Origin of the sequence: Streptomyces sp. NPDC052301 (assembly GCF_044593395.1) — a bacterium.
Lineage (GTDB): Bacteria > Actinomycetota > Actinomycetes > Streptomycetales > Streptomycetaceae > Streptomyces.
The window spans coordinates 408950-638472 of record NZ_JBIUBE010000001.1; the positions used below are offsets into that span (position 1 = coordinate 408950).

The following is a 229523-nucleotide window of genomic DNA, read 5'->3' on the forward strand; positions in this document are numbered from 1 at the left end:
AGGGGAGCGAGCAGGTCGGAAGTCAAAGCTTGCCTCGCACGTCGACGAAGGGTGGATCTGCAGTCAATCTCTGTCAGCCGATTACGGTCAAGTACGATCAGGCTACGCTCAGTTAACAGCAGATTAAGTCCCGCCCCTGTCGAAAGGGGCGGTACCCAGGTGAAAGGTGAGGTCACCTCAGGACGGGTTGCGCCGCCTCGGGTGACGTACCCCACTCTGACGGGCGCGAGCCGACCGTGAACGCGAGCGAGCGCAGGGAGCGCAGCGCACCCGTCGTCAGATAGGTCCGCCCGTGCGGTGTGCCGTCGGTGCGGACGGTCTGGACGTAGCGGTCGGCGGCGGAGGTGCCGGGCGCGGTGACCGTCAGACCGCCGCTCGGCCAGTAGCGGCGGTCCAGGGTGAGGTCGACGCGGTCGAAGACCGGAGTGGACAGGCCCCAGGTGTCGTAGCCGGGCTGGATCGGGAAGAGGCCGATGGACGACAGCACGTTCCAGGCGGACATCGTGCCGAGGTCGTCGTTGCCGGTCATGCCGGTGGGGCCGTCGGTGAACAGGGTCAGCGCCGCGTGCACCACGTCCGTGGTCTTCCAGGGCTGCCCGGTGGCGAGGTAGGTGTACGGCGCGATGAGGTCGGGCTCGTTCATCGGGTTGTACACGGCCGCGTTGTAGTAGGCGTACGGGTCGCCGTGCACCCACACCTCACGGGCGGTCCTCGCGGGGTCGGCGAGCAGCTTGTCGTAGGCGAAGAAGGTGTCCAACCGGTCGTTGGCCGCGCGCTTGCCGCCGATCAGCGCGACCATGCCGGGCAGGTCCTGCGGGACCAGCCACTGGTACTGCCACGGGGAGCCCTCGTGGAAGCCGGTGCCGCGCGCCGGGTCGGCCGGCCCGGTGAAGGCGCCTGAGGCGTCGCGGGCGCGGAAGAAGCCGGTCGACGGGTCGAAGATGTTCCGGTAGTTGCGCGACCGGGCGGCGTAGCGGGCGGCGTCGTGCGTGTGCCCGAGGCCGCGGGCCATCTGGGCGAGCATGGCGTCGGCGAGCGCGTACTCCAGGGTCACGGAGGCGCCGTGGTGATAGTCGGAGTCGCCCATCTTGGCCAGCGGGCGGTCCTTGTCGAAGGGGGCGAAGCCGTTCGCCAGGTACTCGGCGTCGGCCTCCCGGCCGATGCCCGGGTACTCGGCGGGCGGCACGGCGTCGGCGTTCTTTCGCAGCGCCCGGTAGGCCCGCCCCTCGAACCCCTTGAGCAGGCCCATGTGGTAGGCGGTGGTCAGGAAGGGGGTGACCGGGTCTCCGCTCATGACGTTCGTCTCGACCGGGCCGTAGCCCCACTTGGGCAGCCAGCCGCCGTCCTCGTCGATCGCGACCACCGACCGGGCCATGTCCCGTGCCTCGCGCGGCGCCAGCAGGGCGAGGAGCTGGACCTGGGTGCGGTAGGTGTCCCACAGCGACCAGTTCTGGTAGTACGTGAAGCCCCTGGCGCGGTGGGTACGGCGGTCCCAGCCGAAGTAGCGGCCGTCGGCGTCGTCGCCGATGTTGGGCGCGAGGAACGACCGGTACAGCGAGGAGTAGAAGGTCCGGCGGAGCGTGGGCGTACCGCCCTGGACGCGCACGCCGGCGAGCCGGGCCTCCCAGGCCGCGCGGGCCCGCTCGCGCACGGCGTCGAACGAGCGGCCGCCCTCGGCACGCAGGTTCGTCGCGGCGCCGCCCGAGTCGACGTAACTCAGCGCGGTGGTCGCCTCGACGGTGCGGTCCCGGGTGGTGTCGAAGCGGACGTAGGCACCGCCGTGACCGGTGCGGGCGCCCGGCGTGAGGGTCGAGCCGTCCCAGGTTCCGTAGGCGGTGAAGGGCCGGCTGAACCGGGTGATGGTGTAGACGGTGTAGGGCGCCGTGTCCCGGCAGAATCCGTGCCCGGTGATCTCGGTGCGCACGGTGTGGTCGTCGAGGATCTCCACCGTGCTGGAGACCCCCTTGTGCAGCGACTGGGCCGCGTTCAGCAGGACGTTGGCCTTGTCGGTGGCGGGGAAGGTGTAGCGCTGCACGCCGGTGCGTTCGCTCGCGGTCAGCTCGGCGCGGATGCCGGAGGAGAGGCCCACCCGGTAGTAGCCGGGGCTCGCCTCCTCGTCGTCGTGCGAGAAGCCCGCCGCGTACTGGGCGTCGTCCGTCTGTGCGACCTCGCCCGTGGTGGGCAGCACCGGCAGGTCGCCGCCGATGCGGCAGCCGACGCCCGAGAGGTGGACGAGCGAGAAGCCGCGGATACGGTTCTGCGTGTAGTCGTAACCGGTCATGTGCCCGGTGTCCGGGGAAAGCTGCACCATGCCGAAGGGCACGGCCGCGCCGGGGAAGGTGTTGCCCTCGTCCTGGCTCCCGATGAAGGGGTTGACCAGGTCGGTGAGGTGGCCGTCGGTCCGCTCGGCGGCCCGTGCTGCGGGGTGGGCGAACAGCGCGGACGCTGCCATCACCCCGGCCAGGCACAGCCGTGTGCGCCGGGTCCCTCTCATGTCGGATGACCTCCGAAGGTTCGACATCGTTGCCTGCATCGTGAAGGGCGCACGACGCAAATCCGGGCATCCCACAGGGATTACGCGAAACGCGTCGCGCCAAGGCAACGGAAGCCGCACGGCAAAGGTCACCGGGGCGTGCGCCGGGAAACCCTCGTGGCTGAGAGCGCGCGGCCGTGTGCGCGCCCGGCCGACGCCCGGCTCCGGCAAGGCCGGTGACGGGGACCCGGGGTCCGGGACGTGGACGTCAGGGCCGGGGACGCGGGCCCCGATCGGTCGGCTCCGGCCGGTCGGAGACACCGCGGGGGCGTGACGGGGCGCCCTCGACGTCCGCCAGGTCGTCGGCGGTCGCGTCCAGCTCCTGCCGGTCGTGCTCGCCCAGGAAGGGGACCAGCGCTCCGCAGTCCCGGCAGGCCCGCGCGAAGCCGGCCTCGAACGTAGGCTGGGGCTTGAGGAGGCCCGGCCGGCGGAACTTCAGCCGCAGCCGCTCGAACGAGCGCTCCCCCGAGGTGAGCTGTCCGACCGGGCTCAGCCGGCCGGAGCCGCATATCCAGCACCGCATGCCGGGCACCCTATCCCTAGGGCACGCGTCGGCCCTTGCCCAGGGCGATGACCCCGCCCTTGGAGACGGTGTACAGCTCGGCGTCCCGTTCCGGGTTGACGCCGATCGTCGCGCCGGGCGGGACCTCCACGTTCTTGTCGAGCACCGCGCCGCGGACCACCGCGCCCCGGCCCACGCGCACGTTGTCGTGCAGCACCGAACCCTGGACGACCGCGCCGGGGTCGACCCGGACCCCCGGCGAGAGGACCGACCGGCTGACCTGACCGCGGATCAGGCAGCCCGCGCTGACGATGGACTCGCTCGCGATGCCGCCCGCGTTGAACCGCGCCGGGGAGAGCTGGTAGGAGTGCGTGTAGATGGGCCACTGGCGGTTGTACAGGTTGAACGCGGGGCGCTCGGCGATGAGGTCCATGTGGGCCTCGTAGTAGGCGTCCAGGGTGCCCACGTCCCGCCAGTAGCCCTGGTCGCGGGTGGTCTCGCCGGGCACATGGTTGTCGCTGAAGTCGTACAGCTGGGCCTCGCCGCGCGCGGTGAGCTGCGGCAGGATCGAGCCGCCCATGTCGTGCACCGACTGGCTGTCCTCGGCGTCCCGGTGCAGCGCCTCGACGAGGGCCTTGGTGGTGAAGACGTAGTTGCCCATCGAGGCGAACACGCACTCGGGGTCGTCCGCCAGTCCGGGCGGGTCCGCGGGCTTCTCCAGGAAGCGCTGGACGCTGCGGCCGTCCGAGCCCGGGGTGATGACGCCGAAGGAGGAGGACTCCGCGCGGGGCACCCTGATGCCGGCCACCGTCACCCCGGCACCGCCCTCGATGTGCTGCCGGAGCATCTGCCGCGGGTCCATGCGGTAGACGTGGTCGGCGCCGAACACGGCCACGTACTCGGGCTGTTCGTCGTGGATCAGGTTCAGCGACTGCAGGATCGCGTCGGCGCTGCCCAGGTACCAGCGCGGCCCGAGCCGCTGCTGGGCCGGGACCGGGGTGACGTAGTTGCCGAGCAGGCTGGACATCCGCCAGGTGGTGGTGATGTGCCGGTCCAGCGAGTGCGACTTGTACTGGGTCAGCACACAGATGCGCAGGACGTCGGCGTTGACCAGGTTGGACAGGACGAAGTCGACGAGGCGGTACGTGCCGCCGAAGGTGACCGCGGGTTTGGCGCGGTCCGCGGTGAGCGGCATCAGGCGCTTGCCCTCGCCGCCCGCCAGTACGATCCCGAGTACGGAAGGCCCTCCACGACGCATGGCCGCTCCCCTCACCCTGGTTGAACCATGGCTGCCCCTGCCCGGTACGGCTTAAGCCTGCTTGCGGATCTCCTCGTAGAGGGCGGCCGTCCGCCGGGCCACGGCGTCCCAGCCGAACTCCGAGACGGCGCGCTCCCGTCCGGCCTCGCCCATCCGCCGGGCCGCCTCCGGGTCACCGAGGACGCTGTCCAGGGCCCGGGCGAGCCCCGCCTCGAAGCCGTCGCCCGGGTCCACGAGGACGCCGGTGCGTCCGTCGTCCACGACCTCCGGGATCCCACCGACCCGTGAGGCCACGACGGGCGTGCCGCAGGCCATCGCCTCCAGGTTGACGATGCCGAGCGGCTCGTACACCGACGGGCACACGAACACGGCTGCCCGCGTGAGGAGTTGGATCACCTCGGGGCGCGGCAGCATCTGCGGGATCCAGAACACGCCCGCGCGGACCCGGCTCAGCTCCGCGAACAGCTCCCGGAACTCCTGGTCGATCTCCGGCGTGTCGGGCGCGCCCGCGCACAGCACGACCTGAACCGCCGGGTCGATGTCCCGGACCGCGCGCAGCAGGTGGGGGACGCCCTTCTGCCGGGTGATCCGGCCGACGAAGAGCACGTACGGGCGGCCGGGGTCGATGCCCTGCCGGAGGAGGGCGTCGGTGCCGTGGGCGGGGCGGTACAGGTGGGTGTCGATGCCGTTGTGCACGACGTGGACGCTGGCCGCGTCGAGCGCCGGGTAGCAGCGGAGGATGTCCTCGCGCATGGCCCCGGACACGGCGATCACGGCGTCGGCGGCCTCGATCGCGGTACGCTCGGCCCAGCCCGACAGGGCGTACCCGCCGCCGAGTTGCTCGGCCTTCCAGGGCCGCAGCGGCTCCAGGGAGTGGGCGGTCACCACGTGCGGGACGCCGTACAGCAGCTTGGCGACGTGGCCGGCGAGCCCCGCGTACCAGGTGTGGGAGTGGACGAGTTCGCGGCCCTCGAGGGCGGCGGCGATGGACAGGTCCACGGAGAAGGTGCGCAGCGCGTCGTTGGAGCCGTCGAGCACGGGCCACGGGCGGTGGCGTACGACGCCGACGCCGCGGCCCTCGCCCCAGCAGTGCACCTCCAGGTCGACCAGGGAGCTCAACTCGCGGGCGAGGAACTCCACATGGACACCGGCGCCGCCGTACACGTCCGGGGGGTACTCCCGGGTCAGCAGTCCCACTCGCACCCGACAACCCCCTGGTCTCGGCGGCAGATCCCCTTCATGGTCACCCAGATACGGCCCCTGGGGAAGAGCGCGGCGGCCGGGTGAAGCAGCAGTCGCCGCAGACCCCGCCGCCGGGCACCCGGTAGTACAGACAGCAGCTGCGGCGGCGGAAGGCGGTGCCGGCGCGGGCGCCGGTGGCGCGCAGGAGGGGGTGGGCGAAGAGGCCGTCCGTCAGGGCGCGGGTGCGGGCGGCCGCGTCGGTACGGCCGTGGGCGCGGGCCCAGCGGTCCAGTTCGCGGGCCGCTCCCGCGAGTGCGGAGCCCGCGTTGCCCCACAACAGCCCGGCGGCGAGGCCGTAACGGGCTCTCAGCGCTTGCGCCAGGGGTTCCAGGTGGGCGTGGAGTACGGCGTCGGCGAGGCCGGCCGCGTCGCCGGGGCGCGGGCACACCTCGGTGAGCCACAGGTCGTCGGGGGCGGACGCGTGGGCGTCCCAGCGCAGCAGGCGCGGGTCCAGGTCGGGCAGCCGGCCGTACAGGACGGCGCAGCCGAGGGCCACCGACCACAGCCGGGCGGCCAGCCCCTGCTGGGCGACGGAGGCCGCGACCCGCGGCTCGGTGGTGCGCAGCCGCCCGGCGACCGTGCGGACACGCGCCGTCAGAGGGTCCGGCCGGCCCCGGGCGGGCACCGGTGCGTAGGTCTGTGCGAGCGTCGGGGGCCGCCCGGCATCCGGTGCGCCGGCGGCGCGTGCCGCGGGCGGGGCCGCCCGCAGGACGAAGAAGCCGCCGAGCGCGCGCAGCAGGCGGAGATCGGGGTCGAGGTCGGAGTCGGGGTCCACGACCAGCAGTGGTATCAGGCCCGTTCGGGGGCCGGTCGCCCGGGTGTTCCTCGCGCGTCACCCGTCCAGGGGATGATCGCTCGGCCGGTGTACTCCATCGGCAGTAGGACCCATGGCGTGCTCAGGGACGACGACGGGAAGAGCACGGACGGGCAGAGTGTTGACCATGGAAGCCGACCGTACGTCGCGCCGGGCTCAGGGCCCCCGCCTCACGCGAAGGAGACGCGGATGAGCGCCCTCGCGTTGTCCGTGCTGCTGTCGTTCGTGTCCGCCCTCGCCTACGCGGGCGGCGCGATCGTGCAGGAGCAGGTCGCGGCGACGTCCTCCCCGGACCGGTCCTACCTGCCGCTGCGGCGGCCGGGCTGGTGGGGAGCGCTGGCGCTCAACGGTCTCGGCGGGGGGCTGCACGTGGTGGCGCTGGCCTACGGGCCGCTCAGTCTCGTCCAGCCGCTCGGTGCGCTGACCATCGTCTTCGCGCTGCCCATGGCGGCGCTGTTCGTCGGCCGCAGGGCCGGGGCGACCGCCTGGCGCGGGGCCCTCATGGCCACCCTGGGCCTCGCCGTCCTGCTGTCCCTGGTCGGCTCCTCCGCCACGCACTCCCTCGACGCCGTCCACCGGGTGCTGGTCGCGCTGGTCACCGGCGGGGCGGTCGCCGCACTGCTGGGCGTGTGCCGTGCCGTGCCCCGGCACCCGGCGGTGCGCAGCGTGCTGCTCGCCGGCGCTGCCGGCATCGCGTTCGGCATGTCGTCGGTGTTCACCAAGACCGTCGCCGTCGACTGGACGCACGGCATCGACCTGGACGACCTGCCCTCGCTCGCGGTGATCGGCCTGTTCGCCGTCGCCGGTGTCCTGCTGTCCCAGGCCTCCTACCGGGGCGGTGGCCTCGCCGCCCCGCTGGCCACCCTGACCGTGGCCAACCCGGTGCTGGCGGCCGCGGTCGGCATCCTGATGTTCGGCGAGACGTTCCGTTACGGCAGCACGGGCACCGTGCTCGCCCTCGGCTGCGGAGTGATCGCGGCGGGCGGCCTGATCATGCTGACGACGGAGCGGATCGGGGACTCGGCGGCGCCGGTGTCCGCGCCGCCGGAGACCGGGCCGCCCGCCGCCGAGCCCGCGCCCGCTGCCGTCCCTGTGCCGGCTGCCGCCCCTGCGCTCGCCACGGAGCGCGGGCCCGCCGCGCTGCCTGTTCCCCCCGCCGAGCCTGCGCCGGCCACCGTCCCGCCTTCCGCCGCCGGGCCCTTCGCCGGGCTGCCGCAACAGCGCCTGGCGACGGCGGCCGAGGCCGGGCAGGCCGTCGACCGGGCCCTTGCGGGGGCGGAGCCGTCGGGCACCGGGGAGGGCACCGCCGCCGGCGGCCCGGCGGCCGGTGTGGCGTTCTCGGTGTCGTCCACCCCGGTGCCCGTGGGTGTCCCGCTGCGCGCGCCGGACCCGGGCCCGTACGCGCGTCACATCCTGACGCCGCCGGCCCGGAGGTAGGCGAGCGGATCGACGTCGCTGCCGAACCCGGGCCCCGTCCGCACCTCGAAGTGCAGATGCGGGCCCGTCACGTTGCCGGTGGCTCCGGAGCGGCCGATGCGCTGCCCCGTGCCGACGCTCTGGCCGACCCGGACGGAGATCGCCGACAGATGGCCGTACTGGGTGTACCGGCCGTCGGCGTGCCGGATCACCACCTGGTAGCCGTACGAGCCGCCCCATCCGGCGGCCACCACGTGCCCGGCCGCCGCCGCCTTCACGGAGGTGCCGGTCGGGACGAGGAAGTCGACACCGGTGTGGTAGCCCTTGGACCAGTGCGAGCCGGCCACGTGGTAGCCGGTGCCGATGGGCGCGTCCACGGGTGCGACGAGCGAGTGGCCGGCCGGGGTGGTCCGGTGCGTGGGGGTCTGCCGCTGCGAAGGTGTCTTCCTCTTGGGGGACTTGGTCGTGGTGTGGTGGTCGGGCGTGGGCGTGGTGGTGCGCAGGCTGAGCCGCTCGCCGGGCAGGATCAGGTCGGGATCGGCGCCGATCGTGGAGCGGTTGCCCGCGTAGAGCGCGCGCCAGCCGCCCCGGACGTCGTGGTCGCCGGCGATGCCGGAGAGGGTGTCGCCGTGCACGACCGTGTACATCTCGGCCTTGCCGGCGCGGGACTGCGGTGTCGTCTGCGGCTGCACGTCCCGCACGCTGCTCTTGTGCCGCTCCTTCGTGGGCCGGGTCGCCGCGCTCTCGGTGTGCGGGCCGGGGTCGCCGCCGCCCCGGGTGAGCCCGGCCCGCACCGAGCAGACCGGCCAGGCGCCCGGCCCCTGCCCGTCGAGGACCTTCTCGGCGACGGCGATCTGTTCGGATCTGGTCGCGAGGTCGGCGCGCGGCGCGTAGCGGGTGCCGCCGTAGGCCTCCCAGGTGGACAGGGTGAACTGCAGACCGCCGTAGTAGCCGTTGCCCGTGTTGATGCTCCAGTTGCCGCTGGACTCGCAGGCGGCGACCTTGTTCCAGGTGGATGCGTCGGCGCCGGCGGCGCCGCCGGCGGCGACCAGCGGGATCGCGAGGCCGGCGCCGCCCGCCGTGACGGTGAGTGAGGCGCGGTTGATCCGGTTCGGCTGGTACCGGCGATGCCGGCCGCGTACGGCCATGTCCGATGTCCCCTCGGCATGTGTCAGGAGGGGCCAAAACTAAGTGCCGCGAACAGGCCATGACAAGACGGAAATTCGGCCTCCTACGGCCGCCAAGTGGCCGGGATCGGGCTTTCTTTGGTCCATGTCCGCGCGGACTGAGGACGAAGGCGCGGTTGCCGCGTACCTATGCCTGGCGGGTCGGATGTGCGCTCGCCGGAACGGCACGTCAGGATGGGCGAGGATCCGTACTGACGGAGCCGTAGTCACGAGGCAACCAGGGAGCAGGCGGTATGAGCACTTCAGCGCAGATCGGTGTCACGGGCCTGGCGGTCATGGGCCGCAATCTCGCCCGGAACTTCGCGCGCAACGGCTACACCGTCGCCGTGCACAACCGTACGGCGTCGCGCATGAAGGCGCTGGTGGAGGAGTTCGGGAACGAGGGCGACTTCGTCGGGTCCGAGACCGCCGAGGAGTTCGTCGCGGCCCTGGAGCGGCCGCGCCGCCTGGTGATCATGGTCAAGGCGGGCGAGCCGACGGACGCCGTGATCCAGGAGTTCGCCCCGCTCCTCGAGCCCGGCGACATGATCATCGACGGCGGCAACGCGCACTTCGCGGACACCCGGCGCCGGGAGCGGGAGCTGCGCGAGCGGGGCATCCACTTCGTCGGCACCGGCATCTCCGGCGGCGAGGAGGGCGCGCTGCACGGGCCGAGCATCATGCCGGGCGGTTCGAAGGAGTCCTACGCGTCCCTCGGCCCGATGCTGGAGAAGATCTCCGCGAAGGCCGCGGACGGCGCCCCCTGCGTGACGCACTGCGGTCCCGACGGTGCCGGGCACTTCGTGAAGATGGTCCACAACGGCATCGAGTACGCCGACATGCAGCTGATCGGCGAGGCGTACCAGCTGCTGCGCGACGTGGCCGGCTACTCCCCCGCGCAGATCGCGGACATCTTCCGCACCTGGAACAGGGGCCGGCTGGACTCCTACCTGATCGAGATCACCGCCGAGGTCCTCTCCCATGTGGACGCGGCGACCGGCAAGCCGTTCGTGGACGTGGTGGTGGACCAGGCCGAGCAGAAGGGCACCGGCCGCTGGACCGTCCAGATCGCGCTCGACCTCGGCGTCCCGGTGTCCGGCATCGCGGAGGCGGTCTTCGCCCGCTCCCTGTCCGGCCACGCGGCCCTGCGCGAGGCGTCCCGGGGGCTGGCCGGGCCGAAGCCGGCTCCGCTCGGCGAGTCGGAGGCGGCGGCCTTCGCGGACCGGGTGGAGCAGGCGCTGTACGCGTCCAAGATCGTCTCCTACACCCAGGGCTTCCACGAGATCGCCGCGGGCAGCGACGAGTACGGCTGGGACATCGACCTCGGCGCCGTGTCCTCGATCTGGCGGGGCGGCTGCATCATCCGGGCGGCCTTCCTCGACCGCATCCGCGCCGCGTACGACGCCCGGCCCGACCTGCCGAGCCTGCTGTCGGACGAGACGTTCGCGCGCGAGATCGCCGAGGCTCAGGACGACTGGCGTGAGGTGCTGATCGCGGCGACGCGGCAGGGCGTGCCGACGCCTGGCTTCGCGGCGGCGCTGGCGTACTACGACGCGTTGCGTGCCGAACGCCTGCCGGCGGCCCTGACGCAGGGGCAGCGGGACTTCTTCGGGGCCCACACGTACCGGCGGACGGACCGGGACGGTTCGTTCCACACGCTGTGGGGCGGGGACCGGGCGGAGGTCTCCGCCTAGTCCGCTCCCGAGAGGGGCTGGTTCGCTCCCGTGCGGGGCGACGCAGGGCGAACCGGGCGCCGCGCGCCCGGTTTCTCATGTCAGCGGCGGGCCGGGCTCGGGGTTCGGCACCGGCTCCGGGCCCGGCGGGATCGGGGACGGTGACGGCTCCGGCGGGCCCGGGGCCGGTGGCGCCGGGGGCGGCGTCGGGTCGGGACCGGGCACGGGCGGCGTCGGCTGGGGGCCGGGTTCCGGCGGCGGGACCGGGCTCGGGTACGGGTCCGGCGGGGTGGGCGCCGGCGGCTCCGGTGCGGGGCCCGGCGGTACGGGGTCGGGGTGCGGGTTCGTCATCGGTGTCCTCCGGGCGGTCGCGGGACATCACCTCTGGACTACTCCCCCGCCTACCCGACGGCCGCTCGGCCACTCACCCGAACGCGTCGCACGCGTCCCCGTGCGGGTCCGCCGCTCAGAACCGGCCGGGGTGCGCGCGCAGCCAGTCCTCGGCGGCCTCCAGGAGTCCGGGGCCGGCCGCCGGGGCCACGTCCGGATGACGCCCGGCCCACTGCGAGACGTACGGGCACAGCGGGGCCACCGGAACGCCCTCGCGCCCGGCGATGGCGTACAACTCGCGCGCGAGCGACCCGGCGATGCCCTTCCCCTCGTGCGCGGGCTCGACGATCGTGTGCACCGGGACCAGGGCGCGCGCGGGCGCCTCCAGCACGAAGTACTCGATCCGGCCGACGACCTCGCCCTCGCCGCGGGCCTCGAGGCGGCCCGCCGCCCGGTCGTCGCGGATCTCGGTCTCGCTCATGGCACGCACGCTCCTGGTCCTGGTACCTGTCGTCCGACCCGCCGGCCCGCCGGTCAGGCCACGGGGACGGCCTGCGGGCTGCGCTGCTGCTCGGTGCCGGGCACCGGCGCGGACGGGTCGGCGCCGAGGGACACGATCCGGTTGTCGCCGTCCACGTGCACGACCCGCGGCTTCAGCTCACGTGCCTCGGCATCGGTGACCTGAGCGTAGCTGATGATGATCACCAGGTCTCCGGGGTGCACGAGATGGGCGGCGGCCCCGTTGATCCCGACGACCCCGGACCCGCGCTCGCCCTCGATGACGTACGTCTCCAGCCGGGCGCCGTTGGTGATGTCGACGATGTGCACGAGCTCGCCCGGCAGCAGGTCGGCGGCGTCGAGGAGATCGGCGTCGATGGTCACCGATCCCACGTAGTGCAGGTCGGCCTGGGTGACGGTGGCGCGGTGGATCTTGGACTTGAACAGAGTACGCAGCACTTTGGACTCCTGGAAGACGGCTCCCTGCCAGCTTTGTGCAGGTCAAGGGCGGTCCTCACTCTACACGGGCACGCGTCGGAGTCGATGATTATGAGGAACATCGCTTCGCGCTGACGAGAAGGCTCCCCACATGCGCTTCCGTATGAACCAGGTTGTTATACCGCCGCCGACCAACCACCTGTTCGAACACCGGTCTCGGAATGCGCGAGGACTGATACTGACCACGATCTTCAATCGGAGCCGGTGTCGGAATCGGCGACGGGTTCGGTGAGGGGTGCAGGAGCGTGATGAGCAGGACGCGCTCGGCCGGCGTGAACGCCTCGTAGGCGCGGGCCTGGCGCATTCCGGAGCCGGGCCCCGGAGCTGTTCAGACGAACGCACGGTGACCGCCGGTCTCACGACCCTGAGTGGCGCCCTCCAGGGGGCGAGTGGCAGCCACGCCGGAGCTGGCAGAGGATGAGAGCACTGCTCCCGCGCCGCGCCGCCAAGGAGGCCCGGACATGCGCTGGTGGTCCTCGCTGGTCACGATCAGCCGGGACGGGCTGCGCATTCAACGGGCATTCGCCGCCCCGTCGGCGATCGCACGGGCCGTACTGTCCGTGCTGCTCGCCACGGTCCTCGGCCTGGTGCTGGACGACCCGGTGGCCGGGGCCATGGCCAGCGTCGGTGCGTTCATCTGCGGCATCGGTACGCTGCTGAGCCCGCTGCGACACCCTGTGGTGAACGCGCTCGGGATGGCCGCGGCCTTCAGCGCCATGGCGGTGCTGGGGGCCCTGGTGCACGGCACCACCTGGCTGTTCCTGCTGCTGCTCGCGGTCGCAGCGTTCGCCACCGGGCTGTGGCGGACGCTGGGCATCGCGCCCGGCATCCGGGGTTGCCTCGCCGTCATCGGGCTGATGATCACGGCTGATCTCGCTCCCGACGTACATGGCGGCCTGGTGATCGCCGGCTGGATCGCGGTCGGAACCGGACTCGTCGTGGTGGTGCAACTGCTCCCCCCGTACGGTCCGCGGTTCGCCGCCCAGCGCCGCGCCCTTGCAGCTCTGTACCAGTCGCTCGCCGAGGCTTCGGTCGCGGCCGGCTCCGCCGGCCTGGGCGGGTCCGCTCCGTTCACGGCGGCCCGGCAGGCCCTGGACCTGCTGCCGCAGTTGAGCCGACCGGCGGCGGCGGCCATGTTCGGACTGCTGGGAGAGGCCGAGCGCATCCGCCGCGCGCTGCACACGGTGCGGCTGACGGTAGCGGCGGCCGGGAACCAGGAGGCACCGGCCGCTGCGGCGCAGGTGCTGGGCGACATCTCCCGTACGGTGGCCTCCGGCCGCGAGCACCGCACCCCCGAGGAAGCTTGGACCTTCCTGGAGTCCTGGGCGGCCGTCTCGCCCGTGCGCGGCCCGCGCGATCTGGCCGCACGGCTACGGACGGCCGAGCAGCTGGCCCGACGCTCGACCGACGACCGCCTGGGCGATGTACTGGAACCCCACACCGAGGTGCCGGGCCTGTACGCGGGCACGCCCTCCGTAGCACGCACCGCCCGGCGGATCCGGGCGCAGCTGCACCCCCAATCACCGATCTTCCGCCATGCGGTGCGGCTCGCAGTGGGCGTGGTGCTCGCCGAGGTCATCGGCCGGTCGATCGGCGGGTGGGGCGGGCTGGGCATCTCCACGCACGGCTTCTGGGTGGCCCTGACCACCATGCTGGTGCTCTTCCCCGAGTACGGTCATACCCTCGCCCGCGGCTGGGGACGTGCGGCCGGGGCCGTGCTGGGCGGCCTGTTCGCCTGGGTTCTGTCCCTGCCCAACTGGACGCCCGTCGGCCTCGCGGTCGTGGCGGTACTGCTGGCCGCTGCGTCGTTCGTGACCCTGCGGACTGGGCAGTTGATGCTCAATCTATGGCTGACCACCTGGATCGTCTTCCTGATCCACCACGTCGGCGGGCTGCCCGGGCCCACAGCGTGGGCGCGCGCCGCCGACACGGTGGTCGGCGCCGCGATCGCCGTGCTCATCTTCCTGGTCTGGCCGACCTGGTCCACCCAGCGGGTGCCGGGCCTGCTCGCGGAGTGGCTGCGGGTGCAGGACCGGCTGCTGCCAGAGCTGCTGACCGGCTACGCCGACGTCGGGGCGACCGACCCGGCAGCCGTCGACGCGCTGCGGGCGCTGTCACGGCAGGTCAGGGAGCACCTGGAGGCCGCGGTGGAGCAGTCGCACGCCGAGCCGGCAGAGCACCGCGGCCCCTGGTCGAGTGTGCAGCTGGAGCAGATCAGGACTCAGGTGTCCACGGTTGCCGGATGCGCCACCTTGCTGGGCGAACACCTGCCGCGTACTCCTCAGGACACCGTGCCGGAGCTGACCGAACTGGTCGATCCGCTGCACGAACACCTCACGGCCCTGGCCCGCGCCGCCGCCGGAGCCGAGACAGTGGCCCCGGGGGCATTGCGGTCGGTCTTCGACTCCTTCACCGCCCGCTCCGGCTTGCTGGCCGAGACACCCGACGGCTTCGGCAGCGCCACGACCAGCCCCGCCGTCGTCCTGAGCACCGCAACCGTCGACGCCGTGGAGGCCCTGACCGCCACCATCGCCTCCCGCCACCGCCGCGGTCGCCACGCGGCAGCCTGAAACTCCGCAAAGTCGCTGTCCGCCCTGACCGTGGGATCACTGCCGGGGGTGGCGGGCGAAGCAGGGATCCGGAACGCGCGTTCACCAGGCTGCCAGTGTCGTCAGCGGTCGGGCGAGGGCGTCGATGGGGCAGTCACCTGGCAACGGCAACCGTAGATCGGCAATCTCGATCAGCAGGATCCAACCACCGCGCAGCGATGCCGCAACAGGCTGGTCGGCCGTGGCCGAAGCCTTCTCAGTGGCGTGTTGACGGGCTTGCCCATGGCCATCGCGCACCCTGTAGCCGTGCCGGCATCACGACCGCCTTGCCATCACCGGTGGACGCGGCCTGCTACCGCAGGTGGCGGACCGATGGGGAAAGGGTGGTGCGCTCACCTGCGGATGACGTGGTCCGACGGATACGGGGTGGTCGGCGTGACAGGTGGACCTCCGGCCGCTGCCGCCATCGGTTGCGCGTAGAGAAAGGGAACCGGAACCGCAGAGGTGGGAGGGAAGCCCGGCCTGGCGGCGTCGAGATGGGCATCCAGGCTGAGCGCGGCGGTGACAAGGGCGAGGTGGGTCAATGCTTGTGGGAAGTTGCCGAGTTGCTCGCCGGTCAGCCCGATCTCCTCGGAGTACAGGCCGAGATGGTTGGCGTAGGTGAGCATCTTCTCGAAGACGAGTCGCCCTTCACGCAGGTGGCCGGCGCGAGCGAGGGCTTCGACGTACCAGAAAGTGCACGCCGAGAAGGTGCCCTCGAAACCGAGCAGTCCGTCGGGAGAGGCAGAGGGGTCGTACCGGTATACGAGGCCGTCGGACACGAGATCGTTCCTGATCGCGTCCAAGGTCGAGAGCCACCGCGGATCCTGCGGGGGGATGAACCCTACCGCAGGCATCCGCAAAAGCGCGGAGTCCAGGACGTCGCTGCCCAGGTACTGCGTGAACGCTGCACGCTCCGGGCTCCACCCTCGCCGCAGGATCTGCCAGTAAGTGGCGTCGCGTTCCTTCGTCCAGCGCTGCACCTCGGCGGGGCGGCCGCTCCGGGTGGCCATGCGTATGGCCCGATCCAGCGCGGTCCAGCTCATGAGTCGTCCATAGGTGAAGTCCTTGTCACCGCCCCGCGTTTCCCAAATACCGGCTTCGGGACGGTCCCAGTTCTCGCACACCCAGTCCACCGTGTTGATCAGCGTCTGCCAGATGCGGCAGGTTGTCGGCAGCCCCTGCTGGTCGGCGAAATGGAGGCACTCCAGTGCCGATCCGTAGATGTCGAGCTGCAACTGGTCAGCGGCACCGTTGCCCACCCGCACCGGAGCGGAGTGCCGGTAGCCCTCCCAGTGGCCCAGGGTCTGCTCTGCCAGGTCGGAGGAGCCGTCGACGCGGTACATGACCTTCAGAGGGTGTTCGCCAGGACCGTTGTATTCCTGAACGCGGTCGCCCAGCCACTCGGTGAACGCCACGGCCTCCTCGGTGAATCCCAGCCCGAGCAGCGCATGAAGGGACAAGGAGGCATCACGTACCCACGCGTAGCGGTAGTCCCAGTTGCGCTCGCCTCCGACCTGTTCCGGCAGACTGGTGGTCGGAGCCGCGACCATGGCCCCGGACGGGGCGTACGTCATGAGTTTGAGCGTCATGGCGGAGCGGTTGACCGTCTCCCGCCACCGTCCGGTGTAGCGCGAACGCGCCAGCCAGTTGTGCCAGAAGGCGATGGTGTCCTCCAGTAGCTGCTCGCAATCCTGCGGCGAAACGATGCGTGGCGGACCGTCAGCGAACGTCTCCAGCACCAGGCCGCGGGTCATACCAGCTCGTAGCCTTACAGTCATGCACACGCCATCTGACCGAATCCTGCGGTCGCTCACGCACTCAACGTCAGGTGTGTCCACCACATGGACGGTCACATCCGTATCTCGGCTGGCAAAATGCCAGCCGCCCATATGCGCGGTGACCTCATATGGTTGCTGCGCGTAGTCGAACCGAGGGGCGATCTCGATGTCGAACGAGATCTCGCCGCGTGTGCACCGCAGCATGCGGACCAGCCGGTGATTGCTTGTCGGATTACGCGGAGAAGCAGGCGGCATGAAATCCACGACCGATCCGACGCCTTGCTCGGTCATGAATCTGGTGAGCAGCACACAGGTGTCCGGGTAGTAGAGCTGCTTGGTCGCATACGTCGGCGCCTGGGGAGCAATCGTCCAGTGACCGCCGTTCGCACCGTCGAGCAGTGCTCCGAAGATACTCGGCGAGTCGAATCGCGGGCTGCAGAACCAGTCGATCGTCCCCTCGGTGGAGACCAGCGCGGCCGTCTGCAGGTCACCGATGAGTCCGTGGTCGTCGATCAGCGGATATTCGTTCATGGGGCCTCTTCCCATCCCGCCTGGCGTGAGCGGTGACGTCGCTGCTACCGCCGTGCCCCTCGCGGACACACCTTGCGCCCCCACCTCCAGACTGCCCGGCGTGCCGCGGGTTCGCATTACTCCTCCGGTAGCTTCAACCTGGCCGCCTCGACGGCTGACCGAAGCCGGAGTCTGGGTGGGCACCTCGGCTGGGGCCTCGATGGGGATCAAGACGAACCCGGGCTTCGGCAACTGCGGCAGGGGCTGACTCACGGGAGATCCTCTCCCGATGGACTGCCCGACAACAGCCCTGGACTATCGAGAAACGGTGTGACCACTGCGGTAACACCGCCGTTCCCATTTTGATAATTCCATCTCCCGTCGCTCCTCATTTAGCATTCCGTCTCGGGCGCAACGACGCACGGCGCGAAAGGAAGAGGGGATGGCGGAATCCTTCGTCATCCGCGCCGCTCGACAGGGTGCGGGTGATCAACCTGTGGACCGTGGTGATGGGTCCGTACGCGGCCCAGACACTCGGTGACCTCGGCGCCGACGTGATCAAGATCGAGTCGTCCTCCGACACCGTACGGGTGGGCCGGCACCGCGTCCCGCCGGGTACGACCACGCTGAACCGGAACGCCAACTGCACCCAGTGACGCGGACGTCGCCGCACGCAACCCGGCCTTGCCGGCATCGACTACGCCAGACTGGACAGAGGGGTGCGCCAGGCACAGCATCCCGATGACTCCCGTGCTGGAGCTGGAGCCACGCCCGCGGCAGCCCGCTGCCCGATCTCGCCCTTCCCTCACACCACGCATCCTTCCAGGAGCGCACATGCCTACCCTTGACCGCCAGGACAACGTCTTCGTGCTCGACCTCGGAGACGGTGAGAACCGCTTCCACCCCGACTGGATCGCGTCCGTCGACGCCGCCCTGAACGAGGTGGAGAAGGCAGAAGGACCGCGAGCGCTGGTGACCGCCGCGACGGGCAAGTTCTACTCCAACGGCCTGGATCTGGAGTGGCTGTCCGGCCACGCCGACCAGCACCAGGACTACATCGTCTCCGTCCATGAGCTCTTCGCCCGCGTGCTCTCGCTACCGGTGATCACCGTGGCGGCCCTGCAGGGGCACACCTTCGCCGCGGGCGCGATGTTCTCCCTCGCGCACGACTTCCGCGTCATGCGCGCCGACCGTGGCTACTGGTGCCTGCCCGAAGCCGACATCAACATCCCCTTCACGCCCGGCATGTCCGCCCTGATCCAGTCCCGGCTGGCGCCGCAGACCGCGCACGAGGCCATGGTCACCGCCCGCCGCTACGGCGGGTCGGACGCCGCGGCCGTCGGCATCGTCGACCGGGCGGTCGCTGAGGACGCCGTGCGCTCCACGGCCGTGGAGATCGCCCAGGCACAGCTGAGCAAGGCCGGCGGCACCCTCGGCACCATCAAGGCTCGGCTGTACGGCTCGGCTCTGGCGTCCCTCCGCGACACGGTCAACCCACGCGGCTGACGCCGCAGGCAACCGACGGAGGGCGCCGGGCCCCTCTGCTGCGGGTGCCCGGCCCACCGGCCGGACCAGTTTGATCCTGGGAATGGGCCGGGCCCGTGGCCCGGTGGTGGACGTCTGCGAGCATCACGACCACCACGCGCCCCGCACCACAGCCTCGGAACATCGTCCGTATCTCGCCCACCCCCCGGCCTCCGCCCAGCCCGGGCATACGTCCGACGCGGTTGATCACTGGTCCGTCACGCCGAGCAAACCAAGCGCGCGGGCCAGGACCGGCCCCAGGGCTCGGGCGCTGCCGTCCTCGATCTTGAGGGCCAGGGCTCGGGCACGGTCGTGGGGCAGAGCGACCGCTTGGACCGCTTCCGCGCCCACCTCCGACAGGACGCCCGGTACCTCCCGCATGGGCCAGGTGTCGTGGCGGCGGGTGCCGGCGACGTCCTTGGGGGTGGGCTCGCACGGCGTCGGCAACCTGCCGCTCGGGCGTGCCGGGCACGGCGAGTGCGAAAGAACGGTGGGCTGGTTCTGCGTGCTGATCTGTCGGTCAAGTCAGGGCTTGCCGATCGAGGAGGTCGGGGGTCCAGCAGTGTGCGGTCGAACTCTCAGGGCGTCCGCACCGCTTTGCGTCCACTGGACGCTCAACAGGATGCCTGATCCCCGGTGAGGCCGGCGCAGCATCTCCGCAGTACACCGCTGACGGGGACCGTCGCCACTCCCGACGGCGCGGACCAGCCAGGTAGCAGGTCGCCGGCCGTCTCGATCGCCGTCATCCACATCGGCTGTGCTCCGGTGCAGAACGCGCCGGCGAGCGCGTAGAGCTCGACGTCGAAGAACTTCAGCACCGAAGTGACGAGCATGAGCCCGTAGACCGCGTTGATCCGCGAATACAGCGTACGGGACACGCCGTGCGCACTCGGGTGCCTGCCGAACACACGCGGGATCGGGTCGCCGTTCTTCGGCCAGTACTCGGCGTGTGCGTACCAGACCGGAGCGAACGTCAGGGCAACCCGAATCTGGTAGTCGTTCAGATAGATCATGACGCTCAGCAACCCTCGCGCCTCACGGGCTCAGTCCGCGAGGTCGGCCTTGCCGAACAGGACCGCGTAACTGGAGGGGAGCTGGCTGATGATCTGATTCAGCTCTCCGCCGGTGACAGCGTCGGCGACGGTGGTCAGGACCGCGCTGGCGTCCCACTGCGCCGTACGCGGCCGGGCATGGGTGCGCTCGGCGACCCGGCGGTAGAACTCTTCGATTCCGAAGCTTCGCGCCTGCTGCGGCGCGGCATGGTCCAGGACTTGTCCCAGCGGGCCGGGCAGCTGGGATGCGAGGTCCTTGACCTCGCCCGGGCTGATCCGTTGGGCCAGCACTTCCAGCACGGCGTTGGTGACGTCCGCGGCTTCGTCCTGGTCGTTGTATTCGCCTCGCTCGCGCACACGGGCGAGGAACCCGTCGTATTTCATGGCTGACTTCCTTCTGCCTTGGTCACCGCTGGTCACGGGGATCACCCGGTCCGCCGTCGGGCCGGCCGGGTCCGTCCGCCGACACGTAGCTGCCGTTCGCAAGGCCCTGGGCCCGGGACTCCCGCACCGACTCACGCAGGGCACGGCGGAAGCGCCCGGGGGTGGAGCGCGTGGGTTGACGGTTCGATCTCGTCGTCGAGGCGTTGTCCGGCCGTGGCGGACGTACGACCTGCCGTGCCCGCGGCGCCGGCCATCCTCGGCGAGTACAGGGTGCTGCCCGGTCCGGTGCCCGGGCGGTGACGGCGGGCTCCGGCGTGCTCCTGCTCCCGGCGGCGGGCGGTGAGGTCGGCGATTTTCAGGACCTCGCTCGCCGTCAGACCGGCCGGGTTCGCTCCCGCGTACGCCACGAATAAGGTCAGCGAGACCAGCAGGAAGAACCATCGACGGTGGGGAGCCACGTAGCGCGTCTCCGCCGCGGTGAGGGGCGTCGAGTCTCGCGGGCCCGGCCGCAGCCCCGGATGGGGCCCGGAACCGCGGCGCTCGCGTCTCAGCCGCTGCTCTCGGTACTTTCACCTGTCTCGGTGATCTCGACGTGTCGCGGCTTTGCGACGTCGGCCTTGGGGACGGTGATGCTGAGCACTCCGTCCTGCATCTCAGCCTTGATCTTGTGGGTGTCCAGTTCTCCGGGCAGCCGCAAACGGTACTCGAAGGCTCCGACGCGGCGGGTGCTGCGGCGCAGGACACCCTTGCGCTCCCGCTCCTTGATCTCTCCGGTGACCACGAGTTCGGGACCGTTGGCCTCTACGTCGATGTCCTTGCTCTTCACACCGGGGAGTTCGATCTCTATGTGGAAGGCGTCCTCGGACTCCGACACGTCCGCGAGAGGCGTCCACGCAACCGCGGGTGCCGCGCCCACCGTCGACTCCAGCAGGCCGCTCATCTGGTTGAGCAGTTCGTCGAACTCGACCAGGGGATTGAGAGGGGTGGGTGCCCAGACGGGCCTTTCCTGCAGGCCGCCACCGCGGTGGCGCCGGACGGGCATGGCCATCGCCATCGTCTCCTTCTTCCTTCTCGTGATCTCATCGTCCGCCATTCGTCATGCGAGCCATGCGGACTCCTTGTGACGTATGCGTGGTGAGACGTCCGAGTGGCCCGCGGCAGCTGAGGTGCCCGTGGTGCCGGGTACGGCCGAGTGCCCCAGGTGCCGGTGCACGAAGTGGATGGCCATCGCGCCCTCACCGGCCGCGGAGGCCACCCGCTTCACCGAGCCGCTGCGGACGTCCCCTACCGCGAAGACCCCGGGCAGGCCGGTCTCCAGGGTCATGCACGAGCGCCCGCGGCCGTGCCACACCTCGGGGTAGGCACAGGCTTCCTGGGCCTCCGGCCCGGTGAGGACGAAGCCGCGGGAGTCGAGGGCGATGATGCCGGCGAGCCACTCGGTGTGAGGTTCGGCGCCGGTGAAGACGAACAGGCTCCGTACGGCGAGCCGGCGGTGCCTGCCCGTGCGGTTGTCGACCACGTCGAGCTCCTCCAGCACTTCCTGGCCGATGACCTCGGTGACCTCGGTGTGCAGCATGACCTCCACCCGCGGATGGCGCTCGACCTGGTCGACCAGGTAGCGGGACATGTTGGCCTCGAGGCCGGCTCCTCGGACCAGCAGGTGCACCTTCGGCGCGTACCCGGCGAGGAACAGCACCGCCTGGCCCGCCGAGTTGCCTCCGCCGACGACGGCCACCGGGTCGGTGCGGCACTGCTGGGCCTCGTAGACGGTCGCCGAGTAGTGCACGCTCGTTCCCTCCAGGCGTTCGATGCCGGGCACCTGGAGTCGGCGGTAGCGGGCACCCATGGCCAGGACGACGGCGCGGGCGGCGATCTCGCTGCCGTCGGCGAACGCCACGACGTAGTGGTCGTCGTCCTTGGGATGGAGACCGGTCGCCTCCAGCGGAAGGCTGATCCTGGCGCCGAACTTGTCGGCCTGGAGCACGGCGCGTTCGGTGAGTTCGGCGCCGGAGATGCCGGATGGGAAGCCGAGCAGATTCTCGATGCGGGACGACGTGCCGGCCTGGCCGCCGGTGGCCATCGCCTCCACGACCGTGGTGCTCAGGCCCTCGGAGGCGGCGTACACCGCGGCAGCGAGGCCGGCGGGTCCGGAGCCTACGATGAGGACGTCGCCGTGACGGTTTCCGGCGGGTAGTGACGGCAGGCCGATGAGCCGGGCCAGTTCCGCGTTGCTGGGGTTGCGCAACAGGGTGGTGTCCCGCCAGATGACGAGCGGTGTCTCCTCCGGGCCGACGCCGAAGCGGCGCAGCAACTCCTCGGCCTCCTCGTCGGTCTCCAGGTCGATCCACCGGTGCGGCAGCCGGTTGCGGACGGCGAACTCGCGCAGCCGTCTGGTGTCGGGCGAGTAGCGCGAGCCGATGATGCGGAAGCCGGCGCCCTGTCCGACGAGCAGCGCGCGACGGCCCAGACAGGCGCGCAGCACGATGTCCCCGATGGTGGAGTCCCGGGACACCAGGTGGCGCAACCGGTCCAAGGAGACGACGAGGACCTCGCCCGGCTCCCTGGCGACAGCGGTGTAGAAGGCCACTTGTCCGTACAGCAGGCCGAGTTCACCGAGGAAGCGACCGGGGCCGTGCACGCGCAGCACGTGCTCCTCGGGAGTGCCGTAGTCCTCGACGACGGCGACGGTACCGCTGAGGACGACGAAGAACGTCTCGCAGCGCTCCCCCTCCCGGATCAGCACGTCGTTCGGAGCCACGGTCCGGCGTTGCCCGTGCTCCGCCAGACGTGCCATCTGGTCCTCCGTGAGGCGCGGATACGCGCCGTAGATGTCCGGGGTCTCCCAGAAGGCGGCCTCGTCCGCTTTCTCCGGCACCGGTTCTCCGCCCGGCAGCGACTGGTCGCCGGACATCAGACGAACGCCTCGTGAACGTAGCACCAGCGCCATTCCTCGCCGGGCTGGAACGACTGCACGATCGGATGGGCGACGGCGGCTGCGTGCCTGCGCGCGTGCTTGTTCGGCGAGGAGTCGCAGCAGCCGACGTGCCCGCAGGTCAGGCAGAGCCTCAGGTGGACCCACGGGGAGCCGAGCACCAGACACTCCTGACACCCTTCTGGGGTCAGCGGCTGGACCGGCCGGACAAGCGCGAGGTGGGGATCTGCATGCAGGGTCATCCGAATCACCCTTTCCGGGCGGTGATCGACTGTTCCACCCACCGGCGAAGAGCGGGGGCGGGCGCCGCCCCCGCCTGCCGGGCGATCGTCTCGCCCTGGTCGAGGATCAGCAGTGTCGGTACGGCCTGGACCTCGAAACGCTGCGACAGTCGCGGGTTCTTGTCGACGTCGACCTTGACGAGTTTGATGCGGCCGGCGAGATCGGTGGCGACCTTCTCCAGTGCGGGGCTGACCATGCGGCAGGGGCCGCACCAGGTGGCCCACAGGTCGACCACGACGGGGACATCGGCCCGCTCGGCGACCTCGGTGAAGTCGTCGTCACCCGCGTCCACCATCCACGGAAGGGGCTGCTTGCAGTGGCCGCACTTGGGCCGGCCCTCCGCGGCCACGGGCACCCGGTTGGTGCGCCCGCAGTGGGGACAACTGACGGTCGTCGCCTGCATCGTGCTCATGCCGCCCGCGCTCCCTTCACGTCCTCGGGCTGGTCGTAGGTGACCACCAGTTCCCCCGCCTCGGCGTCGACGCGGACCGTCGCGCCGTCCTGGACGTCACCGCGCAGCAGTGCGCGCCCGACCATCGTCTCGACCTCGTGGGAGATGTAGCGGCGCAGCGGCCGGGCCCCGTACACCGGGTCGTAGCCCTGGTGGGCGATCAACTCCCGGGCGGATTCGGTGAGTTCGACGGTGATGCGGCGTTCGGCGAGGCGGCGGCGCAGTTCGTCGAACTGCAGCTCCACGATCCGCTCGATCTGCCGCTCACCGAGCGGCTTGAACAGCACGATGTCGTCGACGCGGTTGAGGAACTCCGGGCGGAAGTGCCCGCGCAGCTCGCCCATCACCAGGGCGCGGGCATCCGGCTTGATCTCGCCCTCGGCGGTGGCGCCGTCGAGGAGGTGCTCGGAGCCGATGTTGGACGTCATGATGATCACGGTGTTGCGGAAGTCGACGGTGCGGCCCTGGGAGTCGGTGATGCGGCCGTCGTCGAGGACCTGCAGCAGGGTGTTGAAGACATCGGTGTGCGCCTTCTCGATCTCGTCGAACAGCACGACCGAGTACGGCTTGCGGCGTACGGCCTCGGTGAGCTGGCCGCCTTCCTCGTAGCCCACGTATCCGGGTGGTGCGCCCATGAGCCGGCTGACGGTGTGCCGCTCCTGGTACTCACTCATGTCGAGGCGGACCATGTTCTCCTCGGAGTCGAACAGGGCCGCCGCGAGGGTCTTGGCCAGCTCGGTCTTCCCGACGCCGGTGGGGCCGAGGAAGATGAACGAGCCGATGGGGCGGCGCGGGTCGCGGATGCCGGAACGGGCGCGGATGATGGCGTCGGCGACGAGTTTGACGGCCTCGTCCTGGCCGATGACGCGCTCGCGCAGGATCTCGTCGAGGCGCAGCAGTTTCTCGCGTTCGCCCTCCTGGAGGCGGGCGACGGGGATGCCGGTCCAGGCGGCGACGATCTCGGCGATCTCCTCCTCGGTGACGACCTCGCGCAGCAGCCGGTTCTGCCCTTGTTTGGCGGCCAGTTGCTCCTCCTCGGCCTGCAGCCGGCGCTCCAGGTCCTGGAGGCGGCCGTAGCGGAGTTCGGCGGCGCGGTTGAGGTCGTAGGCGCGTTCGGCCTCCTCCGCCTCGTGGCGGACCTGCTCCAGTTCCTGGCGTAGTTCCTGCACGCGGCGGATGGCCTGCCGTTCGGCCTCCCACTGTGCGTGTTTGGCGTCGGCCTCACCGCGCAGGTCGGCCAGTTCCTTGCGCAGTTCCTCCAGACGGGCTTTGCTGGCGGCGTCGGTCTCCTTGGACAGGGCCGCCTCCTCGATCTCCAGGCGGGTGACGCGGCGGGTGATCTCGTCGAGTTCGGCGGGCATGGAGTCGATCTCGGTACGCAGCCGGGCGCACGCCTCGTCGACGAGGTCGATGGCCTTGTCGGGCAGGAACCGGTCGGTGATGTAGCGGTGGCTGAGGGTGGCCGCGGAGACCAGTGCGGTGTCCTGGATCTTCACGCCGTGGAAGACTTCCAGGCGTTCGCGCAGTCCGCGCAGGATGGAGATGGTGTCCTCCACGCTCGGCTCGTCGACCAGCACCTGCTGGAAGCGGCGTTCGAGGGCGGCGTCCTTCTCGATGTGCTTGCGGTACTCGTCGAGGGTGGTGGCGCCGATCATGTGGAGTTCGCCGCGGGCGAGCATCGGCTTGAGCATGTTGCCCGCGTCCATGGCCCCTTCGGCGGCACCCGCGCCTACGACGGTGTGGAGTTCGTCGACGAAGAGCAGGATGCGCCCCTGGGCGGCCTTCACCTCGGACAGCACGGCCTTGAGGCGTTCCTCGAACTCGCCGCGGTACTTGGCGCCGGCGACCAGGGAGCCCATGTCGAGGGCGAACACCGTCTTGTCGCGCAGGCCCTCGGGGACGTCGCCGCGAACGATGCGCTGGGCCAGGCCCTCGACGATGGCGGTCTTGCCGACGCCGGGATCGCCGATGAGGACGGGGTTGTTCTTGGTCTTGCGGCTGAGGATCTGGGTGACGCGGCGGATCTCCGCATCACGGCCGATGACCGGGTCCAGCCGCCCGGACCGAGCCTCGAGGACCAGGTCGCGGCCGTACTTCTCCAGAGCCTCGTAGGCCACTTCGGGGTTGGCGGAGGTGACGCGCTGGTTGCCGCGGACCTGGGTGAGCGCGCTCAGGAACGAATCCCGGGTCACGCCGTGCTCCTTGAGCAGCCGTCCGGCGGCGGTGGCCGAGCCCTCCTCGGCCAGGGCGAGCAGGAGGTGCTCCACGGACACGTACTCGTCCTTGAGGCGTTTGGCCTCCCGCTCGGCGGCATCGAGCAGGCGGGACAGGCGCTGGGTGACGAAGACCTGGCCGGGTGCCGCGCCGGGACCGGTGACCTTCGGGCGGCGCGAGAGTTCCTCGCGCACGGCCGCGCGCAGCTCCTTCGGCTCGGTGCCGGCCTGTTGCAGCAACCGTGGGATCAGACCGTCCTCCTGATCGAGAAGCGCGAGCAGCAGGTGTTCCCCGTCGACCTCGGTCTGCCCCATGCCGACGGCCGCGCTCTGGGCCCCCTGGAGGGCTTCCTGGGACTTCTGGGTGAGACGGTTCATGTCCATGGGGGTGTTTCACTCCTCGTGCCGCGGCCGCGCAGGGCGGCTTCGAGCAGGCTGATGCGGTCGAGCAGGTCGAGCACCAGGCCGATGGATGCGTAGTTGAGGCAGAGTCCGGTGCGCAGCCGCTGGATACGGGCGAGAACCGCCGGGGCCGTGGGGTCGAACACCAGTCGCCCCGCGGAGTCGCGTTCGGCGTCGACCAGACCGAGGGCGACGAACCGGCGGATCAGATCGGGGTGGAGGCCCGAGCGAAGGGCCACGGCGGCCAGGGAGAGCCTGGGGACGGGGACGAGCGCGTACCGGACAGCCGTCGAGGCGGTGATGTCGGCGCCCGTTCGTACCGGACGGGCGCCCACGCCGGCCCGGCCGATGCCTCCCGCTCCCGCGGGTCGGTCGTTCATCGCGTCCTCCTGGGGTCGAACGAGGAAGTGGCGGCGAGCTCCTCGAACAGTTCGCGCTCCCGGTCGCCGAGGGCGGGAGGCACCATGATGCGAAGTTCGGCGTACAGGTCGCCGTCCGCGCCCCGCGGGTTCGGCATGCCCTCGCCGCGCAGCCGCAGCCGCCGGCCGCTGGACGAGCCCGCAGGCACCGTGACCTTCGCCGTGCCGCCGCCGGGCGTGGGCACCGGCACGGTCGCGCCCAGGGCCGCCTCCCACGGGGCGACCGGAACCTGGACGTGCACGTCACGGCCGTCCAGCCGGAACCGGGGGTGGGGCTGGACACGCACCCGCAGGTACAGGTCGCCCGCGGCGGCGTCACCACTGCCCCGGCCACCCTCACCCGCCAGCCGGATGCGCTGCCCGTCGGTGACGCCCGGCGGCACGTCGACCTCGTACCGCCGCGGCTGCCCGGTGGGACCGGCGAGTGTGACGGTGCGACGGCCGCCTCGGTACGCCTCCTCGACGGTGAGCGGCAGTTCGGCCTCCTGGTCCGCTCCGGGGACGCCGCCTCGGGCGGCGCCGGCTCCGAACATGGAGCCGAACAGGTCCTCGATGTCGATGCCCTCCGCGCCGAAGTCGTCACCGAAGCCGGTGGCGTACCGGACGCGAGGACCGCCCCCGCCCGCGGTCCTCCGACCGCGGAAGCCGCCGCCCGCTCCGGCCGCGACCCGTTCGTCGAAGTCCTCGGGGATCTTGCGGAAGTCCTCGCCGAAGCGGTCGTAACGGGCCCGGGTCTTGGGATCGGACAGGACGCTGTGTGCCTCGTTGAGGTCCTTGAAACGCTCCTCCGCCTCGGGGTCCTTGTTGACGTCTGGGTGGTACCTGCGGGCGAGTTTGCGATATGCCTGCTGGATCTCGTCCTGGCTGGCGGTCCGCGGCACGCCCAGCACCTCGTAGAAGTCCCGTGCCATGACCGGTCACTCCCGCTTCGCGACCGTCACGGCGGCGGGCCTGAGCTGCCGTTCGCCGTCCCCGTAGCCGGGGCGCAGCACCTCGACGACGGTGCCCGGTGGGGCGTCGGGGTCCTGGACGACGCCGACCACCTCGTGCCGGGCCGGGTCGAAGGCGACGCCGGGCTCTGCATGCCGCGGGTAGCCGAGCAGTTCGAGGACGTTCACCGCCTGGTCGCGCACGGCCCGGATGCCCTCCACGATCGCGCCCGGATCGGCGCCGGCGTGGGTCAGGGCGAGTTCGAGGTTGTCGAGGACGGGTAGGAAGGCGGCCGCCGTGCGGGACCGCTCGACCGCCCGTTCGCGCTCCAGTTCCCTGGCGTGACGCTTGCGAAGGTTGTCGAGGTCGGCGAGTGCGCGCCGCCAGCGGTCCTCCAGTTCCTGGATCGCGGTCGTGTGTTCGTCCTCGGCAGGTGCGGGGCCGGCGGCATCGGGTCCCGGTTCGCCGTTCGCCGCTTCGGGCCGGGGCGGGCCTGGTTGGGGCAAATCCCCGCGAGGAGGAGGTCCGGCGCCTTCCGGGACCCGTACGCCCGGATCCGACGCGGCCCGGTCGGGTTCCTGGGGGTGGGTGGGCATGGCGCGCCTCAGCTCTTGTCGAACTCGGCGTCGATGACATCATCGTCACCGCCACCGCCACTCGTGGGACCGCCGGTGGCGGCGTCCTGGCCGGTACCGCCGCCCGTGGTGGCGGCGCCCTGATGGGCCGCCAGCCCGGCGAGTACCTGCTGGAGTTCGGAGGTCAGAGGCCGCACGCGCTCCGCGCCCGCCTCTTCCTTGACCGCCGCCCGGGCGTCGGACACGAGCATTTCGGCGCGTGCCTTCTCGTGCGCGGGCGCTGCGTCACCCAGTTCGGCGAGGCGCTTCTCGACCTGGTACGCGACGGCATCGAGTTCGTTGCGGGCGTCGACGGCCTCGCGGAGTGCCTGGTCCTCGCCCCGGTTGCGCTCGGCCTCCTGGACCATGCGTTCGACCTCACTGCGGTCCAGGTTGGAGCTCTCGCTGATGGTGATGCCCTGTTCCTTACCGGTGTCCCGGTCGCGGGCCTTGACGTTGAGGATGCCGTTGGCGTCGATGTCGAAGGTGACCTCGATCTGTGGTTCGCCCCGCGGTGCCGGCCGGATGTCGGTGAGCTGGAACCGGCCCAGCACCCGGTTGTCGGCGGCCCGCTCACGCTCGCCCTGGAGGACCACCACATCGACGGCCGGCTGGTTGTCCTCGGCGGTGGAGAAGGTCTCGCTGCGGCGCACGGGGATGGTGGTGTTGCGCTCGATGATCTTCGTCATCACTCCGCCGCGCGTCTCCACGCCCAGCGACAAGGGTGTGACGTCGAGCAGCAGGACGTCCTTGACCTCGCCCTTGAGCACCCCGGCCTGGATCGCGGCGCCCAGGGCCACGACCTCGTCGGGGTTGACGCTCATGTTGGGTTCCTTGCCGCCGGTCAGCCGGCGGACCAGAGCCTGGACGGCGGGGATGCGGGTGGAACCGCCGACGAGGATGACCTCGTCGATGTCGCTCTCGCCGACCTTGGCGTCGGCCATGGCCTGCTGGACCGGTCCCAGGCAACGCTCCACCAGGTCGCCGGTGATCTGCTCGAACGTGGAGCGCATGATCGAGTCGGTGAGGTGCTTGGGGCCCGAGGCGTCAGCGGTGATGAACGGCAGGCTGACCTGCGTCTGCGTCACCGAACTGAGCTCGGTCTTGGCCTTCTCCGCCGCCTCGAACAGTCGTTGCAGCGCCTGCGGGTCCTTGCGCAGGTCGATGCCGTTCTCCTTCTGGAAGTCGTCCGCCAGGTAGTCCACCAGACGCCGGTCGAAGTCGTCGCCGCCCAGGTGGCTGTCACCGGCGGTGGAGCGCACCTCCACCACGCCGTCGCCGACGTCGAGGATGCTCACGTCGAAGGTGCCGCCGCCCAGGTCGAAGACGAGGACGGTCTCGTGCTCCTTCTTGTCCATGCCGTACGCGAGGGCGGCCGCCGTCGGCTCGTTGATGATCCGCAGCACCTCCAGTCCGGCGATCCGTCCGGCGTCCTTGGTGGCGGTGCGCTGAGCATCGTTGAAGTAGGCGGGCACCGTGATGACCGCCTCCGTGACCCGCTCCCCCAGCTGCTTGGACGCGTCGTCTGCGAGTTTGCGCAGCACCTGTGCGCTGATCTCCTCAGGCGCGTACAGCTTGTCGCGCACCTTGAAGCGGGCCGCCCCGCCGTCGCCCTCGACGACGTCGTACGCCACCGCCCTGGCCTCGTCGGAGATCTCGTCGAAGTGCCGGCCGATGAACCGCTTGGCCGAGTAGATGGTGCCCTTGGGGTTGAGGATCGCCTGGCGCCGGGCCAGCTGGCCCACCAGACGTTCCCCGGTGTCGGTGAAGGCCACCACGGACGGTGTCGTGCGGTTGCCCTCGCTGTTGGGCACGACGGACGGCTCGCCGCCCTCCCACACGGCGATCACCGAGTTGGTGGTGCCCAGGTCGATGCCCACTGCCTTGGCCATGAGGAACTCCTCCCGGTGCAGCGCCTGCGTCGACTCTCCGGATCACGTCCGCTCAGGTAGAGGTGGGACTCCGCCGGTTTCCCACCGGTGCGCACGGAGGGTCTCGAGCACTCCCCAGGGTGACGAACCGGGTGGCTCCACGCCTGCGCCTGGCGAGTCAGGAATGCACAGGTCCGGTCGCCCCACGAGGACGAGACAAAGAACCCACGCGTCTCGGGTAGCCGGCCCGGGAGCGGGTACGCGAAAGCCGCTCACCTCCGAAGGACGGAGTGATCCCATGGTCGGCAGTCGGGCATACAGCCTGTACCACCGCTACTCCGACCGAAAGGGCAGCCTTCCGGGGGGCAGTGCCGGGCGGCACCCCACGGCCACGCGCAGGGGGCCCCGCCTGCCCGCTCGCACCCCGGCCGACCATGCCCTCCCCGAACTGTTCGCGCTCTCCCGCTCCCTTTTCGACGCCCCGGACGAAGACGAGATCCTCCGCGTGGCCATGGACCGCATAGCCGCCGCGGGGCCATACCGCGCCGAGGCCGGATACCTCAAGATGGGCGACGACCTGGTCCCCAGCCCGAGGAACAGGCAGCCGCATGCCTTGGCCGTGGGCCGGAGGGTGCAGGAGCTGGCCGGGCAGGACGGCAACGTGACCGTAGCCGGCAGGCCCTGGGGCCGGGCCCTGGGGCTACGCGGACCTGGGGGACTCCACGGCTACCTCGTGGTCACGTCCTCCCGCTCCCGGCCCACCGTGGCCGAGCGATCCCTGCTCGCCCTGCTCGTCCGGCACACCACTGCTGCACTGTCGGTCGCCTTCGCACACCGCCGCCAACGCGAGGACGCGCTGGAGCTGCGCCGGCTCAGGGAGGAACGCACGGCCCTCCAGCGGCAGCTGATCTCTGTGGTGGCTGAGCTGGGCTACGAGCGAGCCGTTCACGCTCTCATGGCCGACGTCGCTGCCTCGGGTGGCGGCGACGAAGCTGTCACCCGCGCACTGCACGGGCTCACTGGACTTCCCGCGCTGGTCGAGGACCGCTTCGGTCGGCTGAGGTCCTGGACCGGCCCCAGCCGCCCCATCCCCTATCCCGAACCGGACCCCGTGCGCCAGGACGAAATGCTGCACGCCGTCGCCAGAGAAACCGGACCGGTGCGGATAAGGGACCGGCTGATCACCCTGATCCGCCCGCACGGCGAGATCCTGGGCGTGCTGGCCCTGGTCGACGCCCGGGACGAGGCCGACGAGCACACCGTGCTCGCGCTGGAACACGCCGCCACGTCGCTCGCACTGGAAATGACGCACCTGCGCAATCTGGCCGAAACGGAGCTGAGGCTGCACCGCGAGCTGGCCGACGACCTCCTGGCAGGGACGGACGAACCGAGCGCCTACGCCCGGTCCGAGGCGGTCGGACACGACCTGCACCGCAGCCACTACATCGTCGTGGTGCAGTGGTCGAACCGGACCCCCGACGATTCCTTCGCACAGACCGTGGGTCGGGCGGCCTCTGCCGTGGGCATGCGCTCGCTGCTGACCCGCCGCTCCGACCACGTCGTCCTCATCGCCGACGAGAGGCCGCACGCCCGCGCGCTGTACGAGGCGCTCGCCCGGGAGACCGGAACACGGTCCGGGACGATCGGGGTGAGCGCCCCTTCCGACTCCCTGATCGACATCCCCCACCACTACCAGGAGGCGCAGCGCGCCATGGACGTGCGCCGCCACTCCCGCGAGCGCTACGGCACGACGTTCTTCGACGAACTCGGCCTCTACCGCATCCTGGGACCCGGCAACGATTACCGGGAACTGGAGGCGTTCGTCGACGAGTGGCTCGGGCAGCTCATCGACTACGACTCCCGGCACCACACGGCCATGGTGGAGACCCTGTCCCGGTACTTCGACTGCGGCGGCAACTACGACGAGACCGCCGACTCCCTCGCCATCCACCGCAGCACGCTGCGCTATCGGCTCCAGCGCATCCGCGACATCAGCGGCCACGACCTCGCGAACGTCGAGGACCGGCTGAACCTCCAGGTGGCGACCCGAGTGTGGAAGATCGTGCTGGGCGGACCGGGCTGACGCCTCTTGGGAACTGTTGCGCCGAGCGGTGTCAGTAGCAGTTGGGGCGGGCTGCCCTGCTACAGCGCTGCAGTGGGTGGGTGGCCCTTCCTCGGCTGGATCCAGCGAGGTCGCGTCGCGTCAGAAGACGGGGGCCTTGGTTCATCACCGCCATCGCCATGATCGGCGGGGCCTTCCGCACCGGCCTCGGAGGGGCCGAGAAGGTGTCCGACGCCGCCTGTGGCCCACGGCAGCGGGAGCGTCAGCGGATGCTGCGGCAGGTGTCGCGGCCGGAGCGAGGCGAACGCAGGGGGCCGGACACCACCGACGGGTGACGTCCGGGCCGCGGCCCGGGCGTCACAGGGCGATGACGTGGAGGTCGACCAGGTCGAGCAGCGCCCGCAGAGCCGCGCTGGGCCGCCGGGTCGACGACGTGCCGAGATGCATGCTCCAGCGGAGCATGGCGTCGTGGACGTCCAGGACGTGCAGGCCGGGGGTGCGGGCAACGGCGAACGCGGGCAGGAAGGCGATGCCCAGACGGTGCCGGACCAGCGCCGCCCCCATGTCGATGTCGGGCACTTCCAGTGCCACCCGCCGTACGACGCCCGCCGCCGCGAACGCCCGGTCGACCACCTCCCGGTTGCCGTAGCCCGGCGGGAAGTCCACGAAGGGCTCCCCCGCGAGGTCCGCGAGTGCCACCTTTCCCCGCTGGGCGAGCGGATGGGCGGCGCTCACCACCAGGACGAGCGGCACGGTGGCCAGCTCCCGTGCGTCGATCCCGGCGGGCTTGCGTTCGGGCAGCGACAGGAAGGCCACGTCCAGGTCGCCGTTGAGCAGCGCGTGCGCCAGTCCCGCCGATCCGGTCGTCGCCAGCCGCAGCCGGACGTCGATCGCCGGGTGCCGCGCGTGCAGCTGCCCGAGAAGCGCGGGCAGGTCCACCACCTCGACCGAGGCCATGGCGCCCACGTTCACCGTGCCGCGCAGCGTGTCCTGTGCGGCACGCACGGCGTCCTGGGCCGTCTGGGCGGCGTGCAGGGTGGCCCGAGCCTCCGGCAGCAGCGCCGCGCCCGCCCCGGTGAGCCGGACCTGCTGCGACGTGCGCTCGAACAGCGCGCAGCCGAGCTCGCGCTCCAAGGAGCGGATCGCGGCGGACACCCCCGACTGCACCACGTGCAGCCGACGTGCGGCACGCGTGAAACTCAGCTCCTCGGCGACCGCGATGAAGTGCTCCAGCTGACGTAGCTCCACACGAGAAGTATCACTCGCATTGCTCGAGCTCAGCAAAAACATTCGTTGGCATTGATCCTGGCTGGTGAGGAGGATGGAAAGCGCCATCCACTTCCGCCCGAGGAGGGGTACCCCTGCCTGCCGTTCCGACGCCGCTGAGCCGTCCCACAGCCGACGCTCCCGACGACCCGACCCACCGGATCCCAGCACCCGCTCCCGCCGGCCTGCCGCCCCGCGCCCCCGCCCGGCGCCGTGCCTCGCACACGACCGGCTTCTGGTTCGTGGCGGTGGCCTTCACCGTGCTGATGGCCTTCGGCACGGCGCCGACCCCGCTGTGGCCGCTGTACGAGGCCCGGGACCACTTCGGCGCGACCACGGTCACGGTGGCGTACGCCTCGATGGTCGTGGGCGCAGCGGCCGCCTTCCTCGGACTGGGCCACCTGTCGGACCGGCTCGGCCGACGACGCATCATCGTCCCGGCGCTGCTGGTCGGCATCGTCGCGTCGGTCGTACTGATCGTGTGGCGGGACCTGCCGGGGCTGATCACGGGCAGGATCCTGAACGGTGTCGGACTGGGGCTGATGGCCTCGACCGCGACGACGTACCTGCACGACCTCCACCACGAGGCCCGTCCGGAACGGACGGGTTCGGTGCTGCCCGGCATCGTGGCCACCGCCGCCAACCTCGGCGGCCTGGCCTCAGGGCCCCTGGTCGCCGGAGCCGTCGCCGAATGGCTTCCCACGCCTCTGATCACCACCCAGGCGATCTTCACGCTCGCCATGGCAGGGGGCCTGGCGCTGGTCTTGTCCACCCCGGAGACCGTGGACCTGGAGCTGCCCGCGACCCGACCGCCCAGCAGGTTCGTCCTGCGCCCCGGCGGCCGGGGGTCGTTCGGCGCGGCCGGCGCGCTGGGCGCCTTCGCCTTCGCGATCCTCGGCCTGATCTCCTCCCTCGGGGCGAGCGTGCTCCACGGCACCCTGCACATCGACTCGCACCTCGTGGTCGGCCTGGCGGCCTTCCTCATGTTCGGTTCCGCGGCGGCCGCCCAGCTGGTGCTGGGCCGCCTCCCACTGCCCCGGCTCCTGACCGTGGGGGCAGTGGCCTTCCCGGTCGGCCTGGTCCTGTGCGCCGTCGCCCTCTACCATCCGGCGCTCTGGCTCTACCTGGTCGCCGTGTCCCTGTCGGGAGCCGGCTCCGGGCTGCTGTTCAAGGGAGGCGTCGAACGTGCCGTTTCAGTGGCCGAGCCCGCCTCACGCGCGGGCGTCCTCGCCGTGTTCTTCGTCGTCGCGTACCTGGGAATGGGCCTGCCCTCCGTCCTGTTCAGCATCGCCCTGCGGCACTTCGCCGTGCAGACCGCGATGATCGGCTTCGCGGCGGTCCTCTCCTGCGGCGCCGTCGTCTCGGTCGCCGTCGCGTTGCGCGACCGCGCACCCGGTCCCGGCGAGCTCTCGGCGCAGTCCGCTCGCCCCTACTGACCTCCCTGCGGCGTATGCGACACCGGTTGTCTGGGAGGCGCGGACCCGGGCACCCGGTGCGGGCGCGCGTGACGTGGATCCGCGGCAGACGGGAGGCCCGAGATGTCTGCGGAATCGGCCAGAACGATCGCGCTCCCCTCCGGTGAGGAGATCGCGGCGCTCGGGCAGGGCACCTGGTACCTGGGCGAGGACCCGGCCGGGCGTGAACAGGAGATCGCCGCGCTGCGGCTGGGCGTGGACCTGGGCATGACCGTCGTCGACACGGCGGAGTTGTACGGCGACGGCGCATCCGAGGAACTCGTCGGGGAGGCCCTCCGGGGACGCCGGGAAGAGGTCTTCCTCGTCAGCAAGGTGCTGCCCGGCCACGCAACCCGGAAAGGCACCGTCGCCGCCTGCGAGGGCAGCCTGCGGCGGCTCCGTACGGAACGGCTGGACCTCTACCTGCTGCACTGGCGGGGACGGTGGCCACTCGAGGAGACCCTTGCGGGATTCACCGACCTGATGGAGGCGGAGAAGATCCGTTACTGGGGCGTGAGCAATCTGGACGTCGCCGGCATGGTCGAGCTGACCACCCTCCCCGGCGGGGACGCCGTGGCCGTCGACCAGGTGTTGTACAACTTCTCCCGGCGTGGCATCGAGTGGGATCTGCTCCCCTGGTGCCGCGAGGCCGGGGTGACGGTCATGGCCTACTCCCCGATCGAGCAGGGGCGGCTGCTGAAGGTCGAGGCTTTGGGTGCCGTGGCCCGGGCCCTCGGAGCCACGCCGGCCCAGGTGGCACTCGCCTGGGTGCTGGAACAGGGGGTGGCCGCGATCCCGCGTTCCGGATCACCCGACCACGTTCGGGAGAACCGCGGCGCGGTGGACCTCCACCTTCCTGCCGAGGCGCTCGACGCTCTCGACGAGGCGTTCCCGCCGCCCAGCGGGCCCACGCCCCTGGAGATGCTCTGAAGGAGTGACAGGGTGGCGCTCTGTGCGGGGCGGTGTCACAACGCCGTGCAGCCTCAGGCGGACGGCCGGCCGAGGGATGCCTACACGCTTCATGCTGCTCTGCCAGGGGAAGAGAGGGCGTTCTGATGTCAAAAACCCGCAGACCAGTCACTGGGAGGGCGTGACCGCGGTGTTCGACCGGCTGCTGTAGCGGTCGCGCCCCGGCGCGTGTCGCCGGACTCGTCTCAGGCCGGGAGGGCCGAGCCGCCCGGGATCGCTCCGCCGAACTCATCTGAACAAGGAAGCAAACCAATACACGGACACCAGCACGTCGACGCCCGCGGCGACGGCTGGACGAAGGTCGTCCTCACTCGGACGGCAGCCCTCACTGACCGCGCGCAGACATGCGCTCGGGGGCGCCTTCGGCCGGGCCTTGCAGTCCGGTCCGGAAAAAGGGATGGGACAGGCCCTGCCGGGTGTCCCAATGCGCTGTCGCCGAACTCCTCGTGGAACGGGCCCAGACGGGACACCTCGCGAGCCATGTCCGCCACAAGCCGGAACGCAGCACGGCGCCGCGCGCGACCCTGCGCCCCGAACGCGGCTGACCGATGGTCAGCCCCTCGCCGGTGTCAGGAGCGTGCGAGCCGGGCCGCGAGATAGGGCGCGGTGGCGCTGCGGCGGGCCCTCGCCACCTTGGCCGGCGGGCCCGCCGCGACCACCCGCCCGCCCGCGTCGCCGCCGCCCGGCCCGAGGTCGATGACCCAGTCGGCGGTGGCGATCGTGTCCAGGTCGTGCTCGACGAGGACGACCGTGTTCCCGGCGTCGACGAGCCGGTGCAGCTGACGCAGCAACAGCGCGATGTCCGAGGGGTGCAGCCCCGCCGTCGGCTCGTCGAGCAGGTAGAGCGCGTGCCCGCGGCGGGCTCGCTGCAGTTCGGTGGCCAGTTTGATGCGTTGCGCCTCACCGCCGCTGAGTTCCGTCGCGGGCTGCCCCAGCCGCAGGTACCCCAGTCCCACCTCGCGCAACGTCTCCAGACTGCGGGAGGCGGCCGGGACGGCGGACAGGAACTCGGCGGCGGCGTCGACGGACAGCGCCAGTACTTCCGCGATGTTCTTGCCGCGGTAGGTGACTTCCAGCGTTTCGGCGTTGTACCGGGCGCCTTCGCAGGTCGGGCACGGCGCGTAGGTGCCGGGCAGGAACAGCAGTTCCACCGCGACGAATCCTTCGCCCTGGCAGGTCTCGCACCGCCCTTCCGGCACGTTGAAGGAGAACCGCCCGGCCGAGTAGCCGCGCGCCCTGGCTTCGTCCGTCGCCGCGTACAGCTTGCGCACCGCGTCGAACATCCCGGTGTACGTGGCCAGGTTGGACCGGGGGGTCCGGCCGATGGGCCGTTGGTCGACCCGGACCAGCCGGTCGAACGACTCGACCCCCGACGCGTCCTGGACGTCGACCTCCAGCTGCGCCTCGTCGGGGTCCTCGGGTACGAGTCCGAGGTGGCCGCGGACGACCTCGCCGAGCACCTGCGTCACCAGCGTCGACTTTCCGGAACCGGACACGCCCGTCACCGCCGTCAGTACGCAGAGCGGTACGTCGACGGACACGTCGTGCAGATTGTGGCGGGAGACGCCGCGCAGGTGCAGCCAGCCGTGCGGTGTGCGCGGGCGGTGATCGAGCGGCTGGGCGCGCCCGAACAGGTACTGGCTCGTGGCCGACTCCCCGACCCGCTCAAGACCGGCGACCGGGCCGCTGTACAGCACGCGTCCGCCGCCCTCGCCCGCACCGGGGCCGATGTCGACCACCCAGTCCGCCCGCCGTACGACGTCCATGTCGTGCTCCACGACGAACAGCGAGTTGCCCGCCGCCTTGAGGCGGTCCAGCACGTCCAGCAGCGGTTCCGCGTCAGCCGGATGCAGGCCCGCGGAGGGTTCGTCGAGGACGTAGACGACGCCGAACAGCCCCGAGCGCAGCTGGGTGGCGATCCGCAGGCGCTGCGCCTCGCCGGGCGACAGGGTCGTCGAGCGGCGCCCGAGGCTGAGATATCCGAGGCCCAGGTCGAGCAGTACGTCGACCCGCGCAACCAGATCGCGGCAGATCCGGACCGCGACCTCGGTCGTCTCCCCGGATCGTGCGGTCGACGTGGTGGCGTCGGCCTCGGACCGCCCCGCGACGGGCCGCAGCAGCGCCACGCCCTCGGTGAGCGGCATCGCGTTGATCTCGGCGATGGAACGTCCGGCGAAGGTCACGGCGAGCGCCTCGGGCCGCAGTCCGCTGCCCTGACAGGCGGGGCAGGGCACACTCCTGACGAACCGGAGCGCCCGTTCGCGCATCTTCTCGCTCTTGGAGTCGGCGAGGACGTGCATGACGTGCTTGCGGGCGCTCCAGAACTTGCCCTGGTAGCCGTAGTCGACGCGGTCCTCCTCCGGCTCGATGTACACGGAGGGCTGCTCGTCCGTGTACAGCAGCCAGTCCCGGTCCTTCTTCCTGAGCCTGCGCCACGGCCGGTCGATGTCGATCCCCAGGCCGCTCACGACACTGCGCAGGTTGGCGCCCTGCCAGGCGCCCGGCCAGGCGGCGATCGCCCCCTCGCGGATGCTCAGCGAGGGGTCCGGGACGAGCAGGTCCTCGGCGACGTCGTGCACGACGCCCAGTCCGTGGCACTCCGGGCAGGCGCCGGCCGCGGTGTTGGGTGAGAACGACTCGGCTTCCAGTCGTGCGGCCCGGGGCGGATAGGTGCCCGCGCGGGAGTACAGCATGCGCAGCAGATTGGACAGCGTGGTGATGGTGCCGACCGTCGAGCGCGAGCTGGGCGACCCGCGTCGCTGCTGCAGGGCCACGGCCGGTGGCAGTCCGGTGATTTCCTGCACGTGCGGTGCGCCGACCTGTTGCAACAGCCTTCGGGCATACGGTGCTACGGACTCGAAGTAGCGCCGCTGGGCCTCCGCGTAGAGCGTGCCGAACGCGAGCGAGGACTTGCCCGAACCGGAGACGCCGGTGAAGGCGACCATCGCGTCCCGCGGAACGTCGACATCGATGTTCCGCAGGTTGTTCTCACCGGCGCCCCGGACATGCACGAAGGGGTCGGTCGCGTCCTTGTTCACCGTTCCTGATTACCTGATCGCGCCGCGAACCCGGTGTGAGACGCTCCCAGGGAACAATCGAGAGTGCTTCACCGTTGATCCGTATGTGGGCGTGAAGGGAACTGTGTCCCCGGGCCTCACCCTTTGCCCATGAGGACGATCGTTCGGCTGAAGCCTTATGGAGCCCCCGCCGCGAGGCGACCGCCCTTCGCGCCCACTCTCGATCGGCCCCGGATGGTGGGGGCAGGTCCTGCACGGGAGAGCACGAGGAGATCTGACCGTACCGCCTGCACCTGCCGGCGGGGGCCAGCGTGTCACGCGGCGTCGGCGTGACCTCGGGGGCATCCTGTGGGCACGGGCGATCGCGCGGGCAGCCGACGAGAAGGAGTCATGCGGGTGTCGTCTCAGCGCGTTACGGTCGTGGCCCTCCTGGCGGATCCGGACGCGCCGACGGAGATCGCGCAGCGCATGGCCCGGATACTTCCTGCTCGGCTCGCCGACAGGTCAGGCCAGGGACGACGGTTCGACGTCGAGGTGGTCAGTGAGCCCTTCACCGCGGGGACCGAGGACCCGCCCACCTTGATGCGCCGGATCATGGACCGCGGAAGTGAGGGGAACTGGGACATCGTCGTGGCTCTCACCGACCTTCCGCTGCACTCACATGGGCGCAAGCTCGTGGTGGATCTGAGTCACGAACACGGCTTGGCGCTGCTGTCTCTTCCCCCGCTGGGGGGATTCCGGCTGCAGACAAGGGCCCGGCAGGCCGTGGAAGAAGCCGTGCTCAGCTTGGCGGGCCCGCAGGCCACTGGGGCTGAGGGGCCTCCGGGAAGTCAGCCGCTGCGGGGGCCCTTCATCAGTCGTCTCGCGCCTATCCATCCGGGCCAGATCGGTGAGGAGGAGATCGCCGATCTGCGGTACGTGGTCAGTGGGCCGCGCGGTTACCTGAGGGTGCTCCTCGGTATGGTCCGCGCCAACCGGCCGTGGCGTTTGGTGCCGGGCTTGTCGAAAGCCCTGGCGGCCGCGCTCGCCACGGGAGCAGTCGCCACAGTGAACTCCACCATCTGGAGCCTGGCCTCCTCCCTGAGCACCCCGCGCCTCGTGATCGCCATGGTCGGGTCCGTCGCGCTCATGATCGGCTGGTTGATCGTGGACGCGAACCTGTGGCATCGAACGGACGAGGTTTCGCCGGAGGCGAGGAGGAGGGCGGCTCTCTACAACGCCTCGACGGTCGTGACCGTGGGTATCGGGGTGCTCGTCTGTTACGTGGGTTTGATGGTCATCAACCTGGTGTGGGCTCTGTTCATCCTCAACGACCGAGTGTTCGCCTCCATGGCACGAACCCCGCTGCATGCGACGGAGTACTGGACGTTGTCATGGTTCGTCGCTTCGGTCGCCACGGTGGGCGGCGCGCTGGGATCGGGCTTGGAGAGCGACGAGGCGATCCGGGCAGCCGCCTACTCCAAGCGCGAACAGGAGCGTCGCAGCGCGCTGCAGGACGACCACGGTGACTAGCCGGTGACCTCAGTCGGAGATGTGCCGTCGGTCGGTGGTCGTCGGGGATCCGGAGATCCGCTGATCGATCGGTGCGTGGTTGTTTCGCCTCAGGGGCCGACGGGGACCCGGACGAACGCCGCCGGAGCGCCGAAGCTCCGCCTGGCGGGGTCGGCGGCACATGACCGTTCCACCTGATCCAGGTGAACGGCCCGCAGAGGCGTGCCGGAGCCCCGGACCCCGTCGCAGAACTTCCGAGAGTCGGGCTCTTTGCGCCCTTTCCCTCTCCACCGTGCCGGGGCATCAAGGGAAGTCACCATGAAAGCAGCGGTATACGAAGGACCGCGAACGGTCACAGTGAAGGACGTACCGGACGCGAAGATCGAACACCCCTGTGACATCATCGTCAAGATCACCACCACCAACATCTGCGGTTCGGACCTGCACATGTACGAGGGCCGTACCTCGTTCGAGTCCGGCCGCACCTTGGGACACGAGAACCTGGGGCAGGTGGTGGAGGTCGGCTCGGCCGTCCGCAAGGTCCAGGTGGGCGAGTACGTGGTCCTGCCCTTCAACATCGCCTGCGGCTTCTGCAAGCAGTGCGAGCAGGGTCTGACCAACTACTGTCTGACCATGCAGCCGGAACCGGCCCTCGCCGGAGCCGCCTACGGATTCGCCGACATGGGCCCCTACCAGGGCGGCCAGGCGGAGCTGCTGCGCGTGCCCTACGGCGACTTCAACGCGCTGCGTCTGGGCGAGGACGCGGCCGAGCGGCAGACCGACTACGTGATGCTCGCCGACATCTTCCCCACCGGGTATCACGCCACCGAGATGGCCCACGTCAAGCCGGGTGACCAGACCATCGTCTTCGGGGCCGGTCCCGTCGGGCTGATGGCGACCTACTCCGCCCTCCTCAAGGGCGCCGGCCGCGTCTGGACGGCCGACCACCAGCCCGACCGGCTGCGCAAGGCGGAGGAGATCGGGGCCATCCCGATCAACACCGCCGAGCAGAACCCGGCGGAGGTCGTCAAGGAGGCCACCCTCGGTCTGGGCGCCGACAACGGCTGCGAGTGCGTCGGCTACCAGGCGCACGACCCCGAAGGACACGAGGACGCCAGCCTCACGCTCAACGGACTGATCGACTCGGTCAGGTTCACGGGCGACATCGGCGTGGTGGGCGTGTTCCTGCCCCAGGATCCCGGCGGCGCGGAAGCCCAGGGCGAGCTGGAGGCCCAGGGCAAGGTCCCGATCGACTTCGGCATGATGTGGTTCAAGGGCCAGCGCATGGGCACCGGGCAGGCGCCGGTGAAGAGGTACAACCGGGCGCTGCGGGATCTGATCGCCGGCGGGAAGGCGAAGCCGAGTTTCGTCGTCTCCCACGAGCTCAGCCTGGACGAGGCCCCCACCGCCTACGAGCACTTCGACGCCCGTGACGAGGGCTGGACCAAGGTGGTCCTGCATCCCGACGGACACGGCAACGGCCACAAGCGGTAAGAGCCCCAGGGCCGCCGTGCCCCCAGTTCCCCTGGACCGGTCCGGGGGACGGGTGGCGATCTGCCCGTCCGCCGGACGGGGCTGGGGCAATCCCCGCGCTCCGGCCGGACCGGAACCAACAGCGATTGCCCGCGCTCCGGCCCGGAGGACGGACGGCGAACGCTCAGCAGCGTCCGCAGTGGCAGCACCCCGTCCAGCGGCTGCGGCCGCCAGCCAGTTCGCAGGCCGTGCGGGAGGTTTCCTTGTCCGACGGCTGCCGCATCTCGACCAGGCCGACACGACCCGGCAGGGCGTTCCGGCCAGGCGGACACCCGTGACGTGGCTGCGGGCCTTCGCGGAGGTCGTGCGATCCGGGCTCACGATCGAGGAGACGCGGCTGGAGCCCCTGCTCGCGCTGCGCACGGCCGCTGGGGTGGCGATCGTCGTCGGGCCGACGCTGTGGATGGTCTCCCCTGCGTATGCCGCGTCCGCCGCCCTCGGCGCCTACTCCGCGGGTGGGGCCACCTTCCAGCGCAGCTGGCGTCCGCGCAAGGTGGTCGCGCTCGGCGCGGGCGCGGGTCTGGCGCTCAGCACCTTCGTGGGCTACCTGGCGGCAGGGCGACTCGTGACGTTCCTTCCGCTGCTGGCCGTATGGGCCTTCGCCGCGGGAATGGCGTGGGCCGTCGGATCGACCGCCGGGATCGTCGCAGCGACGACCGTGGGCAGCATGCTCGTGACCATCACCCTGCCCACGAGCGTCGGGCGAGCCCTGGAGCACGCCGGGGTCATCGCACTCGGAGGCGTGACACAGGCCGTGCTGATCTTGCTGTTCCCGATCCGCCGTTGGGGAGCGCATCGTGACGCGCTCGCCGACGCCCTGGCCGCCGTGGCGGACTACTCCCGCCGGCTGCGGCACGACCCGACCGCCCCGTTCGACCCGGAGCCGTTGATGACGGCCCGGGACGCGGCCGCCGTGACGCCGTCACAAGCCCGCACCCGTCCCCCCGTCCTCCACGGCCCCCGCGGCCTGGCCGAGCGCATTCGGCCGGTCGTCGCCGCGCTCGCCGACCCCGACGTCGGCGCCCCGGCGGAAGGACCCGGGCGGGACCGCGCGCGGGAGTTGCTCGACGCGGCCGCCGACGTCCTGGACGCGGCCGCCCGTTCGATCCGCCGCGGCACTCCCGCCGAGGTGCGGCCCGAGAGCACAGACGTCCTGCGCGTCGACGAGGAGCACGAGGTGCTGGAGGGCCCCGCGCGGCAAGCCGCCGAGCGGCTCGTGGAACTGCTCGGTGAGGCGTTGGAGATCGCCGGGAGCGGCTGCGTGAGCGGGAGGACGCCCACGCCGCCCGGTCTCGCCGGCGCCCAGTTCCTGGTGCGCCCGACGATGCTCCGGCTGGTCCCGGTCGTCGTCCGGGCGGTGCGCCGTGAACTCCGCCGCGACTCGCCCGTGTTCCGGCACGCCGTCCGCCTGGCGGCGGTGGCCACGCTCGGCTATCTGATCGCCGCCCGGCTACCCCTGGGCCACGGCTACTGGGCGCCCATCGCCTCGGTGATGGTGATGCGGCCGGACTTCCACCGGACGTACGCGCGTGCGGTGGCCCGTCTCGCCGGGACGCTGGCGGGAGTCGCGCTCGCCACCGGGATGGTGCGGGCCCTGGGCCCGGACGCCCACGTGTCCGGCGCGCTGGCGGTGGTCTCGGCGGGCCTGTCGTACACGCTGAACCGTACCGGCTACGCGTACTCCCAGTGCTTCACCGCCGCGTACGTCGTCTTCCTGCTCGGCATGGGCGGCCAGGCATGGGAGCAGACAGTCCCGGAGCGGGTGGTGCTCACCCTGCTCGGCGGGGCCCTGGCGATGCTGGCGTACGTGGTGTTCCCCGCATGGGAGACACCCCGACTGCCGGGCCGGCTCGCGGACTGGCTCGCCGCCAACGGCCGCTACGCGGCCGCGGTGCTCCGCAACTACGCCGAACCGACCCGGGAGCATCACGCCGACATGCGCCGGGCACTGCTGGAGAGCAGGGAGGCACGTGCCGCCTGGCAGGAGGCATACGACCGGGCAAGGCAGGAACCGGTCCGCCCAAGGGGTCTGACGTCGCGCGAGGCGCAGGAGGCACAGGAGGCGCTCAAGGGGTTCGGCCGGGCAGCGATGCTCATGGAGAGCCACGTCCCGGGGGCCGACAGCCGTTTCGTCCCCGAGGCGGAGCGATTCGCCGAGGCCCTGGAGACGGACACCTCGAAGGCAGCAGTGGCCGTGCGCGAGCACAGGAATCCGGACTGGGGACGCGTGGAGGAGGCGCTCCACGCGTGGGAGGACGCCGCCGCCGGCAACGGGAGCCCGGTCGTGCGGCGCGAGGCGGAACTGCAAAAACGGGCCTTGGAGGACCTCGCGACAGCCGTGAGCCGCACCCCCCTGGAACGGGACGTCGGCTCTGCTCGCGAGGAGCAGCGGGTGCGGGCGACCCTGGCTGCGGAAGGTGACGGATCAGGGCCCGCGCACCGAGGTGGGTGACGGCGCCGGCGACGGAGAGCGCCGCGCCTCCTGGAGCGGGAAATAGTCTCCCGGCCGCGTCGAGCGCCGCCACACGTACGCCGCTGTCGCCATCACGAGGATCAGACCCGCCAGGATCAGCAGTTCGATCCCCTCGACGTTCCACCGGAAGGACTTCTCCGCCTCGGCCGTCACGAGGAGCACCTTGCGGATGCCGGCAATCAGGCCGACGACGAGGAAAGGCTCCGCATCGAGGGTCTGGTTCCTGATGGTGAGGCGGACGGTGTGGAGCAGCTCGGCCACGGTGAACAGCACAAGGCTGTCGTCCAGGGCGGAGAGAACGACCGTCTCCTCGCCGTACGGCCCCTGGATGACGTCGTGGACGCCCCCACGCTCAGGAGCCCGCGAGCAGTACGAGGCGCGCCGCGACGACGAGGTGGCTGACGTCCTCGAATGCGGGGGCAGCGCGTACCTGCCGCGCCGAGCAGCAAGGTCATGGATCGCCGGCAAGCGCGCTTCAGACGGCGAGCGACTGAAGCAGAGACCCATCTGCTTGCCCGCTACCCGGCTTGCAGCGCATACGGCGCCTCGATCAAACGGCGCGCAAGGCCCGCGCTACTACGACTGGGCCTGGATCCACATCGGCACCGGCAGCCACCGGCACCTGCTCGTCCGATGCAACCGGTCCGCTGGCGAACTCGCCTTCTTCTACCTGTGCTGGTCACCCACCGAAGTCCCCCTGTCCGAACTCGTCCGCGTCGCCGGCATTCGCTGGAGCGTCGAGGTATGCTTCCAGGCCGCCAAGAGCCAGGTCGGACTCGACCACTACCAAGTCAGGCACTGGACCTCATGGCACCGGCACATCACGCTCGCATGCTCGCCCTGGCCTTCCTGACCGCGCTCGCCGCCGACGCGGCCCCCGAACGACCCAGCGATGCGCACGACTCGCTGCCGTCTTCCACCCACCGGCCGTGACAGCGACCAGGCTGCTGCGCCGGTCCACCTGGCGCAGACGCCACCAAGCCACAACCAAACGCAGCCACTACCTACGATGGACTGCCAGCGAACCCACTGGATGGATCACGAAACCGCACTGGAGTACTAGAAGCCCCCGATCTCGCGCTTGAGGATCTTGCCGGTGGGGCCCTTCGGCAGGGCGTCGACGAGCCGGATCTCGCGCGGGTACTTGTACGGCGCCACGCGGTGGCGCACGAACTGGCGCAGTTCCTCGGCGTCGGTCCGGGCGTCGGGACGCAGGGCGACCACGGCGGCGACCTCCTCGCCGAGGAGGTCGTGGCGGATGCCGATCACGGCGGCCTCGGCGACGCCGGGGTGCTCGTAGAGCACCTCCTCGATCTCCCGGGGATAGACGTTGTAGCCGCCGCGGATGATGAGGTCCTTCTTGCGGTCGACGATGTAGTAGTAGCCGTCGTCGTCCACCCGGGCCAGGTCGCCGGTGTGCAGCCAGCCGTCCACGATGGTCTCGGCAGTGGCGTCGGGGCGTCCCCAGTAGCCGGCCATCACGTTGTGGCCGCGTACGCAGAGCTCCCCGACGCCGTCCTGCGGGTCGAGGATGCGCATCTCCACGCCCTCGACGGGGGTGCCGACCGAGCCGGGTTTGCGGGGCCGGTCCAGGTGGTTGAAGGAGACCACCGGCGAGGTTTCGGACATGCCGTAGCCCTCGAGGACCGAGCAGCCGAAGGCGGCTTCGAAGCCGTGCAGCAGCTCGACCGGCAGGGAGGCTCCGCTGGAGATGCACAGGCGCAGCGAGTCGGTCTCGGTGCGGGAGTCGCGCCGGTGCTCGGCGAGCAGGGCCGCGTACATGGTCGGTACGCCTTCGAAGACGGTGACCTTCCGGTCCGCGATGGCGCGCAGCGCCTGGCCCGGATCGAAGCGTGACAGCAGGGTGAGACGGGCACCTGCGATCACGGCGGCGTTCATGGCGCAGGCCTGTCCGAAGGCGTGGAACAGTGGCAGGCAGCCCATCATGACGTCGTCAGGGGTGAGGCGAAGCACGCGCGCGGTGATCTCGCAGTTACGCGCGAGTCCGGCGTGGGTGAGCGTGGCGCCCTTGGGGACACCCGTGGTGCCGGAGGTGTAGAGGATGACGGCGACGTCGTCGCCCCCGCGGGCGGTGGCCGGCTCCGGGTCGGGGTGCCCGGCGAGGAGGTCGACCAGACCTCCGGGGGCGATGGAGACGATCGAGGTCGCGGCGCCGTCCGCACCGCGTCGTGCTTCTTCGGCCGCGTCCTGGTGGGCGAGCAGCAGGGTCATGGTGCAGTCGCGCACGTAGTGGGCGATCTCGCGCTGTCTCAGCAGCGGGTTCATCGGCACTACGACGGCGCCGGCGCGCAGGATGCCGTAGTACAGGACGGGGAATTCGGGGAGATTGGGCAGCATCAGGCCGACCCGATCGCCGGGTCGGACGCCGCGGGCGGCAAGGAGCGCGGCGGTGCGGCCGGCGAGGGCGTGCAGTTCGGCGTAGGTGAGCCGCTGGGCCCCGAGTTCGACGGCGGTCCGGTCGCCGCAGGTGTCGGCGGCGCGGGTGAGGAAGTCGTTGAGGTTCATCCGGGGTTCCTGATCAGCCGCGCAGGGCGGAGGCGAAAACGGCGGAAAGCAGCGCGGGGTTCGGCGCGGTGGTGAAGCGGGTGACGCGTGCGAGGGTGGTGCGGCCGGTGCGGTTGGTGACGAAGTACGGCGGCTTGGGGGACAGCGAGGGACATCCGGTGAACAGGCCGCGCGGGGCTGGGGCGAAGGGGGCGCGCAGCACGGTCTTCTCGATGTCCTCGAGCATGAAGGCGTTGTTGACGAATCCGATGCCGCTGCCGATCGCCTGCCGGGTGTGGCCGGGATGGGCGCCCCACGGGGTGTAGCCGAGCAGGAAGTTGACGCCGGACCAGCTGTTGACGCCGATGGTGCCGTAGCGCAGTTCGGCCAGGGCCCCTTCCACCGCGTCCGGATGGGTCCTCTCGGTCCGGGGGTGGACGATCAGGGTCGCGCCGAGCGTGCCGGGCAGAGTGGCGTTGGCGAAGTCGACGGCGTGCTGCAGGAAGTGCGCGGGGGTCTCGCCGGGCAGGCGGACGACGCCCAGGGCGCTGGCGAAGACCTCGCCGGTGAGCAGCATGTCGTCGCGGTCAGTGATGTCCGGAACCAGGATCCGCGAGTCTTCGGCGTGACATTCGGCCTGCGGGTGCTCCGCGAGCACGGCCTGGAGCCGCTGATGGGCCCCGGGGTAGTAGTCCCTGCGGGCCGGCAGGGCGCGCAGCACCCGCCGGATCTCCTCCAGCAGCAGGTCGGTACCGGGCCAGGAGCGGGGCAGCACCAGCACCTGGCTGGCGATGCAGTTGTGGCCGGAGTTGTTCATCTTGCTGGTGACGATGTGCTCGGCCTGGAAGCGGAAGTCCGCCCTGCTCCACGGCCCCGGCACCACGATGCAGGGGCTGACCCCGCCCAGCTCGCTCGTGAACGGCTTGTCGATCAGCGGGGTGTCCTCGCGGCGGCGCCGCTCGGCGTGTTCGTCGGTGCCCCAGACGATGGCGTCGTGGGTGCGGTCGCTGCCGGTCACATGGATGGAGTCCACGCCGTCGTGGGCGGTGAGGTAGGCGCCTTCGGCGGTTCCGCCGTCCACGAACCGCACCCAGCCGCGCTGGATGTACTCGGCGAAGATCCGCTCGAAGTGCGGGCGCAGATAGGCGTTGACCGGGTTCATCTTGGCGACGACGACCTGGCCCTCGGCATAGAGCTTGTGCAGGATGTCGGTCGCGGTGAGCGCGGCGACGTTGCCGGCTCCCAGGACCAGCGCCACACCAGGACGCCGCGCACCGCCCCGATACGGTCCGGCCGCTCGGCTCCGTGCCTGCTCTGCCGTGATCCCGGCTTGCATGCGGACCCGGGCCGAGTAGCCACCCAGCAGCAGACGGTCCCAGCCGGTGACGGGGAAGACGTCCACCCAGGTACGGCCGCCCCGCTGGTGCACCGCACCTTCGGGCAGCGGTTCGCGGCCCGCGGCCAGGCGTCGCATCACGTGCAGCCGCGCGCCGACGTTCTGGGCCAGCGACCACGGGCCGCCGGCCCAGTCCTCTGCGGCCCACGGGGCGTCGGGGCCGTACCCCTTGGCGTGTGCGCCCGCCGCGGCGAGGTCGGCCGCGCCGTCGCGGATTCTGGGCATGAGCCGTTCCAGCAGATCGATGCGCTCGGTGAGCGGCGCGGTCGCCCAGGACGAGGCGTGGTCACGCAGCTCCTTCAGGGTGCGGTCGAGGACGGGCGTGTCGAGGGCGGGGCTGTTCACGTCACTCCTTGGCGGGGCGGACGAGCGGAGACAGAACGAGGGTTGTCACGCAGCGCGGAGCCGAGCGTCACGGCCGCGGACCAGCAGCGATCAGGGTGGCTCGGTGGCCGTGCCACCCGATGTGGGCGGCACGGCCACCAGGGGAGGCACTACGGTCAGCCGGTGGATCGCACGGAGTGCCGATGGTGGCGGCGTGCTCAGGACAGCGGGACGCCGGCGATCGCGATGCGCTCCATCACCCGACGCTGGGGGTAGTAGTCGTTGATGGCGTAGTGCTGGACGGCGATGTTGTCCCAGATCGCGATCGAGTCCGGCTGCCAGCGGAACCGCACCTGCAGCTCGGGGACGCGCGCCTGCAGGCCGAGCTCGTGGAGCAGTTCCCGGCTCTCGTCCTCGGGAAGTCCGACGATGCGGGTGGTGAACGGCTCGTTGACGTACAGGGTCTTGCGCCCGGTACGCGGGTGCCGCACGACGACCGGGTGCTCCACCGGAGGCAGGAAAACGCGCAGTGCCTCGATCTGCTGCGGCGTCATGAACGAACCCCAGCTGGGCTCCCAGTCGTGTACGGCGGTGAGGCCGTCGATGCGCTCCTTCATCTCGGCCGTGAGGTTGTCGTAGGCGGCACCCATGTCGGCCCACATGGTGTCACCGCCGGCCGACGGGACCTCGACCGAGCGGAGCACCGAACCCAGGGCGGGCGCGGCCATGAACGAGTGGTCGCTGTGCCAGATGTTCTCCTGGCCGATGGCCGTCGCGTCCTTCGCCAGCCGTGAGACGCCGACGGTGTCGCCCTTGGGGAAGAACGGGTTCGGCTCCGGCTCCCCCCACACCGCGGCCAGGGAAAGGTGGGCGTCGACGCCGACGTCGTGCTGGTCACGGAAGAAGATCACCTTCCATTCGAGCAGTGCCTGCCGCAGTTCTTCGGCGAGCTCCTCGTCGATCGGCCGGGACAGGTCCACACCGTCGATCTCCGCCCCGATGTGCGGAGTCATCGGCGCGATCTTCAGCAGCCGGTACTCGGCCGGCGCCGTACCGGGCGCGGTCCGCTCCAGCACGCGCCGGCCGAAGTGGATCAGCGGCTTGTCCAGCAGGGGGTTCTTGTCGGCTCCGGTGGTCTCCATGCGGTCCTCCACGGTCGCATCCCAAAAATCGTTACGGGCAGTATCGATATCGAGAGAGGCGACCGCAAGGGTTTCTCCATGACCATTTCGCAGCCTCGCCCGCGGGGCGCGAGCCCGACGAGCAGCCCTGCGAACAGTGGAGCCGTCGGGCGGACGAATCGCCCTTCCCGTGGACCGCTCACACACCGCGATCCACGGACGGCGATGCCCCGACGTCACCAAAGGACGTGCCTTCACCGTGCCGCGCGGGTCGCGACCGCTCGCCCCGCCGAGCACTCCGCCCCGGCGGGGGTGGTCGCCGCCAGGGACCGTCCGAGGTTCGCCCCCACCCCCGCCGCCCGACGAGCAGGCCTCGACAAGGGCGCCCTGCCGCCCTCCCCGCATTCGCGGCGCACAGGTCTTGCCGTCAGCCCGGGCCGTATCGATACTTCACGTAACGATTTCCTCGCCGCTGCGATCGGCGCCTGTCGGCGCGCCTCGATCTGTCGGCGCTTCTTTCCCGTGCCGCACGCCGACCACGTCTGTCCGAGAGCAGCTACCTTCGCGGAGACCCCGTGCCCCACACCGATCTCGCCCCCGTCACACTCACCGACCCCGTCACGACGAGCCGCAGCCACCGACGGCATGCCTGGACCGTCACCGGGCTACTGGTCGTCTTCATGATGGTCAACTTCGCCGACAAGTCCGTCCTCGGACTGGCGGCCGACCCGATACGCCATGACCTGGGCCTGTCCGCGACCGGATTCGGGCTGGCCAACAGCACGTTCTTCCTGTTCTTCTCGGTCTGTTGCGCCGCGGGCGGGCTGCTGGCGGACCGGGTGAGGCCACGGTGGCTGCTGCTGGGCATGGCGCTGCTGTGGTCGATAGCCCAGATGCCGATGGCTCTCGGCGGGGGGCTGTCCGCGCTGGTCGCCTCGCGGATCGTGCTGGGTGCCGCAGAGGGGCCTGCCTTCCCCGTTGCCCAGCACAGCGCCCTGGCGTGGTTCCCGGACCGGCGACGCAATCTTCCCGGCGCCCTGCTCAACGTGGGCGTCGCCCTTGGTGTGGTGCTTGCCGCACCGGGGCTGACCTGGGTGATCCAGCACCACGGCTGGCGTTCCGCCTTCGCCGCGGTCGCCGTCGCCGGCGTGGTGTGGGCGGCGGCCTGGGCCGTTTTCGGCAGGGACCGGACCACGGAAACCGGCGGTCAGGGCGCCGGTACCGACCCCGACGGCAGCGCCGAAGAGCGCTCTCCCGACCTCTCGTACCGCCGGATCCTGGGCACCAGGACCTGGATCGGCGCCACGATCGGCTACTTCAGCACCTACTGGGTGATCGCCCTCTCACTGGTGTGGGTGCCCTCATACCTGCACGACGGCCTGGGCTACCCCGCCACCACGGCCGCCGGCCTGGTCGCCGGTATCTGGGCGGTCAGCGGCATCGCGATGCTGGGACAGGCCGGAGTGACCGGATGGCTGCTGCGCCGCGGCGTGACAAGCCGGTGGGCCCGTGCCCGCGTCGGAGGCATCACCCTTCTGGTCTCGGCGCTCGGGTGTGCCATCCTTTCGCAGGCCGCTCGCGGGCCGCTCACCGTGCTGCTCCTGCTCGTCGGTTTCGGCCTGTGCGGGACCATGTCGACCGTCGCGGTCACCTCGGTCGCCGAAGTCGTTCCGGCCGGCCGGCGCGGTGGCGCTCTCGGCCTGATGAACGCCGTGGTCACCACAGGCGGCCTGATCGCCCCCGCCCTGACGGGATACCTGGTCGACACCCAGGGCAGATCCGGCTACCAGCACGCCGTACTCCTCACGGCTGTACTGCTCCTGCTGGGTGGCACGGCCGCCGTGACCCTGATCGACCCGGCCCGCGACGCTCGTCGCCTGGCCCCCTGACCCTCGCCGCCGACCCTGCGCTGGACCGTTCCGCCCCGACGACGGGCGGAACGTCACGCATGCGACCCGAGCCCGACGGGCCCACGGTTCTCAGGTTCCCGGGTGACCGACCGCCCGGACGACCAGATCCACCAGGTCCTCCACAAAGCGCGTGCTGGGCAGTTCACGTTCCGCCAGCAGGCGGTACACCAACGGTGCCGCCACCAGCGTGGCGGCCGAGCGGATGTCGATGTCGGGCCGCACCTCGCCGCGGGCGATGCCACGTTGGAGGATGCGGCGCGTCTCGGCCATCAACCGGTCCGTATAGTCCACGTACTCTCCGCGGGGCTCGCCCGCCTCGGTGGCCGACGCCATGAGTTCGGCCAGCAGCCGCGCCGTACCCGGTCGCCGGTACGCCTCCAAGCGCGCCGTCAGCACCTCGCGCAGTTCCGCACGAACGTCTCCCAGGTCCGGCACCGACAGCGGGCCGATGCGCGACTCGGCCGCCGCAATGATCAAAGCCTGCTTGGAAGGCCAGCGCCGATAGATGGCGGGCTTGCTCACGCCGGCACGCGCAGCCACGGCATCCATGGTCACCGCTTTGACGCCCTGCTCGGTCACCAACTCGATCACCGCGTCAAGGGTGTCGCCCGTGACCCGCTCCTGCCGCGGCCGCCCGGGTCCCCGTTCGGCCTTCTGAGTCTCTGCCCCGCCCATGCTTCGAGAATACGGGGCGTCGAAAGCACCCCCGTCGCGTGCCGTCCGACCCGTCGTGCCGAGCACTCGTGAGGTTCTGACCGCCTCGGACGCCGACCGCTCTCCGAACGAGATCCATGGGTGGATGCCCAGGCGACGTCTGTGCGTGTGCGCGAGCGCACGGTCCGGAACAAGGTGTCATGAGCCGAATCGTCCACGAAGCCGCGCGGCGCTGACCAGGTAGAACAGCACTACGCGGCAGCGCCGAGCACCCACGTCAAGGGCTCGACCCCACTGAAACGGCGAGGCTGGTCGTAGTCCTCGTGTCGCCCGGCAGCGCCGCGATGTCGTCCAGGACCTGACCACGACTTGTCGTTGTGATCGGTGCGCAGCAGCGTGACCGGCAGCTGGGATCCGGCCTTGCCAGGTGGGAGAGCATCCCGGCCATGGGGGTGATGCCGGTGCCGGTGCCGGCGAACACCATCGGGCTGCCGGTGCAGTCGTCCAGCGCCAGGGCGCCGAACGGGACGGACGGGGTCAGCACGTCGCCCACCTGGACCGTGTCGTGCAACAACGTTGCTGTACTGGGGCGGCCGGCGGTGCCATGCGGCAGCGACATCGACGACGAAGGTCACCACGTCGTCGGTCTCCCGGATCTTCCGCTCGACCTCCCACTGCCGCCGGCATGTCTGCGTTTGACCCCCTGCGCTGTACAGCCCGCGTTCGATGTGGCCATCCCGCACAGAGCACCATCAGGACGATCAGGCAGGCCCGACAACCGGACCGCGCTCCGCTCAGCCGCGACAACTAGGTGAGGGCGCGTCCGGCCGGTCACTGGATGCGGATCTCGGCCGGCTGCAGGCAGTGCGCGGTGATCTCGCCGGGGGCGGGGCCGCGGGCACCGGGCTCGGTGGCTTGCAGCCGGGTCGGCCTGCCTCGTTCGCCGTGCCGACAGTTGAAAGACCGTCCCGTGGTCGAGTGAAAGACCGTCCCGTGCACAAGATGCAGGCAGGGGGGCTGCTTCACGGTGGAAAGACGCTCGTGGTCCGGCCTCCTATTGGCCAAGCCTCTCCTGTTCCAGGTGCTCACCGCCGGGCTGTGCACCCGCCCTCGGTCCGTGCGGCTGCCCACAGTGCGATCTGCGTGCGAGAGCGCAGGCCCAGCTTGTCGCGGATCTTGTCCAGGTGCGTGGCGACCGTGTGGACCGAAAGGCCGAGCTTGTCCGCGATCTGCCGGTTGGTCAGCCCTTCGGTGACGAGTTCGGCCACCGTGGACTCCCTTGCGGTGAGCCGGAGCCGCTCGTCGGTGGCGCGGACATCGCGCCTCGATCGGTCCTCGCCGCTCCCTGCGCCGAGCGCGTACGCGACCAGCCGCTCTCCGCGCAGCCCACGGGCCCCGGCGACGGCAGCCTCCCGCGCCGCAGCCGACAGCCGTGTCCGGGCACGCGCCGCCGCCTGTTCCATCCTGTGCCGCCAGGGAGCCTCGGGCTCGGTGTCCAGGCGGCGCCGCGCCTGCACGCTCGCCTCGTACAGCCTCAGCGCACGCTGCATGTCGCCGCTCTCCGCAGCCACGAGGGCGAGGCCCTCCACGGGGTACAGGGCATGGAAGCTGGCTCCAGGAGCGATCCGCAGCACCTCGGAGAACAAGGTCTCCGCACTGCGCAGACGCCCCAAGGCCAGCCGTACGGCTCCCGCGGTGTGCAGCGCGGCCGCGATCCGGGGCCACGGCGCTTGTTGCCTCAGCACGGGCAGACACCGTGTCATCAGTTCGTCGGCCTCCACCTCGCCGCCGGACTGAAGCAGCGCCCAGGCCAGGTGATGGGTGCACCAAGCAATGTCCTGCGGGCTGCCGGGGGACGCAACGGCCTCCAGGCACTCCCTCAGATCCGCGACGGCCTCGGCGAACTCACCGCGGCACAGGCGCGCCGCCGCCCGTGCGTCCAGGGCGTTGGCCAGTCCGGCGGCATCGCCGCGCATCCGTTCGCTCTGCACCGCCTGCTCCCCCAGGCACAGCGCCTCGTCCAGATCGGCCTGCTGGCAGGCCACGCGTGCGGCGAGCGCCGGCACCTGCCCACCCAGCGCCCGCCCCCCGGCTCCCCGCAGCAGTCCGCTGAGCAGCGCACGGGCGGCCGACGGCTGCTCCTGCTGGTAGTGCACTCGTGCCAGCTCCAGCGTCAGCCGCGCCAGTACGGCATCGCCGTGGCCGGTGCTGCAGGCCAGTACCGACACGAGATTGTCCCGTTCCGCCGCGAGCGGGCTGCCGGCCTGGTCGGCGAACACCTCCCTGCGGCCTGCGCCGGCCAGCTCGGTCAGCCACGCGAGCGCCCGGCGCAGGGTGGCGTACAGCTCGCCGGATGCACGCAGACGGTCCAGGGCGCAGGCACGGATGGCACTCAACTGCCTGAAACGTGTGGGCGCCGTCTCTCCCGGCAGACGTACGACGAGCGACTTCGCCTCCAGGGCGCACAGGATGCGGAACACCTGCCGCCGGTCAATGCCGTCACCGGCGCAGACTGATTGCGCAGCGGTCGCGTCGAACCCGCCGACCAGGACCGAGAGGCGCCGGAAGACCGCCTGCTCGGCCGGATCCAGCAGCCGATGGCTCCAGTCGACGGCCGCGGCGAACCCGCTGTGGCGTGCGGGTCCGGTTCTGCTACCCCCGGTCAGAAGGTCCAACTGGCAGAACTGGTCGTCCAGCCCTGCCAGGATGTCGCTCAGCGCGAGCGCACCGACGCGGCGGGCCGCGAGTTCGACTGCGAGCGCCAGGCCGTCCAGGCGCCGGCAGATCTCGGCCACCAGATGGCCGTTGCCGCGATGGAGCGCGAAACCTGGGGAGTTGCTCGCGGCCCGGTCGACGAAGAGCCGTACGGCATCGGACTGCATGAGGGCCGTCGCATCGTGTCCGGCGTCGGCCGGCGGCAGGGAGAGCTCGCCGAGCCGGAACACGGTCTCTCCGGGCACCCTCAGGGCCTCCCGGCTGGTGGCCAGGATCCGCAGACGGGGGCAGCGGCCCAGCAGGGTCGCCGCCAGCCGGGCGCACGGCTCGGCCAGATGCTCGCAGTTGTCCAGAATCAGCACCCGGGAGGCGTCGCCGATCGCCCGGACCAGCACGTCGACGCCGGTCCGACCCGCTCGTTCGCCCACCCCCAGCGCGGCGGCCACGGACTGCGTCGCCAGCCCGCCGTCCTGGAGTGAGGCGAGTTCCACGAGGTCGACTCGTGCGAAGCGCCGCGGTAATCCCTTGGCGAACTCCAGCGCCAGCCGGGTCTTGCCCACACCACCCGCACCGGTCAGCGTGAGGAGGCGCGAGCTCCTCAGGAGGGTCCGCAGGGCCGACAGCTCGCTGTGCCGGCCGACGAAGGAGTCGAGCGCCGACGGCAGGACGTTCCCACCGGCCGTCGAGACCGCAGGCGTGACGCCCGAGGCCGCCCGTCGCCGCAGCGCCCGCTGCCGACAGGCGCTGGAGCAGTACCGAGCCGGCCGGCCCCCGTGCGGCCTCACGGTCAACGTCGCACCGCACACTTCACACGTTCGACTCCGGCTCATGCCCGACTCCTGGCCGCACCGCCCCGGAGCGAAACCATCGCCTTCAGCCATGTGTCTCTGCGACGTCTGAGCCGGTCGGCTCCGGCAGGAGCACTGCGGCCGGAGTCGCGCGTGCGATGGCCGACACGGTGGCAGGGCCGGCCACTGCAGGCGTCCGGGTGCGTCAGGGCGTGCCGGCGGGGTCGATGCCGAGCACGACGGTTCCGGTCACTCCCTTTCCGAGGTCGCTGCCAGCCTGGGTGAGGGTCAGCAGGGTCGAGGACCCGCCGTTGCGGTAGATGCCGTCCCGCGCGTTGAGCGTGCGGGTGACCGTGTTGTTCCGGTACGGGGCCAGGGCAGCGATCCTGGTGTTGTACGCCTCCGGGAAGTAGAGCTGGCCCGTATGGGACACGTGGCCACCGTGGTACGTCCCGTGGGACACGGTGCCTCCCGCATGCGTCTTCACGTGGATGTGGAGGGCCCGGCCGGTGTACCAGCCGGGGTAGACGGTGGTGAACTCCGCGACACCGGCGGAGTCGGTCAGCTGCACGCCGCGCAGGAAGGTGGTGTCCGGGGTGGAACCGCCGGCGACATAGCCGGAGTAGACCCCGAGGGCGTCGCAGTGCCAGATGTCGACCGCCGTCTGGGGCAGCGGGGCGCAGGTCGCTGCGTCGACCACCGTCACGCGGAGGGTCAGCGGAACACCCGCCTTGCCCTCCGTGATGTCCTTGCGGACCGTCTCCAGGTCCAGGTAGTACGGCCCCTCGGTCTGCTCGGGCGTGAGGACGCAGGCTGCAGCCGGCCGGGCCGCGGCCTGGTGCTCGGTGTCGGCGGTCGCCTGCGTGGCGGCGAGACCCAGCGCGGCCACGCCGAGGGTGGCACCGCCCAAGGCGGCTATGACGGACCTGCGGGTGGCACCCGCGGGAACGTCCGACGGACGGAGGTCGCGCTGCGGTTCCGCGGTGTTGTGGTGGGGGATGTCAGTCATGGCGTGAGCATGGCGCCTGTGACGGCTCAGGGGATCGTACGGACGACCCACGAGGCAACCGCGTAACGAAACCCTCCATGGGGGCCGCGGGCCGCCGCGCCCGTGACGATCCGGATCAGCAGGACGCGGGCCCTGAGTCGTGTGGGGCCATGTGCGGACGGCGACGCTCCAACAGGCGCGGCGGGTACGGTCGTTCGCTCCTCTCGGCGACGACCGCCTCGTCGTCGAGAACGTGCCGACTCGGATGCGGCGCCATTCGGACAGCGAGGCCGCCTGGTTCAGGTTGTCGGCGTCGGCCTGGTCCGTCCGCGCGGTGAGCAGCGTTCATCGGGGTTGGCATCACGTCATACGTCACGGGCCGAGGCACGTCGCAGATCCCGTGGTGCACCAAGGACTGGGATCAGAATGAGGTGCTCGCCGCTCGGGAATGACGGGATGTCAGTTGGCGTTGTCACCCGCCAGACAGGGGGTGGGTGCGGCCGAGATGCGTGGTGGGAGCAAGCCATGGCTGGTCGAGGACGGTCTGTGGGAGCGGATCGAGCCGCTGCTGCCGGTGGTCGAGCGGCGCTTGCGGTATCCGGGGCGTCGGCGGATCGATGGACGCCGGGTGCTGTGCGGGATCTTGTTTGTGCTGTACACCGGCATCCCGTGGCGGCATCTGCCGCAAGAGCTCGACTTCGTCTCGGGGATGACCTGTTGGCGGCGGCTGCGGGACTGGAACGAGGCCGGGGTCTGGCAGCGTCTGCACGAGCTGCTGCTCGCCGAACTGCGGGCGGCCGGGATGCTGGACTTCTCCCGGGCCGCCGTCGACTCTTCGCATGTGCGTGAGATGAAGGGCGGGCCGGCCACCGGACGCTCCCCGGTGGACCGTGGCAAGATCGGCAGCAAGCACCACGTGATTGTCGAGGCACGCGGCATCCCTCTGGCGGTGACGCCGACCGGGGGAAACCGCAATGACGTCATCGAGCTGATCCCGCTGATCCAGGCCGTTCCGCCGATTCGCGGCAGGAGCGGCCAACCGCTGCGCCGCCCGAAGCGCGTCTACGCTGACCGCGGCTACGACCACGACGTTTACCGTGACCGGGTCCGCAGGTTCGGGATCATGCCGGTCATCGCCTGACGCGGCACCGAACACGGTTCCGGTCTCGGGGTCTACCGCTGGGTCATTCCTGGGGCTGGGCGTCGTTGTCGCCGCCGAAGTCGGGTACGTCTGCGGACAGCAGGTGTTCGGCGCCGTGTTCGAGGGTCTTGGCTGTCTCGGTGGAGCGAGGGAGCATGGTCTTCTCATAGGTGCGGATGGCGTCGTCGACAGTGGCGGCGTTCGCGAGGGCGACGGCGAGTTCGCTGGCGTCGAGCATGGCGAGGTTGACGCCGACGCCGAGCGGGGGCATGAGGTGGGCGGCGTCGCCGAGCAGGGTCACCGTCGCGTTGTGTTCCCAGGTGTGCGGGACCGGAAGGGCGAGGATCGGGCGGTCGATGTAGGGGCCGTCGTTTTCGGTGATCATCCGGCGCATGCGGGGCGACCAGTGGGCGTACTCGTCGCGTAGCACGGCGCGGATGCCGTCGGTGTCCTCGGCGGTCAGCCCGTTGGCGCTGATCCAGTCGACCGGGACGCGTTGGATGATGTAGACGCGGATGTGGTTTCCGCTGTTGCGCTGGGCGAACAGGCCGCGTTCGCCGTCGGCTGCGTGGGCGCTGCCTGAACCGACCAGCTCGGCAATCTCGGGGTGTCGGTTCTCGACCTCGGAGAACCGTGCTTCCAGGAAGCTGACCCCGGTGTACTCGGGGGTGGCGGGGGACACGGCCGGGCGTACCCGGGAGAAGGCGCCGTCGGCACCGATGACCAGATCGGTCTCGATGCTCGTGCCGTCGGCGAAGTGCAATCGCCGCGGCCCATCGGCGGATCCGCTGATCATGTCGAGGGCGCGGCCCCAGCGTACGGTTCCCGGCTGCACGGAGTCGAGCAGCAGGTTGCGCAGTTGACCGCGGTCGATTTCCGGTTTGAAGAGCTCGTCGGGCGCCGGGACTTGATGGGATGTGATCGTGCCGGTCGGGTCCATCTGGCGCATTTCCTGCCCTTCGGGACGGGCGAGGGCGAAGAACTCGTCGAGCAGGCCGGCCTCGCGCAGGGCGACCTGGCCGTTGTCGGCGTGCAGGTCGAGGGTGCCGCCCTGGTTGCGGGCGTCGGGGCCCGGGTCGCGTTCGTAGACGGTGACCGAGAGGCCACGCTGCTGGAGGATGCGAGCGCAGGTCAGTCCGCCGGGTCCGGCACCGATGATGCTGATGCTGGCGTTGGCGGGCTCTGGGGAGTTCATGGTTGTTCCATTCGGTCGGCGAAGAGGAGTCATCGGGCGAACAGAGCGGGGCGGGGCACTCCGGCGTCGGCCTCAGTCATGGACGTGCTTCGAGCGTCCCCTTGAGGGACAGGACGGCGACGGGCGGTGCGGTGCAGACGATGACCATGCCGGCACGGACGTGCCGCTCAGGTGCCCACAACCTCATAAAATCAGAACAAGAAAAAAAGTGCAACGGTTCTACTTAGCGATTGGTTTGACTATCGGATACGCTCTAGTCATGACCGTGCCCCCCGTCAGCCGCCGCGACCGCAAGAAGGCGGCCACCCGGCAGGCAATCGCCGACGCCGCACTGCAGCTCTTTCTGGAGCGTGGCTACGATCAAGTAGGCATCCGTGACATCGCCGACGCCGCCGACGTATCGACCGCTACGGTCTTCAAGCACTTCAGCGGCAAGGAGGCGCTGGTATTCGACCAGGACCAGGACCGGGAGTCAGAACTGATCGCCGCGGTGCGGGAGCGACCCTCCGGTCAGAGCATCCTCGACGCCCTCCGACAGCACGTCCTCGACACCTGGCCCCCGATCGAGGTGCATCCTCAGGCGGCCGAGTTCACCCACCTGGTGGACTCCACGCCGGTGCTGCGCGCGTACGCCGAACGCATGTGGACCCGGTACACCGACAGCCTCAGCGCAGCCATCGCCGACGAGTTCGGCGTGGACCACGACGACCTCGCATGTGTGGCTCTTGCTCGATTCGTACTCGACATCCCGGCCCTCGCTCGCGGTCGGCAGGACCGCCGAGCCGCCGTCGAGGCAATCTTCGACATCCTCACACACGGCTGGGAACCGCCCAGCAAGCCGTCTGCGCCGTAGCCCCCATGGGTTTCCGGCCGCAGCCACCCCTTGGCCCCGGCAATGAGAACTGACACACCCTCATCCCCGGGCAGGGAGCACCTCATTCTGATCCCAGCCCTAAATGGGCTGGGTGCAGTCATCAGCCTCCTGGTCCCACCAGCAGAGGGAGAACCTCCTGGTGTCGTACTCGCCGAAGAAGCCGGGCTCCCTTCGGCGCCGCGGTCCGTGGCCGACTGCACGTGGGCGGCCAGAACGTGGTCGGGCGCGCACTCGGCACGCCCTCACGCCGTCGGTCAGGTGCCCCGGGGAGGCGGCGTGGTCGCGGCCCGTGCCCGCCGTGTTCACTCGCGGCGCAGGACCTTCGACCCGTGCCAGCGGCAGATCGTGAGAGCGAAGTGGAGGTCGAAGGCGTTGGCGTCGAGGTCGAGGTGGTAGTGGTCGACGGCGCGCTGGACGCGGTAGTGGACGGTGTTGCGGTGCACCATCAGCTGGTCCGCTGTGGCGGCGTAGCTGCGATTGGTGGCGAGGAAGACGCGCAGCGTCTCACGGAGGAGCTCGCGGCGGCGGTCGTCCACGGCGAGCTCACCGAGGGTGTCGAAGACGAAGTCGGCCAGTTCGCGGGGCTCCTCGACCAGGAGAGCGACGGGCGCGACGCGGGTGAACGCCACCACTTCGGGGGTCCCGGCCCCCGCGGAGAGGGCGAGGGCCTTGGCGCGGGCAGCGGCTCGGGTGCTGCGGCGGAAGCCGTCGAGGCCGGGGCGGACGATGCCGAGGGCGACCCGCACCGGTAGCGCCGCGTCGGCCAGTTGGGTGGCGACGGTGTCGGGGTCCACCGGGCAGTCGGGCCTGACGGCCAGCCAGATCCGGGCGTCGGCCTCGTCGGTGTGGACCAGCAGGGGACGGCCATGGGCACGCAGGACGGTGGACAGCAGCGACGCCAACCGGTCGAAGACGGCGGTGGGGTCGGCGGTCGCCGTGGCGCCGTGGAGCCAGCCCTCGACTGCCATGTGGTTGCCGGACAACCGGTAGTCGAGGGCGGCCTCGGCCTGCCGCAGATCGACGCGGGGGTTGTCGAGGAGCTGGCCGACCCAGTACTGGCGCAGCATGCCACGGGTGCCCACCCAGCGTTCACGCTCCTCCTCGTAGACACGGCCGATCTGGTCGCAGACCCGGTCCACATAGGCGGAGCTGAGGCTGACCAGGGTGATCACGGTGCCGGCCGGGTCCGGCAGCCCCAGGCGGACGGCTTCGCCGAGGACCAGGTCCAGGCTCTGCGCATGGCCGAGCCGGTAGGCGCGCAGCAGGGCGGAGAGCGGAACGTCGCGCTGGGCGAGCCTGCGGGCGTAGGAGACGGCCGAGGCCGGCGCGTCCACGGTCTGCGGATCGATGCGGTTGATGATGACGTGCAGGGCGGTGACGATGTTCTCGGTGATGCTGGCTTCCAGGAGCCTGTGCAGCGGTTCGTCGTGTTCCAGTCGGGCGATCTCCGCCTCGGTGGTGGCGACCAGCCTGGCGATGACGTCGTCCCGGTTGGCCTGTATCACCTGGGCGACGAGAACGACCGGGTCCGGTGCCCCCTCCGGCCGCTGCGCGGGACCGCTCACCGGTCCAGGTACCGCAGTGCGGAGCGGGCGGCGTTCGCGCCGCACATGCCGTGCACCCCCGCACCGGGTGGGGTGGCCGCCGAGCACAGGTACACGCCGGGGATGCCGGTGCTGTAGGGGTCGAGGGACATCCGGGGGCGCAGCGCGACCTGCCGTGCGGTGTTGGCACCGGCGACGATGTCGCCGCCGACGAAGTTCGCGTTGTACCGGGCCAGTTCGGTGGCCGAGCGCGCCGAGAGTCCCACGATCCGCTCCCGGACCCCGGGCGCGAACCGCTCGATCTGGCGCAGCACCGCCTCGGTGGCGTCACCGGGGTGGCCGTGCGGAACGTGGGCGTACGCCCAGACGGGGTGGATGTCGCCGCGGGAGCGGCCGGGGTCGGCGAGGTACTGCTGGCCGACCAGGACGAACGGGCGCTCGGGCATCCGCCCCGCGGCGGTCTGCGCCTCCGTACGGACGACCTCCTCCAGGGTGCCGCCCAGGTGCACGGTGCCCGCGCGGCGGCATGCGTCATGGGTCCACGGGATGCCGTCCTGGACGGCGAGGTCGACCTTGAACGCCGCCGGTCCGTGCCGCCAGCCGCGGTAGGCCCGGCGGACCCGGCCGGGCAGCCAGTCGCCGCAGATGCGTGCCGCGGCTCCGGGCGTGGTGTCGAGCATGACGATCCGGGCGGGGGCCAGTTCGGCCAGGGAGTCCACCCGCACCCCCGTCTCGACGGTTCCGCCGAGCCGGCCGAGCAGTGCGGCCAGCGCATCGGTGATGGTCCTGGAGCCGCCGCGGGCGACCGGCCAGCCGAAGCGGTGGGCGGCGCCGACGAGCATCAGTCCGACCGCGGAACCGGCCGGCCCGGTCAACGAGTACATCAGATGGGCCGCCGCACCCGCGAAGAGCGCCCTGGCCTCCTCGGTGCGCCAGCGCCGGGCCACCGCTGTGGCGGGCTGGAGTGCCCTGAGCCCGAACCTGGCCAGCGCCACCGGGTGGGCGGGCAGATGAGGCACCGGGCGCAGCACATCCTCGGTGAGCGCGTCGAAGTCGTCGGCCAGGGGGGCGAACAGCCGCTGCCAGGCGGCCCCGTCCACGCCGAGCCCGCGCACGGTCCGTTCCATGGAGCGAAGCAGCACCCCGGCCCGCCCGCCGTCCAGCGGGTGAGCCAGATCGACCTCGGGCCACGCCCAGTCGACGCCGTACCGCTCCAGGCCGAGGGTGCGCAGGAACGGCGAGCCGACGCCCAGCGGGTGGACCGCGGAGCAGTGGTCGTGCAGGAGTCCGGGGAGGGTCAGTTCGCTGCTCCGGGTGCCACCGCCGATCTCGTCGGCGGCCTCCAGGACGGTCACCTTCAGCCCCCGCTGGGCGAGGGCGACGGCGGCGGCCAGCCCGTTCGGGCCGGCCCCCACCACGATCGCGTCACTCATGTGCGGCCGCCACCTCGGTCGCCGGTCGCGGGTGTGCGACGGGCTCGACGGGAATCGCGGGTGTCTCGTCGTCGAGCCAGGGCTGCCGGGTCACCATCTCCCCCACGTTCACATGTCCCTCCTCGATCAGGCCGCTCGCCGCGTCCACGATGCGGTAGTGCTGGCGCTGCCGGTGGGTCGGCTGGGACTCCAGCACGACGACGCGCAGGTCGCCCGGCGCGAAACCGCACCGCTGCTGTACGGCGGCCACCAGCTGCTCGTTGTGCAGATGGCCGTCGCCGAAGTTCCAGCCGAGGACAGCCCCCGCCACGGTCTCGCCGTCCCGCACATCGTAGGACTCCACGTCGTCCACGGCCCGCGGCAGCAGCCCGGCCAGCGCGCGGCCGTGGCTGTGCATCGCCCGCCAGGCCAGCCCCTGGTGCAGTACCAGCTCGGCGGCCTCGGCTCCGTACAGGCGGGTGAGCTGCTCCACGGGCAGACCGGAGGCCTTCACGACGTGCTCGCCCAGCCGGTGCTCGGTGCCCTTGCGGAAGCACCACAGGCTGGTGGCCCAGTTGCCGGCGTAGTAGCGCATCGAGGGCAGGAACGACACCAGGTCGGGACGGACGTGCCCGAGCAGAGGGACCACGGCCAGGCTCAGCACCAGCACCGCGGCCAGCGGCGGCGAGTGCAGCGTGAAGGCGCCGACCGTCGCGTCGTGGCCGAAGAGGACGAGCGCCGAGTAGATGAAGAAGACGTTCCACTCCAGCGGTACGCCCATCGGGAAGGTGGACATGATGTGCAGATGGAAGACGACCATCACGGCCAGAGCGACCGTGGTGACGGGCCCGCCGTGCGAGAGCGCCAGGACCAGCGGCACCACGTACTCGATGACCGTGCCGCCGTGCGCGGCCGCGGCGGCGAGAGCGGACGGCCTGAGATCGTCGGGGAAGTGCCGGTACAGCCGGCGTTTGAACCAGGCCGGCCGCAGCGGGCTGTTGCTGATCATCACCGCGACCACGAACGGGAAGTGGCGGTTGAGCTTGGAGGAGGCGGCGCCCCACCACAGGGCGAGCATGACCAGTTTCAGCGCGGCGGTCATGTCGCTCACCGGGAAGAGGAAGACCACGAGCGTCAGACCGTAGTGCTCCGCGCGGGCGGCCAGGAAGACGGTCTTGTCGCGCAGCCCGAGCAGCGCGAGCAGCGCGGCGAGGACGGCGACGCGCCACGGAGCCGGCACGCCGGACGCGCCCGGGCCGCCTGACTCGCCCGGTGAGCACAGCAGCCACACCGCCGCCCCGAGCAGCGCCGTGTACAGGGCCACATCGGCCACCGTGCGCCGGGTTCCCGCGGTGAACGGGATCCGGCCGGGCCAGGGGGGCAGCCGTACCGTGCCGGGGCGCAGCCAGTGCAGAAACGCGCCCACCGGCGGCAGGAAGTGTGAGCTGAGCGGGCCGGAGCCGCAGCCGAGGCCCAGCACCTCCCACAGCAGTGTCCAGACGACGAGTTTCTGGTAGACGAGCGGCTCCGCCCACCAGGTACCGAAGTCCGCGATGCCTCCCACGCCGGGGGTCGCGGAGACGACCGCGATGCCGCCGAGCGCGTACGCGGTGATCTTGAGCAGGTACAGCAGGTGCACGATGCCGGGGGTGCCGAAGCCGTGCATGGTCCAGTGCTCGGCCAGCGGCCTGATGCGTTGCTGGTAGGGCCGGCTGCGCCACTGCTGCAGGTCGACGTCCGCCGTGTTCGGTGCGAGGAATCCCATGACTGTTCTCCCGCCCCTTCTCAGCCGGTCACGGTGACGGCGGTGGTCCTGGCCCGCAGCGCGGGTTTGTCCGTCTTGCCGACGGGATTCCTGGGCAGCCGGTCGACGAAGACGATGTCGGTGGGCACCTTGAACCCGGCCAGCCGGGCCCGGCAGTGGTCGAGCAGGCCGCCCGCGTCGGTCGCCGCGCCCGGACGCAGCGCCACGAACGCCACCGGTACTTCGCCGAGCCGCGGGTCGGCGGCGCCCACCACGGCGGCTTCGAGGACATCGGGGTGGTCGCCGAGGACGGTCTCGACCTCCTTGGGGTAGATGTTCTCGCCACCTCGGATGATCATGTCCTTGATGCGGTCGACCAGCACCAGGTAGCCGTCCTCGTCGAAGCGGCCGACATCGCCGGTGTGCAGCCAGCCGTCGACCACCGCGCGGGCGGTCTCCTCCGGGCGGCCCAGGTAGCCGCGCATCACGTTGGGTCCGCGGACGACGACTTCACCGGTCTCCCCCGCCGGGACGATCCGGCCCCGCGGGTCCATCACGGCGACCTGCTGGCCGGGCATCGGCCGTCCGACCGTGCCGGGCCTGCGCGGGCCGTCCAGTGGGTTGGTGGTGGAGGCGCAGGTGCCCTCGGAGAGGCCGTAGCCCTCCAGGACCGGGATGCCGTAGCGGCGCTCGAACCGCTCGATGAGTGCGGGCGGCATCGGGGCCGCCCCGCAGGCGGCGAACCGCACCGACGAGGTGTCCGGCGTTACGTGGTCCGGCAGTTCGGCGAGCATCGAGTAGATCGCCGGGACCGCGGAGAAGCAGGTCGGGCGCGCGGTTTCGACGAGGTCGAAGAAGGTCTCGGCCCGGAACCGTCCGGCCACCGTGACCCGTCCGCCGGCCAGCAGCGGGGACAGCACGCCGACCACGATCCCGTTGACGTGGAAGAGCGGCAGGATCAGCAGGCTGTGGTCGGCCGCGGAGAGCCGGGCGGACTCGATCATCATGCCCGCCATGGCGGCGAGGTTGGCGTGGTCGAGCATGACGCCCTTGGGGCGCCCGGTGCTGCCGCTGGTGTAGATCAGCAGGGCGAGCGCGTCCGCATCCGTCTGCGGTGCGGCCGTGTCCTCGGCCGCGGCGCCCAGTTCGGCCACCGTGAGCGTCCCGGCGAGTGTCGACGGCTCCGCGGTGACGACCACCGCGGCACCCGCGTCGCCGAGCTGGTACCGCACCTCGTCGTCGGTGAGTGCCGGGTTGACCGGGGTCACCGCCGCGCCGAGTCGCCAGGCGGCGAAGAGCGCGACGACGAAGTCCACCGTGTTGGGCAGCAGCAGTGCCACCACGTCCCCGCGCCCGATCCCCCGCGCCCGCAGGGCCGCCGCGGCTCGGCGGACCCGGCGGGCGAACGCCGCGTTGTCCAGGACCGACGTCTCGTCGGCTGTGCAGGGGCCGTCGGCGTCCCGTCGGGCCCGCAGGTCTGGCAGTTCCGCGATGTGCATGTCGGCTCCTCGTGGTACGTCGACGGACGTCGGGCGGACGGAGCGCCCGTCCCGACGCGGGACGGATGTCCGGTACATGAGGAGAGACGGTACGAATGGGCGGGGCTCGCGGCCCATGGGCGCGGACGACGACGCTCGCCGCCGGACTTGTGCGCGGCGCACGAAGCCGGGCCGGCACGCCCGCACCGGTCCGCGCCGGCCCCGAGGCACGCTTCACTCGGGGCCGGCGCGGGGTCGTGGGGAGCCCGGGTCAGACGAAGGCGCTCTCGCCGGTGACCGCCTTGCCGACGATGAGGGTGTTCATCTCGCGGGTGCCTTCGAACGAGTAGATCGCCTCGGCGTCGGCGAAGAACCGGGCGATGTCGTGGTCGAGCACGATGCCGTTGCCACCGAAGATCTCCCGGCACCATGCGACCACCTCGCGCATCCGCGAGGTGACGTACGCCTTGGCCAGCGAGGAGTGCTCGTCGCGGAAGACGCCGGCGTCCTGCAGCCGGGCGAGCCGGACCAGCATGCCCCAGCAGGCGGTGATGTTGCCGAGACTCTTGACCAGCAGGTCCTGCACCATCTGGAACCGTGCGATCGGCCGGCCGAACTGCTCGCGTTCCTTGGCGTAGTCGAGCGCCAGCTCATAGGCGCCGATCATCACGCCGAGGGCCTGCCAGGCGACTCCGCTGCGGGTGGCGCGGAGGATCTCCGCCACGTCACGGAAGGAGTCGATCCGCTGCAGCCGGTTGGCCTCGGGCACCTTGACGTCGGTCAGGGTGATCTCGGCGTTCTCCACGATCCTGAACGCGATCTTGTTCTCGATCTTCACCGGGGAGAAGCCCGGGGTGCCCTTCTCCACCACGAAGCCCTTGACCTTGTCGTCCGCCTCGTCGCGGGCCCAGACCACCACCAGGTCGGCGAACGTGGCGTTGCCGATCCACCGTTTGGCACCGTTGAGCACCCAGTTCTCGCCGTCCCGGCGGGCCGTCGTGCGCATGCCCCCCGCCACGTCGGAGCCGCCGAGCGGCTCGGTCATCGCGAAGGCGCCGATGGTCTCCAGCGCGGCCATCGAGGGCAGCCAGCGGTCCCGCTGTTCCTGGTCGCCACCCCGGTAGATGCTGTACATCGCCAGGCCGCTGTGCACGCCGAAGAAGGTGGCGCTGGAGGCGTCGGTGCGGGTGTACTCCATGGAGAGCATGCCGACCAGCAGGTTGCTTCCAGCCGGCAGGGGGTCGCCGTACCCTTCGTAGGGGACGCCGGCGAGTCCCAGCTCGCGGAACCTGCCGATGAGCTCCCGGGGGAACTCCCCCTTCGCCCAGTACTCGTTGACCAGAGGCTTGACCTCGGTGCGCATGAACGACCGGGCCCGCAGCAGCAGTTCGCGCTCGTGCGGCGGCAGCAGCGACTCGAAGTCGTAGAAGTCCGCGGCCAGCCGCTCGTCGGCGGATGCCTTCTCGGATTCCTTCTCGGGCAGCAGTGCGGTCATGACCGGGTCTCCTTCTCCAGGCTGGTGGCGCTGTCCCGGGCGGACAGCACGGCGAGCTGCTTGGCGTCGCGTTCCTGGCTCAGGTCGGCGTAGGAACGGGAGCCGTAGGCGTCCTCGACGGCCGCGACGAGCCGTTCGGTCTGTTCGGGGCCCTGCTCCGGGCGGCCCTGCTCCGGGCGGCCGAGGGAGTCCCACATCTGCTGCATCGACACACCGATGTGCTCGGCCATGTGCCGGTAGCCGCCGGGGCCGCCACCGAGGTGTGCGCCGAGGAACGGTCCGACCGTCGCCCAGCGCAGGCCGAGCGAGTTCACCATCACGGTGTCCAGCTCCGCCGGGCTGACGACGCCCTGCTCGACGAGGTAGATCGCCTCCCGGCTGAGGGCGTTCTGCAGGCGGTTGCCGACGAAGCCGGGGATCTCCTTGCGTTCCACGACCGGGACCCGGCCGACGGATCGGTAGAAGTCCACGGCCCGCGCCACGCTCTCCTGCGAGGTGCGCTCCCCGGGTACCACCTCCACCAGAGGCACCAGGTGCGGCGGGTTGAAGGGGTGGCCGATCAGGATCCGGCCGGCCTCCTCGATGGTGTCGGTGAACGCCGTGGCGGGGATCGCCGAGGAGGAGCTGAGCAGCAGCGCGTGTGCGGGGGCCGCGCTGACCAGGGTGGTGAACAACTCCCGCTTGAAGTCGGCGTTCTCCGGTCCGTTCTCCTGGACGATGTCGGCGTCGCGCACCGCGTCGGCGAGATCGTCGGCGATGTGCACCCGCTCGGCGAGGCCGTGCGTGTCCAGGCCCTGCGCGGCCAGCTGCCCGGCGGCCCGGTCGAGCGCCTCGGCGACCGCCTCGGTCAGATCCGGCCGCGGGTCGGTGACGCGTACCCGCAGGCCGTGACCGGCGAAGAGCGCGGCCCAGGACAGGCCGATCGTGCCGGCGCCGACCACCGCGGCGGTGGTGAATGGCTTGGTCATCTCATGTCTTCCTTCTGCGTGCGTGGCCGTGTTCACCGCACGGGACGGGCGGGATGGGCCAGGTAGTCGTGCACGGGCTTGACCGGCGCCAGGGTCAGGTCGGTCAGGATGTGGCTGGCCGAGACGATCTCGCGTACCGGCAGATCGGCCAGGGGCGCCAGCACGTGCTCGAAGAGCTGCAGCCGGGCGGGACCGGTCCAGGCGCCCTTCACCGTGATGTCGGTGATCTCGGTGCGCACCAACTGCGCCACCTGCGGCGCCCCGTCGAACCCGGGGACCAGCTTCAGCATGTAGGTCGGCACCCCGACCTGGGCCACGGCCTCCTCGACCGACAGCTCGTGGTGTTTGTAGCCCATCGTGGCGGTCGCCACCCGCAGGGTGCCCACGTCGAGGACACCGACCAGCGCTCCGTGGTCGGCGTAGAGGGCGGGCGATCCGGCGGTCTTGGGGTAGGCACTGGCCTCGCGGCCGGACGTGATGGCCGGAAGGTTGTCCAGGTACATCGCGTGCAGGTACTCGCCCCGCTCGCCTTCGTAGCGGACCGGGATCGCCTGGCCGGACTCGGTGTACGGTCCGTATCCGCTGACGTCGCCCATGCGCATGACCTCGAAGCGCACCAACGGCTCGTCGATCTCCAGCGGTTCGGGCACGACGGCGCGCAGTGCCTCGTGGTCGGTGCGGTAGACGACGTTGAGGTACTCGCGGTCGGTGAAGCGCGGCACGACCGGCGGATAGGCCGGGTTGGTGAGCGGCGTCGCGATGTGCCGGGGTATGTCGTACTGGTGCATCGTGTTTCTCCCTCGGGGCCTACCGGCCCTGCCAGACCGGGGAGCGGCGCTCGGTGAAGGCGGTCATGCCCTCGCGTACGTCGGCGGAGGCGGCGAGCCGGGCCATCTGCCGCGCCTGCACGGCGAACGCCTCCTCCTCCGGTGCGCCGTCGGCCGCGCGGACGAGTTCCTTGACGGCGGCCAGTGCCAGCGGGGCGTTCTGCGCGATCCGCTCGGCCAACTGCAGCGCGGCGGCGACGGCTTCCCCGGCCGGCACGACACGATTGGCGATGCCCAGCCGTCCGGCCCGTTCACCGGTGACCGGTTCGCCGGTCAGCAGCAGTTCCATGGCCAGGTGGTACGGGATGCGCTTGGGCAGCCGGATCAGTCCGCCGCCCGCCGCGATCAGCCCACGGCTGACCTCGGGGAGGCCGAACCGGGCATCGCCCGCGGCGACGATCAGATCACAGGCCAGGGCGAGTTCGAAGCCGCCTCCCATGGCCCAGCCCTCGACGGCGGCGATCAGCGGCTTGGTCGTGCGGGCCTGTGTCAGACCGCCGAAGCCGCGCCCCGGGATCTCTGGCGATTCACCGGCCAGCGCGGCCTTGAGGTCCATTCCGGCGCTGAACGTGCCGCCGGCGCCGGTGAGCACGGCGGCCCGCAGGCCGGGATCCGCCTCCAACTGGTCGAGGGCCGTGGACAGTCCGGCGGCGACGGCCGCGTCGACCGCGTTGCGCGCCTGGGGCCGGTCGATGGTGATGAGCAATGAGGAACCGATGGTCTCGGTCCGCACCTCGGTGGTGCTGTGCATGGTGTGCGTCCTTGTGTGACGGCCGGTCAGCGGCCGGCTGCGAGTTCCTTGAAGACCTCTTCGGTGTGCTGGCCGGGCAGCGGGGCGAGACGGCGGACCGAACCCGGAGTGGCGGAGAACCGCACCGGGATGCCGACCGAGCGGATGGCGCCCTCGCTGGGGTGTTCCACCACGTCGAGCAGCCGGCCGCCGCGCACGTAGGGGTCGTCGGCGGCCCGGTCGAGTTCGAGCACGGGGGCCATCGGGATGCTGTGCTCGGCGCAGACCCGCTCCCACTCCGCGGTGGTCAGGCTCGGTGAGCACTCCTCCACCAGCTCCATCAGGGCGTCGACGTCGTCATCGGCGATGGACTCGCCGCCCACACGCCGGTCCGCGGCGAGATCGGCACGGTCGGCGGCGAGGAAGAAGTCCCGGAAGTTCTGCGGGTTGTACGGGATGACGCAGGCGAGGCCGTCCTTGGTGGGCACCGCGCGGTGGCCCCTCTTCATCGACAGTGGGAACCCGGTCGGACCCTCCGACGGTTCGAAGACATGGCCCGCCAGGTGCTCGACGAGGTTGAACGCGATGAGCGTGTCGGTCATCGGGATCTCGACGTACTGGCCGGCGCCGGTGCGGTCACGGTGGACCAGCGCGGCGAGCACCGAGTAGACGATGGTCAGCGCGCACACCTTGTCGCCGATGATCGTCGGCAGGTACGCCGGCGTGCCCAGCGCCCGGTTGGTCACGTCCACCAGACCGGAGGCGGCCTGCACGGTCTCGTCGTAGGCCGCGTTGCCGGCCCGGTCGGAGTCGCTGCGGAACCCCTGGGCGTGGGCGTAGACCAGGCCGGGGTTGCGGGCCGTGACGTCGGCGTGGCCGAGACCGAGGCGGGCGAGCGCGCCCGGGCGCATGTTGGTGACCAGCACATCGGCGCTGTCGATCAGTTCGAGTGCCCGCGCGCGGTCGGCGTCGTCCTTGAGGTTCAACGTCACGCTGCGCTTGTTGCGGTTGACGTTGAGGTTGAGCGGAGTCATGCCGGGCGTGGTGCGGTACGGACCCACCCGAACCGTGTCGGACGGGGACTCGATCTTGATGACGTCGGCACCGAGGTCGCCCAGGATCTGCGTCGCGTAGGGCCCCATCACCACCGTGGACAGATCGATCACCCGCACGCCGTCCAGCGGACCTGTGGCGTCGGCGGCCGTGATGTCCATCATTACTCCTGTTCACGCAGTAATTTCATGGCGAATGTTTCCACCGACGACGTTATGCATGAACGGACAGGAAGGGAATGATCAACTGGCGAACAAGGGCATGACCGCAGCGGTCACACCGATTCCACAATCCACGGAAAGTGGCGTACGGAAATCAGTCAGACGGCGATGACTTCATGGAAGATCCGGCGGGCCAGGACAGCGACCTCACTCAGGTCCCCGCCGGTGTTCGCCCTATCGGCACGGAACAACAGGCCAGTGATCAGGGTGGGTTGGAAGTCCTCGACCGGCAGCACGGCCACGTTGTCCAAGCGGTACAGGTGCATGGGGCTCTCCGGCGAGAGCATGGTCATCGAAAACGCGATACCGGAGGAGATCAGTTCCGAACTTCCGGAATAGTCCGCCATTTTTATACGGATTCTCTTCTTCACGCCGACCGAATTGAGGCGGGCATCGATTTCCTCGAAATAGGCCGGTGTGGCGTCGTTCGGCGTGGCCACATACGACAGGTCGGCCAGCTCCTCCAGCGTGACGGACGCCCGCCCCGCGAACCGGTCGGCCGGCACCGCTGCACCCAGCACCTCGCGCATCACCTCGATGATCTCGAAAGCCGGGTCGGAGACCGGCAGCCGGGCCAGCGCCATGGCCAGCCTGCCGTCGCGGACCGCGTCCGCCAGGTCCGCCGACGTGCCGGGCCACCGCTTGAGTTCGCACACCTCACGGCACTCGCCCTCGAGCAGCCGGACTCGCTCCCGCAGCAGCGGGTGCACTCCGGCCGGCATCCCTATGAACAGTCTGTCCAGCCGCGGACGTACCGCCTCGCTCAGCCGCCACGGGATCGAGTTGACGCGCTCCAGGACGTCGCGCGCCATCGGCAGCAGTGCGGCACCTGCCGGGGTCAGATCGACGCGGTGGGTGGTGCGCTCGAACAGGTCATGGCCGAGTTCGCGTTCGAGGTCCTTGATCCGCTGACTGAGCGGAGAAGCCGCCATGTGCAGTCTGCGCGCCGCCTGCGAGAAGTTGAGTTCCTCGGCCACGGCGACGAAGTAGCGCAGATGCAGCATGTCCACACCGGTCACCCTACCCACGGCAGAAGTCACCGACCGCAGGAGCGCCGAGGCGGCGGTCGCCGCGCTCAGGTGCCGACTGCCGAGTTCCGGGCCATCCACGGGCCGCAACGCCGCCGGCCGCTTCCGCCCGCCTCATCCGTGGAGCATGCCGTGGCGCGCGGGTACCACCAGCAGACGAAGAACTGCTGTCCGCAGACGTCGCGTCAAGCGGCTTCCCACAGACCGGCGTCCAGAATGCGGGCGGCCTTGATGCTGCCGTGCTCCTGCTCGTAGCGCTCCATCGCTTCCCGCACCGGGCCGGGCAGAGGGGACTTGGTCGGGGCCGCGGCGCGGAGGCCGGGAAGTGGCACTTCCGCTCTGTCGTCGCGGTCGAGGGGGATCCTCGCGCACCGCGCGGCGCACCTCCGCCACCAGATCGCCGGAGCGCACCACGAGCCGGCCGCCGCGTTTCGCGCAGAGAGGTGTTGAGGTCGGCCAGGCAGGCGGCGGGAAAGGACACGTGGTGGGGCGCGGCGAATCCGGCCGCATCCACGGTGCGGTCACGGACGAAGGAGCGGAACGACCGCGCCGGCGGTCTCCACCGCCGCACGGAACGGCGGACGGTCGTGCAGGCGCAGGTCGGAGGCGAAAAGAATCACCAGGACACGCATAGTTGTCAGGTTCGATCCGGCGGGCGGCGTCGGCCGGTGTGGACGGCACCGTCTTCCGGGCGCGTGAGGGGTCCGGGGGCGGGGCGGCCGTTCGTTGCCGGTTCAGCGCCGTCGGAGGCAGCCCGCTGGACGCGGGCGGCCGCACGGACGATGTTGCGGGCCATCCCGCCGAAGACGACCGCGTGGAAGGGCGAGACGCTCCACCAGTACACCTGGCCGAGCAGCCCCCGCGGATGGAACACCGCCCGCTGCCGGTACCGCACAGGCCCGCCGTCGTCTCCGTCGACGCGCATCTCCAGCCAGGCCAGACCCGGCAGCCGCATCTCGGCGCGCAGCCGCAGCAGCCGCCCGCGCTCGATCTCCTCCACCCTCCAGAAGTCCAGCGAGTCGCCCACCCGGAGCCGCCCGGCGTCCCGCCGACCGCGGCGCAGGCCCACACCACCCACCAGACGGTCGAGCCAGCCGCGCGCCGCCCAGGCCAGCGGGAAGGAGTACCAACCGTTCTCGCCGCCGATCCCCTCGATCACCTGCCACAGGGCGTCGGGCGCCACGTCCGCCTCACGTTCCCGGACGTCGGTGTACAAGCTGCCGCCGGCCCAGTCCGGGTCGGTCGGCAGCGGGTCGCTGGGCGCGCCGGGCACGGAGGCGGACGACCAGCGAGTGCTCACCTGCGCGTCACGTACCCGCTGCAACGCCAGGGCGACGGCCCGGTCGAAGCCGAGCGGGTGTCCCGGCGGGCTGGGGACGTACCGCTCGATGTCCCGCTCTGTGCAGACCACTTCGTGGCGCAGGGACTCTGTCAGCGGGCGGGCGATCGACGCCGGCACCGGAGTCACCAGGCCGACCCAGTGACTGGACAGGCCGGGCGTGAGCACAGGAACAGGAACGATGCGCCGTCGGGGCAGGCCGGCGACGGCGGCGTACCGCTGCATCATCTCCAGGTAGGTGAGCACCTCCGGGCCGCCGATGTCGAAGGCGCGGCTGACGCCGGCCGGCAGGCCGGCGCAGCCCACCAGGACGCGCAGCACGTCCCGCACCGCGATCGGCTGGATGCGGGTGCGCACCCAGCGCGGGGTCACCATCACCGGCAGCCGCTCGGTCAGGTACCGCAGCATCTCGAAGCTGGCCGAGCCGGAACCGATGATGACGGCGGCGCGCAGAACGGCGGTCGGCACACCCGAGGCCAGCAGGACGCGGCCGACCTCGGCGCGGGAGCGCAGGTGCGGGGAGAGCCGCGACGCGTCGACGCCGGCGGGCGTGAGACCACCCAGGTAGACAAGGCGGCGGACGCCTGCCCGGTGTGCCTGCTCGCCGAAGACGTGCGCGGCGTCGCGGTCGGTCCGCTCGAAATCGCGACCGCTGCCGAGCGCGTGCACCAGGTAGTAGGCGACGTCCACACCTTCCATGGCGCGCGCCACGGACTCGGCATCGGTCACGTCGCCCCGGACGATCTCCACCCGGTCCGCCCACGGATGGTCGCGCAGCTTGCGCGGCGTGCGGACCATACAGCGCACCCGGTGACCGGCGTCCAGCAGCTCCGGCACCAGTCGGCCGCCTATGTATCCGCTCGCGCCGGTCACCAGACAGGTCGGCGCTTCGCGGGCCGTCGCTTCGTCCTCGGTCGTCATCATGGCTGCCTCATGTGCAATGGTTCCCATTCCTGCGCTCGCTCGAGCACACGGTGCGCCGGACCGGACTTCTCCACTGCCTCTACAGTGCCGTCGGTCGGGCCGGATGCACTCCGTGCGCGCGGCAACCGGGTGACGTGCGCGTCGGAGAGGAGGATGCCTCTGCGGGGCTCCGCACGGACGCCCGGCGGTCGCGTCGTTCTGCAGTCCGACGAGGGTCTCTCGCCCTGGCGCGTCGTTCGCGTGGGCACGGGAAGCCCTGTGTACGCACGCCGGGGCCGGCCGAGACCGCATACGAGCACCGGGCGGCAGGCCGGGCCGAACAGCCGCTCAGCGCCGGCGGGCTGTGCGCCGGAGATCCTCCAGGGCGTCCAGGATGACGGTGCGTCGGTGCCGTGCCAGCCAGCGGCCCACCACGCCGGCGGTTTCGTGCAGGGCCGCGAGCCGGCTGCGGGTGAATCCGGCGATCGGCCGGGCGTGATGCGACGAGATCACTCCCAGCAGGACATCGCGCTCGTCGAGCAGCGGGACGCTGTGACAAGCGCGGCTGCCGGCGTGCAGGATCACGTGCCGGGAGTCCTTGTCGAAGACGGTGGCACTGGCGACGTCGCGAATTCGGCAGGCCGCCCCACATGATCCGGGCTCTTGCGTTGTCTCCTTTCCGGCGCGCGCACTCCTAGGCGTCACAGTCGCAAGATCATCGCGTACGGCGAGCATTCGACGTGGCCTCAGGGCGAGATGCCGTCGTCCGGCCGTGGCAGTCGCAGGGCGAGCAGGGCGATGTCGTCGTGGGCCCCTGCCACGAGTCCGTTCATCAGCTCGTCGCTCAGCTCGTCGAGGTCCTGGTCGACCAGGGCGGCAGCGTGCTGCCGGAGCCGGGTCATACCGTGATCCATGGATTCGCCGCGCCGTTCGATCAAACCGTCCGTGTACAACAGCAGGGTGCTGCCCTCGGGCAGGGGCAGGCAGGCACTGGGCCGTTCGGCGTGCGGGTCGACGCCCAACAGCAGGCCGTGTGCTTCGTGCAGGTAGGCGGTGTCGCCGTCTGCGGTGACGAGGAGGGGCGGTGGATGTCCGGCACTCGCCCATTCCAGCTGGTACGGCCCTCCCTCCTGGCCCTTGAGCAGCGCGTACACGCAGGTGGCGGTCCGGTGCCTGTAGAGGGCGTCGACCGCGAAGTCCAAGCGGCGCAGGATGATGCCGGGGGGCTCCCGGCGGTCGCAGGCGATGCCACGCAGCATGTTCCGCATCTGGCTCATGGTCACGGCGGCATGCAGGTCGTGGCCGGTGACGTCGCCGATGATCAAAGTGGTGTCACCGCTTTCCGGCAGGACGAAGCTGTCATACCAGTCACCGCCGATCTGCGCCGTGGTACCCGCCGGCGAGTAGCGGGCGGTGATGCGCAGACCCGGTACGACGGGCAGGTCCGGCAGCAGGGAGCGCTGGAGGCGCTCGGCGACGGCCTGGGTCTCGGCGTAGAGCCTGGCGTTGTCGAGAGCCAGCGCGATGCGGTGGGTCAGGTCCTCGACCAGCGCCAGCTCTGCTTCGCCCCAGGGCGGGTGCCCCTCGCCCCTGACCAGGGTCAGCGCACCCAGCACTCTCCGGCGTGCCCGCAAGGGTGCCACGATCACGGAGTCTCCCCCGAGTCGGGCGAACGGCTGCATGGACGCGGCATGCAACGGATCCGACGCCTCCTGCCCGGTCGGCAGGCGCCCGGCCGACAACAGCAGCGGGCCGGCGCCCCGAAGCACCCGGGCCAGCGGGCCTGTCGCCGTCTCCGGCACCGGCGGCAACGGTCCCGTCAGGCCGGTCAGGGCGGCGTTGGGGTCACGGTGCGAGACACAGACCCGCTCGACGGCGCCGTCCTCGTCCATCAGGTCGGCCGCGGCCCAGTCGGCCAGACCCGGCACCAGCACCCGGCACACCCGCCTGAGCCCCTCGACCGCGTCCAGCGTGCTCGACAGCGCCGCTGCGCTCCGGGTGGCGAACGCCAGCTGGTCGAGCGCGGCTCGCAGCGCCGCGTCCGCGTCATCCTCGTTCATGCCGACCACCTACCCGCCTGGTGGCCCTGCGGCCGCTGCCGCCCTGGGAAACCACTCCCCGGGCAGTGCACTGCGTCCGTGTACGGCACGGGGCCCAGGCATGTCCTTACGGTCTCACCGGTGCCGCGTCTCCTCCTTACGGCTCTGGTCGGCCGGTCGGACCGAGATCTATGCGGTCATGGACCGGGCCATCGCGGAGCAGTTGGGGCCCGACCGTTCAACGCGGCCCACCCCGCGCCGCGGCTGATCCGCAACCACCAGGTCGTGCGGCAACCGACAGGCCCACCCTGCCGGTCGGCTTCGGCGGTGAAGAGCCGGTGTGCGGGGGAGCCCCCGATGGGGCTCTGCGGGCATCAAGGGCGCTGCGGAAGGCCGTGGTGGGAGGTCACCCGGGTAGCCGTGAAGCACGGTGCTGTTACCGGTGAGGGCGACGATGCGAACCAGCGCCGGTGGCGGGACGTTGAGGCCGGTCACATCGCAGAAGGCGACCGTGATCAGATCGACGTCGACGGTCCGGATGCCGTCGCGCACAGTTGTCACATCGTGACGGTCTCCATGCCTCACATTCCTTCTGCCGGGGTGGGCCCGTGGTCGATGACCGCTCGGGCAGAGGCATGTGAGGCCGGACGGCGGGCGTCGTGCCCGCCCTCAGAGTCCCAGACCGCCTCCCGGATCAAGTCCGAGCCGGCCGCTGCCTCTGCCGCCGCCCGGGAACGTTCGGCCTCATCAACCAGGCCGGTCGCCGTGAGGCTCCGCGACGGGTCGGTGGCCGTAGCCATGAGCCGGGCCGCGGTGGCCGGCTCTGTCTCCGGTGGGATCACCAGCAGGTCCCAGCGGCCGACGGTGTAGGAGAGCAGCAACAATGTGTGCGGGTCTTGCTCGGCTTCGAACCAGCCGACGTGCACCACGTGCCCTTGGACGGGCACCTTCCGCGGGATGACGGGCCAGAACGTGGGATTCACCGTTGCTCGGGTGATCCGCCCCCACAGCGGATCGAGGACCTCGATGAGCGCCGGAAGCTCCGCCGTCAGGTCGCGGGAGCGGGGCCACCAGGCACCGTCGATCAGGGCCGGAGCGGTTCCGGAAGGTGCCAGGGCGAGCCGGAGGGGCGACGAAGAAGGAGTCCGGTCTTCGACCGCGGGCGTCAACAGAATGGTCGCGGTCATGACGCGGACCCAACCCCGGGCCGGTCGTGGCCGACCCGGTTGTCGTGAATCGCCGAGAACGACGTCAGCGTGGAAGCTGGTGTGCGGAATGCTCTCGGTGATTACCAGGCTACTCCTCGTCGGGGCCCGGCGGACCTATGCGGAGCGATGGGTTGAACGAGAGCACGGGGGAGCGACGGTTCGCGGGGCCTGCGCCCGCGCCGCCGCTCATGCCGCGTCGTGCCAGGCGGCGATACCGGTCACCGTGACCGCGACGGTGACCGGCTCCGCGACACCGTGGGTGGCGAGGTGGGTGATGAGGGCGGCGGTCACCCGGTCGTGGACGTCTCGGGCGAGGTCCAGCGCCCGCCGGCCCTCTGCCAGGACGCAGCGCACCTCGATGTGCCATCCCGAACCGTCCGGCGCCCGGTCGGCGCGAACGCCGGCCTCGGGCGGTGTGGTGTCCGCCCGAGTGGGCGCGGCGGCTGCCGCGAGGCGCCGGGCGAGGCGGGGTTGCAGGCCGGCTACGCCAGGGACCGCGAGGGCCGCCTTGGCCGCGACGCCGAGGAGCGCGGTGGTGCCGGTGGCGGTCATCACGTGCCACCGTCCGTCGGGAGGCGGGGGCCGAGGGTCGGCTCCCGCCCCAGTACGTCGACCACGGTGATGTCGACGGCTGTCACCGTGAGCCCCAGGTCCTGTCCGGCCGAGCGGAGGACCGATCGGCGTACCTGATGGACCCGGTCGGGCAGCGGGCGGTCGAGGGCGGCGGCCAAGGTCATGGTCACCCGCACGTCGGTGCCGGAGCCCGCGGGTACGAGCCGGCAGGTCGCGGCCCTGGCGCCGGGGACCGTGTCCGCGGCCTGCCTCAGTACCTTCGCCGCGGCGCTCTCGGCGATCCGTAGGTCCAGGTGCGGGTCGGCCAGGGGCAGCAGCCGCCCGAACCGCACCTCTGCCCTGACGATGTCCATGACGCGGTCGGCGAGTGCGTGCAGGCCGGGCGTGTCCTCCGCGCGCAGTGCCCGGGTGGCCGCGTCCACCGCGGCCAGTCCCTCGACGGCCTCACGGCAGTGAGGACAGGACACCGTGTGCGGATCCGGGGGCGGCGCCGCGTCGTGCGCCTGTTCCCAGACCCGGCTGAGCAGTTGGCCGCAGGGCAGGACCTCGTCACCTGCGAACGGGGGGGCGTCGGTGGCACCCGGCCCGGGACCGGTCCCGTCGACCCCGAGAGGCTCGGAAGGCCGAGCGTGCGGGTCGTCTAGCGCCATGGGCCCATCGCCTCCTGCAAGGACCGCCGTGCCCTGAACAGTCTGCCGCGCACCGTCTGTTCGCTGGTCCGCGTCACGTGAGAGATCTCCTTGTAGGACATACCCTGCACCTCCCGCAGGATCCAGCAGAGTCGCTGCCCGGCGTCGAGATCGCCGAGTGCGCGGGACAGGGCGGCGGTGGCCGCGTCCTGCTCGGCGGACCGGGCGGGCTGGCTCCAGACGTCTCCCGCCGCGGGCTCGGCGACGGCCTCCAGCGGGAGGGGCGGCTGCCGGCGATGGCGCAGGGTCAGGCAACGGTTGACGGTGATCCGGTACATCCAGGTACGGAACTCCGCGCTGTGACGGTATTCCGGCAGTCGCCGCCAAGCGCTGACGAAGGCGTCCTGAACAGCGTCCTCGGCATCGTGGGGGTTGCCCAGCATGTAGTGGGCCAGGGCAAGGAGGGGGCGGCCGTGCCGCTGGACGAGAACGGCGAAGGAGTCCTCGTCCCCCTCGGCCGCCCGTACGGCCAGCAGGCCGTCCGGCAGGTCGCGTCCCATCAGGTCACGGCCCGGCGATGGGGAAACTGCGCTTTCGATCACGACACCCCCGCACACGGCTCGGACAGTCCGGGTACCCGACGCGTCGCATGTGATGCACATCACATCCCACGCGCGTGAGGAACGCGGTGCCCGATATGTCCAATCTTTCGACGGGCACCGCACCGGTGTCCGAGGGACCGATCGAGGCGACCGCCATGACGGACAACATCACCAGCGTCGGCGGGGGCAGCCGGCCCGAGGCGGGCGTGAGCGCGCTCAAGGGCCGCACCGGGGCCGGGGCTCCGGCCGAAACACGGGGGAAGACGACCATCGCGGACGGTGTGGTGGCCAAGATCGCGGGCATGGCGGCCCGCGAGGTACCGGGCATCTACGGCCTGGGAGCGGGGATGGCGCGCGCCTTCGGCGCCATGCGTGAACGCGTTCCCGGAGGCGGAGGCGGGGCCGTCACGCGGGGAGTGAAGGTCGAGGTCGGCGAACGTCAGGCCGCCGTGGACCTGGACGTCGTCGTCGAGTACGGCGTCTCCATCGTCGACGTCGCGGGCGACGTGCGTACCAGTGTGATCAGCGCCGTGGAGCGGATGACGGGCCTGGAAGTCGTCGAGGTGAACATCGCCGTCGACGACGTCCACCTGCCCGACGAGGAGGAAGAAGCCGCACCGGACGAGGGCCGCGTGAGGTGACCGCCGCCGCGCCCCTGGCGCGCGCGGATGATCGCGCGCACGGCGGCGCCCCTGCTCGAGACGGGTGAGTGCGAGATGAACGCAGCAATGACGGGCCTCGTGGCCGGTATGGCCCTCGGCTTCGCCGGTTACTTCGGCGGCTTCTGGGCCTTTCTGCTGGTGCTGGTCCTGGGTGCGGCGGGGCTGATCGTCGGCCTCGTCGTACAGGGCGACCTCGACCTCCGGACACGGAGGCAGCGGTGAGGACCCGGCCCGCTCCCCCGGGGGCGGGGTCGAGCCCGCCGGCGCCGACCGCCGGGCTGCCGCCCCCGGCCGAGCGGGGCGCCACCGTCATCCCGGACAGGGTGGTCGCCCGTATCGCCGCCCAGGCCGCACGAACGGCTCAGTCACGGCACGCCGCCGTACCGCCCGACCGTGGCGGACCGACGGCAACCCGCGCCTCCGTCGCCGTCCGTACCGGTTCGGTGCGCCTGCATCTGACGATGGACCTGCCCTACCCCACCGACATCCCCCGTGTCTGCGAGCGGATCCAGCAGGACGTCGCCGAACGGGTCGCCCAGCTGACCGGCATGCGGGTGGGAGAGGTCCTCCTCACCGTCCGGGGGCTGGTGACCGCCGCCGACGCGAGCCGGGGGCGGGTCCGGTGAGCGGCCACGCGGCCCGGGTCGCACAGCACGCCGGGGAGGAAGGGCGATCGCGATGACACCCGATCCCGGTCCTCCCGACCGCAGCGGCGCGCCGTCCGCGCACCGTGGCACCGTGCCGCTCACGAAGGAGCCCGACCCGCCCGAACGCGACGGGTCCACCTCGGACCTCCCGCCCGGTGAACGCGGCAGAGGACACCGAACCCACCGCGGGTGGTCCGCGCGTCGCATCACGGCGGCACTGGTCGCCGCCGTGATCCTGGTGGCCGCGGTCGCGGCGCTGGTCGACGTCATCGCCGTTCGGGCAGGACGTCCGGCGGCGGCCTGGCGACGGCATCTGGCCGACGAACTGGCCACCCGCCCGGTGGAGGACGTGTGGATGCTGACGGGAGCCGCCGTGGCCGCCGCCGTCGGGGTCTGGCTGATCGTCCTTGCCCTCACCCCCGGTCAACGCCGCTGGCTCCCCCTGCGCTCCCCCGCCGACTGCCCCCGTGTGAGGGCCTTCCTGGCCCGCGACGGCGCCTCCGGTCTGCTGCGCGACGCCGCGATGCGGGTCCCCGGAGTCGGCTCGGCGCGCGTCCTCGTACGCCGCCGCCGCATCCGAGCCCGCGCGGACGTCCGCTTCCGCGACCCCCAGCGGGTGAAGGACGACCTCACCGCCGTCCTCGGCGAGGAACGCGACCAGCTGGCCCTCGCTCGCCCTCCCCGCATCGTCGTACGGGTACGGCGACGCACCGACTGACCGACAACCGCACCACCGGGAGCCCGCACCATGACGCCGCGATCCGCACTCAACCGCAGTCTGCTGGCCCTCACCGGACTGGTTCTGCTCGGCGGCGGACTGCTGGTCCTCTTCGCCGGGCTCGACCTCTACCGGCGGCACGATCTGGTCCCGCCCGCCGGCTGGCCCCTGACCACGCCGACCGACGTCCTGCTCGGCTCCGCCGACCGGGCCCGCTGGAGCAGCCAGGGCTGGTGGTGGTGGCCCGCGGTCATCGCCGCCCTCGCCCTCACCGCCCTGATCGCCCTGGGGTGGCTGCTCGCCCAGCTGAGCCGACGCCGCCCCGGCTCCCTGCCCGTCGGCGGCACACCCCCGCAGGAAGGCGTCGAACTGCGCGACCGTGCACTCAGCGACGCGATCGCGAACGAGGCCGGCGCCCTGCCGGGGATCGAACACGCGGCCGTACACATCACCGGCCGACCAGCCCACCACCGCACCCACGTCAGGCTCACCCTCACCCCCGAGGGCGCGCCCGGCGCCACTCTCGGCGCCCTCTGCGAAGGCCCGCTCAGCACCGCACGCTGGTCCACCGGCCTCCCTGACCCGCCCACCGAGGTCCGCGTACAGGTCACCCGCCACAGACCACACCGCGTGGAGTGAGAGGAAGACCGGCTGTTCCCGCCCCAACGCTCTTGCGGATCATCGCGGTTCGCAGGAGAACAGCACTGCTCACCGAAGGAGAGATCATGATCGTCCTGGGCATCATTCTGCTCGTCGTCGGATTCCTCACCGGCATTTCCATCCTGTGGACCATCGGGATCATCCTGGCGGTCGTCGGAGCCATCCTGTGGGTCCTCGGCGCGATGGGCCACGCCGTCGCCGGTCGACGCCACTACTGGTGATCGAGGTCGGGCACTGAAGGGCAGTGACCCGGGCAACGGGCAGGCCGGCCGCCGGCGCGGCCCCCACAGGCGTCCGCAGCGGCGGAGAGGTCGATCCGGCTGCGGTCTCCGCCGTGCCGGGCACGGGCGGGGCGCGCCCGGTGGCCGTTGTGCCGGTCCTTGCCGAACGAGCACACTGCCGACTCGGCCGGGACGGTGGATCAGCTCCCGACCTGGGCGGAAGTTTCCACGCCTCGTCGGCCTATCAGGCACCATGACGGCCCACCCCCCTGGCGCTTCAACTACGCGATCTCCGAAGCCTGGTGATCGGTGTCGACCAGAACACCACCGTCGTCTTCCCGGACCCCTCATGAGAACGATCGGCGAGCTCGGCTCCTTCCTCGCCCGGGAAACCGCGGCCGCCGCACCCGCCGCCGCAGCACCACCGGCCGCCACCGGCCGCCACCGGCCGCACCGGACAAGTCCCTCAGCGCGGCCGGCAACGCGCCCGGCACCGCGGCATGACCCGGCCACCCGTACCACCACCGCGTGCCGCGGTGGTGGTACGGACGAGCGATCCGGGCCACCGGGGCGGACTCGTGGACGACGCCCGTCGCGCGCGTCCTCCGGGCATCAGCCGATGATGGGAGTACGGCCGAACACGCGGAGCTGATCATGACGGGTTGGCGCGTCAGGGACTACACCCAGGACGATCTCGAAGCGCTGATCCGTGTCGACATGGAGAGCGGCACCACCGAGGAGCCGCCGTTCTTCCCGCTCTCGGACGTCGTGACGGCCCTCCAGACCCGTCACCCGGCTGTGGTGGCCACGGCCGACGACGTGCTGATCGGCGCAGCGGTGAGCAGGGTGGAGGGCGAACGGGCATGGATCCTGCGCATCTGCATGGCGCCCGGCCGGCGGCAGCGCGGGCTGGGCAGTGCGCTGATCACCGCCCTTGAGCAACGGCTCTTCGCCGTCGGCGTCCGTGCGGTGCACGCCGCCCTGCCCGAGGGCGAGACCGGTGCCACCGCCCTGCGCAACTGCGACTTCGGTGCCCGCCCCGGCCTGGTCTTCTTCGAGAAGCGCGGACCGGTGACCCCGCAGTCGGTCGGCACACTGTCCTCGCTCGGAGGGGAGCTGCCGCCGGGGGGACTGTGGCAGAAAGTCGCGGGCATGCAACGGGAGAAGCAGCTCATCGAGCGGCGCCTGGTCCTGCCGCTGGCCCATCCCGAACTGGCCGCGCAGCACGGAGTGGAACTGCCACGGGCGGTGATGCTGTTCGGCCCGCCCGGGACCGGCAAGAGCACGTTCGCGCACGCGATCGCCAGCCGCCTGGGATGGCCTTTCCTCGAACTGTTCCCCGCCCGTCTGGCCGCCGAGTACGGCCTGGCGACCGGGCTGAACCGGCGCTTCGACGAGATCGCCCGGCTCGACCACGTCCTCGTCTTCATCGACGAGGTCGAGGAGATCGCCGGCGAACGCGGTGGCGCGGACGCGACCGCTGTGGGCGTCGTCAACGAACTGCTCAAGGCGATCGTCCGCTTCCGTAGCCAGGACGGGCGGCTGCTCGTCTGTGCCACGAACAACGTGACCACGCTCGACTCCGCGTTCCTGCGGCACGGCCGCTTCGACTACGTGCTGCCGATCGGCCCTCCCGACCACAGCGCCAGGACCGCGCTGTGGGAGAGCTACCTGGCCCGAGCGGGCGCGCGGGCCGACGGCGCGGTACTCGCGTCCGCCAGCGAGGGGTTCACCCCCGCCGACATCGCCCACGCGGCGCGAACCGTCTCCCAGGCCCAGTTCGAGCGCTCCTTCGACACCGGAACCCGGACCACCCCCACCACCGACGACTATCTGGAAACGATCCGCGACACCAAGCCCACGGTCAGCGCCGCCATGGCCCAGGAATTCGCCCAGCAGACGGAGAAGTTCGCCCGCATCTAGCGTCCAGGCCGATGGGGAGTCGATCTGCGGCGGATGGGTCAGGCCGGCGCAGGTGGCGTGTCGCTGCCCGTTTCGATGAGGATCTGCCTGGCCTCGGTGACGTTGTCGGCCCGTACGGCCCTGGCCATCGCGGCGCGTGCCGCGTCGGGCGACGTGTCCGGAGGGACCAGCATCAGGGAGAAATGGTCCCGGTCGCCCCGGGTGATGAGGACGGTGTCGTCACCGACCGGGAAGGAGTCGATGTGGACGACACGGCCCTCGACCATCACCCGGGTCGGCAGTTCGTCCCAGGCGCTGCCGTCCAGGCCGACCCGGGTGACAGGTCCGAGATGCTCGGTCAACGCGGAGATCAACGAGGGGAGCTCGGCACCTATGTCCCGGGACCGCGGCCACCATGCGCCGTCCAGGATTCCCTCGCGTGCGCGGGTCGTCTCCAACCTCAGCAGGGCCGTCCCCGGCCTCACCGACCGGTGAACGGCGTCCGGCAGGAGTCGGGGGAGGTGGTCGGAGGTGTCTGAGTCGGCCATGATGTCCGCCCGTCCGCAAAGATCAGTGCGACCGCAGAGCATGCGACCGCGATACGACCCTGCTACCTCACCGTACGCCTGAACGACGCTCGCGCGAGCGCCTCGCCGCACGGCGCGGTCACGGAAACAGGCAACGGCTCCGGCGTATACCCGCCGGAGCCGCCCTTCCGGGTCGTTGCACGTGAGCGTGCGCCGACCCACTTCCCACGTTACGCCAAAGGAATCGATCCGGCATGAACGAGCCTCGTGAAGGTTCGCTTCGGTCCGAGAACCCGACGCGGCGGCTCAGCCACGCCCTTCCTCCTCCGTCTCCATCTGCCGGATCCCCTGGTGCGTCAGCGTGATCATCGCGGGCGTGTTGCCCCTCCCCCAGTCCACGACGATCCAACCTTCGCCCGCCAGGTACATACAGGCAGCGGCCATGTCCTGCTCAGGGACACCGAGGTCGGTGCGGAGCTTCGCCCCATCGACGCCCAGGAGGCGATTGCTCTCGGCGGCTTGGTACAGAGCCTGCATGATCCTCTCGCGGTACGTCTTCCGGTCTCGCAACAGCGCCATGACGCGCCTTCCTCTACTGCTCACGGTCGGGCCGAAGTCGATGTCATCCGCGGCCGCCGTCGCGGCGGGGCGCGCCGGAACGCTCCCGTCCACCGCCGGCCGACGGCGCCTCCGGGGCCGACGCCCGATCCCCGGCAGAACATCGCTGTAGTGAAAGGCAGCGATCCGTTCGTCGTGCTGACCATTGAGCCGGTGGATCAGAACGACTCCGACGGCGACCAGAAGGAGCAGTACGGCCACGGCGATGACAGTCATGGTTCTCTCACCTCGGCCGACCGCCGGGCGGCGGCCCTGTCGACGGGCCGGGGCAGAGACGACGGCCGACCTGCTCCGCCGTCGGTCTCCCACGCTTCTTCCCTGCTTCGGGCAGCGATCCCTTCTGCTGCTTCCTCCCGGGGCGGGACTTCGATGCCGTCGCCGGCCATCAGCTGCGCGGCGGCATCCGCACCCGTTTCCGGCGGAATCACCAGCACGTCCCGGCGGCCATCGGTGGAGAAAAAGGTCAGTCTGTGCGGATCCTGCTCCTCGGTGGACCAGCCCACCTGCACGGTACGCCCGGCGACGGACACCCAGTGCGGGATGACGGGCCAGTAGGCCGGGTGCACGGTGACACCTGTGATGCGGCCCCAATGTTCGCCCAGTGCGGCCGTCAGGGTTGGCAGCTCACGGGTGAGGGCACGGGAGCGAGGCCACCACATGCCGTCCAGCCCGCCCGGCGCGGGGGTCAGGGACAGCCGAGCAGGCTGCGGCGGCGCGCGTCTGCTCGATGTCGTACGGTCAATGGTCACGGCCATGGCGCGGACCTGTCCCCGGGCTCGTGGGTGCGGCCCGGCGCTGTCGATCACCGGAAACGGCACCCGCGGCGGAGCCGGTGCGCGAAGAACTCCCGGTGTCTTCACACTACTCCGCTCACCGGCCCGAAAAGCCGGGGATGACCAGGTAGTTTCCCGCCTTCGGAACCTGGTCGCCGGTGCCCGGTGCCGGTCAGAGCCAGTCCTTGCGCTTGAACGTCAGGGGCAGCAGTGCGGACAGGAGCACGATGACGGCGGCGCAGGCGATGAATCCCGACTCGCGCCCGAAACCCGGACAGGGGAGGTTCTGGCCGTAGTAGCCGGTGATCGCGGTGGGACGGCGATGAGCACACGCCCTCGACGGGGTCGAGCTCAGGAGCGCAGGACGGCGCGAACCAGTCGTTCCGGCCGCTCTACCTGACCGGACCTTCATCTTCTCCTCCCTGTTCGTCAGGCATGTCCAGGATGGCTTCTCGGGTGTAGTGAGGGCTCCCTTGGTGTGGGGCCGCCCCGGGGGCCATGAGTTCGGCGAGGAGTCTGCTCAGGTCATCCGTGGACAGCGCCAGGCCCAGGGTCTGCACGATGCGCAGAGCGCAGTCCCGGATGCACTGGGCGCTCTTCTCGGTCGCCGCCGTGCTCCTGATCTCGTCACACACTCGGCTGAACTGCTCCGCGCTGATCGTCGGCCTACTAACCGGTTGCGCCATGGTGCGCTCCTCCAGGATGAACGGGCCGTTCCACCCGCTCTTCCAGAAAGCGCTGAGCACACCCCAATGGCAACTGGAGAGAGCAAGCGCGCAGGCGATCGGCCACAGGCGCTCGCGCCGGCCAGCGCCTGGCCTTGCAGTTCGACCGCTTCGGATCCGGTGAAGTTCTGTGGGGCGGCGCAGGGCGCCCGGTGATCGCACCGAGGGCGCCCGGATCACGATGAGCGCCCGGGCGACGGGCAGGCCCCCACGGATGATCAGCCCCTCAACGGTCGGCGCCTCGGTCCAGGCGGTGAACCAGCGCCTCCAAGCGGACATGGCTTCACCGTACGACGCCCGCAACAGCTGCTGCCCGTCGATCCGGAGGGCATCGAATGCGACGAAGTGGGCCGACATCTCGGCGTGGAGCCGAATGGCAGGCCGCCCCCACCTGCAGTGTGGCGGTGGGGTGGGGCGGATCCGTCAGCACCTCGTCGAGTCGCGCGACCAGACGGCGGCGCCCCCAGGCACGCGCCGAGGCCGATCCATCTCCATGTAGGCACAGCTTGACCACCGGCCGTGATCACGCACGGATTGACGCCGGCCGTCAGGGTTCTCAAGCTGGAGAAGGGGCTGGTGGAAGGGGCCGTCGTCGTGAGCGGTAGGCAGAGTGGTCTTCCCCGGCTGCTGACCGCGGCGGAGAGGGCAGCGCCGGTGGACGCCGTCGCGGTGGTCGGTGAAGACCTGCGGCGCCGTTTCGGGGCCACGAAGGTGTCCTTCCTCATCATGGACCTGACGGGCAAGGCGGTGGCGCGGCTGGCCACTTCAGCCGGTGCGGGGGATGAGCAGGAAGCCGAGCGGATTCCCCTGTTCGGCAGCGTCTACGAGCAGGTGATCCGGACCCAACGGCTGTACCAGGAGGCGACCGGGAAGGAACAGCGGGTGATCGTGCCGGTCACCAACCGGGGGGACGCCATCGGACTGCTGGAACTGCTCCTGCCCGCCGACCCCGGCGACGACGTCCTTGACGAGGTCGGGGAAGCCGCCCACATCCTGGCCTACGTCGTCATCGCAAACGGACGCTTCACCGACCTCTACACGTGGGGCAAGCGCTCCAGGCCCCCCACGCTGGCAGCGGAGATCCAGTACCAGCTACTGCCCCCGTCACTGTCGTGCGAGGCTGCGCAGTTCACTTTGTGCGGGCACCTGGAACCCTCTGAAGACCTCAGCGGCGACACCTTCGACTACGCGCTGGACCGCGACACCCTGCACGTGTCGGTGACCGACCCCATGGGCCACGACATCGATTCCGCTCTGGCCGCCACGGTGCTGGTGAGCGCCCTGCGCGGCGCCCGTCGCGCAGGAGCCGGCCTGGCCGAGCAGGCCCACCGGGCGGACCAGGCCCTGACCGGTCACGGCCACGGCCACGCCACCGGGCAACTGCTGCGGATCAACCTCCACACCGGTCGCGCCCGGCTCGTCAATGCCGGCCACCCCTGGCCACTGCGCCTGCGCGAGGGGGCTGCGGAGGCGATCACCTGCGAGGTGGACCATCCCTTCGGGCTACCCGTGTCCGTGCCCCACCCCTACCGTGTCCAGGACATCGACCTCCGCCCCGGTGACCGGCTGCTCATGGTGACCGATGGCATGCTCGAGCGTCATGGGGAGCAGGTCGACCTGCTCACCCTGCTGGAGCGCACCCGGGATCTGCACCCGCGGGAAACGGCGCTGACACTGACGTCCGCGGTCCGGGATGCCGCCGGGGGCCGGCTCGCGGACGATGCCACCGTGATGTGCCTGGACTGGCACGGCCCCCAGCAGACCTTGCGGCACGTCAGCTCCGGCGCGGACACTCAGCAGGCTTCAGCCGGTCGCACGAAGCAGTAGCGGTGGCCAGGACGCTCTCCCGGCGAGCACACGCCCCCAGACGGGCGGGCCGGAAGGGGCAGGCAGCTGAGGCGGACCTTGTGGTCGTGCGCGGTCAGGTAGGCGTACCCATGACGCGGAATCGAGTCTGTCAACGCTTTGAGCCTGTTCCTGAGCATCGCGCGGCAAGTCCCCACGGTGAGATGCAGCCCCGGCAGGGTGGCCCCCATCACCGAATCGATGGAGGATGGAAACAGCTGCACGGCGAGCAGACAGGCCCGCTCCCTTGCCTCACGCCGCGGCACCGCTGCGGTGCCTTGCCGTTCGCGGATCACGCCTACCGGACGCACGAATCCAGGCGCTCTCATGAACAGCATCTACGCGTTGATCCGAATCGACGGCGGCATACAGTTCCGCGACGGCATCCCGGACCAGGGCACCGACTCCGGCGCTGCCTTCACCATCCAGCGGGCCGCATGGGGCGGACACGGCCTCCACGGCGACGCAGGCGATGCCCGAGGTCCCGCCGGCCCTTGTCCGCTGAACAGTATCGCCACGTTTGTCGTGTACGCGCTGGGAGGCCCCAACCGGTGCGTTTTCGGGGACCTGACTATCGGCGGCGACCGTTTTGAGGCCGGCTCCGGAAAAACCATGCCCTGCGGCCTCACAGAGGCACAACAGCACCTCATCCGCGACGTCCATGGCACGATCTGCGGGAACGCCGACGCGGCCGAGGGTGGGGACGCAGGTCCTTCGGCGGCCTCTGGCGAGAGGGATGATCGGCCTTCCTGAGCCTGACTGGCCTGTGTCTTTCATGGGTGTCGGCTCTCATCGGTTACGGGGGCGGGAGCGGGCGCGGGCGATGCTGGATTTCCGGAGTGCGCCCTGGTCTTCGGACTCCGCGGTCTTCGGACTCCGCGAGGCGGCGCAGCCACGGCGGCGTGGCGTCACCCGGTGTCCGGGCGCTACGCCGGCCGCCGCCACCTGCGGCGCCGTGCCGGGCGCTTCAGCACTGCCGCGCCCCGCCCCACGCCGGTCGACAGCCTGCATCATGACGGGCCGTCGACCGGGGTGGGCGGGCCGCGGAAGGAAGCGCATCACCCTGAGGTGACAGGGGCACTCACCTGGTCTCGGGCGCCCCGTTATGTGCCGGCACGGGAGCGGAGTCGGTCAGGTCGAGGGCCGGTACGGGCGTGAGGGGAGACGGTGGCGCCGTGGTCGCGGCCGCGTTCGCCTCGCGGGCGAGGAAGGAGCCGAGTTCGCCGATGGTGCTCATCAGCGGTGCCGGGAAGACGACGGTGGTGTTCTTGTCCACGCCGATCTCGACCAGGCTCTGCAGGTTGCGCAGTTGCAGGGCGAGCGGGTGGGCCATCATCGTGTCGGAGGCGTCGCCCAGGGCGGCAGCGGCCAGGGATTCTCCCTCGGCGTTGATGATCTTGGATCGCTTCTCCCGCTCGGCCTCGGCCTGCCGGGCCATCGCGCGCTTCATGGACTCGGGCAGCTGAATGTCCTTGAGCTCGACCAGGGTGACCTCGACACCCCATTCGGTGGTGGTGACGTCGAGGATCTGACGGATGTCCAGGTTGATGCGGTCGGTCTCGGACAGGGTCTCGTCCAGGGTGTGCTGGCCGACGACCTTGCGCAGGGTGGTCTGGGCGATCTGGTCGATCGCGGAGTTCACGTTCTCGATCGCGATGACCGACTTGACCGCGTCGACCACGCGGAAGTAGGCCACGGCCGAGACATCGACGCTGACGTTGTCCTGGGTGATGATGCCCTGGGACTGGATCGGCATGGTGACGATGCGCAGCGAAATACGGTGCAGAACGTCGACGAACGGAATGATGAACCGCAACCCGGGCGCGCGCGTACCGACCAGGCGGCCGAACCGGAACAGGACACCGTTCTCGTACTGCCGGACGATCCGGATCGCCATCGCCAGCCCGATCAGGACCACAACGGCCAACACCACCAGAACCACGATCAAGGCGGCCATGTTTCGCTCCCTCGGGAGGTGGACCGGGGCGATGAGGCACCGGGTCCGGGAAGGCGTCGCCGCAGCGGGACAGCGTGTGGCGCGAGACCGCTTCTCGGCCTCACTGCGAGTCTGCTCCCCCGCCCTGCGGGACGGCAGGGCCGGTCGGCCCTGCTGTCCCCGTGACCGGCCCTTGTACTTGTCCGCCTACCTCCATGCTTTGGGGATGGAGGGTGATCGTGCCGACCCCGGGGTGCTGAAGGGTCTTGGTGGTGCTGTTGCGGCCGGTGACGTCGTATCGATCCCACAGTCCGGCGAAGGCTCGGCTCTCCAGGAGCGGCTCGCCGCCGAGCCGGATGAGGCCGAGGGCGTGCGGGGTCGGTGCCGGCGAGGGCGACGGAGGCGGGCGTCGCGGCCGCGGATCTGGCCGTCCCGGTCTGGGAAGACGTCGCGGGCGGTGGGGTGGCGGCACCGGCAGCGGGCGAGATCGCCCGCGCGCCGACATGGTCCGCTTCGCCCGGGCGCCCTCACTCTGCAACGACACGCTTCACCGACGGCTGGGCGACGGCTGTTCAGGGACGGATGCCGACCGATGGCCGACCCGTCCGATGGCGACTCAGGTCGGAGGTCTGAGGCTGTCGACGTACCCGATCATCACGTCTTGTCTCACGTGTTCCCGCTCGAGTTCGTCCGTGTTCGGAATTCCGCGAACCACTCCGGCATGTAGCCGTTCGTGACGGCACCAGGACCGGCGACCTCGGCGACCCGGGCGCCTTGCAGGATCCGTTTGACCGGCACCTCGAGTTTCTTGCCGGTCAGTGTGCGGGGCAGGGCGGCCACGCGTGCGATCACGTCGGGCACGTGGCGCGGGGAAAGCTGCTGTCTTACGGCCACTGTGATCCGCTCCCGCAGGGCGTCGTCGCTTTCCCCGCAGTCATGGGTCACGACGAAGAGTGGCATGAAGTATCCGCCGTCGGCCTGCTCGACGCCGACGACGAGGCTGTCCGAGATGCCTGGCAGTTGTTCCACCACTGCGTGAGTCCGGCCTCATGGGTGCCCTCCGGTGGGCGTCGCCCCGAGCGGTGCGCTGCGGGAGTCGGACACCAGCATGCGGATCAGTTCTTCGGCCCGGGGCCATTCCCCGTATCCCGACGCCGGGTTGAGGTGGCCGACGGCGCCGAGTTGCACGAGCTGACTGCCCCAGTTCCGGGCCAGTTCGGCGACGCGTCCGGGTGCGCCCAGCGGGTCGTCGGCGCTGGCGGCGAGGATGCTGGCGAAGGGCAGCCGTGCGCGGGGCACGGGGGTCCAGCCGTGCTCCGCCAGTTCGGCAGGGGTGGGGTGGCCGTCCGGCAGCGGTGTTTCGAGGTCCGCCGGCGTGGCGAGCAACGCGCCGCGCACATCGGCGCGGTGGCGGGCGGCCCAGTGCACCGTGGTGATGACTCCGGCGCTGTGGGCGACCAGCAGGACCGGCCGGTCCAGAGGTGCCAGGGTCGCGGCGAGGTTGGCGACCTGGGCATCCAGGCTGATTCGTCTCCCGGCCAACGGTGGGACGGTGCGGACGACTCGTCCGGCCTCGGCGAGACGTCCGGCCAGCACGGTCTGCCAGTGGTCCGCGACGTGGTCGCGCAGTCCGGGGACGATGACCACGGTGGGTTCCACGGTGGGTTCCACGGTGGCGCTCATGAGGGGACCTCCGAGGGGTGCTTGGGCTCCCCCTTCGGGGTGGGGTCGGCCAGGCGGAGGAGGTCGCGTTCGTACCAGTGCCTGCCGACCAGGAAGGCCAGTGCCGCCGCGACCGCGACGAGGGGCACGACGCGCAGGGCGCCCAGCAGACCGAAGCGGTCCGCGAGCGCACCCGTGACCGCGGGGCCGGGGGCCAGCCCGAGCAGGCTGTTGGCCAGGGTGAGGGTGGCGAACGCGGTCGCCGCGATGGAGGCGGGGGTCAGGTTCGCCACCATGGCCGCCGCGGGTCCGGCGGAACCGGCCGACAGCAGGCAGCCGACGGCCAGTGCGAGCAATTGGGCAGGTCCGCTGGGCAGTTGGAAGGCGAGAGTCAGCAGGAGGAGCGCGCCGAGGCTGCAGCCGGCCGCGACGGCCCATTTACGGATGGGGTTGGTGGCGCTGATGCGGTCGGAGGCCACGCCTCCGAAGATCATCCCCAAGCCGATGACCATGGCGAAGGCGCCGGCCGCTCCGCCCGCCTCGCCCGGGGCCATGTGGTAGTAGCGGTTGAAGAAGCTGGGCAGCCAGGACAACAGCGCGCCGGCGATGAACAGTTGCAGTCCGCTGCCGACATAGGCGCTGATGACGGAGACGGACGAGAAGAGGCGGGGCAGGTGAGCGCGCAGCCGCCCGCGCGCTTCCGGGCCGTCGCCGCCGGCGGGCCGTCCGCGGGGCGCCAGTCTGCTCTCCTTGACCACGACCGCGTACACGGCGGCGAGTATCAGGCCGAAGATCCCCATCGCGGCGAACGCCCAGCGCCAGCCGGCCGCCTGTGCGACGGCGCCGCCGACGGTCACGCCCAGCACCGAGCCGAAGGCACCGCCCGCGATGAAGGCACCGGAGAGCGTGGCCCGCAGGGTGACCGGGAAGATGCTGAGGACCACGGCGATGCCCACACTGCCGTACGCCGCCTCGCCGATGCCGACGAAGAGCCGGCCGACGAACATCTCGCCGTAGCTCGCCGATACGGCGCACCCCAGGGTGGCCAGGCTCCACAGCGTGGCGGCCAGCAGCAGACTCCGGACCCTCCCCCACCGGTCGGCCATGAGGGACATGGGGAAGGTGAGCACGCCGACCGCCAGGGCCACGATGCCGCTGAGCGACCCCAGGGCGGCGTCGGACAGCAGCCATTCGGCCTTCAGCATCGGGAAGACGGCGTTGAGGACCTGGCGGGACATGTAGTCGGACAGCAGCAGGCCGATGCCGAGTGCGAAGACCGTCCAGGCATAGCCTTTGGACACGGGCCACTCCGACGCGGACGCTGTCGGGGCCGTGGACTGCGCAGTGGTGTGAAACTCCATCGTCATCACCTCGACTGCTTGAAGGGGAAGGTCAGAACGGTCTGTCGCCGACGATTCCGGCGCGCTCCATCTTGCGGACGGCGGGCCAGTAGTCCTGGACGGCGTAGTGCTGGGTGGAGCGGTTGTCCCAGATGGCCACGCTGTGGGGAGTCCAGCGCCAGCGCACCTGGTACTCGGGGATCCCGGCCTGGCTGATCAGATAGGTGAGCAGCTGGCTCGCGCCGGGCGCGTAGTCCTGGCCGAAACGCACGTTCTCGGGCGTGTGGTAGTTGACGAAGTGCGTCGCGAAGGCGTTGACGAAGAGGATCTTCTCGCCCGTCTCGGGGTGGGTTCGCACGACGGGGTGTTCGGCGTCCGGGAACCTTTCCTTCAGCGCGTGGCGCTGTTCCTCGGGCATGACGGCGCCGAAGGTGGCCTCGATGCTGTGCCGGGCGCGCAGCCCGTCGATCCGGGTCTTGATGTGCTCGGGGAGCCGGCGGTAAGCCTCGGCCATGTTCACCCAGATCGTGTCGCCGCCGACCGGAGGTGATTCGACGCAGCGCAGTACGGCGCCCATCGACGGGTTCACCCGCCAGGTTCCGTCCGTGTGCAGGGCGTTCTCGTAGTGCTCCGGCGGACTGTCCAGCTCCTTGTAGATGCGGACCAGGCCGGGGTGTTCCGGGTCGCTGCCGGCGACGGGGTGGTCCTCCAGCTCGCCGAAGCGCGAGGCGAACGCGACGTGGTCGGCGCGTGTGATGTCCTGGTCCCGCAGGAAGAGGACCTTGTGCCGCAGCAGCAGGTTTTTGATCTCCGCGAAGAGGTCGTCGTCACGGGCCGCGTCGGCGAGGTTCACGCCGGTGAGTTCGGCTCCGATGGAGCAGGTCAGCGGATCGGCCTTCACGGTGGTCCGACGCACGAGCGCCGGGGTCTGCCGCGAGGACGAGAGGGTGTCTGGCATGCGTGCTCACTCCTTGGGGTGGAACGAGGTGCGCCCTCTCACAGGACGAAGACGGAGGACCCGGTGGTCCGGCCGGCTTCCAGGTCGCGGTGCGCCTGCTCCGCGTCCTCGAGGGCGTAGCGCTGATTGATTTCGATCTTGATGCGCCCGGCGGCGACGTGCTCGAACAGCTCGCCGGCCAGCGCGGCGCGCTCGGCGCGGTCGGCGATGTAGTCGGCCAGGGCCGGGCGGGTGACGAACGCCGAGCCCTGCAGAGCGAGTTGCATCGCGTCGATCGGCGGGACGGGGCCTGAGGCGGTGCCGAAGCACACGAGGAGCCCGCGGCGGGCCAGTGAGGCCAGAGAACCCGCGAAGGTGTCCTTGCCCACGCTGTCGAACACGACCGGGACGCCCGCGCCGCCGGTCAGCTCGCGGACCCGGTCGGCCACGTTCTCGTGCCGGTAGCGGATGACGTGCTCGCATCCGTGTGCTCGGGCGATGCCGGCCTTCTCCTCGCTGGACACCGTTCCGATCACACGGATGCCGAGCAGTGCGGCCCACTGGCTCACGATCAGGCCCACTCCGCCCGCCGCGGCGTGCAGCAGCACGGTGTCGCCGGGCTTCAGCGGATGGATCCTGCGCAGCAGATAGGCCGCGGTCAGGCCACGCATGGTCATCGCAGCCGCCGTCTCGCAGCTGATCTCGGGGGGCAGCTTGATCAGGTGCGAGGCGGGCATGACCCGCTCCGTGCTGTAGGCACCGAGCGGACTTCCGGTGTACGTCACCCGGTCGCCCTCGGCGACGTCGGTGACGCCTTCGCCCACCGCCTCCACCACGCCGGCGGCCTCGACGCCGATGCCGTCGGGCAGGCGGACCGGGTAGAGCCCGCTGCGGAAGTAGGTGTCGGCGAAGTTGAGGCCGACGGCCTCGTGCCGGACACGCACCTCGCCGGGGCCGGGATCGCCGACGGTGACCTCCTCCCACTTCAGGACGTCGGGACCACCGGTTTCGTGGAAGCGGACGGCGTGTGCCACAGAGTGCTCCGAAGGATTCGCGGGGGGTGAAGCCCTGCGTGCGGGATCGGCCCTGCACGCCGGGAAGGGGTCAGGCGGTGGCGTCGCGCAGCATGAAGCCGCGCTGTCCCGGGCGGCGGTTGGGTACCATGCCGAGCCGGGCGAGGGTCTCGTCGGCGTCGGCGTAGTACTCGCCGAGCTTGTAGATCCGCTTGGCGTCGGCACCGGTGGCGATCTCACGGCCGAGCGCCTCGGAGATCCTCACCATCTGCTCGACCTGGGCCACGGAGGACATCCGCTCGCCCTTGGCGCGCCAGAGGTTGTCCTCGTTGCCGACGCGCACGTGCTGGCCCAGGGCGATGGCGACGGCGTTCATCGGGGCCACGGCGCGCATGGAGCTCTCGATGGTCAGGACGGCGCCGTCCGGCACACGGCGGATGAACTCGATCAGGTCGGCGGGGTGCCGGCCGGCGAAACCGCCGCCGATGGCCACGTAGTTGAGGATCAGCGGCCCGGTGTAGACGCCCGCGCGGATCAGTCGCTCGACGGTCTCCAGCTGGGCCAGGTGGGCGAGTTGGAAGTGCGGCTGGATGCCGCCGGCGTGCAGGCGCTTGAGGTGCTCCAGGTAGAAATCGGGGCCGGCCTCGACGACCATGTCGCGGTAGGCGCGGTAGTAGTCCGGCTTCGCGATCGACGTGCCCTGAAGGTCGTCGTCGTTCATGATCTCGACGATGTTCATCTGGCTGGTGTTGATCGCGATCGTCACCTGGTCCGGCGCCGGGGTGAGCTCGGCCAGCAGGTGGCGGGTGTCGTAGGCCAGCCACTTGGCGTCGCCGCCCTCCCCCTCCGGGGCGAAGGAGATCGAGCCGCCGATCTGCAGCACCATGTCCGGGACGGCCTCGCGCAGCCGTCCGAGCAGTTCGTTGAACATGGACATCCGCTTGGAGCCCTTGCCGTCGAGCTCGCGGACGTGGATGTGGAGTACCGTCGCGCCGGCGTCGTAGCAGTCCACGGCCGCCTGTACGTGCTCGTCCATGGTCAGGGGCAGGTCGTCCGCGTCCCCGGGAAGCCACTCGGGGCCGTACGGCGCGGCCTGGATCACCAGCTTCTCCTGGTTCTCCGGGAAGAGTGAGTCGTCGTGGAAATGCACGGGGCTTCTCCTTGGCGTAGGGGTGATCACGTCCCGGAGCAGGCGGCGGACGCGACGATTGGCCTGTGACGGCGGAAGTCGGGGCCGACGGCCACAACTGGCCCGGCGCGGGCCGCGGTCCGGAGGGAGTGCCCTCAGGGGAGCTGAAGGGCGCTCCCTCCGGAGGCCGACCGCCTGCGCGGTGGTGCCAAGGTAGGGCGGGCGGCGCGCGGCCGTTTTGCCTGTGGTGACAGGTGACTTGTCGATCGGGGACACACGGCTGGACGGACCGGTGCCACGGCCGGCGCGCGTTCTGCGGACTCAGCTTCCGCCGGGCACCGCCGGCCCGCCCCGGCTCCTGCGCCACTCACGCGGACCGGTGCCGAAGTGCTCGTGGAACCAGCGGGAGAACGCACTCAGCGACGAGAAACCCAGCAGCGTGGACACCTCGGTCAGGGAACGGTTGGGGTTGGCGACGAACTGCTCCGCGAGCGCCGTGCGGGTCGAATGGAGCAGTGAGGAGAACGTCTCTCCGGAGCGGGCCAGATGGCGGTGCACGGTGCGCCGGTCGACGCCGAGGCTGCGTGCGATCTGCTCGATGGAGCAGCGCCCGGTCGGCAGCAGCGCCTCGATGAGGTCGCGCACCCGGTCCACCTCGGATCCTTCTCTGGGGGCCGCGAGGGGCTCGAAGTACCGCCGGGTGTAGCTGCGCAGCTGAGCGTCGGCCATGGCGTTGGGCGCGTCCAGGTCCTCGGCGTAGAAGACGATGCCGTTGAAGTCGCGGTCGAACTCCACCGAGGGCCCGAACAGGCGACGGTGGCCCGCCGTGTCCCGCGGCGCCGGGTGGGCGAAGCAGACCGCCGAGGGGCGCCAGTGCGGGCCGAGGAAGCCGCTCAGCACGCGGTGGAACGCTCCCACGGCGAGTTCGGTGCCCTGCCGGGCCGGCTGCGGTTCGCCGAGCCGGAGATCCACCTTGAGCGTGGCCACCCCGTTGCCCTCCGAGAGCCGTGCGTGCAGGACCTCGTTGTAGGTGTGCTGGTGGCGGATCAGCAGGGCCAAGGCACTGCGGACATCGGGCTCTTCACGGACCAGCAGGCTGATGGGGCCGAGGTTGGAGAAGCGCCGCCGCTCGGTCAGCAGCAGACCGAAGTCCTCCCGCCCGCAGGCGGCGGCCGACAGTTCCAGGAGCCTGACCACCGCCGTGCCGGAGATCCACCGGTCCTGCACGGCCAGGTCCGCGGTGTCCAGCCCGACCCCCTTCATCAGGGCGCGGGGGTCGAGACCGAGGGACCTGCTCAGCTCGACGTAGCCGTTCAGCGCGGCGGTGCGGGCAAGGGGCCTCATGGGCACGCTCCAAGGGCGGTGGGTCCCCAGAAGTTAAGTTTCCCGTCCCCGCCCGTCAAGCAGGGCGGGCGAGTGGTTCGTAGCATCCCCGTTCAACGCGGTCCGTACGGCGGTGCGACCGCGGTGCCGCCCGGCGGTCGCACCGCCGGAAGAAACTGCCCGGCTCACCAGACCTCGCGGAGGCGACCATGGCCGAAGCCCCACGTACGCCGACGGCGCCGACCGCCCCCTTCACAGGCCCCGCCCTGTGGTACGGACCCGACCTGGCGGGCCGCGACGACTGGGTTCTGAGTCTGTCCGCCGGGAACCGTGACGAATGGCGCGGGGCGCTGCACATTGCCCGCGCTCGCGCCGCCACCCTGCTGCGGATGACCACCGCCGACCTCCCTCTGCCCACGTTCGCCGCCGAGCCGAAGCGCACCGCGAGGACCCTGTCCGAGGGGCGGGGCAGAGATGAGCTCCACGGGGGTCTGCACGAAGCGGTTGACCGGCACCAGGAAGACCGCGTCCACGGCGCCCAAGGAGCTGGCGGCGAGGGCACGCCGGTACGCCGTGCCCTGGATGGTGTGCGGTGCTGGACGATGTCGCGGGAACTCCAGGCACGCGGCGTCACCGACGCAGCCGGCTCCTTGCGTACCGGCCGGTCACGACAGCCGCTCCAGCACCGTCGCCATCCCCTGGCCGTCGAGTTGATCAGGGTGCCGGGGATCCGCGCCCCGGTCGTGCCGAACCGGGTGGCCGACCGCGATCGCACCGCCGCAGGCCGTTCTGACGTCGGTGGACGGGCAGCAGCACGTGTGGCACGCGGTCGGCCCCGCTGCCCCGCCCGCCGGAGCCATCGGATCGAGGTTGCGCGGCGAGGCGGATCCGCCCCCGGGTCAGCCGATCGCGTCAGCCGTGATGACCTGCTCCGTCCAGATGATCTTGCCGTTCTTCGTGTACCGAGTGCCCCACCGGCGGGCAATCTGGGCGACGATCAGCAGACCCCGTCCACCCTCGTCGGTGGTCCGCGCGTGACGCAGACGGGGCGAGGTGCTGCTGGCGTCGGAGACCTCGCAGATCAGGCCGCGGTCCCGGATGAGGCGCAGGCAGACCGGTCCGGCCGCATGGCGGATCGCGTTGGTCACCAGTTCACTGACGATGAGTTCCGTGGTGAACGTCAGATCCGGGATGCCCCACTCGGTCAGCTTCCGAGCCGCGAGGTCGCGGGCGTGCGCGACGGCAGCCGGGTCGGTGGGCAGGTCCCAGGAGGCGACGCGGTCCGGGGCCAGGACACGGGTGCGGGCGAGGAGCAGGGCCGCGTCGTCGGCGGGCGGGCCCGTCAACAGGCTCTCGATCACTCGTCGGCCGGTCTCCGCCAGGTTCGGCAGGGGCGCCGCGAGGGCATCGCCCAGCCGGGAGAGCCCGACGTCGATGTCCCGGTCGACGGACTCGATGAGGCCGTCGGTGTAGAGGGCGATGAGACTGCCGTCTTCCAGCTCCGTCTCGATGGACTCGAAGGGGAGGTAGCCGAGACCGAGTGGCGGTCCGGCGGGCAGGTCCAGGATGTCGGCGGCGCCGTCGGGAGCGACGATCATCGGGGGGAGGTGACCGGCCCGGGCCATGGTGCACCGCCTGCTGACCGGGTCGTAGACGGCGTACAGGCAGGTGGCGCCCAGGAACGCGGTGCCCGTCGCCTCGCCCTCGGCCGCCGATGGAGCATCGATGTCGTGCGCCCCCATGAGGCCGATGACCAGGTCGTCCAGGTGGGCCAGCAGTTCGTCCGGGGAGAGGTCGAGGTTGGCGAGCGTGCGTACCGCGACGCGCAGGCGCCCCATGGTCGCCGCCGCGTTGATGCCGTGACCGGCCACGTCCCCGACGACCAGGGCGACACGTGCTCCGGAGAGCGGGATCACGTCGAACCAGTCGCCGCCCACACCACTGGGGACGTCCGCCGGCAGGTACCACGAGGCCACGTCCAGAGCGGAGCCTCCCGTCAGGTCCTGCGGCAACAGGTAGCGCTGCATGGAACGGGCCGCGGTGCGCTCGCGGGTGAACCGGCGTGCGTTGTCGATGCACACCGCCGCGCGGGAGACGAGTTCCTCGGCGAGGCGGACGTCGTCGTCCTCGAAGGGGCCCAGCCGCCGGGACCGGGCGAACGTCGCCACCCCCAGGGTCACGCCGCGCGCCCGCACGGGGACCACCATCACCGAGCGGAAGTCGTGGTCCAGGAACGAGGCGCCCAGCGTCTCGTCCACGGTCACCCACGGACTGTTGGTGCGGTCCAGGACCCGTTCGACCAGTGTCCTGCTCTCGAGCAGACAGCGGGTCACGGGCGTCGCGGGCGCACGCCGGACTGTCTCCCCCACGGCCAGTGACGCCTCGGGGCAGCCCTCGCGGACCGACTGCTGGGCCGCACGCCGGATGGCGGGCGCCATGCCGACCGGCCCAGGTGCCGGCTCCTCGCCCCGCATGACCGAGTCCAGCAGATCGACGGCGACGAAGTCCGCGACGGCCGGCACCCCGGCGTCGGCCAGTTCCTGCGCGGTGCGGGTCACGTCCAGGGTGCTGCCGATACGAGCGGCGGCGTCGTTGAGCAGGGCCAGCCGCTCCTGAGCCCGCCAGCGCTCGGTCACGTCGATGGTCATGTACCAGACGCCGACGTGCCGGTCGTGGCGGTCCTTCATCGCGAAGAAGGAGGCGGAGATCGCGCGGCTCCGGTCGTGCACCGTGTAGCCGGCCCCGCGGTACTCGAAATCCATCACCGGCGCGCCGGTCCGGAGAACCTCGTGCATCTTCTCCTCGAAGGCGTCGGCCTCGGCTTGCGGCAACACCTCCGCCATCCGCCGCCCCAGCCGCCGCTTGAGCGAGATCTGGCGGTCCAGTGGCTCGTTCACCCAGACGTACCGCAGATCCGTGTCGAGGACGGCGATGCCGACCGGCGCGTGACTGAGGAAGGGGGTGAGCATCAGCTGGCTCACCCCGCCGCCCGGCATCCGCCAGAAGGCCCGTTTCGGAGGCCGGCCGACGAACCTGCCGAAGACCAGGGCCGCAAGCGTGGCGACCAGGACGCCCGGAATCATCTCGTAGATGCCCGACCAGAAGGGGCCGTGCAGCGGCTTGACCACCCGCCACAGGAGCACCGTGACTGCGCCGGACACGATCCCGGCCATGGCCCCTGCCCAGGTCATCCGGGGCCAGTAGAGCGAAAGCAGGACGACCGGGCCGAAGGCGGCGCCGAAGCCCGCCCAGGCGTAGCCCACGATGCCCAGCAGCCCGCCGCCCCTGAGCGCGATCAGGGAGGCCACCAGCGTCACGACGACGACGGCGGCGCGGCCCACCCACACCAGGGCCCGGTCCGAGGCGCGCCGGTTGAGGAAGGCGCGGTAGAAGTCCTCCGTGAGGGCGACGGACGACACGAGGAGCTGACTGTCCGCGGTCGAGATGATCGCGGCGAGCACCGCGATCAGCATGACGCCGGCGCCCCACGGACTGAACAGGGTCCGGCTCAGGGTGATGTACACCGTCTGCGGGTCGTGGAGCGGTGTGCCGAACTGCGCGATGCCCAGCAGGCCGACGAAGGTGGCACCGGCCAGCACCACGACCACCCACCCGGTCTCGGTACGGCGGGCCGCGGGGACGGCACCGGTGCTGCGGATGCCCATGAAGCGGGCCAGGATGTGCGGCTGCCCGAAATAGCCGAGGCCCCAGGAGAGCAACGAGACGATCGCGACGGCGCCGAGCGACCCGCCGCCTCCCGACCACCGCCCGTTCACGAAGTCGACCTTGGCACCCATGTCCAAAAGGCTGGGCGTCCTGCTGTCGAGGGAGTCGCGAAGCGCACCGAAGCCGCCGAGCGTCGCGATGCCGACGACGGGGAGCACGAGCAGGGCGAGGAACATCAGCACGGCCTGCATGACGTGCGTCAGGCTCACGGCCAGGAAGCCGCCCAGACACGAGTAGACGACGATCACCAGGGCGGTCAGGGCCACTCCGAGCTTGAACCCGGCCCCGAAGATGTGCCCGAACAGCAGCCCGCCGGCCACCAGCCCACTGGCGACGTAGACGGTGAAGAACACCAGGGTCACCGCTGCAGAGACCATCCGGAGCATCCGTGTGCGGTCCTCGAACCGTTCCTCCAGGTAGGCGGCCAGGCTCACGGCGTTCCCGGCGCGCTCGGTGTAGGTGCGCAGCCTCGGCGCGACGAACAACCAGTTGAGGTACGTACCGAGCACGAGACCGACCGCGATCCAGCCGGCCCCGATACCGGCCGCGTACACCGCTCCGGGGAACGCCAGGAACAGCCAGCCGGACATGTCGCTGGCCCCCGCGGACAGGGCTGCGACGAACGCGGGAAGCCTGCGGCCACCCAGGGCGAAGTCGGCGAAGGTGTGCGTACGGCGGTAGGCCCAGACACCGGTTCCGATCATGACGGCCACGTACACGAGGAACGTGGCCACGATCGGCGCACTCACGTCGGACATACTGCCTCGCCTGCGAGGTTCATGAGCACGGGCGCTCCGTCACTGCGAGGTCGACGAAGACCGCCGTCGCGGCAATCAGGCACGGGAGTCCTCTCCCTTCGGCATGGGCAGCCCGATCAAGAGCAGTGTCACATCGTCGTCATGCGTGGCCATGTCCGGCAGGAGGGTCGTCATCAGCAGGTCTGCGGCCTGGTCGAGGCCCTCCTGATCTGCACGTACTCCTTTCAGCGCCGAGTCGAGCGTGCGGGCGAGGATGCCGATCTGGGTCTCGATGTCCGTGCCGGGCCTTTCGACCAGTCCGTCGGTGTAGACGGCCAGCGTGGTGCCCGGTGGCACCGGGTGGGTCGCCTGCTGGAACGGCACCCCTGCACCACAAGGATCGTTGACGCCCAGCGGTACGCCGACCGGCGTCCGGAGCATTCGGGCTGGCCCGTCGGCAGGCAGGGCGATGACCGGGAGGTGTCCCGCCGAGCAGAGGGTGACCTCGTGGGTGCTCTGGTCCACCACCAGGTAGACGCAGGTGACGAGCTGGTCCGCCAGGTCGGCGACGAACGCGTCGAGCCCGGTCATGAGCCGGCTCGGGGATACGCCTGTACGGGCCAGTGCGTGCGAGGCTGCGCGCATCTGGCCCATGACGGCCGCCGCCTCCAGGCCGCGCCCCATCACGTCCCCCACGACGATGCCGGTGCGGTGCCCGTCCAGCGGAACGATGTCGAACCAGTCGCCGCCCACGCCCGGGTCCTGGACGGACGCCAGATACCGGTGGGCGGCGGGCAGGTGGGGCAGGGAGGACGGCTCACCCATGAGACTGTGCTGCAGGGTGTACGCGATACGCCGATGCTCCTCGTAGCGCTCGGCGCGTTCGGCCTCGACGTGTCTGCGTTCGGTGATGTCCCGCACGGTCAGGAACACCCGTGTCTCCTCTTCCGCCCGGAGACTGCTCACGCTCACTTCCACGGGGAACTCCGCGCCGTCGCTGCGCAGCCCGTACAGGCCGTGGTCCAGGACGATCGGCTTCGGATTCACCTGCCGCAGGTAGGCACGCAGCAGTGCACTGTGCCTACGACGCCGCGGGGCGGCCACCAGGTCGACGACCGGGGTGCCCACGAGGTCGGCCGGCGAACGTCCGAACAACTTCTGCACCTGCGCATTGGCCATGACGATGACGCCGTGGCCGTCCGCGATCAGCAGGGCGTCGGGAGCCGATTCCAGCAGCGCGAGGAAGCGCCGGTCGGCCCGTCGTACTTCGCGCTGGGCCGCGACTCGGTCGGTGATGTCGGTGATCACACCGCATACGGCGTAGGGGGTGCCGGCAGCGGTCTTGAGCGGGAACAGGCTGGTCAGGAAGTCCCGGGCTCCCCCGGGCAGGTCGATCAGCTCCTCCTGCTGGGTGGGAGCGCCCGCGGCGAGCATGGCGAGGTCGGCGGCGCGCGCCTGACGCGCGAGGGCGGGCGGCATGACATCCCGGTCGCGGCGGCCCAGTACCCGTTCGCGGGACAGGCCCAGACTCTCCTCGAAGGTCGTGTTGACCGCCAGGAAGCGACCGTCGAGATCCTTGATGAACATCACCGCGGGCGTGTGGTCCATGAACGCCTGCAGCAGTTCGTTCTGCCGCACCTGCCACTCGGCGCGCGCGTGTGCCAACTCGATACGGCGGCCCACGACCAACGTCGCGAAGATGACCGTGGCGAACACGGCCACGTGCCCGCACACCAGCAGCGCGGTACCCAGCCGTGTTCCGAACAGTGCCGCGTCCTCACCGGCCAGGACGAGCCCACCCAGCAGCGGCGGAACCACCAGGACGGTGGCGAACAACCGGCGCCCCAGCGCTCCCGTGGTGCCCGCGTTCATCAGCAGTCCTGCAGGACCGCGTTCCGGGGTGGCGAGGAAGGCGGCGACACCCAGCAGCACCAGAGCCGTCCCGGTGTACAGGGCCATCCCCTTGTACGCACCGAACCGCTCGAGTTCGGGCACGGCGTACGCGAACCCGTACAGCCGCAGCATTCCCAGGGTGAGGACGGCCAGGCCGGGGATCTGGCTCGTCCATGCGGGCAGACGGGACGTGCTCGCGCACAGGGCCGCGACGCCCCCGACCATCAGTGCCGCAGCTGTGTTCGGTGCCATCCGGCCGGGCACCTCCGACGCCGTCCGGGCGGTGTCGTCCCGGAAGAGCAGTTCATCGATGCCCAGACCCACCCCGGTCACGTACTCCGCGACGGTGAGGCCACCGATCACCACAGCCAGTGCCCCGGCCGCGCGCACCACGGCGGTCACCCACGGGGTGACACGACCGCGCGCCACGAGAAACAGGGAGGCACCCAGTGCCAGCAGAGCCACGGCCGTGTTCGCGGTCATGGCTGCATCGCCACCGGGGGCTCGTCTGAGGACCTCGATGCCGAAGACCCAGCCGGCCAGACCCGACGCCCCCAGCCCAGCGGCCAGCAGGGCGGCACCCTGAGCCACGACGCGGGCAGCATCCAGGGCGGACTGCTGGTACGGCAAGTCCGCGGCCTGCCCTGCTCCGAGTGCGCCAGGCAACTCGGCCGTCTGCTCTTTCGCCACCGAACACTCGCCCATGTGGACAAACAACGAAGTCCGCTCTCATACCCTAAGTAATTTGCACCTCCGGCGCCCTGATCCGAACGTCCCCGTCCGTGCCGTCTTCCCTGATCACCACCACGGTCCCGCGTCGAGCCGGCCCGCACCGCCCGGTCGGGGCGACGAGCCCGTGACAGCGGTGCAGCAGGCTCCGAGGATCCCCTCCGACGCCGGTGTCGCCGTCGATCAGCAGGGCTGTCCGCCGGCCTCTCTCCGCCGGCAGCCGGTCGAGGACCGAATCGGCACGGAGTGAGCCCGCCCCGCCCGGGGGCGGCGGTGACCGCCCGAGGCGTTGCGCCGCCGCTCGGGTAGGGAGGGTGCCCCACGCCACCGCAGCCGTCCCACCGGTCCGCGGACCGTTGGGCCACTCCCGGGCAGTCACCGGCCCGCTGCCCGGCGCCGGGACCCGCTGGGCGGGGCCGAAACCGACGGCCGACCGCCGGTTTCCCCCGGCATCACGTCACCGGTGTTCGGGGTTCTCGTAGTCGCGGCGACAGCCGGCGTCCCAGGCGGTGCGCTGGTTGCCGTAGGCCGGGATGCCGCCCAAGTCCTTCAGCGCCCGGGCCAGGTGCAGCAGGTTCCAGGTCATGAAGGTGGTGTTGCGGTTGGTGAAGTCGTTCTCCGGGCCGCCCGATCCGGGGTCGAGGTACGAGGGTCCGGGCCCCGCCTCGCCGATCCAGCCGGCGTCCGCCTGGGGAGGGATGGTGTAGCCGAGGTGCTGGAGGCTGTAGAGGACGTTCATGGCGCAGTGCTTCACGCCGTCCTCGTTGCCGGTGATCAGACAGCCGCCGACGCGGCCGTAATAGGCGTACTGGCCATGTTCGTTGAGCAGGCTGGAGCAGGCGTAGAGGCGCTCGATCACCTGCTTCGTCACGGAGCTGTTGTCACCCAGCCAGATCGGGCCGGCCAGCACCAGGATGTCGGCCGCCATGACCTGTCGGTACAGCTCGGGCCAGGCGTCCGTCTCCCAGCCGTGCTCCCTCATGTCCGGCCACACACCGGTCGCGATGTCGTGGTCCACTGCTCGTACGACGTCGACGCGCACGCCCTGCGCGTCCATGATGGCGGTGCTCCGGTCGATCAGCCCCTGCGTGTTGCTCGTCTCCGGTGAGCGCTTGAGGGTGCAGTTGATCACCAAGGCACGCAGGTCGTCGTACCGGGCCGGCGGTGCGTCGGTGGTGGGCGACGAAGCGGTCACACGGTCCTCCCGGAGTTCTGCCGCCGCTCTGTGCATGGCGGCTCGTTCTCACTTCGCCAGCGTGCGGTCCGACCGCGGCAGCCGCCATCACAACGCCTCCGAATGGCCACAGCGGTCCACGCCCCGGTCGGCGGCGGACGAGTGGCCCGGGCACGCAGGTGTACCTACGTTCGCCTCATGAGCAGCGAAGGCGCGACCGAGTCGCGGAACACGGCGGCAGCGGACGACGTCGCACACCTGCTGGTGCGCTGTCTGCGAGCCGAAGGCGTCGAGTACGTCTTCGGGATCCCCGGCGAGGAGAACATCCGCTTCGTCGACGCCCTGAGCGGCTCCGGGATCCGGTACGTCCTGGTGCGCCACGAGCAGGCCGCCTCGTTCATGGCGGAGATCTACGGACGGCTGACCGGCAGGGCCGGGGTGTGTTCGGCCACGCTGGGCCCCGGCGCGATCAACCTGCTGCTCGGCAGCGCCGATGCCACGACCAACAGCGCACCGATGGTGGCCCTTGCCGCCCAGGGCTCGCTGCGCCGCACCCACAAGGAGTCGCATCAGGTCATCGACCTGGTGTCGATGTTCGCACCCGTCACCCAGTGGGCGGCCCGCGTGGAGTGTCCTGACGCGGTGCCGGAGATGACACGCAAGGCATTCAAGATCGCGCAGAGCGAGCGCCCCGGCGCCGTGTTCCTGGCCGTGCCCGAGGACATCGAAGCGGAGCGGCCCGGCGGGCAGCCGGCGCCCCTGCAGATCGACACGGTGCACGCCGACGCGCCGTCACTCACGCAGATCGCGCGGGCGGTCGAGGTGCTCACCACGGCACGGCGTCCTGTCGTGCTGGCAGGCCACGGCGCCGCGAGAGCCCGGGCCACGGCCGCCCTCGTGCGGTTCGCCGAACGACTGAACATCCCGGTCGCGACCACCTTCCACGGCAAGGGCGTCTTCCCCGACGACCACCCGAACGCCCTCGGCGCGGTCGGCTTCATGCGCCACGACTACGGCAACTTCGGCTTCGACACCGCCGACGTGGTGATCTGCGTCGGCTACGAGATCCAGGAATTCGACCCCGCCAAGATCAACCCCGACGCCGACAAGCGCATCGTGCACGTGCACCGCTTCCCCTCCGAGGTGGACGCGCATTACCCGGTCGCAGTGGGCATCGAGGGCGACCTGTCACAGGCGTTGGACGCACTCGCTTCGGCACTGCCCGAAGGGTTCACCTACGACTCGGAAAGCAGCGTGAAGATCCGTACGCTGCTCGACGAGGAACTCGCGTACGGGCGTGACAGCGACGCGTTCCCACTGGTGCCCCAGCGTGTGGTGAGCGATGTCCGGACCGCCCTGGACCGCCACGACATCGTGCTCGCCGACACCGGCGCCGGGAAGATGTGGATGTCCCGCCTCTACCCCACCTACGAACCTGACACCTGCCTCGTCTCCAACGGCCTGTCCACCATGGGCTTCGCACTGCCGGGCGCCATCGCCGCCAAACTGGCCCGGCCCGACCGGCGCGTCCTGGCGATGATGGGCGACGGCTCCTTCCTGATGAACTCCCAGGAAATCGAGACCGCCGTCCGCGAACACATCCCCCTGATCGTCCTCGTCCTGGTGGACGAGGAATACGGGCTGATCACGTGGAAGATGGAGCTCGAACTCGGCCGCCACAGCCACACCCGCTTCACCAACCCGGACCTGGTCGCCTACGCCGAGAGCTTCGGCGCACGCGGTTACCGGGTCGAGTCCGCCGACCAACTGCTGCCCACCTTGCGCCGCGCCCTCGAGGACGAAGGAGTCTCCGTGATCGCCTGCCCCGTCGACTACTCCGAGAACCTGCGCCTGACCGACCGACTCGGCAGCCTCGGCGGTCCGTTCTGAAGGGAAGCCGACGCTGACAGCCAGGCGGCGGATCGCAGCAGGTCTCGGCCTCGATCCAGGTGATCCCCACCGCACCACTGCTCCCGGACGCGGCCTCGGGGGTGTGACACTGGAAGAGCAGGACGAGCCCCTTGACACGCGAAGGGAGTCCGACATGAGGCAGACCGGGTCGAGGCCGTCGGATCTTCTCCAGGTGTGGCAGGCCGCCGTTCGCGGAATCCGCCGGTTGCCGGGGGCCGAGCGGGTGAGTCAGGTCGCCGACGGTGCACTGGAACGGATCGGAGTCGTCTCTCCCCGCAGCCGCCGGATGGCCGTCTACGCCGGAGCCGGAGTCCTCGGCGCGGCCGGGGTGGTCGAATGGCCGGTCGCTCTCACCGGTGCGGCCGTCGCCTGGCTCACGCAGGCGCACCCCGTTCCAGGAGCGCAACAGGAGACGGCACGAGCCCGAGGGCACCAGGGCGGACGGGCCGACACCCGGCGCAGCGATGCACGGTCCACTCCGGCAACCGGTGGCTCCGGCCCCGGTCCGGCCTCCGACGCCGCGTCGCGGTACGACGCCGGCGGAAGGCTGGCGCCGGGGCACTCGCACCATGACCGCCCGGAGCGCCACGTGCACGAGCAGCCCGCGAAGGTCGGTGACCCTGCCACTGCCTCGGCGCTCAAGAAGGTCGCGGAAGCCTCAGCACACCACGGCACACCCACGTGAGGACACCGAGTACCGGCGGCACCGGCGGCCGCGCCGCGTGCCGGTATCGCACGGGTGCCCCGGGAGGAACCCGGGGCACCCGTCCCGCCGCGGCAGCCGCTTGCCGTGTACCGCGGCGACGCCTTCCGGCTGCAGTGGTCAAGGCAGCCGCCGACCTGGTGATCTCGGTGTGGCTGCCTTGCCGCCGGTGGCGCGGTAACCACACTGACCTGTCAGGGCCCGCCGCCGCGGCTGCTCGGCCGACGCGTCAGATCTTCGTAAGGAGTGACGCGGCCACCGAGTGAGGCCGGCGCAGCACGGCCAGGGGCTGCCGTCTGCGATTCGGATTGCGTGGGGAATCGGCACCCGAGCGGAAAGGCCGACCCTTCTGCCACGTCTGTCATGCGGGGTGCTCTGCGTGTTTCATAGAGGTGTGGCCTGCGGTGCGCGACCATACGGACGCGGCGCAGCGCAATTCCCGGCCGGTGGGCGCCATGGCGCGCTGATGGTGTGGGTCGACGTGCTCGGCACCAGCGAAGCTGGCGATGTCAGGAGCGGCAGCCGGCAGAAGGAACACCGATACAGGAAGAAGGACGGGCATGTCCGGCAGTGAAAGCGAGAATCCGGTAATCCCTTCACCGACGCCCACGCCGACTCGGCGGCCCAGGACGAACCGGGACTGGTGGCCGAATCAGCTGGACCTTCAGGTTCTCCATCAGCACTCGCCCCGGTCCAACCCGATGGACGAGGACTTCGACTACGCGGAAGAGTTCGCGACCCTCGACGTCGACGCGCTGAAGCGTGACGTCTTCGAGGTGATGACGACATCCCAGGACTGGTGGCCTGCCGACTACGGTCACTACGGGCCGCTCTTCATCCGGATGAGCTGGCATGCCGCGGGGACGTACCGCATCGAGGACGGCCGCGGCGGTGGCGGCAGCGGCGCACAGCGCTTCGCCCCCCTCAACAGCTGGCCGGACAACGCGAGCCTGGACAAGGCGCGCCGTCTGCTCTGGCCGGTCAAACAGAAGTACGGCCGGAAAATCTCATGGGCCGATCTTCTGGTGTTCGCCGGAAACTGCGCCATGGAATCCATGGGATTCAAGACGTTCGGGTTCGGTTTCGGGCGAGAGGACATCTGGGAACCCGAGGAGATCTTCTGGGGACCCGAGGACACGTGGCTCGGAGATGAGCGCTACAGCGGAGACAGGGATCTCGCCGGTCCCTTCGCCGCCGTGCAGATGGGACTGATCTACGTCAATCCGGAGGGGCCCAACGGAAACCCCGACCCGTTGGCCGCCGCCCGCGACGTCCGGGAGACGTTCGGGCGCATGGCGATGAACGACGAGGAGACGGTCGCACTCATCGTCGGCGGCCACACCTTCGGCAAGTGTCATGGCGCGGTCGAACCCAGTTACATCGGCCCGGAACCCGAGGCCGCCGCCATCGAGCAGCAGGGCCTCGGCTGGCGGAACACCTACGGCAGCGGCGTGGGCCCCCACGCGCTCACCAGCGGTCTGGAGGGCGCATGGACCACCGCGCCGACCACGTGGGACAACGGGTACCTGGACAATCTCTACGGGTACGAGTGGGAGCTGACGAGCAGCCCCGCCGGCGCCCACCAGTGGACTCCCACGGATCCCGCGGCCAGGAACACCGTGCCCGACGCCCATGATCCGTCGAAGCGGCACGCCCCCATGATGCTGACGACGGACCTCGCGCTGAAGGTGGACCCGGTCTACGGCCCGATCACGAAGCGGTTCCACGAGAACCCGGACGAGCTCGCGGTGGCGTTCGCCAAGGCGTGGTACAAACTGCTGCACCGCGACATGGGGCCCCTCTCGCGTTACCTCGGCCCGTGGATTCCCGAGCCGCAGCTGTGGCAGGACCCCGTTCCCGCCGTCGATCACGAACTGGTCGGGGACGAGGACATCGCCGCCCTCAAGGACCGGATCCTCGCCTCGGGCCTCTCCCTCTCCCAGCTGGTCACCACCGCCTGGGCGTCGGCGGCGAGCTTCCGCGGCACGGACAAGCGCGGCGGGGCGAACGGAGCACGGATCCGGCTCGCGCCGCAGAAGGACTGGGAGCTCAACGACCTCCCCGAGGTGACCGAGGTACTGCGTACGCTCGAGCGGATCCAGGAGGACTTCAACGTCTCCCGGAGCGGCGGAACGCGGGTCTCCCTCGCCGACCTGATCGTCCTCGGCGGGTGCGCGGCCGTCGAGCGGGCCGCGAGGAACGCCGGGTACGACGTCACGGTTCCGTTCGCGCCGGGGCGTACGGATGCCTCGCAGGAACAGACCGACGCGGCGTCGTTCGCCGTGCTGGAGCCGAAGGCGGATGCCTTCCGCAACTACCTTCCGGAGGGCGAGAAGCTGTCGCCGGAGACCCTGATGCTGGACCGCGCCAACCTGCTGACGCTGACCGCTCCCGAGATGACGGTGCTGATCGGCGGCATGCGGGCCCTGAACACCGGCTTCAAGGGGTCCCCCCACGGTGTCTTCACCGACCGGCCGGGAAGCTTGACCAACGACTTCTTCGTCAACCTGCTCGACATGGGCACGGAGTGGAAGGCGTCGGCCACGGACGAGAACGTGTTCGAAGGCCGGGATCGCGCCACCGGCGAGGTCAAGTGGACCGCCACCGCCGTCGACCTGGTCTTCGGTGCGAACTCCCAGTTGCGAGCCGTCTCGGAGGTCTACGGGGCCCGGGATGCGGGAGACAAGTTCATTCGTGACTTCGTGGCAGCGTGGAACAAGGTGATGAATCTCGACCGGTTCGACCTCGCCTGAGCCCGACGCCCCGGTCGGCCCTCGCCGGGCCGGCCGGGGCGTGGCCGAGCCGGCGTCGGCGAAGTGCAGTCGGCGAGCCTTTTGCAGGTGTCGGCCACCGTCCGGCGAGTGGTGTGGAAAACCCTCCGGAAATCTGCCTGCCAGGTTTATTGTGCGAGCCGTCTGAGATATTCTGTTCAATGCCATGATCTGGGAAATACTGGTCCTGGGTTTCGTACTCAGTCTCGACAATTTCCGAGTATCGATCGCGCTCGGCACGGTCCCATTCGGTTTGAAGCGTGCGGTGCAGGTCGCGCTGACCTTCGGATTGTGGGACGCGATTATGCCCCTGGTCGGGCTGTTGATCGGTCACCAGATCGGGGAGTCCATCGGGGACGTCGCCGATGTGGTGGGAGCGGCCGTGCTCGGCGGGTACGGTCTCTACCTCGTCATCTCGTCCCTCCGGAACCCCGAGCCGGAGGAGTTGGACCACCCGTGGGCGTTGTTCGGCATCCCGTTGACGCTGAGTCTGGACAACTTGTTCGCCGGGGCGAGCCTGGGGGTTCTCGGGCTCTCGCCGTGGTTCTCGGCCGCCGCCTTCGGCACCATGACGGCAGTGCTGTCGCTGGTCGGGCTGCAGCTCGGGCGGGCCGCGGCACGCCTCGTCCGGATCCGCTCGGACCTGCTGAGCGGAGTCACCCTGATCATCGCCGCTGCGGCGCTGCCGTTGTGGTTCGGCGACTGACCCGCTCCACCGGGCGGCCGTCCGGGCAGGTCATGACCGGGCGACAGGCGGCGGACCGGCTCGGTGCGGGCGGGGAACCAGCGGAGGTCCGTCGTCCCGCGAGCCGGCGTCGGCGGCCTCGACCGCCCGGGTGACCAGGTGGTGGTCGGGCGACAGGTGACACACCGGGTCGGTGCGGGCGGCGTCGCCGGTGAGCAGGAACGCCTGGCAGCGGCACCCGCCGAAGTCCACCTCCCGCCGGGGGCAGCTACGGCAGGGTTCCGGCATCCAGTCGGTCCCGCGGAACGCGGTCATCACCGGGGCTTCGGCCCAGATCCGCGCCAGCGGGTCCTCCCGCACGCTGGCCCGCGGCAACGGCAGGGACTGGGCGGCCGGGCAGGGCAGGACGTCGCCGTTGGGCGTCACGGTCAGCTGCCGGGAGGCCCAGCCACCCATGCAGGGCTTCGGGTAGCGGCTGTAGTAGTCGGGGATGACGTAGATGATGTCCACACGGTCCCGCAACCGCTCGCGGGCGGCCCGTACCACGGCCTCGGCCGCCTCGAGCTGGGCCCGGCTCGGCAGGAGTGCGGCTCGGTTCCGCCAGGCCCAGCCGTAGTACTGGGTGTTGGCCAGCTCCACCCGGTCGGCGCCCACCTCCTCCGCCAGGGCGAGCACAGCGGCGACGCGGTCGATGTTGTGCCGGTGCAGCACCACGTTCATGGTGAGCGGCCAGCCCAGCTCCTTGACCACGCCCATCGCCTCGATCTTGCGCCGGAAGGACGGGATCCCGGCGATCCGGTCGGACACGGCCGGTTCGTCGGCCTGGATGCTGATCTGCACGTGATCCAGGCCGGCGGCCCGCAGCTGCTCGGCCCTCGGTCGCGAGAACCCGAGGGCGCTGGTGATGAGGTTGGTGTAGAGGCCCAGGGCGTGGGCGTGCGCCACGAGCTCCACCAGGTCGCGCCGCAGCAGCGGTTCCCCGCCGGACAGGTGGCACTGCAGAACTCCCAGGTCCTCGGCCTCGGTCAGCACCCGCAGCCACTCGTCGGTGGTCAGCTCGTCCTGGTAGCCGGCCAGGTTCAGGGGGTTGGAGCAGTACGGGCAGGCCAGCGGGCAGCGGTAGGTGAGTTCGGCGAGCAGTCCGAACGGGCTATCCATCGGTGAGCTCCACCCAGCGCCGGGCGACGAGCCGGGCCAGGAACTGCCGGACCTCGTCGTCGGGGACGGTCTCATAGCGCGCGCCCAGTTCGGCCACGATCTCGGCCACGGTGTGCCGCCCGTCGCACAGCTCGAGGATGGCCGCGCCGCTGCCGTTCAGCACCACCACCGTCTCGGGGTGCAGCAGGACCTTGCGCTGCCTGGTCCGGCAGAAGGTCAGCCGGACATGGGCCGCCAACCGGGGCCGGTCCGAGCCGGACACCCCGACGCCGGGCCGGGTCGCGCTTCTGGTCTGGGTCGTACCGGTAGGGGTCGGGTCCATGGTGGTCACTCCGGATAGGCCTGGTCGACGGCGTCCATCAGGCTCCACAGGACGTCGCACTTGAACGACAGCGCGTCGACGGCGCGCGCCTGGGACTCGGCGGAGAGGCAGTGCGCGGTGACCACCTCGAGGGCGTGCTCGCAGTCACGCGGGGCCTGTTCCACGCGGGCGCGGAAGTAGGCAAGGCCCTCGGGGGCGATCCACGGGTACCACCGCTCGAACGCGGCGAGCCGCGCCGCCATCAGGTCGGGCGCGAACAGCTCGGTGAGCGAGGAGGCCACCGCCTCCACCCACGGGCGGGTCCGGGCGAAGTTCAGGTAGGCGTCGACGGCGAACCGCACCCCGGGTACCAGGTGCCGGTGATCCAGGACCTCCTCGCGGGTCAGCCCGGCGGCCTCGCCGAGGCGCAGCCACGCCTCGATGCCGCCCTCACCGGCGGCCGTGCCGTCGTGCTCGAGGATCCGTCGGATCCAGCGGCGGCGGACCTCGGGGTCGGGGCAGTTGGAGAGGATCGCGGCGTCCTTGCGGGGGATGTTCTCCTGGTAGTAGAAGCGGTTGGCCACCCAGCCCCGGATCTGCCGGCGGCTCAGCCGGCCGGCGTTCATCCGGACGTGGAACGGGTGCTGGTCGTGGTACAGCCGCGAGTGGGCCCGCAACGTCTCGACGAAGGCGTCGGTGCCGGTTGTCGTGGTCGTCGTCGTCACGGCTCTACACCTGGACCTCGAGGCCGTCCATGGCCACTTCCATGCCGCTCTCCTCCACGGTACGCCGCTCGGGCGCGTCCTCCAGGAGGACCGGGTTGGTGTTGTTCATGTGCACGAAGACGGTCCGCCGCACGCCCAGCGACGGGAGCTGCGCCAGGCTGCCGTCCGGGCCGTCGATGGGCAGGTGGCCCATCTCCCGTGCCGTCCTGCCGGCCAGGCCGAGCCGTACGAGCTCGTCGTCGTGCCAGCAGGTCCCGTCGATCAGCAGGCATGCGCAGCCCTCGATCTCCCCGCGCACTGCCGCCGTCAGCGCCTGCACCGCCGGCAGGTACACCAGCGTTCCCCCGCTGCGCTCGTCGGTCAGCCGGTAGCCCACGACGCGGCCGTGGTCCGCCCCGGCTCCGAACCGGTCGCGTTTGGTGGTGGGTACGTCGAACGCCCGGCAGGACAGGCCGTCCGCCAGGGCGAGACATGTACCGGGGATCACTGCCCGCCACTCGACCGGGCAGTAACGTTCGAGCGTGCGCAGAATCCCCGAGCCGTCGGACAGGGTCTTGCGCACCGCCGGTGTGGCGTACAGCCGCAGGGCACGGGCCTCGCGCAGCAGGAGCAGGCCCAGCGTGTGGTCCAGTTCGGCGTCGGTGAGCAGCACCGCCTCCAGCGGCGTCGTCCGGTCGTCGTGCGGGTGCAGGCCGGGGAAGGCCTCGAACTGGGCACGGAGGTCGGGCGAGGCGTTGATGAGGAACCACCGGCGGCGGTCGGCGCTGACCGCCACCGACGACTGGGTGCGCGCGAGGCCGGCCCGGGAGCGGACCGCGACGCACACCGGGCAGCCGCAGTTCCACTGCGGTGAGCCGCCCCCCGCCGCCGAGCCCAGCACGCGCAGCAACACGTCGGCACTCCGTTCGTCGTTCGATCCCGGTTCGCCGCCGGACCGGCCGTCCGTGGCCGTCCCGAGCCGTCGGGCGGCGCCGGACCTGGTCCGGCGCCGCCCGCATCCGCTAGTCCTCCAACCGAGCGAGGTACATGGTCACCTCGGCCGCGACTGCGATCTCGTCGAACTCGGGCGTCTCCCACACAGCGAGCTGAGACTCCATGGATTCACCTCCTCTCCGCCGGGATCACGGCAGGCTCCGGTCACGCGCTACGACGGTTCCGGGAGGGCGAAGACGATCAGGGCGCTCCCGTGCCCCGCGCCGAGCATGCCGGGGAGGAATCCCTCGGCCCATCCGCCCCAGCCGACCGGCACGGCCACGTACTGCCTGCCGTCGACCATGTAGGTGGTCGGACTGCTGTGGTGGCCGCTTCCGCACTGGAACTGCCACAACAGCTCCCCGGTGCGGGCGTCGAGCGCGTTGAACTCCCCGGAGGCCTCGCCGGCGAACACCAGGTCACCGCCGGTGGCCAGCGTCGAGGCGCACATCGGGAGTTCGTTGCGCCAGCGCCACTTCTCCTCGCCGCCCGCGTCGAACGCGCTGATGGACCCCGCCATGTCCTCGATGTCCACCTGAACGCCCGCGCCCCAGTAGGGGATGCTCTCCTTGAACTCCCGGCGCCGCCGGGTGGCCGTGGCACCGGTGTCCTGGACGGGGACGTAGAACAGCTCGGTCTTCGGGCTGTAGGCCGCATGGGTCCATTCCTTGGCGCCGGCCGGACCCGGGTAGAAGTGGACCGGTTCTCCTTCCTTGTCCGGGTACACCTTGGCCGTCACCTGGCCGTCCCTCGTGATGGCCCCCCAGGTGATGCGGTCCACGAAGGGGGTGATCTGGACCCGGGCGCCGTTCGTGCGGTCGAGGACGAAGAAGTAGCCGTTCTTGTCGAAGTGCCCGAGCAGTTTGCGCCCGTCCTGCTCGAACAGGATGCACTCGCCGATGCTGTCGTAGTCCCACAGGTCGTGCGGGGTGCACTGGTAGTGCCAGCGGATCTGACCGCTGTCCACGTCGACGGCGATGATGCTGTCGGTGAAGAGGTTGTCGCCCTCGCGGACCGCTCCGTCGAAGTCGGGCGCCGGGTTGCCGGTGCCGACGTACAGCAGGTTCGTCTCCGGGTCGAAGGTGCCGGTGATCCAGCAGTTCGCCCCGCCCCGTGCCCAGGCCTCGCCGTCGGCGGGCCAGGTCTCCGAGCCGGGCTCCCCGGGCTTCGGCACGGTGTAGCAGCGCCACTGGTGCTCGCCGGTCTCGAGGTCGAACGCGTCGAGGTGACCGCGTACGCCGAACTCGCCGCCGGAACTCCCGACGACGACCATGTTCTTCACGACCAGCGGGGCGACCGTGGCGCTCTCACCGGCCCGGACGTCTCCGTAGGTCTTGTCCCAGACCCGCTTGCCGGTGGTGGCGTCGAGCGCGATGACGCGCGCGTTCGCCGTGACGAAGAAGACCTTCCCCTGCGCCACGGCGACCCCGCGGTTCACGTTCCCGCAGCACAAGGACACGTCGAAGGGGACCGCATGCTTGTACCGCCAGATCTCCACACCCGTCTTCGCGTCGAGGGCCCAGACCCAGCCGTCCCAGCCGGAGAGGAACATGACCCCGTCGACGACGATCGGGGCGGCCTCGAACGAGTAGGTCGACGCGCCCGCGATCAGGCCGGTCGTGCCGGCCTGGAAGACCCATGCGGGGACCATGCGCTTGACGTTCTCCGTGTTGATCTGGTCCAGCGGGCTGTACCGCTGCCCGTTGTAGGCGCCGTAGTAGGTGAGCCAGTTCTGGGGTTCCTCGCGGGCATTGAGGATGCGCTCGTAGTCGACGCCGGCCACTACCGGCGGCGCGACGTCCCCGCCCGCGACCTTGCCGCTCAGGAGTCCCTGATCGACAGCCTCACCGGCGTCGACGTAGTCGGCGTAGTCGACGGTCATTTCCTCCACCTCCTGCTTCTTCCTACGGCCGCGGCTGTTCGGGACGGTCGAGGCGGGCCTCCGGCGGAGCGTCCCCGAGGACGACGATGGCCCCGGTCAGCCCCCGGCCCTCGTCGTTGCCCGTGGGCGAGGCGTACCAGTAGTAGCCCGGCCCGTCGAGGTTGAGGTGCGCGTGTCCGTGCGAATGGTTCACCAGCCAGATGAACTTCCTGTCGCCATTGCTCGGCAGAAGTGCGCAGTGCGTGTTCTTGTCGTCATTGACGAGCTCGAGCTCGATATCGCCCCCATGGGGCATGACCAGAATTGAAGGATCCCAGGTCAGCTCATCCGGGTGGATACGAATGGTGGCCTTCATGTGGCCGTCCGATTCCTCGGTGGCCTGCCCAATACTTCCGGTTCCCAGCACTTGACCCAGCGCTGCTTTGTTCTGTGCGGCCAGCCCGAGCCTGTCCAGCAGGTCGGCTCGCTCCTGCGCGATCGTCATAGGTGGTTCCACTCCTCGAAATCTATTTTAGGAGCGCACTACGCCCGATAAATCGCACCCCGAATACGGTGCTGAATTCGCAGTCGATAAACACGCTACGCCGGATGGATCACGCCGACAAGGCGCGCCCTGGTGCGGTCCGGATCATGCCGTTCGTCCGCGACGGGCTACCGTTCGTACCCGATGTGCCGCCGTTGGGAGGAGCCGGGCGGCGGCGTACCGAGGTCGTACCGATCGAGGTTCATGACCTTGGTCCATGCGGCGACGAAGTCCTGCACGAACTTCTCCCGTGCGCCCTCGCTCGCGTAGACCTCCGCGACGGCACGCAGTTCGGGGTTCCGGCGGAAGACGAGGTCGACGCGGCTACCGGTCCACTTGATCTCGCCGGTGGCACGGTCGCGCCCCTCGAAGGCTTCCGCGGTCGCGGATGTCGGCGTCCATTCCGTGCCCGTGTCGAGCAGGTTCACGAAGAAGTCCTCGGTCAGCGACCCGGCCGCCGAGGTGAAGACGCCCAGCGGCGACTGCTGGTGGTTGGCGCCCAGCACCCTCAGGCCCCCCACGAGGACGGTCATCTCGGGCGCGCTCAGGTCCAGCAGGTTCGCGCGGTCGACCAGCAGGTGCTCCGACGGCAGCCGGCTGCCCTTGCCGAGGTAGTTGCGGAACCCGTCCGCGGTCGGCTCGAGCGGGGCGAAGGACTCCACGTCGGTCCACTCCTGCGTGGCGTCCGTGCGTCCCGGGCTGAAGGGGACCTGGACGTCGTGCCCGGCGGTCCTGGCGGCCCGCTCGACGGCGGCGGCTCCCCCGAGCACGATGAGGTCGGCCAGCGAGATCTTCTTGTCCCCGGCCTGGGAGCTGTCGAAGGACTCCTGGATCCCCTCCAGGGTGTGCAGCACCTGTGCCAGTGTGTCGGGGTCGTTGACCTCCCAGCCCCGCTGTGGCTCGAGACGGATGCGCGCGCCGTTCGCCCCGCCGCGCTTGTCGCTGGCGCGGAACGTCGAGGCCGACGCCCACGCGGTCGAGACGAGCTGGGAGACGGTCAGTCCGGAGGCGAGGACCCGGCTCTTGAGCGCGGCGATGTCGGCCGCCCCGACGAGCTCGTGGTCCACGGCGGGGACCGGGTCCTGCCAGAGCAGCGTCTCCCGGGGTACCAGCGGTCCGAGATAGCGCTGGATCGGGCCCATGTCGAGGTGCGTCAGCTTGAACCAGGTCCGGGCGAACGCGTCCGCGAGCTGGTCCGGGTTCTCCAGGAAGCGTCGCGAGATCGACTCGTAGACCGGGTCCGACCGCAGCGCGAGGTCCGTCGTCAGAATCGTCGGGGCGTGTGTCGTCGACGGGTCGTGGGCGTCCGGTACGGTGCCGGCCCCGCCGCCGTCCTTCGGGATCCACTGCCACAGCCCCGCGGGGCTCAGCTCCAGCTCCCACTCGTAGCCGAACAGGGTCTCGAAGAAGCTGTTGTCCCATCTCGTCGGGGTGGGTGTCCACGTACCCTCCAGCCCGCTGGAGATGGCGTCCGCGCCCTTCCCGGTGCCGTAGCTGTTCCTCCAGCCCAGGCCCTGCTCCTCGAGAGGGGCGCCCTCGGGTTCGGGGCCGAGGTGGGCGACCGGGTCGGCCGCGCCGTGGGTCTTGCCGAACGTGTGACCGCCCGCGATCAGCGCGACGGTCTCCTCGTCGTTCATCCCCATGCGCCGGAACGTCTCGCGGATGTCGCGGGCCGCGGTGAGCGGGTCCGGGACGGTGTTCGGCCCCTCCGGGTTGACGTAGATGAGGCCCATCTGGTCGGCGGCCAGGGGCTTGTCCAGCTCGCGGACGCCGCGGTGGCGTTCGTCGCCGAGCCAGGCGTGCTCGGGGCCCCAGTAGACGTCCGCGTCGGGCTCCCAGACGTCCGCCCGGCCGCCGGCGAAGCCGAAGGTCGTGAGGCCCATCGTCTCCAGGGCGCGGTTGCCCGCGAAAACCATCAGGTCGGCCCAGGAGATCTTGCGGCCGTACTTCTTCTTCACCGGCCAGAGCAGCCGGCGCGCCTTGTCGAGGTTGCGGTTGTCCGGCCAGCTGTTCAGCGGCGCGAAACGCTGCATGCCGGCGCCCGCGCCGCCCCGGCCGTCGTCGATGCGGTACGTGCCCGCGCCGTGCCACACCATCCGGATCACGAGCGGCCCGTAGTGGCCGAAGTCGGCCGGCCACCACTCCTGCGACGTCGTGAGCACCTCGTCGACGTCCCGTGCCAGGGCGTCGAGGTCGAGCGTCCGGAACTCCGCGGCGTAGTCGAAGTCCTCACCCATGGGGTCGGCGACGGCGGGGTGTTTCCGGAGAATCGCCAGGTCGAGCCGGTCCGGCCACCAGCCGCGGTTGCTCGCGCCCGCGGTCGCGTGACCGTGGTGGCCGGCCGGGGCAGCAAAGCCGAGGCCGCCCGCGCCCCCGACGTTCGCCTCGCCGGCGACGGCGTCCGGGCTGTCAGTCACGGGACTCCTCCTTCCGGGAACAGAGATCGTGCGCCGGGGCACTCAGAGGTCCAGGGCACGTCGCACGGCCGGCGCATGCCGCCGGGAAACCGGCACCATCACGTTCGCCCGGTCGTCCATGACCAGGGACAGCTCGCCCTTGAGCCCACGCTCTATCTCCCTGATGCGGCTGAGGTTGACCACGTACCGGCGGTGCACCCGCAGGAAGCCGACGTCCGCCAGCTCGCCTTCGAGCTTGTCCAGACTCAGCGAGGCGGCTCGCAGTCGCCCCTGATCGGTGGAGAGCCACACGTCGTTCCCCTGCGATTCGGCGAAGGAGACTTCCGGCAGCCGCAGCAGCACCATCCGGTTGCCGCGCATCGCGACCAGTCGGCGCGGCTGCGCCCGAGGGCGCGCGGCCCCCTCCGCCTGGGGCACCTGTGCCCCGCCGGAGGCACCGAACGAGACCAGGTGCCCGATCAGGCGTCCGGACGAGAAGACGGGCCGGATGCCGATCGACGTCGGCTCGTCGGCGAGGTGGGCGAAGATCTGCGTCGAGCCGACCCAGTCGGGATTGTGGGCCGCCTGCCCCGTGGCATACCGGGCGGCTGTGATCAGTTCGGGCAGCCCGGGGTTCCAGCGCAGCGTGGGGTCGACCGCCGGGGTGCAGGCCGGGACGCCCAGGAACACGCTTGCCATCTCGTCGGCGATCACCACCTTGCCCGCGGTGTCCAGCGCGGCGAGGGGCGCGCTGGAGCGTGCCCTGGCCTGGGTGTGGGCCGCGACCAACTCGGCACCGCTGTCCCGGGCGCGCCTCTTCAGGGGGCACTGGGTCATGGCGGCCGCGTTCGCCAGCCAGCTTTCCGTGGACGCCGGGAGCCGGCTGCGCCAGCGGCAGATGTTCAGGACCGCGATCGGTTCTCTGGTCACCACGTCGCGCACCGCGATGCCCGCGCAGACCCAGTTGTGGAGCGCCCGGCACCAGTGCTCCGCGCCCCTGATCGACACCGGGCCGTGCGCCTCGAGCGCCGTTCCCATGCCGTTCGTGCCGACCGCGCACTCGGACCAGCAGAACCAGGGCGCCATATTGGGGTCGCCGGCCCTGGCGAGCGTGGCTTGATCACCCCACTCGGCCAGGATCCGGCCCGTGGCATCGGTGACGGTGACGACGCCACCGAGGTTGCCCACTTCATGTGCCACCGAGGCGGCACGAAAGCCCAGCTCGGCGAATACGCCGTCGTGCTCGGGCGTACGGTCGGGCTCCGCGACGGCCACCGGGGCCTCGGTGAGGTGAGGATCGACCCGGTACTGCTCCCGGCAGCGATGCCAGGAGATCGCCACCAGCGGCCGGACGTCCGGGACCTGATCCTCGCCCTGCACGAACCGTTCCCACGCCGCGAGCACGGTGCCGTCGTCCAGGTTCGCCGACCCGGACTCGAGCCGATGTACATCCCTCATGGTTCAGAACCACCCTTGGTCCGTCCCCAACACGCGACGGCGTGCGCGCTGGTCCGCGCCGGTCGCCGCTCGTCGCGGCCGGGCCTGCAGCGGCCCGGGTCGTGCGTCGCGCGTCTTCCTTCTTCGTCACCCGTTCAGGCCGTGTCACAGACCTGCACTCCCGCACTCCCCACCCTAGGTACCGTTGTCGGCCTGCGCACGTCCCTCTCCAGGCCGCTTTTGCGAAATGCCGTTCTTCCCGAGCGGGTCAAGGAGCGTGCCTGACCGATGCGAGTCCACCGCGGGGCGGCAGTGACCGGCCGGGCGCACGGCCCGGAGTGACAGTGCTCGACCTGCCTGCGCCCGCCGCCCCGAGCGGTCGAAGGTCGGCCTGGTGGTCGAGGTGAAGAAGGTTCCCCCACCGCCCGGCACGCCGCGGTCCCTGCGTGCCGGGCCGGGCTCAGGCGGGTACGTCCGTCCGCCGGGCGCCGACGGCCTTGAGGAGTCGCAGGTTCCGGTCGGCGCCGGAGCCCGGTTCGGCGGTGAAGATCACCACTTGCTGGTCACGGTCCGGGACGGTGAGGACGTCGAAGTCCAGCTCGACCGGGCCCACCTGCGGGTGCTGCAAGACCTGCCGGGCATGGTGCTCGATCCCGAGCTCCTGGGAACTCCACAGCCGTGCGAAGTCCGGGCTGCCGGCGGTGAGTTCACGTCAACCCCAGGGCTGCTGGGACCGGTTCGGCCACACCGGCTCCGACTACGCCGTGCGGGGCGCCCCGCAGATGACCGCCGTCGTCACCATGGTCCACGCCCTCGGCGGCTGACCGGCGCCCCCACCGGTCCCCGACCGGTCCGCACGGCCACCTTCCCGTTCCCGCAGCGCGTACCGGCCCTCGCTCCGGTCCTGCGGGAACGGGCCTTCATGATCTCGGCAGCGGCCCGCCTGCCGGCACCACACCCCACCGGGAAGCGCGCGAGAATGGAAGCGGCACACCACACCGACCCCGATGAAGGGAGGAGGGGGATGGCCAAAACCGCGAAGACACCGCACCAGCACACCCATGAGGGCGACGGCGCGGGTCTGCACCTGCACCTGCGTACGCTGCACCCTCCGGTGCCGATCCCGTACCTCACCAGGGAAGAGATGACGAGCACGGCCCGGGCGGCGACAGCACGACTGCCCGGCCCACCCGCCGTCAAGGATCTCGCGTTCTACGGCGGCCTCGGAGCACTGACGGTGGCAGGGGCTCTGGAATGGCCCGTCGCCCTCGCCGTCGGCGGCGCGACCTGGCTGGTACGCAGCGGGCGGAAGGAGAGGCGGGCGACAGACGCCCGGACATGACCGTCCGGGCGTGGGGGCGGTCCGAGGCCGGCCGGCGACCGACAGGAAGTGCCGCCGGACGAGAACCAGTGGCGCGCGGCGGCGTGAGCGCTGCCGGGCGCCCGGGGTGTCACCCGGCCGGTGTGAAGGCCTTGCGCAGAGAGACCGCGTGAGCGGACCACATCTGCCACACGAGGCGCAGGACGAGCGCCTCCACGAGCGCAACGACGATCTTCGTTGCCACGGCTGCCAGTATCTCGGCCATGTCGGCTGACTTTCTGTTCTCGGATACGAATGTCCGAAACCAGACAATGCCGCCTTTTCCTATGCCACGGGTGCTTTCCAGGCATATTTTCTATAAATCGCAGGTGAACATGCGGTGACAGCGGGCGCCGCGCGCCCCGGCCGCGCGACCAGCCGGCGGTGAACTCACTGCGCACGACACTGCACGGTCGCGGTCGGGCGCCTTCGGGATCCAGCTCGAACCGCGCCATCGCCGCGGGTGCCGAGGACCGCGCCACCGACACCGTCCAGTACCTCACCGGCAGGACCCCGCGTGGCGGCGAGACCCAGGGCGGCCACACGCCGAAGGTGGGGCCGGTTCGGTCACCGGCGGCGGCGCGGGGCGGACAGGGCGGCGGTGAAGTCGTCCAGGGCCGCGAGGTTGTGGGCGCTGACGACGGCGTCGCAGTAGGGCAGCGCCGCGGCCATGCCGGCCACGAGCGGACGGTAGCGCGGGCTCGCCGTACGCGGGTTGACCCAGACGATGCGGTGGGCGACCCGGGACAGCCGCGCCATGTGGGTGGCGAGGTCGGCGGGTTCACCGGTGTCCCAGCCGTCGGAGACGACGGCGACCACGGCGCCGTGCGCCATGCCGCGCCGTCCGTACCGCTCGTTGAACTCCGCCAGGCACTGCGCTATCCGGGTGCCCCCGGACCAGTCCGGGGCCGCCCGTCCGGCCCGTGCCAGGGCGTCGTCCGGCCCGGCCCGGCGGAGGACGGGCGTGAGGCGGGTGAGCCGGGTGGCGAACGTGAAGACCTCGGCGCGGGTGGCACGGGCGGCACAGTAGAGAAGTTGCAGCATCGCGCGGGCGTAGGGCTCCATCGAGCCGGAGATGTCGCAGAGCACGACGAGGTCGCGGGGGCGGGCGCGGGGCACGAAACGGCGCAGCCGCAGCGGGTAGCCCCCGGTGCGCCGGCTGGCGGAGAGGGTACGGCGCACGTCGATGCGCGCACCGTGGTGCGCGGTGCGGCGCCGCCGGGACGGCCGGGTCGGGGTACGCAGCATGAGGGTGCGCATCACCTCGGACACGAGCGCCAGTTCCTCGGCGGACAGGTCCGCGAAGTCGCGGCCCGCGAGTCGGTCGAGCGGGCTGGCGGCCAGGGGTACGGGGGCTTCGAGCGGCTGTCCGCCGGCCTCCCGGCGGCGTCCGTCGGCGGTGGCCCCACGGGTGCCGGGGACGCGCCCGGGCACGGTGCGCGACGGCGATCGGGCCGGGTCACCGGGTTGCCCGCGTGGTGCCTCACGGCCGGCCGGGCCGCCGAAGACCTCGCGGAAGACCGCGTCGAACGGCTCGATCTGCTCGGGTCCGGACAGCAGGGTGGCGAGCGCGCAGTGCCGCAGCTCGCGCGGCGTCGACGGTGCCAGCAGGGTGAGTGCCCGGGCGAAGCTGCGGGTGCGGTCGGGGCCGACCGTGATCCCCGCGTCGTGCAGGGCGGTGGTGAAGGCGGCGGCCAGTTCCGGCAGGTCAGGTTTCACGGCCCGGCTCCGCCTCGACCAGCTCCGCCACCCCGGTCCGGCGTACGGCCTGGAGGTCCTCGGCGTACTTGAGCACCGCCCCCAGGGTGCGGTCGGCGGCGTCGGCGTCGAGCACGGAGAGCCCCAGCGTGTGCAGCGCGGCCGCCCAGTCGATCGCCTCGGCGATGCCGGGCGGCTTGGTGAGCTCCTGCCGGGCGCGCAGGCGTGCCACCCCGTACGCCACGCGCGTGGCCAGCCACGCGGCCGACTCCGGGACCCGTCTGCGGATGATCGCGGCGACGCGTGCGGTGTCCGGGTGGTCGATCCAGTGGTAGAGGCAACGGCGTTTGAGCGCGTCGTGCAGATCCCGGGTGCGGTTGGAGGTCAGTACGGCCACCGGCGGCACCGCGGCCGTCCGGGTGCCGAGTTCGGGGATGGTGACCGCGGCATCGGCGAGCAGTTCCAGCAGGAACGCCTCGAACTCGTCGTCGGCGCGGTCCACCTCGTCGATGAGCAGCACCGCAGGCCGCGGTCCCGGGTGGCAGATCGCGGCGAGCAGCGGCCGGGGCAGCAGGTAGTCCTCGGTGAACAGGTCGGCGTCCCGCAGCGGCTCCCCGCGGGACTCGGCCAGCCGGATGGCCAGCAGCTGCCGTGGGTAGTTCCACTCGTAGAGCGCCTCGGCCGAGGACAGTCCCTCGTAGCACTGCAGCCGGATCAGCGGGGTGTCGAGCACGGCGGCGAGCGCGCGGGCCGCCTCGGTCTTGCCGACACCCGGCTCGCCCTCCAGCAGGATCGGCTGGCGCATGCGCACGGCCAGCAGCAGCGCCGTGGCCAGGGCGTCGTCGGCCAGGTAGCCGACCGCGTCGAGACGCGAGCGCAGGCCGGGGACGTCGGGTGCGAGGGAATCGAGGTCAGGCATGCGCGTACCGGGAGGGATCGTCGGCGAAGGCGTGCCGGCACCCCGGCCCGCAGAAGTACACGGTGGTGCCGCCCCGGTCCAGCGAGAGGGTGTCCGGCGTGACCGCCACGGTCATGCCGCACACGGGATCCACTCCCTCGGCCACCGCCTGGGGCGCGGCGGAGCCGGCTCCGGGGCGCACGGCCGGGGCCGCCTGCGGCCGCAGGGCGATGATCTGGGCGTACACCGACAGCGCGATCTCCCCCGGGGTCCGCGCGCCGATGTCCAGACCGGCCGGGGTGTGGACGCGGGCGCGTTGCTCCTCGGTGAGGTCAAGCGCGGCGAGCACCGCCGTGCCGCGCCGGGGACTGGCGACCAGCCCGATGTACGGGACCCCGGCGCGTGCGGCCTCGGTCAGCACGGTCTCCTCGTCGCGGCCGTGTGTGGCGACGACGACGATGTCCAGATCGGGTGGCAGCGGCTCCCCGGGCGGGGCCGGACGGGCGTCGAGACCGAGCACCCGGCCGACGTCGAGCAGGGCGCGGGCTATGGGGGCATGACCGTGGACGTACGCCATCGCCGGAGGCAGGTTCGCCTCCAGGAAGATGTCGAGCGTCCCGCCCGACAGGCAGGGATTCGCCACGGTGACCAGGCCGTCGACGGGCCCCTGCGCGTCGTCGGCGCCGGTGCCCGGGCCGGGTGTGATCCGCAGCAGCAGCGACTGGCCGGTCTGCAGCACGCGCAGGCCCTGCAGGCGCACCGTCGTCTCGGCGCAGGTGCCGCCCACGAAGCCCTCGACGGTGCCGTCGGGCAGCACCAGAGCGCTGTCCCCGGGTTTGGCGCTCGTGGGCCGTCGGGCGTGGACGACGGTGGCCAGGACGAACGGGGTACGGCCGTGCCGGAGGGCGTCCGCGCGGGTCAGCAGTTCGAGGTTCGTCATCGCGGGTGCCTCAGGTGATCGCCATGTCGGTGCGCAGCGGCCGGCCCTGGGCGGCCCGCCACACCACGGCGGGGGTCAGTGGCATGTCGACGTGGCGCACGCCGAGCGGGCGCAGCGCGTCGACCACGGCGTTGACCACCGCGGCGGGCGACCCCACCGTGGCGGACTCGCCGACGCCCTTGGCGCCGATGGGGTGGTGCGGGGAGGGGGTGACGGTCTCGCCGAGCTCCCAGGACGGGCACTCGACCGAGGTGGGCAGGAGGTAGTCCATGAACGATCCGCCGAGGCAGTTGCCGTCCTCGTCGAAGGCGATCACCTGCATGAGCGCCATGCCGAGGCCGTCGGCGAGTCCGCCGTGGACCTGGCCCTCGACGATCGTCGGGTTGATCCGGTTGCCGCAGTCGTCCACGGCGACGAACCGGCGGACCTTCACCTGCCCGGTGCCGGCGTCCACGTCGGCGACGCAGATGTACGCGCCGAACGGGAAGGTCAGGTTCGGCGGGTTGTAGACGCAGCTCGCGTCCAGGTGGCCCTCGACGCCCTCGGGCAGCTCCAGGTTGGAGTGTGCGGCGAGCGCGATCTCGGCCATGGTCCTTCCCTGGTCGGGGTCGCCCGTGACGAACCAGCGGCCCTTCTCCCATTCCAGGTCGTCCGGGCTGACCTCGAGCATCGCGGAGGCGACGATCTTCGCGCGTTCCCGCACCTTGCGGGCGACCATCGCGGCCGCCGCGCCGGACACCGGCGTCGAGCGGGAGCCGTAGGTGCCGAGGCCGAACGGGGTCTGGTCGGTGTCGCCGTGCACCACCTCTACGTCCTCGGGCGGGATGCCCAGTTCCTCGGCGACGATCTGCGCGAACGTCGTCTCGTGGCCCTGCCCCTGGCTCTGCACGGAGATCCGCAGGACGGCCGTCCCGGTGGGGTGGACCCGCAGCTCGGCGCCGTCGGCCATGCCCAGTCCGAGGATGTCCATGTGCTTCCGCGGGCCCGCGCCCACGGCCTCGGTGAAGAAGCTGACCCCGATGCCCATCAGCTCGCCCCGCTCGCGCTTGTCGGCCTGCTCCCGGCGCAGGTCCTCGTAGTGCGCGATGTCCATCGCCAGCCGCAGGGCGCGCGGGTAGTCGCCGGAGTCGTACTCCCAGCCCGTCCGCGTCGTGTACGGGAACTGCTCCGGCCGCAGCAGGTTGCGCATGCGCAGCTCGGCCGGATCCGTACCGAGCCTGTCGGCGAGCACGTCGACCATCCGCTCGACCAGGTAGACCGCCTCGGTGACGCGGAACGAGCAGGCGTAGGCGACGCCGCCGGGCGCCTTGTCGGTGTAGACGCCGGTCACGGTGCAGTGGGCGGCGGCCAGGTCGTACGAGCCGGTGAAGACGCCGAAGAAGCCGGCCGGGAACTGCGTCGGCTGTGCGGTGGCGTTGAACGCGCCGTGATCGGCGATCACATGGACGCGCAGGCCCTGGATCTTCCCGTCCTTCGTCGCCGCGATCTCGCCGTGCATGTGGTAGTCGCGGGCGAAGGAGGTGCTCATCAGGTTCTCCGAGCGGTCCTCCATCCACTTCACCGGCTTTCCGGTGACGATGGAGCCGACGACCGCGCACACGTACCCGGGGTAGATGCCGACCTTGTTGCCGAAGCCGCCCCCGATGTCCGGGGCGATGATCCGGATCTTGTGCTCCGGGATGCCGGCCACCATCGCGTAGATCGTGCGGTGGGCGTGCGGGGCCTGGGTGGTGGACCACACGGTCAGCTTCCCGGTGATGGCGTCCATGTCCGCCACGGTGCCGCAGGTCTCCAGCGGCGCCGGGTGCACCCGCGGGTAGAGCATGTCCTGCTCCACCACCACGTCGGCGGCCGCGAAGACCGCGTCGGTGCGTTCCTCGTCGCCCGCCGACCAGTCGAAGATGTGGTTGTCGGTCTGGTTTTCCTTGTCGTCGCGGATCACCGGCGCGTCCGGGTCGAGCGCCCTGCGGGCGTCGACGACCGCGGGGAGCGGTTCGTACTCCACGTCGATCAGCTCGAGGGCGTCCCGGGCGGCGTACTGGTCCTCGGCGACGACGAAGGCGACCTCCTGGCCCTGGAAGCGCACCTTGTCGGTGGCGAGCACCGCCTGCGTGTCGTACGAGAGCGTGGGCATCCAGGCCAGCCCGAGACCGGCCAGGGTCTCCCCGGTGATCACGGCCCTGACCTTCGGGTGCGCCTCGGCGGCGCTGGTGTCGACGGACACGATCCGGGCGTGCGCCAGCGGGCTGCGCAGGATCGCTCCGTGCAGCATCCCCGGCAGCGTCACGTCGTCGACGTAGGTCCCGTGGCCGCGGACGAACCGCGCGTCCTCCTTGCGGGGCATCCGGCCGAAGCCCACCGGCCGTTCCTCGGTGGTCGTCATGCCCGCACCTCCTCGCGGCCGGGCGCCTGCTCGGTGCCCGCGTCGGCGGTCCGCTTCCCGCCACCGTGCTCGGCGGCCCAGCGGACGGAGCGCACGATGTTCTCGTAGCCGGTGCAGCGGCACACCTGTCCGGAGATGGCCTCGCGGATGTCCTCCTCGGACGGGTCCGCGTCGTGGTCGAGCAGCCAGCGGGCGGTCATCAGCATCCCCGGCGTGCAGAACCCGCACTGCAGCCCGTGGCAGGCGATGAACCCCTGCTGCACCGGGTCGAGTTCGGCCCCGTGCGCCAGGCCCTCCACGGTCCGCACCTCGTGGCCGTCGGCCATCACCGCGAGCACGGTGCACGACTTCACCGGCGTCCCGTCCAGCCAGACGGTGCACACCCCGCAGTTGGAGGTGTCGCAGCCCCAGTGGGTGCCGGTGAGCCCGAGTTCGTCGCGCAGGAAGTGCACGAGCAGCAGCCTGGGCTCCACGTCCCTCGTGTGCTGCTCGCCGTTCACGGTCACGGTGATCCGCATGTCACGCCTCCTGCCCCCGGGCGCGTGCGGCGGCCGCGCGCAGCGCCCGGGTGGTGAGCTCCCCGGCCAGATGCCGCTTGTAGTCGACCGGGCCGCGCTGGTCGGCCGCCGGCCTGCACTCCCGCGCGGCGATCCGGCCGGCCTCGGCGAACGCCTCGCCGTCGGGCCGTCCGCCGCGCAGGAAGTCCTCGGCCTGTTGGGCCACGAACCGTGGGGCACCGGCCGCGGTCAGCCCGATCCCGGCCTCGGTGACGATCCCGTCGGCGATCTCCAGCACCGCTCCCGCGGCGACGACCGCCCAGTCGCCGACCCGCCGCTCGACCTTGCGGTAGGCGCTGGCGTGCGAACGGATGGGCACGCGGATCTCCACCAGGAGCTCCGCTTCGCCCAGGGCGGTCTCGTACGGACCGAGGAAGAACTCCCTGATGGGGATCGTGCGCCTGCCGCCGGGTCCCTGGGTGACGAGCGTGGCGCGCAGCGCCGAGAACGCGGCCGACAGGTCCTCCGACGGATCCGCCTGGCACAGCGAGCCGCCCACGGTGCCGCGGTTGCGTACCAGCGGATCGGCGATGACCCGTTCGGCGTCCCGCAGGATCGGGAAGTGCTCGCCGACGACGGGCGAGGCGAGCAGCTCCGCGTGGCGGACCATCGCTCCGACGGCCAGGTCGTGCCCGTCCACCCGGATCAGCGCCAGCTCGCCGAGGCCGTTGATGTCGATCAGGGCTTCCGGCTGCGCCAGCCGCAGCTTCATCATCGGCAGCAGGCTGTGCCCGCCCGCCACCACCCGGGCCTCGGGGCCGTACCGTGTGAGCAGTTCGATCGCCTGCTCCAGGCTGGTGGCCCTCTCGTACTGGAATGCAGCGGGAACCTGCATCGGGCCCTCCCGGATCGTCGTGCCCGTTGCTGCAGGGATGGATGGTGCGCTCCTCGCACCTGCCGTGCAATGGGTGGATAAGCATTCACTTATCTCCCTGCACGCGGGAAAATCGGACCGTGACGGTGACGCAGCTCAGCTCCTTCGTGCTGGTCGCCCGGCTCGGTTCGGTGGGCGCCGCGGCGCGGACTCTGGGCGTGAGCGAGCCCGCGGTGTCGCAGGCGCTCGCCGCGCTGCGCAGCCACTTCGGCGATCCGCTCATCCGGCGCACCGGCGGCGGGGCGATGCGGCTGACACCCGCCGGGGCGCGGCTGCTTCCGGTCGCGTCGCGGATGGTCGCACTGAACGCGGATGCCGAGGCCGCGGTGCGGGCGGCACGGGGTGCGCCGGACGAACTTCGGGTCGTCGCCACGAGCACGCTGGCCGAGTTCGTGCTCCCGTCACTCATGGAGGCCTTCGCCTGTCGCTGCGGGCGCAGGACCGCGACCTCGTTCGGAACGGCCTCCGGCAGCGCGATGCGCGTGCTGGTGGAGAACCGTCTCGCGGACGTCGCGCTCGGGCCGTGTCCCGGCGCCGCCGGCCGGGGCGAACTGGTCAGCGAGCCGTTGTTCCGCACCGAGCTGGTCGTGGTGACCGGCGCCCGGTCCCCGCGGCCGCCCGGGCCGCCGCCGCAGTGGTCGTGGCTGGTCGACTCCTCCGGGACCGATCCGGACGCCGACTCCGGGCGCCTGCTGCGCCGGCTCGGCGTGAGCGAAGGACACGTGTGGGTCTTTCCCAACCAGGCCGCGACCTGGGCGGCCGCGGCCGAGGGCGCGGGGGTGGCACCGGCGCCCGCCCATCTGGTGTCGCCCCGCATCCGGCGGGACGAGCTGCGGATCCTGGAGACCCCGGCGACACCGTCCGACGCCACCTGGCATGCGACCGCCCTGCGGCCCGAGCACCGTTCCCCGGCCACCGACGCCTTCCTGCACTTCCTGCACACGCCCGCGGCGACCCGCGTCATGCGGGCGCCCGGCGCGGGCGTCCCGCCCTCCCGGTTCAGGCCTCCGGTGTACGTCACGCTCTGGGGCGCGTGAAAGCGTGAAAGGGCGTCAGCGACCGCCCGCCCGCGTCCGGTCGGCGGTGTGCCCGGGTCTCATCCGGGAGCGAAGGAGAAGCTGCGCCAGGGTCCCGTGGTCATGACGGACTGGTCCGACGCCCCGATGTCCAGGTAGTTGCTCTGTCCGCCCGGCGGCACGGTGCAGTCCGGCGTCGTGTAGAGGACCAGGCTGCTCTGTGTCTGGTTGTCGATGTGGGTCACGCCCTCGGGGAAACGGTGGCACCCGTGGGTCGGCGGGTTGGAGATTGTCTGCACGACCCTGACACCGCTGCGCGCCACGATCTGACCGGACGCCTGGTCCTGGCAGGCGGTGAGCGCGAGGGCGAACGACGAGATGCCGATGAGCGCGGCCAGCGTCCGTGAAGAAGGCATCGGGCCTCCTGGAGTGCGGGGAGCTGCCGGGGACGTCTCCTTCCTTCACTATCCGCCACTTCCGGCGGACCCGCACAGCGGGGCAGCCGTCGCGGTGCGGGTCCGAGCACACGACCCGCGACCGGTTCCGGCGGGCCTGCGCCGGGAATGGCTGGCCGGCCACTGGGACCAGGCGGAGGAGGGCATCTGGGAGACCCGCGGCGGTCGCCAGGACTTCACGTACGGCCGGGTGATGTCATGGGTGGCGTTCGACCGCGCGCTGCGACTCGCCGAGGCGAAAGGGTGGCCGTCCGCGGCCGGGCGCCGGCAGGCCGGACGGGACGCCGTCTACGAACAGGTCATGGCCAAGGGGTGGAGCGAGGACCGGCAGGCCTTCGTCCAGCACTACGGCAGTGAGGTCCTGGACTCCTCGCTGCTGCGCAGGGCGGCGGTCGGGTTCCTCACCCCCGGGGATCCGATGTGGGCGGCGACCCTGGACGCCATGGAGCAGGAACTGGTCAGCGACAGCCTGGTCCACCGCTACAACCCCGACGCCTCGCCCGAGGCCCGCGGGGCTCGGAGGGGACCTTCTCGCTCTGCACGTTCATGTACGTCGACGCGCTGGCGCGCGCGGGACGGACCAACCGGGCGAGACTGGTGTTCGAGAAGATGAGGGGGTACGCCAACCACCTCGGTCTGTATGCGGAGGAGATCGACCCGACGGGCCGTCAACTGGGCAACTTCCCGGAGGCGTTCACCCATCTTGCGCTCATCGACTCGGCCCTCACCCTCGACGCGGCTCTCGAACGGCGGTAGCCGGCCGGGGCCGCCGTCCGGTCAGGCCTCGTCACCGGCGGCACCGCGCCGCAGGTCGGCGTCGGTGAGGCCCTCCAGCTCGCCATGGGTGTCCAGCCAGTACAGCAGGGCGACCGCGGGGACGACGAGCACGACGGCGACGAGGGTGACGACCGCCAGCCAGCGCAGCGTGGTGTGGGCGCCCGCGCCGTCGGCGACGGTCAGCGAGGTCGGGACGAGGTAGGGGCGCTGCGCCATGCCCCAGGCGAGGACGGACGACGCGACCACGCCGACCGCCGTGACCCGGGACCAGGCTCCGGAGGGACGTGTCAGCAGCCAGGCGGTGGCGAGCGTGGCCAGCACGGCCACGACGACGAAGAAGAGGCCCACGCCGTGCGTGAGTCCGTGCCACACGTGCGGCGCGTCGCCGTGCGTGACGATCAGCGTGATCACGGCGAGGACGGCGACGACGGCCAGGGCGGCCCATGCGCGCCGCCGGAAGTAGCCGTCCAGGTCCGGCGCGGCGAATCGCCGGGCGTCCGCGGCGAGGAAGACCGCGCCGAGCAACGCCGTGGCCGCGATGGCGAGCAGGCCGAACAACAGGGACGTGGGGTTGGCCCAGGCGTCCGCGGAAGCCGTCGTGCCGGCGGTCACGCGGCCGGAGGCCACTCCCCCGATCACGGCGCCGAAGAAGAACGGCGTCAGCAGCGAGGCTACGGCGAACACCGCTCCGTACAGGCGCCGACCGGCCAGGCGCCGGGCCGGCTTGCGCAGGGCGAAGCCGGCACCGCGCAGCACGATGCCCACGGCGGCCAGCGTCAGAGGCAGCCACATGGTGGTGAACACCCGCTGGAAGAGGACCGGGAATCCCGTCCACGAGATGACCAGCACGAAGACCAGCCAGACGTTGTTCACCTCCCAGACGGGCTCCATCGCATGGTCGATCAGGCGGCGCGGGCGCTCGCCGCGCTCCGCCCCGCCCGCGACGAGGTCCCAGAAGCCGGCTCCGTAGTCGGTGCCTCCGCCGCAGGCATAGGCGGCGATGGCGAGCAGCAGGACCGCGGCGATGACCCCGGCGATCACAGTCGGCTCCCGGTGGAGCGCGGCCCGTACGGCGTGTCCGTCTCCGGTGTGTCCGTCTCGGGTGTCTCCTTCGGTGGCAGCGGCCCGCCCGACCGGTCGGCGAGCCGCCAGCGGGAGCGCATCTTCAGCAGCACCGCGAGGAACGACCCGAAGACGAAGACGTATACGACGATGACCACACCGAACGTGATCCACAGGCTGGTGGATCGCGTGGCCGTCACCGCTTCGGCGACCCGCATGTTCTGGTACACGATCCACGGCTGGCGGCCCACTTCGGTGGCGATCCAGCCGCACTCGACGGCGACGACGGAGGCGAGGCCGGCCACGGCCGCGCACCGGAAGAACCAGGGGGTCCTGGGCAACCTGCGGTGCAGCAGCCACATCGCCGCGTACCAGAGCGCGAGCAGCACCAGCAGCGAGCCGATCCCGACCATGGTGTCGAAGGCCCAGTGGGCGATGGTGGCCTGGGTGGCCGTCGGCCGGTCGTTCGCGGGGACCGAGGTCAGCCCGTCCACCTTGGTGTACGCGTGGAACCCGGCGAGGACGGAGTCGAGCTGCGGGATCCGGATGCCGCCGGAGATGGTGCCGTTCGGATGCAGTCGGCCGAAGAGGTACTCCGGCTGGTGCGTGTCGGTCTTCCAGACGATCTCCATGGCGGCGAACTTCACCGGCTGCTTGTGGAACACCTGCCGGGCGATGGAGTCGCCGAGCACGAACTGCACGGGTGTGCACACCGCGGCGAGTGTGAAGGGGATCGTGAAGCCGAGCCGGTGGTACCGGTCGCGGCGGCCGCGCAGCCATCCGACGGCGTAGACACCGGCCACGACGTAGCCCGCCGTCACGAACATCGCGAAGACGAAGTGCCAGTACTCCGGGCCGAACATGGGGGTGAAGATCGCCTTCCAGACCTTCACGTCGACCGGGTTGCCGGCCGGGTCGAGGGTGAAGCCCCGCGGGGTGTTCATCCACGAGTTGGCCGCCAGGATGCCGAACGCCCCGAGCAGCGCCACCGCGGGCAGGGGCAGTCCGAGCAGGAAATGGGCCCGGGAGGGGAGCCTGCGCCAGCCGTAGAGGTAGATGGCGATGAGGACGGCCTCCAGGAAGAACCCCCAGGCCTCCACCCCGAATCCGAGGCCGAAGACATCGCCCCACCGGCCCATCATGCCCGGCCACAACAGCCCGAACTCGAAGGAAAGCACCGTGCCGGTGACGACGCCGATCGCGAACTGGACCGCCATGACGGCCGACCAGCGCCGCGCCAGCAGCAGCGCGGTGGCGTCGCCACGGCGCAGTCCGTAGCCGTGCATGATCAGCGTGATCAGCGGCAGTGCCACGCCCATGGGCACCAGGATGATGTGTGTGGCCAGCGTGAAGGCCATCATCGATCTGGCGGGCAGGGTTTGCGGCGGCACGTCTGCCAGCAGCACGACCATGTGCATGCGATGTCTCCGGGGGGCGGCGCGGGCGGGGGCGGGTCAGCCGCCGGTGGCGAAACCCGGGAAGAGCGTCATCCCGCCGTCGACGTACAGGGTGGCGCCCACGACGTAGTCCATGAGGTCGGACGCGAGGGCGACGACGGCGTGGGCGATGTCCTCGGGCTCGCCGATCCGCCGGTACGGGATCAGCTGCATGAGCTCCTGCTGCGCCTCGGCCGTCTCCCAGGCGCTGCGGTTGATGGGGGTCTTGATGGCTCCGGGGGCGACCGCGTTCACCCGGATCCGCTTCGGCGCGAGTTCCTGCGCGAGCGTCGCCATCATCATGCCTACGCCGCCCTTGGAGGAGGCGTAGTTGACGTGACCGGCCCAGGGGATGATCTGGTGGACCGAGCTCATGCAGATGATCTTCCCGGCCGAGCACGACACCTCCGGGACGACCCCGCGGCGCAGGAACTCCTTGGCCGCCTCGCGGGCGCAGAGGAACTGCCCGGTGAGATTGACGTCCAGGACCTTATGCCACTGGGCGAGCGTCATGTCCGTGACCGACGCGTCCCGCTGCAGTCCCGCGTTCGCGACCAGGATGTCGAGCGTGCCGAACTCCTTGACCATCCGGTCCGTCATGGCGACGACCTGGTCCTCGTCGGACACGTCCGCCTCGTAGGCCGCCGCCCGGACCCCGAAACCGGTGATCTCCTCGACCACCTTCTCGGCCTCGTCGCGGCCGGCCACGTAGTTCACCACGACATCGGCCCCGGCCCGGCCCAGGGCGACGGCCGTCGCCCTGCCGATTCCGGAGTTCGCGCCGGTCACCAGCGCCTTCTGCCCCTTCAGCAGGTGGGCGGGGATCACTCCCTGGGGTGCGTTCTCGGTGGAACTCACGATGTCCTGCTCCTCCACTGCCCGACCCGCCTCCGCCGGGCCCGTCGCCCGGAGATCCGGGCTTCAGACAAGCACCGGTGGGAACGGCGGCCCACCGGGGCGGCCCCGCCTTGCGCCGCCCGGCCGAGCATCTTCGCCCGGTCGGGCTCCGGGCACCGGCGAGGGTCAGCCCAGCCGCTCCAGCAGGTGGTCACCGACGCGGAGGGCGTTCGCGATGGCCGTCAGGGACGGATTGACCGCGCCGATGCTCGGGAAGAAGCTCGTGTCGACGACGTAGAGGTTGTCCAGGTCGTGCGCCTTGCAGTTGACGTCCAGGGCGGAGGACGCCGGGTCGGTGCCGAAGCGCACCGTGCCGGCCTGGTGTGCCGTGGCGCCGATCGGCATGCCCTTGTGCAGGTAGATGCTGCGGGACAGCAGACGGTGCTCGCGCATGCCCAGGTGGCCGAGCATGTGCTGCAGTTTGTGCCGCAGGCGTTTCAGACCGGCGGTGTTGTTGCCCTCGTCGAGGGTGAGCCGTATACGGCCGTCGTCCTCCAGGGTCACCCGGTTCTCCGGCTGCGGCAGGTCCTCTCCGCACAGCCAGAAGTCGACGGCGTGATGGGCCAGGACCTCGAACGGCATGTCCGGTGACACCGCTCCGGCCCAGCGCGGCGCCTCGCCGTGGATCTGTTCGGAGTCCGACTTGCCGAGCATCTGGATCCCGCCGAGGGGGTAGTCCCAGTCGTCGGCGCCCAGGTACCAGTCGTGCAGGGCGAGGGTCTTCTGGAACTTCGTGTCGTTGGGCTCCTCCGAAACGGCCATCAGGGCGAGGTTGTTGTGGCGCATGTAGTGCCGGCCGACGACGTCGGAGCTGTTCGCCAGCCCGCGCGGGTGCCGGTCGTCGGCCGAAGCGAGCAGCAGGGCGGCGGAGTTGACGGCCCCGCAGGCCACGACGACGACGTCGGCCGAGAAGCGGGCCTCCTGCTCGTCCGGGAGCCGGGCGACGACGGTGGTGACGCTCCGGCCGGTGGCGTCGGTCTCCAGCCGCGTCACCTGGGCGCCGGTGATCATCTCCACGTTCGGGTGCTGCAGCGCCGGCTCCACACAGATCACCTGCGCGTCGGACTTGGCACGGACCAGGCAGGGGAAGCCGTCCACCCGGTCGCAGCGGATGCAGACGCTGCCGTGGGTGGCCCGGCCGTGCTCGTCCTGCGTGAGGTCGACCCCGATCGGCAGGTGGAAGGGGTGCAGCCCCTGCTTCTCGAGATCCTGGCTCAACTGCTCGATGCGAGGCTCGTGTTCGACCGGTGGATAGGCGTACTGGGCACTGCAGGGCCCTTCCCAGGGGTCCTCACCGTGCCGGCCGTGGACCAGGTAGAGGTGCTCCGCCTGGGTGTAGTACGGCTCCAGGTCGTCATAGCCGATGGGCCAGGCCGGCGAGATGCCGTCGTGGTGGCGGAGTTCGCCGAAGTCCTCGGGGCGCAGCCGGAACAGCGCCGCGCCGTAGAACTTGGTGTTTCCGCCGACGTAGTAGTTCACCTCGGGCGGGAACTCGTTGCCGTGTCTGTCCAGCCAGAATTCGGGGGCCCGGTACTTGGCCTTGACGAACACGGCCGTGGAGTCCCAGTTGTCGCGTTCGCGCCGTAGGTAGTCGCCTCGTTCGAGGACGAGTACCCGCTTGCCGGACGGGGCGAGGCGGTGGGCCAGCGTGCCACCGCCGGCACCGGTGCCGATCACGATGACGTCGTACGGAGGCAGGGCGTCCACGGCAACCACCGTCCTTGCTCTCGTGGTCTGCGGCCGTTGCGGGTCCTTGCCCTTCGAACGTACGCGCCCCACGGCGGAGCGGCACCCGGAATGTGCCGCGCACGCGCACCGCCGTCACAGCACGGCGATCGGGTTCACCGGAGAGCCGGTCGCCGCCGGAAGCCGCAGGGGGGCGACCACGCACAGGAAGTGCCAGCGCGCCTGCTCGTCGCAGAGTTCTGCCAGCCCCTCGAGGTCCAGGTAGTCCAGCAGATGCAGCCCCATGGCGTTGACCGCCAGCACGTGCACGGGGAACGCGACCTCGGCTACCGCACTCGGCGCGGCGTCGCTGTTGCCGTCCGAGCCGAGAACGGACACCTGCCGCTCGGCCGGGAAGCGCAGGGCCGTCGGGTGCAGGCCCGCTCGGGCCGCCGCCACGTCCCAGGGGCCGAGGGTCCGCCTGCGCAGGCGGTGTCCCACGCGCACGAACAGCAGATCGCCCGGTCCGACCGTGGTCCGCTGGGCGGTCTCGGCCGCGACGAGGTCCTCGGCGGTCACCTGCTCCCCGGGTTCCAGCCACGGCACGCCGCGCAGGCGCGGGACGTCCAGGAGGACCCCACGGCCGACGATGCCGTCGTGCACCAGTTCAAGGGTGAGCGCCTCGGCGCCGTCCGGTGTCACGGTGCTCGCCGGGACGCCGCCGTACAGCCGGCCGTCGTAGATGACGTGGCAGAGCGCGTCGAGGTGGCTGTCGACGTCGCCGTGCACGTTCATGGCGAAGCGGTCACGCGCGAAGTCCAGGCCGTGCGTGCCGGTCTCCCCGTGCGCCGGTGCCGTCATCCGGTGGGACGCGGGGTCCGGACTGTCCGGACCGGACCGGGTCTCGACGGGCGCGGCGAGCGACACGGTGCGCCCGCACCGGACCTCGGCGGCGGCCGCCACCACGCGCTCCGGCGTCAGCCGCTCCAGCGCGCCACGTCCTGGGTGGCCGCCGTCCGGGCTCTCGTCCCGCAGCCGGCGGAACAGGTCGCGGAAGGCGGCTTCGGACAGGGGGTGCGGTGCCGGGGGGTGCGGGGGTGCGGGCCGCTGATGCGAGGGCATCGGGAACTCCTCCCTCTCGTGCCTCGGCCGGCGCTCGCAGCGGTCACGGTCGCACGGATCACGAAGGCGATCGCCGGGGTGCTGCGAGGCGCCGGGACTATGTGTTCGGCCGGGCCGCGCTGATGTCGCCCAGGGCCGATCCCGCACCGCGCTCGATCGCCATGTCCCCCAGGGAGACGATGCCCACGGGACGGTCCCCCTCGACGACCGGGAGGCGCCGGACCGCGTGCTCGCGCATCAGCCCGAGGGCCCGGTCCAGGCTGTCGTCCGGGCCGACGGTGACCACGTCCTCGCTCGCCGCCTGGATCACCGTGGTCCGCTCCGGGTCCGAACCGTCCGCGCACACGCGCACCACCAGGTCGCGGTCGCTCACCAGGCAGCGCAGGCGACCGTCGTCCGTCACCAGGACGGCGCCGACGTCCTCGTCGCGCATCAGCCGGGCCGCCGCGGCCACCGATGCCTGTGGCTCGACGGTCACCGGATCGCCGGTCATGATGTCCCGCACGTACTGAGCCATGGGAAAAGCCCCTTCTCACGGTGCGACGGTGTCTGCCGGCACCCGGGTACCCCTCCGGCGGGACCATCCGCGGTGAAGGCGAGGGTGATCAGGGCCAGGGCGACGGTGTACGTCACCATGACGAGCACGGCGCGCCCGGGGAAGTCGGTCCCCGCGGCTCCCAGCCCGACGAGCAGGTCCGAGCCGAGGAACACCAGCCCGCCCCGGGCCGCCCCGCGCCCCAGCACTCGCGCGGTCAGCGCCACGACGACCAGTGCCGCGGCGTAGACGGCCACCGCGGTGCCCAGGACCGGTCCGAGCGCGGGAGCGAGGGCGGTGACCGCGGCGGCCCACACGGCGAGGTGGACGGCGCACAGCAGCCGGCGGGTACGCAGATACCGCAGCGCACCCGCGCGCACGAACGCGGCCGTCCAGCACAGCTGCGCGCCCAGGAAGAACGCGATCCCGGCGGCGAAGGCCCCCGGCCCGGGCAGCATCAGCACCGCGTCCCCGGCGGCGGCGAGGCCGAGCCCGGCCAGGACCGGGCCGTGCCGTGTGCCGGTCCGGCGCCACAGGTGTACGGCGAGCACGGGCGCGAGCAGGGGCTTGGCGACCCACTCCAGGGGCGGCAGGCCCGCCGCGACCCCGGCGATGTCGAAGGCGGCCAGTGCGGCGAAGGCGACGATCAGCGGTGGCATGTCAGCCGTCCGTCCCGGGTGCCCAGCCGGGCGGCCCGAACAGGTACCCGGCCCGGTCGCGCCAGCGCCGCGCCGCGCAGACGTCGCGCCAGACGGCCGCGAACTCGTGGAAGGCCACCCGCACCGGGTTGTAGGTGTCGATGTTCTTCGTCAGGCCGTACACCACGCGCACGCCCTCCGGCTCGAACGTGCCGAAGATCCGGTCCCAGACGGTGAGGATGCCGCCGTAGTTGCGGTCCAGGTAGACGTTGTTCGAGCCGTGGTGGACGCGGTGGTGGGAGGGCGTGTTGAAGAACCACTCCACGGGCCGCCACAACCTGTCCACCCGCTCGGTGTGCAGGAAGAACTGGTAGACGAGGCTGAAGGCCTGCTGGAGCAGGATCATCCAGGGCGGAACGCCGAGCAGGGCCAGCGGGAGCCAGAAGGGCAGGCCCGTCATCGGTGTCCAGCTCTGGCGCAGGGCGGTCGAGAGGTTGAAGCGGAGGCTCGAGTGGTGGACCACATGGCTCGCCCACAGCACCCGCACCCGGTGGTGGGCGCGGTGGAAGGCGTAGTACGCCAGGTCGTCGCCGAGGAGCAGCAGCACCCACGTCCACGCGGAGGACGGCGACAGGTGCCAGGGGGCGACCGTGAAGAGGGCCGCGTACACCACGATCGTCGCCGCCTTCCACGGCACCGCGACGACCTGGCTGCCGGCGCCCATGGACATGCTGGTGACGGTGTCCCGCAGTTCGTAGCCGCGCTCGTCGTCGTCCGGGAGGAAGCGGTAGGACAGTGCCTCGACGACGACCAGCAGCACGAACGCCGGTATCGCGTAGACCACGGCGGGGATCATGTCAGCGCACCGCCTTCCGCGGCGCCGCGGGCACGCTGCGGGACAGCAGCTCGCGCGCCAGCCGTTCGGCCGCCTCGGCCTCGCGTGCCGCGATGTGGGCCGCCAGCCGCCGATGTGCTTCGACGTCGAGGAGTTCCGCGGCCCGCAGGTCGTCCGGCACGTCGGCGACCGGGAGCGTGCCGCCCACCAGGCTGTTGAACGCCAGCAGGTAGGCGATGTTCCCGGAGCCCTGGACGATCAGCCGCCACCAGGCGACGTCCGCGTCGGCCAGTTCGGTCAGATCGGGCCCGCTGCGCGCGTACCGGCCCGCGGCCTCGACGAGCTCCCCGGCGGTGGCCTCGGAGCACCGGAGCGCGCACAGCCGGGCCGCGTCAGCGCCGATACACGCCCGCATCTCCAAGGCGTCGCGGGCGAGATCCGCCACCGAGGGTCCGGCGTCGGCCGCCGCGATGCCCAGGGCGAGGTCGAGGCCGGCGGTGTGCCGCCAGTCCAGGACGAGCGTGCGGCCGCCGTGGCTGACCTCGACCAGCCGCGCCTGCTGGAGCCGCTTGACGGCCTCACGGACGGCATGGCGGTTCACCCCGAACTCGGCCGCCAGGTCCCGTTCGGCCGTGAGCGCGGCACCGGGCGGCAGCCGGCCGCCGAGGATCTGGTCGCGCAGCAGGGCGAAGAGCTGGTCGGAGACCGCCTCCCGCCGGATCAGTCCCTGATTCATGGCGAACAGAGTGGGCGCGCAGGGCCAACTGGTCAACTGGTTGGACCAGCCTTTTCTGCGGCGGCTGCACTTCGCCCCGGGGGAACTCGTACTCTCCGGTGAGGGGTCCCAGCCGGTCCACCGGCCCGTGCGGGAGTACTTCGTGAGGGATGCAGCCGACGGTGAGGGTGCGCTCGTATGACGACGGCAGTCGTGGTCGGCAGCGGGCCCAACGGCCTCGCGCCGCCCTCACCCTCGCCGCCGCGGGCGTGCGGGTCCGCGTCATCGAGGCGGCGGACGTCCTCGGCGGCGGCGCCCGCTCCGGCGAGCTGACCCTGCCCGGCCTGGTGCACGACGAGTGCTCCGGCTTTCACCCCATGACGCCCGGCTCGGCCTTCGCCCAGCGGTTCGACCTGGCCGGGGCCGGCCTGACCTGGCGCTGGGCCCCGGCCGAGTTCGCACACCCGCTCGACGGCGGGCGCGGCGCGGTCGCGGTCCGGTCGGTGGCCGAGACCGCCGCCGGGCTGGGAGCGGGCGGCCGGGGGTGGCGGCGCACGTTCGGGCCGCTCGCGCAGCGGTTCGGGACGATCAGCCGGGAGTTCCCGCAGTCGGTGCTGCACGTTCCGCGGCACCCGGTCCACCTGGCCCGGCTCGGCGTCTACGCCGGACTGCCGGCCACGCTGCTGGCGCGCCGCTTGCGCACACCGGAGGCCCAGGCCCGGCGCCGACGCCCACGGCATGTGCGGCTGCAACGCCGCGCGGCGCGCACTCGCCCGGCTCCGACGGCGTCAGGCGGTGCCCCGGGGCGGTGCCCCGCCCGCCACCGCCCCCTGGGACGCGCAGTGCTGCAGCAACGCCGAGACCGGGCCCTCGACGACTCGGTAGCGTACGACCCGGCCGTCCTTCTCGCCCTCCACGACACCCGCTGTCCGCAGCAGACGCAGGGCCTGCGACACGGCGGTGTCCCGCATCCCGGTGGCGACGGCCAGGTCGGAGACGGCGATGGGGCCCGCCTCGTGGAGGGCCAGCAGCAGGGACAGGCGCCCGGGGTCGGAGAGCAGGGAGAAGCGGTCGGCCCAGGCGCGTACCCGCTCGGGTTCGCCGACGGCTGCGATGGCGTCGCAGACCCGATGGCCGTCGATGGTCCGCTGCCCGGCACGTTCCGCGGGGACGAGATGCATGCGCCCATCATCGCAGGAGCCGACTCGGGCCTCCACAGCTGCGCAGTTGTGCAGCCTTGCAGCCTCCACCTCTCGCCTTCTAGGGTGGGCGGGCCGTGGTGTTCGGGAAGACCGGTGACAGTTCCTCAGGAACTCAGTCCGGAGCGGCCCTCGCCACTGTGATCGGGGAGTTCCCGCCCCATGCGTTGCCACTGGCCTCACGGCCGGGAAGGCAGGGGCGGGCGCGATGACCCGTCAGCCAGGAGACCGGCCACGGCAGCACGAAGCTGATCCACGAGGTGTTGGAGCGTGACCGTATGACCGTGTCCCGAGGCGTGCCCGAAAGCGCCGCCGCCCCGTCTTTCCGGTGGCGCCGTGAGGACACCGTCCGCACCGCCGGTCTGCTGGCCGTCATCGTCGCTCTGCACGTGGTCGCCTTCGGGATCCTCTTCGTGCTCGTGGTCCCGCACCACTACGAGGTCGGCTCCAGGGCGTTCGGGGTCGGCCTGGGCATCACGGCGTACACCCTCGGTATGCGGCACGCCTTCGACGCGGACCACATCGCCGCGATCGACAACACCACCCGCAAGCTGATGGCGGACGGCAAACGACCGGTCTCGGTGGGCTTCTGGTTCGCGCTCGGGCACTCCAGCGTGGTCGTCGTCATGGCCGCGCTGGTCGCCGGCGGCGCGAAGCTCGCGGGCACCCTGATGAACGACGGCTCCCGGACCCACCAGGTCCTCGGCACCGTGGGCACCACGGTCTCCGGCGGCTTCCTCTACCTGATCGCCGCCCTCAACCTCGTGGCGCTGTTCGGCATCGCCCGCGTCTTCAGGGCGATGCGGAACGGGAATTACGACGAGGCCGAGTTGGAGGCCCACCTCGACTCACGCGGGTTCATGAACCGCATCCTGGGCCGGCTCACCAGGTCCATCCGCCGCCCCGGCCAGATGTTCCCCCTCGGCTTCCTCTTCGGCATCGGCTTCGACACCTCGACCGAGGTGCTGCTCCTCGCCCTGGCCGGCAACGGCGCCGCCGCCGGCCTGCCCTGGTACGCAGTCCTGTGCCTGCCCCTTCTGTTCGCCGCCGGCATGAGTCTGTTCGACACCCTCGACGGCACCTTCATGAACTTCGCCTACCAGTGGGCGTTCTCCAACCCGGTGCGCAAGGTGTTCTACAACCTCACCATCACCGGCCTGTCCATCGCGGTCGCCTTCTTCGTCGGCACGATCGAGCTGGTCGGGGTGCTGCACGACAAGCTGGGCCTCAGCGACGACGTCTCCGGCTGGATCGCGGACCTGAACCTGGACAGCGTCGGCTACGTCATCGCCGGCCTGTTCGTGGTCGTCTGGGCCGCGGCCATCGGCTACTGGCGCCTGGCGAAGGTCGAGGAGCGCTGGAGCACCCGCACGGCCGACACCGGCTGACGGCACGGCACGGCCCCGCTCACCGCGACCGCGCTACGGGCGCCGTCTCCCGGCCTCGTAGTGGCTGGGCCTTCCGTCGAGTTCGACCAGGCGCCCGAGTGCGGCGGCCTCGGCCCGGGGCATGAGGGTCCAGGTGGCGTCGGCGCGGCGGAGGGCGACGGAGTGCGGGATCACGGTCCGGCCGAGCACCTCGACCTTCCGCGCCGCGTCGAGCGCGCCGGGCGGGATTCCCTTGCCGGGGGGGAAGCCCGTACCGATCACCTTGTCCCCTGCGCGGAGGCGCAGCAACAGCTCCAGACCGGAGGCGTTGCTGGTGACGATCCGCCTCGGGGTGCTGGAGAAGGTGGTCCTGGCGCCCGTGCAGTCGGTGACGGACACCGGTTGGGCGCCGGACCCGGCGTTCCCCGCCCGCCCCGGATCCTCGTCCGCCGAGCCCGTCCCCCCGCCGCCGCACCCCGCCACCAGCAGGCCGCCCAGCGCGACGGCCGCCGCACCGCCCCGCACTCGAGAACGCATCGGCCAACTCCCGGATCCACTCGGTACACGGGGGCCGAGCTCCGGACGAACCGTGTGGTGCCCGTCAGGTGATCGGAGAGGATGGGACGAAGACCCTGACGGTGACCGAAGGAGCAGCCCCGTGACCAGTCGCGTCACCCTCGTCTCGCCCGCGACGAGCCCGTCGCTGCGGCAGGCCCGTTTCTACGACGGCGACTCGATCGACGAGGTCGGCGCGACCCGCGCCCGTGAGGCCGCCGGATCGCTGCGCGCGCCCGCGCGGGTGGTCGCGTCGCCGAGTGCGCGCTGCCGGCAGACGGCGGCCGCGCTCGGCCTCGACGGCGTGGAGACACCGGAGTTGGCGGGCCTGGACGTGGGCCACTGGCGAGGCCGCACGCTGGAGGAGGTGGCGGCGACGGACCCGGCGGCGGTGGGCCGCTGGCTCGCCGACCCCGGCTGGGCGGCACACGGCGGTGAGTCGGTGCGCGACGTGTGCGAGCGGGTGGGGCGCTGGCTCGGCACCGCGCAGGACACGGACGGGCGTACGGTCGCCGTGGTCGAGCCGGAGGTCGTACGGGCCGCGGTCGTGCAGGTCCTGGGCCTGCCCCCGACTTCCTTCTGGCGGCTGGACGTGGCGCCGTTGACGGCCACGGAACTCAGCGGCCGGGCCGGCCGGTGGAATCTGCGTCTGGGGCAGCCGCTGCCCCGGTCGGCCACCGCCTCGGTGGGCTGAGGACGCGGGTGGTTCAGGAGGTGGCGTCCCGGTGCCTGCGCAGCAGTGCCGCTATCGCGCAGCGCAGGCATGCGGCGCCCCCGCCCGGCTCCGTCGCCCTTCCCGTGGCGCAGGGCGCCGGGCACGGTGTCGGCGCTGCGCGTGTCCGCTCGCGGCAGTCCGCCGGGGCGTGCACGAGCGTCTCCAGCTCCCGGAGGAGCTGTTCGGTCCGCTTCGCCTGCTGGGCGAGCACCCGCACCCGGGCGCTCTGGCCGCCGATCTGCCGCCTGCTGGCGATCAGTTGCTCGTACTCCTCGACGGTGAGAGCGACCGCCTCACGGCCCGCGAGGGTGATGCGGCGCGGCTGGAGATGTCTGGCCACTCGGTCCTCCGCTCCTCGGCTCGGTGGTCCCCGCGCTGATCGGCCGGTGGCTCGTGCCCTGTCCGTGACCGATCGCGTCGGTGCCCGGAGAACGCCAGAGGGCCCCCGGATGGTTCCGAAGGGCCCTCTGGCGTCCCGAAACCGTCAGTTCGAGGCGGGAACCGTCCGCCCGGACGGGGCCGTCGCGGACTCGGGGTTGAGCTGCCGCTCCGCCAACTCACCGAAGAGCAGGCCGAATCCGCCCCACAGGACGGCCTGGACGGCCAGTGCGGAGAGCCGGAACCGCCACAGCAGGGTGGCCGGGAAGTCCCTGGGCACCTCGTTGACGACCGGCAGGAACGCGTAGGCCAGGCCGATCACGACGGCGAAGGCGGCCACCGCGACCACGGTCGCCCACCAGGTTCCGAGGCCGGGCGCCAGGCGCTTGCCCAGGATGGTGGCGGCGACCGCGAGGAGGACGCTGAGCAGCATCATCAGGAAGTACAGGGCGGTCCGCTTGCCGATGGTGTCGGGGTCTCCGACCGACGGCGGATTGGCCGGGTACTTCAGGAACGGTACGACGTACACGGCGAGCAGCGCGCTGCCGGACAGCAGCAGCGCGGTCGCCCGCGGGCCGAAGCGGCCGACCCTGCCGAGCGCGACGCAGTACGCGAGCGCGGCGATGCCGCCGAAGGCGACCCCGTACACGAGGACACCGGTGGCGAGGCCCGCCGTGGACTGCAGGGAGCGGGAGACGACCTCCATCTCGTGCTCGTGGGAGTGCGCCGCCTCGAAGCTGATCGCCTTGTCGACGTTCGGCTCACCCAGGAGGTAGGCGGCGACCAGGGCGAGCACGCCGGCGGCCAGGCCGGCGAGCATGCCCCGCACGAGGAGGTTTCTTACCGTTGCGGAATTCATGGGAGTCGCGGCGTCCCTCGCGTCAGTGGCAGGGGAAGCCGAGCAGGTGGCGGGCGTCGTGCACCCATTCGTGGACGTCCGTGCCGTTGAACACGGAGGTGGCGCCCTGCTCGGCGCCGACGAAGTACAGCAGGACGAGCATCAGGATGCCGAAGAAGACCGCCCAGGGAGCTATCGCCTTCAGCGGCAGCGTGGCGGGAACGGCGGGGGTGGTGGCAGTCGGCCGGGCGACGGTCTGCGCCATGGCAGAACCTCCTCTGGGAGTTCGCGTCCCATCTCGGTGGTGCACAGGACGACGGCCACGGGTCTGACTCACAAGCCGCCCGGGGGCGCTTGCACACAGTGGCGCGACCGTGCCGGATTCCCACCGGCTTCCGTCTCGCCGTCGTCGATATCGGACCGACCGTACCGCGGTGTGCGGGCCCGGCCAAGACCGCGTCCCCCTGGCGTGATCTTCGTCTCGGGGCGGGGCGGAGCGTCCGGCGGGCCGGCGGTGCCGGAATGCCAACGGCCGCTTCTCCACGGGCGGTACGGTTCGTGGCGCGATCCCTCCCGTTCCTCAGGGACGCACCGTGCGCCGCGGTGGGGTGAAGGCGTACAGGTCGAGGATGTCGGGCCGGGGAGCCACGCCCGGGCCACCGGCACGTACCCAGGCGACGATGTCCTCGGTGGCGTCCGGGTCGTTGACGAGTCCGAGCCAGACCGGCCGCGCACCGGCGGCCCGGCCGGCGGCGGACGGCCGGACGACGATGACGTTGGCCTGGTCGCACACGTCGAGGCACTCCGACACGCGCACCGGCACCGCCGCCCGCAGCCGTGCGGTCTGGGCCGCGTGATCGACCCCGGGCAGTTTGGGGCTGCCGCAGCAGCAGTCCCGGCAGACGACGACCCGGCACGGCACCGGCCCGCCGTCCTCCACGGCCTCGCCCGGTGTCTCTTCCGTCGGCCTCTCGGGCACGGCACCGCTCCCCTCCCGGGGAGATCCGCCCCGGTGTCGCTCGAGGAGGCGACCGCGTGAGTCTCCTGGCTCCCGGGGCCGCACGCGCCCCCGCCCGGCTCCGGGCGGGGGCCCGTTGAACGCGCCCACCGGTCACAGTGGCGGGACCGCGCCGGATTTCCACCGGCTTCCTCGGACCGCCGTCGCCTTGTGTTCATCGGTCATCATGTCATCCGGCGCCGGTCCGGGCGTCCACCGCGACCGTGCCGCGGCGGAGTTCCGCGACCGCTTCATGAAGTCCCCGGTGTCCATGGGGGCTCGGCCGACGGGCGCCGCTGGACCTTGGTGCCGCTCCGGGCCGGCGCCGTGGCGGGGACGCGGGGTTCGGCGGGCGTGTCCGGCAGGGTGAGGAAGAGGGTCATGGCGGCGCTCGCCAGGTAGAGGCCGGCGAAGATCCACATCACGCCCTGGACGCCGAGCGGCCCGAGGAAGAGCGCGACCACGGCGGGGCCGACGAACGTGCTGGCCCCGGCGCCGAGGTTGAGCGCGGACATCGCCTGGCCCTTGTGCTCCGGTGCCAGGGAGGGCATGAGCGCGGACAGCGGGACGTACCCGGCGAGCGTCGCCCCGAAGAGACTCACGAGGACCATGGCCGGGACGAATTCGTCGCCGGAGGCCACGGTGCCGTAGTAGAGCAGGAGCGTGGTCACCGCACAGCCCACCCCGCCGAACCAGGCGACGGTGCGCTGCCAGCCGAGACGGTCGCCGACGAGGCCGAAGAGCAGGTTGAAGAAGATGTTGGTGGCGAACATCGCGGACAGCAGGCGCAGCCACTCGGTGAGCGTGAAGCCCAGCGTGTCCGTGAAGAAGACCGGCAGGAAGACCAGGAAGCCGAACTGCGCCGCGGTGTTGACGGTGCGGACCACCGCGCCGGTGCCGACGCGCGGGTTGCGCCAGACGATGGAGAGCGAGCCGAGGAGCGTGGCCACCGGACGCTCCCCCGCCGGGGCCAGCCGGCTCCTGCCCGTCGGCTCGGGCACCAGGAGCAGCGCGACCAGGCCGCCCGCCACCACCAGGGCCAGCGCGAACCACAGGGTGCGGTACGTGCCCATCCACGGCACGGTGAAACTGGCGACGAGGGAGCCGAGGGTGGGCAGCCCGCCGGTGAAGGCGAACCAGAACCAGCCCACGGCCGAGCCGAGCCGGTGCCTGGGGGTCACCGCCGTCACCCAGACGAGGAAGCCGTAGGCGAAGAGCGGATAGCCGAAGCCCCGCAGGCCGTAGCTGATCAGCAGGAGCGTGTAGTGGTGGGCCGGGAGGGCGAGGCCGAGGAACACCACCTGCAGCGCCGTCCAGATGCCGAGGCCGAGCATCATCACGCGACGCGGGCCCCACAGGTCGGACAGTGCCCCGGAGAACCAGGCGGAGACGCTCGCCGTGACGCCGTACACGGTGAACAGCAGCGCCACGCGCTCCTCGGAGATGCCGTCGTGCAGCAGATAGGGCGAGAGGAATCCCGATTCGACACCGTCACCGATCATGAAGATCAGGACGCCGAGAAATCCCCAGGAAAGGGCCCTCGGAATGCCAATGCGGTCGAGGAGTTCCGGCGGTGCGGATTCCTCACGGGAAGGGGAATGCAGGGGGACGGTCACGGCGGCCACCTTCTTGCGGAAATTGGGGAGAGCGGAGTGCCGTACGGCGTGGCACCGATGAAAAGTCCGCACCTCGGCGCGGTCAATCCGGCGGGGGAAAGACCTCGCGAGCCGTGTGACCCGTGGTGTGAAGTCGTTGTTCCGTCGTCGGGTGAGCTGCCCGGGGGCGGGCGCGTCGTGGCAGCTCAGCGTGGCGGGCGAGAACACGGGCGGAACGGCGCGCCGTGTGAGGACCGTGTGATGTTCACGAGGTGCCGTGCGGCCGGAGCGCGCCCGGCGCGCCGGGGACCGTGCGGAGGGCGACCCCGCTGTCCCGCAGCCGCCGAACCTCTGCCGCCGGGGCCGCGTCGTCGACGAGCACCAGGTCGAAGTCGGTGAGCGGAGCGAGGGCGTACAGGCCCTGGTTCGCGAACTTGGTGTGGTCGATGATCAGCACCCGGCGCGAGGCGGCCGCCATCATGGCCCGCTTGACCTGCACCGTCTCGGGTGACATGTGATAGCAGCGGCCGCCGGTGACCGCCGTCGTGGACATGAACAGCACATCCGCCCGGAACGCCTCCACGCTGTGCGCCGTGTGGGCGCCCATGAAGGCGTCGTAGGCCGGGAAGTAGGTGCCGCCGAGAGCGATCAGGGCCACGCCGGGTTCGTGGGCCAGCGCCGAGATGACCGGCAGCGAGTTGCTGATCGCCGTGATCGGCGTGTGGTCCGACAGGTGGCGGACCAGGTTCAGGCAGGTCGTGGAGTCGTCGATCATCACGACCCGACCGGGTGCGAGCTCCTCGGCGGCGGCCCGGGCCAGCAGCTGCTTGGCCTGCACCATCGTCGTCAGGCGTTCGCCGGCGCTGCCGTGGAACTGGGTCGAGGGCAGACAGCTCGCCCCGCCGCGCACCTTGCGCAGCCACCCCTGGGCCTGGAGGGCGTCGAGGTCCCGGTGGACGGTCATGACGCTCACACCGAACCGGTCCGCGAGGTCGGCGGTGCGGACGAACCCCTTGCTGGTGACGAGTTCACGCAGCCGGTTGCGGCGCTCCTCCTGGGCGTCCGTCCGGGCGTCGGGGCCGGTCATGGCGTCCGCTCCTTCCGGCAGGTGGACGGCCTCCCGCCGGAGCACACCGGAACCGGCGAGAAGAGTCTCGTGCGAAGTCCACACGAACGTAACACGACGGGGGTGGACTGTGACCCGTCCGGTGTCCCTGCGAGCGGCGCGGTTGCCGGCCGGAGTGGCCCGTCCGGCGGAGAAGTTCACACGGGTCGGGGGGCAGGCCGCGGGACGAATCCAGGGGGCGATTGACGTCACCCGCGGCGCGCGATTCCCTGATTTCTGCGAGCCGCACGTGGCGGGACCGGTCGGACGAACTGGTCCGGGTCGTGGGCGCGGCCTTTGTGAAGGGGCAGGTATTGCAGTCATGTCGGTTCTCACCATCGACGTCGGAACCTCGGTCATCAAATCCGTGGTGTTCGACGACCAGGGCCAGGAGTTGGCGGTCTCCCGCATCGGCACCGAGGTGCTGCGGCCCCGTCCCGGATGGGCGGAGCAGGACATGGACGCGGTGTGGAACGGGGTCGTCCGCACCGTGCGCGGCGTCCTGTCCCGGCTCGGTGGCCAGGACCCGGTGTGGCTGGTGAGCTTCACGGCCCAGGGCGACGGCTGCTGGCTCGTGGACGGTGACGGGCGTCCCACCGGCCCGGCGGTGCTGTGGTCCGACGGGCGGGCCGGCGACCTGCTCACCCGCTGGCAGGCCGACGGTGTCCTGGAGCAGGCGTTCCGCCGCAACGGCTCGCTCACCTGCAGCGGCATGCCCAACGCGGTGCTCAGCTGGCTCGCCGGGCACGACCCGGAGCGACTGCGGCGCTCCCGTACCGCGCTGACGGCGGCCGGCTGGCTGTTCCTGAAGCTCACCGGGGTGAGCGCCGTCGACGAGTCCGACGCCTCGGCGCCCTTCCTCGACCACACCACCGGCGCCTACGACCCGGAGATCCTCGACCTCTTCGCGATGCGGTGGGCCGAGCCGCTGCTGCCGCGGATCCTCGGCGAGCACGAGCGCATCGCCGAGATCACCCGGCACACGGCCGCCGAACTCGGTCTGCCCGCCGGCCTTCCCGTCGTCATGGCCCCCTACGACATCGCCGCCACCGCCCGCGGCACCGGAGCGGTCAGCCCGGGACAGGCGTGCGCCGTCCTCGGCACCACCCTGTGCACCGAGATCGTCGTCCGGGAACCGGACACCCGCGGCGAACCGTGCGGCATCAACATCGCCTACCACGGCCGTGAACGGGTGCTGCGCGCCTTCCCCACCCTCTCCGGCACCGAGGTCCTCGACTGGGCCTGCCGCACCCTGTCCGTCGAGGATCCCGCCGCCCTCGGCAGGCTGGCCTTCGACACCGAACCGGGCGCGGGAGGCCTGGCGTTCCTGCCGTACCTCTCGCCCGCCGGGGAGCGCGCCCCGTTCCTCGACCCGCACGCCCGGGGCGTCTTCTGGGGCCTGTCCCTCGACCACACCCCCGCCCATGTCGCCCGCGCCGTCTTCGAGGGGCTGTCCCTCGTCGTCCGCGACTGCCTGGCCGCGTCCCGGACGGACGTGCACGAACTGCGCCTGTGCGGCGGCGGATCGGCCAGCGACGCCTGGTGCCGGCTCATCGCGGACGTCACCGGTGTGCCGACGGCCCGCAGCGCCGACACGGAGCTGGGCGCCAAGGGCGCGTTCCTCACCGGTCTCGTCCTCACCGGGGCGGAGAGCAGCATGCACAGCGCCGCCGCCCGGTACGTCCGGATGCGCGCCGGCTGGGAGCCGGACGCCGAACGGGCCGCGTTCTACGACGGTCTCTACGACGCCTACGTCACCTGGCGCGACACCGCCCGCTCCGTCGGCTGGGCCCCCGCCCCCGCGGCCCGGCCCGCCGGGGTGCCGGCCGCCGCTCCCGCCCGCGCCCCGGAGGCCCCGCGTGTCTGACGCACTGTCACCCGAAGCCGTCCACCTCGGACTCGACCTCGGCACCCAGAGCGCCCGCGCGGTCGCCGTGGACGGCACCGGCCGGCTGCTGGGCGCCGCCTCACGCCCGCTCACCGGCCGGCGCGAGGGCGTACGCCACGAACAGGACCCCGAGCAGTGGTGGGCCGCGCTCGCCGCCGCCTGCCGCGAGGCCCTCACCGGCGTCGACGCGAGCCGGGTGCGGGGTCTGGCCGTGGACGCCACCTCCGGGACCGTGCTGCTGGCCGACGCGGCGGGCGTCCCCCTCACCCCGGGGCTGATGTACGACGACCGCCGGGCCGACGCGTACACCGACCGCGTCGACACGTGTGGCGCGGACGTGTGGGAGAGGCTCGGCTACGGCGCCATGCAGCCGTCCTGGGCGCTGCCCAAGCTGCTGTGGCTGCTGGACGATCTGGCCGGGCCGGGCGGCCGGGGCCTTCCGGCCGGCGCCCGTCTGCTGCACCAGGCCGATCTGATCACCTGGCGGCTGACCGGTCACCAGGTCGCGAGCGACGCCAGTCACGCCCTGAAGACCGGCTACGACCTGATCGCCGAGCGGTGGCCCGAGGACGAGCTCGACGCGCTCGGCGTGCCGAGGGCGCTGCTGCCCGGTGTCGTCCCGCCCGGCACCGTCCTCGGCACGGTCTGCGCCGGGGCCGCCGAGGCGACCGGCATCCCCGCCGGCACCCTCGTCACCGCGGGCATGACCGACGGCTGCGCGGCCCAGATCGGCGCCGGGGCGCTCACGCCCGGCTCCTGGAACTCGGTGCTGGGCACCACCCTGGTGTTCAAGGGGGCGAGCCCGCACCTGGTCCGCGATCCCGGCGGCGTGGTCTACTGCCACCGCGGGCCCGGCGGCGCCTGGCTGCCCGGCGGCGCCTCCAGCAGCGGCGCCGGTGTCCTCGCCCACCGCTTCCCCGGCGCGCGCCCCGCCGACCTCGACACACTGACCGCGCGGGCCGCCGCGACCGGCTCCACCGCCGTCGTCTACCCGCTGGTCGGCTCGGGCGGCGAGCGCTTCCCGTTCCGGGCCCCCGACGCCGAACCCTTCGTCCTCGGCGAACCCGCCGGAAGGGCGGAGGAGTTCCACGCCTGCCTGCTGGGCGTGGCGCTGGTGGAACGGCTCTGCTTCGACTACCTCGACCACCTCGGCGCCCCCGTCGACGGCCCGGTCACGTTCACCGGCGGCGGGGCCCGCAACCGCTACTGGTCACAGCTGCGCACCGATGTGCTCGGCCGCGCCGCCCGGCTGCCGGAGCAGGCCGAGAGCGCCCTCGGCATGGCGGTGCTCGCCGCCACCGCCTCGGGTGCCACGCCGGCCGAGGCCGCCCGCGCCATGGTGCGGGTGCGGGAGGAACTCCGTCCCGACCCCGCCCGCACCGCCCGTCTGCTCCCCGTCTACCTCGACTTCGTCGACGCGCTGGTCCGCCGCGGCTGGCTGGCACCGGCCGTGGCCGACCACGCGCGCGGAAAGGCCGTCCCGTGACCGACTTCGTGCTCGTACGCCACGGGGAGACCGTCTGGCACGCGGACAACCGCTACGCGGGCCGCACCGACGTGCCGCTCACCGAACTCGGCCGCCGGCAGGCCGCCGAGCTGGGGACCTGGGCCGCCGGGCAGCACCTGGACGCCGTGCTCTGCTCGCCGCTGTCCCGGGCCCGGCAGACCGCCGAGCCCGCGGCGGCCGCGCTCGGTCTCGCGCCCCGGGTCGACGAGCGCCTGTACGAGGTGGACTTCGGCCGCGGTGACGGCCTGACCCGCGCCGAGATGGCCGAGGCGTTCCCCGAGGCGCTCGCCGCCTTCCTCACCGACCCGGTCGCCCACCACCTGCCCGGCGGAGAGCACCCCGCGGCGGCGGCGGCCCGCGCGGTCGACTGCCTGCGGGAGACCGCGCGGAAGCTCCCCGACGGGCGCGTCCTCGTCGTCGCCCACTCCACCCTGCTGCGGCTGGTGCTGTGCGAGCTGCTCGGCATCCCCCTCGCGCACTACCGGCAGGTCTTCCCCGCCCTGCACAACGGCGCCCTGACCGAACTGCGGCTGCGGGACGGCCGGGCGTCCCTGCTCCGCCTCAACGCACCCGTCCGCTGATCCACCGCTCACCGGGAGAACCACCGTGCCCACCACCGCCCTCGCCGCCGGCGACCACTTCGTCCTGCCCGAGCTGCTCGCGGAGGAACTGCGCGCCGCGACGCCCGCCGGCACCGACCTGGACGTCCGGCAGCTGCAACTCCCCTGGCCGCACATCCCGTTCGGCAAGGTCGCCGAGGTCGACGAGGCCTCGGGCACCGAGGAGGAGATGATCGAGGCGCTGCGCGGCGCACGGATCTGCGTGACGCAGATGGCCCCGCTCACCGAGCGGGTGCTCGCCGCCTGCCCCGACCTGGAGCTGTTCTGCGTCAGCCGGGGCGGGCCGGTCAACGCCGACCTGGAGGCCGCGACCCGGCACGGCGTAGCCGTCTGCTACGCCCCGGGCCGCAACGCCGTCGCCACCGCCGAGCACACCCTCGCGCTGATCCTGGCCGCCGCCCGCGGGATCGGTGACGTCCACACCGACCTCAGGCAGGGCACCTGGCGCGGCGACCACTACGACTACACGCGCTGCGGCGTCGAGATCGACGGCTCGGTCGTGGGCCTGGTGGGCTTCGGCGCCATCGGCTCGCGCGTCGCCCGGGTCCTGGACGCCATGGGGGCCACGGTCCTCGTCCACGACCCGTACGTGCGGCCGGAGACGGTGCGGGGCGTCGCGCGGCTCGTGTCCCTGGAGGAGCTGCTGAGCCGTTCCCGGATCGTGTCGCTGCACGCGCGCGTGACGGACGAGACCCGGGGCATGATCGGACAGGCGCAGATCGAGGCCATGCCGCGCGGCTCCGTCCTCGTCAACTGCGCGCGCGGCGCCCTGGTCGACTACGACGCGGTGTGCGACGCGCTGGACTCGGGACGGCTGGCGGCCGCGGCCTTCGACGTGTTCCCCGTCGAGCCGGTACCGGCCGGCTCGCGTCTGCTGTCCACCCCCGGCGTCGTCCTCACCCCGCACATCGCAGGGGCCAGCCGCGACGTCGCCCACAAGGCCGCCCGGATCGTCGCCGCCGAGGCGGGCCGCTTCCTGCGCGGCGAGCCGCTGGCCCACTGTGCCAATCCGCAGGTGTCGGGCGGCTGAGACGGACCGCCGAGGACGGGTGGCCGGCGGTCTCCAGGCTGGTGCCGACCGTCGCCCACCCGTCACCGAGGACGCCGATGCCCCGACTCGCTCTCTCCGACGACTTCGTCGCGGACCTGATCCCGCTGCAGAGATCCGTCCAGAAGGAAGTCAACGACGCGATGCAGATGTTCCGCAGCATGACCGTACGTTGAGCGCAGCCGCATGCTGGAGCCGGTCGCGGGCTGAGCTCGGCCCCGTTCGGCGTCCCCGGCCGGGGAGCGGTCCGGGGGCGCCGCGGGCACCGTCGTCAGGCCCGGATCTCCCGGACGACGACGGTACGGGTCCTGTCCTGGGTGTCGTACGTGATCTCCCGCCCCGCCGGCTGACCCGTCAGCGCGAGCCCGAGCGGCGACGACGGAGAGATGATCTCCGCCTCCCCCGTGGGGAGTTCGGCGATGGTGTAGAGGGTGGCGTCGTCGGTCCGCCCGTCGAAGTCGAGCACCAGCAGCGCGCCGGGGTGGACCGCCCGCGGCGCCCCCGCCTCCCGGCCGACCCGCACGGTGTCGAGGAAGCTCCGCAGGAAGCCGAGCCGCTGCGTGCGGCGCTCCCGCTGGGCGGACTGTGTCTTCCTGAGGAAGACGAGGTTCGCCGCGTCCACGCCCACGGGCGTGTCGTCCGGGGCGTCGATGGCGGCCTGCAACTCCTGCATCTCGCGCAGTAGCCGGTGGAACGCGGCGGCGAGCCTCGGCGAGCAACGGCAGCCGGGCGTCACTTCGACGTCCTGCTCGGCGGCCGTGCGCCGGGATGCTGTAGGCCCAGGTCGCGGAGGCCCGGCGGCCCTTGCGCAGGGTGCCGGCGAGGTCGTCGTCGAGGACGTCCGTCCGGGGGTCCCGCACCTGACGCCCCGTCCTGCCGTACGGCCCGGTGCGCACCGGCAGGGTGATGCCGTCCAGGTCGACGGGCCCGGCGGTGCCGTTGCTCAGGTACAGGGTGCAGCGGCCGAGGTCGTCACCCTGCCGGTACCCGTGGGAGTCCTCCGGGCCGACCAGCTCGTACGGCGTCGTCGACGCGGACATGCAGTCCGTCGTCGTAGTGACGAACGGAACCGACCGGCCGAACGCCGTCGCCGAGGCCCTTGTCACCCTGGCTCACGCGCCACCCCACCCGCTGTTGAGGACGCACCCCCGGCACGCCGGCCCATGTGTGAACTGAGCACACACGCCGAGCGTAGCAGTCACAGCGGGGCCGCCCGACCGAACAGTCCAGGAGAGAGAATCTCATCGATTGACTCTGTTCACATGTTCGATGATGATGACTCACCGGTCGGTCTGAGACCCTGTCAGCCGGACCGGCGGCCCTGACGTCGTCTCATCCGGTCCTCAGCGCAGCACCATTCACCCGAGGAAGACTTTCGTGAGCGAAAACGGCTCCGGTGGAAGAGTCCGGCCGGCCAGGCCCGGCGACCCCTCCCGCATAGGCCCCTACCGCATCGTCGGTCGTCTCGGCGCCGGAGGCATGGGCACCGTCCATGCCGGGGTCGCCGCCGACGGCACCCGCGTGGCGGTGAAGGTGATCCATCCCGAGCAGGCCCAGGAACCCGAGTTCCGGGCCCGGTTCCGGCGGGAGGTGCACCTGTCCTCCCGGGTCACCGGGCCGCACCTGGTGCCGTTGCTCGCCGCCGACCCCGACGCACAGACCCCGTGGCTGGCCACGGCCTACGTCCCGGGGCCGACGCTGAACCAGCACGTCCTCGCGCACGGCCCGCTCACGGAGGCGAGCCTGTACGCCTTCGCGGCCGCCACGGCCGGGGCGCTGGCCTCCATCCACGCCGCGGGAGTGGTGCACCGGGACGTCAAGCCGCAGAACGTCCTGCTCACCCCGGCCGGTCCGCGGGTGCTGGACTTCGGCATCGCCCACGCCGCCGACGGCACCAGCGTCACCCGTACCGGGGTGATGTCCGGCACGCCGGGCTGGATCAGCCCCGAGCAGTACCGGCAGGGCACCGCGGGTCCGGCCGGCGACCTGTTCGCCTGGGGAGCGCTGGTGGCCTACGCGGCAACCGGGCGGCTGCCGTTCGGCGCCGGCGCGCCGGACGTGGTGGCCTTCCGCGTGATGTCCGGGGAGGCGGACCTGGACGGGGTCCCGGCACCGCTGCGCCGGATCGTCGAGCGGGCCCTGGCCCAGGAGCCGGGTGACCGCCCGTCCGCCGCCCGGGCGGCCGAGGAGTGCGGGGCCCTGCTGGCCTCCCAGGCCACCCAGGTGGTGAACGCCGCCGCGATGCCCACGGTGACGGCCGTGGACATGGTGGCGGCCGTCTGGGACGTGCCGGCCGGTGACGACCCCACATGGCAGCTGCCCTCCGGCGGGAGCCGGGCGAGGATGCGGCGGGCCGGGATCGTCGTCGCCGCGGCCGTCGTGGTCGGCGGCCTGGCCGGCGGGGCGGTGGCCCTCCTGCCCGGCGGCACCGGGAAGGACCCCCGGCCGCCCGCGTCGGCGGCCTCCTCGTCGCCGCTCGCGTCGGCGGGGTCCGCCCACCCCGCGGCGAGCCCGGCCGCGCAACGGCAGGGCACGAGCGGCGAATCGGCGAGCGCGCAGACCTTCGCCCGGGCACGGGCGGCGCAGGGCGCGGGCGAGCACGACGTGGCACGCGCCGTCCTGCACGACGAGGGTGTCGTCGCCCAGGAGCTGGGCGACGGCGCCGAGTTCACGCCGGACACGGTGAGGTTCGCCCCCTCGCGCCGGGAGATCTACCTCTCGTACCGGCTGACCGCCGACGAGCAGGGCGCCATGTACGCCGAGACGGAGATCGCCAAGAACATGTGCCTGACGGCACGGGACGTCGTCCTGCGTCTCCACCCGGACCTGCCGTACCGCCACTACGTCCTGGTGAAGGAGGAGCAGGGCCAGGGCCTCCAGGTGACGTGGCAGGACGACTTCGTCGCCAACTCCTCGTGCCGGTCGGCCGCCGACGACGACACCGGGCAGGAGCCGGGCACCGCCGAGGACTGGCAACCGGACGAGGACGGCCTCGGCAACGCGATGATCCCCAGCACCGACGGCACCGAGATCCGCGTCGCCGACCGCACCGCCAGGAAGATCATCACGGGCTCCAACGCGATGCGCGGGACCCTCGGCACCGACCGCGTCCTCGGCAACGCCGAGATCAAGGTGGGCTTCGACACCGGCAACTCGGTGATGTACGTGTGGTCCGACTACGTGCAGTGGAATCAGGAGCAGGTCGAGTCCTGGGCGTCCATGGCCGCCGGCGAGGCCTGCCGCGCCCTCGTGACCCAGCGCGAGAGCGCGTCGGGCGGCAGCTGGCCCTACTCCCGCTACGCCGTCGCGGAGATCGGCGGGTCCGGCTACCTGATGATCCGCTGGGGCACGGCCACTTCGCGCTCCGAGTGCCCCGCCGGGTGACGACCCGGTACGACGCCCGGGCGCCCGGGCACACCGGTGGCGGGACCGGCGTACGACGGTCCCGCCACCGGCGGGACGTCAGCGCGTGCCGCGGTAGTAGGTCACGTCCCAGTGCGATCCCTCGCGGGCGTAGACGTTGCCCGACGGGGACTTGTACTGCTTCGCGTGGTCACCGTGGCGCTCGCCGATGTAGCGGAACCGGTGGGTGACGTACGAGTTCACGCACGACGTCGGTTTGATGTCCACCTTGTAGCCGTGCCAGTGGCTGTACGTGCCGCCGGCGTGTCCCCTCTCCGTGCCGGCGGTGAGCGTCACCGCGCACCTGCTGGCCTTCTTGAAGTCGATGACCCCGGCGACGGTGCTCTTGTTGATCTGCTCGAAGGAGGTGCACCGGCTGCTCTTCCGATCGCTGCACCGGCCCGACGAGACCCAGGTGATCCCGGCCCGTTTCAGCTGCTGCTCGGCGGCCGCCTGCGAGTACTTCGCGGGGGCGGCACCGGCCGAGGGCGCGGCCGCCGTCAGCCATCCTCCGGCCAGCAGCGCGGCGGAAGCGGCGAGGGCGGCGGGGCGGGCCAGGTGTCGGCTCATGAGCGGTGGATCCTCTCCTGTGGGGCCTGGGTTATGCCTGAGTCACTGCCCACCTGGCATGGGCGACATCCGGCTCCGTGGGGGCGCGTGGTGGTGATCGGGAGCGCCGTGGTCCCCGGCGCGCGCTTCGTCCGCCTCCACACTTCCCACACACGAGATCGCGATAGTTGCACTGTGAACACAGTCAACGGGTGCAGTGGGCGTAGTAGCCTCTCATGATGGCCACCCCGGCCTCGCACACGCCCACCGGCCCGCATGCCGGCGCGCCAGCACCTCGGAGACCGTCGATGAGCACCTCGGACGCCGTACCCGTCAGCCTCGCCGAGATCGCACGGATCGCCGGTGTGGGGCGCGCCGCGGTGAGCAACTGGCGGCGGCGCCACGACTCCTTCCCCACGCGCATCGGCGGTACGGACGTCAGCCCGCAGTTCTCCCTGGCGGAGGTCGAGCAGTGGCTGAGGGCCAACGGCAAGCTCGACACCATCGGCGGGCGTGAGCTGCTGTGGCCCCGGTTCGAGGCGCTGGGCAGCAGGGACGAGTCGGGGCTGGCCATCGCCGAGGCGGCCCGCCGTATGCGCGCGCCCCGCGCACGCACCTCGCACGCCCGGCTCACCCCGGAGGCGGCGGAGCTGGCGGCCGAGGCGGCGAGGCTGGGGCGGAAGGAGGGGGCGCGGGCGACGTTCGAGTTCCTGCTCCAGCGGTGGCTCGAGACCCATGTACGCCAACTGAGCACCACACCACCGCCGCTGGCCACGCTGATGGCGCGGATCGCGCTCGCCGCCCGGGCCGGCGGGGGCGACGGAGACCTCACCGTCCTCGACCCGGCCTGCGGCACCGGGCACCTGGCCGCCGCGGCGGTGCAGGAGGGCGCGCGCCCGGGCCTGGTGGTACGGGCGAGCGAGCGGGACCCGGCCCTCGCGGCGCTGGCCTCCGCACGGCTGGCGTTCGTCGCCGACGAGCACGCCGTCCGTACGGAGACCGTCACGGCGGACGCCCTGCGCGCCGATCCGTTCCCGGGAGTACGGGCCGACATCGCGCTCTGCAACCCGCCGTTCAACGAACGGGACTGGGGCTACGAGGAACTCGCCACCGACCAGCGCTGGGCGCACGGACTCCCGCCGCGCACCGAGCCGGAACTGGCCTGGGTGCAGCACCTGCTCGCCCACCTCGAGCCCGGAGGAGCGGCCGTCGTCGTGCTGCCGCCGGCGGTCGCCTCCCGCAAGGCGGGCCGGCGCATCCGGGGCTCCCTCCTGCGCACCGGCGCGCTCCGGGCCGTGGTGGCCCTCCCGCCCGGCAGCGCACAGCCGCACAGTGTCTCGCTCCAGCTGTGGGTGCTGCGGGCCGCCGCGGACGGCCCGGGTGCGCTGCCGCCCGGCCAGGACGCGCTGCTCGTCGACGCGACCCGCTTCGCACGCACCGGCGCGCGTGAACCGGGCCCGCACTGGGAGGCGTTGCAGACGCACGTCCTCGCCGCGCTGGAAGCCCTCGACCGCGCGGACGCGGAGCTGCCGGACGGCGCCGTCCGGGTCCCCCTCATCGAGCTCCTGGACGACGAGGTGGACGTCACTCCCGGCCGTCACACCGCGGCGAGCACCGAGCCGTCCGGTCGCGAACTCGTCGCCGCCTGGAAGGATCTCGGGACACTGCTGGCCGATCTGGGGCGCCGGGCCGAGCGGTTGGCGGAGCTGGGCTTCGACGCCGACCGGCCACCGGCCACGGCCGGCGTGGGGGACCTCGTCAAGGCGGGTGCCCTGTCCCTGCGGGCGGGCCAGCAGCCGTCGGAGGCGACGGGGGCGCCCGCAGGCGCCACGGTGCCGTTCCTGACCGTCGCCGACCTGCTGACGGACGGCACCCCCGGCGGCCTCGTCGCCGCCTCCTCGGCGTCCGCGATCGCCGAGGAGGGCGATGTCGTGGTCGCCGGGGTCGTGCGCGCGTTCAAGGCCTGGGTGCACGAAGGGCCTCCGACAGCTCTGGGCCCCCAGCTCTACGCCCTGCGGGTGGACCCCGCGAAGCTGGACGCCCACTTCCTCGCCGGCTGCCTGCGCTCCCCCGCCAACGGACGCCAGGCCGGCACCCACGCCTCCAGCTCCTCCCGGGTCGACATCCGGCGCCTGCAGGTCCTCCAGCTCCCCCTGCCCGAACAGGCGGCGTACGCCGAGGTCTTCCGCACCCTCAGAACCTTCGAGACCCACCTCACCGAGGCGGGCGGCACGGGCCGCGGCCTGGTGAGCGACGTGACCGATCTGCTGGCGGCGGGCGGTCTGACGGCGTCAAGTGTGGCCGGGCGGAATCCGGACCCGTGCCGAGGAGTTGGGGACCGCCCACCGATGGGCTCCGGTCGCGTTGTCAGTGGGGTCCGGCATGCTGATGGGTGAGCCGAGATCCAGGAGGGGCGGTACGTGGGCGGAGTCGACACGGCACGGGGCATGGGTTTCCAGACGGCCTGCGCCATTCTGCAGCTGATCCACACCCCGGAGGAGTACCCCGACGCCGACACCTTCCGGGTGGAAGGCGCCGACGAGGCGATCGACTTCGAGGTGCGTGACCCGGAGGGCCGGCCACTGCTGCTCGCCCAGGCGAAGACTCGTGTCGAGCCGGGTTCGTGGACCGGTGGGGAGTTGCTGCGGCTGGCCCGCCGGTGGGGAGAGGCGGACCCCGGCGGCACCGCGGTACTGCGGTTCCTCTCGGACGCGCCCGTGCACCGGTCGGGTCAGGCGCTGCGCGACGCCGTGGCCCGGGCCCGGGCCACGGCGGACCCCGACCGCTGGCTCGCAGAGTGCGCGAGCCTGGTGCCGGCCTCGGTGGCGCTCACCGTCGAGGACCACGCGCTGCTGCGCCGGCTGGAGATCGAGACACGCATCGGTCCGTGGGAGCAGATCCTCGACCAGGCCCGGCTGGAGCTGTTGCGGCTCTCCCCCACGGCCCTGGCGGCGACCGACGTCGACGCCACCATCGACGGACTGTTCGTCAAGGTGTTCCAGTGGTCCGGCGAGCGGCGCCTCGCCCGGCGGACGGTCCGGCTCGACGAGCTTCCCGGGCTGCTGCAGGGCCGCCGGGGCGTGTCCGGGACGTCGGCGGGGACACCCGGGCCGAACCGCGCCCCGTTCCGCGACGTCCCTTCGGCGGCGGGCGTGCGCGGCCGGAGCAGGGAACTGACGGCGCTCAGGGAGCGTTTCCTCGCGGAGCCCGACACGGGCACGGTACGCGTGGTGGTGGCGGGACTCGGCGGCATCGGCAAGTCGAGCATCGCCCGGCTGTACGCCCACCGTCACCGGGCGGCGTACGAGTTCGTCTGGTGGATCCCCTCCGACACCCGGGACGACGTCGTCGCCGCCTACCGCCGGATGGTCGCCGAGGAGCGGCAGGAGAGCGATTCGGCGTCCGAGGAGGAGGTTCTCGCCCTGGTCGGCCGCCGCCTGGCCCACCTGGGGTCCCGGTTGCTGCTGGTCTTCGACAACGTGGCGGACCGGGAGCAGCTGCACGGGCTGCTCCCCGGCTGCGACGGCGCCCATGTGCTGATCACCACCCGCGACTCGGCCTGGGCCGCCTCCGACGGCGGACTGCTGGTGGAGCGCATGGCGTCCGAGGAGGCCACGGCATGGGCCGGGGAGCGGCTGCCCGGTGTCTCCGACGCGGAGGTGTCCGCGCTGGTCGACGCGGTGGAAGGCATTCCACTCGGCATCGCCCAGGCCACCGGCTACATAGGGGCGACGCAGTGCCCGGTCGGCACCTATCTCACCGAACTCGCCGACTGCCGTACCCGGTTGCTCGACGACTCCGGCTTCGTGCCGATCGATTACCCGCAGCGCGCAACCCTGACCGCGGCGGTGACCCTGAGCGTCCGCAAGGTGGTCGGGCAGGCCCTCGACTCGCCCGAGGACTCGCCACGACAGCTCGCCGCCGTCCTGCTCGCCCGATGCGCCCTGCTCGCGCCGGACTTCATCCCGCTGCACCTCGCTACGCTCGACCTCCCTGGCGGATCGGCCGTCTACGGCGCGGTGGCGGAGTTGCGCAGGTTCTCCCTCGTCGACCCCCGCGACGGCACGCTGTCGATCCACCGCATCGTCCAGGAGGTCACCCGCGGGATGCTGGACGGCGACGCCGTGGGCATGATGGAGGGTCAGTTCCAGCACGAGCTGGTTCTGCGGCTGCTGCAGAGTCAGAAGCGGCTGGCGTGGACCGAGGCGGCAGAACTGATCGAGCATGCGGTGCACGTGGCACGCAATGTGCGCGGCAGTGGCCGGGCCGACGGGAGCACGGTCGCGCTGCTGGCCAACGTCGCCGCCGCCATCTCCACGGTGCACGGTGACCCGGTGCGCGGTGAGGGGCTCCTGCGGGAAGCTCTGGAGATCGTGGAGCGGGCCGACGACGGGGTGGTGGACGAGCCTGTCTACCGGCGGGCCGCGACGACGATCACCCTGGCCCAGTGCCTGCTGAACCTGTCGCGGTTCGAGGAGGCCGCCGAGGCGGCCCGGACCGGTCGTACGCTGCTGGAGAGTCTGGACGCCCTGGAGCCGGACCGGGTGGAGAGCCTGCTGCTGGCCCACGTGTCCGAGATGCGCGCCGCCGTCGCCCTGGACCGGTTCGCCGAGATCGCCCGTGCCCAGGGCAGGATCGAAGAGGTACTGCGGCGCGAGACGGTTCCTCCCGCGGTCGCCTTCCGAGTCCGGCTGGAGCAGGCCCAGGTCCACGTCTGGATCCAGGACTGGGACGGGGCGGCGCTGGTCATCGACCAGGTCGGGGCGGAGGCCAGGGACGAGGCGGAGACGAGCACGGAACTGCGCTTCCTGGATGCCGTCGTCAAGGCCTCGACGGGCCGGCTGGAGGAGGCGCTCGCCCTGACCGCCGGGATCCCGGAGCCCGCCGAGCGGACGGTCGTGAACGTCATGCGTCACCATGCGGACCGCCTCGTGGAGGCGGCACACGCCGTGATGGTCGGCAGTCTCCGCAGACACCATGAGAACCTCGGCACCGAAACCTGGGTGCTGCAGGCCGCGGAGTCGATGATCGACCGAGCGGAGGACCTGCTGAGAGCCCACACCGAGGCCGGGCCGGACGTGCTCGCGCCGGTCGTCCAGCGGCGCGCCGTGCTGGCCATGACCCGGCACCTGATCGGGCACCCGGACGGCGATCTGGAGCTGTGCCGCACCCTCATGCGCGAGAGCCTCGGGCTCTTCGAGGCCGCGGGGCAGGGGCATGTCCCCCTCGCGGCCACCGCGCGGCAGTTCCTGGAGCCGGACGATCAGGGTGGCGGCGCGGCATCTCACGAGAAGGCGGACCGGCACGCGCCCGCGGTCTTTCCACTGCCCCCGTCGGGCGGCCTCGGGCCGCACCGGATGTCCGAGTACGCCTGGCACGACGCCGTGTCGCTCGCAGGCGTCGTCCCGCCGGACGCCCGCCTGCTGTACGGCCTGCTGGGGGCCACCGCCTACCACCTGGGCGGGCAGGCGGCGCCCTCCCCGGTGTTCCTGGCCTTCGCGTTCGCCACCGCACTGCGAGCTCTCGGGATGGACAGCCGGCTGGTTCCCGCGACGCTGGAGGTGAGGCGCAAGGACGGGGAGCCACTGGACCTGCCCGAGTGGCAGCACCCGCCGGCGATCACGGAGCACGGGGAGGTCCTGGGACACGTGACCGTCTGGTGCGAGGACGCCGCACGGCTCGTGGACCCGGCTCTGCTGCTCGGTCAGAGCCGCTTCGCCCCCGGCGCCACGGAGCGCGCGATCTTCCGGACTCCGGTGGTCATCCCGGCTCCCGGTCTGGACGCCCTGTGCGGCAACCGTCTGGGCACCCATCGGGAGGGGCACCTGCTCGCCTACGAGTTCCGTCCCGACTGGGAGAGGCAGCTCACCGAACTGGTCACGCGCTCGGACATGACGGCGATCGCGGCTTTCGCACAGTCGCTCGCCACCTCCGCATCCCTGGCCACCGGTGCCGGAGCGCGAGGCTGAGAGTCCGCCGAGGGCCGCCGGGGCCTCCTCCCAGGCCGGTCGTGGCTCCGGGAAGAGGCCGGCGCCGGTCAGGGAAGCGGGGCCTGGATGCCCGGGCGGAACTTCGGGAGGCGGACGGTGATCTTCGTGCCCGCTCCGACGCCCGTCTCGATGACGAGGCCGTGGTCGTCGCCGTAGACCTGGCGGAGCCGGCGGTCCACGTTGCGCAGGCCGATGCCGGTGGACGGTCCGGCCGTGCCGCGCAGGATCGCGCGCAGGCGGTCCGGTTCCATGCCGATGCCGTTGTCCTCGATGACGACCCGGGCCTCGGTGCCCTCGTCCTCGGCGGTGATCGTGACGCTGCTGCGGTCGACGGACTCCTCCAGACCGTGTTTGAGCGCGTTCTCGACCAGGGGCTGCAGACAGAGGAACGGCAGCGTCACGGGGAGCACCTCGGGGGCGATGCGCAGGGTGACCCGGAGGCGGCGGCCGAAGCGGGCGCGGGCGAGTTCCAGGTACTGCTCGATGGAGCGCAACTCCTCGGCGAGGGTGGTGAAGTCGCCGTCACGGCGGAACGAGTAGCGGGTGAAGTCGGCGAACTCCAGGAGGAGTTCCCGGGCGCGTTCGGGGTCGGTACGGACGAAGGAGGCGATGCTCGCGAGGGAGTTGTAGATGAAGTGCGGGGAGATCTGGGCGCGCAGGGCCCGGACCTCGGCCTCGTGGGCGCTGGAGCGGGCCAGGTCCAGGCCGGCGAGGTCGAGTTCCAGGGAGAGACGGCGGGCCGCCTCCTCGGCCGCCCGGACCGCGGCGGTGGATTCCTCGGCTGCGAGCACCACGAGGGCTCCGGTGGTGTGGCCGCCGGCCGTGAGGGGGGCCAGGACCGCCCAGCGGACCGGGCAGCGGGAGTCCGCGCAGGGCGGCACGGGGAGGGTCCGCACGCGCGGGGCGGGCGGGAGCTGCGCCGTGAGGTGGCCGAGGTGGTGTGCGGCGGGTCCGTCCCAGGCGAGGACGGAACCGTCGTCGGTGAGGGCGACGGCGGGGACGCCGAGCAGGGGGCGCAGTCGGCGGGCGGTCCTGCGGGCCGTGTCCGGGGTCAGTCCGGCGCGTAAGGGTGCCGCGGCGAGCGCAGCGGTGTGGAGGACGTGGGAGGTGGCGCGGGCACCGTCGGCGGGGGCCGCGTGCTCCCGCTGCCGGCGGGCCGCGCCGTGTCCCAGGGCGGCACCCAGGGCGAGGAGGGCGAGCCCGGCCAGGGCGAGGGCCGCGGTGGCGAGAACGGTCATCGGCGGTGCGGGCACGGCTCGTTGCCGTGGCGCGGTCCCGGCCGGTTCGGGTGACGGGCAGGCACGGGCTGCTCCTGGGTCAAGGGGGCAGGGGTCAAGGGGGCAGGGGTCAGGGGGTCAGGGGGTCAGGGGGTCACGGGGTCAGGGGGTCACGGGGTCAGGGGCGAGCGGGTCGAGTGGGTCGGCTCGGGCAGGTGCAGGCGGGCCATCGTCGCCGTCGTGCCCGCAGGGACACGGTCGTGGGTGGCCAGGGAAATCAGGACCATGGCCGCGAACCCGGCGGGCACGGACCACACCGCGGGCCAGGCCAGCAGGGTGTGCAGCCAGCCCGAGCGGGCGCCGCCGGCGATGGTCACCGTCACCGCGGTGAGCGCCGAGCCGCCGCCGAGGAGGAGCCCGGCGATCGCGCCCGGCGGGGTCAGGCCGCGCCACCAGATGCCGAGGACGAGCAGCGGGCAGAAGGAGGAGGCCGAGACGGCGAAGGCCAGGCCGACCGCGTCGGCCACCGGCAGATCGCTGACCACGGCGGCCGCGGCGGTCGGCACCGCGACCGCGGGCAGGGTGGCGAGCCGGAAGTGGCGGATGCCGAGCCTGGGCAGCACGTCCTGGGCGAGGACGCCCGCCACGGACAGGGTGAGTCCGCAGGCCGTGGACAGGAACGCCGCACAGGCGCCGCCGGCGACGAGCGCGCCGAGCAGGTCGCCGACGACTCCGCCCACCAGCCGCTGGGGCAGGACGAGGACCGCCGCGTCGGTGTCGCCGGTGAGCAGCAGGTCGGGGGCGTACAGCCGGCCCAGCACCCCGTACAGGGGCATCAGCAGGTAGAACGCGCCGAGCAGGCCGAGCACGATCACGGTGGTGCGGCGGGCGGCGCGCCCGTCCGGGTTGGTGTAGAAGCGGACGACGACGTGCGGCAGGCCCATCGTGCCGAGGAAGGTGGCGAGAATCAGCCCGTACGTGGCGTACAGGCTGTGTTGTTCGCGGTCCGACGACAGGGGTCTGGCCCAGCTGGAGGGGGCGGTGCGGTGCGGCGGCCGGTCCGGCAGGGGGACGCGCGCGCCCGGCGGGAAGCGCAGGGTCGTGCCGGCGCCGACCCGGTGCCGGCCCTCGCCCAGCCGCACCATGTCCCCGTGCAGCGGACGGCCGTCGACGGTGCCGGACGCGGTCACGCGGACCGGTGCGTGCAGGGTGAGGGTGAGCGGCCGGTCGACGCGCACCTCGGTGGCGCGGTGGAAGACGGGCCGTTCGTCCCAGGCGGGCGCCGGGCTGCGGTCGGTGTGCCAGGCGAGCAGCAGGAACACCACGGGCACCAGCAGAGCGCTGAGTTTCAGCCAGTACTGGAACGCCTGGACGAAGGTGATGCTGCGCATCCCGCCGGCGGCCACGGCCACGGTCACGACGGCGGCGACGACCAGACCGCCGAGCCAGCCGGGCACACCGGTCAGCAGCCGCAGGGTGAGTCCGGCGCCGCGCAGCTGGGGCAGCAGATACAGCCAGCCGATACCGACGACGAGGACACCGGCGACCCGGCGGACCGCCCGGGACTGGAGCCGGGCCTCGGCGAAGTCGGGCAGGGTGTAGGCGCCGGAGCGGCGCAGCGGGGCGGCGACGAAGGCGAGCAGCACCAGGAACCCGGCGGTGTAGCCGATCGGGAACCACAGCATGTCGACGCCCTGGGCGAGGACGAGTCCGGCGACGCCGAGGAAGGAGGCGGCGGACAGGTACTCGCCGCTCACCGCACAGGCGTTGAGCCGGGGCGCGACGGTGCGCGAGGCGACGTAGAAGTCGGAGGTGGTACGGGAGATGCGCAGGCCGAGCGCGCCGACGAGGACCGTGGCGAGGACCACCGCCGTCACCCCCGCGATGCCGTACGTCCGGTTCACCGGGTGGCCCCGGCGGCTGATCGGCGCATGGTCAGGGGCGCTCTGCGGGGGCGGGGGCGAGGGCGCCGGTCTCGTTGCGCTCGGCGCGGCGCACGTACCAGGCGCCGATGGCGAGCAGGGCCGGGTACGGCGCCACGCCCAGCAGGATCCAGACGGCGAGGGGGACGCGGGGAGCGGTGTCGAGCGGCAGGATCCTCAGGAGTACGGGGAGCAGGCCGAGCAGGACCGCGAGCAGGGCCGTCGCGGTGAGGGCGGCTCGCAGCTGACGGTGCATCAATGCGGTCACGGACGGCGGGAGTTCGTTGACGGCTGTCGGCGGCACGGGCGGGCGGGGCGCGGACCGGTCGCCGTCGGCGGTGTGCGGGCGTCCGGTGACCACCTCTCTGCGAGGGACGGACTCCGCATCCATGCGCACTCCCCGACGCCGCGGTGATCACCTGTGTGCGGGGAGTGTACGCAGCGGGCCGCCGGGGAGACAGCCGACGGACGTAAATCGGCACACGTCCGTCACCTGCGGGCCGTACCGGCGCCCGGCCGGGCCCGGCCCGCCGCGTGCCGGGCCAGCAGGTCCCGCAGCTCCCGGGCGTTGCGCCGGCTCACGGCGAGGACGCGGTCACCGATCCGCACCGTCAGATTGCCGCCGTCCAGGCGCAGTTCGTCGATGCGGCCGAGGGCGACGAGCCGGCTGCGGTGGATGCGCACGAAGCCGCGTGAGCGCCACTGTTCCTCCAGGGCGGACAGCGGGATCCGTACCAGGTGGCTGCCGTTGCGGGTGTGCAGTCGGGCGTAGTCGCCCTGTGCCTCCGCGTAGGCGATCTCGGCGATGGGCACGAGGCGGGTCACGCCGCCGAGTTCGACGGGGACGTGCTCCGCGAGGGCGGCGGCCGGACCGGCCGGCGCCGGCGTCACGGGGGCGGCGGGCCGGGGTCCCTGTCCGGCCCGGACCAGTTCGACGACCCGGCGTACGGCCTCGGCGAAGCGCTCCTCGCGCAGGGGCTTGAGCAGGTAGTCGACGGCCTTCAGGTCGAAGGCGCGGACCGCGAAGTCCTCGTGGGCGGTGACGAAGACGATCAGCGGAGGGGCGGCGAACCCGCCGAGCAGCCGGGCGAGTTCGAGGCCGCCCAGACCGGGCATGTCGATGTCGAGGAAGACGACGTCGACGGTCTCCGTGCCGTCCGGGCCCTCCTCCATGGCCCGGCTCAGCCGGCGCAGCGCCTGGGTGGCCGTCGCCGCGGGTGTGACCCGGCCGACCCGGGGGTCCTCCCCCAGCAGGTACAGCAGCTCCGCGAGCGCGGGTTCCTCGTCGTCCACCGCCAGCACCCGCAAGGGGGCGTCGGTCGCGCTCATCTCCGGCAGCTCCTCCCGCCCCGCCCCGCTCGCCGGGGGAGGGTTCCTCTCTCGCCCGCTCACCCGGTCATGGTGGTCCACCGGGCCGCCGCCGTCGAGATCGCCGCCCGCCGCGCCGGCCGCCTCAGTGCGACGCGCGGTCGTCCGGGCCCTGCGGTCCGAGGTGGGAGGCGAGGACCGCAGCCTGGACGCGGCGCTGCACGCCCAGCTTGGCCAGCAGACGGGAGATGTGGTTCTTCACCGTCTTCTCCGACAGGTACAGCCTCCTGCCGATCTCGCGGTTGGTGAGGCCGTCGCCGATCAGCGCGAGGATGTCCCGCTCACGGGGCGACAGGCTCGCCAGCTCGGGCGGCAGCGGGGGGTGTTCCGCGTGGTCGGTCCGCAGGGAGCGCATCAGGCGGGCCGTGGTCGCCGGGTCCAGCATCGACTGCCCGGAGGCGACGGTGCGCACGGCCGACACCAGGTCGGATCCCTTGATCTGCTTCAGGACGTAACCCGAGGCCCCGGCCATGATCGCGTCCAGCAGGGCGTCCTCGTCGTCGAAGGAGGTCAGCATCAGGCATGCCAGTTCCGGCATCCGGTCGCGCAGTTCCCGGCAGACCGAGATGCCGTCGCCGTCGGGCAGGCGGACGTCGAGCACGGCGACGTGCGGGCGCAGGGCCGGGCCGCGGACGAGGGCGTGTTCCGCGGTGTCCGCGTCGCCGACCACGCAGATGTCCGGCTCGGCGTCCAGCAGGTCGGCCAGGCCCCGTCGTACGACCTCGTGGTCGTCCAGCAGGAACACCCGGATCGGGTCCTGCTCCGTGAAGGTGCGTGTCTCGCGCATGTGGCCTCTTCCTCCCCGGGGACGGGCTGCGGACCGTCCATGTGGCCGATCATGTCCGGTCGGTGCCGTGCGCACTAGGGCCGACCGGCCCCACTGACTCCATGGTCGCCGGGGGTACGGCCGCACCGCACGTCCGCCGCCCCGCCTCCCCTCCTCGCGTACGGGCGGCCTGCCGGTCCCGCACCGGCCGCACGTGCTGCTCGAACGGGGCCGGTCGGTCCCGCACAGGGACCTGCGGCCCCTGACCCCGGGCCGCCCGCCCCAGCACGCTGGAGAACGAGCCCCGGCCCGGGAGGTGGAGACCATGCCGCGCACCGTCACCGTAGGTCTCGACGGCTCGCCCGAGAGCCGGGCGGCCGCCGAATGGGCGGCGCGCGAAGCACGGCTGCGCGGCCTGCCGCTGAGACTCCTGCACGTGTGGGAGCCCGCGCCCGCACCCGTGGCCCGGGCGCCGCTGCTCGGCGCGGAGACCCTCCGGCAGTGGCTCGAGAACGTCACCCGCGAGGCCGCGGAGGGGCTGCGGCTGAGCCATCCCGGGGTCGAGGTGGTCACCGAACAGGTCGCCGGGGACCCGGCCGGGGTCTTGGCCGCGGCGGCGGACGACGCCGAGCTGCTGGTGCTGGGCTCGCGCGGCTTCGGTGGCATCGGCGGGTTCATGGTCGGCTCGGTCAGCCTGTCCGTCATCGCGCACGCCACGCATCCGGTCGTGCTGGTCCGGGCGTGGGAGCAGGCGGCCGACGAGCACGCGGCGGGCCCGGTGGGCGGGCCCTCCGCCACGCCCCCCTTCCGGCCCGTCGTCGTCGGCCTCGACGTCGACGACCCGGAGGAGACACTGCTGGAGTTCGCCTTCGACGCCGCCGCCCGCCGGCACGCCGCCCTGCGGGTCGTGCACGGCTGGAGCCTGCCGCCGGCGTCCGCGTACGCCCTGTCCGCCGGACTCGACGAGCGGGAGTCCCTCGAACGCCGGGCGGCGGCCGGGCTGGCCGACGCGCTGCGCCCCTGGCGGGGCAAGTTCACCGACGTGGACGTGCTCGAGGCGAGCCGGCACGGCAGTGCCGCGGTGGTCCTGGTGGCCGCCTCCCAGGACGCCTCCCTGGTGGTCGTCGGCCGGCGCGTCCGCGGCCGCTCCGCCGGCACCCACATCGGGCACGTCACGCACGCCGTTCTGCACCACGTCACCGCCCCCATCGCCGTCGTCGCGCACGGCTGACCCACCACGACACCTCAGGAGGACGCGGCCATGATGAAGGCAGGGGCCGTGCCCGCGTCCGGGCCGCGCCCTCTCACCGCGGAGTACCCCGGCCCGCCGGCCGGGGCCTGCGTCGACGATCTCGGCATGGGGTGATGACCATGAACGAACCGCCGATCGTCGTCGGCGTCGACGGCTCCGAGCCGAGCCTGCGCGCCGTGGACTGGGCGGCCGACGAGGCCGCCCTGCGCGGGGCGCCGCTGCGCCTGGTGCACGCCTCGCTGTGGGAACGCTACGAAGGCGCCCTCCTCGCCCAGGAACTCGACAGGCCGGTCGAGGAGGTGATGGCCCGGGACGTCGTCGGCACCGCCGAAGAGCGTGCTCTGCGTGACCGCGCGGACGTGCGGGTCACCACCGACGTGCTGCCCTCGGAGCCCGCGGAGGGGCTGGTGCACGAGAGCGAGACCGCCCTCGTCGTGGTGCTGGGCTGCCGGGGCCGCAGCGGGCTGGCCGAGGCCCTCCTCGGCTCCGTCGGGGTGACGCTCGCCGGGCGCGCGCACTGCCCGGTGATCGTGGTGCGCGGCAGCCACGACAACCGGGTCCGCCCGGGGGCCGCGGGCCGCGTCGTGCTCGGTGTCCGCGAGAAGCCGGCGGGCTCGGCCGCCGTGCGGTTCGCGCTCGAGGAGGCCGTGCTGCGGGGCGTGCCGCTGGAGGCGGTACGGGCCTGGCGGCGCCCCGGGCACTCCGTCACCGGACATCCCCTGCTCGTCGGCGGGCCCGCTCACCTGGAGGAACTGGACGCGGCCGAGCGGGTCGAGGAAGCGCTGCGGGACGCCCCGGAGGGCCTGGAAGTGCACCGGCGCACCGTCGAGGGGCACGCACGCGACGCCCTGCTCGCCGCCTCCCGTGACGCCGGACTGCTCGTCGTCGGCACCCGGCGCCGGCACGGCAACGTGGGCCTCCAGCTGAGCCGCGTCGCGCACGGGGTGCTGCACCACGCCGCCTGCCCGGTGGCCGTCGTATCCGAGACCGCGTGAACCCCGCCCCGCCGGTGACGCCTTGCCGGTGAACCCCGCCCCGGCGGCATGACCCCGCCCTGCCGGCGATCCACCCTGTCGGTCCGCCCTGTCAGTCCGCCCGGTGACTCCATCGGGGCTCCGTCCGCTCCCACTCCCGTTCCCAGGCGGTCAGGCGCCGGCGGTCGAGGACGGACCGCGCCAGCGCCCCCGCCGCGCAGGCCGGTGCCGCTACGGCGAGGGCGGCAGCGGCGCCGAGGAGGCCGGCCTCGACGGTGCCCTCGGCGGGGCCGGTCGGCCTGCCGGGCGCGAGGCGGCCCCGGCCGTCCTGCCAGACGGTCACCCGGTCGCCGGCCGTCAGACCGCCGGATACCAAGGTCCACCCGGTGCGCGTGGTGGCGTCGGGCGCGGTCCAGCGCACCGCCGCCCGGACCCGGCCGTCCGCCGCCCCGGCCGTCACGGCGTCACGCGGTGCGTCGGTGAGGAGCACCGCCCGGACCGCGTGCCGGCCGGCCCGCTGCCGGGCGAGGACGTCCGCCGCGGCGTGGGCCGCGACCAGCCCGGCGACCGCCCCGCCGACCACCACGACGATCCAGACGGCCAGCACGATCCAGGCTTCCAGGAGGTCCTCGCGGCGGGTCAGGTCGCTCCCCCGCCGCCGGAGCCGCCCACGCGGTCGCTCCCCGGCGCTCATGGCCCGGCTCCGCCGCGGTCAGCCACCGGTCCCGGACGTGCCCGGCGGCGCCTCGGGGAGCCGTGCATGCACCTCGAAGACGCCCGACAGGCCCGACGCACGCAGGATCCGCAGGAAGCCGACGTTGTTGGTGACCAGCCGCAGCCGGCCCCGCCGGGCCAGCACCCGGTTACGGGTCCGGCACAGGACGCCCAGACCCGTGCAGTCGATGAACTCGGTCGCTCTGAGGTCCAGGACCAGGTCGGGGCTCGGATGCGCGGTGAGTGCATCGAGCCGTGCGGACAGGGCCGGGGCGGTCAGCAGGTCGATCTGTCCGTGCAGCGGCAGGACCGTGGGGCCGTCGGGGCGGTTCGGTGGGGCAGTGGGCCCGCCGGGGGCGGTGGGCCCGGCGTTCTCGGGCATGGCAACAGCGAACCCCCGGCGCGCGACGCACCGGAAGGGCCGGTCGGCCCCTGCCCGGGACCGTCAGGGGTAGGGCCGAGCCCGCCGGGCGGTCGCTGGCCGCGCCGCGCGCGGCCGGGGCCCGACGGACGCCGTTCGGCCGGTCAGCCGGGGCCGGACGGCCCAAGCGGTGGCCGCCGCCCACTGCCGAAGCTGGACGTGCGGGGCGGCGTCCGGCGCCGGGCCCCGCGCCACCGCGACGGACGAGGGTGAGGAGCGCCATGAAGGGCTATGTCTTCCACGGCCCCGGGCAGGCGTCCTGGGAGGACGTCCCGGACCCCGGCATCAAGGAACCCACCGACGCGGTCGTCAGGGTCGGTGCGGTCACCATCTGCGGGACGGACCTGCACATCCTCAAAGGCGACGTGCCGGAGGTGCGCCCCGGCACGGTCCTCGGCCACGAGGCGGTCGGCGAGGTCGTCGAGGCCGGTGACGACGTGCGGTCCGTGCGGCCGGGCGACCGCGTGCTGGTGTCCTGCATCACCTCCTGCGGACGGTGCCGGTTCTGCCGGGAGCGCAGCTACGGCCAGTGCCGGGGCGGCGGCGGCTGGATCCTCGGCCATCTGATCGACGGCACCCAGGCCGAGTACGTCCGCGTGCCCTGCGCGGACCTGTCCGTGCACCCGCTGCCCGCCGCGCTGTCCAGCGAGGACGCGGTCCTGTTCGCGGACATCTTCCCCACCGCCTACGAGGTGGGCGTCCTCAACGGCCGCGTACGCCCCGGGGACACCGTCGCCGTCGTCGGCGCCGGACCCGTCGGGCTCGCGGCGGTCGCCACGGCGCGCCTGTTCGCACCGGAGCGGATCATCGCCGTCGACCTGGCACCGGCCCGGCTGGAGGCGGCGCGGCGGCTCGGCGCCGACGCGGTGGCCGACGTGCGCGAGGGACCCGAGCAGCTGGTCGACGACCTGACCGACGGACTCGGCGCGGACGTGGTCGTCGAGGCGGTCGGCCTGCCGGAGAGCTTCGAGCTGTGCACCCGCATGGTCCGGCCCGGCGGTCACGTGGCCAACGTCGGCGTGCACGGCAGGCCCGCCACGCTGCACCTGGAGGACCTGTGGATGAGGAACGTCACGATCACGACCGGGCTGGTGGACACCTGCTCCACGCCCACGCTGCTGCGCATGGCCGCCGCCGGCCGGCTGCCGACCGGGCGGCTGGTCACCCACACCTTCCCGCTCGTGCAGATGGAGGAGGCCTACGACGTCTTCTCGCGGGCCGCCGGTACGGGCGCGCTGAAGGTGGTGCTCGGCGGGGAGCAGCACGCGGAGATCGCCGTTCCCGCGGGCTGATCGCGCCGGACCGGGCGCGACGGCCCGATCGGGAAGATCCGCTCGAGAAGGTCCGATCGACAAGGAGCGTGACGCCATGACCGAACGGACGCGAGCGGGGACGGCGGCGGAAGCGCCCTCGGGCGACCTGGGCCGACGCCTGGCCGCCCGCCGGGCCCGGCTCGGCCTGACCCGGCAGCAGACGGCCGCGCAGGCCGGTATGGCGGCCGGTTACCTCGCCTACCTGGAGGAGCAGCCGGGCGCCGCACCCGGCACCGGCGTGCTGAGCCGGCTGGCCGAGGTCCTGCAGACCACGGTGACCGAGCTGACGGGCGGTGCCGTCGACCTGCCGCCGGGCCCCGGGCGTGCCGTACGGGAACCCCGCTTCACCGAGCTGGGCCCCGGCGAGTGCCAGGCCCTGCTCGGGACGCACGGGGTGGGCCGGCTGGCGGTCCACGCCGCCGACGGGCCGGTGATCGTGCCGGTCAACTACACCGTCGTGGACGGTGCGATCGTGTTCCGGACCGCGCGGGACGCCACGCCGTCGCTCGCGGCCGGCGGCCAGGTGGCCTTCGAGGTCGACCGCATCGACGACGCCTTCGGCCGGGGCTGGAGCGTGCTGGTCCGCGGTGCCGCCCGGGCGGTCACCGATCCACAGGAGCAGCGCCGGCTGGGCGAGCGGGCGCACAGCACGCCCTGGGCGGGCGGCACGCGCGACCTGTGGGTACGCATCGAGCCCGACAGCGTCACCGGCCGCAGGATCGCGGCCTGACGGACCGTACGGTCCACGGCAGGACCACGGCCCGGCCGACGGCACGGTCCACGGCGAGATCACGGCTCGGCGGACCGTACGTCCACGGCCGGTCCCGTCCCTCCGGCGCGCCCTCGGTGTCGGTGAGCAGCCCGCCCGTGATCGGCTCGGGGCGGATGCGGACCGCCCGGTCCGTGCCCCGGCGTGCTGCCGGCTGGTGCAACAGCCCCCGGGCGCACGCGAGTTCGCGGGGGCCGGCGATCGGGTGGGGGCAGCCCGTGGCGACCGCGCTCCAGCCGAGGTGCGTGTCCGGGTCGATGGCATCGGCCTCGTAGGCCACCACCGCGTCGGCCACCACGGCGGTGTCGTCGTCGCGCAGCGGCCACGAGGGCGGCGCCGCGCCCTCGTAGGTGCGCACCACGAGGTCGCCGTCGTCCAGCACGTGACCGGCGGGACGGACGGTGGGCAGTGCCTGCCGGGTGAAGACGATCCTGCCCAGCGGCACACCGCCCAGCAGCCGCATCGCCTCGGCACGGCCGAGGTCGACGCGGCGGTGTGCCGGGGCGTGCGGACGGGTCATGGCGGGCTTCTTCGCGGTGCGGGTTCTCTTCTCGCCGGCCGTGCGGGCCCGGCGCGTACGGGGCGCGAGAGGCAGAGCGGCGTCGCGGGGAGGCGGGCGCCGCTCCTGCTTCCACCCTCGGCCGGGGCGGTCCGTGTCCGAAGTGCCGTTCGGTCCCGATCACGGGCGGTACGCCCCGGCCCCCCGACGTGGGGCTTCGCCGGCCCTGCCGCCACGGCGTGCCATGCGGGGCCCGGGACCGATAGCGTGGAGCTGACCCGCCGGTGTCAGGACAGTGCACCGCCGGGGCCTGGAGGCATGAGGTGGCACGCTCCGAGGAGCCGCGCGTACGGCTGCCACAGCTGAGGCTCGACGAGTTGCTGGAGGAGCTGCAGGCCCGGATCGACGCTGCCCGCGGCACCCGCGACCGGGTGCACAGCCTGTTGACGGCGGTCCTCTCCGTCGGCCGTGAGCTGGACCTGGAGCAGGCGCTGCACTCCATCGTGGAGGCCGCCGCCGTGCTGGTGGACGCCGAGTACGCCGCCCTCGGGGTCATCGGCCCCGACGGCAGGACCCTGTCGGGCTTCCACACCATCGGCATGACCGCGCAGGAGATCGCCCGGATCGGGCCGTACCCGGAAGGGCACGGCATCCTCGGCGAGCTGATCCGTCACCCGGAGTCGCTGCGCCTGTCGAAGCTCTCCCGGCATCCCGCCTCGTACGGGTTCCCGGAGAACCACCCGCCGATGAACAGCTTCCTCGGTGTCCCGATCCGGGTCCGTGACCAGGTCTTCGGCAATCTGTACCTGACCGAGAAGCGCGGCGGTCTGGAGTTCGACGAGGAGGACGAGTCGGTGCTGGCGACACTGGCCGTCGCGGCCGGCGTCGCCATCGACAACGCCCGCCTGTACGAGGAGTCCCGGCTGCGGGAACGCTGGCTGCTGGCGAACGCGGAGATCGGCCACCGCCTGATGTCCGGCAGCGACCGGACACAGGCCCTGGACCTGATCGCCGAGCGGGCCCGGGAGATCACGGGTTCGGCCCTGGCGGCGGTGGCGATGCCCATGGAGGACCAGGGGTCGCTCACCGTGGAGATCGCGGTGGGAGCGCAGGCGGAGGCCCATCGTGGGCTCGTGCTGCCGATGCACGAGACCCTCATGGGCCTGGCCTTCTCCGCCGCGGCCCCGGTCACCAGCGAGGACGTCGGCTCCGACGAGCGGGTCTCTCCCGAACCCCCGCGGTTCGGCGGCCTCGGCCCGGCCGTGGCCGTTCCCATCGGCACCGGTGAGGGGGGTGTCCGGGGAGTCGTCCTGGTGGCCCGCGAGACCGGCCGGCCCGCCTTCCTGCCGAAGGAGACCGAGATGCTGCAGAGCTTCGCCGCCCAGGCCGCGATCGCGATGGAGCTGGCCGAGCGCCGGCAGGACGCCCAGCAGATAGCGCTGCTGGAGGACCGCGACCGGATCGCCCGCGACCTGCACGACCTGGCCATCCAGCGGCTGTTCGCCACCGGGATGACCCTGCAGAGCGCCGGCCGCTTCATCGAGCACCCCGAAGCCGCCGAGCGGGTTCTGCGGGCCGTGGACGACCTCGACGAGACCATCAAGATCATCAGGTCGACGATCTTCGGGCTGCGGACCCGTGCGGGCGCCTCCGGCAGCGGACTGCGGGCCCGTGCCGTGCGCACGGTCGGCGAGGCCGCTCCCGTGCTGGGCTTCACGCCCAGCGTGCGCATGGAGGGCCTGATCGACACCGACGTGCCGCCCGATGTCGCCGACGACGTCGTGGCCGTGCTCTCCGAGGCCCTCACCAACATCGCCCGGCACGCCCACGCGGGCCGCGCCGAGGTGCTGCTGACGACCGACGGCCACGAGGTGTGTGTGACCGTCTCGGACGACGGCGTGGGCATCCCGCCCGGCGGCCGTCGCAGTGGGCTGCGCAATCTGGCCGAGCGGGCCGAGCGGCTCGGCGGGCTGCTGACGGTGACCGGTTCCGCCGGCGACGGCGCCACGCTGCGCTGGCGTGTCCCCCTGCCCGCCGCATAGGCGTCCGTGGCCCGCGCGGCGCTCCGGCGACGTCCGACGGCGCCCCGGTGGTCACATCGGCCCACCGCTGCCGTACGGGGCGTAGAGGTCGAGGAGCCGGACGCGGGAGGCGTGCAGCCACTGGGCGACCACCCGCCCGGCCCAGGCCGCGATCGCCCGGCCGGATTCGGGATCCTCGGCGCACAGCGCGCGCACGGCGTCCGCGTCGCCCTCCCAGGCCCGCACCGGGCTCGGCGCCGAACTGCCGGACGGGGGGCGGGAAGTACCAGGACCAGCCGACGAGTTCGCCGTACCCGAGGGTCTCGACGACGGCGGAGCGGCGGCCGGGCACACGCACGTCGAGGTCGACGGAGCCGGTGCGCACGATCCAGAAGCGGTCGGCGCACCGTCCCTCCTCGAACAGGCGGGTGCCGGCCGCGAGGGACACCTCCCGGGCATGACGCATCAGGGGTTCGCGCTGCTCGGCCGGCAGGGCTGTGGTCGGGGTGGTGGCGGAGGTCATGGTGGCGGAGGTCATGGCGGCGGCTCCCCTCACGGCTTCCTGCTGCCGGCCCGTGCACGCCCGGCGCCGGCCACCACGGGCCGCCCGGACCCTGCCGGGGGCCCTTCGGCCCCGTTCTCACCGGCTCGGGCGGTCTGACGCCGGCAGCACAAGGCGTGCCGTCTCGCCCGGCCGTACGGGTATCGCACGGTCCCTGAGGCGGACGTCGATGGGTGAGCGGCCGGAGGACGGCACGGTGATCTCCATGAGGTGGCTGCGCAGCCGCAGACGGACACCCCAGTGGCCGTGGTAGCGCAGGGTGAAGCCGTAGGAGGAGAGCTCGGGGAGCGGGACGGGGTCCAGGCACAGGGCACCGTCGCGGGTCTCCAGGCCGGTCAGACCGCGCTGGACGAGGTCGAGGGTGCCGGCCATCGCGCCGAGGTGGATGCCCTCGCCGGTGGTGCCGCCCTGCAGGTCGGCGATGTCGCCGCGCAGCGCCTCCTGGACGAAGGCCCAGGCGTCGGCGCGGCGGGCGCGGGCCAGGATCCAGCCGTGGACCAGGCCGCTGAGCGTGGAGCCGTGGCTGGTGCGGTGCAGGTAGTGGTCGACGGTCGCGGTCCAGGTCCGCTCGTCCAGGTGGTGTCCCAGACGGTGGAAGAGGGAGCGCAGCTCCGGTGGCGCGAAGAGGTAGCCGAGCATCAGGACGTCGGCCTGTTTGGACGCCTTGTAGCGGTTGACGGTGTCGCCCTCGGCCTCCAGGATCCGGTCCAGGCGCCGGATGTCGCCGTACCGCTCGCGGTAGTTCTCCCAGTCCAGTTCGGCGAGGTCGCCGTAGCCCTCGAACTGGCTGATCACCCCGTCGTGGAAGGGGATGTGCAGACTGCGGGAGATCTCCTCCCAGCGGGCCGGCTCGTCGTCCTCCAGCCCGGCGCCCTCGGTGAGTTCGCGGCGGCGCGGCTCGGGCACGGCCCGCAGCAGTTCCAGGGCGCGGGCGAGCACCCAGGCGGCGGAGACGTTGGTGTACGCGTTGTCGTCCAGGCCCGGCCGCGAGGCGCCGGGGTAGGCGTCGTGGTACTCGTCCGGGCCGACCACGCCCCGGATGCGGTACCGGCCGAGGTGGTCGTCGTAACCGGCCGAGTCCGCCCAGAAGCGGGCGATGTGCAGCAGCATCTCGGCGCCCTCGCCGTGCAGGAAGTCGAGGTCGCCGGTCGCCTCCCAGTACTGCCAGATGTTGTAGGCGACCGCGGAGCCGACGTGGTGCTGGAGCCGGGAGTGGTCCGGCAGCCAGCGGCCGGAGCGGGGGTTGAGGTGCAGTTGCTGGGTCTCCTCGCGGCCGTCGCTGCCGCTCTGCCACGGGTAGAGCGCGCCGCGCCGGCCGAGGTCGCGGGCCGCGTGGCAGGCGGCGTCCAGGCGGCGGTGCCGGTAGCGCAGCAGGGCCCGGGAGACCTCGGGCAGGTGCAGGTCGAGGTAGGGCAGGACGAACAGTTCGTCCCAGAACACGTGCCCGCGGTAGGCCTCGCCGTGCAGTCCGCGCGCGGGCACGCCCACGTCGAGGTCGGCGGTGTGCGGGGAGAGGGTCTGCAGGACGTGGAAGAGGTGCAGGCGCAGGATGCTGCCCGCCTCGCCGGGCACCTCGAGTGCGGTGCGCTGCCACAGCTGCTCCCAGGCCGTGGCGTGGGCCTCGCGCAGCGCGTCGAACGCGGGTGCCGCCTGGGCACGGTCGACGGCCGCGCGCAGGGGGTCGCTGATGGCGGGGTCGTGGGAGGTGTGCAGGGCCATGGTCTTGTCGACGGTGACGGTCCGGCCGGGCGGCAGGTGCAGCCTGACGTGCTGCACGGCGCGCTGGAGTTCGTTCGCCGCCGTCACGGCTCCGTCGGCGGTGAGCCGGGCGGCCATTGCGCAGCCGATGTCGGAGGTGCGGGTACGGCAGTGCAGCCACACCGTGCCGGGCCCGGCGCTGCCGGTCTGGATCTGGGTGAGGTGGCGGCCGTCCAGGTCCCGGTAGCGGGTGACCCCGGCGTTGGTGACGCCGCCGTCGAGCGCGGCCTCGACGTCCAGGTCGAGGGTGTCGCCGTCGGCGGTGAACTCCGTGCGCAGGACGGCGAGATGACGGTCGGAGAGGTGGACGAGGCGCAGTTGCCGGACGAGGAGGGAGGTGTCGTCGCCGAGCCGGTAGCGGGTGCGGCGCTCCAGCAGGCCGGGGTCGAGGTGGAGCATCTGGTGGTGCTCGGTGACGGGGGCGGTGTCCGGTCCGAGCCAGTCGCCGCCGACCGGACGGAAGCGCAGCGGCAGCCAGTTGGGCAGGTTGACGACGTCCTCGTTCTCGACCCGGCGCCCGGCGACCTCGGAGGTGAGCCGGTTGTAGCAGCCGGCGGCGTAGGTGCCGGGGTAGTGCACCTCGTCCGCGATGCACTCGGGCAGGGCGCCCCGGGTGGCGAAGTAGCCGTTGCCCAGGGTGCACAGGGACTCGCGCAGACGTTCCTCCTCGGGCCGGTACCCGTCGTACTCCCAGGTCGGTCCCGTCACCGTCACCCCCCGGACAGCAGGCCGGTGAGGATCCGGTCGGGGGTGAGGGGCAGTTCGCGGAAGCGGATCCCGGTGGCGTGGTGGACGGCGTTGCCGAGGGCGGCGGCGGTGCCGACGATGCCGATCTCGCCGATGCCCTTGCTGCCCATGGGGTTGAGGTGGGGGTCGTCCTCGTCGATCCAGTCGGCCTCGATCGCGGGGACGTCGGCGTGGGCGGGCACGTGGTAGGAGGCGAGGTCGGCCTCGGTGAAGTCGCCGAAGGCGGGGTCCAGGGTGCTGTTCTCGGTGAGCGCCATGCCCAGGCCCATGGTCATGGCGCCGGTGAACTGGGATCGTGCGGTACGGGGGTTGAGGATGTGTCCGGCGGCGTAGATCCCGAGCAGCCGGCGGACCCGGATCTCACCGGTGACGCCGTCGACGGCGACCTCGGCGAAGTGGGCGCCGAAGGCGTGCCGGGCGTAGGGGCTGTCGGCGTCGGCCCGGCCGGCGGTGTCGGCGTGGACGGTGAGCCCGTCGGCGGGCAGCGGGCCGGTGTGCGCGGCGAGGCGGGAGGCGAGGCCGGCGCACGCGTCGTGCACGGCCCAGCCCCAGGAGGCGGTGCCGGTGGAGCCGCCGGCCAGCCACGCGGACGGCAGGTCGCTGTGCCCGATCTCGGTGCGGACCCGGTCCAGGGGTGCGCCGAGGGCGTCGGCGGCGATCTGGGCGAGGACGGTACGGGCGCCGGTGCCGATGTCGGTGGCGTTGATCCGGGCGACGAAGGTGCCGTCGGGCAGGGCGTGCGCGGACGCGGTGGCCGGGACGGCCGAGGCCGGGTAGGTGGCCGCGGCGACGCCGGTGCCGAGCAGCCACGGGCCCTCGCGGCGGGTGCCGGGACGCGGGTCGCGGCCGGCCCAGCCGAAGCGGCGGGCGCCCTCGCGCAGACACTCCACGAGGTGCCGGCTGCTGAACGGCTTCCCGTCACCCGGCTCCCGGTCGGGTTCGTTGCGCACGCGCAGCTCGATCGGGTCGATGCCGAGGGCGTCGGCGAGTTCGTCCATGGCCGATTCCAGGGCGTACATGCCGGGCGCCTCGCCGGGGGCCCGCATCCAGGACGGGGTCGGCACGTCCAGCGGGACCACCCGGTGGACGCTGAGCAGGGCGGGGGCCCGGTACATGACCCGGGAGGGCACCGCGGCCTGCTCCACGAACTCCGTCACCCGGGAGGTGTGGGTGGTCGCCTCGTGCAGCAGGGCGGTGAGCCGGCCGTCCGCGCTCGCGCCGAGGCGCAGCCGCTGCAGGGTGGGGGCGCGGTGGCCGACGGTGGTGGGCAGGTGACGGCGGGGCCAGGCCACGGTGACGGGCCGGCCGACGCGCCGGGCGGCCATGGCGGCGAGGACCACGTCGACGCGTGGGGTGCCCTTGCAGCCGAAGCCGCCGCCGACGTGCTCGGTGACGACGGTGACCCGCCCCTCGGGCATCTCGAACATCTGGGCGAGTACGGACCGGACGGTGCCGCCGCCCTGGCTGGAGGTGTACACGGTGAGCCGGTCGCCGTCCCACCGGGCGGTGCTGGTGTGCGGCTCCATGGGGTGGTTGTGCAGGGGCGGCACCCGGTACTCGGCGTCGACCCGGACCTCGGCGGATGCGAAGGCGGCCTCCGGGGCGCCCCGCTCGACGCGGCCGGGGAATCCGGCGTTGGCCTCCTCCGGCTCGTAGCACTCCGGGTGGTCCGGGGTCAGGGTGACGTCGTGGTCCTGGGTGTCGTAGCCGACGCGGACCGCGCGGGCGGCGGCGCGGGCGGTCTCCAGGGTCTCGGCGACGACCAGGGCGACGCACCAGCCCCGGTGCGGCACGTCCGGGCCCTGCAGCACGGCGAGGGTGGCGTCCTCGGGCTCGGCGAGCCGGGGCGCGTCGTCGGGGGTGAGGACGGCGAGGACGCCGGGCAGGGCGAGCGCGCCGGAGGTGTCGACGCCGGTGACCCGGCCGCGCGCGACCGCGGCGGGCACGGGCCAGGCGTGGGCGCGGCCGGGCAGGGCGTACTCGCCGGCGTAGCGGGCGGCGCCGGTGACCTTCTGCCGTCCTTCCCTGCGCTCGGCGGACGCGCCCAGGGCGGTGACCGAGGTGGTGCCGGTCATGGGGTCCTCCTGTGACGGCTCAGGCCACTGCGGGGGCCGGGGCGAGACGGTTCAGGACGTCCAGGGCGAGGTTGTGGGCGAGGGGCACCTTGAAGGCGTTGTCCCGCAGGGGCTCGGCGTGGGCGAGTTCCAGGTCCACGGCGCCCTCGAAGGCGGCCGGCGTGGCGGCGGCGCCCCGCAGGGCGTGTTCGGCGTGGCGGGCCTTCCACGGGCGGTGGGCGAGGCCGCCGAAGGCCAGTCCGACCTGCGTGACGACGCCGTCGCCGACCCGCAGCACGACGGCCACGGAGGCGAGGGCGAAGGCGTACGACGCCCGGTCCCGGGCCTTGCGGTAGGCGGACGGGACGCCGGCGACGGCGGCCGGGAGCAGCACGCCGGTGATCAGTTCGCCGGGGCGGATCTCGGTGTCGCGCTCGGGATGGTCGCCGGGCAGCCGGTGGAAGTCGGCCACCGGGACCGTCCGGGCGCCCTCGGTGCCGTACAGCTCGACCTGGGCGCCGAGGGCGGCCAGCGCGACGGCCATGTCGGACGGGTTGGTGGCGATGCACTGCGCGGAGTGGCCGAGGACGGCGTGGTCGCGGTGGACGCCGTCCCGGGCACCGCAGCCGCTGCCGGGCTCCCGTTTGTTGCAGGGTTTGTCCAGGTCCTGGAAGTAGGGGCAGCGGGTGCGCTGGAGCAGGTTGCCGCCGGTGGTGGCGGCGTTGCGCAGCTGCCCGGAGGCGCCCGCGAGGAGCGCCTGTGACAGCACCGGGTAACGGTCGCGGACCCGGGGGTCGGCGGCGAGGTCGCTGTTGCGGACGGTGGCGCCGACCCGCAGCCCGCCGTCGGACAGTTCCTCGACGGTGTCGAGAGGCAGCCGGCCGACGTCGATGAGGACGCCGGGGCGCTCCACGCCGAGCTTCATCAGGTCGACGAGGTTGGTGCCGCCGGCCAGGTAGCGGGCGCCGGGGTGGGCCGCGCAGGCCTCGACGGCCTCCTGGACGCTGCCGGGCCTGAGGTATCCGAAGCCGTTCACCGGATCACGTCCTCCACCGCCTCGACGATGCGCGGATAGGCGCCGCAGCGGCACAGGTTGCCGCTCATGCGCTCCCGGATCTCGGTGCCGTCCAGCGGGACGGGCCGGCCGGAGGGGGCCGCGGGGTCGGTGACGTGCGAGGGGTGGCCGGCCTCGGCCTCGGCGATCATGCCCACGGCGGAGCAGATCTGCCCCGGGGTGCAGTAGCCGCACTGGAAGGCGTCCCGGTCGAGGAAGGCCCGCTGCAGCGGGTGCGGCTGCTCGCCGTCGCCGGCCAGGCCCTCGACGGTGGTGACCTCGCTGCCGTCGAGAGTGACGGCGAGCAGCAGGCAGCCGTTGACGCGGCGCCCGTCGACCAGGACGGTGCAGGCGCCGCACTGACCGTGGTCGCAGCCCTTCTTGGACCCGGTGAGGCCGAGATCCTCCCGGAGCAGGTCCAGCAGGACGCGCCGGTGATCGATGTGCAGGGTGTGGGGTTTGCCGTTGACCCGGAGGGTGATCTCCGAGCCGGCCGGAAGCTGGTTCTCGCTGGTCATGGCCGAGGTGACCTTTCGGACGGGCCCTGGGTGCCGCCCGTACCGGGTGTCCAGCCGGCGGATCCTCACACGTCTCAGCTGTCCGCCGCGCCGGCCTCGGCCATCTTGTCGGTGACGTCCGCGGTGTCCCCGGCGGGCGGGGCGGCGACCTCCGCCTGGGTGCCGTAGTCCGAGAAGCGCAGCACGGTGGTGCTCGTGACGGCGGTGTTCTCTCGCCCCGGCGTCTTCCCCTTCAGCGGGTGGAGGGTGAGCCGGACGCTCTCCTGCCGCAGCCGGCCCTGCCCGTCCAGCCACAGGTCGACCGGGAGGGAGGACTTCCCGAGTTCGCGGCGCAGCTGCTGTTCCCGCGCGGAGTCGCCCTGGGACAGCGCGGAGACGGGAACTGACACCCGGTAGTGCGTGGTGGGCGTGGAGCCCAGGGTCTGCCGCCCGAGGCGGGTGACGTCCTCGGCGCCGACGTCCTTGAGGTAGCGCAGGGGCTCGGCCGGGTCGCTCACCCGGGACTGCGCCGCCGATCCCTTCGCGGCGAGCCGCCTGAGGTCGATCTTCATCCAGGTCTTGCCGCCGGGGACGGCGCCGCGCTGCTCGCCCGAGGGCTTCTGGTACACCACGCCGTCCAGGACGCGCTGCTCGACCGTGCTGCCCTGCGAGGTCAGCGTGACCCGGCTGGCGCCGTCCTTCAGGTCGGCGACGCCGCTGCCGTGCGCGGTGACGGCCCGGCCTTCGGCGTCGGCCCTGCTGGTGACGGTCATCTTCGCGGTGTCCGCGGCCACCGTCTTGCGGTAGGCGTCCTGGACGGCCCGGACGGGCGGGGTCGCGCTCGGCTTGCCCTGCGCCTCCCCGCCCGCCCTGGTGCCGTCCTCGCTGCCGCAGCCGGTCAGCCCGGCGGCGAGCACGAGGACGGCGGCGGCACTGGCGATCCGGACGTTCGACACGGTGAGAGCCTCCTGGCAAGTCGGACCGTTCTACGGGTTCCTGGCCCCATGCCGGTTTCCCACTGCCGCGCCCCTCACGCCCGTCCGGTCACGGATAGCGGACCAGATTCGCCACGTTGGAACCGGAGTTGGACGGTCCTCCCGTGGTGTTGACGACATGCCTGATGGTGCCGGTGCCGCCGAGGGAGACGGTCACCATGCTGGTGAAGCGGACGTCCGGGTTGTCCGGCACCTCGAAGGCGTGGTCGGCGGTGACGCTCGGGTCGACGTCGAAGTAGCAGTAGCTGCCGAGGCCGTACGCCTGGTGGCTGGTGACCGAGTCGGCGACCTTGTACGCCGGGTAGCCCTTCGCGGAGCCGTTCGTCCAGGCGGCCTGGTTCGGCGGGTCGTACGGCATCTCGTTCTGGAAGAAGTAGGTACGGCCGCCGTTGCCGTTCCAGATCACCTGGTCCTTCTGGAAGTGCTCGACGAACAGGCCGTACATCGTCACGTCGTCGCCGTTGACCACGAGCCCGGTGTCGGCGGTGTTGCTGGTCCAGCCGACTCCGCTGCCGTGGTCGGCGCGCCAGATCCACATGTGGTCGCCGACGACGTTCCCGCTGTTGACGACGAGGCTGGTGGCCGCCTTGCCGACGCCCGCGCCGCCGACGCGGAAGTAGACGTCGTGCAGGGAGGTCGGGTCGGCCGCGTGGGAGGCGGTGGAGCCGGCCGGCCCGACCTCGAGCAGGGTCTTCGAGCTGGTGGTGCCGGCGTCGAAGAGCAGGCCCGCGATCTTGACGCCGTCGACGTCGGCGACGCTCATCGCGGTGATGCCGTTGTCCGGGACGAAGGTGGCGAGGCCGAGGCCGAGGACGACCGTGTCGGGGCGGGTGACCTTCAGGGTCTGGTCGAGGTGGTAGACGCCGGGGGTGACGAGCAGGTTCTGCCCGGCGGCGAGGGCCGTGTTGATCTGGGCGGCGGTGGCGCCCGGCTTGACGACGTAGAACCGGCTCAGCGGCAGCGAGGTGCCGGCGGGGCTGCCGCTCGCCCAGCTGGTGGCCGTGGAGCCGGTGCGCACGGAGGGCACGAACACCTGGTAGGCGCCGGATCCGTCGACGTACAGGAACGGCTTCTCACGGGTGACCGGGCTCTGCGCGACCGTGGTGTACGGCGGGTGGGGGAAGCTGGTGGCGGGCACGCCCTGGCTGCCGACGAAGACCATGTTCCAGTTGGAGCCGGTCCAGCCGCCCAGCTGGGAGTTGCGGGTGAGCCACTGCTGCTGGGTACCGGAGGCGACCTGTCCGTCGATCTTGCTGTCGGCCAGGTAACCGCCGGAGGACCAGCCGCCGTCGTCCAGGGCGAGGCTGCCGCGCAGATGCATCCGGCGGTACGGCGCGGCCTGGGAGACGGCCCAGCGGTCGGCGCCGTTCGTGGGGTTGACGGAGAGGTTCTCGGCGCCGCGCCAGAAGTTCTGGGTGGCGTTGCCCTGGAACCAGTCGGCCTCGGCGTGCACGGCTCCGTCGATCGAGACGGCGTCCGGGGTGAGGCCCAGGCCGAGGACCTGGGTGTAGAAGCCGACGTTGACGTCCGCGCTGTAGGCGCCGGGCTTGAAGAGGACGGCGTAGCGCTGGGAGCCGAACTGGTTGGTCTCCTGCTGCTTGAAGACGGCGTCCAGCTTGCTCTGGATGGTGGCGGACGACATCGACGGGTCGAAGACGACCACGTTGGCCCCGAGGTCGGGATTGCTGCCCGACTGGTTCACGGGGACCACCTGGAAGCGCTGGGCCGCGGTGCCGTTGCAGGTGTACTGCACGAACCGCACGCCGTCGGCGGTGGAGGCGCCGGGGTCGTCCAGGCACTTGCCGCTGTTCTTGTTGACGAAGTGGTAGGCGCCGCCGCCGTCGTCCACGGCCCTCCACTGCTGGTTGGCGCCGCCGCCGTAACTCCACAGCTGGACGGGTGCGTTGTCGGCGGTGGAGACGTCGGTGACGTCCAGGACCTGGCCGGTGTCGTGGGCGTTGCCGACGCGGACGTATCCGTTGCCTGTGTCGGTGAGGCTCCACTGCTGGGCCGTGGTGCCGTTGCACGCGTACTGCTGCACGACGGTGCCGTCGGCGGTGGCGGCGGCCTTGGCGTCCAGGCACTTGCCGCTCGCGGCGTTGACGAGGGTGGCGAAGCCGGTGGGCAGCGCGGCGGCCCCGGCGGCGGCGCGGGCGGGTGTCGCGGTGCCGAGGGGCGCCGGCGCGGCGGTGAGCAGGGCCGCGGCCGCTGCGCCGGCCACCCCGAGGACCATCGACCTGCGACGGGAGAGGGAAATCACGGGTTCTCCTGGTGGGGGGTCAGCCGGTGTACGCGGCGAGGACGCGCGTGTAGTCCCAGTCGGACTGGGCGACGCCGGAGCAGCTGTCGGCGGGGCCGCCGGTGCACGGCCGGTCGCGGTTGGCGGACCAGAAGGTGAGCCGGGCCAGGTGGTGCGCCTGCGCGTAGGCGAGGATGGTCCGGAAGTCGTTCACCGTGACGGTCTCGTTGTTGTCGGTGACGCCGTTCATCGACGAGATGCCCATGTCCCGGTACGCCTGGTCGTCGCTGTAGTGGTAGGCGTTCTTCAGCGCGTTCTTCAGGCCCTCGGCGGCCTGCGTGGTGAGGTTGCCCATGTTCTGGCCGGCGCCGCCGAAGTCGAACGGCATGATGGTCCAGGCGTCGACGGTCAGCCCGGAGGAGGCGGCCCGGTCGATCAGGCTGGTGTCGGGGCCGGACTGCCCGGTGCCCTGGGTGATGTACACCTTCAGGCCGGGGTTGTTCGCCTTCACGGTCTTCAGCGCGTCCACGGTCCGCTGCTGCACGGTGCCGCTGCTGTAGGCGTCGGCCTCGATGTCGATGTCGATCGCCTTGAGCCCGTAGGCGTCGACGACCTTCTGGTAGGCCGCCGCCAGCTCGCCCGCGCTGGAGCATGAGCTCTCCAGCTTGTTGCCGCTGTAGCCGCCGAAGGACGGGATGACGTCACCGCCGCCCGCCCGCACGGTGTTGACGGTCTGCTGGTCGACGCCGCCGGTCAGGGGGCGGCTGCCGTCCCACTGCGGGTTGCAGTAGCCGTTGCTGAGCACGAAGGCGAGGGTGAACCACTTCACGCCGGTGGCCTGGGTGATGGTGCTGGGGCTGGGCGGGCTGCCCCAGCCGTTGTAGAGGTACGGCGCGACGGCCATGGGCGCGGACGGGGTGGTGCCGCCGCCGCTCGCCGGCGCGTTCCACTTCTGGTTGGCGCCGCCGCTGCAGCTCCAGATCTGGGTCCGGGTGCCGTTGGCGGAGTTGTTGTCGGTGACGTCCAGGCACTTGTCCGCCTGCGGGTTGACGATGTCGTGGGCGGCGGTGACGGTCCACTTCTGGTTGGCGCCGCCGGTACAGGACCACAGCTGCACCTTCGCCCCGTCGGCGGTCGAATTTCCGGTGACGTCAAGGCACTTGCCGAGGGCCCGGATGGTGCCGTCGCTGCCGACGGTCCACTGCTGGGCGTTCGTGCCGTTGCAGTCGTAGAGCTGGACGGCGGTGCCGTCGGCGGAGTTGGCACCGGCGACGTCGAGGCACTTGCCGGCCAGGCCGGTGATGGTGCCGGTGGCTGCCTGGGCGGGGGAAGCGGTGAGCAGTCCGGCCGAGAGCCCGAGAACGGCGAGCGAGACTGCGACGGGGAGAGGTCTGGCCATGTGCGGGCGGCCTTTCGCGTGGGGGGCGTCCCAACGCCCGTGAACGGTGTGGGGGTTGGGGTGTCCGCAGGCTTTGTTTAAGGCGTGAAGCTAAAGGTCCGGACCAGTGGAGTCAAGGGGTGCGACAGCAACTCGGCGTCTCTGCGCGGGGCGTGGGGCGAAGCTGGAGCGTGATCGCCCATGACCGGGAGGCCCGGGAGTACGACGCGTCACGGGGCGGGGAAGCCCGGGCGCGGGCGGCCGAGGACGCCCTCGAGCGGCTGCTGCCGCAGGGGGCCGGCACGGTGCCGGACCTCGCCCGCGGGACCGCCATCGTGACCAGGAGGCTGCTGCGACAGGGACGGACCGTGCTCGGCGTGGACCGTTCGGAAGGGATGCTGCGGCTCGCGGCCCGGCGCGTGCCCCGCGGTGTGCCGCGCGGGGACGCGACCCGGCTTGCCGCCGGCGACGGGCGGCGTGGACGCGGTGGTGATCGTCCGGGTGCTCCACCTGCTGCCGGAGCCGGCCGCCGTACCGGCCGAGGCGGCCCGGGTGCTGCGGCCCGACGGAGTGCTCGTCACCACGGTCGGCAAGGACGACGCGTACTTCGTGCCGGACAGCGGCATCGCCCGGGTCACGGCCGCCGTGCGGGGGCGGTACCGGCCCCGGTTCCCGGACGGCCGTGCGCGGGTGCTGGAGGAAGCGGCAGGGCTGGGGCTGCGGGCGGCCGGCGAGACCGTGTTCCCGGGCGCCGGACAGGGCCGCGGCCCGCGCCGCCGGCGGGAGGTCATCGGCTCGGGTCGGATTCCGTGGTGCGCGCACGCCGGGCCCGCGCGACTGAGCGAACCGCGCCGGCGCCTCGCGCCCCTGCCCGAGCAGGACCGGCCACGCCCGGACCCCCTGTACCGGCTGCTCGGGCTGGAGAGGACGCGGTGACCGGTCGGGCCGACGACACCTCGGCCGGCACCACCCCCGCCCCCCTGGACGGCCCGCCCCGCGCACCGGGTCCGGCCGAGCACCCGACCGCCGCCCCCGGAGGACTCCGTGACCGCTCAGACCAGCGGCCCTTCCGCCCCCACCGGCTCCGCCGCCTCGGCCTCCCGCTCCGCGCACCGGGTCCGGCCCAGCACCCGACCGCCGCCCCCGGATGTCCCGCGGACCGACCCCCACACACCCGGCCCGCCCAGGTGACCGCACAGACCCAGCCCCCCGACGACCACCGCTCCCACCCACCACACCCCCGACCAGGCCCCGCCCAGCACCCGACCGCCGCCCCCGGAGGACTCCGTGACCGCTCAGACCAGCGGCACTTCCGCCCCCACCGGCTCCGCCGCCTCGGCGTCCCGCTCCGCGAACTGGGTCCGGTACAGCTCGGCATAGCGCCCGTCCGCCGTCAGCAGCTCCTCGTGCGTGCCGTGCTCCACGATCCGGCCCGCCTCCACGACCAGGATCCGGTCGGCGGCGCGGACCGTGGACAGGCGATGGGCGATGACCACGGCGGTGCGGCCCTCCAGGGCCTCGGTGAGCGCCTCCTGCACGGCCGCCTCCGAGGTGTTGTCCAGGTGGGCGGTGGCCTCGTCCAGGATCACCACGCGCTGGCGTGCCAGCAGCAGGCGGGCGATGGTCATGCGCTGGCGCTCACCGCCGGAGAGCCGGTAGCCCCGCTCGCCGACGACCGTGTCCAGCCCGTCGGGCAGCGACCTTACGACCGCGGCGAGACGGGCCCGCTCCAGGGAGTCCCACAGCTCCTCGTCCGTCGCGTCCGGGCGGGCCAGCAGCAGGTTGGCACGGACGGTGTCGTGGAAGAGATGGCCGTCCTGGGTGACCATGCCGAGGGTGGCGCGCAGGGAGGCGGCGGTCAGGTCACGGACGTCGGCCCCGCCGATCCGGACGGCGCCCGCGTCGACGTCGTACAGGCGCGGCAGCAGCTGGGCGATGGTGGACTTACCGGCGCCGGACGAGCCGACCAGAGCGACGGTCTGTCCGGGTTCGGCCCGGAAGGAGATGCCGCGCAGGACCTCGGTGCCGCCGCGGGTGTCGAGCGTGGCGACCTCCTCCAGGGAGGCGAGGGAGACCTGGTCGGCGGCGGGGTAGGAGAAGCGGACGTCGTCGAACTCGACGGCGACCGGGCCCTCGGGGACCTCGACGGCGTCCGGCTTCTCCTCGATCAGCGGCTTCAGGTCCAGCACCTCGAAGACCCGCTCGAAGCTGACGAGGGCGCTCATCACCTCGACCCGGGCCCCGGCGAGCGCGGTCAGCGGGGCGTACAGCCGGGTCAGCAGCAGGGCGAGGGAGACGATCGCGCCCGCCTGCAGGGTGCCGCGCAGCGCGAACCAGCCGCCGAGGCCGTAGACGAGAGCGAGCGCGAGGGCGGAGACCAGGGTGAGGGAGGTGATGAAGACCGACTGGGCGGTCGCCGTGCGCACCCCGATGTCCCGGACCCGGGCGGCGCGGGCCGCGAACTCCGCCGACTCCTCCTCCGGGCGGCCGAACAGCTTGATCAGGGTGGCGCCGGGGGCCGAGAACCGCTCGGTCATGCGGGTGCCCATGGCCGCGTTCAGCGCCGCCGCCTCCCGCTGCATCCGCGCCATCCGGCTTCCCATGCGGCGGGCGGGCAGGACGAACACCGGCAGCAGCACCAGCGCGAGCAGGGTGATCTGCCAGGACAGGGTGAGCATCACGGCGAGGGTGAGCAGCAGCGTGACCAGGTTGCTGACCACGCCGGAGAGGGTGTTGGCGAAGGCCCGCTGGGCGCCGATCACGTCGTTGTTGAGACGGCTGACCAGCGCTCCCGTACGCGTCCGTGTGAAGAACGCGACGGGCATGCGCTGCACATGATCGAACACAGCCGTTCTGAGGTCGAGGATGAGTCCCTCCCCGAGCGTCGCCGACAGGCGCCGGCCGAGGATGCCGAGCCCCGCCTCCACGAGCGCGACGAGCGCGATGAGCAGCGAGAGCCGTACCACCCGGCCGGAGTCGTGCCCCGCCACGATCGCGTCGACGACGCGGCCGGCGAGCACGGGGGTCGCGACGGCGAGCAGGGCGGTCACCACCCCGAGCAGTACGAACCGGACGATGCCCGCGCGGTGCGGGCGGGCGAAGGCGGCGATGCGGCGCAGTGTGGCGCGGGCGAGGGGACGGCGGTCCGCCTGCGCGTTCATCACGCTGTGCAGCTGCGTCCATGCGGTGGTCTCCATGCTCATGGAAGAGAACGTAGAACCTCAAGCTTCGTTGAGGTCAAGGTCCGCGCCTTTTCACCCGCACCGGCGTCCCCCGACCGGAAGGCCTCGATGACCCCAGCCTGTAAGCCGCCGTCCCCGCTGCTGCCACCTGCCGTTGACGCGGCACGGAGAACCTCTGCGGATGTGACTGCCGTCCCGCTTCCCCCGCTCCCCCGGGGACGACTCCCCCGTCGCGTCCCCGTCCGGCAGGTGCTGTGCCTGCTCCCGCTCCTGCTGGTCGCCGTGGCCGCCGTGCGGCACCGCTCGGTGCTGGCCGAGGGCTTCGGCCAGCTGCGCGCCGCCTCCTTGCCCTGGCTGCTCGCCGCGGCCGGCGCGACCTGCCTGACCTGGGTGGCCGCCGCGTTCACCCGGCAGGGAGCGGTGGTGCAGCCGCTGCCGAAGGGGCGGCTGCTGGCCACCCAGTTCGCGGCGGCCGCGGCCAACCACCTGCTGCCGACCGGGCTCGGCGCGAGCGCCGTGAACCTGCGCTTCATGACCGTGTGCGGGGTGCCGCTCGCCCGTTCCTCGGCCGCGCTCGCCCTGTACCTGATGGCCGAGTGCGTGGGCCGGCTCGGACTGCTGGCCGCCCTGCTGGTCGCCTTCCCGGACGCGCTGCGGCTCGGGCCGCTGCTGCCGGCCGGTGCGACGGTCCCGCTGCTGCTCGGCGCCGCCGGCCTGCCGGCCGTGGCGGTGGCCGCGCTGGCGCTCGTACGACGGCTGCGTGCCCGGGTGTACGCGTTCGCGCGGGACGCCCTCGGTGAGGCCCGGTCGGTGCACACCCGCCCGGCCCGGGCCCTGGCGCTGTGGGGCGGCTCGCTGGCCTTCCCGGCGCTCCAGGCGGCGGGGCTGGCCGCGGTCGGGCAGGCGCTGAGCCTGCCGGTGCCGCCCGCGTACATGGCGCTGGCGTACCTCGCGGCGACGGCCGCCGTGGCCCTGGTGCCCACGCCGGGCGGGCTGGGGTCGGTGGAGGCGGCGCTGATCGTGGCGCTGGTCGCGGTGGGCGGTCCGGCCGCGGTGGCCACGGCGGTGGTGCTGGCGTACCGGATCATCACCGTGTGGGCGCCGCTCGTGCCGGGGGCGCTGACGCTGGGGGCGCTGGTGCGGCTGAAGGTCATCTGAGGCAGAGTGGCCCTCTCGAGCCGCAGCAGCGAGAAGGGGGTCCGAAGTGCCGGTCCGCGTGGAGCGTGACGCACACGTCAGCACGGTCGTCCTGTCCCGTCCCGAGGCCCGCAACGCCGTGGACGGTCCCACGGCCGCCGAACTCGCCGCCGCTTTCCGGGAGTTCGAGGCGGACGACGACGCCCGGGTGGCCGTGCTGTGGGGTGAGGGCGGTACGTTCTGCGCGGGTGCCGATCTGAAGGCGATCGGCACCGGACGCGGCAACCGCGTCACGCAGGACGGCGACGGCCCCATGGGCCCGACCCGGATGCGGCTGTCCAAGCCGGTGATCGCGGCGGTGGCCGGTCACGCGGTCGCGGGCGGCCTGGAACTCGCCCTCTGGTGCGATCTGCGGGTCGCCGAGGAGGACGCCGTGTTCGGGGTGTTCTGCCGCCGCTGGGGCGTACCCCTGATCGACGGCGGGACCGTACGGCTGCCCCGGCTGATCGGCACCGGCCGGGCGATGGATCTGATCCTGACCGGCCGCCCGGTGCCGGCCCGCGAGGCGTACGAGATCGGGCTCGCGAACCGCCTGGTGCCCCCGGGACGCGCCCGCGCCGAGGCCGAGGCGCTCGCCGCGCAGATCGCCCGCTTTCCGCAGGACTGTCTGCGCAGCGACCGTGCGTCCGTCCTGGAGCAGGAGGGACTGGCGGAGGAGGAGGCGCTGCGCGGTGAACTCCGCCACGGTACGGGTGTGCTGGCGCAGAGCGCGGAGGGCGCCGCCCGCTTCGCGTCGGGTGCCGGTCGCCACGGCTCCTTCACCGGCCTGTGAGCCGCCGTTCCTTCGGCCGGCCGCGGTTCCGTCCGCCCGATCCCCGGCACCGCGCCGGGTGTTGTTCAATGACCGGATGACTCCCGACACCCGGATTCCCGCCATACCCGTACGCGGCGGCGGTCTGCGACTGCGCCGGTGGAACGCCGCCGACGAGAACGATGTCGAGACCTTCCTCCGCGGCTGCTCCGACCCGGAGTTCCAGCGCTGGAACACCCCGCTGCGCCCGATCGCCGATCTCGCGGACGCCCGCGCCGCCGTGCGGAGCAAGGCCGAGGGGGCCGAGGCCGGGACCGGGGCGGCGTTCTGCGTGGAGGACCCGGACACCGGCACGGCGCTGGGGCACATCGGCGTCAGCCGGATCGACCGCGGCATGCGGTCGGCCTGCGTCGGCTACTGGATACTGCCCGAGGCACGCGGCAAGGGCGTCGCGACCCGCGCTCTCGCCCTGGCCGCCCGCTGGGTCTTCGCCGACCTGCGCCTGCACCGCCTCGAACTCGACCACGCCGTCGGCCACGAGGCGTCGTGCAAGGTCGCCGAGCGGTGCGGTTTCCGCTACGAGGGGACGCTGCGCGGCGCGATGTGGGAGGCGGGCCGCCGGGACGCGTTCCGCGACTGCCACCTCCACGCCCGCCTCGCGACGGACCCTGAGCCCCGGTGAGGAGTCGGCGCGCGCCGTCCCGGGCAGTGCGTTTGTTCAGCGGGTCCCGACGCGTACCGTCCCGCCCTCCGGGTCGACGAGGTGGTGCCAGCGGGCGCTGAGGATCAGGGGGCGGTGCGGCCGGGCGGTGCCGGGGCCGAGGCGTTCGCGGTGCAGGAGGCGTCCGTCCTGGCGGACGTGGAGCACCGGGTCGGCCAGCGGGGCGGCGGTCCGCAGGACGTAGCGGGCGGGCCGGGCGGCCGGGACGAGGCGGTTCGGGGTGATCCAGCGCAGCGGCGCCTCGACGGTGAGCGGGACCCCGGGGTCCGGCCAGGGGGCACCCGCCAGGAAGTCCAGGACGGCCTCGGCCGCGAGCGCGCCCTCGTGCGCGGCCGTGCCCGCACGTTCCACGGCGTGCAGGAGGTTGCCCGCGGCGAGGATTCCGGGGCGCGAGGTGCGCAGGGAGCCGTCGACGGCGGGACCGCGGGTGCCGGGGTCCAGGACGAGGCCGCCGCGACGGGCCAGTTCGTGCTCGGGGACGAAGTCGCCGGTGAACACGACGGTGTCGCAGGGCAGTACGGCCGTACGCCCGTCGCGGTGGCGGACGCGTACGCCGGACAGGCGCCCGCGGCCGAGGAGTTCGGCGACGGCGGTCTCGGTCAGCAGGGGGACGCCGTGGCGCAGCAGGGCCGACCGGGCCCGGGCCCGGCTCGTCCGGGCGCGCGGGTGTTCCGTGACGAGGGCGACGACCTCGGTGCCGGCCGCGCGCAGGGTGCCGGCCGCCGCGTACGACACGTCCTCGGCACCCACCACGACCGCGCGGGCCCCGATGTACTGACCGAACAGGTGCACCGCCTGCTGGAGTTCGCCCGTGGTCCAGACACCCGCGGGCCGGGTCCCGGGCACCAGCCGGGCCGTGCGGGGGCGCTCGCGGGCCCCGGTGGCCAGGACCACCGCCCGTGCCTCGATCACCTCCGGGCCACCGGGACCGGTGGTGTGCAGGACGGGCCCCGTGGGCGCCCAGTCCAGCACCGACACCCCGGTCCGCAGGGCGGCACCGGCCAGCTCGGCGGCCTGCGTCAGCCGGCGGGCGTACCGGGGGCCGGTCAGGGGGCGGATCCGGGTGCCGAAGCCGCCGTGCGCGCAGTGCCGGGGGACTCCCCCGGGCTGTTCCTCCCGCTCCAGCACCTCCACCCGGCCGGCACCGGCGGCGGCCACCCGGGCGGCAGCGGCGAGTCCCGCGGGACCGGCACCGACCACGAGGACGTCGACACGCCGCGGGGCCGCGGTGAACGGCACGATCCCGTTCACGGTGGCCGGCACGGCGTCGCCCGCCACGGCCCGCACGCCGTCGGCCCCCGTGTCCCGCGCGCCGTCCCCCCTCGGGCCGCGCGCGTCTGCCCCGTCGGGCCCCGTCCCGGGCCCGTCGTCGCTCACCGGCCCCCGCACCCCCTCACTCGTCACGGCCCGTCCCTCCGCACCGCACTCCCCGTCCCCCGCTCGAACAGCTCCCGCACCGCCGCCCCGCAGTAGAAGCCCTGGCAGCGGCCCGCCCGGGCCCGGGTGCGGCGGCGCAGGCCCTCCAGGGAGCGGGGCGGGACCGGGCCGGCGAGGGCGTCGCGGATCTCCCCGCGGGAGACGCGCTCGCAGTGGCAGACGAGGATGCCGTACTCCGGGTCGGCGGCGACGAGTTCGGGCCGCAGGCAGGGGCGCGGGGAGCCCTCGCCGAGGTCGGGCATCGCCACCGGTTCCAGGTCGCGTGCCGGTCCGAGGTCGAGGCCGGTGCCGGCCAGCAGGCCGGTGACGTGGGCGGCGATGGCCAGGGAGGCGGTCAGTCCGGTGGAGCGGATGCCGCCGACGGTGACGTACGCCTGCCCGGGGTGGGCGGCGATGCGGTAGTCCTCCTCCCCGGTGGCCGCGCGCAGCCCGGCGTAGACGGCGGTGACCTCCTCGTCGAGCAGGGCGGGCAGGATGCGCCGGCCCTTGTCCCGCAGCAGGGCCAGGCCGTCGGCGGTGGACTCGGTGGCCCGCTTGTCGGACAGGTCCTCGGCGGTGGGCCCGAGCAGCACCTTGCCGTGGACGGTGGGCGCGACGAGGACGCCCTTGCCGAGGGCGGTCGGCACGGGCAGGAGGATGTGCCGGACGAGCGCCCGGGCGAACGTGTCGTACACGAGGAGCTGGCCGCGGCGCGGGGTGACGGTGAAGTCCTCGTGGCCGAGGAGTCGGTCGAGGGTGTCGGCGTGCAGTCCGGCCGCATTGACCAGATGGCGGGCGCGCAGGAGGCCGCGCGAGGTGTGCAGGAGGTGCCCGTCCGCGCGCTCCAGCCGCCGCACGGCGGTGTTCAGGTGCAGGTCGACTCCGGCACGGACGGCCTGGGTGGCGTAGGCGAGGGTGGTGGTCCAGGGGCAGATGACGCTCTCGCCGGGGACGTGCAGGGCGCCGAGCGCGCCCGGGCCGAGGTGCGGTTCGCGGGCGTACAGCTCGTCGGGGCCGAGCAGCCGGGTCTCGGCGTACGCGTTGCCCTCGGCCTTCTCGGCCAGCCGGGGCAGGGCGGTCAGCTGCTCCTCGTCCCAGGCGACCAGCAGGGCGCCGGTCCGCTCGACGGGGATGCCGGACTCGGCCGCGTAGGCGCCGAGCAGCTCGTACCCCTCGCGGACCAGGCGGGCCTCCAGCGTGCCGGGGGTGGCGTCGAAACCGGTGTGCAGAATGGCGGTGTTGGCCTTGGAGGTGCCCTGGCCGACGTCGTCCTGGGCCTCGACGAGGGCGACGCGCAGCCGGGGCCGGCGGGCGAGTTCGCGGGCGAGGGCGCAGCCGACGACGCCGGCGCCGACGATCGCCACGTCGTACCAGGCCGTGGGCAGCGGCCCCTGAGCCGTGACCGTCATGTGTCGAGCAGGGCGGCGACGGCGGCGCGGAAGCCGGCGCGGCGTTCTGCGGCCAGGTCGGCCGGGATGCGGGGCTCGTACACGGCGGCGGGCCTGAAGTCGGGCAGGGCGTCGTCCACGCTCAGGGCGGGGTCCGCGCCGAGCCGGGCGAGGGCGGCGGCGCCGAGCGCGGTGGCGTCGGGCAGGCCGGACACCTCGACGGGGCGCTGCAGCAGGTCGGCCTGGGTCTGCATGAGGAGCGCGGAGCGGGTGAGGCCGCCGTCGACCCGGAGCGTGCGCAGCGGGCCGCCGAGGTCGCCGGCGGCCGCCTCGGCGAGTTCGGCGACCTGGGCGGCGATGCCCTCGCACAGGGCGCGCACCACGTGGCCCGGGGTGGTGTCGAGTCCGAGTCCGGTGAGGGAGCCGCGCACGTCGCCGCGCCACCAGGGGGCGGCGAGCCCGGCCAGGGCGGGGACGAAGGTGACACCGCCGCTGTCGGGGACGCTCCCGCCGACCGGGTCGAGGTCGGCGGCCGAGGAGATGACGCCCATGCCGGTGAGCCAGCGGACGGCGGAGGCGGCCGTGTAGACCTGCCCGTCGAGGCAGTAGCTGGTCCGTCCGGCGAGCCGCCAGGCGACACAGCCGACCAGGCCGGAGGTGCCGCGCCGGGGACGGTCGCCGGTGTGTGCGAGCAGGAACGCGCCGGTGCCGTAGGTGCACTTGGCGGCGCCGGGCCCGGTGACCCGCTGGGCGAGGAGGGCGGCCTGCTGGTCGACGATCAGACCGGTGAGCGGTATCTCGGGGCCGAACGCCGTGGTGGTGCCGACCGGCCCGGCGGTGTCGGTCACCTCGGGGAGGCGTTCGCCTGCCAGGCCGTACAGGTCGAGCGCGCGCGGGGACCAGGTGACCCGGTCCAGGTCGAGCAGCTGGGTGCGGCCGGCGGTGGCGGCGTCGGTGACGAAGGCGCCGGTGAGGCGGTGCACCAGCCAGGCGTCGGAGGTGGTGACGACGCCCTCCCGGGTGCGGTGGCGGCGGATCCAGGCCTGTTTGGGCGCGGCGAAGTACGGGTCGAGGGGCAGCCCGGTCAGCTGTCGCAACTCCTCGGCATGTTCGGCGAGTTCGGCGCAGACGGTCTCGGCGCGCCGGTCCTGCCAGACCAGGGCGTCGGTCAGCGGGCGGCCGGTGGCCGGGTCCCAGGCGAGGACGGTCTCCCCCTGGTTGGCGAGGCCCAGCGCCACGACGTCCGTACCGGCCTCGGCGAGCGCCTGCCGGCCGGCGTCGACGACCGAGTCGTACAGCTCGGCGGGGTCCACCTCGACCAGGCCGCCGGCCAGGTACCGGGGGCGCACCTCGGCGAAGCCCGAGCCGAGGACGCCGCGCTCCGGGCAGACGACCAGGGCCTTGGTGCCGGACGTGCCCTGGTCCACGGCGAGCACCGGACCCGTCATCGTGTCTTCCCCCACTCCGCCCCGGAGATCACCGCGTCAGCCTGCCGTCGCGCCGTGCCCGGCGTCAAGCGGCGGACCGGCCGTCAACGTGCCGACTCAACAGTTGAGTTGGCAACAATGGTGAGGGCGGAACCTCCCCCTCTATAGTGACCGCCGACTGCGTGGACACGCCAAACCCCGCCCACAGGAGGGCTGTTGCTACCTCACCCCGCCGGCTCGCTTGTGTGCCCGTGGCCCGGGGCGGCCGGCTGATGGCCAGAGACGGAGCACGCCCCTCCTACGACCCCGCCGGACCCGACCACGCCCTGCGCGCCGCGCTCCAGGACTTGCGCACCGGCCGCTGGATGGCCATGCGCGCCCTGCTCGCGGACACCGCCGAGGGCTGGCAGTGGACCCGGCGCACCCAGGTCCTCGCGGCGGCGGCCGCCGGCACCGACGTGGTGCGGGCCTGGCTCGCGGAGGAACCGGGCAGCGTCCACGCGGCGGTGATGCACGCCCGGGTCTGCGTCGAGCGGGCGCTACGGGCCCAGCGCGAACGGCACCGCCGCACGCACGAGTTGTGGATCGAGGCCTGGGACGCGGCCCAGTCCGCCACCCGGACCGCCCCGCACGACCCGGTGCCCTGGGTGTGCCTGCTGGCGCTGGCCCAGCTGGACCCCGGACAGAGCTGGGAGGAGCACCGGGCGGCCGCACCCGAGCCGATGCTGCCGCCGGGCCCCTGGGGGCTGCTGGCCGAGGCCGGCAAGCGCGACCCGTACAGCCGCGAGGCCCACCACCGGATGCTGCAGTTCCTGTACGTGCGCGGCGGCTCGGGCCGGCTCGCGGAGGCCTCCGCCTACGCCCAGTGGGCCGCCGCGCAGGCCCCGCCCGGCTCGGCGCTGCACCTGCTGCCGCTGTACGTCCGCGTGGAGCGCTACCGGCGCGCCAGCGGGCACGACGCGGCACTGGACCTGCACTGGGTGGCGGAGGACGCGACCCGCGAGGCGCACCGGGCGCTGCTCTCCTGGTTCGAGCACACCGCACCCGCCGAGCGTGCGCTGCCGGACCTCAACCACCTGGCCCACGCCCTGTGGGGCTCGCTCCGGTTCCCGGACGCGGCCCGGGTGTTCGACGCGATCGGGCCGTACTACACGCCGCCGCCCTGGATGTACCGCACCCCGCAGCGCGACCGGGGTGTGGAGGTGTTCCTGCAGGCCCGGGACCGCTGCCGGGCCGCCGCCGACGGCTCACGCTCCTGAACGTCCCCCGTTCTCCCGCCCCTTGATCCCCGGAGGTCCCGCATGCCCCGCATCCCCGATCCCGCGCCCTCCCCCGGCCTGCCACCGCAGGACGAGGAGCAGCGCCTGCGCGAGCTCGGCTACCGGCCGGTGCTCGCCCGCCGCATGGGCGGCTTCGGCAACTTCGCGATCAGCTTCTCGGTGATCTCGATCCTGTCCGGCTGCATGACCCTGTACGGCTTCGGCCTGAACACCGGCGGGCCCGCCGTGATGCTGTGGGGCTGGGCCGGGGTCGGCCTGTTCGTGCTGTGCGTCGGTCTCGCACTCGCCGAGGTCACCAGCGCCTACCCGACCTCCGGCGCCCTGTACTACATGGCCGACCGGCTCGGCGGCCGGCGCTGGGGCTGGTACACGGGCTGGCTGAACCTGCTCGGCCTGCTCGGCGCGATCGCCGGCATCGACTACGGCGCCGCCCTGTTCACCGGCGCCTTCGCCAACCTGCAGTGGGGCTTCACGCCGACGCCCGGCAGGACCATGCTGATCTTCTGCGCCATCCTGCTGCTGCACGCGGTGCTGAACCTGTTCGGCGTGCGCCTGGTCAGCGTGCTCAACTCGGTCAGCGTGTGGTGGCATCTCGCCGGCGTCGCGCTCATCGTCGGCGCGCTCGCCGTCGTCCCCGACCACCACCGGTCGGCATCCTTCGTCTTCACGAAGTTCGTCGACGAGACCGGCTGGCACAACCCGCTGTACGTGGCGGCGATCGGACTGCTGCTCGCGCAGTACACCTTCTCCGGCTACGACGCCTCCGCCCACCTGTCCGAGGAGACCTCGCAGGCGTCGCTCTCCGCGGCCCGCGGCATCGTCCGCTCCATCTGGGTCTCCTGGCTCGCGGGCTTCGTGCTGCTGGCCGGGCTGACCTTCGCCATCCAGGACTACGACGCCACCCGCACCACCGCCACCGGCGTGCCGCCCGCGCAGATCCTGCTCGACGGCCTCGGCACCGACGGGGCGAGCGCGCTGCTCCTCGTCGTGATCATCGCCCAGCTGTTCTGCGGCAACGCCGAGGTCGCCGCGGCCAGCCGGATGGTGTTCGCGTTCAGCCGGGACGGCGCGCTGCCCGGCTCGCACCTGTGGCGGAAGGTGAGCGTCCGCACCCAGACGCCGGTCGCCGCGGTCTGGCTGGCCGTCGTGGTGGCCTGTCTCCTCGCCCTGCCGTCGCTGTACTCGGCGACGGCGTACAACGCGGTGACCGCCATCAACGTCATCGGCATCACCCCGGCCTACGCCATCCCCGTACTGCTGCGGCTGCGCGCCGGCGACCGGTTCCGGCCCGGCCCCTGGCATCTGGGCCGCTGGAGCAAGCCGATCGGCTGGATCGCGGTCGTGTGGGTGGCGTGCGTGACGGTCCTGTTCTGCCTGCCGCAGGCCTCGCCGGTCACCGTCGACACGATGAACTACGCGTCGGTGGCGCTCGCCGTGGTACTGGTCCTCGCCAGCGTCTGGTGGTACGTCGCCCGCCGTTCGTACGGCACCCCGACCACGGCCGCCTACGGCAGCGACCGTGACCAGGCCGAACTCGCCGAGGGCATCGTCTGAGCGGGGTGCCCGCGACACCGGTCCCGGTACGGGCGGCCGCCCCGGATACGGCAGGATGAACGAACGCGCCGGTCACCGGAGTTCCGGAGCCGGCGCGCTCGCACATCCCGCACATCGAGCAGGTGACAACGTGACACAACTGCACATCCGTCGAGGCACGTACCCCTCCGGAGGTGACCGGTGAACCGCGCGCTGACCCTGGACGACCTCGTACTCGCCGGAATCGCCCTGGCGGCGGGCCTGCTGCTCGCCTTCCTGTCCCGCACCCTGCTGCGCTGGCTCGCCAAGCACGCCAAGCGGACCCGCTGGAGCGGGGACGACGTCATCGTGGACGCGCTGCGCTCGGTCGTGCCGTGGGCGGCGATCGCGGGCGGCGCGGCGTCCGCGGCGATCGTGCTGCCCCTGACCCGGACGGTGCAGCACCACACCGACCAGATCCTCGAGGTGTGGCTGATCGGCGTGGTGACGCTGTCCGCGGCCCGGGTGATCGCCGGCCTGGTCCGCACGGTCACCCAGTCACGCTCGGGCGTGGCAGGCTCGGCGACCATCTTCGTCAACATCACCCGGGTCCTGGTGCTGGCGCTCGGCTTCCTGGTGGTGCTGCAGACGCTCGGCATCTCCATAGCGCCCCTGCTCACCGCCCTCGGCGTCGGCGGCCTCGCCGTGGCACTCGCCCTGCAGGACACGCTCGCCAATCTCTTCGCGGGCATCCACATCCTCGCCTCCAAGACCGTGCAGCCCGGCGACTACATCCGGCTGGGCAGCGGCGAGGAGGGTTATGTGGTGGACATCAACTGGCGGCAGACGACGGTCCGCCAGCTGTCCAACAACCTGGTGGTCATCCCCAACGGCCAGCTCGCCAAGGCCAACATGACCAACTACACGCATCCCGAGCAGCGGTTGACGGTGCTGGTGCAGGTCGGGGTCGGCTACGACGCGGACCTGGAGCACGTGGAGCGGGTGACGGCCCAGGTCGTCTCGGAGGTGATGCGGGAGGTCGAGGGCGCCGTCCCCGACCACGAGCCCGCCATCCGCTTCCACACCTTCGGCGACTCCCGGATCGGGTTCACGGTGATCCTCGGCGTGGGCGAGTTCAGCGACCAGTACCGGATCAAGCACGAGTTCATCAAGCGCCTGCACCGCCGCTACCGCGAGGAGGGCATCCGGATCCCGGCCCCCACCCGGACGGTGGCGCTTCAGCAGGGGGCGGTGGTGATACCGCAGCAGCGCAGCGCGGAGGAGGAGGTGCCGGGGACCGCGCCGGTCGACCAGCACGGCCACTGACCGGCCGGGCCCGGCCGGTCAGGGAGCGGGGGCGCGGGGGCGGGCGGGTACGGCGCTCAGCGATGCGCTCGGCACGTGCGATGCGGGTCCGCGTGGGCGGCGGGGCGTCCGTGGTGTGCCGGACGTGGGTGCGGCGCTTCCTCGGCGAGCGGCGGCAAACGCCTCGGCTGCCGCACCGGCCCGCCCCGGCGCTCCGCTTGCCGGCCCGCCCGCCCGGGACTGTCGGCCGAGGAGCGAGTTCGAAGGCGTACGTCCCGCCCTGCCGGGTCGGTCCCGCGCGTCCCGGCCGACGGACCCCCGGCGAGGACGGAACGGGCGGTGGCATCGCCGCCTTCGGCCCGCCGCGGGACATCGGTCGCGGCCCGGACGCGCGACTCCGCTTCCGGGCCGCCTGGAAGGGCGGTGCGGACGTCGGCGAGAGCAATCCGCGAGGCGGGCACCGGCCGTGACCGAAACGGGGCCCACGGGGCCGTCCGGTGGGGCTCCGGGGGCCGACGTCGCCGCCGGCCCGAAGCCGGTCAGGCCGAAGCGCGGGGCGCCCCGCCGGTCGCCGGTCCCGGTGGGCTCTGGACGGACTCGTCCCCCTGGACCACGCAGAGGGCCCAGATGATGAACCCGGACAGGGCGATCATCACCACCGACCACACGGGGTAGTACGGCAGCGAGAGGAAGTTGGCGATGATCACCAGCCCGGCGACGCCCACACCGGCGACACGCGCCCACATCGACGGCTGGAACAGACCGAAGCTGACGAGCACGGCCAACGCGCCCAGCACCAGATGGATCCATCCCCAGGTCGTCAGGTCGAACTTGAACACGTAGTTGGGTGTCGTGACGAAGACGGCGTCCTGGGCGATCGCCATGATGCCCCGGAACACGCCGAGCAGCCCCGCAAGCAACAGCATGACGCCCGCGAAGGCCGTCAGGCCGCCCGCCCATGCCTGCTTGGCGCCGCCCGTGTGGGCGCGGGTGGAGTGTGTCGTGGCCATGCGAGGACCTCGATTCGTGTCGGTGGACGCGGTTCAGCGACCGGTGGAGGTGGGCACGTCGGCGGAGCGCCCGGCCGGGCCGGTCTCGCTGAGGACCAGCTCCTTCGCCCGGCGGAACTCGTCGTCGGTGATCTCGCCGCGCGAACGCATGGCGGAGAGCTTGGCGAGCTCGTCGGCGCTGCTCGTCCTGGCCGGAGCGCCCTGCGCGGTCTGCCGGACGTAGGAGTCGAAGGCCTCCTGCCGGGCACGCGCCTCCGCCATCTCCCGCTTCCCCATGCCCTTGCCGCGGGCGATCAGGTAGACGAAGACGCCCAGGAACGGCAGCACGATCACGAAGAGCGTCCAGCCGGCCTTGCCCCAGCCGCTCATCCCGTCGTCGCGGAAGATGTCGACGATGCACCGGAACAACAGGACGAACCACATGATCCACAGGAAGAACACCAGCATGGACCAGAAGACACCCAGCACGGGGTAGTCGTACGCGAGGTAGGTCTGCGCGCTCATGTCACACCTCCGTCGAGCGGCGGGCCGTCGGATGCGCCGAGCCGGTCTCCGCCGTTCTCACCATGCACACGACGCGGGACGGGTGCCCTCACCCGGGGCGGGTGAATGTGGGACCACCGGATCGCGCCGGTGCGCGGCAGCCGGAGGACGCCGGTGGCGCCCCGATGATCCGGCCCCCGTCCGAGCCGGCCGAGAGGGCGGCGCGTCACCGGGGCGGCTGCCGCATCTCCACGATGCGCAGGCCCAGGGACCGGCAGCGGTTCAGCAGCCCGTAGAGGTGCGCCTCGTCGACGACCGGGCCGAACAGCACCGTCTGGCCGGACATCTTCACGTGCTCCAGCTCCGGGAAGGCCTGGGTGAGGGTGTCCGACATGTGTCCGTCGACGCGGATCTCGTAGCGCATGGGCCGTTCTCCTGGCGCGTTCCTGCTGCGGTCTTCCCTGCGATCCTGCTCCGCCCTGCCGCAACGGGCCTCACCCGGCGCAGGTGACCCGCTCCCGGCACTCAGTGCGTCAGGGCGATCTTGAACGCGATGATGGCCAGGCCCAGCAGCAGATTGACCGCGGCGGTGCCCGTGACCAGGCGCCACGACCCTCCCGCCCGCCGTGCGCCGACCGCGGACCAGCCCACCTGGCCGGTCACGGCGACGGCGACCGCCAGCCAGATCGCGCCGTCGACGTCCAGCCCGAGCAGCGGGCTGACGGCGACGGCGAGCGCCGGCGGGACGGCCGCCTCGACGATCGGCCACTCCTCGCGGCACACGTGCAGCACGGTCGGCCGGTCCAGTGTCCGTTGCGCGAGACGGGCCCCGAACAGTTGGGCGTGGACGTGTCCGATCCAGAAGACGAGACCGGTGAGCGACAGCAGCAGCACCAGTTCCAGGCGGGGGAACCTCCCCAGGGCGCCCGCGCCGATCACCACCGACGCCGCGAGCATCGATCCGTACACGGCACCCGTGTAGTCGGCGTGGGTGGCGCGCTCGGTACGGCGTTCCCGGGCCGGGGTGCGGGCCGCCGAGGACATCCCTGTGCTCCTCCTGCTCAGTCCACGGCGCCGGCCACGCCGGCCGGTGCGCCGTCCTGCGACGGCTGCGGGCGACGGGTCGGGCGGGTCGGCAGGTGCGAGGTGACGAGGAAGGTCGCCAGCGTGATCCCGCCGGTGGCCAGGATCGCCGCCCTCAGGCCGTCCAGCTGGGCCGAGGCGTACGCGTCCGTGAGGGCTTCGACCTCGGTCGCCGGCAGTCCGGCGCTCCGGGCGGCCGCGCGCGCCTGGTCGGTGGGCACGAAGCTGATCCCGGCCTGCAGGCGGACACCGGTCTGCTGTTGGGTGCGGGACGACAGCTGGGGGTGGGCCTCCACTTCCGAGGTGAACGCGTGGGCCAGCGCGCCGATGAGTATCGAGCCGATGAGCGCGGTGCCCAGCGCCGAGCCGAGGTTCTGCGCCGTGAACTGCAGGCCGCCGACCTCGCTGCGTCCGGCCTCGCCGACGCTGGACTGCACGACGTTGCCCAGCTGGGAGGCGAGCAGTCCCATGCCGACGCCGAGCACCGCCATCGCACCGGCGAACTGCGCGTTGTCGATCTCCGGTTCGATGGTGGCGAGCAGCCACACGATGGCCGCGGCCAGCATCAGCAGGCCCAGCCGGACGACCCGGCGCGGCCCCATGCCGCGGCCGAGCCGGGCGGCGCCGAGAGAGGTGACGAGCATCGTGGCGGACACCGGCAGCAGCCTGAGCCCCGTCTCGAAGGCGTCGAAGCCCTGCACGACCTGCAGGTACAGGGGGATGGTGAAGAACAGCCCCAGCAGGATCAGGTTCTGGCTGAGCAGAGTGAGCAGCCCGGATCGCAAGGGCGGCCGGTGGAACAGGGACAGGTGCACCAAGGGGTCCGCGCCCGCGGCCTCGCGTCTGCGGGTCCAGCGCGCGAAGAGGGCCAGCACGGCCACACCGGCGGCGACGACGAAGAGGGTGGGTGCGAAGCCGAGGACGGTGAAGGGCGGGTCGCGGGGCTGCACCCAGCCCCAGGAGCTGCTCTGCAGCACGCCGAGCACGCCCAGCCCCAGCCCGGCCGCCGACAGGACCGCGCCGACGCCGTCCAGCCGGGGCGGCGGCCCGGTCCGCGCGGCCTCCTTGACCACCCGGTGGCACACCAGGACGACGGCTACGACCACGACCTCGCCCGCGAAGACGAGCCGCCAGGTCAGATAGGTCGTGACCCAGCCGCCGAGCAGCGGCCCCACCGCGATGCCGGCCCCCGCGAGTCCGCCGATCACCCCGTAGGCGACGGCCCGGTCCCTGCCGCGGTAGGCCTCGGCGACCAGGGCCGCCATCGCGGGCAGCACCATCGCGGCGCCGAGTCCCTCGATCACCGACCAGCCCAGCGCGAGCACCCACAGCGTGGGCGCCAGGGCGGTGAGGGCCGACCCGGTGCCGTAGACGATCAGGCCGAGCAGGAACAGCCGACGGCGGCCGTGGATGTCGCCCAGCCGGCCCCCGATGATCATGAATGCGGCCATGACCAGCGCGTACAGCGTGATGACGGCCTGGATGGCGGTGACCTCGGTGTGGAAGTCCTCGACCAGTTGGCTGATGGAGACGTTCATGACCGAGGTGTCCAGGACCATCAGGAACTGCGCCGTTCCCAGGACCATCAGGGCTCGCCAGCGTCCCACGGTGTCCACCACCTCGCCCAGAGTTCCCGGGCCCTCGCACGGCCCCGTCGGCGGCGGCCCCCTCCGTCGGGCCGCTCCCTCATCCAAGCGCCGGACCGGCCGCCCGCGCCTCACCCGTCACGGGGGACCCCCCGGGGTGCGGGTCCTCCCCCGCCCGGTGCGCCGCCCGTTACGTGTGCGGGCCCTCGCGCCGCGTGGTGGACTGGAAGGGCAACGGAGGGCGAGGAGCGTGGCCGCGGGCCGCTGCCCGGGGGCGACGGGCGGGCGTGGGACCTGCTCCCACGCGTCTCGTGAGGAGAAGCCATGGACAGCGTCGAAGAGATGGGGCCGGTCGACTACCTGGTCATCGAGTTCCCCGGCAACCGCATGACGGGCGAGGCGTTCCCGCTGCTGGTCGGTCTCGCCGACCGCGGCATCATCCGCATCATCGACCTCGCCTTCGTCCGGAAGGAGACCGACGGCTCGGTCGTCGGGCTGGAACTGCGGGACCTCGGTGACGAGGTCGATCTGTCGGTCTTCGAGGGAGCCTCGGCCGGCGTGCTCGATCAGAGCGACCTCGACGAGGCGGCCCAGGCGCTGGAGCCGGGCAACGCGGCCGCGGTGCTGGTCTACGAGAACCTGTGGGCCGCTCCGCTGGCCGCCGCGCTCAGGCGCAGCGGAGCACAGCTCGTCTCGAGCGGCCGCATACCGGTGCAGGCCCTGCTGGCGGCGCTGGACGCCACGGAGGAGACGGTGCCGCCCGGCGGCTCGGCCGTGGCCTGAACCGGCACCGCGCACCGCGCACCGCGCACGGACCTGATGGGAGATGACCGAACATGCCCGGACTGCTTCGGGGCGTCGCACGTACCGCCGTCGTCGCCGGCACCGCCACCGCCGTGTCCAACCGCGTCTCGCGGCGGCAGGCCGGCCGGTGGGCCCAGCAGGACTACGAACAGCAGGAACAACAGCAGTACGCACAGCAGCAGGCGCCACCCGCTCCCGCCGCACCACCGGCCGCCGCCGCCCCCGACCCCATGACCCAGAAGATCGATCAGCTCAAGCAGCTGGCCGACCTGAAGGCCCAGGGCGTCCTGACGGACGCGGAGTTCGAGAACCAGAAGCGCATGCTCCTGGGCTGAGCCCCAGGAAGCCGTGCCGCGCCACGGTCTACGCTCGGAGCGGTATGACCGCATCGCCCGACCCCCGCTCCCTCGACCGGCGCCTGGACGCCATCGGCCGCCAGCCCTTCCGGGCGAGGTTCCGCCTGCGCGGCCGGGACCGGGCGACGGCCGAGCTGAAGGGCCCGGCGACCATCCGGTGGCACGCCTACGACCTGATCGCGAAGCGACTGGCCCCGGCCGAGCCGTACAAGGACGGCAAGCAGACGCCGTACCGCGGGCACCCGGTCTTCGTCGCGCAGCACGCGACCGCCACCTGCTGCCGCGGGTGTCTGCAGCGGTGGCACGGGATTCCCAAGGGGCGGGAGCTGACCCGCGCCGAGCACGTGTACGTCGTGGACGTGATCTGCCGCTGGATCGAGCGCGAGATGACGGACGCGCCGTAGAGCCGGTCGGATCCGGTCACGGCGGCGCGCCGCCCTTCGCGGCCGGGACCCCTGTCGAGCCGGCCACCAGCACGAGATATCTTGATGTCGAGCAATGTTGCAGACGTGGAGCGGAGCACCCGGTGACTGACTCGACCATCATCTACACCTACACAGACGAGGCCCCGGCCCTGGCGACGCATTCGTTCCTGCCGGTGATCCAGGCGTACGCCTCGCAGGCAGGTGTGCCCGTGACGACCCGGGACATCTCGCTGGCCGGGCGCATCATCGCCGTCTTCCCGGAGTACCTGAACGAGGACCAGCGCATCGCCGACGCGCTGAGCGAGCTGGGCGAGCTGGCCAAGACCCCCGCGGCCAACATCATCAAGCTGCCGAACATCTCGGCGTCCATCCCGCAGCTGAAGGCCGCCGTCGCCGAGCTCCAGGGCAAGGGCTACGCGCTGCCGGACTACCCGGACGACCCGAAGACCGACGAGGAGCGCGAGATCCGCGCCCGCTACGACAAGGTCAAGGGCTCCGCCGTCAACCCGGTGCTGCGCGAGGGCAACTCCGACCGCCGGGCCCCCGCGTCGGTGAAGAACTACGCCAAGACCCACCCGCACCGCATGGGCGCCTGGACCGGCGAGTCCAAGACCAACGTGGTGACCATGGGGGAGAACGACTTCCGCTCCACCGAGAAGTCCGTGGTGATCTCCGAGGCCGGCACGCTGAAGATCGAGCTGGTCGGCGAGGACGGCACCACCACCGTCCTGAAGGAGTCCGTGCCGGTCCGCGAGGGCGAGGTCGTCGACGCGTCGGTCATGCACGTCGCCGAGCTCGAGCAGTTCCTCGCCGCGCAGGTCGCCCGCGCCAAGCAGGAGGGCGTCCTGTTCTCCGTGCACCTGAAGGCCACGATGATGAAGGTCTCCGACCCGATCATCTTCGGTCACGTGGTGCGCGCCTTCTTCCCGAAGACGTTCGCGAAGTACGGCCAGACCCTCAAGGCGGCCGGCCTGAGCCCGAACGACGGCCTCGGCGGCATCCTCAAGGGCCTGGAGAACCTGCCCGAGGGCGCCGAGATCAAGGCCTCCTTCGACGCGGAGATCGCCGAGGGCCCGGCCCTCGCCATGGTCGACTCCGACAAGGGCATCACCAACCTGCACGTGCCCTCGGACGTCATCATCGACGCCTCCATGCCGGCGATGATCCGCACCTCCGGCCACATGTGGGGCCCGGACGGCCAGGAGGCCGACACCCTGGCCGTCATCCCGGACTCCTCCTACGCGGGTGTCTACCAGGCCGTCATCGAGGACTGCCGCGCCAACGGCGCCTACGACCCGTCCACCATGGGCTCGGTGCCGAACGTCGGCCTGATGGCGCAGAAGGCCGAGGAGTACGGCTCCCACGACAAGACCTTCGAGCTCGCCACGGCCGGCACGGTCCGTGTGGTCGACGCCGCGGGCAACGTGCTGATCGAGCAGCCGGTCGCCGCCGGTGACATCTTCCGCGCCTGCCAGACCAAGGACGACCCGATCCGCGACTGGGTCAAGCTGGCCGTCACCCGCGCCCGCGCCACCGGCGACCCGGCGGTGTTCTGGCTGGACGAGACCCGCGCCCACGACGCGCAGCTCATCGCCAAGGTCCGGCAGTACCTGCCGGAGCACGACACCGAGGGCCTGGACATCAGGATCCTGTCCCCGGTCGAGGCCACCAAGCTGTCGGTGGAGCGCATCCGCCGCGGCGAGAACACCATCTCGGTGACCGGCAACGTGCTGCGCGACTACCTGACCGACCTCTTCCCGATCCTGGAGCTGGGCACCAGCGCCAAGATGCTGTCGGTCGTCCCGCTGATGGCGGGCGGCGGCCTGTTCGAGACGGGCGCCGGCGGCTCCGCGCCGAAGCACGTCCAGCAGCTGGTCAAGGAGAACTACCTGCGCTGGGACTCCCTCGGTGAGTTCTTCGCGCTCGTCCCGTCCTTGGAGCAGTACGCGACGGCCACCGGCAACACCCGCGCCAAGGTCCTCGCCGACACCCTCGACCGCGCCACGGCGACCTTCCTCAACGAGGACAAGTCCCCGACCCGTCGCGTCGGCGGCATCGACAACCGCGGCAGCCACTTCTACCTGTCCCTGTACTGGGCGCAGGAGCTGGCCCGGCAGACCGACGACGCCGACCTGGCCAAGGCCTTCGCGCCGCTCGCCGAGACCCTCGCGGCGGCCGAGCAGCAGATCGTGGACGAGCTGATCGCCGTCCAGGGCAAGCCGGCCGACATCGGCGGCTACTACCAGGTCGACAAGGCCAAGGCGGACGCGGTCATGCGCCCGTCGGCCACCTGGAACGAAGCCCTGGCGTCCCTGAGCTAGTCTCCGCGACGCCCGAGCCGCCCTCGTGAGCGGCCCTCCGCCCCGGCCGGTGTCCCCGGCCGGGGCGGAGGCGTATCAGAACCGGTCCGACACCCCGGTCCCGCACCGGGCCACCGACGACACCTCCCGGGAGCCGCCCGTGTCCAGCTTCGAACTCCTGCCCGGTGACCCCGGCTCGCCCGTGCTGCTGCACGTGCCCCACTCCGCGCGGGCCGTCCCGCAGGACGTGCGGGCCGGCATCGTGCTGGACGACGCAGCTCTGGAACGGGAGTTGGACCACATCACGGACGCGCACACCGCCGAGCTGGCCGGGCGGGCCGCCGCGCTGGCCGGGGTGACGCCGTGGCGGTTCGTGAACCGGCTGTCCCGGCTGGTCGTGGACCCCGAGCGGTTCCCGGACGAGCGGGAGGAGATGACGGCCGTCGGGATGGGGGCCGTGTACACACGGACCACGCACCGAGCCGAGCTGCGGCCCGCCGGCACCGATCCGGAGCCGCTGCTCGAGCGGTACTTCCGGCCGTACGCCGCCGCCATGACGGAGGCGGTCGCCGGGCGGCTGGCCGCGACCGGGCGGGCCGTGGTGATCGACGTGCACTCCTATCCGACCGCGCCGCTGCCCTACGAGCTGCACGGGAGCGGGCCGCGCCCGCCGGTGTGCCTGGGCACCGACGCCTTCCACACCCCGCCGGAGCTGACCGCGGCGGCCCGCGAGGCGTTCGCGTTCTGCGGGGAGACCGGGCTGGACAGCCCGTTCGCCGGGACGTACGTGCCGCTGGAGTTCTACGGCACCCACGCCCGGGTGCACGCCCTGATGGTGGAGATACGGCGGGACGTCTACATGGCCGAGCCGGGCGGACCCGCGGGTCCGGGGCTGGACCGGCTCGCCTCCGCGCTGGCCGCGCTCGTCGACGCCCTGTAGCCCTCCGGCTGGAGCACTCCCGCAGGACAGGGGCGGTGCACCGTACCAGGGTGGAGGGCATGACGACCGTGGAGAGAAGCACGCCCGCCGGCGAGGAGCCGCCGCCACCCGTCCGGGACTGGCCCGCGCTCGACCTGGACGGGACGGGCTTCGACCCGGTGCTCGCCGAACTGATGCGCGAAGGCCCGCTGACCCGGATCCGGCTGCCGTACGGCGAGGGCTGGGCGTGGCTGGCCACCCGTCACGAGGACGTACGGCTGATCACCAACGATCCGCGGTTCGGCCGCGCCGAGGTGACCAGCCGTCAGGTGACCCGTCCCGCCCCGAACTTCGCGCCTCGCCCGGGCTCGCTCGCCTGGGCCGACCAGCCGGACCACAACCGGCTGCGCAAGCAGATCGCGGGCGCCTTCACGGTGGGCGCGATGAAGCGGCTGCGGCCCCGCGCACAGGCGATCCTCGACGAGCTGGTGGACGGGGTCGTCCGCGACGGCCCGCCCGCCGACCTGGTCGAGCGGGTGCTGGAACCGTTCCCGCTCGCCGTCGTCAGCGAGATGATGGGGGTACCGGCCGCCGACCGGGACCAGGTGCACGCCTGGACCCGGGAGATCATCTCCACCCACGGGGCCGAGGCCGCCGACCGCGCCAAGACCGGCCTGTACGGCTGGATCAGGACGATCGTCCGGGCCCGCGCCACCAGCACCGACGAGGACGTCTACGCGCTGCTCGGCAGCGCCGTGGCGCGCGGGGAGATCGGCGAGGAGGAGGCCGTCGGGCTCGCCGGCCCGCTGCAGATCGGCGGCGAGGCGGTCACGCACAACTGCGGACAGATGCTGTTCCTCGCGCTGACCCGGCCGGAGCTGATGGAGCGTCTGCGGGCGCGCCCGGGGGCGCGCGGCCCCGTCCTGGACGAGCTGCTGCGGTACGTCCCGCACCGCAGCACCGTCGGGCTCGCCCGGATCGCGCTCGAGGACGTGGAGATCGCCGGTCACCGGATCGCGGCGGGCGACCCGGTGTACGTCTCCTACCTCGCCGCCAACCGCGACCCGGACGTCTTCCCCGACCCGGACGCCATCGACCCGGACCGCGACCCCAACCCGCACCTGGCGTTCGGCAACGGCCCGCACCACTGCACCGGCGCGGTCCCGGCCCGGCTGCAGCTCGAGCTGCTGGTCGACACGCTGCTGGACCGGCTGCCGGGGCTGCGGCTCGCCGTGCCGCCCGAGCAGGTGCAGTGGCGGCACCGGACGATGATCCGCGGGCCGCGGACCCTGCCCGTGACCTGGTGAGCCGTCAGACCCGCAGCCACTCCGTGACGATCACCTCCGCACCGGTTTGAAGTCTGAGCGCGAACGGACCGGCCGGCGGGGTGTCGCTGGTGAACCGGCCGAGGGTGTCGACGGTGACCGGACGGACGGTCTGCGGAGCGCCGAGCACCTCGATCCGCGCCGGCTGCGGCGGCAGCACCTGCCCCATCAGCCCGTCCTCGGTGACCTCGACGTCGACGGTGACGTCACCCGCGCGGAACGTCAGCATGCGCGGCGCGTCCGTGACGCCCCGGACCGGGAGCGCGTCCACGAGCGAGTCGAAGGTCAGCTCGGCGAGCCCGGCGTCGAGGTCGTGCAGCAGGTAGGCGTCCAGCGCCACCTGGAGCAACTCGGCCGGGACGGGGTCCAGGACACCGGCCGCCCGCCGCAACTCCTCCTCCAGCAGCGCGTCCTCGGGCCCGCCGAGGTCCGGACCGTCGTGCCCGGGCCGTGTCCCGTCGCCGCTCATAGCGCACCCCGTGCGTCGATCCGGGCCCGCAGCCGGCGCAGACAGCGCTGGCGCAGCGGGCCGATGCTGCCGACCGCGATACCGAGCGCGGCCGAGATCTCCAGGTAGCTGGGCGGCGGGGAGGAGATCAGCACGCGCAGCAACTGCCTGCAGCGCTCCCCCAGTCCGTCCAGCTCCTGCCAGAGGCGGCGGGCCCGCTCGGCCCGGTCCGCCTCGTCCTCCGAGTCGATCAGCGACTCCTCCGGCGTCCGTTCCTCACTGGCCCGGTCGAGCACGCGCGGATCGTCGGTCAGGGTCAGCCGCGTCAGGCTCTTGAGCACCTTCAGGCACTCGTGCCGGGCGGTGCTGGCCAGCCAGGCGCCGGCCTTGTCGGGTTCCCGGATCCGGCCCAGGTGCTGGGCGAAGCGGAACCACACCGTCTGGTAGACCTCGTGCCCGTCGGCGTCGGAGAGCCGGTGGGCGCGCACGACCGACCACACCAGCGGGCTCATGCCCTCCACCAGCGCCTTCCAGGCCGCGGCGTCCCCGTCGACGGCGGACTGGACCAACGCGCCGACCTCTGTACGGTCCACGGCTCCACCCCTCGTGTACGGCAGATCATCGTACGCCGTGGAGCGGAGCGTTCCGGCCCTCATGCGGGCACCGCGGGGGTAGGGAGCGGGACCGGCCGCCAGGTGGGCGGGCGCAGCGCCGGGACACGCGCCCCGCGCACCTCCGCGCGGTCGGAGGTGGCCGCCAGCAGCGCGGTGCGCGCGGCACGCGGATCGCGCTCCCCGTGCGCCGTCATGTGGGCGGCGACCAGGCCCGCGACGACCGGGGTGGCGAACGAGGTGCCGCTCCACTGCGCGAGGCCGTCGAACATCACCTGGTCGGGCTTGGCCCCGGTGCTCTCCCGGCCCTCGCTCAGCAGCCCGGTGTGGCGCGGGTACTGGCAGGTGCAGGGGTAGGCGAACCCGTACCGGCAGGTGTCGTAGGTGGAGTGCTGGTACACGTACGGCACGGGGGTGCCGAAGCCGGTGAGGGCGCTGGTGAGGCGCTCGCCGGGGGCGTAGACCCGCACCCAGGGGCCGTGGTTGCTGAAGCAGGCCGCGCCGTCGCCGTCCGCGCGGAGCGCCCCGACCGACAGCACGCTGTCCGCGTGGTCGGGCAGGGCCGCGTAGGCGGCGGGCCAGAAGGGGACGTCGCTGGCGTCGTTGCCGGCGGCGGCGACCAACAGGGTGCGCTGTCCGCTGAGTTCGCGCATGAACGCGTCCAGTCCGATCAGGCCGTCGGGGTCGCCGCTGGGCGTGCCGGCGGAGAGGCTGATGATGTCGGGCCAGCCGCCCTGGTCGACGGCCTCGAAGAGTCGGGCGCCGAACTCGGACTCCAGGACGGCGCCCGCGTCGTTCAGGGTGCCCCGGACGGTGACGTCGGTGCCGGGGGCGACGGCCGCGAGGAGCCCGGCGATGAACGTGCCGTGGCCGACGTACTGGCGGAGCACGCCGTCGCCGTCGGTCTCGGCGCGCTGGGCGTCGCCCGTGGTGTGGGCGAGCAGGGGGTAGGAGCGGTGGTCGTGCACCAGGCCCGTGTCGATCACCAGGACACCGACCGCGGTGTCCGGGTCGTGACCGCCCTCGGCGGGGCCGGGGTTGGGGATCTGCGTGCGCGGGACCGGGACCGGTTCGTCGCCGGGGCAGGCGTTGACCGCGATGTGCACCACGTGGTTGCGGCCGACCAGCCGGCGTCCCGCGCGTCCCTCGGCCTCCCGCAGGGCGCGCAGGGCGTGCGGGACGGCGTCCTCGCCCCCGGCCGGGTCGGCGACCCGAATGCGGGTGACGCCGGTGCGGTGGGCCGGCTGGCTCACTCGGCGCACGTGGTCCGGGAGAAGGCCGGCGGTGGCGGTGAAGTGGGCGCGTACGGCGTCCTCGACGACCCTGGCCTCCTCGCCGTCGCGGGCGAGGACGACGCCCTTCTCGTAGAGGAGGTGCGCTTCGTCCCGCGGTCCCATCGTCAGGGGAACCTCGGGCAGGGAGCGCTGGATGTGGTCGAACTGCTCGTGGAATCGCTGTGGTGCCATGGCGTGTCCTCCCCCTGGAGACGGTGTTCGGCAGTGAGAGCCGCGAGGCCACCGTCTGATACAGCAGGCCACTACCATGCGAGGCGTGACAGCGGGAAGCGAGTCGGTTCTCGAACTGCTGCCCATGGTGTTCGCCGACCCGGGCGAGGCCCGGGCACGCGCGGATCAGGTGCTGCACGCCGATCCGCCGCCGCTGCACGCCAGCGTCGCCCACCAGGTGCTCGGCATCTGGCAGCGGGACTTCGGCGACCTCAGGATCGCGCTGCGGCATCTGCGCCGTGCCCGGTTCCTCGCCGCGCGCGCCGACTCGGCCGACCGGGAGGCGGACGTGCTCGCGACCCTGGGGGTCGCACTGGTGCACGCGGGGCGCACGCGGCAGGGGCTCGCTTCGTTCGAGCGGGGGGTCGCGCGCGGCAGCGGACACACCCGGGCCCGGGTGCTGTTCCGGCGGGCCTACGTGTGGTGGGTGCTGGGGCATCACCGGGAAGCTCTGGAGGACGTACGGCGGGCGCTGCCGGTGCTCAGGCAGCTCGCCGACGACATCTGGACCGCGCGGGCGCTGACCCTGCGGGCGACGGTACATCTGGCGCTCGGCGCGGTGGACCGGGCGCTCGCGGACTTCACGGCGGCCGAGCAGCTGTGGGAGACCACCGGCCAGGAGCACGACAAGGCCGACGTGGTGGAGAGCAGGGGGCTGGCCGCGTTCCGGTCCGGGGACATTCCGGTGGCGCTGCGGCTGCTGGACGAGGCGGAGGAGCGGTACGCGAAGCTCGGCACCCCGACGTACATGCTGTCCCTGCGGCGCTGCGAGGTGCTCAGGGCGGCGGGGCTCGCCCCGGAGGCGCTGGCCGAGGCGGACGCGGCGATCGCGCTGCTGGACCGGATCGGCGGGCAGTCCACCCGGAAGGCCGAGCTGCTGCTCGCCGCCGCGCGGGCCGCCCGCTCGGCCGGGGACGCGCCCACGGCGATCGCCCGCGCCGCCGTCGCGGTACGCCTGTTCGCGGCGCAGCGGCGCAGCTGGTGGGAGACCCATGCCCGGCTGGTGCTGATCGAGGCGCGGGTGGCGGCCGGGCGCCGGTCGGGGAGGATGGTCGCGGACGCGGCTGCGGTCGCCGAGCGACTCGCCGCCTGCGGCTCGCCGGCCGCGCCGGAGGCGTCGCTGCTCGCGGGCCGGATCGCGCTGGCCCTCGGCCGGCCGGCGGACGCCGAACGGCATCTGGCGGTGGCGGCGCGCAGCCGGCACGGCGGGCCGCCCACCCCCCGGGTGTCGGGGTGGGTGGCGCAGGCGCTGCGGGCGCGGGCGGCCGGTTCCCGGCGGGGCGTGCTGGAGGCCTGCCGGCGCGGCCTCGACGTACTGGACGACCACCGTATGACGCTGGGCGCCTCGGAGCTGCGCGCCCATGCGACCGCGCAGGGCGCCGAACTGGCGGCGATGGCCCAGGAGGCGAGCCTCGCCCAGGGCGGTCCGCGACGGCTGCTGGTGTGGAGCGAGCGGTGGCGGGCGACCGTGCTGTCCGCACCGCCGACCCGGCCGCCCGCCGACCCGGCGCTGCTGAGGACTCTGACCGCCTACCGGGAGATAGCGGCCCGCGCGGAGGACGCCCGCCGGGAGGGCCGCCCGGTGCCCGTGCTGGAGCGCGAACAGCGGCGGCTGGAACGGGAGATCCGCTCCCGCACCCACCACATGCGCGGCGCCGCGCCGCACGAGGGGGACCGGTTCGACGCGGGCCGGCTGCTGGACCGGCTCGGCGACGGGCGGCTGGTGGAACTGGCCGTGGTGGGCGGCCGGGTGCACGTCCTGCTGTGCGGGCAGGGGAAGGTGCGGCGGTTCACGGGCGGGCCGCTCGCGGAGGCGGTGGCCGAGGCCGAGTACGTCCAGGCGGGGCTGCGCCGGCTCGCGCATCCCGGGGCGGAGGCGCGGCTGCCGCTGGTGGAGGCGGCGGGCCGGCGGCTGCAGGAGCTGCTGCTGGGCGGCGCCGTACCGCATCTGGGCCCGGGTCCGGTGGTGATCGTGCCGCCGGGGGCGCTGCACCGGGTGCCGTGGGCGCTGCTGCCCGCGCTGCGCGACCGGGTGCTCAGCGTGTCGCCGTCGGCCGGCAGCTGGCTGCGCGCCCGGGAGACCGAGCCGCCGCCGGACGGCCGGGCCGTGCTGGTGCGCGGCCCCGGCCTGGCGACGGGCGGCGCGGAGGTGCCGGAACTGGCGGACCGGTACGGGACGGCGACGGTCCTCGAGGGTGAGGACGCGCAGGTGCCGCGGGTGCTGGCGGAACTGGACGGTGCGGGCCTCGCACACCTCGCGGCGCACGGCACGTTCCGTGCGGACAGCCCGCTGTTCTCCGCCCTCCGGATGGCCGACGGCCCGCTGATCGTGCACGACTTGGAGCGCCTGGCCCGCAGCCCGTACCGGATCATCCTGTCCAGCTGCGACACCGCCCGTCTCGCCTCGGTCGGCGCCGACGAACTGCTCGGCCTGGTCACGGCGTTGCTGCCGCTGGGCACGGCCGGGGTGGTGGCGAGCAGTGCCCCGGTCAACGACGCGGCCGTGGTCCCGCTGATGCTGGCCCTGCACAAGGGCCTCGAGACGGGCCTGTCCCTGGCCGAGGCCCTCCGCGACGCCCGCGCCGCGCTGCCCGGGGACACGGTGCACCAGGCGACGGGCTGGGCGTTCGCGGCGTTCGGCGCCGCCTGAGGGACGCGTTCACGCCGGCTCGCTCTCCGGCAGCTCCACCAGCCAGGGCAGCGCTCCCCGGTCCCCCGTACCGAGCCGGGTGTACGCGCTGTACAGGTGGTTGCCGACCGTCCGCACCGACAGCGTCAGCTTCTCGGCGATCTCCCGATTGCTCAGGCCCGCCGCCGCGAGCGTGACGATCTGCCGCTGCCGCGCGGTGAGTTCGCCGAGGACGAGCCCGTCCAGCACCGGTGTCCGCGCACCCTGGCAGCGGCGGGCGAGCGCGACCGCGCGGGTCCGGGAGTAGCGTGCGGCACGTGGGTCGCGATGGGCCCGTACGGCCTGTGCGTGGGCCTCGGCCGCGAACAGCAGGAAGCCGCGCTCCTCCAGGTCCCGTGCGGCCCGGTCCAGTGCGGCCCCGTCCGCCCGCGCGAGCGCGTCCGCGTGCCGGGCGAGCACGCTGCCCGCCGGCAGCCGCCCGGCGCCCCGCTGGGGCTCGCCGAGGCGTACGGCGTCGTAGCGGGCGTACACGTCGTCGCCCCCGGCCGTCGTGGACTCCCCGCCGGCCAGCCGGAGTTCCGTACGGCAGTCCGCGTCCCCCGGCGTCTGCCGCAACCCCTCCCGCGCCCAGGCCTCCGCGTCCCGCAGCTCGCCCCGCAGGCGCGCGTACCGGGCCCGGACGGCGGCGTACCCGGTCGGCAGGGCGGCGTCCTCCGCCACCAGCCACTCCCCCACCGGCGTCGGCACCGCCCGGACGTCCAGCTCCTCGATCCGCCGCACGAGCATGCGCTGTTCGGCGTCCGCGGCCGGGCCGTGCGCGCCGGCCTCCCGCGTCAGCCGGCGGGCGCGCACCCGGCCGGTCGTGGCGCGCAGGGCCGGGCCGTACAGGGGATGGGCGAGGGTGACGGCGCCGTCCCGGTCGTCCACGGCGATCAGTCCGTCCGCCTCCAGGCGTTCGAGGGCATCCAGGTCCAGGCCGTCCAGCGGCATCGGCGCCGGCTCGGCGAACGCGAGCCGTTCCAGGGTCTCGCGTTCGTCGGGGGCGGACCGCCCCAGCAGGGGTGCGAGACGTTCACGCACGGCCGCGGTGACCGGCAGCGCGCCCCGCCAGGCCCGCTCCCCCGTGCCGGGCACCGGGACCAGCCGCCCGGAGCCGCCGAGCGCGCCCACCAGGTCGCGCAGCAGCCGCAGGTCGCCCTGGCATACGTGGTGCAGCCGGCGCACGGTGAGCCGCTCCAGGCCGGCCGGGGCGAGCAGCCGGGCGGTGTCCTCGCGGGGCAGCGGCGCGAGGGCCAGCCGGGGCAGCACCTCCCCGGTCCACAGCCGGGACACCGCGCCCGGCGTGGGGACACCGTCCACCGCGGCCACGACCAGCCGGGTGCGTCCCTGTACGGCGAGCTGGTGGACCACGGCCGCGGAGGCCTCGTCCAGCAGGTGGGCGTCGTCCACGACGAGCAGCCGGAAGGCGGACAGGATCTGCACCGCGCGCTGCGCCGAGACACCGTCGCGCAGCAGGTGCGCGAACGCCGCGAAGGGCAGGTCCCGGGCCTCGGGCGTGCCGGTCACCCGGGCGTGCTCCGTGCCCCGGACCGCCTCCGTGATCAGCCGGGTCTTGCCGTGGCCCGCCGGCCCGGTCACCACGATGCCGTGCCGCCCGGCGGTCAGCGAACCGCGCACCAGCTCCAGTTCGTCCTCCCTGCCGGTGAACGGCCAGGGCAGCTCCGGGGTCGTCGCGTCCTGTTCGTAAGTCCTCACATCATCCGGAGCGCGGGTACTCAGGTTTGATACAGGGCGACTTGAGTAGCCCTCGACTCAGGCGCCCGGCAGCGGCGGAGGGGCACGCTGGCCGCACGACCCGACGCCTCTTCGGACGAAGAGAACCTCAGGGCCGGCACCGGGGGAGCGGTCGCGGACGTCACCTACGGGGGAGGTGGCGTCCGCGACCACGCCGCTGCTCGGGGGGACGACGGGTCCGGCGCGCTACGAGGCAGCCCTCTCGGGCGCGGTGGCGGCGTCTGGGTGGGCGAGACCCAGGTGCTCACGCAGGGTCGTGCCCTCGTAGTCGGCGCGGAAGACGCCCCGCTCCTGGAGCAGGGGGACGACCTTGTCGGCGAAGAGGTCGAGGCCGCCGGGCGTGATGTGCGGGACCAGGATGAAGCCGTCCGCGGCGTCAGCCTGCACGAAGTCGTCGATGGTCTGCGCGACCGTCGTCGGGGACCCTATGAAGGTCTGCCGGTTGCCGGTGTTGACGACCAGGTCGCGGATCGACCACTTGTTGGCCTCGGCGAGCTGCCGCCACTCGCGGGCGATGGCGATCGGGTCCCGGTACATCCGCACCTGGGCGCGCCCCTGGGAGATGTGCTCCTCGCTCACCAGCGGGTCGACGTCGGGCAGCGGGCCGTCCGGATCGTGGCCCGACAGGTCCCGGTTCCAGACGAACTCCAGGTGCTTGAGGGCGGTGGCACCGCTCACCTGCTGCCGGCGCACCTCACGGGCGAGTTCGGCCGCCTCGGCGTCGGTGTCACCGAGGACGAAGGTCGCGGCGGGCAGGATGAGCAGCTGGTCGGGCCGGCGGCCGTACGCGGCGAGGCGGGACTTGACGTCCGTGTAGAACGCCCGGCCCTCCTTCAGGGTGGAGTACCGGCTGAAGATCGCGTCCGCGCCGGCGGCGGCGAACTCACGGCCCTCGTCGGAGTCGCCCGCCTGGAAGATCACCGGCCGGCCCTGCGGGGAGCGGGGGACGTTGAACCGGCCGTGGATGTCGAAGTGTTTCCCGTGGTGCGCGAAGGCGCCCGCCCGGGCGTCCCGCAGGAAGGTGCCCGCGGCCTGGTCGGCGAGGATCTCGTCGCCGCGCCAGGAGTCGAACAGCTCGTGCGCGGTGGCGAGGAACTCCTTGGCGCGGGAGTAGCGCTCCTCCTGCGGCAGGAAGCCGCCGCGGCGGAAGTTCTCGCCGGTGAAGGCGTCCCAGGAGGTGACCACGTTCCACGCGGAGCGGCCGCCGGAGAGGTGGTCGAGGCTGGCGAACTGGCGGGCCACCTCGTACGGCTCGTTGAACGTGGAGTTGATGGTGCCGGTCAGGCCGAGCCGGTCGGTGACGGCGGCGAGCGCGGACAGCACGGTGAAGGTGTCGGGGCGGCCGACGACGTCCAGGTCGTATATCTCGCCGCCCTGTTCGCGCAGCCTCAGTCCCTCGGCGAGGAACAGGAAGTCGAACTTGGCGCGTTCGGCGGTCTGCGCGAAGGCCGACGTCGGTCTCCGCGCCGGTGAGGGTCTTCTGGTCCGGCTCACGGCCCGCAGCACCGGGCTGCCGGACTGCCGGGCGAGGGCCGGCACGATGCCGCCGAGCAGGCCCAGGACCGCTCCCGGCCCGGTCGGTGCGGCGGAGGAACACGCTTCGTTACCGTCGTTTTTGACGGAGCGTCGCTGAACGGGCCCCGTGCCTCGGCAAGGGAGAGGGCGGCACCTGGGAGTTCGCTCATGGCCGCTCCGACGGAGTCGGAACATCCCCTGGATCACGGTGCGCGGATGCCGCGGGCCGCCACGGCACTGCGGCACTGCGGCACTCGAAGGTCAACGGCCGTCCGCGGGCTGGACGTTCCCGCCCGGTTCTCACCTGCGCGAAGTGTCCGGGCTGTCCGGGAGGAGGCTCGCCCAGTCCAGGATCTGGACGGCGGCTCCGGCGGCCTCCAGTCCCTGGCACCCGCCGTGATGGCGGCGGGCGATGCCGTCGAGGTCGAGGTGCGCGCCGAAGGCGGGGTGCGCGGCGAGGCGGCGGGCACAGCCCCACAGGGCGCGGTGGCCGGCGATGCGCTGCACGGCGGAGGCGTCGAGGTGGAAGCGGTGGACGGTGTCGAGCTGCACCAGCGTCACCCACAGGGCGACGTCGGCGGCGGTGAACCGGCCGTCGACCAGGTGGTCCTCGCCGGTCAGCACCCGCTCCAGCCGGCCCAGGGTGTCGAGGAGCACCTCCAGTGCGGCGGCCCGCTCGGCCGGGTCGGCACCGGCCCGGCCGGCGCGCTGGGCGGCCTCCTCGACGCCCTCGGCACACATGCGCTCGACGGCCTCGATCACGGACTCCGCGCCCCGCGGGTACAGGCCGGCGCGGTCGGCGCGCGGGAAGCGGTCCAGGTCGCGCAGGATGTCCGGGGCATGGGTGCTGACGATGCGTCCGGACCAGTCGTCGCTGAGCACGGGCGCGAGGGCGGGACCGGTGTAGTGGTGCGCGCTCGCCTCGTACAGCGGGCGCAGCTCCGTGTGCCCGCCGCCGGGACGGTCCGGCACGGCGGGCAGGAAGGTGACCGGACAGCTGTCGCCGAGGCCGAGGAGGCTGTGCCCGACCGCGAGACGCAGCCCGTCGGGACACGCGGTCGACAGATGGAGCCGGTAGCGGTGGGGCACGGCGTGGTGGCCGCTGCGTGCGTCCCGGCCGAGCCGGCCCCGGAAGACGGGGGCGGCGCGGTGGACGGACGGGACGGCGGCGAGCGGAGTGGTGGACATGCGTCTCCCCGGGTCGTGGGCGTACGGCTGGGCGAGCGGAGGGGCGTCGTCGATCGGCGGGCGGGGCTCGGTTCGGTGCTCGGTGCGCGGAGCCCGGCTCAGCGCCCGGGGCTCGGTGCTCCGTGCGGCATGCCGATCGCGCTGCAGACGCGCAGCAGGTCGATGTGGCGGCGGGAGGTGAGCAGGGGTGCGCTAGCCGGCTTCCGGACCGCTCGGCCGGGGGCCGTCTCGAGGCGCACCATGATTTCCTACCTGTTCACTAGGATTCCCTCAGTGGAGTGTCGATCCGGGCCCGTGCGGCGTCAAGAGGGCGTCCACGCCTGGGACTCCGGACGGGGGACGTCGGCGCGGACGAAGGAAGGGACGGCGCGGACGACAGAAGGACGGGGGCGCGGACGACCGTGTCCGCTGTCTCCTCAGATCCAGGAACATGTGACATAGTACTGGCGTGGCGATGCGACTGACCTGCGATGTCGTGGTCGTCGGAGCCGGGATGGTGGGTGCGGCCTGTGCCCTGTACGCCGCGCGGACCGGCCTCGACGTGCGCGTGGTGGACCGGGGCCCGGTGGCCGGCGGAACCACCGGCGCGGGCGAGGGCAACCTGCTCGTCTCCGACAAGGAGCCGGGCCCGGAACTCGAACTCGCCTTGCTGTCCGCCCGGTTGTGGGCGCAGCTGGCGGACGAGCTGGGCGCGGCGATCGAGTACGAACCCAAGGGCGGTCTCGTGGTCGCCCGGGACCCCGGTGCGCTCGGCGCGCTGCGGGACTTCGCCGACGGCCAGCGGTCCGCCGGGGTCGTGGCCGAGCCGGTCACCGGGGGCGAACTTCCCTCCCTGGAGCCGCACCTGGCCCCCGACAGGGCGGGCGGGATGCTTTATCCGCAGGACGCCCAGGTCATGCCCGCGCTGGCCGCCGCCCATCTGCTGCGCGCGTCGGGCGCCCGGTTGCACACGGGCCGGACGGTGACCGGGGTGCTGCGCGGGGCGGACGGCGCGGTGCTCGGGGTCCGTACCGACCGGGGGGACATCCACGCGCCGGCGGTGGTGAACGCGGCCGGCACGTGGGGCGGCGACCTCGCGGCGCTCGCGGGCGTCCGGCTGCCGGTACTCCCCCGGCGCGGCTTCGTCCTCGTCACCGAGCCGCTGCCCCGTTTGGTACGGCACAAGGTGTACGCGGCCGACTACGTGGCGGACGTGGCCAGCGGCTCGGCCGCCTTGCGCACCTCGCCGGTGGTGGAGGGCACGGCGGCCGGCCCGGTGCTGATCGGCGCGAGCCGGGAGCGGGTCGGCTTCGACCGCTCGTTGTCGCTCCCCGCCGTACGGGCGTTGGCGGCAGGGGCGATCGGGCTGTTCCCCTTCCTGCGGGGGGTGCGCGCCCTGCGCACGTACGCGGGTTTCCGGCCGTACCTGCCCGACCACCTCCCGGCGATCGGACCCGACCCCCGGATGCCGGGACTGTTCCACGCCTGCGGCCACGAGGGCGCCGGCATCGGACTCGCCACCGGCACCGGGCAGTTGATCGCGCGGACCCTCACCGGGAAGGCGGCGGAACTGGATCTGACGCCGTTCCGGCCGGAGCGGTTCGACCCCGACACGGACGGAGGCGACACCCGGTGAATCCGATGGAGTTGGTGCGGGCCCGGCCGGACGGTGCGTTCACCGTCACCTTCGACGGGCGGCCCGTGCGGGCGCTGCCCGGGCAGACGGTCGCGGCGGCGCTGTGGGCGGCGGGCGTGACGGCCTGGCGCAGCACCCGCGACGGGGGGCGGCCCCGCGGGGTGTTCTGCGGGATCGGCGTGTGCTTCGACTGCCTGGTGACCGTCGACGACCGCCCGAACCAACGGGCCTGCCTGGTGCCGGTGGCCCCGGGCGTTGACATCCGCACACAGGAGGGGACGGGCCGCGAGGATGACTGAGCTACCGCGCCTCGCCGTCGTCGGGGCGGGCCCGGCAGGACTCGCCGGGGCACTGGCGGCGGCCGCACAGGGCGTCCACGTGACCCTCGTCGACGCGGCCGACCGGGCGGGCGGCCAGTTCCACCGGCAGCCCGCCGCCGCGCTGGGCGCCCGTCGGCCCCAGGCGCTGCACCACCAGTGGCGCACCTGGCAACGGCTTCGGGACGGACTCGCCCGTCACGTCGCCGCCGGGACGATCCGTCACCTGAGGGACCATCATGTCTGGTGCGTGGCACGGGACCCGGCGCGCCTGACGGTTCACGCCCTGCGCGGACCGGGCCAGGAGGAGGGCGTCGCGGTCCGCGCCGACGCCGTGCTGCTCGCCACCGGCGGTTACGAGTACGTGCTCCCGTTCCCGGGCTGGACGCTGCCCGGGGTCCTCACGGCGGGCGGCGCGCAGGCCATGCTCAAGGGCGGGCTGGTGCTGCCGGGACGGACGGTCGTGGTCGCGGGCACCGGACCGCTGCTGCTGCCGGTGGCGACCGGGCTCGCCGCGGCGGGCGCGCACGTGGCCGCGCTGGTGGAGTCCGCCGACCCCACGGCCCTGGCGCGCCGGGCGCCGGCCCTGGCCGCGGAGCCGGGCAAGCTCGCCGAGGGCGCCGGGTACGCGGGACGGCTGTTGCGGCACCGGGTGCGCGTCCTGGCCCGGCACACCGTGGTCGAGGCGCGCGGCGGGGACCGGCTGGAGGCGGTCACCGTCGCCGCCCTGGACCGGGACGGGCGGGTCAGGCCGGGCAGTGCCCGCCGCATCCCCTGCGACGCGCTCGCCGTCGGACACGGCATGCTGCCCCACACCGACCTCGCCGAGACCCTCGGCTGCACCCTGTCGGGCACGGACGTACGGGTCGACGCCGAGCAGCGCACCGACGTGCCCGGCGTCTGGGCCGCCGGGGAGACGACAGGTATCGGCGGTGCGGCCCTCGCCCTGGCCGAGGGGCACATCGCGGGGCGCTCGATCGCCGCCCGGCTGCACGGCACCGTCCCCGACCCGCGTGACTGGACCTCGGCCGCCCGGGCCCGGGCCCGGCTGCGGTCGTTCTCCGCCGCGCTCGACGCGGTGTACGCGCCACCGGCGGGCTGGGCCGGAGAGGTCACGGACGACACGGTCGTGTGCCGTTGCGAGGACGTCACGGCCGGTGCGCTCCGCGAGGCCGCCGACGGGCTCGGCGCCTCGGACCTGCGCAGCGTGAAGCTGCTCACCCGGGCCGGGATGGGCTGGTGCCAGGGCCGGATGTGCGCGCCCGCGGTGGCCGCACTGACCGGCTGCCCGCTCACGCCGGGACGCCGGCCCTTCGCGCGGCCGGTACCGCTAGGCGTCCTGGCCGCTCTGCCCGAACCGGACTGACACCCCGGCTCCGCAAGGACCGGCATCCGCCAACCAGTGGTATGTCACACCCTACGAAATGGGAGACGACACATGACGCAGACCCGCCGCCACCCCTGGCGCGGCATCCTCGTGGCCACCGCGCTCCCCCTCCGCGAGGACCACTCCGTCGACCACGACCGCTACGCCGAGCACTGCGCCTGGCTGGTCGGACACGGCTGCGACGGCGTCGTACCGAACGGCTCGCTCGGCGAGTACCAGGTGCTCACCCCGGCGGAACGCGCCCGGGTGGTGGAGACCGCCGTGGCCGCGATCGGCGGCGACCGGGTGATGCCTGGCGTCGCCGCGTACGGCTCCGCCGAGGCCCGCCGCTGGGCCGAACAGGCCGCCGAGGCCGGGTGCGCGTCGGTGATGCTGCTGCCGCCCAGCTCCTACCGGGCCGACGAGCGGTCCGTACTCGCCCACTACGCGGAGGTCGCCCGGACAGGCCTGCCGGTGGTGGCGTACAACAACCCGGTCGACACCAAGGTCGACCTGGTGCCCGAACTCCTCGCCCGGCTGCACGCGGAGGGGTGTGTCCGCGCGGTCAAGGAGTTCTCCGGCGACGTCCGCCGCGCCTACCGCATCGCCGAACTCGCCCCGGAACTCGATCTGCTGATCGGCGCCGACGACGTCCTGCTGGAACTGGCCGTGGCCGGCGCCAAGGGCTGGGTGGCCGGCTACCCCAACGCGCTCCCGCGTGCCTGCGCGGAGCTGTACCGCGCCGCGGTGGCCGGTGACCTCACCACCGCGCTCCCCCTCTACAGGCAGCTGCATCCGCTGCTGCGCTGGGACTCGCGGGTGGAGTTCGTGCAGGCGATCAAGCTGTCCATGGACGTCGTCGGGCGGTACGGCGGCCCGGTGCGCCCGCCGCGCGTACCGTTGACGCCCGAGCAGGAGGCCGCGGTCCGGGCGGCCACCGAGAAGGCCGTCGCCGCGGGGCTCGTCTGACAAGGAGACCGGTCAGTGCGCAGCAAACTCGTCCTGCACGCCGTCGACTCGCACACCGAGGGCATGCCGACCCGCGTGATCACCGGCGGGATCGGCACCGTGCCCGGTGCCACGATGAACGAGCGGCGACTGTACTTCCGTGAACACCTCGATCACATCAAGCAGTTGCTGATGAACGAGCCGCGCGGCCACTCCGCGATGAGCGGGGCGATCCTCCAGTCCCCGGCCCGCCCCGACTGCGACTGGGGCGTCCTCTACATCGAGGTCTCCGGCTACCTCCCGATGTGCGGGCACGGCACGATCGGGGTGGCCACCGTGCTGGTGGAGACGGGCATGGTGGAGGTGGTGGAGCCGGTGACCACGATCCGGCTCGACACCCCGGCCGGGGTGGTGGTCGCCGAGGTGGCGGTGGAGAACGGCGCCGCGCGGAACGTGACGCTGCGGAACGTGCCGTCGTTCGCCGTCGCCCTGGACCGCACGATCACCCTGCCCGGCGGCCGTACCGTCACCTACGACCTCGCCTACGGCGGCAACTTCTACGCGATCCTCCCCCTCGACGCCTTCGGTCTGCCCTTCGACCGCGCCCGCAAGGACGACATCCTCGCGGCCGGCCTGTCCCTGCTGGAGGCGGTCAACGCCGAGGCGGAACCGGTGCACCCGCAGGACCCGTCCATCCACGGCTGCCACCACGTCCACCTCTACGCGCCCGGCGCCACCGCCCGGCACTCCCGGCACGCGATGGTCATCCGGCCGGGCTGGTTCGACCGCTCCCCGTGCGGGACGGGCACGAGCGCACGCATGGCCCAGCTGCACGCGCGGGGCGAACTCCCGCTGCACACCGAGTTCGTGAACGAGTCGTTCATCGGCACCCGGTTCACCGGCCGGCTGCTGGGCACGACGGCGGTCGGCGGTGTCCCGGCCGTGCTGCCGAGTTTCACCGGCCGGGCGTGGATCACGGGCACCGCCCAGTACCTCCTCGACCCCACCGACCCCTTCCCGGAGGGCTTCGTCCTCTAGCCTTCCTCCAGCCTTCCCTCCGGCCGTCCT

At 72.3% G+C, this 229523-nt stretch carries 195 protein-coding genes, 8 pseudogenes and 3 riboswitches (1 of these 206 cut by a window edge); of the genes and pseudogenes, 65 read left to right on the forward strand and 138 right to left on the reverse strand.

Features of this window, described 5'->3' with window-relative positions:
• The 6 genes from ACIHEJ_RS01620 to ACIHEJ_RS01645 all read right to left on the reverse strand — a co-directional run.
• On the reverse strand, positions 1–26 hold the beginning of the coding sequence (locus ACIHEJ_RS01620) for a wax ester/triacylglycerol synthase family O-acyltransferase (protein WP_400131241.1). It extends 1306 nt beyond the left edge of the window; the window shows 26 of its 1332 coding nt (coding positions 1–26); its start codon is at positions 24–26; its stop codon lies off the left edge, out of view.
• A 146-nt stretch (positions 27–172) separates the two neighbouring features.
• Positions 173–2494 carry a GH92 family glycosyl hydrolase gene (locus ACIHEJ_RS01625; RefSeq protein ID WP_400131242.1) on the reverse strand — a complete coding sequence of 774 codons (2322 nt, stop codon included), beginning with the start codon at positions 2492–2494 and terminating at the stop codon, positions 173–175.
• Positions 2495–2741: 247 nt separating this feature from the next.
• Entirely contained in the window at positions 2742–3056 is a 315-nt protein-coding gene (locus ACIHEJ_RS01630; protein WP_400131243.1) for a hypothetical protein, read from the reverse strand.
• A 16-nt stretch (positions 3057–3072) separates the two neighbouring features.
• Positions 3073–4293 (reverse strand): glucose-1-phosphate adenylyltransferase, encoded by a 1221-nt coding sequence (gene glgC / locus ACIHEJ_RS01635; RefSeq protein ID WP_400131244.1) that lies wholly within the window; start codon positions 4291–4293, stop codon positions 3073–3075.
• Between the two features lie 51 nt (positions 4294–4344).
• Positions 4345–5496, reverse strand: a complete 1152-nt coding sequence (glgA, locus tag ACIHEJ_RS01640; RefSeq protein ID WP_400131245.1) for a glycogen synthase — start codon at positions 5494–5496, stop codon at positions 4345–4347.
• A 40-nt stretch (positions 5497–5536) separates the two neighbouring features.
• Positions 5537–6310: a (2Fe-2S)-binding protein gene (locus ACIHEJ_RS01645; RefSeq protein WP_400131246.1), complete on the reverse strand. Its 774-nt coding sequence runs from the start codon at positions 6308–6310 to the stop codon at positions 5537–5539.
• 228 nt (positions 6311–6538) lie between these two features.
• Here ACIHEJ_RS01645 and ACIHEJ_RS01650 point away from each other — a divergent pair, with 228 nt between their 5' ends.
• A complete protein-coding gene (locus ACIHEJ_RS01650; RefSeq protein WP_400131247.1) occupies positions 6539–7786 on the forward strand; it encodes a DMT family transporter in 1248 nt (415 codons plus the stop codon).
• On the opposite strand, the gene ACIHEJ_RS01655 is transcribed toward ACIHEJ_RS01650, so the two are convergent.
• The gene (locus ACIHEJ_RS01655; RefSeq protein WP_400131248.1) at positions 7756–8913 is read right to left on the reverse strand and encodes a transglycosylase family protein; all 1158 of its coding nucleotides are present in this window, start codon (positions 8911–8913) and stop codon (positions 7756–7758) included. The two genes, ACIHEJ_RS01650 and ACIHEJ_RS01655, sit on opposite strands and share 31 nt — an antisense overlap.
• 272 nt (positions 8914–9185) lie before the next feature.
• Here ACIHEJ_RS01655 and gndA point away from each other — a divergent pair, with 272 nt between their 5' ends.
• A complete protein-coding gene (gene gndA / locus ACIHEJ_RS01660; protein ID WP_400131249.1) occupies positions 9186–10625 on the forward strand; it encodes an NADP-dependent phosphogluconate dehydrogenase in 1440 nt (479 codons plus the stop codon).
• A 445-nt stretch (positions 10626–11070) separates the two neighbouring features.
• Here gndA and ACIHEJ_RS01665 read toward each other — a convergent pair whose 3' ends face one another.
• Both ACIHEJ_RS01665 and panD read right to left on the reverse strand, forming a co-directional pair.
• Positions 11071–11415 carry a GNAT family N-acetyltransferase gene (locus ACIHEJ_RS01665; protein WP_400131250.1) on the reverse strand — a complete coding sequence of 115 codons (345 nt, stop codon included), beginning with the start codon at positions 11413–11415 and terminating at the stop codon, positions 11071–11073.
• 53 nt (positions 11416–11468) lie between these two features.
• Complete coding sequence (gene panD / locus ACIHEJ_RS01670; protein WP_400131251.1) at positions 11469–11891, reverse strand: aspartate 1-decarboxylase; 423 nt, start codon at positions 11889–11891, stop codon at positions 11469–11471.
• 500 nt (positions 11892–12391) lie between these two features.
• On the opposite strand from panD, the gene ACIHEJ_RS01675 reads away from it, so the two are divergent.
• A complete protein-coding gene (locus tag ACIHEJ_RS01675) occupies positions 12392–14500 on the forward strand; it encodes an FUSC family protein (protein WP_400131252.1) in 2109 nt (702 codons plus the stop codon).
• 371 nt (positions 14501–14871) lie between these two features.
• Here ACIHEJ_RS01675 and ACIHEJ_RS01680 read toward each other — a convergent pair whose 3' ends face one another.
• A complete protein-coding gene (locus ACIHEJ_RS01680) occupies positions 14872–16830 on the reverse strand; it encodes a glycoside hydrolase family 15 protein (RefSeq protein ID WP_400131253.1) in 1959 nt (652 codons plus the stop codon).
• Positions 16831–17288: 458 nt separating this feature from the next.
• Here ACIHEJ_RS01680 and ACIHEJ_RS01685 point away from each other — a divergent pair, with 458 nt between their 5' ends.
• Both ACIHEJ_RS01685 and ACIHEJ_RS01690 read left to right on the forward strand, forming a co-directional pair.
• Positions 17289–17465, forward strand: a complete 177-nt coding sequence (locus tag ACIHEJ_RS01685; RefSeq protein ID WP_400131254.1) for a CoA transferase — start codon at positions 17289–17291, stop codon at positions 17463–17465.
• Between the two features lie 178 nt (positions 17466–17643).
• Positions 17644–18315 (forward strand): enoyl-CoA hydratase-related protein, encoded by a 672-nt coding sequence (locus ACIHEJ_RS01690; RefSeq protein ID WP_400131255.1) that lies wholly within the window; start codon positions 17644–17646, stop codon positions 18313–18315.
• Positions 18316–18472: 157 nt separating this feature from the next.
• Here the strand turns inward: ACIHEJ_RS01690 and ACIHEJ_RS01695 are convergent.
• The 13 genes and pseudogenes from ACIHEJ_RS01695 to dnaK all read right to left on the reverse strand — a co-directional run.
• Positions 18473–18829 (reverse strand): annotated as a pseudogene (locus tag ACIHEJ_RS01695) (asparaginase); the annotation flags it as partial.
• A 118-nt stretch (positions 18830–18947) separates the two neighbouring features.
• Complete coding sequence (locus ACIHEJ_RS01700; RefSeq protein WP_400131256.1) at positions 18948–19346, reverse strand: hypothetical protein; 399 nt, start codon at positions 19344–19346, stop codon at positions 18948–18950.
• Positions 19347–19376: 30 nt separating this feature from the next.
• A complete protein-coding gene (locus ACIHEJ_RS01705) occupies positions 19377–19769 on the reverse strand; it encodes a DUF2267 domain-containing protein (protein ID WP_067043084.1) in 393 nt (130 codons plus the stop codon).
• A gap of 131 nt (positions 19770–19900) precedes the next feature.
• Positions 19901–20227 carry a hypothetical protein gene (locus ACIHEJ_RS01710; protein WP_400131257.1) on the reverse strand — a complete coding sequence of 109 codons (327 nt, stop codon included), beginning with the start codon at positions 20225–20227 and terminating at the stop codon, positions 19901–19903.
• An 89-nt stretch (positions 20228–20316) separates the two neighbouring features.
• On the reverse strand, positions 20317–20817 hold the full coding sequence (locus ACIHEJ_RS01715) for an Hsp20/alpha crystallin family protein (protein ID WP_400131258.1): 501 nt from the start codon (positions 20815–20817) through the stop codon (positions 20317–20319).
• A 48-nt stretch (positions 20818–20865) separates the two neighbouring features.
• Positions 20866–22680 carry an FAD-dependent oxidoreductase gene (locus tag ACIHEJ_RS01720; protein WP_400131259.1) on the reverse strand — a complete coding sequence of 605 codons (1815 nt, stop codon included), beginning with the start codon at positions 22678–22680 and terminating at the stop codon, positions 20866–20868.
• On the reverse strand, positions 22680–22943 hold the full coding sequence (locus tag ACIHEJ_RS01725) for a UBP-type zinc finger domain-containing protein (RefSeq protein WP_392292729.1): 264 nt from the start codon (positions 22941–22943) through the stop codon (positions 22680–22682). The genes ACIHEJ_RS01720 and ACIHEJ_RS01725 overlap by 1 nt, the downstream gene beginning before the upstream one ends.
• 5 nt (positions 22944–22948) lie before the next feature.
• Complete coding sequence (gene trxA, locus ACIHEJ_RS01730) at positions 22949–23395, reverse strand: thioredoxin (RefSeq protein ID WP_400131260.1); 447 nt, start codon at positions 23393–23395, stop codon at positions 22949–22951.
• Positions 23392–26031 (reverse strand): ATP-dependent chaperone ClpB, encoded by a 2640-nt coding sequence (clpB, locus tag ACIHEJ_RS01735; protein WP_400131261.1) that lies wholly within the window; start codon positions 26029–26031, stop codon positions 23392–23394. Before clpB ends, trxA begins: the two co-directional genes overlap by 4 nt.
• Positions 26022–26429: a chaperone modulator CbpM gene (locus tag ACIHEJ_RS01740; protein ID WP_355922733.1), complete on the reverse strand. Its 408-nt coding sequence runs from the start codon at positions 26427–26429 to the stop codon at positions 26022–26024. Before ACIHEJ_RS01740 ends, clpB begins: the two co-directional genes overlap by 10 nt.
• Positions 26426–27379, reverse strand: a complete 954-nt coding sequence (locus ACIHEJ_RS01745; RefSeq protein ID WP_400131262.1) for a DnaJ C-terminal domain-containing protein — start codon at positions 27377–27379, stop codon at positions 26426–26428. Before ACIHEJ_RS01745 ends, ACIHEJ_RS01740 begins: the two co-directional genes overlap by 4 nt.
• A gap of 6 nt (positions 27380–27385) precedes the next feature.
• On the reverse strand, positions 27386–27994 hold the full coding sequence (gene grpE, locus ACIHEJ_RS01750; RefSeq protein ID WP_400131263.1) for a nucleotide exchange factor GrpE: 609 nt from the start codon (positions 27992–27994) through the stop codon (positions 27386–27388).
• A gap of 8 nt (positions 27995–28002) precedes the next feature.
• Positions 28003–29904 (reverse strand): molecular chaperone DnaK, encoded by a 1902-nt coding sequence (gene dnaK, locus ACIHEJ_RS01755; protein WP_400131264.1) that lies wholly within the window; start codon positions 29902–29904, stop codon positions 28003–28005.
• A 277-nt stretch (positions 29905–30181) separates the two neighbouring features.
• Between dnaK and ACIHEJ_RS01760 the strand changes: the two genes are divergently transcribed.
• Complete coding sequence (locus ACIHEJ_RS01760) at positions 30182–31966, forward strand: PucR family transcriptional regulator (RefSeq protein ID WP_400131265.1); 1785 nt, start codon at positions 30182–30184, stop codon at positions 31964–31966.
• Between the two features lie 336 nt (positions 31967–32302).
• Here the strand turns inward: ACIHEJ_RS01760 and ACIHEJ_RS01765 are convergent, their stop codons facing one another.
• Positions 32303–33193: a LysR family transcriptional regulator gene (locus tag ACIHEJ_RS01765; protein ID WP_400131266.1), complete on the reverse strand. Its 891-nt coding sequence runs from the start codon at positions 33191–33193 to the stop codon at positions 32303–32305.
• A gap of 134 nt (positions 33194–33327) precedes the next feature.
• Between ACIHEJ_RS01765 and ACIHEJ_RS01770 the strand changes: the two genes are divergently transcribed.
• Both ACIHEJ_RS01770 and ACIHEJ_RS01775 read left to right on the forward strand, forming a co-directional pair.
• Positions 33328–34647, forward strand: coding sequence for an MFS transporter (locus tag ACIHEJ_RS01770; RefSeq protein ID WP_400131777.1), 1320 nt, complete (start codon positions 33328–33330; stop codon positions 34645–34647).
• Positions 34648–34749: 102 nt separating this feature from the next.
• Positions 34750–35595, forward strand: a complete 846-nt coding sequence (locus ACIHEJ_RS01775) for an aldo/keto reductase (protein WP_400131267.1) — start codon at positions 34750–34752, stop codon at positions 35593–35595.
• A gap of 608 nt (positions 35596–36203) precedes the next feature.
• Here ACIHEJ_RS01775 and uvrA read toward each other — a convergent pair.
• On the reverse strand, positions 36204–38672 hold the full coding sequence (gene uvrA, locus ACIHEJ_RS01780; protein WP_400131268.1) for an excinuclease ABC subunit UvrA: 2469 nt from the start codon (positions 38670–38672) through the stop codon (positions 36204–36206).
• Between the two features lie 369 nt (positions 38673–39041).
• Between uvrA and ACIHEJ_RS01785 the strand changes: the two genes are divergently transcribed.
• From ACIHEJ_RS01785 to ACIHEJ_RS01795, 3 genes are all read left to right on the forward strand, one after another.
• The gene (locus tag ACIHEJ_RS01785) at positions 39042–40163 is read left to right on the forward strand and encodes a hypothetical protein (RefSeq protein ID WP_400131269.1); all 1122 of its coding nucleotides are present in this window, start codon (positions 39042–39044) and stop codon (positions 40161–40163) included.
• Positions 40164–40460: 297 nt separating this feature from the next.
• Complete coding sequence (locus ACIHEJ_RS01790) at positions 40461–41636, forward strand: glutathione-independent formaldehyde dehydrogenase (RefSeq protein WP_400131270.1); 1176 nt, start codon at positions 40461–40463, stop codon at positions 41634–41636.
• Between the two features lie 313 nt (positions 41637–41949).
• A complete protein-coding gene (locus tag ACIHEJ_RS01795) occupies positions 41950–44127 on the forward strand; it encodes an FUSC family protein (RefSeq protein ID WP_400131271.1) in 2178 nt (725 codons plus the stop codon).
• Here the strand turns inward: ACIHEJ_RS01795 and ACIHEJ_RS01800 are convergent.
• The gene (locus ACIHEJ_RS01800) at positions 44101–44409 is read right to left on the reverse strand and encodes a phosphate-starvation-inducible PsiE family protein (RefSeq protein ID WP_400131272.1); all 309 of its coding nucleotides are present in this window, start codon (positions 44407–44409) and stop codon (positions 44101–44103) included. The genes ACIHEJ_RS01795 and ACIHEJ_RS01800 overlap by 27 nt on opposite strands.
• Positions 44410–44839: 430 nt before the next feature.
• Between ACIHEJ_RS01800 and ACIHEJ_RS01805 the strand changes: the two are divergent.
• Positions 44840–45081 (forward strand): annotated as a pseudogene (locus ACIHEJ_RS01805) (IS701 family transposase); the annotation flags it as partial.
• A gap of 126 nt (positions 45082–45207) precedes the next feature.
• Here ACIHEJ_RS01805 and ACIHEJ_RS01810 read toward each other — a convergent pair.
• The 3 genes from ACIHEJ_RS01810 to ACIHEJ_RS01820 form a co-directional block, all read right to left on the reverse strand.
• The gene (locus tag ACIHEJ_RS01810; protein ID WP_400131273.1) at positions 45208–46674 is read right to left on the reverse strand and encodes a long-chain fatty acid--CoA ligase; all 1467 of its coding nucleotides are present in this window, start codon (positions 46672–46674) and stop codon (positions 45208–45210) included.
• 13 nt (positions 46675–46687) lie between these two features.
• Positions 46688–48394 carry an aldehyde dehydrogenase family protein gene (locus tag ACIHEJ_RS01815; RefSeq protein WP_400131274.1) on the reverse strand — a complete coding sequence of 569 codons (1707 nt, stop codon included), beginning with the start codon at positions 48392–48394 and terminating at the stop codon, positions 46688–46690.
• A 197-nt stretch (positions 48395–48591) separates the two neighbouring features.
• Positions 48592–49515 (reverse strand): TauD/TfdA dioxygenase family protein, encoded by a 924-nt coding sequence (locus ACIHEJ_RS01820; RefSeq protein WP_400131275.1) that lies wholly within the window; start codon positions 49513–49515, stop codon positions 48592–48594.
• 554 nt (positions 49516–50069) lie between these two features.
• Here ACIHEJ_RS01820 and ACIHEJ_RS01825 point away from each other — a divergent pair.
• The gene (locus ACIHEJ_RS01825; protein WP_400131276.1) at positions 50070–51383 is read left to right on the forward strand and encodes an MFS transporter; all 1314 of its coding nucleotides are present in this window, start codon (positions 50070–50072) and stop codon (positions 51381–51383) included.
• 90 nt (positions 51384–51473) lie between these two features.
• Here the strand turns inward: ACIHEJ_RS01825 and ACIHEJ_RS01830 are convergent, their stop codons facing one another.
• The 4 genes from ACIHEJ_RS01830 to ACIHEJ_RS01845 all read right to left on the reverse strand — a co-directional run bounded on the left by ACIHEJ_RS01830 (position 51474) and on the right by ACIHEJ_RS01845 (position 56570).
• Positions 51474–52079, reverse strand: coding sequence for a TetR/AcrR family transcriptional regulator (locus ACIHEJ_RS01830; RefSeq protein WP_400131277.1), 606 nt, complete (start codon positions 52077–52079; stop codon positions 51474–51476).
• A 256-nt stretch (positions 52080–52335) separates the two neighbouring features.
• Positions 52336–52629: a hypothetical protein gene (locus ACIHEJ_RS01835; protein ID WP_400131278.1), complete on the reverse strand. Its 294-nt coding sequence runs from the start codon at positions 52627–52629 to the stop codon at positions 52336–52338.
• A gap of 514 nt (positions 52630–53143) precedes the next feature.
• Entirely contained in the window at positions 53144–55558 is a 2415-nt protein-coding gene (locus tag ACIHEJ_RS01840) for an ATP-binding protein (RefSeq protein ID WP_400131779.1), read from the reverse strand.
• A gap of 208 nt (positions 55559–55766) precedes the next feature.
• The gene (locus tag ACIHEJ_RS01845; protein WP_400131279.1) at positions 55767–56570 is read right to left on the reverse strand and encodes an intradiol ring-cleavage dioxygenase; all 804 of its coding nucleotides are present in this window, start codon (positions 56568–56570) and stop codon (positions 55767–55769) included.
• Between the two features lie 484 nt (positions 56571–57054).
• Here ACIHEJ_RS01845 and ACIHEJ_RS01850 point away from each other — a divergent pair.
• A pseudogene (locus tag ACIHEJ_RS01850) lies at positions 57055–57786 on the forward strand (IS5 family transposase); the annotation flags it as partial.
• Here ACIHEJ_RS01850 and ACIHEJ_RS01855 read toward each other — a convergent pair.
• Positions 57734–58885, reverse strand: coding sequence for an FAD-dependent oxidoreductase (locus tag ACIHEJ_RS01855; RefSeq protein ID WP_400131280.1), 1152 nt, complete (start codon positions 58883–58885; stop codon positions 57734–57736). The pseudogene ACIHEJ_RS01850 and the gene ACIHEJ_RS01855 overlap by 53 nt on opposite strands.
• A gap of 259 nt (positions 58886–59144) precedes the next feature.
• On the opposite strand from ACIHEJ_RS01855, the gene ACIHEJ_RS01860 reads away from it, so the two are divergent.
• On the forward strand, positions 59145–59738 hold the full coding sequence (locus ACIHEJ_RS01860) for a TetR/AcrR family transcriptional regulator (RefSeq protein WP_400131281.1): 594 nt from the start codon (positions 59145–59147) through the stop codon (positions 59736–59738).
• 323 nt (positions 59739–60061) lie between these two features.
• On the opposite strand, the gene ACIHEJ_RS01865 is transcribed toward ACIHEJ_RS01860, so the two are convergent.
• The 19 genes and pseudogenes from ACIHEJ_RS01865 to ACIHEJ_RS01955 all read right to left on the reverse strand — a co-directional run bounded on the left by ACIHEJ_RS01865 (position 60062) and on the right by ACIHEJ_RS01955 (position 79510).
• Positions 60062–61324, reverse strand: a complete 1263-nt coding sequence (locus tag ACIHEJ_RS01865) for a PucR family transcriptional regulator (protein WP_400131282.1) — start codon at positions 61322–61324, stop codon at positions 60062–60064.
• Positions 61321–62736 (reverse strand): phytoene desaturase family protein, encoded by a 1416-nt coding sequence (locus tag ACIHEJ_RS01870; protein ID WP_400131283.1) that lies wholly within the window; start codon positions 62734–62736, stop codon positions 61321–61323. Before ACIHEJ_RS01870 ends, ACIHEJ_RS01865 begins: the two co-directional genes overlap by 4 nt.
• The gene (locus tag ACIHEJ_RS01875) at positions 62729–64480 is read right to left on the reverse strand and encodes a DUF3556 domain-containing protein (RefSeq protein WP_400131284.1); all 1752 of its coding nucleotides are present in this window, start codon (positions 64478–64480) and stop codon (positions 62729–62731) included. The genes ACIHEJ_RS01870 and ACIHEJ_RS01875 overlap by 8 nt, the downstream gene beginning before the upstream one ends.
• 20 nt (positions 64481–64500) lie before the next feature.
• Positions 64501–65958, reverse strand: a complete 1458-nt coding sequence (locus tag ACIHEJ_RS01880) for a class I adenylate-forming enzyme family protein (protein ID WP_400131285.1) — start codon at positions 65956–65958, stop codon at positions 64501–64503.
• A gap of 250 nt (positions 65959–66208) precedes the next feature.
• A complete protein-coding gene (locus ACIHEJ_RS01885; protein WP_400131286.1) occupies positions 66209–67432 on the reverse strand; it encodes an acyl-CoA dehydrogenase family protein in 1224 nt (407 codons plus the stop codon).
• Positions 67429–68436 (reverse strand): 3-hydroxyacyl-CoA dehydrogenase NAD-binding domain-containing protein, encoded by a 1008-nt coding sequence (locus tag ACIHEJ_RS01890; protein WP_400131287.1) that lies wholly within the window; start codon positions 68434–68436, stop codon positions 67429–67431. Before ACIHEJ_RS01890 ends, ACIHEJ_RS01885 begins: the two co-directional genes overlap by 4 nt.
• A complete protein-coding gene (locus ACIHEJ_RS01895) occupies positions 68433–69188 on the reverse strand; it encodes an acetoacetate decarboxylase (RefSeq protein WP_400131288.1) in 756 nt (251 codons plus the stop codon). Before ACIHEJ_RS01895 ends, ACIHEJ_RS01890 begins: the two co-directional genes overlap by 4 nt.
• A 19-nt stretch (positions 69189–69207) precedes the next feature.
• A complete protein-coding gene (locus ACIHEJ_RS01900; protein WP_400131289.1) occupies positions 69208–69978 on the reverse strand; it encodes a crotonase/enoyl-CoA hydratase family protein in 771 nt (256 codons plus the stop codon).
• Between the two features lie 26 nt (positions 69979–70004).
• Positions 70005–71174 carry a CaiB/BaiF CoA transferase family protein gene (locus ACIHEJ_RS01905; protein WP_400131290.1) on the reverse strand — a complete coding sequence of 390 codons (1170 nt, stop codon included), beginning with the start codon at positions 71172–71174 and terminating at the stop codon, positions 70005–70007.
• Positions 71175–71329: 155 nt separating this feature from the next.
• A complete protein-coding gene (locus ACIHEJ_RS01910) occupies positions 71330–72235 on the reverse strand; it encodes a LysR family transcriptional regulator (RefSeq protein ID WP_400131781.1) in 906 nt (301 codons plus the stop codon).
• 209 nt (positions 72236–72444) lie between these two features.
• Complete coding sequence (locus ACIHEJ_RS01915; protein ID WP_400131824.1) at positions 72445–72591, reverse strand: hypothetical protein; 147 nt, start codon at positions 72589–72591, stop codon at positions 72445–72447.
• Positions 72592–72622: 31 nt separating this feature from the next.
• A pseudogene (locus ACIHEJ_RS01920) lies at positions 72623–72891 on the reverse strand (deoxyribodipyrimidine photo-lyase); the annotation flags it as partial.
• Positions 72892–72896: 5 nt separating this feature from the next.
• Positions 72897–74522 (reverse strand): SDR family oxidoreductase, encoded by a 1626-nt coding sequence (locus tag ACIHEJ_RS01925; protein ID WP_400131291.1) that lies wholly within the window; start codon positions 74520–74522, stop codon positions 72897–72899.
• A gap of 327 nt (positions 74523–74849) precedes the next feature.
• Entirely contained in the window at positions 74850–75236 is a 387-nt protein-coding gene (locus ACIHEJ_RS01930) for a GAF domain-containing protein (protein ID WP_400131292.1), read from the reverse strand.
• A gap of 11 nt (positions 75237–75247) precedes the next feature.
• On the reverse strand, positions 75248–76561 hold the full coding sequence (locus tag ACIHEJ_RS01935; RefSeq protein ID WP_400131293.1) for a PP2C family protein-serine/threonine phosphatase: 1314 nt from the start codon (positions 76559–76561) through the stop codon (positions 75248–75250).
• A 560-nt stretch (positions 76562–77121) separates the two neighbouring features.
• Positions 77122–77727 carry a DUF5994 family protein gene (locus ACIHEJ_RS01940; RefSeq protein ID WP_400131294.1) on the reverse strand — a complete coding sequence of 202 codons (606 nt, stop codon included), beginning with the start codon at positions 77725–77727 and terminating at the stop codon, positions 77122–77124.
• A gap of 207 nt (positions 77728–77934) precedes the next feature.
• Complete coding sequence (locus ACIHEJ_RS01945) at positions 77935–78300, reverse strand: hypothetical protein (RefSeq protein ID WP_400131295.1); 366 nt, start codon at positions 78298–78300, stop codon at positions 77935–77937.
• Complete coding sequence (locus ACIHEJ_RS01950; RefSeq protein ID WP_400131296.1) at positions 78300–78971, reverse strand: hypothetical protein; 672 nt, start codon at positions 78969–78971, stop codon at positions 78300–78302. The genes ACIHEJ_RS01945 and ACIHEJ_RS01950 overlap by 1 nt, the downstream gene beginning before the upstream one ends.
• Positions 78962–79510, reverse strand: a complete 549-nt coding sequence (locus ACIHEJ_RS01955; protein WP_400131297.1) for an RNA polymerase sigma factor — start codon at positions 79508–79510, stop codon at positions 78962–78964. The genes ACIHEJ_RS01950 and ACIHEJ_RS01955 overlap by 10 nt, the downstream gene beginning before the upstream one ends.
• 197 nt (positions 79511–79707) lie before the next feature.
• On the opposite strand from ACIHEJ_RS01955, the gene ACIHEJ_RS01960 reads away from it, so the two are divergent.
• The 7 genes from ACIHEJ_RS01960 to ACIHEJ_RS01990 all read left to right on the forward strand — a co-directional run bounded on the left by ACIHEJ_RS01960 (position 79708) and on the right by ACIHEJ_RS01990 (position 84383).
• Positions 79708–80193 (forward strand): Asp23/Gls24 family envelope stress response protein, encoded by a 486-nt coding sequence (locus ACIHEJ_RS01960; protein WP_400131783.1) that lies wholly within the window; start codon positions 79708–79710, stop codon positions 80191–80193.
• A gap of 75 nt (positions 80194–80268) precedes the next feature.
• Positions 80269–80436 (forward strand): hypothetical protein, encoded by a 168-nt coding sequence (locus tag ACIHEJ_RS01965; protein WP_400131298.1) that lies wholly within the window; start codon positions 80269–80271, stop codon positions 80434–80436.
• On the forward strand, positions 80433–80840 hold the full coding sequence (locus ACIHEJ_RS01970) for an Asp23/Gls24 family envelope stress response protein (RefSeq protein ID WP_400131299.1): 408 nt from the start codon (positions 80433–80435) through the stop codon (positions 80838–80840). Before ACIHEJ_RS01965 ends, ACIHEJ_RS01970 begins: the two co-directional genes overlap by 4 nt.
• 52 nt (positions 80841–80892) lie before the next feature.
• Positions 80893–81579 (forward strand): DUF6286 domain-containing protein, encoded by a 687-nt coding sequence (locus ACIHEJ_RS01975; RefSeq protein ID WP_400131300.1) that lies wholly within the window; start codon positions 80893–80895, stop codon positions 81577–81579.
• A gap of 30 nt (positions 81580–81609) precedes the next feature.
• A complete protein-coding gene (locus ACIHEJ_RS01980) occupies positions 81610–82218 on the forward strand; it encodes an alkaline shock response membrane anchor protein AmaP (protein ID WP_400131301.1) in 609 nt (202 codons plus the stop codon).
• Between the two features lie 86 nt (positions 82219–82304).
• Positions 82305–82460: a DUF6131 family protein gene (locus ACIHEJ_RS01985; RefSeq protein ID WP_400131302.1), complete on the forward strand. Its 156-nt coding sequence runs from the start codon at positions 82305–82307 to the stop codon at positions 82458–82460.
• 654 nt (positions 82461–83114) lie between these two features.
• Positions 83115–84383: an ATP-binding protein gene (locus ACIHEJ_RS01990; RefSeq protein ID WP_400131303.1), complete on the forward strand. Its 1269-nt coding sequence runs from the start codon at positions 83115–83117 to the stop codon at positions 84381–84383.
• Between the two features lie 38 nt (positions 84384–84421).
• On the opposite strand, the gene ACIHEJ_RS01995 is transcribed toward ACIHEJ_RS01990, so the two are convergent.
• The 4 genes from ACIHEJ_RS01995 to ACIHEJ_RS02010 all read right to left on the reverse strand — a co-directional run bounded on the left by ACIHEJ_RS01995 (position 84422) and on the right by ACIHEJ_RS02010 (position 87362).
• On the reverse strand, positions 84422–84910 hold the full coding sequence (locus tag ACIHEJ_RS01995; protein ID WP_400131304.1) for a DUF5994 family protein: 489 nt from the start codon (positions 84908–84910) through the stop codon (positions 84422–84424).
• A gap of 285 nt (positions 84911–85195) precedes the next feature.
• Positions 85196–85723, reverse strand: coding sequence for a hypothetical protein (locus ACIHEJ_RS02000; RefSeq protein ID WP_400131305.1), 528 nt, complete (start codon positions 85721–85723; stop codon positions 85196–85198).
• Positions 85720–86262 carry a DUF5994 family protein gene (locus ACIHEJ_RS02005; RefSeq protein WP_400131306.1) on the reverse strand — a complete coding sequence of 181 codons (543 nt, stop codon included), beginning with the start codon at positions 86260–86262 and terminating at the stop codon, positions 85720–85722. Before ACIHEJ_RS02005 ends, ACIHEJ_RS02000 begins: the two co-directional genes overlap by 4 nt.
• Positions 86263–86672: 410 nt before the next feature.
• Positions 86673–87362 carry a hypothetical protein gene (locus tag ACIHEJ_RS02010; protein WP_400131307.1) on the reverse strand — a complete coding sequence of 230 codons (690 nt, stop codon included), beginning with the start codon at positions 87360–87362 and terminating at the stop codon, positions 86673–86675.
• 297 nt (positions 87363–87659) lie between these two features.
• Between ACIHEJ_RS02010 and ACIHEJ_RS02015 the strand changes: the two genes are divergently transcribed.
• Both ACIHEJ_RS02015 and ACIHEJ_RS02020 read left to right on the forward strand, forming a co-directional pair.
• Positions 87660–88832 (forward strand): PP2C family protein-serine/threonine phosphatase, encoded by a 1173-nt coding sequence (locus ACIHEJ_RS02015; protein WP_400131784.1) that lies wholly within the window; start codon positions 87660–87662, stop codon positions 88830–88832.
• Positions 88833–89177: 345 nt separating this feature from the next.
• Entirely contained in the window at positions 89178–89603 is a 426-nt protein-coding gene (locus ACIHEJ_RS02020) for a hypothetical protein (RefSeq protein WP_400131308.1), read from the forward strand.
• 328 nt (positions 89604–89931) lie between these two features.
• Here ACIHEJ_RS02020 and ACIHEJ_RS02025 read toward each other — a convergent pair whose 3' ends face one another.
• The 12 genes from ACIHEJ_RS02025 to ACIHEJ_RS02080 all read right to left on the reverse strand — a co-directional run bounded on the left by ACIHEJ_RS02025 (position 89932) and on the right by ACIHEJ_RS02080 (position 106470).
• Complete coding sequence (locus ACIHEJ_RS02025; protein ID WP_400131309.1) at positions 89932–90807, reverse strand: slipin family protein; 876 nt, start codon at positions 90805–90807, stop codon at positions 89932–89934.
• A 100-nt stretch (positions 90808–90907) separates the two neighbouring features.
• A complete protein-coding gene (locus ACIHEJ_RS02030) occupies positions 90908–91291 on the reverse strand; it encodes a hypothetical protein (RefSeq protein ID WP_400131786.1) in 384 nt (127 codons plus the stop codon).
• 161 nt (positions 91292–91452) lie between these two features.
• Complete coding sequence (locus ACIHEJ_RS02035; RefSeq protein WP_400131310.1) at positions 91453–91818, reverse strand: hypothetical protein; 366 nt, start codon at positions 91816–91818, stop codon at positions 91453–91455.
• Positions 91819–91833: 15 nt separating this feature from the next.
• Positions 91834–92469, reverse strand: coding sequence for an RBBP9/YdeN family alpha/beta hydrolase (locus tag ACIHEJ_RS02040; protein WP_400131311.1), 636 nt, complete (start codon positions 92467–92469; stop codon positions 91834–91836).
• Entirely contained in the window at positions 92466–93749 is a 1284-nt protein-coding gene (locus ACIHEJ_RS02045) for an MFS transporter (RefSeq protein WP_400131312.1), read from the reverse strand. Before ACIHEJ_RS02045 ends, ACIHEJ_RS02040 begins: the two co-directional genes overlap by 4 nt.
• Positions 93750–93840: 91 nt before the next feature.
• On the reverse strand, positions 93841–94746 hold the full coding sequence (locus ACIHEJ_RS02050) for a TauD/TfdA dioxygenase family protein (protein WP_400131313.1): 906 nt from the start codon (positions 94744–94746) through the stop codon (positions 93841–93843).
• 38 nt (positions 94747–94784) lie between these two features.
• Positions 94785–95759 (reverse strand): quinone oxidoreductase family protein, encoded by a 975-nt coding sequence (locus tag ACIHEJ_RS02055; RefSeq protein ID WP_400131314.1) that lies wholly within the window; start codon positions 95757–95759, stop codon positions 94785–94787.
• Positions 95760–95829: 70 nt separating this feature from the next.
• Positions 95830–96888, reverse strand: a complete 1059-nt coding sequence (locus tag ACIHEJ_RS02060; protein WP_400131315.1) for a 3-keto-5-aminohexanoate cleavage protein — start codon at positions 96886–96888, stop codon at positions 95830–95832.
• Between the two features lie 300 nt (positions 96889–97188).
• Positions 97189–98211, reverse strand: a complete 1023-nt coding sequence (locus ACIHEJ_RS02065; protein ID WP_400131316.1) for an AraC family transcriptional regulator ligand-binding domain-containing protein — start codon at positions 98209–98211, stop codon at positions 97189–97191.
• Between the two features lie 878 nt (positions 98212–99089).
• A complete protein-coding gene (gene putP / locus ACIHEJ_RS02070) occupies positions 99090–102674 on the reverse strand; it encodes a sodium/proline symporter PutP (protein WP_400131317.1) in 3585 nt (1194 codons plus the stop codon).
• 75 nt (positions 102675–102749) lie between these two features.
• A complete protein-coding gene (locus ACIHEJ_RS02075; RefSeq protein WP_400131318.1) occupies positions 102750–105176 on the reverse strand; it encodes a SpoIIE family protein phosphatase in 2427 nt (808 codons plus the stop codon).
• A gap of 556 nt (positions 105177–105732) precedes the next feature.
• Positions 105733–106470: a flavodoxin family protein gene (locus tag ACIHEJ_RS02080; protein WP_400131319.1), complete on the reverse strand. Its 738-nt coding sequence runs from the start codon at positions 106468–106470 to the stop codon at positions 105733–105735.
• 177 nt (positions 106471–106647) lie between these two features.
• Between ACIHEJ_RS02080 and ACIHEJ_RS02085 the strand changes: the two genes are divergently transcribed.
• The 3 genes from ACIHEJ_RS02085 to ACIHEJ_RS02095 all read left to right on the forward strand — a co-directional run bounded on the left by ACIHEJ_RS02085 (position 106648) and on the right by ACIHEJ_RS02095 (position 112540).
• Positions 106648–108339, forward strand: a complete 1692-nt coding sequence (locus ACIHEJ_RS02085; RefSeq protein ID WP_400131320.1) for an acetolactate synthase large subunit — start codon at positions 106648–106650, stop codon at positions 108337–108339.
• 1284 nt (positions 108340–109623) lie between these two features.
• Positions 109624–111816, forward strand: coding sequence for a catalase/peroxidase HPI (gene katG, locus ACIHEJ_RS02090; protein WP_400131321.1), 2193 nt, complete (start codon positions 109624–109626; stop codon positions 111814–111816).
• 184 nt (positions 111817–112000) lie between these two features.
• Positions 112001–112540: a manganese efflux pump MntP family protein gene (locus ACIHEJ_RS02095; protein WP_400131322.1), complete on the forward strand. Its 540-nt coding sequence runs from the start codon at positions 112001–112003 to the stop codon at positions 112538–112540.
• A gap of 30 nt (positions 112541–112570) precedes the next feature.
• On the opposite strand, the gene pqqE is transcribed toward ACIHEJ_RS02095, so the two are convergent.
• From pqqE to ACIHEJ_RS02145, 10 genes are all read right to left on the reverse strand, one after another.
• Positions 112571–113677: a pyrroloquinoline quinone biosynthesis protein PqqE gene (gene pqqE, locus ACIHEJ_RS02100; protein ID WP_400131323.1), complete on the reverse strand. Its 1107-nt coding sequence runs from the start codon at positions 113675–113677 to the stop codon at positions 112571–112573.
• Positions 113670–113999 (reverse strand): pyrroloquinoline quinone biosynthesis peptide chaperone PqqD, encoded by a 330-nt coding sequence (pqqD, locus tag ACIHEJ_RS02105; RefSeq protein ID WP_400131324.1) that lies wholly within the window; start codon positions 113997–113999, stop codon positions 113670–113672. Before pqqD ends, pqqE begins: the two co-directional genes overlap by 8 nt.
• A 5-nt stretch (positions 114000–114004) precedes the next feature.
• Positions 114005–114703: a pyrroloquinoline-quinone synthase PqqC gene (gene pqqC / locus ACIHEJ_RS02110; protein ID WP_400131325.1), complete on the reverse strand. Its 699-nt coding sequence runs from the start codon at positions 114701–114703 to the stop codon at positions 114005–114007.
• A 4-nt stretch (positions 114704–114707) separates the two neighbouring features.
• Positions 114708–115595: a pyrroloquinoline quinone biosynthesis protein PqqB gene (gene pqqB / locus ACIHEJ_RS02115; RefSeq protein ID WP_400131326.1), complete on the reverse strand. Its 888-nt coding sequence runs from the start codon at positions 115593–115595 to the stop codon at positions 114708–114710.
• Positions 115596–115704: 109 nt separating this feature from the next.
• The gene (gene pqqA, locus ACIHEJ_RS02120; protein ID WP_100829469.1) at positions 115705–115800 is read right to left on the reverse strand and encodes a pyrroloquinoline quinone precursor peptide PqqA; all 96 of its coding nucleotides are present in this window, start codon (positions 115798–115800) and stop codon (positions 115705–115707) included.
• A 47-nt stretch (positions 115801–115847) separates the two neighbouring features.
• The gene (locus tag ACIHEJ_RS02125; RefSeq protein ID WP_400131327.1) at positions 115848–117557 is read right to left on the reverse strand and encodes a PQQ-dependent dehydrogenase, methanol/ethanol family; all 1710 of its coding nucleotides are present in this window, start codon (positions 117555–117557) and stop codon (positions 115848–115850) included.
• Positions 117558–117579: 22 nt separating this feature from the next.
• Positions 117580–118041, reverse strand: coding sequence for an MSMEG_3727 family PQQ-associated protein (locus tag ACIHEJ_RS02130; protein WP_400131328.1), 462 nt, complete (start codon positions 118039–118041; stop codon positions 117580–117582).
• A 167-nt stretch (positions 118042–118208) separates the two neighbouring features.
• Positions 118209–120497 carry a catalase/peroxidase HPI gene (gene katG / locus ACIHEJ_RS02135; protein ID WP_400131329.1) on the reverse strand — a complete coding sequence of 763 codons (2289 nt, stop codon included), beginning with the start codon at positions 120495–120497 and terminating at the stop codon, positions 118209–118211.
• 42 nt (positions 120498–120539) lie between these two features.
• On the reverse strand, positions 120540–121934 hold the full coding sequence (locus ACIHEJ_RS02140) for a LytTR family transcriptional regulator DNA-binding domain-containing protein (protein ID WP_400131330.1): 1395 nt from the start codon (positions 121932–121934) through the stop codon (positions 120540–120542).
• A gap of 439 nt (positions 121935–122373) precedes the next feature.
• Complete coding sequence (locus ACIHEJ_RS02145; protein WP_400131788.1) at positions 122374–122589, reverse strand: hypothetical protein; 216 nt, start codon at positions 122587–122589, stop codon at positions 122374–122376.
• Between the two features lie 25 nt (positions 122590–122614).
• On the opposite strand from ACIHEJ_RS02145, the gene ACIHEJ_RS02150 reads away from it, so the two are divergent.
• Positions 122615–122737, forward strand: a complete 123-nt coding sequence (locus ACIHEJ_RS02150) for a hypothetical protein (RefSeq protein WP_400131331.1) — start codon at positions 122615–122617, stop codon at positions 122735–122737.
• 200 nt (positions 122738–122937) lie between these two features.
• On the forward strand, positions 122938–123255 hold the full coding sequence (locus tag ACIHEJ_RS02155) for a hypothetical protein (protein WP_400131332.1): 318 nt from the start codon (positions 122938–122940) through the stop codon (positions 123253–123255).
• Positions 123256–123364: 109 nt separating this feature from the next.
• Here the strand turns inward: ACIHEJ_RS02155 and ACIHEJ_RS02160 are convergent, their stop codons facing one another.
• From ACIHEJ_RS02160 to ACIHEJ_RS02190, 7 genes are all read right to left on the reverse strand, one after another.
• The gene (locus ACIHEJ_RS02160) at positions 123365–123499 is read right to left on the reverse strand and encodes a hypothetical protein (RefSeq protein WP_400131333.1); all 135 of its coding nucleotides are present in this window, start codon (positions 123497–123499) and stop codon (positions 123365–123367) included.
• A gap of 341 nt (positions 123500–123840) precedes the next feature.
• Positions 123841–124992 (reverse strand): VWA domain-containing protein, encoded by a 1152-nt coding sequence (locus tag ACIHEJ_RS02165; RefSeq protein WP_400131334.1) that lies wholly within the window; start codon positions 124990–124992, stop codon positions 123841–123843.
• A complete protein-coding gene (locus ACIHEJ_RS02170) occupies positions 124982–125890 on the reverse strand; it encodes an AAA family ATPase (RefSeq protein ID WP_400131335.1) in 909 nt (302 codons plus the stop codon). The genes ACIHEJ_RS02165 and ACIHEJ_RS02170 overlap by 11 nt, the downstream gene beginning before the upstream one ends.
• The gene (locus ACIHEJ_RS02175; protein ID WP_400131336.1) at positions 125883–126809 is read right to left on the reverse strand and encodes an XdhC family protein; all 927 of its coding nucleotides are present in this window, start codon (positions 126807–126809) and stop codon (positions 125883–125885) included. The genes ACIHEJ_RS02170 and ACIHEJ_RS02175 overlap by 8 nt, the downstream gene beginning before the upstream one ends.
• 10 nt (positions 126810–126819) lie before the next feature.
• The gene (locus tag ACIHEJ_RS02180; protein WP_400131337.1) at positions 126820–129192 is read right to left on the reverse strand and encodes an aerobic carbon-monoxide dehydrogenase large subunit; all 2373 of its coding nucleotides are present in this window, start codon (positions 129190–129192) and stop codon (positions 126820–126822) included.
• Positions 129189–129710, reverse strand: coding sequence for a (2Fe-2S)-binding protein (locus tag ACIHEJ_RS02185; protein ID WP_400131338.1), 522 nt, complete (start codon positions 129708–129710; stop codon positions 129189–129191). The genes ACIHEJ_RS02180 and ACIHEJ_RS02185 overlap by 4 nt, the downstream gene beginning before the upstream one ends.
• Before the next feature lies 1 nt (position 129711).
• On the reverse strand, positions 129712–130584 hold the full coding sequence (locus ACIHEJ_RS02190; protein WP_400131339.1) for an FAD binding domain-containing protein: 873 nt from the start codon (positions 130582–130584) through the stop codon (positions 129712–129714).
• A 119-nt stretch (positions 130585–130703) separates the two neighbouring features.
• Between ACIHEJ_RS02190 and ACIHEJ_RS02195 the strand changes: the two genes are divergently transcribed.
• Positions 130704–131660 (forward strand): LysR family transcriptional regulator, encoded by a 957-nt coding sequence (locus ACIHEJ_RS02195; protein ID WP_400131340.1) that lies wholly within the window; start codon positions 130704–130706, stop codon positions 131658–131660.
• A gap of 59 nt (positions 131661–131719) precedes the next feature.
• Here ACIHEJ_RS02195 and ACIHEJ_RS02200 read toward each other — a convergent pair whose 3' ends face one another.
• Positions 131720–132055 carry a hypothetical protein gene (locus ACIHEJ_RS02200; RefSeq protein WP_400131341.1) on the reverse strand — a complete coding sequence of 112 codons (336 nt, stop codon included), beginning with the start codon at positions 132053–132055 and terminating at the stop codon, positions 131720–131722.
• Between the two features lie 145 nt (positions 132056–132200).
• Here ACIHEJ_RS02200 and ACIHEJ_RS02205 point away from each other — a divergent pair.
• Positions 132201–132850: pseudogene (locus ACIHEJ_RS02205) on the forward strand (glycoside hydrolase family 15 protein); the annotation flags it as partial.
• A gap of 21 nt (positions 132851–132871) precedes the next feature.
• On the opposite strand, the gene ACIHEJ_RS02210 reads toward ACIHEJ_RS02205, so the two are convergent.
• From ACIHEJ_RS02210 to ACIHEJ_RS02250, 9 genes are all read right to left on the reverse strand, one after another.
• Positions 132872–133912: a cytochrome d ubiquinol oxidase subunit II gene (locus ACIHEJ_RS02210; protein ID WP_400131342.1), complete on the reverse strand. Its 1041-nt coding sequence runs from the start codon at positions 133910–133912 to the stop codon at positions 132872–132874.
• Positions 133909–135351, reverse strand: a complete 1443-nt coding sequence (locus tag ACIHEJ_RS02215; RefSeq protein ID WP_400131343.1) for a cytochrome ubiquinol oxidase subunit I — start codon at positions 135349–135351, stop codon at positions 133909–133911. Before ACIHEJ_RS02215 ends, ACIHEJ_RS02210 begins: the two co-directional genes overlap by 4 nt.
• Before the next feature lie 36 nt (positions 135352–135387).
• Positions 135388–136182, reverse strand: a complete 795-nt coding sequence (locus tag ACIHEJ_RS02220) for an SDR family oxidoreductase (RefSeq protein WP_400131790.1) — start codon at positions 136180–136182, stop codon at positions 135388–135390.
• A gap of 210 nt (positions 136183–136392) precedes the next feature.
• A complete protein-coding gene (locus ACIHEJ_RS02225; RefSeq protein ID WP_400131344.1) occupies positions 136393–137982 on the reverse strand; it encodes a GMC oxidoreductase in 1590 nt (529 codons plus the stop codon).
• Between the two features lie 105 nt (positions 137983–138087).
• Complete coding sequence (locus ACIHEJ_RS02230; RefSeq protein WP_400131345.1) at positions 138088–139053, reverse strand: cyclase family protein; 966 nt, start codon at positions 139051–139053, stop codon at positions 138088–138090.
• Between the two features lie 97 nt (positions 139054–139150).
• Positions 139151–139570 carry a CBS domain-containing protein gene (locus tag ACIHEJ_RS02235; protein ID WP_400131346.1) on the reverse strand — a complete coding sequence of 140 codons (420 nt, stop codon included), beginning with the start codon at positions 139568–139570 and terminating at the stop codon, positions 139151–139153.
• Positions 139543–140247 (reverse strand): lysoplasmalogenase family protein, encoded by a 705-nt coding sequence (locus ACIHEJ_RS02240; RefSeq protein ID WP_400131347.1) that lies wholly within the window; start codon positions 140245–140247, stop codon positions 139543–139545. The genes ACIHEJ_RS02235 and ACIHEJ_RS02240 overlap by 28 nt, the downstream gene beginning before the upstream one ends.
• A gap of 1 nt (position 140248) precedes the next feature.
• On the reverse strand, positions 140249–141082 hold the full coding sequence (locus tag ACIHEJ_RS02245) for a sterol desaturase family protein (RefSeq protein ID WP_400131348.1): 834 nt from the start codon (positions 141080–141082) through the stop codon (positions 140249–140251).
• 1 nt (position 141083) lies between these two features.
• Positions 141084–141797: a FadR/GntR family transcriptional regulator gene (locus tag ACIHEJ_RS02250; RefSeq protein ID WP_400131349.1), complete on the reverse strand. Its 714-nt coding sequence runs from the start codon at positions 141795–141797 to the stop codon at positions 141084–141086.
• On the opposite strand from ACIHEJ_RS02250, the gene ACIHEJ_RS02255 reads away from it, so the two are divergent.
• Positions 141796–141978 (forward strand): hypothetical protein, encoded by a 183-nt coding sequence (locus ACIHEJ_RS02255; protein ID WP_400131350.1) that lies wholly within the window; start codon positions 141796–141798, stop codon positions 141976–141978. The two genes, ACIHEJ_RS02250 and ACIHEJ_RS02255, sit on opposite strands and share 2 nt — an antisense overlap.
• Before the next feature lie 586 nt (positions 141979–142564).
• Here ACIHEJ_RS02255 and ACIHEJ_RS02260 read toward each other — a convergent pair.
• On the reverse strand, positions 142565–142957 hold the full coding sequence (locus tag ACIHEJ_RS02260; protein WP_400131351.1) for an ArsR/SmtB family transcription factor: 393 nt from the start codon (positions 142955–142957) through the stop codon (positions 142565–142567).
• Between the two features lie 79 nt (positions 142958–143036).
• Positions 143037–143227, forward strand: a riboswitch (cobalamin riboswitch).
• 26 nt (positions 143228–143253) lie between these two features.
• Here ACIHEJ_RS02260 and ACIHEJ_RS02265 point away from each other — a divergent pair.
• The gene (locus ACIHEJ_RS02265; RefSeq protein WP_400131352.1) at positions 143254–144363 is read left to right on the forward strand and encodes a HoxN/HupN/NixA family nickel/cobalt transporter; all 1110 of its coding nucleotides are present in this window, start codon (positions 143254–143256) and stop codon (positions 144361–144363) included.
• A gap of 165 nt (positions 144364–144528) precedes the next feature.
• On the opposite strand, the pseudogene ACIHEJ_RS02270 reads toward ACIHEJ_RS02265, so the two are convergent.
• A pseudogene (locus tag ACIHEJ_RS02270) lies at positions 144529–144879 on the reverse strand (ABC transporter substrate-binding protein); the annotation flags it as partial.
• A gap of 121 nt (positions 144880–145000) precedes the next feature.
• On the opposite strand from ACIHEJ_RS02270, the gene ACIHEJ_RS02275 reads away from it, so the two are divergent.
• The gene (locus ACIHEJ_RS02275; RefSeq protein ID WP_400131353.1) at positions 145001–145591 is read left to right on the forward strand and encodes a histidine phosphatase family protein; all 591 of its coding nucleotides are present in this window, start codon (positions 145001–145003) and stop codon (positions 145589–145591) included.
• A gap of 13 nt (positions 145592–145604) precedes the next feature.
• On the opposite strand, the gene ACIHEJ_RS02280 is transcribed toward ACIHEJ_RS02275, so the two are convergent.
• From ACIHEJ_RS02280 to ACIHEJ_RS02305, 6 genes are all read right to left on the reverse strand, one after another.
• Complete coding sequence (locus ACIHEJ_RS02280; RefSeq protein WP_400131354.1) at positions 145605–145952, reverse strand: hypothetical protein; 348 nt, start codon at positions 145950–145952, stop codon at positions 145605–145607.
• 144 nt (positions 145953–146096) lie between these two features.
• Positions 146097–146849, reverse strand: coding sequence for a CbtA family protein (locus ACIHEJ_RS02285; protein WP_400131355.1), 753 nt, complete (start codon positions 146847–146849; stop codon positions 146097–146099).
• A gap of 22 nt (positions 146850–146871) precedes the next feature.
• Positions 146872–147093: a CbtB-domain containing protein gene (locus tag ACIHEJ_RS02290; protein ID WP_400131356.1), complete on the reverse strand. Its 222-nt coding sequence runs from the start codon at positions 147091–147093 to the stop codon at positions 146872–146874.
• Between the two features lie 35 nt (positions 147094–147128).
• A riboswitch (cobalamin riboswitch) is annotated at positions 147129–147268 on the reverse strand.
• Between the two features lie 140 nt (positions 147269–147408).
• Positions 147409–147807, reverse strand: coding sequence for a (2Fe-2S) ferredoxin domain-containing protein (locus tag ACIHEJ_RS02295; RefSeq protein WP_400131357.1), 399 nt, complete (start codon positions 147805–147807; stop codon positions 147409–147411).
• Between the two features lie 58 nt (positions 147808–147865).
• Positions 147866–147980: riboswitch (cobalamin riboswitch) on the reverse strand.
• A gap of 96 nt (positions 147981–148076) precedes the next feature.
• Positions 148077–149327, reverse strand: coding sequence for an MFS transporter (locus ACIHEJ_RS02300; RefSeq protein ID WP_400131358.1), 1251 nt, complete (start codon positions 149325–149327; stop codon positions 148077–148079).
• Positions 149328–149685: 358 nt separating this feature from the next.
• A complete protein-coding gene (locus tag ACIHEJ_RS02305; RefSeq protein ID WP_400131359.1) occupies positions 149686–150507 on the reverse strand; it encodes a DeoR/GlpR family DNA-binding transcription regulator in 822 nt (273 codons plus the stop codon).
• Between the two features lie 340 nt (positions 150508–150847).
• On the opposite strand from ACIHEJ_RS02305, the gene ACIHEJ_RS02310 reads away from it, so the two are divergent.
• The 4 genes from ACIHEJ_RS02310 to ACIHEJ_RS02325 are packed head-to-tail and all read left to right on the forward strand — an operon-like array spanning position 150848 to position 155570.
• A complete protein-coding gene (locus tag ACIHEJ_RS02310; RefSeq protein ID WP_400131360.1) occupies positions 150848–152392 on the forward strand; it encodes an FGGY-family carbohydrate kinase in 1545 nt (514 codons plus the stop codon).
• Positions 152385–153899: an FGGY-family carbohydrate kinase gene (locus ACIHEJ_RS02315; protein WP_400131361.1), complete on the forward strand. Its 1515-nt coding sequence runs from the start codon at positions 152385–152387 to the stop codon at positions 153897–153899. The genes ACIHEJ_RS02310 and ACIHEJ_RS02315 overlap by 8 nt, the downstream gene beginning before the upstream one ends.
• Entirely contained in the window at positions 153896–154501 is a 606-nt protein-coding gene (locus ACIHEJ_RS02320) for a histidine phosphatase family protein (protein WP_400131362.1), read from the forward strand. The genes ACIHEJ_RS02315 and ACIHEJ_RS02320 overlap by 4 nt, the downstream gene beginning before the upstream one ends.
• Positions 154502–154526: 25 nt before the next feature.
• Positions 154527–155570 (forward strand): 2-hydroxyacid dehydrogenase, encoded by a 1044-nt coding sequence (locus tag ACIHEJ_RS02325; RefSeq protein ID WP_400131363.1) that lies wholly within the window; start codon positions 154527–154529, stop codon positions 155568–155570.
• A gap of 289 nt (positions 155571–155859) precedes the next feature.
• Here ACIHEJ_RS02325 and ACIHEJ_RS02330 read toward each other — a convergent pair whose 3' ends face one another.
• Complete coding sequence (locus tag ACIHEJ_RS02330) at positions 155860–156324, reverse strand: hypothetical protein (protein ID WP_400131364.1); 465 nt, start codon at positions 156322–156324, stop codon at positions 155860–155862.
• Between the two features lie 641 nt (positions 156325–156965).
• Here ACIHEJ_RS02330 and ACIHEJ_RS02335 point away from each other — a divergent pair.
• Positions 156966–158972: a serine/threonine-protein kinase gene (locus ACIHEJ_RS02335; RefSeq protein ID WP_400131365.1), complete on the forward strand. Its 2007-nt coding sequence runs from the start codon at positions 156966–156968 to the stop codon at positions 158970–158972.
• A gap of 78 nt (positions 158973–159050) precedes the next feature.
• Here the strand turns inward: ACIHEJ_RS02335 and ACIHEJ_RS02340 are convergent, their stop codons facing one another.
• Positions 159051–159560: a hypothetical protein gene (locus ACIHEJ_RS02340; RefSeq protein WP_400131366.1), complete on the reverse strand. Its 510-nt coding sequence runs from the start codon at positions 159558–159560 to the stop codon at positions 159051–159053.
• A 287-nt stretch (positions 159561–159847) separates the two neighbouring features.
• Between ACIHEJ_RS02340 and ACIHEJ_RS02345 the strand changes: the two genes are divergently transcribed.
• Entirely contained in the window at positions 159848–161935 is a 2088-nt protein-coding gene (locus ACIHEJ_RS02345; RefSeq protein WP_400131367.1) for an N-6 DNA methylase, read from the forward strand.
• 24 nt (positions 161936–161959) lie between these two features.
• Positions 161960–165508 (forward strand): NB-ARC domain-containing protein, encoded by a 3549-nt coding sequence (locus ACIHEJ_RS02350; protein ID WP_400131368.1) that lies wholly within the window; start codon positions 161960–161962, stop codon positions 165506–165508.
• A 68-nt stretch (positions 165509–165576) separates the two neighbouring features.
• On the opposite strand, the gene ACIHEJ_RS02355 is transcribed toward ACIHEJ_RS02350, so the two are convergent.
• From ACIHEJ_RS02355 to ACIHEJ_RS02375, 5 genes are all read right to left on the reverse strand, one after another.
• Positions 165577–166767, reverse strand: a complete 1191-nt coding sequence (locus tag ACIHEJ_RS02355; protein ID WP_400131792.1) for a sensor histidine kinase — start codon at positions 166765–166767, stop codon at positions 165577–165579.
• 149 nt (positions 166768–166916) lie between these two features.
• Entirely contained in the window at positions 166917–168650 is a 1734-nt protein-coding gene (locus tag ACIHEJ_RS02360; RefSeq protein WP_400131369.1) for a cation acetate symporter, read from the reverse strand.
• A 31-nt stretch (positions 168651–168681) separates the two neighbouring features.
• Complete coding sequence (locus ACIHEJ_RS02365; RefSeq protein ID WP_400131370.1) at positions 168682–169059, reverse strand: hypothetical protein; 378 nt, start codon at positions 169057–169059, stop codon at positions 168682–168684.
• Between the two features lie 98 nt (positions 169060–169157).
• A complete protein-coding gene (locus ACIHEJ_RS02370; protein ID WP_400131371.1) occupies positions 169158–169997 on the reverse strand; it encodes a LytR/AlgR family response regulator transcription factor in 840 nt (279 codons plus the stop codon).
• Between the two features lie 124 nt (positions 169998–170121).
• Positions 170122–170823 (reverse strand): response regulator, encoded by a 702-nt coding sequence (locus ACIHEJ_RS02375; RefSeq protein WP_400131372.1) that lies wholly within the window; start codon positions 170821–170823, stop codon positions 170122–170124.
• Positions 170824–171127: 304 nt separating this feature from the next.
• Between ACIHEJ_RS02375 and ACIHEJ_RS02380 the strand changes: the two genes are divergently transcribed.
• Positions 171128–172033, forward strand: a complete 906-nt coding sequence (locus ACIHEJ_RS02380) for a universal stress protein (RefSeq protein WP_400131373.1) — start codon at positions 171128–171130, stop codon at positions 172031–172033.
• 140 nt (positions 172034–172173) lie between these two features.
• Positions 172174–173049: a universal stress protein gene (locus ACIHEJ_RS02385; protein WP_400131374.1), complete on the forward strand. Its 876-nt coding sequence runs from the start codon at positions 172174–172176 to the stop codon at positions 173047–173049.
• Between the two features lie 91 nt (positions 173050–173140).
• Here the strand turns inward: ACIHEJ_RS02385 and ACIHEJ_RS02390 are convergent, their stop codons facing one another.
• Together ACIHEJ_RS02390 and ACIHEJ_RS02395 are read right to left on the reverse strand one after the other, a co-directional pair.
• Positions 173141–173722 carry a hypothetical protein gene (locus ACIHEJ_RS02390; protein ID WP_400131375.1) on the reverse strand — a complete coding sequence of 194 codons (582 nt, stop codon included), beginning with the start codon at positions 173720–173722 and terminating at the stop codon, positions 173141–173143.
• An 18-nt stretch (positions 173723–173740) separates the two neighbouring features.
• On the reverse strand, positions 173741–174124 hold the full coding sequence (locus ACIHEJ_RS02395) for an STAS domain-containing protein (RefSeq protein ID WP_400131376.1): 384 nt from the start codon (positions 174122–174124) through the stop codon (positions 173741–173743).
• A gap of 260 nt (positions 174125–174384) precedes the next feature.
• Here ACIHEJ_RS02395 and ACIHEJ_RS02400 point away from each other — a divergent pair, with 260 nt between their 5' ends.
• Together ACIHEJ_RS02400 and ACIHEJ_RS02405 are read left to right on the forward strand one after the other, a co-directional pair.
• Positions 174385–175455, forward strand: coding sequence for a zinc-dependent alcohol dehydrogenase family protein (locus tag ACIHEJ_RS02400; protein ID WP_400131377.1), 1071 nt, complete (start codon positions 174385–174387; stop codon positions 175453–175455).
• Between the two features lie 76 nt (positions 175456–175531).
• A complete protein-coding gene (locus ACIHEJ_RS02405) occupies positions 175532–176206 on the forward strand; it encodes a pyridoxamine 5'-phosphate oxidase family protein (protein WP_400131378.1) in 675 nt (224 codons plus the stop codon).
• Here ACIHEJ_RS02405 and ACIHEJ_RS02410 read toward each other — a convergent pair.
• Complete coding sequence (locus ACIHEJ_RS02410; protein WP_400131379.1) at positions 176181–176765, reverse strand: pyridoxamine 5'-phosphate oxidase family protein; 585 nt, start codon at positions 176763–176765, stop codon at positions 176181–176183. The two genes, ACIHEJ_RS02405 and ACIHEJ_RS02410, sit on opposite strands and share 26 nt — an antisense overlap.
• Positions 176766–177067: 302 nt before the next feature.
• Between ACIHEJ_RS02410 and ACIHEJ_RS02415 the strand changes: the two genes are divergently transcribed.
• Positions 177068–178786, forward strand: a complete 1719-nt coding sequence (locus ACIHEJ_RS02415) for a GAF domain-containing protein (RefSeq protein WP_400131380.1) — start codon at positions 177068–177070, stop codon at positions 178784–178786.
• 51 nt (positions 178787–178837) lie between these two features.
• Here ACIHEJ_RS02415 and ACIHEJ_RS02420 read toward each other — a convergent pair.
• The 8 genes and pseudogenes from ACIHEJ_RS02420 to ACIHEJ_RS02455 form a co-directional block, all read right to left on the reverse strand.
• A pseudogene (locus ACIHEJ_RS02420) lies at positions 178838–179288 on the reverse strand (cyclic nucleotide-binding domain-containing protein).
• 117 nt (positions 179289–179405) lie between these two features.
• The gene (locus tag ACIHEJ_RS02425) at positions 179406–181799 is read right to left on the reverse strand and encodes a glycoside hydrolase family 65 protein (protein WP_400131381.1); all 2394 of its coding nucleotides are present in this window, start codon (positions 181797–181799) and stop codon (positions 179406–179408) included.
• Positions 181796–183907 carry a xanthine dehydrogenase family protein molybdopterin-binding subunit gene (locus ACIHEJ_RS02430; RefSeq protein ID WP_400131382.1) on the reverse strand — a complete coding sequence of 704 codons (2112 nt, stop codon included), beginning with the start codon at positions 183905–183907 and terminating at the stop codon, positions 181796–181798. Before ACIHEJ_RS02430 ends, ACIHEJ_RS02425 begins: the two co-directional genes overlap by 4 nt.
• Positions 183908–183926: 19 nt before the next feature.
• The gene (locus ACIHEJ_RS02435; protein WP_400131383.1) at positions 183927–184922 is read right to left on the reverse strand and encodes an FAD binding domain-containing protein; all 996 of its coding nucleotides are present in this window, start codon (positions 184920–184922) and stop codon (positions 183927–183929) included.
• A complete protein-coding gene (locus ACIHEJ_RS02440) occupies positions 184919–185458 on the reverse strand; it encodes a (2Fe-2S)-binding protein (RefSeq protein ID WP_400131384.1) in 540 nt (179 codons plus the stop codon). The genes ACIHEJ_RS02435 and ACIHEJ_RS02440 overlap by 4 nt, the downstream gene beginning before the upstream one ends.
• A 74-nt stretch (positions 185459–185532) precedes the next feature.
• Positions 185533–186393: a hypothetical protein gene (locus tag ACIHEJ_RS02445; protein WP_400131385.1), complete on the reverse strand. Its 861-nt coding sequence runs from the start codon at positions 186391–186393 to the stop codon at positions 185533–185535.
• 88 nt (positions 186394–186481) lie between these two features.
• Positions 186482–188665: an RICIN domain-containing protein gene (locus tag ACIHEJ_RS02450; protein WP_400131794.1), complete on the reverse strand. Its 2184-nt coding sequence runs from the start codon at positions 188663–188665 to the stop codon at positions 186482–186484.
• A gap of 46 nt (positions 188666–188711) precedes the next feature.
• The gene (locus ACIHEJ_RS02455) at positions 188712–190070 is read right to left on the reverse strand and encodes a lectin (RefSeq protein WP_400131386.1); all 1359 of its coding nucleotides are present in this window, start codon (positions 190068–190070) and stop codon (positions 188712–188714) included.
• A 435-nt stretch (positions 190071–190505) separates the two neighbouring features.
• Here ACIHEJ_RS02455 and ACIHEJ_RS02460 point away from each other — a divergent pair, with 435 nt between their 5' ends.
• Complete coding sequence (locus ACIHEJ_RS02460) at positions 190506–190985, forward strand: methyltransferase domain-containing protein (RefSeq protein WP_400131387.1); 480 nt, start codon at positions 190506–190508, stop codon at positions 190983–190985.
• A gap of 359 nt (positions 190986–191344) precedes the next feature.
• On the opposite strand, the gene ACIHEJ_RS02465 is transcribed toward ACIHEJ_RS02460, so the two are convergent.
• Positions 191345–193246, reverse strand: coding sequence for an ABC transporter ATP-binding protein (locus ACIHEJ_RS02465; RefSeq protein WP_400131796.1), 1902 nt, complete (start codon positions 193244–193246; stop codon positions 191345–191347).
• A 168-nt stretch (positions 193247–193414) separates the two neighbouring features.
• Here ACIHEJ_RS02465 and ACIHEJ_RS02470 point away from each other — a divergent pair, with 168 nt between their 5' ends.
• The 3 genes from ACIHEJ_RS02470 to ACIHEJ_RS02480 all read left to right on the forward strand — a co-directional run bounded on the left by ACIHEJ_RS02470 (position 193415) and on the right by ACIHEJ_RS02480 (position 195861).
• A complete protein-coding gene (locus tag ACIHEJ_RS02470) occupies positions 193415–194389 on the forward strand; it encodes a YbhN family protein (RefSeq protein WP_400131388.1) in 975 nt (324 codons plus the stop codon).
• A gap of 46 nt (positions 194390–194435) precedes the next feature.
• Positions 194436–195200, forward strand: a complete 765-nt coding sequence (locus ACIHEJ_RS02475; RefSeq protein ID WP_400131389.1) for a crotonase/enoyl-CoA hydratase family protein — start codon at positions 194436–194438, stop codon at positions 195198–195200.
• Between the two features lie 76 nt (positions 195201–195276).
• Complete coding sequence (locus ACIHEJ_RS02480) at positions 195277–195861, forward strand: GNAT family N-acetyltransferase (protein WP_400131390.1); 585 nt, start codon at positions 195277–195279, stop codon at positions 195859–195861.
• A gap of 36 nt (positions 195862–195897) precedes the next feature.
• On the opposite strand, the gene ACIHEJ_RS02485 is transcribed toward ACIHEJ_RS02480, so the two are convergent.
• From ACIHEJ_RS02485 to ACIHEJ_RS02495, 3 genes are all read right to left on the reverse strand, one after another.
• Positions 195898–197142: an NAD(P)/FAD-dependent oxidoreductase gene (locus ACIHEJ_RS02485; protein WP_400131798.1), complete on the reverse strand. Its 1245-nt coding sequence runs from the start codon at positions 197140–197142 to the stop codon at positions 195898–195900.
• Positions 197143–197300: 158 nt separating this feature from the next.
• Positions 197301–198725, reverse strand: a complete 1425-nt coding sequence (locus tag ACIHEJ_RS02490; RefSeq protein ID WP_400131391.1) for an FAD-dependent oxidoreductase — start codon at positions 198723–198725, stop codon at positions 197301–197303.
• Positions 198722–200152: an FGGY family carbohydrate kinase gene (locus ACIHEJ_RS02495; RefSeq protein ID WP_400131392.1), complete on the reverse strand. Its 1431-nt coding sequence runs from the start codon at positions 200150–200152 to the stop codon at positions 198722–198724. Before ACIHEJ_RS02495 ends, ACIHEJ_RS02490 begins: the two co-directional genes overlap by 4 nt.
• A 251-nt stretch (positions 200153–200403) precedes the next feature.
• Here ACIHEJ_RS02495 and ACIHEJ_RS02500 point away from each other — a divergent pair, with 251 nt between their 5' ends.
• The 3 genes from ACIHEJ_RS02500 (at position 200404) to ACIHEJ_RS02510 (ending at position 204249) form a co-directional block, all read left to right on the forward strand.
• Positions 200404–201390, forward strand: a complete 987-nt coding sequence (locus ACIHEJ_RS02500) for a hypothetical protein (protein ID WP_400131393.1) — start codon at positions 200404–200406, stop codon at positions 201388–201390.
• A 42-nt stretch (positions 201391–201432) separates the two neighbouring features.
• Positions 201433–202965: an amino acid permease gene (locus ACIHEJ_RS02505; protein WP_400131394.1), complete on the forward strand. Its 1533-nt coding sequence runs from the start codon at positions 201433–201435 to the stop codon at positions 202963–202965.
• A gap of 180 nt (positions 202966–203145) precedes the next feature.
• Entirely contained in the window at positions 203146–204249 is a 1104-nt protein-coding gene (locus ACIHEJ_RS02510) for a mechanosensitive ion channel family protein (protein ID WP_400131395.1), read from the forward strand.
• A gap of 518 nt (positions 204250–204767) precedes the next feature.
• Here the strand turns inward: ACIHEJ_RS02510 and ACIHEJ_RS02515 are convergent.
• The 5 genes from ACIHEJ_RS02515 to ACIHEJ_RS02535 all read right to left on the reverse strand — a co-directional run bounded on the left by ACIHEJ_RS02515 (position 204768) and on the right by ACIHEJ_RS02535 (position 208411).
• On the reverse strand, positions 204768–205238 hold the full coding sequence (locus tag ACIHEJ_RS02515) for a hypothetical protein (protein WP_400131396.1): 471 nt from the start codon (positions 205236–205238) through the stop codon (positions 204768–204770).
• Positions 205239–205271: 33 nt separating this feature from the next.
• Entirely contained in the window at positions 205272–205742 is a 471-nt protein-coding gene (locus ACIHEJ_RS02520) for an SHOCT domain-containing protein (protein ID WP_400131397.1), read from the reverse strand.
• A 205-nt stretch (positions 205743–205947) separates the two neighbouring features.
• On the reverse strand, positions 205948–206145 hold the full coding sequence (locus ACIHEJ_RS02525; protein ID WP_400131398.1) for a hypothetical protein: 198 nt from the start codon (positions 206143–206145) through the stop codon (positions 205948–205950).
• A gap of 101 nt (positions 206146–206246) precedes the next feature.
• Positions 206247–206765, reverse strand: coding sequence for a hypothetical protein (locus ACIHEJ_RS02530; RefSeq protein ID WP_400131399.1), 519 nt, complete (start codon positions 206763–206765; stop codon positions 206247–206249).
• Between the two features lie 17 nt (positions 206766–206782).
• Positions 206783–208411, reverse strand: a complete 1629-nt coding sequence (locus ACIHEJ_RS02535; protein WP_400131400.1) for an MFS transporter — start codon at positions 208409–208411, stop codon at positions 206783–206785.
• Between the two features lie 303 nt (positions 208412–208714).
• On the opposite strand from ACIHEJ_RS02535, the gene ACIHEJ_RS02540 reads away from it, so the two are divergent.
• The 6 genes from ACIHEJ_RS02540 to ACIHEJ_RS02565 all read left to right on the forward strand — a co-directional run bounded on the left by ACIHEJ_RS02540 (position 208715) and on the right by ACIHEJ_RS02565 (position 214501).
• Positions 208715–209173, forward strand: a complete 459-nt coding sequence (locus ACIHEJ_RS02540; RefSeq protein ID WP_400131401.1) for a DUF6325 family protein — start codon at positions 208715–208717, stop codon at positions 209171–209173.
• Positions 209174–209226: 53 nt separating this feature from the next.
• Positions 209227–209529, forward strand: coding sequence for an SHOCT domain-containing protein (locus ACIHEJ_RS02545; RefSeq protein WP_400131402.1), 303 nt, complete (start codon positions 209227–209229; stop codon positions 209527–209529).
• Positions 209530–209573: 44 nt separating this feature from the next.
• Complete coding sequence (locus ACIHEJ_RS02550; RefSeq protein WP_400131403.1) at positions 209574–209954, forward strand: DUF4186 domain-containing protein; 381 nt, start codon at positions 209574–209576, stop codon at positions 209952–209954.
• A 122-nt stretch (positions 209955–210076) separates the two neighbouring features.
• Positions 210077–212296 carry an NADP-dependent isocitrate dehydrogenase gene (locus ACIHEJ_RS02555; RefSeq protein ID WP_400131404.1) on the forward strand — a complete coding sequence of 740 codons (2220 nt, stop codon included), beginning with the start codon at positions 210077–210079 and terminating at the stop codon, positions 212294–212296.
• Positions 212297–212435: 139 nt separating this feature from the next.
• A complete protein-coding gene (locus tag ACIHEJ_RS02560) occupies positions 212436–213215 on the forward strand; it encodes an N-formylglutamate amidohydrolase (RefSeq protein ID WP_400131405.1) in 780 nt (259 codons plus the stop codon).
• A 59-nt stretch (positions 213216–213274) separates the two neighbouring features.
• Complete coding sequence (locus tag ACIHEJ_RS02565) at positions 213275–214501, forward strand: cytochrome P450 (protein ID WP_400131406.1); 1227 nt, start codon at positions 213275–213277, stop codon at positions 214499–214501.
• A 4-nt stretch (positions 214502–214505) separates the two neighbouring features.
• Here ACIHEJ_RS02565 and ACIHEJ_RS02570 read toward each other — a convergent pair whose 3' ends face one another.
• The 3 genes from ACIHEJ_RS02570 to ACIHEJ_RS02580 are packed head-to-tail and all read right to left on the reverse strand — an operon-like array spanning position 214506 to position 217044.
• Entirely contained in the window at positions 214506–214988 is a 483-nt protein-coding gene (locus ACIHEJ_RS02570; protein ID WP_400131407.1) for a hypothetical protein, read from the reverse strand.
• Complete coding sequence (locus ACIHEJ_RS02575) at positions 214985–215623, reverse strand: RNA polymerase sigma factor (RefSeq protein ID WP_400131408.1); 639 nt, start codon at positions 215621–215623, stop codon at positions 214985–214987. The genes ACIHEJ_RS02570 and ACIHEJ_RS02575 overlap by 4 nt, the downstream gene beginning before the upstream one ends.
• Positions 215620–217044: a S8/S53 family peptidase gene (locus ACIHEJ_RS02580; RefSeq protein WP_400131409.1), complete on the reverse strand. Its 1425-nt coding sequence runs from the start codon at positions 217042–217044 to the stop codon at positions 215620–215622. The genes ACIHEJ_RS02575 and ACIHEJ_RS02580 overlap by 4 nt, the downstream gene beginning before the upstream one ends.
• A gap of 85 nt (positions 217045–217129) precedes the next feature.
• Between ACIHEJ_RS02580 and ACIHEJ_RS02585 the strand changes: the two genes are divergently transcribed.
• Complete coding sequence (locus ACIHEJ_RS02585) at positions 217130–219733, forward strand: CHAT domain-containing protein (RefSeq protein WP_400131410.1); 2604 nt, start codon at positions 217130–217132, stop codon at positions 219731–219733.
• A 9-nt stretch (positions 219734–219742) separates the two neighbouring features.
• Here the strand turns inward: ACIHEJ_RS02585 and ACIHEJ_RS02590 are convergent, their stop codons facing one another.
• The 4 genes and pseudogenes from ACIHEJ_RS02590 to ACIHEJ_RS02605 form a co-directional block, all read right to left on the reverse strand.
• Complete coding sequence (locus ACIHEJ_RS02590) at positions 219743–221467, reverse strand: LuxR C-terminal-related transcriptional regulator (RefSeq protein ID WP_400131411.1); 1725 nt, start codon at positions 221465–221467, stop codon at positions 219743–219745.
• 225 nt (positions 221468–221692) lie between these two features.
• Positions 221693–222964 (reverse strand): annotated as a pseudogene (locus ACIHEJ_RS02595) (NtaA/DmoA family FMN-dependent monooxygenase); the annotation flags it as partial.
• A gap of 357 nt (positions 222965–223321) precedes the next feature.
• Positions 223322–224209, reverse strand: a complete 888-nt coding sequence (locus ACIHEJ_RS02600; protein ID WP_400131412.1) for a glutathione S-transferase C-terminal domain-containing protein — start codon at positions 224207–224209, stop codon at positions 223322–223324.
• A gap of 98 nt (positions 224210–224307) precedes the next feature.
• Complete coding sequence (locus ACIHEJ_RS02605) at positions 224308–224451, reverse strand: putative leader peptide (protein WP_400131413.1); 144 nt, start codon at positions 224449–224451, stop codon at positions 224308–224310.
• 206 nt (positions 224452–224657) lie between these two features.
• On the opposite strand from ACIHEJ_RS02605, the gene ACIHEJ_RS02610 reads away from it, so the two are divergent.
• From ACIHEJ_RS02610 to ACIHEJ_RS02630, 5 genes are all read left to right on the forward strand, one after another.
• A complete protein-coding gene (locus ACIHEJ_RS02610) occupies positions 224658–225824 on the forward strand; it encodes an NAD(P)/FAD-dependent oxidoreductase (RefSeq protein ID WP_400131414.1) in 1167 nt (388 codons plus the stop codon).
• The gene (locus tag ACIHEJ_RS02615) at positions 225821–226123 is read left to right on the forward strand and encodes a (2Fe-2S)-binding protein (protein ID WP_400131415.1); all 303 of its coding nucleotides are present in this window, start codon (positions 225821–225823) and stop codon (positions 226121–226123) included. Before ACIHEJ_RS02610 ends, ACIHEJ_RS02615 begins: the two co-directional genes overlap by 4 nt.
• Complete coding sequence (locus ACIHEJ_RS02620; protein ID WP_400131416.1) at positions 226116–227507, forward strand: FAD-dependent oxidoreductase; 1392 nt, start codon at positions 226116–226118, stop codon at positions 227505–227507. Before ACIHEJ_RS02615 ends, ACIHEJ_RS02620 begins: the two co-directional genes overlap by 8 nt.
• Before the next feature lie 72 nt (positions 227508–227579).
• Complete coding sequence (locus tag ACIHEJ_RS02625; RefSeq protein WP_400131417.1) at positions 227580–228476, forward strand: dihydrodipicolinate synthase family protein; 897 nt, start codon at positions 227580–227582, stop codon at positions 228474–228476.
• A gap of 15 nt (positions 228477–228491) precedes the next feature.
• Complete coding sequence (locus tag ACIHEJ_RS02630; RefSeq protein WP_400131418.1) at positions 228492–229493, forward strand: proline racemase family protein; 1002 nt, start codon at positions 228492–228494, stop codon at positions 229491–229493.
• Positions 229494–229523 lie beyond the last annotated feature (30 nt).

Coding starts and splice junctions, on each gene's coding strand:
- ACIHEJ_RS01625 (WP_400131242.1), bottom strand. CDS start 2,494: ATGAGAGGGACCCGGCGCACACGGCTGTGCCTGGCCGGGGTGATGGCA.
- ACIHEJ_RS01630 (WP_400131243.1), bottom strand. CDS start 3,056: ATGCGGTGCTGGATATGCGGCTCCGGCCGGCTGAGCCCGGTCGGACAG.
- glgC (WP_400131244.1), bottom strand. CDS start 4,293: ATGCGTCGTGGAGGGCCTTCCGTACTCGGGATCGTACTGGCGGGCGGC.
- ACIHEJ_RS01650 (WP_400131247.1), top strand. CDS start 6,539: ATGAGCGCCCTCGCGTTGTCCGTGCTGCTGTCGTTCGTGTCCGCCCTC.
- ACIHEJ_RS01655 (WP_400131248.1), bottom strand. CDS start 8,913: ATGGCCGTACGCGGCCGGCATCGCCGGTACCAGCCGAACCGGATCAAC.
- gndA (WP_400131249.1), top strand. CDS start 9,186: ATGAGCACTTCAGCGCAGATCGGTGTCACGGGCCTGGCGGTCATGGGC.
- ACIHEJ_RS01665 (WP_400131250.1), bottom strand. CDS start 11,415: ATGAGCGAGACCGAGATCCGCGACGACCGGGCGGCGGGCCGCCTCGAG.
- ACIHEJ_RS01675 (WP_400131252.1), top strand. CDS start 12,392: ATGCGCTGGTGGTCCTCGCTGGTCACGATCAGCCGGGACGGGCTGCGC.
- ACIHEJ_RS01680 (WP_400131253.1), bottom strand. CDS start 16,830: ATGAACGAATATCCGCTGATCGACGACCACGGACTCATCGGTGACCTG.
- ACIHEJ_RS01690 (WP_400131255.1), top strand. CDS start 17,644: ATGCCTACCCTTGACCGCCAGGACAACGTCTTCGTGCTCGACCTCGGA.
- ACIHEJ_RS01700 (WP_400131256.1), bottom strand. CDS start 19,346: ATGATCTATCTGAACGACTACCAGATTCGGGTTGCCCTGACGTTCGCT.
- ACIHEJ_RS01705 (WP_067043084.1), bottom strand. CDS start 19,769: ATGAAATACGACGGGTTCCTCGCCCGTGTGCGCGAGCGAGGCGAATAC.
- ACIHEJ_RS01715 (WP_400131258.1), bottom strand. CDS start 20,817: ATGGCCATGCCCGTCCGGCGCCACCGCGGTGGCGGCCTGCAGGAAAGG.
- ACIHEJ_RS01720 (WP_400131259.1), bottom strand. CDS start 22,680: ATGTCCGGCGACCAGTCGCTGCCGGGCGGAGAACCGGTGCCGGAGAAA.
- ACIHEJ_RS01725 (WP_392292729.1), bottom strand. CDS start 22,943: ATGACCCTGCATGCAGATCCCCACCTCGCGCTTGTCCGGCCGGTCCAG.
- trxA (WP_400131260.1), bottom strand. CDS start 23,395: ATGAGCACGATGCAGGCGACGACCGTCAGTTGTCCCCACTGCGGGCGC.
- clpB (WP_400131261.1), bottom strand. CDS start 26,031: ATGGACATGAACCGTCTCACCCAGAAGTCCCAGGAAGCCCTCCAGGGG.
- ACIHEJ_RS01740 (WP_355922733.1), bottom strand. CDS start 26,429: ATGAACGACCGACCCGCGGGAGCGGGAGGCATCGGCCGGGCCGGCGTG.
- ACIHEJ_RS01745 (WP_400131262.1), bottom strand. CDS start 27,379: ATGGCACGGGACTTCTACGAGGTGCTGGGCGTGCCGCGGACCGCCAGC.
- grpE (WP_400131263.1), bottom strand. CDS start 27,994: ATGCCCACCCACCCCCAGGAACCCGACCGGGCCGCGTCGGATCCGGGC.
- dnaK (WP_400131264.1), bottom strand. CDS start 29,904: ATGGCCAAGGCAGTGGGCATCGACCTGGGCACCACCAACTCGGTGATC.
- ACIHEJ_RS01760 (WP_400131265.1), top strand. CDS start 30,182: ATGGTCGGCAGTCGGGCATACAGCCTGTACCACCGCTACTCCGACCGA.
- ACIHEJ_RS01775 (WP_400131267.1), top strand. CDS start 34,750: ATGTCTGCGGAATCGGCCAGAACGATCGCGCTCCCCTCCGGTGAGGAG.
- ACIHEJ_RS01785 (WP_400131269.1), top strand. CDS start 39,042: ATGCGGGTGTCGTCTCAGCGCGTTACGGTCGTGGCCCTCCTGGCGGAT.
- ACIHEJ_RS01790 (WP_400131270.1), top strand. CDS start 40,461: ATGAAAGCAGCGGTATACGAAGGACCGCGAACGGTCACAGTGAAGGAC.
- ACIHEJ_RS01810 (WP_400131273.1), bottom strand. CDS start 46,674: ATGAACCTCAACGACTTCCTCACCCGCGCCGCCGACACCTGCGGCGAC.
- ACIHEJ_RS01820 (WP_400131275.1), bottom strand. CDS start 49,515: ATGGAGACCACCGGAGCCGACAAGAACCCCCTGCTGGACAAGCCGCTG.
- ACIHEJ_RS01830 (WP_400131277.1), bottom strand. CDS start 52,079: ATGGGCGGGGCAGAGACTCAGAAGGCCGAACGGGGACCCGGGCGGCCG.
- ACIHEJ_RS01845 (WP_400131279.1), bottom strand. CDS start 56,570: ATGACTGACATCCCCCACCACAACACCGCGGAACCGCAGCGCGACCTC.
- ACIHEJ_RS01855 (WP_400131280.1), bottom strand. CDS start 58,885: ATGAACTCCCCAGAGCCCGCCAACGCCAGCATCAGCATCATCGGTGCC.
- ACIHEJ_RS01860 (WP_400131281.1), top strand. CDS start 59,145: ATGACCGTGCCCCCCGTCAGCCGCCGCGACCGCAAGAAGGCGGCCACC.
- ACIHEJ_RS01870 (WP_400131283.1), bottom strand. CDS start 62,736: ATGAGTGACGCGATCGTGGTGGGGGCCGGCCCGAACGGGCTGGCCGCC.
- ACIHEJ_RS01875 (WP_400131284.1), bottom strand. CDS start 64,480: ATGGGATTCCTCGCACCGAACACGGCGGACGTCGACCTGCAGCAGTGG.
- ACIHEJ_RS01880 (WP_400131285.1), bottom strand. CDS start 65,958: ATGCACATCGCGGAACTGCCAGACCTGCGGGCCCGACGGGACGCCGAC.
- ACIHEJ_RS01885 (WP_400131286.1), bottom strand. CDS start 67,432: ATGACCGCACTGCTGCCCGAGAAGGAATCCGAGAAGGCATCCGCCGAC.
- ACIHEJ_RS01895 (WP_400131288.1), bottom strand. CDS start 69,188: ATGCACCAGTACGACATACCCCGGCACATCGCGACGCCGCTCACCAAC.
- ACIHEJ_RS01900 (WP_400131289.1), bottom strand. CDS start 69,978: ATGCACAGCACCACCGAGGTGCGGACCGAGACCATCGGTTCCTCATTG.
- ACIHEJ_RS01905 (WP_400131290.1), bottom strand. CDS start 71,174: ATGATGGACATCACGGCCGCCGACGCCACAGGTCCGCTGGACGGCGTG.
- ACIHEJ_RS01910 (WP_400131781.1), bottom strand. CDS start 72,235: ATGCTGCATCTGCGCTACTTCGTCGCCGTGGCCGAGGAACTCAACTTC.
- ACIHEJ_RS01925 (WP_400131291.1), bottom strand. CDS start 74,522: ATGATGACGACCGAGGACGAAGCGACGGCCCGCGAAGCGCCGACCTGT.
- ACIHEJ_RS01930 (WP_400131292.1), bottom strand. CDS start 75,236: ATGCTCGCCGTACGCGATGATCTTGCGACTGTGACGCCTAGGAGTGCG.
- ACIHEJ_RS01935 (WP_400131293.1), bottom strand. CDS start 76,561: ATGAACGAGGATGACGCGGACGCGGCGCTGCGAGCCGCGCTCGACCAG.
- ACIHEJ_RS01940 (WP_400131294.1), bottom strand. CDS start 77,727: ATGACCGCGACCATTCTGTTGACGCCCGCGGTCGAAGACCGGACTCCT.
- ACIHEJ_RS01945 (WP_400131295.1), bottom strand. CDS start 78,300: ATGACCGCCACCGGCACCACCGCGCTCCTCGGCGTCGCGGCCAAGGCG.
- ACIHEJ_RS01950 (WP_400131296.1), bottom strand. CDS start 78,971: ATGGCGCTAGACGACCCGCACGCTCGGCCTTCCGAGCCTCTCGGGGTC.
- ACIHEJ_RS01955 (WP_400131297.1), bottom strand. CDS start 79,510: ATGGGACGCGACCTGCCGGACGGCCTGCTGGCCGTACGGGCGGCCGAG.
- ACIHEJ_RS01960 (WP_400131783.1), top strand. CDS start 79,708: ATGACGGACAACATCACCAGCGTCGGCGGGGGCAGCCGGCCCGAGGCG.
- ACIHEJ_RS01965 (WP_400131298.1), top strand. CDS start 80,269: ATGAACGCAGCAATGACGGGCCTCGTGGCCGGTATGGCCCTCGGCTTC.
- ACIHEJ_RS01975 (WP_400131300.1), top strand. CDS start 80,893: ATGACACCCGATCCCGGTCCTCCCGACCGCAGCGGCGCGCCGTCCGCG.
- ACIHEJ_RS01980 (WP_400131301.1), top strand. CDS start 81,610: ATGACGCCGCGATCCGCACTCAACCGCAGTCTGCTGGCCCTCACCGGA.
- ACIHEJ_RS01985 (WP_400131302.1), top strand. CDS start 82,305: ATGATCGTCCTGGGCATCATTCTGCTCGTCGTCGGATTCCTCACCGGC.
- ACIHEJ_RS01990 (WP_400131303.1), top strand. CDS start 83,115: ATGACGGGTTGGCGCGTCAGGGACTACACCCAGGACGATCTCGAAGCG.
- ACIHEJ_RS01995 (WP_400131304.1), bottom strand. CDS start 84,910: ATGGCCGACTCAGACACCTCCGACCACCTCCCCCGACTCCTGCCGGAC.
- ACIHEJ_RS02000 (WP_400131305.1), bottom strand. CDS start 85,723: ATGACTGTCATCGCCGTGGCCGTACTGCTCCTTCTGGTCGCCGTCGGA.
- ACIHEJ_RS02005 (WP_400131306.1), bottom strand. CDS start 86,262: ATGGCCGTGACCATTGACCGTACGACATCGAGCAGACGCGCGCCGCCG.
- ACIHEJ_RS02010 (WP_400131307.1), bottom strand. CDS start 87,362: ATGTCGGCCCACTTCGTCGCATTCGATGCCCTCCGGATCGACGGGCAG.
- ACIHEJ_RS02020 (WP_400131308.1), top strand. CDS start 89,178: ATGAACAGCATCTACGCGTTGATCCGAATCGACGGCGGCATACAGTTC.
- ACIHEJ_RS02025 (WP_400131309.1), bottom strand. CDS start 90,807: ATGGCCGCCTTGATCGTGGTTCTGGTGGTGTTGGCCGTTGTGGTCCTG.
- ACIHEJ_RS02030 (WP_400131786.1), bottom strand. CDS start 91,291: ATGTCGGCGCGCGGGCGATCTCGCCCGCTGCCGGTGCCGCCACCCCAC.
- ACIHEJ_RS02040 (WP_400131311.1), bottom strand. CDS start 92,469: ATGAGCGCCACCGTGGAACCCACCGTGGAACCCACCGTGGTCATCGTC.
- ACIHEJ_RS02050 (WP_400131313.1), bottom strand. CDS start 94,746: ATGCCAGACACCCTCTCGTCCTCGCGGCAGACCCCGGCGCTCGTGCGT.
- ACIHEJ_RS02065 (WP_400131316.1), bottom strand. CDS start 98,211: ATGAGGCCCCTTGCCCGCACCGCCGCGCTGAACGGCTACGTCGAGCTG.
- putP (WP_400131317.1), bottom strand. CDS start 102,674: ATGTCCGACGTGAGTGCGCCGATCGTGGCCACGTTCCTCGTGTACGTG.
- ACIHEJ_RS02085 (WP_400131320.1), top strand. CDS start 106,648: ATGAGCAGCGAAGGCGCGACCGAGTCGCGGAACACGGCGGCAGCGGAC.
- katG (WP_400131321.1), top strand. CDS start 109,624: ATGTCCGGCAGTGAAAGCGAGAATCCGGTAATCCCTTCACCGACGCCC.
- ACIHEJ_RS02095 (WP_400131322.1), top strand. CDS start 112,001: ATGATCTGGGAAATACTGGTCCTGGGTTTCGTACTCAGTCTCGACAAT.
- pqqE (WP_400131323.1), bottom strand. CDS start 113,677: ATGGATAGCCCGTTCGGACTGCTCGCCGAACTCACCTACCGCTGCCCG.
- pqqD (WP_400131324.1), bottom strand. CDS start 113,999: ATGGACCCGACCCCTACCGGTACGACCCAGACCAGAAGCGCGACCCGG.
- pqqA (WP_100829469.1), bottom strand. CDS start 115,800: ATGGAGTCTCAGCTCGCTGTGTGGGAGACGCCCGAGTTCGACGAGATC.
- ACIHEJ_RS02125 (WP_400131327.1), bottom strand. CDS start 117,557: ATGACCGTCGACTACGCCGACTACGTCGACGCCGGTGAGGCTGTCGAT.
- ACIHEJ_RS02130 (WP_400131328.1), bottom strand. CDS start 118,041: ATGACGATCGCGCAGGAGCGAGCCGACCTGCTGGACAGGCTCGGGCTG.
- ACIHEJ_RS02140 (WP_400131330.1), bottom strand. CDS start 121,934: ATGAGGGATGTACATCGGCTCGAGTCCGGGTCGGCGAACCTGGACGAC.
- ACIHEJ_RS02155 (WP_400131332.1), top strand. CDS start 122,938: ATGGCCAAAACCGCGAAGACACCGCACCAGCACACCCATGAGGGCGAC.
- ACIHEJ_RS02160 (WP_400131333.1), bottom strand. CDS start 123,499: ATGGCCGAGATACTGGCAGCCGTGGCAACGAAGATCGTCGTTGCGCTC.
- ACIHEJ_RS02170 (WP_400131335.1), bottom strand. CDS start 125,890: ATGCCTGACCTCGATTCCCTCGCACCCGACGTCCCCGGCCTGCGCTCG.
- ACIHEJ_RS02175 (WP_400131336.1), bottom strand. CDS start 126,809: ATGACGAACCTCGAACTGCTGACCCGCGCGGACGCCCTCCGGCACGGC.
- ACIHEJ_RS02180 (WP_400131337.1), bottom strand. CDS start 129,192: ATGACGACCACCGAGGAACGGCCGGTGGGCTTCGGCCGGATGCCCCGC.
- ACIHEJ_RS02185 (WP_400131338.1), bottom strand. CDS start 129,710: ATGCGGATCACCGTGACCGTGAACGGCGAGCAGCACACGAGGGACGTG.
- ACIHEJ_RS02190 (WP_400131339.1), bottom strand. CDS start 130,584: ATGCAGGTTCCCGCTGCATTCCAGTACGAGAGGGCCACCAGCCTGGAG.
- ACIHEJ_RS02200 (WP_400131341.1), bottom strand. CDS start 132,055: ATGCCTTCTTCACGGACGCTGGCCGCGCTCATCGGCATCTCGTCGTTC.
- ACIHEJ_RS02215 (WP_400131343.1), bottom strand. CDS start 135,351: ATGCACATGGTCGTGCTGCTGGCAGACGTGCCGCCGCAAACCCTGCCC.
- ACIHEJ_RS02230 (WP_400131345.1), bottom strand. CDS start 139,053: ATGCCCTCGCATCAGCGGCCCGCACCCCCGCACCCCCCGGCACCGCAC.
- ACIHEJ_RS02235 (WP_400131346.1), bottom strand. CDS start 139,570: ATGGCTCAGTACGTGCGGGACATCATGACCGGCGATCCGGTGACCGTC.
- ACIHEJ_RS02240 (WP_400131347.1), bottom strand. CDS start 140,247: ATGCCACCGCTGATCGTCGCCTTCGCCGCACTGGCCGCCTTCGACATC.
- ACIHEJ_RS02245 (WP_400131348.1), bottom strand. CDS start 141,082: ATGATCCCCGCCGTGGTCTACGCGATACCGGCGTTCGTGCTGCTGGTC.
- ACIHEJ_RS02255 (WP_400131350.1), top strand. CDS start 141,796: ATGGCGAACAGAGTGGGCGCGCAGGGCCAACTGGTCAACTGGTTGGAC.
- ACIHEJ_RS02250 (WP_400131349.1), bottom strand. CDS start 141,797: ATGAATCAGGGACTGATCCGGCGGGAGGCGGTCTCCGACCAGCTCTTC.
- ACIHEJ_RS02260 (WP_400131351.1), bottom strand. CDS start 142,957: ATGCATCTCGTCCCCGCGGAACGTGCCGGGCAGCGGACCATCGACGGC.
- ACIHEJ_RS02265 (WP_400131352.1), top strand. CDS start 143,254: ATGACCGTGTCCCGAGGCGTGCCCGAAAGCGCCGCCGCCCCGTCTTTC.
- ACIHEJ_RS02285 (WP_400131355.1), bottom strand. CDS start 146,849: ATGAATTCCGCAACGGTAAGAAACCTCCTCGTGCGGGGCATGCTCGCC.
- ACIHEJ_RS02290 (WP_400131356.1), bottom strand. CDS start 147,093: ATGGCGCAGACCGTCGCCCGGCCGACTGCCACCACCCCCGCCGTTCCC.
- ACIHEJ_RS02300 (WP_400131358.1), bottom strand. CDS start 149,327: ATGATCGGTGACGGTGTCGAATCGGGATTCCTCTCGCCCTATCTGCTG.
- ACIHEJ_RS02305 (WP_400131359.1), bottom strand. CDS start 150,507: ATGACCGGCCCCGACGCCCGGACGGACGCCCAGGAGGAGCGCCGCAAC.
- ACIHEJ_RS02310 (WP_400131360.1), top strand. CDS start 150,848: ATGTCGGTTCTCACCATCGACGTCGGAACCTCGGTCATCAAATCCGTG.
- ACIHEJ_RS02340 (WP_400131366.1), bottom strand. CDS start 159,560: ATGAGCCGACACCTGGCCCGCCCCGCCGCCCTCGCCGCTTCCGCCGCG.
- ACIHEJ_RS02345 (WP_400131367.1), top strand. CDS start 159,848: ATGAGCACCTCGGACGCCGTACCCGTCAGCCTCGCCGAGATCGCACGG.
- ACIHEJ_RS02355 (WP_400131792.1), bottom strand. CDS start 166,767: ATGACCGTTCTCGCCACCGCGGCCCTCGCCCTGGCCGGGCTCGCCCTC.
- ACIHEJ_RS02365 (WP_400131370.1), bottom strand. CDS start 169,059: ATGGATGCGGAGTCCGTCCCTCGCAGAGAGGTGGTCACCGGACGCCCG.
- ACIHEJ_RS02370 (WP_400131371.1), bottom strand. CDS start 169,997: ATGAGCGCGACCGACGCCCCCTTGCGGGTGCTGGCGGTGGACGACGAG.
- ACIHEJ_RS02375 (WP_400131372.1), bottom strand. CDS start 170,823: ATGCGCGAGACACGCACCTTCACGGAGCAGGACCCGATCCGGGTGTTC.
- ACIHEJ_RS02380 (WP_400131373.1), top strand. CDS start 171,128: ATGCCGCGCACCGTCACCGTAGGTCTCGACGGCTCGCCCGAGAGCCGG.
- ACIHEJ_RS02385 (WP_400131374.1), top strand. CDS start 172,174: ATGAACGAACCGCCGATCGTCGTCGGCGTCGACGGCTCCGAGCCGAGC.
- ACIHEJ_RS02390 (WP_400131375.1), bottom strand. CDS start 173,722: ATGAGCGCCGGGGAGCGACCGCGTGGGCGGCTCCGGCGGCGGGGGAGC.
- ACIHEJ_RS02395 (WP_400131376.1), bottom strand. CDS start 174,124: ATGCCCGAGAACGCCGGGCCCACCGCCCCCGGCGGGCCCACTGCCCCA.
- ACIHEJ_RS02400 (WP_400131377.1), top strand. CDS start 174,385: ATGAAGGGCTATGTCTTCCACGGCCCCGGGCAGGCGTCCTGGGAGGAC.
- ACIHEJ_RS02405 (WP_400131378.1), top strand. CDS start 175,532: ATGACCGAACGGACGCGAGCGGGGACGGCGGCGGAAGCGCCCTCGGGC.
- ACIHEJ_RS02410 (WP_400131379.1), bottom strand. CDS start 176,765: ATGACCCGTCCGCACGCCCCGGCACACCGCCGCGTCGACCTCGGCCGT.
- ACIHEJ_RS02430 (WP_400131382.1), bottom strand. CDS start 183,907: ATGACCGGCACCACCTCGGTCACCGCCCTGGGCGCGTCCGCCGAGCGC.
- ACIHEJ_RS02440 (WP_400131384.1), bottom strand. CDS start 185,458: ATGACCAGCGAGAACCAGCTTCCGGCCGGCTCGGAGATCACCCTCCGG.
- ACIHEJ_RS02450 (WP_400131794.1), bottom strand. CDS start 188,665: ATGGTCCTCGGGGTGGCCGGCGCAGCGGCCGCGGCCCTGCTCACCGCC.
- ACIHEJ_RS02455 (WP_400131386.1), bottom strand. CDS start 190,070: ATGGCCAGACCTCTCCCCGTCGCAGTCTCGCTCGCCGTTCTCGGGCTC.
- ACIHEJ_RS02465 (WP_400131796.1), bottom strand. CDS start 193,246: ATGGAGACCACCGCATGGACGCAGCTGCACAGCGTGATGAACGCGCAG.
- ACIHEJ_RS02480 (WP_400131390.1), top strand. CDS start 195,277: ATGACTCCCGACACCCGGATTCCCGCCATACCCGTACGCGGCGGCGGT.
- ACIHEJ_RS02490 (WP_400131391.1), bottom strand. CDS start 198,725: ATGACGGTCACGGCTCAGGGGCCGCTGCCCACGGCCTGGTACGACGTG.
- ACIHEJ_RS02495 (WP_400131392.1), bottom strand. CDS start 200,152: ATGACGGGTCCGGTGCTCGCCGTGGACCAGGGCACGTCCGGCACCAAG.
- ACIHEJ_RS02500 (WP_400131393.1), top strand. CDS start 200,404: ATGGCCAGAGACGGAGCACGCCCCTCCTACGACCCCGCCGGACCCGAC.
- ACIHEJ_RS02505 (WP_400131394.1), top strand. CDS start 201,433: ATGCCCCGCATCCCCGATCCCGCGCCCTCCCCCGGCCTGCCACCGCAG.
- ACIHEJ_RS02515 (WP_400131396.1), bottom strand. CDS start 205,238: ATGGCCACGACACACTCCACCCGCGCCCACACGGGCGGCGCCAAGCAG.
- ACIHEJ_RS02520 (WP_400131397.1), bottom strand. CDS start 205,742: ATGAGCGCGCAGACCTACCTCGCGTACGACTACCCCGTGCTGGGTGTC.
- ACIHEJ_RS02525 (WP_400131398.1), bottom strand. CDS start 206,145: ATGCGCTACGAGATCCGCGTCGACGGACACATGTCGGACACCCTCACC.
- ACIHEJ_RS02530 (WP_400131399.1), bottom strand. CDS start 206,765: ATGTCCTCGGCGGCCCGCACCCCGGCCCGGGAACGCCGTACCGAGCGC.
- ACIHEJ_RS02540 (WP_400131401.1), top strand. CDS start 208,715: ATGGACAGCGTCGAAGAGATGGGGCCGGTCGACTACCTGGTCATCGAG.
- ACIHEJ_RS02545 (WP_400131402.1), top strand. CDS start 209,227: ATGCCCGGACTGCTTCGGGGCGTCGCACGTACCGCCGTCGTCGCCGGC.
- ACIHEJ_RS02550 (WP_400131403.1), top strand. CDS start 209,574: ATGACCGCATCGCCCGACCCCCGCTCCCTCGACCGGCGCCTGGACGCC.
- ACIHEJ_RS02565 (WP_400131406.1), top strand. CDS start 213,275: ATGACGACCGTGGAGAGAAGCACGCCCGCCGGCGAGGAGCCGCCGCCA.
- ACIHEJ_RS02570 (WP_400131407.1), bottom strand. CDS start 214,988: ATGAGCGGCGACGGGACACGGCCCGGGCACGACGGTCCGGACCTCGGC.
- ACIHEJ_RS02575 (WP_400131408.1), bottom strand. CDS start 215,623: ATGAGGGCCGGAACGCTCCGCTCCACGGCGTACGATGATCTGCCGTAC.
- ACIHEJ_RS02580 (WP_400131409.1), bottom strand. CDS start 217,044: ATGGCACCACAGCGATTCCACGAGCAGTTCGACCACATCCAGCGCTCC.
- ACIHEJ_RS02600 (WP_400131412.1), bottom strand. CDS start 224,209: ATGTCCACCACTCCGCTCGCCGCCGTCCCGTCCGTCCACCGCGCCGCC.
- ACIHEJ_RS02605 (WP_400131413.1), bottom strand. CDS start 224,451: ATGGTGCGCCTCGAGACGGCCCCCGGCCGAGCGGTCCGGAAGCCGGCT.
- ACIHEJ_RS02620 (WP_400131416.1), top strand. CDS start 226,116: ATGACTGAGCTACCGCGCCTCGCCGTCGTCGGGGCGGGCCCGGCAGGA.
- ACIHEJ_RS02625 (WP_400131417.1), top strand. CDS start 227,580: ATGACGCAGACCCGCCGCCACCCCTGGCGCGGCATCCTCGTGGCCACC.